This is a genomic window from Pseudomonas sp. MH9.3 (assembly GCF_034354675.1).
Lineage (GTDB): Bacteria > Pseudomonadota > Gammaproteobacteria > Pseudomonadales > Pseudomonadaceae > Aquipseudomonas.
Map to the genome: position 1 here is coordinate 2,526,788 of NZ_CP133785.1, position 230,686 is coordinate 2,757,473.

187 protein-coding genes, 5 tRNA genes, 3 rRNA genes and 4 pseudogenes (2 of these 199 cut by a window edge) are annotated in these 230,686 nt (G+C 60.5%); 78 read left to right on the forward strand and 121 right to left on the reverse strand.

Translation table 11 applies throughout. The annotated features are described in order from the left end of the window. Positions 1-384, reverse strand: the beginning of a protein-coding gene (gene ffh / locus RHM60_RS11040) for a signal recognition particle protein (RefSeq protein ID WP_003193965.1). The gene continues 993 nt to the left of window position 1, outside the view; the window shows 384 of its 1,377 coding nt (coding positions 1-384); it begins with the start codon at positions 382-384; the stop codon falls past the left edge of the window. 234 nt (positions 385-618) lie between these two features. Here ffh and RHM60_RS11045 point away from each other — a divergent pair, with 234 nt between their 5' ends. From RHM60_RS11045 to RHM60_RS11055, 3 genes are all read left to right on the forward strand, one after another. Beyond that, positions 619-1,431 carry a cytochrome C assembly family protein gene (locus RHM60_RS11045; RefSeq protein WP_373460566.1) on the forward strand — a complete coding sequence of 271 codons (813 nt, stop codon included), beginning with the start codon at positions 619-621 and terminating at the stop codon, positions 1,429-1,431. A 12-nt stretch (positions 1,432-1,443) separates the two neighbouring features. Further along, on the forward strand, positions 1,444-2,682 hold the full coding sequence (locus RHM60_RS11050) for a transporter associated domain-containing protein (protein ID WP_209984447.1): 1,239 nt from the start codon (positions 1,444-1,446) through the stop codon (positions 2,680-2,682). Positions 2,683-2,834: 152 nt separating this feature from the next. Further along, complete coding sequence (locus RHM60_RS11055) at positions 2,835-4,145, forward strand: MFS transporter (protein ID WP_322214438.1); 1,311 nt, start codon at positions 2,835-2,837, stop codon at positions 4,143-4,145. Positions 4,146-4,249: 104 nt separating this feature from the next. Here the strand turns inward: RHM60_RS11055 and purT are convergent, their stop codons facing one another. The 5 genes from purT to RHM60_RS11080 all read right to left on the reverse strand — a co-directional run bounded on the left by purT (position 4,250) and on the right by RHM60_RS11080 (position 7,484). Continuing rightward, positions 4,250-5,431, reverse strand: a complete 1,182-nt coding sequence (purT, locus tag RHM60_RS11060) for a formate-dependent phosphoribosylglycinamide formyltransferase (protein WP_322214439.1) — start codon at positions 5,429-5,431, stop codon at positions 4,250-4,252. 69 nt (positions 5,432-5,500) lie between these two features. Next, positions 5,501-5,968, reverse strand: a complete 468-nt coding sequence (locus tag RHM60_RS11065) for a preQ0 transporter (protein ID WP_209984456.1) — start codon at positions 5,966-5,968, stop codon at positions 5,501-5,503. 141 nt (positions 5,969-6,109) lie between these two features. Beyond that, a complete protein-coding gene (locus tag RHM60_RS11070) occupies positions 6,110-6,325 on the reverse strand; it encodes a DUF1289 domain-containing protein (RefSeq protein ID WP_209984459.1) in 216 nt (71 codons plus the stop codon). Further along, complete coding sequence (locus RHM60_RS11075; RefSeq protein ID WP_231423218.1) at positions 6,322-6,846, reverse strand: gamma carbonic anhydrase family protein; 525 nt, start codon at positions 6,844-6,846, stop codon at positions 6,322-6,324. Before RHM60_RS11075 ends, RHM60_RS11070 begins: the two co-directional genes overlap by 4 nt. A 35-nt stretch (positions 6,847-6,881) precedes the next feature. Beyond that, positions 6,882-7,484 (reverse strand): CoA pyrophosphatase, encoded by a 603-nt coding sequence (locus tag RHM60_RS11080; RefSeq protein WP_057007247.1) that lies wholly within the window; start codon positions 7,482-7,484, stop codon positions 6,882-6,884. Positions 7,485-7,631: 147 nt separating this feature from the next. Here RHM60_RS11080 and RHM60_RS11085 point away from each other — a divergent pair, with 147 nt between their 5' ends. The 7 genes from RHM60_RS11085 (at position 7,632) to nagE (ending at position 16,121) form a co-directional block, all read left to right on the forward strand. Beyond that, positions 7,632-8,183, forward strand: coding sequence for an NUDIX hydrolase (locus RHM60_RS11085; RefSeq protein ID WP_231423219.1), 552 nt, complete (start codon positions 7,632-7,634; stop codon positions 8,181-8,183). A gap of 24 nt (positions 8,184-8,207) precedes the next feature. Next, positions 8,208-8,711 carry a L,D-transpeptidase family protein gene (locus RHM60_RS11090; protein ID WP_209984468.1) on the forward strand — a complete coding sequence of 168 codons (504 nt, stop codon included), beginning with the start codon at positions 8,208-8,210 and terminating at the stop codon, positions 8,709-8,711. 262 nt (positions 8,712-8,973) lie between these two features. Next, the gene (locus RHM60_RS11095) at positions 8,974-9,732 is read left to right on the forward strand and encodes a GntR family transcriptional regulator (RefSeq protein ID WP_322214440.1); all 759 of its coding nucleotides are present in this window, start codon (positions 8,974-8,976) and stop codon (positions 9,730-9,732) included. 10 nt (positions 9,733-9,742) lie between these two features. After that, positions 9,743-10,849 (forward strand): N-acetylglucosamine-6-phosphate deacetylase, encoded by a 1,107-nt coding sequence (gene nagA, locus RHM60_RS11100; RefSeq protein ID WP_209984475.1) that lies wholly within the window; start codon positions 9,743-9,745, stop codon positions 10,847-10,849. Then, the gene (locus tag RHM60_RS11105) at positions 10,830-11,852 is read left to right on the forward strand and encodes an SIS domain-containing protein (RefSeq protein WP_322214441.1); all 1,023 of its coding nucleotides are present in this window, start codon (positions 10,830-10,832) and stop codon (positions 11,850-11,852) included. The genes nagA and RHM60_RS11105 overlap by 20 nt, the downstream gene beginning before the upstream one ends. 29 nt (positions 11,853-11,881) lie before the next feature. Continuing rightward, positions 11,882-14,395: a phosphoenolpyruvate--protein phosphotransferase gene (gene ptsP / locus RHM60_RS11110; protein ID WP_322214600.1), complete on the forward strand. Its 2,514-nt coding sequence runs from the start codon at positions 11,882-11,884 to the stop codon at positions 14,393-14,395. Positions 14,396-14,420: 25 nt separating this feature from the next. Then, positions 14,421-16,121, forward strand: coding sequence for an N-acetylglucosamine-specific PTS transporter subunit IIBC (gene nagE / locus RHM60_RS11115; RefSeq protein WP_209984480.1), 1,701 nt, complete (start codon positions 14,421-14,423; stop codon positions 16,119-16,121). Between the two features lie 143 nt (positions 16,122-16,264). Here nagE and RHM60_RS11120 read toward each other — a convergent pair whose 3' ends face one another. The 3 genes from RHM60_RS11120 to purL form a co-directional block, all read right to left on the reverse strand. Next, the gene (locus RHM60_RS11120) at positions 16,265-17,203 is read right to left on the reverse strand and encodes a pectate lyase (protein ID WP_322214442.1); all 939 of its coding nucleotides are present in this window, start codon (positions 17,201-17,203) and stop codon (positions 16,265-16,267) included. 209 nt (positions 17,204-17,412) lie between these two features. Then, complete coding sequence (locus tag RHM60_RS11125) at positions 17,413-17,724, reverse strand: NGG1p interacting factor NIF3 (RefSeq protein ID WP_322214443.1); 312 nt, start codon at positions 17,722-17,724, stop codon at positions 17,413-17,415. A 4-nt stretch (positions 17,725-17,728) separates the two neighbouring features. Further along, complete coding sequence (gene purL, locus RHM60_RS11130) at positions 17,729-21,625, reverse strand: phosphoribosylformylglycinamidine synthase (RefSeq protein ID WP_322214602.1); 3,897 nt, start codon at positions 21,623-21,625, stop codon at positions 17,729-17,731. Positions 21,626-21,912: 287 nt separating this feature from the next. On the opposite strand from purL, the gene mltF reads away from it, so the two are divergent. Then, positions 21,913-23,373, forward strand: a complete 1,461-nt coding sequence (gene mltF / locus RHM60_RS11135; RefSeq protein ID WP_209984488.1) for a membrane-bound lytic murein transglycosylase MltF — start codon at positions 21,913-21,915, stop codon at positions 23,371-23,373. Between the two features lie 82 nt (positions 23,374-23,455). Here mltF and RHM60_RS11140 read toward each other — a convergent pair whose 3' ends face one another. The 5 genes from RHM60_RS11140 to treP all read right to left on the reverse strand — a co-directional run bounded on the left by RHM60_RS11140 (position 23,456) and on the right by treP (position 30,801). Beyond that, on the reverse strand, positions 23,456-23,731 hold the full coding sequence (locus tag RHM60_RS11140) for a PTS transporter subunit EIIB (protein ID WP_209984492.1): 276 nt from the start codon (positions 23,729-23,731) through the stop codon (positions 23,456-23,458). Between the two features lie 2 nt (positions 23,732-23,733). Next, entirely contained in the window at positions 23,734-26,265 is a 2,532-nt protein-coding gene (gene ptsP / locus RHM60_RS11145; RefSeq protein WP_322214444.1) for a phosphoenolpyruvate--protein phosphotransferase, read from the reverse strand. A gap of 34 nt (positions 26,266-26,299) precedes the next feature. After that, positions 26,300-27,520: a maltoporin gene (locus RHM60_RS11150; protein WP_209984497.1), complete on the reverse strand. Its 1,221-nt coding sequence runs from the start codon at positions 27,518-27,520 to the stop codon at positions 26,300-26,302. Positions 27,521-27,580: 60 nt separating this feature from the next. Then, positions 27,581-29,239, reverse strand: a complete 1,659-nt coding sequence (gene treC / locus RHM60_RS11155) for an alpha,alpha-phosphotrehalase (RefSeq protein WP_322214445.1) — start codon at positions 29,237-29,239, stop codon at positions 27,581-27,583. 119 nt (positions 29,240-29,358) lie between these two features. Then, on the reverse strand, positions 29,359-30,801 hold the full coding sequence (gene treP / locus RHM60_RS11160) for a PTS system trehalose-specific EIIBC component (protein WP_231423224.1): 1,443 nt from the start codon (positions 30,799-30,801) through the stop codon (positions 29,359-29,361). Between the two features lie 253 nt (positions 30,802-31,054). Between treP and treR the strand changes: the two genes are divergently transcribed. After that, positions 31,055-31,759 (forward strand): trehalose operon repressor, encoded by a 705-nt coding sequence (gene treR, locus RHM60_RS11165; protein WP_209984507.1) that lies wholly within the window; start codon positions 31,055-31,057, stop codon positions 31,757-31,759. Positions 31,760-31,775: 16 nt separating this feature from the next. Here treR and RHM60_RS11170 read toward each other — a convergent pair whose 3' ends face one another. Both RHM60_RS11170 and RHM60_RS11175 read right to left on the reverse strand, forming a co-directional pair. Continuing rightward, entirely contained in the window at positions 31,776-33,011 is a 1,236-nt protein-coding gene (locus RHM60_RS11170; protein ID WP_322214446.1) for a type II toxin-antitoxin system HipA family toxin, read from the reverse strand. Next, positions 33,004-33,249, reverse strand: coding sequence for a helix-turn-helix domain-containing protein (locus tag RHM60_RS11175; RefSeq protein WP_209984513.1), 246 nt, complete (start codon positions 33,247-33,249; stop codon positions 33,004-33,006). Before RHM60_RS11175 ends, RHM60_RS11170 begins: the two co-directional genes overlap by 8 nt. 673 nt (positions 33,250-33,922) lie before the next feature. Here RHM60_RS11175 and RHM60_RS11180 point away from each other — a divergent pair. From RHM60_RS11180 to RHM60_RS11215, 8 genes are all read left to right on the forward strand, one after another. Further along, positions 33,923-35,626, forward strand: a complete 1,704-nt coding sequence (locus tag RHM60_RS11180; RefSeq protein ID WP_322214447.1) for a ShlB/FhaC/HecB family hemolysin secretion/activation protein — start codon at positions 33,923-33,925, stop codon at positions 35,624-35,626. Positions 35,627-35,637: 11 nt separating this feature from the next. Then, a complete protein-coding gene (locus tag RHM60_RS11185) occupies positions 35,638-36,156 on the forward strand; it encodes a toxin-activating lysine-acyltransferase (RefSeq protein WP_017139694.1) in 519 nt (172 codons plus the stop codon). Positions 36,157-36,200: 44 nt separating this feature from the next. Beyond that, complete coding sequence (locus RHM60_RS11190) at positions 36,201-45,299, forward strand: hemagglutinin repeat-containing protein (protein ID WP_322214448.1); 9,099 nt, start codon at positions 36,201-36,203, stop codon at positions 45,297-45,299. After that, entirely contained in the window at positions 45,296-46,201 is a 906-nt protein-coding gene (locus tag RHM60_RS11195) for a PoNe immunity protein domain-containing protein (protein WP_322214449.1), read from the forward strand. Before RHM60_RS11190 ends, RHM60_RS11195 begins: the two co-directional genes overlap by 4 nt. A gap of 249 nt (positions 46,202-46,450) precedes the next feature. Beyond that, positions 46,451-47,065, forward strand: coding sequence for a GAD-like domain-containing protein (locus tag RHM60_RS11200; RefSeq protein WP_322214450.1), 615 nt, complete (start codon positions 46,451-46,453; stop codon positions 47,063-47,065). Positions 47,066-47,598: 533 nt separating this feature from the next. Then, positions 47,599-47,910, forward strand: coding sequence for a hypothetical protein (locus RHM60_RS11205; protein WP_322214452.1), 312 nt, complete (start codon positions 47,599-47,601; stop codon positions 47,908-47,910). Positions 47,911-48,078: 168 nt separating this feature from the next. After that, the gene (locus RHM60_RS11210; RefSeq protein WP_416195170.1) at positions 48,079-49,893 is read left to right on the forward strand and encodes a hypothetical protein; all 1,815 of its coding nucleotides are present in this window, start codon (positions 48,079-48,081) and stop codon (positions 49,891-49,893) included. Then, complete coding sequence (locus tag RHM60_RS11215) at positions 49,890-50,795, forward strand: PoNe immunity protein domain-containing protein (RefSeq protein ID WP_322214453.1); 906 nt, start codon at positions 49,890-49,892, stop codon at positions 50,793-50,795. Before RHM60_RS11210 ends, RHM60_RS11215 begins: the two co-directional genes overlap by 4 nt. Before the next feature lie 379 nt (positions 50,796-51,174). Here RHM60_RS11215 and guaA read toward each other — a convergent pair whose 3' ends face one another. The 4 genes from guaA to RHM60_RS11235 form a co-directional block, all read right to left on the reverse strand. Continuing rightward, positions 51,175-52,752: a glutamine-hydrolyzing GMP synthase gene (gene guaA / locus RHM60_RS11220; protein ID WP_003238499.1), complete on the reverse strand. Its 1,578-nt coding sequence runs from the start codon at positions 52,750-52,752 to the stop codon at positions 51,175-51,177. 126 nt (positions 52,753-52,878) lie between these two features. Continuing rightward, positions 52,879-54,348: an IMP dehydrogenase gene (gene guaB / locus RHM60_RS11225; protein ID WP_003238496.1), complete on the reverse strand. Its 1,470-nt coding sequence runs from the start codon at positions 54,346-54,348 to the stop codon at positions 52,879-52,881. 105 nt (positions 54,349-54,453) lie between these two features. Beyond that, positions 54,454-55,002 carry a sugar ABC transporter ATPase gene (locus tag RHM60_RS11230; RefSeq protein WP_322214454.1) on the reverse strand — a complete coding sequence of 183 codons (549 nt, stop codon included), beginning with the start codon at positions 55,000-55,002 and terminating at the stop codon, positions 54,454-54,456. A gap of 141 nt (positions 55,003-55,143) precedes the next feature. Then, on the reverse strand, positions 55,144-55,911 hold the full coding sequence (locus tag RHM60_RS11235; RefSeq protein WP_322214455.1) for a sulfite exporter TauE/SafE family protein: 768 nt from the start codon (positions 55,909-55,911) through the stop codon (positions 55,144-55,146). 98 nt (positions 55,912-56,009) lie between these two features. On the opposite strand from RHM60_RS11235, the gene xseA reads away from it, so the two are divergent. The 3 genes from xseA (at position 56,010) to RHM60_RS11250 (ending at position 62,519) form a co-directional block, all read left to right on the forward strand. After that, positions 56,010-57,389, forward strand: a complete 1,380-nt coding sequence (gene xseA / locus RHM60_RS11240) for an exodeoxyribonuclease VII large subunit (protein ID WP_209984530.1) — start codon at positions 56,010-56,012, stop codon at positions 57,387-57,389. A gap of 3 nt (positions 57,390-57,392) precedes the next feature. After that, positions 57,393-58,214, forward strand: coding sequence for a M23 family metallopeptidase (locus tag RHM60_RS11245; RefSeq protein WP_209984533.1), 822 nt, complete (start codon positions 57,393-57,395; stop codon positions 58,212-58,214). Between the two features lie 369 nt (positions 58,215-58,583). Further along, complete coding sequence (locus RHM60_RS11250) at positions 58,584-62,519, forward strand: membrane-targeted effector domain-containing toxin (RefSeq protein ID WP_322214456.1); 3,936 nt, start codon at positions 58,584-58,586, stop codon at positions 62,517-62,519. Between the two features lie 79 nt (positions 62,520-62,598). On the opposite strand, the gene RHM60_RS11255 is transcribed toward RHM60_RS11250, so the two are convergent. Continuing rightward, a protein-coding gene (locus tag RHM60_RS11255; RefSeq protein ID WP_322212274.1) for an IS3 family transposase occupies positions 62,599-63,761 on the reverse strand; the annotation gives its coding sequence in 2 pieces (ribosomal slippage) (positions 62,599-63,509 and positions 63,509-63,761; 1,164 coding nt in all). 324 nt (positions 63,762-64,085) lie between these two features. Here RHM60_RS11255 and RHM60_RS11260 point away from each other — a divergent pair. Together RHM60_RS11260 and leuA are read left to right on the forward strand one after the other, a co-directional pair. Continuing rightward, complete coding sequence (locus tag RHM60_RS11260; RefSeq protein WP_322214457.1) at positions 64,086-68,126, forward strand: membrane-targeted effector domain-containing toxin; 4,041 nt, start codon at positions 64,086-64,088, stop codon at positions 68,124-68,126. A 369-nt stretch (positions 68,127-68,495) separates the two neighbouring features. After that, positions 68,496-70,175, forward strand: a complete 1,680-nt coding sequence (leuA, locus tag RHM60_RS11265) for a 2-isopropylmalate synthase (RefSeq protein WP_322214458.1) — start codon at positions 68,496-68,498, stop codon at positions 70,173-70,175. 170 nt (positions 70,176-70,345) lie between these two features. Here the strand turns inward: leuA and RHM60_RS11270 are convergent, their stop codons facing one another. The 21 genes and pseudogenes from RHM60_RS11270 to trmJ form a co-directional block, all read right to left on the reverse strand. Next, on the reverse strand, positions 70,346-71,137 hold the full coding sequence (locus RHM60_RS11270) for an amidohydrolase (protein ID WP_322214459.1): 792 nt from the start codon (positions 71,135-71,137) through the stop codon (positions 70,346-70,348). Further along, positions 71,125-72,273: a pyridoxal phosphate-dependent aminotransferase gene (locus RHM60_RS11275; RefSeq protein WP_209984542.1), complete on the reverse strand. Its 1,149-nt coding sequence runs from the start codon at positions 72,271-72,273 to the stop codon at positions 71,125-71,127. The genes RHM60_RS11270 and RHM60_RS11275 overlap by 13 nt, the downstream gene beginning before the upstream one ends. 124 nt (positions 72,274-72,397) lie before the next feature. Then, complete coding sequence (gene der / locus RHM60_RS11280) at positions 72,398-73,867, reverse strand: ribosome biogenesis GTPase Der (RefSeq protein WP_231423471.1); 1,470 nt, start codon at positions 73,865-73,867, stop codon at positions 72,398-72,400. A 134-nt stretch (positions 73,868-74,001) separates the two neighbouring features. Beyond that, positions 74,002-75,153, reverse strand: coding sequence for an outer membrane protein assembly factor BamB (bamB, locus tag RHM60_RS11285; RefSeq protein WP_322214460.1), 1,152 nt, complete (start codon positions 75,151-75,153; stop codon positions 74,002-74,004). Next, complete coding sequence (locus tag RHM60_RS11290; RefSeq protein WP_322214605.1) at positions 75,146-75,763, reverse strand: tetratricopeptide repeat protein; 618 nt, start codon at positions 75,761-75,763, stop codon at positions 75,146-75,148. The genes bamB and RHM60_RS11290 overlap by 8 nt, the downstream gene beginning before the upstream one ends. A 63-nt stretch (positions 75,764-75,826) precedes the next feature. Beyond that, on the reverse strand, positions 75,827-77,116 hold the full coding sequence (gene hisS, locus RHM60_RS11295; RefSeq protein ID WP_209984552.1) for a histidine--tRNA ligase: 1,290 nt from the start codon (positions 77,114-77,116) through the stop codon (positions 75,827-75,829). A 23-nt stretch (positions 77,117-77,139) separates the two neighbouring features. Beyond that, positions 77,140-78,249, reverse strand: a complete 1,110-nt coding sequence (gene ispG, locus RHM60_RS11300; RefSeq protein WP_209984557.1) for a flavodoxin-dependent (E)-4-hydroxy-3-methylbut-2-enyl-diphosphate synthase — start codon at positions 78,247-78,249, stop codon at positions 77,140-77,142. Positions 78,250-78,251: 2 nt separating this feature from the next. Continuing rightward, complete coding sequence (locus RHM60_RS11305) at positions 78,252-79,238, reverse strand: RodZ domain-containing protein (RefSeq protein ID WP_209984560.1); 987 nt, start codon at positions 79,236-79,238, stop codon at positions 78,252-78,254. Continuing rightward, entirely contained in the window at positions 79,238-79,996 is a 759-nt protein-coding gene (gene pilW / locus RHM60_RS11310) for a type IV pilus biogenesis/stability protein PilW (RefSeq protein ID WP_209984563.1), read from the reverse strand. Before pilW ends, RHM60_RS11305 begins: the two co-directional genes overlap by 1 nt. A 25-nt stretch (positions 79,997-80,021) precedes the next feature. Beyond that, positions 80,022-81,157: pseudogene (rlmN, locus tag RHM60_RS11315) on the reverse strand (23S rRNA (adenine(2503)-C(2))-methyltransferase RlmN); the annotation flags it as partial. A 29-nt stretch (positions 81,158-81,186) separates the two neighbouring features. After that, complete coding sequence (gene ndk / locus RHM60_RS11320; RefSeq protein ID WP_003175956.1) at positions 81,187-81,612, reverse strand: nucleoside-diphosphate kinase; 426 nt, start codon at positions 81,610-81,612, stop codon at positions 81,187-81,189. A gap of 91 nt (positions 81,613-81,703) precedes the next feature. Further along, positions 81,704-81,904 (reverse strand): Fe-S cluster assembly protein IscX, encoded by a 201-nt coding sequence (iscX, locus tag RHM60_RS11325; protein WP_003238461.1) that lies wholly within the window; start codon positions 81,902-81,904, stop codon positions 81,704-81,706. 14 nt (positions 81,905-81,918) lie between these two features. Then, on the reverse strand, positions 81,919-82,260 hold the full coding sequence (gene fdx, locus RHM60_RS11330; protein WP_209984570.1) for an ISC system 2Fe-2S type ferredoxin: 342 nt from the start codon (positions 82,258-82,260) through the stop codon (positions 81,919-81,921). 3 nt (positions 82,261-82,263) lie between these two features. Beyond that, a complete protein-coding gene (hscA, locus tag RHM60_RS11335; protein ID WP_322214461.1) occupies positions 82,264-84,126 on the reverse strand; it encodes a Fe-S protein assembly chaperone HscA in 1,863 nt (620 codons plus the stop codon). Between the two features lie 53 nt (positions 84,127-84,179). After that, a complete protein-coding gene (gene hscB, locus RHM60_RS11340) occupies positions 84,180-84,701 on the reverse strand; it encodes a co-chaperone HscB (RefSeq protein ID WP_322214462.1) in 522 nt (173 codons plus the stop codon). An 8-nt stretch (positions 84,702-84,709) separates the two neighbouring features. Then, on the reverse strand, positions 84,710-85,033 hold the full coding sequence (gene iscA / locus RHM60_RS11345) for an iron-sulfur cluster assembly protein IscA (RefSeq protein ID WP_003175963.1): 324 nt from the start codon (positions 85,031-85,033) through the stop codon (positions 84,710-84,712). A gap of 28 nt (positions 85,034-85,061) precedes the next feature. Then, a complete protein-coding gene (iscU, locus tag RHM60_RS11350) occupies positions 85,062-85,448 on the reverse strand; it encodes a Fe-S cluster assembly scaffold IscU (protein ID WP_003175965.1) in 387 nt (128 codons plus the stop codon). 100 nt (positions 85,449-85,548) lie between these two features. After that, a complete protein-coding gene (locus tag RHM60_RS11355; protein ID WP_209984576.1) occupies positions 85,549-86,763 on the reverse strand; it encodes an IscS subfamily cysteine desulfurase in 1,215 nt (404 codons plus the stop codon). Between the two features lie 50 nt (positions 86,764-86,813). Then, positions 86,814-87,305, reverse strand: a complete 492-nt coding sequence (iscR, locus tag RHM60_RS11360; RefSeq protein WP_057007282.1) for a Fe-S cluster assembly transcriptional regulator IscR — start codon at positions 87,303-87,305, stop codon at positions 86,814-86,816. Positions 87,306-87,605: 300 nt separating this feature from the next. Next, positions 87,606-88,391, reverse strand: coding sequence for a serine O-acetyltransferase (gene cysE, locus RHM60_RS11365; protein WP_322214463.1), 786 nt, complete (start codon positions 88,389-88,391; stop codon positions 87,606-87,608). Positions 88,392-88,393: 2 nt separating this feature from the next. Beyond that, on the reverse strand, positions 88,394-89,164 hold the full coding sequence (gene trmJ, locus RHM60_RS11370) for a tRNA (cytosine(32)/uridine(32)-2'-O)-methyltransferase TrmJ (RefSeq protein ID WP_322214465.1): 771 nt from the start codon (positions 89,162-89,164) through the stop codon (positions 88,394-88,396). Between the two features lie 145 nt (positions 89,165-89,309). Here trmJ and suhB point away from each other — a divergent pair, with 145 nt between their 5' ends. After that, positions 89,310-90,125, forward strand: a complete 816-nt coding sequence (suhB, locus tag RHM60_RS11375) for an inositol-phosphate phosphatase (RefSeq protein ID WP_003175971.1) — start codon at positions 89,310-89,312, stop codon at positions 90,123-90,125. Between the two features lie 216 nt (positions 90,126-90,341). On the opposite strand, the gene RHM60_RS11380 is transcribed toward suhB, so the two are convergent. The 6 genes from RHM60_RS11380 to queA all read right to left on the reverse strand — a co-directional run bounded on the left by RHM60_RS11380 (position 90,342) and on the right by queA (position 96,420). Next, a complete protein-coding gene (locus tag RHM60_RS11380; protein WP_003238445.1) occupies positions 90,342-90,884 on the reverse strand; it encodes a glycine zipper 2TM domain-containing protein in 543 nt (180 codons plus the stop codon). A 124-nt stretch (positions 90,885-91,008) separates the two neighbouring features. Beyond that, complete coding sequence (secF, locus tag RHM60_RS11385) at positions 91,009-91,923, reverse strand: protein translocase subunit SecF (RefSeq protein ID WP_057007285.1); 915 nt, start codon at positions 91,921-91,923, stop codon at positions 91,009-91,011. A 9-nt stretch (positions 91,924-91,932) separates the two neighbouring features. After that, a complete protein-coding gene (secD, locus tag RHM60_RS11390; protein WP_003238441.1) occupies positions 91,933-93,804 on the reverse strand; it encodes a protein translocase subunit SecD in 1,872 nt (623 codons plus the stop codon). Positions 93,805-93,866: 62 nt separating this feature from the next. Further along, on the reverse strand, positions 93,867-94,205 hold the full coding sequence (yajC, locus tag RHM60_RS11395; RefSeq protein ID WP_003238439.1) for a preprotein translocase subunit YajC: 339 nt from the start codon (positions 94,203-94,205) through the stop codon (positions 93,867-93,869). Positions 94,206-94,249: 44 nt separating this feature from the next. Next, positions 94,250-95,365 carry a tRNA guanosine(34) transglycosylase Tgt gene (gene tgt / locus RHM60_RS11400; protein WP_209990501.1) on the reverse strand — a complete coding sequence of 372 codons (1,116 nt, stop codon included), beginning with the start codon at positions 95,363-95,365 and terminating at the stop codon, positions 94,250-94,252. A 5-nt stretch (positions 95,366-95,370) separates the two neighbouring features. Further along, a complete protein-coding gene (gene queA, locus RHM60_RS11405; protein ID WP_209984590.1) occupies positions 95,371-96,420 on the reverse strand; it encodes a tRNA preQ1(34) S-adenosylmethionine ribosyltransferase-isomerase QueA in 1,050 nt (349 codons plus the stop codon). Between the two features lie 108 nt (positions 96,421-96,528). On the opposite strand from queA, the gene RHM60_RS11410 reads away from it, so the two are divergent. Next, positions 96,529-96,613, forward strand: a tRNA-Leu gene (locus RHM60_RS11410). An 82-nt stretch (positions 96,614-96,695) separates the two neighbouring features. On the opposite strand, the gene RHM60_RS11415 is transcribed toward RHM60_RS11410, so the two are convergent. After that, positions 96,696-96,944 carry a hypothetical protein gene (locus RHM60_RS11415; protein WP_322214467.1) on the reverse strand — a complete coding sequence of 83 codons (249 nt, stop codon included), beginning with the start codon at positions 96,942-96,944 and terminating at the stop codon, positions 96,696-96,698. A 159-nt stretch (positions 96,945-97,103) separates the two neighbouring features. Then, a complete protein-coding gene (locus RHM60_RS11420) occupies positions 97,104-98,000 on the reverse strand; it encodes a hypothetical protein (RefSeq protein ID WP_322214468.1) in 897 nt (298 codons plus the stop codon). Positions 98,001-98,234: 234 nt separating this feature from the next. On the opposite strand from RHM60_RS11420, the gene RHM60_RS11425 reads away from it, so the two are divergent. Then, complete coding sequence (locus tag RHM60_RS11425) at positions 98,235-98,564, forward strand: hypothetical protein (protein ID WP_322214469.1); 330 nt, start codon at positions 98,235-98,237, stop codon at positions 98,562-98,564. Between the two features lie 9 nt (positions 98,565-98,573). On the opposite strand, the gene RHM60_RS11430 is transcribed toward RHM60_RS11425, so the two are convergent. After that, entirely contained in the window at positions 98,574-99,209 is a 636-nt protein-coding gene (locus RHM60_RS11430; RefSeq protein WP_322214470.1) for a LysE family translocator, read from the reverse strand. A 154-nt stretch (positions 99,210-99,363) separates the two neighbouring features. On the opposite strand from RHM60_RS11430, the gene RHM60_RS11435 reads away from it, so the two are divergent. The 3 genes from RHM60_RS11435 (at position 99,364) to RHM60_RS11445 (ending at position 101,418) form a co-directional block, all read left to right on the forward strand. After that, entirely contained in the window at positions 99,364-99,735 is a 372-nt protein-coding gene (locus RHM60_RS11435; protein ID WP_057007296.1) for a PH domain-containing protein, read from the forward strand. Between the two features lie 325 nt (positions 99,736-100,060). Then, positions 100,061-101,197 (forward strand): S-type pyocin domain-containing protein, encoded by a 1,137-nt coding sequence (locus RHM60_RS11440; protein WP_322214471.1) that lies wholly within the window; start codon positions 100,061-100,063, stop codon positions 101,195-101,197. Continuing rightward, positions 101,194-101,418, forward strand: a complete 225-nt coding sequence (locus RHM60_RS11445) for a hypothetical protein (RefSeq protein WP_231423462.1) — start codon at positions 101,194-101,196, stop codon at positions 101,416-101,418. The genes RHM60_RS11440 and RHM60_RS11445 overlap by 4 nt, the downstream gene beginning before the upstream one ends. A 341-nt stretch (positions 101,419-101,759) precedes the next feature. Here RHM60_RS11445 and RHM60_RS11450 read toward each other — a convergent pair whose 3' ends face one another. After that, positions 101,760-102,134, reverse strand: a complete 375-nt coding sequence (locus RHM60_RS11450) for a c-type cytochrome (protein ID WP_209984612.1) — start codon at positions 102,132-102,134, stop codon at positions 101,760-101,762. 203 nt (positions 102,135-102,337) lie between these two features. On the opposite strand from RHM60_RS11450, the gene RHM60_RS11455 reads away from it, so the two are divergent. The 8 genes from RHM60_RS11455 (at position 102,338) to RHM60_RS11490 (ending at position 111,433) form a co-directional block, all read left to right on the forward strand. Then, the gene (locus RHM60_RS11455; protein ID WP_209984630.1) at positions 102,338-102,718 is read left to right on the forward strand and encodes a response regulator; all 381 of its coding nucleotides are present in this window, start codon (positions 102,338-102,340) and stop codon (positions 102,716-102,718) included. A gap of 195 nt (positions 102,719-102,913) precedes the next feature. After that, a complete protein-coding gene (locus tag RHM60_RS11460; protein ID WP_322214472.1) occupies positions 102,914-103,528 on the forward strand; it encodes a biliverdin-producing heme oxygenase in 615 nt (204 codons plus the stop codon). Further along, positions 103,525-105,753 carry an ATP-binding protein gene (locus tag RHM60_RS11465; RefSeq protein ID WP_209984635.1) on the forward strand — a complete coding sequence of 743 codons (2,229 nt, stop codon included), beginning with the start codon at positions 103,525-103,527 and terminating at the stop codon, positions 105,751-105,753. The genes RHM60_RS11460 and RHM60_RS11465 overlap by 4 nt, the downstream gene beginning before the upstream one ends. 139 nt (positions 105,754-105,892) lie before the next feature. Next, positions 105,893-106,072: a hypothetical protein gene (locus RHM60_RS11470; RefSeq protein ID WP_322214473.1), complete on the forward strand. Its 180-nt coding sequence runs from the start codon at positions 105,893-105,895 to the stop codon at positions 106,070-106,072. Positions 106,073-106,175: 103 nt separating this feature from the next. After that, a complete protein-coding gene (locus RHM60_RS11475) occupies positions 106,176-108,077 on the forward strand; it encodes an alkaline phosphatase family protein (protein WP_322214474.1) in 1,902 nt (633 codons plus the stop codon). Positions 108,078-108,271: 194 nt separating this feature from the next. After that, positions 108,272-109,285 (forward strand): diguanylate cyclase domain-containing protein, encoded by a 1,014-nt coding sequence (locus RHM60_RS11480; protein ID WP_322214475.1) that lies wholly within the window; start codon positions 108,272-108,274, stop codon positions 109,283-109,285. 103 nt (positions 109,286-109,388) lie between these two features. Next, positions 109,389-110,642 (forward strand): aspartate aminotransferase family protein, encoded by a 1,254-nt coding sequence (locus tag RHM60_RS11485; protein ID WP_322214476.1) that lies wholly within the window; start codon positions 109,389-109,391, stop codon positions 110,640-110,642. Between the two features lie 86 nt (positions 110,643-110,728). Then, positions 110,729-111,433 carry a hypothetical protein gene (locus RHM60_RS11490; RefSeq protein ID WP_231423450.1) on the forward strand — a complete coding sequence of 235 codons (705 nt, stop codon included), beginning with the start codon at positions 110,729-110,731 and terminating at the stop codon, positions 111,431-111,433. A gap of 222 nt (positions 111,434-111,655) precedes the next feature. On the opposite strand, the gene RHM60_RS11495 is transcribed toward RHM60_RS11490, so the two are convergent. From RHM60_RS11495 to hmpA, 9 genes are all read right to left on the reverse strand, one after another. Continuing rightward, positions 111,656-112,750: a pyridoxal phosphate-dependent aminotransferase gene (locus RHM60_RS11495; RefSeq protein WP_322214477.1), complete on the reverse strand. Its 1,095-nt coding sequence runs from the start codon at positions 112,748-112,750 to the stop codon at positions 111,656-111,658. A gap of 85 nt (positions 112,751-112,835) precedes the next feature. Next, positions 112,836-113,531, reverse strand: a complete 696-nt coding sequence (gene queC, locus RHM60_RS11500; protein WP_322214478.1) for a 7-cyano-7-deazaguanine synthase QueC — start codon at positions 113,529-113,531, stop codon at positions 112,836-112,838. Positions 113,532-113,647: 116 nt separating this feature from the next. Next, the gene (gene cyoE / locus RHM60_RS11505) at positions 113,648-114,535 is read right to left on the reverse strand and encodes a heme o synthase (protein ID WP_209984671.1); all 888 of its coding nucleotides are present in this window, start codon (positions 114,533-114,535) and stop codon (positions 113,648-113,650) included. A gap of 11 nt (positions 114,536-114,546) precedes the next feature. Then, positions 114,547-114,882 (reverse strand): cytochrome o ubiquinol oxidase subunit IV, encoded by a 336-nt coding sequence (cyoD, locus tag RHM60_RS11510; RefSeq protein ID WP_003176003.1) that lies wholly within the window; start codon positions 114,880-114,882, stop codon positions 114,547-114,549. Then, entirely contained in the window at positions 114,882-115,505 is a 624-nt protein-coding gene (locus RHM60_RS11515; RefSeq protein WP_003238390.1) for a cytochrome o ubiquinol oxidase subunit III, read from the reverse strand. The genes cyoD and RHM60_RS11515 overlap by 1 nt, the downstream gene beginning before the upstream one ends. 3 nt (positions 115,506-115,508) lie before the next feature. After that, positions 115,509-117,527, reverse strand: coding sequence for a cytochrome o ubiquinol oxidase subunit I (gene cyoB / locus RHM60_RS11520; protein WP_057007311.1), 2,019 nt, complete (start codon positions 117,525-117,527; stop codon positions 115,509-115,511). Between the two features lie 3 nt (positions 117,528-117,530). Continuing rightward, positions 117,531-118,472: a ubiquinol oxidase subunit II gene (gene cyoA / locus RHM60_RS11525; RefSeq protein WP_209984676.1), complete on the reverse strand. Its 942-nt coding sequence runs from the start codon at positions 118,470-118,472 to the stop codon at positions 117,531-117,533. Positions 118,473-119,263: 791 nt separating this feature from the next. After that, positions 119,264-119,770, reverse strand: a complete 507-nt coding sequence (locus RHM60_RS11535) for a disulfide bond formation protein B (RefSeq protein ID WP_209984679.1) — start codon at positions 119,768-119,770, stop codon at positions 119,264-119,266. A gap of 211 nt (positions 119,771-119,981) precedes the next feature. Next, a complete protein-coding gene (gene hmpA / locus RHM60_RS11540) occupies positions 119,982-121,163 on the reverse strand; it encodes an NO-inducible flavohemoprotein (RefSeq protein ID WP_322214479.1) in 1,182 nt (393 codons plus the stop codon). Between the two features lie 147 nt (positions 121,164-121,310). Here hmpA and norR point away from each other — a divergent pair, with 147 nt between their 5' ends. Next, on the forward strand, positions 121,311-122,831 hold the full coding sequence (gene norR / locus RHM60_RS11545; protein ID WP_231423446.1) for a nitric oxide reductase transcriptional regulator NorR: 1,521 nt from the start codon (positions 121,311-121,313) through the stop codon (positions 122,829-122,831). Between the two features lie 316 nt (positions 122,832-123,147). Here norR and RHM60_RS11550 read toward each other — a convergent pair whose 3' ends face one another. Continuing rightward, positions 123,148-124,053 (reverse strand): DMT family transporter, encoded by a 906-nt coding sequence (locus tag RHM60_RS11550; RefSeq protein ID WP_209984688.1) that lies wholly within the window; start codon positions 124,051-124,053, stop codon positions 123,148-123,150. Positions 124,054-124,192: 139 nt separating this feature from the next. On the opposite strand from RHM60_RS11550, the gene RHM60_RS11555 reads away from it, so the two are divergent. Continuing rightward, positions 124,193-125,065, forward strand: coding sequence for a helix-turn-helix transcriptional regulator (locus RHM60_RS11555; RefSeq protein ID WP_231423442.1), 873 nt, complete (start codon positions 124,193-124,195; stop codon positions 125,063-125,065). Here RHM60_RS11555 and RHM60_RS11560 read toward each other — a convergent pair. The 7 genes from RHM60_RS11560 to RHM60_RS11590 form a co-directional block, all read right to left on the reverse strand. Then, positions 125,062-127,563, reverse strand: coding sequence for a LuxR C-terminal-related transcriptional regulator (locus RHM60_RS11560; RefSeq protein ID WP_322214480.1), 2,502 nt, complete (start codon positions 127,561-127,563; stop codon positions 125,062-125,064). The genes RHM60_RS11555 and RHM60_RS11560 overlap by 4 nt on opposite strands. A 241-nt stretch (positions 127,564-127,804) precedes the next feature. Next, a complete protein-coding gene (locus RHM60_RS11565; RefSeq protein ID WP_209984695.1) occupies positions 127,805-129,163 on the reverse strand; it encodes a DUF1329 domain-containing protein in 1,359 nt (452 codons plus the stop codon). Between the two features lie 26 nt (positions 129,164-129,189). After that, positions 129,190-130,980 carry a DUF1302 domain-containing protein gene (locus RHM60_RS11570; RefSeq protein WP_322214481.1) on the reverse strand — a complete coding sequence of 597 codons (1,791 nt, stop codon included), beginning with the start codon at positions 130,978-130,980 and terminating at the stop codon, positions 129,190-129,192. Positions 130,981-131,430: 450 nt separating this feature from the next. Continuing rightward, complete coding sequence (locus RHM60_RS11575) at positions 131,431-132,342, reverse strand: SDR family oxidoreductase (protein WP_209984701.1); 912 nt, start codon at positions 132,340-132,342, stop codon at positions 131,431-131,433. Positions 132,343-132,695: 353 nt separating this feature from the next. After that, positions 132,696-133,604, reverse strand: a complete 909-nt coding sequence (locus tag RHM60_RS11580; protein ID WP_322214482.1) for an alpha/beta hydrolase — start codon at positions 133,602-133,604, stop codon at positions 132,696-132,698. After that, positions 133,604-134,386, reverse strand: a complete 783-nt coding sequence (locus RHM60_RS11585; RefSeq protein ID WP_231423433.1) for a class II aldolase/adducin family protein — start codon at positions 134,384-134,386, stop codon at positions 133,604-133,606. Before RHM60_RS11585 ends, RHM60_RS11580 begins: the two co-directional genes overlap by 1 nt. A 179-nt stretch (positions 134,387-134,565) precedes the next feature. Then, the gene (locus tag RHM60_RS11590; RefSeq protein WP_209984709.1) at positions 134,566-135,021 is read right to left on the reverse strand and encodes a flavodoxin; all 456 of its coding nucleotides are present in this window, start codon (positions 135,019-135,021) and stop codon (positions 134,566-134,568) included. 127 nt (positions 135,022-135,148) lie between these two features. On the opposite strand from RHM60_RS11590, the gene RHM60_RS11595 reads away from it, so the two are divergent. Both RHM60_RS11595 and RHM60_RS11600 read left to right on the forward strand, forming a co-directional pair. Beyond that, positions 135,149-135,616: a PAS domain-containing protein gene (locus RHM60_RS11595; RefSeq protein ID WP_322214483.1), complete on the forward strand. Its 468-nt coding sequence runs from the start codon at positions 135,149-135,151 to the stop codon at positions 135,614-135,616. A 58-nt stretch (positions 135,617-135,674) separates the two neighbouring features. Further along, positions 135,675-136,280, forward strand: a complete 606-nt coding sequence (locus RHM60_RS11600; RefSeq protein ID WP_209984714.1) for a hypothetical protein — start codon at positions 135,675-135,677, stop codon at positions 136,278-136,280. Positions 136,281-136,282: 2 nt separating this feature from the next. On the opposite strand, the gene RHM60_RS11605 is transcribed toward RHM60_RS11600, so the two are convergent. Further along, complete coding sequence (locus RHM60_RS11605) at positions 136,283-137,242, reverse strand: MerR family transcriptional regulator (RefSeq protein WP_322214484.1); 960 nt, start codon at positions 137,240-137,242, stop codon at positions 136,283-136,285. 213 nt (positions 137,243-137,455) lie between these two features. Here RHM60_RS11605 and RHM60_RS11610 point away from each other — a divergent pair, with 213 nt between their 5' ends. From RHM60_RS11610 to RHM60_RS11635, 6 genes are read left to right on the forward strand one after another with little or no spacing between them, the layout of a single operon-like run. Further along, the gene (locus RHM60_RS11610; RefSeq protein ID WP_209984723.1) at positions 137,456-138,013 is read left to right on the forward strand and encodes an antibiotic biosynthesis monooxygenase; all 558 of its coding nucleotides are present in this window, start codon (positions 137,456-137,458) and stop codon (positions 138,011-138,013) included. A gap of 57 nt (positions 138,014-138,070) precedes the next feature. Beyond that, on the forward strand, positions 138,071-138,781 hold the full coding sequence (folM, locus tag RHM60_RS11615) for a dihydromonapterin reductase (protein ID WP_231423430.1): 711 nt from the start codon (positions 138,071-138,073) through the stop codon (positions 138,779-138,781). Positions 138,782-138,801: 20 nt separating this feature from the next. After that, positions 138,802-139,362: a GTP cyclohydrolase I FolE gene (gene folE / locus RHM60_RS11620; protein ID WP_209984729.1), complete on the forward strand. Its 561-nt coding sequence runs from the start codon at positions 138,802-138,804 to the stop codon at positions 139,360-139,362. A 2-nt stretch (positions 139,363-139,364) separates the two neighbouring features. Further along, complete coding sequence (folX, locus tag RHM60_RS11625) at positions 139,365-139,736, forward strand: dihydroneopterin triphosphate 2'-epimerase (protein ID WP_057007329.1); 372 nt, start codon at positions 139,365-139,367, stop codon at positions 139,734-139,736. 16 nt (positions 139,737-139,752) lie between these two features. Next, entirely contained in the window at positions 139,753-140,049 is a 297-nt protein-coding gene (locus RHM60_RS11630) for a DUF1244 domain-containing protein (protein WP_057007330.1), read from the forward strand. Continuing rightward, on the forward strand, positions 140,042-140,383 hold the full coding sequence (locus RHM60_RS11635; protein WP_322214485.1) for a HopJ type III effector protein: 342 nt from the start codon (positions 140,042-140,044) through the stop codon (positions 140,381-140,383). Before RHM60_RS11630 ends, RHM60_RS11635 begins: the two co-directional genes overlap by 8 nt. Positions 140,384-141,037: 654 nt before the next feature. Here RHM60_RS11635 and trxB read toward each other — a convergent pair. After that, a complete protein-coding gene (gene trxB / locus RHM60_RS11640; protein ID WP_209984735.1) occupies positions 141,038-142,000 on the reverse strand; it encodes a thioredoxin-disulfide reductase in 963 nt (320 codons plus the stop codon). A 142-nt stretch (positions 142,001-142,142) separates the two neighbouring features. Beyond that, positions 142,143-142,283, reverse strand: coding sequence for a hypothetical protein (locus tag RHM60_RS11645; protein ID WP_322214486.1), 141 nt, complete (start codon positions 142,281-142,283; stop codon positions 142,143-142,145). Here RHM60_RS11645 and cysZ point away from each other — a divergent pair. Together cysZ and RHM60_RS11655 are read left to right on the forward strand one after the other, a co-directional pair. After that, a complete protein-coding gene (gene cysZ, locus RHM60_RS11650) occupies positions 142,282-143,046 on the forward strand; it encodes a sulfate transporter CysZ (RefSeq protein WP_209984738.1) in 765 nt (254 codons plus the stop codon). The two genes, RHM60_RS11645 and cysZ, sit on opposite strands and share 2 nt — an antisense overlap. Before the next feature lie 54 nt (positions 143,047-143,100). Then, a complete protein-coding gene (locus RHM60_RS11655; protein ID WP_209984740.1) occupies positions 143,101-144,303 on the forward strand; it encodes a glycosyltransferase family 4 protein in 1,203 nt (400 codons plus the stop codon). Here the strand turns inward: RHM60_RS11655 and RHM60_RS11660 are convergent. The 7 genes from RHM60_RS11660 to rplU all read right to left on the reverse strand — a co-directional run bounded on the left by RHM60_RS11660 (position 144,272) and on the right by rplU (position 149,807). Beyond that, positions 144,272-145,375 (reverse strand): NADH:flavin oxidoreductase, encoded by a 1,104-nt coding sequence (locus RHM60_RS11660; protein WP_322214487.1) that lies wholly within the window; start codon positions 145,373-145,375, stop codon positions 144,272-144,274. The genes RHM60_RS11655 and RHM60_RS11660 overlap by 32 nt on opposite strands. Before the next feature lie 113 nt (positions 145,376-145,488). Continuing rightward, positions 145,489-145,971: a glutathione peroxidase gene (locus RHM60_RS11665; RefSeq protein ID WP_322214488.1), complete on the reverse strand. Its 483-nt coding sequence runs from the start codon at positions 145,969-145,971 to the stop codon at positions 145,489-145,491. 100 nt (positions 145,972-146,071) lie between these two features. Beyond that, on the reverse strand, positions 146,072-146,536 hold the full coding sequence (locus tag RHM60_RS11670; protein ID WP_032869812.1) for a CreA family protein: 465 nt from the start codon (positions 146,534-146,536) through the stop codon (positions 146,072-146,074). A gap of 15 nt (positions 146,537-146,551) precedes the next feature. Then, positions 146,552-147,670 (reverse strand): glutamate 5-kinase, encoded by a 1,119-nt coding sequence (proB, locus tag RHM60_RS11675; RefSeq protein ID WP_209990505.1) that lies wholly within the window; start codon positions 147,668-147,670, stop codon positions 146,552-146,554. 113 nt (positions 147,671-147,783) lie between these two features. Continuing rightward, a complete protein-coding gene (cgtA, locus tag RHM60_RS11680) occupies positions 147,784-149,007 on the reverse strand; it encodes an Obg family GTPase CgtA (RefSeq protein ID WP_003230855.1) in 1,224 nt (407 codons plus the stop codon). Positions 149,008-149,200: 193 nt separating this feature from the next. Further along, the gene (gene rpmA / locus RHM60_RS11685; protein WP_003176049.1) at positions 149,201-149,458 is read right to left on the reverse strand and encodes a 50S ribosomal protein L27; all 258 of its coding nucleotides are present in this window, start codon (positions 149,456-149,458) and stop codon (positions 149,201-149,203) included. Between the two features lie 34 nt (positions 149,459-149,492). Next, complete coding sequence (rplU, locus tag RHM60_RS11690) at positions 149,493-149,807, reverse strand: 50S ribosomal protein L21 (protein WP_003176051.1); 315 nt, start codon at positions 149,805-149,807, stop codon at positions 149,493-149,495. A 239-nt stretch (positions 149,808-150,046) separates the two neighbouring features. Between rplU and RHM60_RS11695 the strand changes: the two genes are divergently transcribed. The 3 genes from RHM60_RS11695 (at position 150,047) to RHM60_RS11705 (ending at position 151,912) form a co-directional block, all read left to right on the forward strand. Further along, positions 150,047-151,015, forward strand: a complete 969-nt coding sequence (locus RHM60_RS11695) for a polyprenyl synthetase family protein (protein WP_015372944.1) — start codon at positions 150,047-150,049, stop codon at positions 151,013-151,015. Positions 151,016-151,152: 137 nt separating this feature from the next. Then, entirely contained in the window at positions 151,153-151,494 is a 342-nt protein-coding gene (locus RHM60_RS11700) for a zinc ribbon domain-containing protein YjdM (protein ID WP_209984749.1), read from the forward strand. A gap of 160 nt (positions 151,495-151,654) precedes the next feature. Continuing rightward, positions 151,655-151,912, forward strand: a complete 258-nt coding sequence (locus RHM60_RS11705) for a hypothetical protein (RefSeq protein ID WP_209984752.1) — start codon at positions 151,655-151,657, stop codon at positions 151,910-151,912. A 125-nt stretch (positions 151,913-152,037) separates the two neighbouring features. Here the strand turns inward: RHM60_RS11705 and RHM60_RS11710 are convergent, their stop codons facing one another. Continuing rightward, entirely contained in the window at positions 152,038-152,655 is a 618-nt protein-coding gene (locus RHM60_RS11710) for an FKBP-type peptidyl-prolyl cis-trans isomerase (RefSeq protein WP_231423424.1), read from the reverse strand. A 252-nt stretch (positions 152,656-152,907) separates the two neighbouring features. On the opposite strand from RHM60_RS11710, the pseudogene RHM60_RS25695 reads away from it, so the two are divergent. Further along, a pseudogene (locus RHM60_RS25695) lies at positions 152,908-153,924 on the forward strand (methyl-accepting chemotaxis protein); the annotation flags it as partial. Positions 153,925-154,233: 309 nt separating this feature from the next. After that, positions 154,234-154,827, forward strand: a pseudogene (locus tag RHM60_RS25700) (methyl-accepting chemotaxis protein); the annotation flags it as partial. A gap of 92 nt (positions 154,828-154,919) precedes the next feature. Here RHM60_RS25700 and RHM60_RS11720 read toward each other — a convergent pair. Continuing rightward, positions 154,920-155,288 (reverse strand): glyoxalase superfamily protein, encoded by a 369-nt coding sequence (locus RHM60_RS11720; protein ID WP_209984761.1) that lies wholly within the window; start codon positions 155,286-155,288, stop codon positions 154,920-154,922. Positions 155,289-155,447: 159 nt separating this feature from the next. Here RHM60_RS11720 and RHM60_RS11725 point away from each other — a divergent pair, with 159 nt between their 5' ends. After that, positions 155,448-155,828: a lysozyme inhibitor LprI family protein gene (locus tag RHM60_RS11725; RefSeq protein ID WP_231423422.1), complete on the forward strand. Its 381-nt coding sequence runs from the start codon at positions 155,448-155,450 to the stop codon at positions 155,826-155,828. Between the two features lie 21 nt (positions 155,829-155,849). Here RHM60_RS11725 and RHM60_RS11730 read toward each other — a convergent pair whose 3' ends face one another. From RHM60_RS11730 to RHM60_RS11745, 4 genes are all read right to left on the reverse strand, one after another. Next, a complete protein-coding gene (locus tag RHM60_RS11730; protein WP_209984767.1) occupies positions 155,850-157,295 on the reverse strand; it encodes a SulP family inorganic anion transporter in 1,446 nt (481 codons plus the stop codon). Between the two features lie 145 nt (positions 157,296-157,440). Next, positions 157,441-158,337, reverse strand: coding sequence for a LysR family transcriptional regulator (locus RHM60_RS11735; RefSeq protein WP_231423420.1), 897 nt, complete (start codon positions 158,335-158,337; stop codon positions 157,441-157,443). 31 nt (positions 158,338-158,368) lie between these two features. After that, positions 158,369-158,959, reverse strand: a complete 591-nt coding sequence (locus tag RHM60_RS11740) for an NAD(P)H-dependent oxidoreductase (RefSeq protein ID WP_322214489.1) — start codon at positions 158,957-158,959, stop codon at positions 158,369-158,371. Positions 158,960-159,083: 124 nt separating this feature from the next. Continuing rightward, positions 159,084-159,848 (reverse strand): sulfite exporter TauE/SafE family protein, encoded by a 765-nt coding sequence (locus RHM60_RS11745; RefSeq protein ID WP_322214490.1) that lies wholly within the window; start codon positions 159,846-159,848, stop codon positions 159,084-159,086. 187 nt (positions 159,849-160,035) lie between these two features. Between RHM60_RS11745 and RHM60_RS11750 the strand changes: the two genes are divergently transcribed. From RHM60_RS11750 to RHM60_RS11760, 3 genes are all read left to right on the forward strand, one after another. Beyond that, positions 160,036-160,944 (forward strand): LysR substrate-binding domain-containing protein, encoded by a 909-nt coding sequence (locus RHM60_RS11750; protein WP_209984779.1) that lies wholly within the window; start codon positions 160,036-160,038, stop codon positions 160,942-160,944. Between the two features lie 88 nt (positions 160,945-161,032). Continuing rightward, positions 161,033-162,433 (forward strand): amino acid permease, encoded by a 1,401-nt coding sequence (locus RHM60_RS11755; protein ID WP_322214491.1) that lies wholly within the window; start codon positions 161,033-161,035, stop codon positions 162,431-162,433. Positions 162,434-162,563: 130 nt separating this feature from the next. Next, a complete protein-coding gene (locus RHM60_RS11760) occupies positions 162,564-162,908 on the forward strand; it encodes a cupin domain-containing protein (RefSeq protein WP_003230905.1) in 345 nt (114 codons plus the stop codon). 319 nt (positions 162,909-163,227) lie between these two features. Here the strand turns inward: RHM60_RS11760 and mmsB are convergent, their stop codons facing one another. Together mmsB and RHM60_RS11770 are read right to left on the reverse strand one after the other, a co-directional pair. Further along, complete coding sequence (mmsB, locus tag RHM60_RS11765) at positions 163,228-164,115, reverse strand: 3-hydroxyisobutyrate dehydrogenase (protein ID WP_322214492.1); 888 nt, start codon at positions 164,113-164,115, stop codon at positions 163,228-163,230. 15 nt (positions 164,116-164,130) lie between these two features. Then, complete coding sequence (locus RHM60_RS11770) at positions 164,131-165,648, reverse strand: CoA-acylating methylmalonate-semialdehyde dehydrogenase (RefSeq protein ID WP_322214493.1); 1,518 nt, start codon at positions 165,646-165,648, stop codon at positions 164,131-164,133. A gap of 131 nt (positions 165,649-165,779) precedes the next feature. Here RHM60_RS11770 and RHM60_RS11775 point away from each other — a divergent pair, with 131 nt between their 5' ends. Continuing rightward, positions 165,780-166,727, forward strand: coding sequence for a LysR family transcriptional regulator (locus tag RHM60_RS11775; RefSeq protein ID WP_322214494.1), 948 nt, complete (start codon positions 165,780-165,782; stop codon positions 166,725-166,727). Positions 166,728-166,853: 126 nt separating this feature from the next. Here RHM60_RS11775 and recD read toward each other — a convergent pair whose 3' ends face one another. From recD to recC, 3 genes are read right to left on the reverse strand one after another with little or no spacing between them, the layout of a single operon-like run. Beyond that, complete coding sequence (gene recD / locus RHM60_RS11780; RefSeq protein ID WP_322214495.1) at positions 166,854-168,923, reverse strand: exodeoxyribonuclease V subunit alpha; 2,070 nt, start codon at positions 168,921-168,923, stop codon at positions 166,854-166,856. Continuing rightward, the gene (gene recB, locus RHM60_RS11785; protein ID WP_322214496.1) at positions 168,920-172,594 is read right to left on the reverse strand and encodes an exodeoxyribonuclease V subunit beta; all 3,675 of its coding nucleotides are present in this window, start codon (positions 172,592-172,594) and stop codon (positions 168,920-168,922) included. Before recB ends, recD begins: the two co-directional genes overlap by 4 nt. Further along, positions 172,591-176,040 (reverse strand): exodeoxyribonuclease V subunit gamma, encoded by a 3,450-nt coding sequence (gene recC / locus RHM60_RS11790; protein ID WP_322214497.1) that lies wholly within the window; start codon positions 176,038-176,040, stop codon positions 172,591-172,593. The genes recB and recC overlap by 4 nt, the downstream gene beginning before the upstream one ends. Positions 176,041-176,254: 214 nt before the next feature. Between recC and RHM60_RS11795 the strand changes: the two genes are divergently transcribed. Further along, entirely contained in the window at positions 176,255-179,323 is a 3,069-nt protein-coding gene (locus RHM60_RS11795) for an autotransporter domain-containing protein (protein WP_322214498.1), read from the forward strand. A 73-nt stretch (positions 179,324-179,396) separates the two neighbouring features. On the opposite strand, the gene rrf is transcribed toward RHM60_RS11795, so the two are convergent. From rrf to mrcB, 14 genes are all read right to left on the reverse strand, one after another. After that, positions 179,397-179,512 (reverse strand): 5S ribosomal RNA (rrf, locus tag RHM60_RS11800). A 172-nt stretch (positions 179,513-179,684) separates the two neighbouring features. Then, positions 179,685-182,576 (reverse strand): 23S ribosomal RNA (locus tag RHM60_RS11805). A 247-nt stretch (positions 182,577-182,823) separates the two neighbouring features. Continuing rightward, positions 182,824-182,899, reverse strand: a tRNA-Ala gene (locus tag RHM60_RS11810). Positions 182,900-182,929: 30 nt separating this feature from the next. Next, positions 182,930-183,006 (reverse strand) — tRNA-Ile (locus RHM60_RS11815). 163 nt (positions 183,007-183,169) lie between these two features. Further along, a 16S ribosomal RNA gene (locus RHM60_RS11820) occupies positions 183,170-184,706 on the reverse strand. The 16S, 23S and 5S rRNA genes sit together here with 2 tRNA genes alongside, the layout of an rRNA operon. Before the next feature lie 544 nt (positions 184,707-185,250). Further along, positions 185,251-185,871, reverse strand: a complete 621-nt coding sequence (msrQ, locus tag RHM60_RS11825) for a protein-methionine-sulfoxide reductase heme-binding subunit MsrQ (RefSeq protein WP_209984819.1) — start codon at positions 185,869-185,871, stop codon at positions 185,251-185,253. Beyond that, a complete protein-coding gene (gene msrP / locus RHM60_RS11830; RefSeq protein ID WP_322214499.1) occupies positions 185,871-186,884 on the reverse strand; it encodes a protein-methionine-sulfoxide reductase catalytic subunit MsrP in 1,014 nt (337 codons plus the stop codon). Before msrP ends, msrQ begins: the two co-directional genes overlap by 1 nt. Positions 186,885-186,947: 63 nt before the next feature. After that, positions 186,948-187,805 (reverse strand): CDP-diacylglycerol--serine O-phosphatidyltransferase, encoded by an 858-nt coding sequence (gene pssA, locus RHM60_RS11835; RefSeq protein ID WP_003234985.1) that lies wholly within the window; start codon positions 187,803-187,805, stop codon positions 186,948-186,950. 145 nt (positions 187,806-187,950) lie between these two features. Beyond that, complete coding sequence (gene ilvC, locus RHM60_RS11840; RefSeq protein ID WP_003234988.1) at positions 187,951-188,967, reverse strand: ketol-acid reductoisomerase; 1,017 nt, start codon at positions 188,965-188,967, stop codon at positions 187,951-187,953. 47 nt (positions 188,968-189,014) lie between these two features. After that, a complete protein-coding gene (gene ilvN / locus RHM60_RS11845; RefSeq protein WP_003176102.1) occupies positions 189,015-189,506 on the reverse strand; it encodes an acetolactate synthase small subunit in 492 nt (163 codons plus the stop codon). A gap of 2 nt (positions 189,507-189,508) precedes the next feature. Continuing rightward, positions 189,509-191,233 carry an acetolactate synthase 3 large subunit gene (locus tag RHM60_RS11850; RefSeq protein ID WP_231422637.1) on the reverse strand — a complete coding sequence of 575 codons (1,725 nt, stop codon included), beginning with the start codon at positions 191,231-191,233 and terminating at the stop codon, positions 189,509-189,511. Positions 191,234-191,665: 432 nt separating this feature from the next. Continuing rightward, positions 191,666-191,995: a YqcC family protein gene (locus RHM60_RS11855; protein ID WP_209984841.1), complete on the reverse strand. Its 330-nt coding sequence runs from the start codon at positions 191,993-191,995 to the stop codon at positions 191,666-191,668. Continuing rightward, positions 191,995-192,726, reverse strand: a complete 732-nt coding sequence (locus RHM60_RS11860; protein ID WP_209984844.1) for a tetratricopeptide repeat protein — start codon at positions 192,724-192,726, stop codon at positions 191,995-191,997. The genes RHM60_RS11855 and RHM60_RS11860 overlap by 1 nt, the downstream gene beginning before the upstream one ends. 17 nt (positions 192,727-192,743) lie before the next feature. Then, on the reverse strand, positions 192,744-195,068 hold the full coding sequence (gene mrcB / locus RHM60_RS11865; RefSeq protein WP_209984847.1) for a penicillin-binding protein 1B: 2,325 nt from the start codon (positions 195,066-195,068) through the stop codon (positions 192,744-192,746). Positions 195,069-195,187: 119 nt separating this feature from the next. On the opposite strand from mrcB, the gene RHM60_RS11870 reads away from it, so the two are divergent. The 3 genes from RHM60_RS11870 to RHM60_RS11880 all read left to right on the forward strand — a co-directional run bounded on the left by RHM60_RS11870 (position 195,188) and on the right by RHM60_RS11880 (position 197,647). Beyond that, positions 195,188-196,744, forward strand: a complete 1,557-nt coding sequence (locus RHM60_RS11870) for an AAA family ATPase (protein ID WP_322214500.1) — start codon at positions 195,188-195,190, stop codon at positions 196,742-196,744. 92 nt (positions 196,745-196,836) lie between these two features. Then, positions 196,837-197,181 carry a pentapeptide repeat-containing protein gene (locus RHM60_RS11875; protein WP_209984853.1) on the forward strand — a complete coding sequence of 115 codons (345 nt, stop codon included), beginning with the start codon at positions 196,837-196,839 and terminating at the stop codon, positions 197,179-197,181. A 193-nt stretch (positions 197,182-197,374) separates the two neighbouring features. Next, positions 197,375-197,647: a TfoX/Sxy family protein gene (locus RHM60_RS11880; protein ID WP_209984856.1), complete on the forward strand. Its 273-nt coding sequence runs from the start codon at positions 197,375-197,377 to the stop codon at positions 197,645-197,647. 225 nt (positions 197,648-197,872) lie between these two features. Here the strand turns inward: RHM60_RS11880 and RHM60_RS11885 are convergent. The 3 genes and pseudogenes from RHM60_RS11885 to RHM60_RS11895 form a co-directional block, all read right to left on the reverse strand. Beyond that, positions 197,873-198,592: pseudogene (locus RHM60_RS11885) on the reverse strand (heme ABC transporter ATP-binding protein); the annotation flags it as partial. Positions 198,593-198,639: 47 nt separating this feature from the next. Further along, positions 198,640-199,677 (reverse strand): iron ABC transporter permease, encoded by a 1,038-nt coding sequence (locus RHM60_RS11890; RefSeq protein ID WP_322214501.1) that lies wholly within the window; start codon positions 199,675-199,677, stop codon positions 198,640-198,642. After that, complete coding sequence (locus RHM60_RS11895) at positions 199,674-200,552, reverse strand: heme/hemin ABC transporter substrate-binding protein (protein WP_322214502.1); 879 nt, start codon at positions 200,550-200,552, stop codon at positions 199,674-199,676. The genes RHM60_RS11890 and RHM60_RS11895 overlap by 4 nt, the downstream gene beginning before the upstream one ends. Positions 200,553-200,709: 157 nt before the next feature. Between RHM60_RS11895 and RHM60_RS11900 the strand changes: the two genes are divergently transcribed. Beyond that, positions 200,710-201,027 carry a Rieske (2Fe-2S) protein gene (locus RHM60_RS11900; protein WP_057008752.1) on the forward strand — a complete coding sequence of 106 codons (318 nt, stop codon included), beginning with the start codon at positions 200,710-200,712 and terminating at the stop codon, positions 201,025-201,027. Here the strand turns inward: RHM60_RS11900 and sfsA are convergent. Together sfsA and RHM60_RS11910 are read right to left on the reverse strand one after the other, a co-directional pair. Next, on the reverse strand, positions 201,024-201,737 hold the full coding sequence (sfsA, locus tag RHM60_RS11905; RefSeq protein WP_209984870.1) for a DNA/RNA nuclease SfsA: 714 nt from the start codon (positions 201,735-201,737) through the stop codon (positions 201,024-201,026). The two genes, RHM60_RS11900 and sfsA, sit on opposite strands and share 4 nt — an antisense overlap. Then, a complete protein-coding gene (locus tag RHM60_RS11910; RefSeq protein WP_322214503.1) occupies positions 201,737-202,909 on the reverse strand; it encodes a pyridoxal phosphate-dependent aminotransferase in 1,173 nt (390 codons plus the stop codon). Before RHM60_RS11910 ends, sfsA begins: the two co-directional genes overlap by 1 nt. A gap of 318 nt (positions 202,910-203,227) precedes the next feature. Between RHM60_RS11910 and dksA the strand changes: the two genes are divergently transcribed. The 12 genes from dksA to RHM60_RS11970 all read left to right on the forward strand — a co-directional run bounded on the left by dksA (position 203,228) and on the right by RHM60_RS11970 (position 219,891). Beyond that, a complete protein-coding gene (dksA, locus tag RHM60_RS11915; protein WP_003235002.1) occupies positions 203,228-203,671 on the forward strand; it encodes an RNA polymerase-binding protein DksA in 444 nt (147 codons plus the stop codon). Between the two features lie 81 nt (positions 203,672-203,752). Next, positions 203,753-204,640, forward strand: coding sequence for a tRNA glutamyl-Q(34) synthetase GluQRS (gluQRS, locus tag RHM60_RS11920; RefSeq protein ID WP_231422630.1), 888 nt, complete (start codon positions 203,753-203,755; stop codon positions 204,638-204,640). Between the two features lie 62 nt (positions 204,641-204,702). Next, complete coding sequence (locus RHM60_RS11925) at positions 204,703-204,879, forward strand: hypothetical protein (RefSeq protein ID WP_003176118.1); 177 nt, start codon at positions 204,703-204,705, stop codon at positions 204,877-204,879. Then, positions 204,863-207,817 carry a sensor histidine kinase gene (locus RHM60_RS11930; protein WP_231422629.1) on the forward strand — a complete coding sequence of 985 codons (2,955 nt, stop codon included), beginning with the start codon at positions 204,863-204,865 and terminating at the stop codon, positions 207,815-207,817. The genes RHM60_RS11925 and RHM60_RS11930 overlap by 17 nt, the downstream gene beginning before the upstream one ends. 22 nt (positions 207,818-207,839) lie before the next feature. Next, the gene (locus tag RHM60_RS11935) at positions 207,840-209,267 is read left to right on the forward strand and encodes a sigma-54 dependent transcriptional regulator (RefSeq protein ID WP_322214504.1); all 1,428 of its coding nucleotides are present in this window, start codon (positions 207,840-207,842) and stop codon (positions 209,265-209,267) included. Between the two features lie 709 nt (positions 209,268-209,976). After that, the gene (locus RHM60_RS11940; protein ID WP_209984882.1) at positions 209,977-211,383 is read left to right on the forward strand and encodes a polynucleotide adenylyltransferase PcnB; all 1,407 of its coding nucleotides are present in this window, start codon (positions 209,977-209,979) and stop codon (positions 211,381-211,383) included. Positions 211,384-211,385: 2 nt separating this feature from the next. Further along, on the forward strand, positions 211,386-211,871 hold the full coding sequence (folK, locus tag RHM60_RS11945; RefSeq protein ID WP_209984884.1) for a 2-amino-4-hydroxy-6-hydroxymethyldihydropteridine diphosphokinase: 486 nt from the start codon (positions 211,386-211,388) through the stop codon (positions 211,869-211,871). A gap of 351 nt (positions 211,872-212,222) precedes the next feature. Beyond that, a complete protein-coding gene (gene panB, locus RHM60_RS11950; RefSeq protein ID WP_209984887.1) occupies positions 212,223-213,023 on the forward strand; it encodes a 3-methyl-2-oxobutanoate hydroxymethyltransferase in 801 nt (266 codons plus the stop codon). Then, positions 213,020-213,871, forward strand: coding sequence for a pantoate--beta-alanine ligase (gene panC / locus RHM60_RS11955; RefSeq protein ID WP_322214505.1), 852 nt, complete (start codon positions 213,020-213,022; stop codon positions 213,869-213,871). Before panB ends, panC begins: the two co-directional genes overlap by 4 nt. A gap of 224 nt (positions 213,872-214,095) precedes the next feature. Further along, positions 214,096-215,760: a glucose-6-phosphate isomerase gene (gene pgi, locus RHM60_RS11960; protein WP_209984893.1), complete on the forward strand. Its 1,665-nt coding sequence runs from the start codon at positions 214,096-214,098 to the stop codon at positions 215,758-215,760. A gap of 93 nt (positions 215,761-215,853) precedes the next feature. After that, positions 215,854-216,870: a class I SAM-dependent rRNA methyltransferase gene (locus tag RHM60_RS11965; RefSeq protein ID WP_231422625.1), complete on the forward strand. Its 1,017-nt coding sequence runs from the start codon at positions 215,854-215,856 to the stop codon at positions 216,868-216,870. 87 nt (positions 216,871-216,957) lie between these two features. Further along, positions 216,958-219,891 carry a DUF748 domain-containing protein gene (locus RHM60_RS11970; RefSeq protein WP_322214506.1) on the forward strand — a complete coding sequence of 978 codons (2,934 nt, stop codon included), beginning with the start codon at positions 216,958-216,960 and terminating at the stop codon, positions 219,889-219,891. A 278-nt stretch (positions 219,892-220,169) separates the two neighbouring features. Here the strand turns inward: RHM60_RS11970 and RHM60_RS11975 are convergent, their stop codons facing one another. From RHM60_RS11975 to tpiA, 12 genes are all read right to left on the reverse strand, one after another. Continuing rightward, positions 220,170-220,790 carry a BON domain-containing protein gene (locus RHM60_RS11975; protein WP_322214507.1) on the reverse strand — a complete coding sequence of 207 codons (621 nt, stop codon included), beginning with the start codon at positions 220,788-220,790 and terminating at the stop codon, positions 220,170-220,172. A gap of 296 nt (positions 220,791-221,086) precedes the next feature. Continuing rightward, positions 221,087-223,192 carry a polyribonucleotide nucleotidyltransferase gene (gene pnp, locus RHM60_RS11980; RefSeq protein WP_057008738.1) on the reverse strand — a complete coding sequence of 702 codons (2,106 nt, stop codon included), beginning with the start codon at positions 223,190-223,192 and terminating at the stop codon, positions 221,087-221,089. A gap of 194 nt (positions 223,193-223,386) precedes the next feature. After that, the gene (gene rpsO, locus RHM60_RS11985) at positions 223,387-223,656 is read right to left on the reverse strand and encodes a 30S ribosomal protein S15 (RefSeq protein WP_003176135.1); all 270 of its coding nucleotides are present in this window, start codon (positions 223,654-223,656) and stop codon (positions 223,387-223,389) included. Between the two features lie 115 nt (positions 223,657-223,771). Continuing rightward, positions 223,772-224,689 (reverse strand): tRNA pseudouridine(55) synthase TruB, encoded by a 918-nt coding sequence (gene truB, locus RHM60_RS11990; protein ID WP_209984904.1) that lies wholly within the window; start codon positions 224,687-224,689, stop codon positions 223,772-223,774. A gap of 3 nt (positions 224,690-224,692) precedes the next feature. Then, on the reverse strand, positions 224,693-225,088 hold the full coding sequence (gene rbfA / locus RHM60_RS11995) for a 30S ribosome-binding factor RbfA (protein WP_057725021.1): 396 nt from the start codon (positions 225,086-225,088) through the stop codon (positions 224,693-224,695). A gap of 159 nt (positions 225,089-225,247) precedes the next feature. Then, entirely contained in the window at positions 225,248-227,764 is a 2,517-nt protein-coding gene (gene infB / locus RHM60_RS12000) for a translation initiation factor IF-2 (RefSeq protein ID WP_209984906.1), read from the reverse strand. 27 nt (positions 227,765-227,791) lie between these two features. After that, positions 227,792-229,273 carry a transcription termination factor NusA gene (gene nusA, locus RHM60_RS12005; RefSeq protein WP_003235027.1) on the reverse strand — a complete coding sequence of 494 codons (1,482 nt, stop codon included), beginning with the start codon at positions 229,271-229,273 and terminating at the stop codon, positions 227,792-227,794. Between the two features lie 47 nt (positions 229,274-229,320). Beyond that, positions 229,321-229,779 (reverse strand): ribosome maturation factor RimP, encoded by a 459-nt coding sequence (gene rimP, locus RHM60_RS12010; protein ID WP_003235029.1) that lies wholly within the window; start codon positions 229,777-229,779, stop codon positions 229,321-229,323. 140 nt (positions 229,780-229,919) lie between these two features. Continuing rightward, positions 229,920-229,996 (reverse strand) — tRNA-Met (locus tag RHM60_RS12015). 96 nt (positions 229,997-230,092) lie between these two features. Then, positions 230,093-230,178, reverse strand: a tRNA-Leu gene (locus tag RHM60_RS12020). A 22-nt stretch (positions 230,179-230,200) separates the two neighbouring features. Then, positions 230,201-230,584 (reverse strand): preprotein translocase subunit SecG, encoded by a 384-nt coding sequence (secG, locus tag RHM60_RS12025; protein ID WP_003235031.1) that lies wholly within the window; start codon positions 230,582-230,584, stop codon positions 230,201-230,203. Positions 230,585-230,588: 4 nt separating this feature from the next. Next, on the reverse strand, positions 230,589-230,686 hold the 3' portion of the coding sequence (gene tpiA, locus RHM60_RS12030; protein WP_322214509.1) for a triose-phosphate isomerase. The gene runs 658 nt beyond the window's last position; only the last 98 of its 756 coding nucleotides appear in the window; the start codon falls outside the window, past its right edge; the stop codon is at positions 230,589-230,591.

Consider the following 230,686-nt stretch of genomic DNA (forward strand, 5'->3'; position numbering starts at 1 on the left):
CTTGCGCTCTTTAAGAAAGCGCGCCAGTTTGCCGGCCGTGGTGGTTTTACCCGCGCCCTGCAGACCAGCCATCAGCACGACGGCCGGCGGCACGGCGCTGAGGTTCAGGTCTTCGTTGGCGGCGCCCATCAGGCTTTCGAGTTCGGCCTGGACGATCTTCACGAACGCCTGGCCCGGGGTCAGGCTGCGCGACACCTCAGTGCCGACCGCACGCTCCTTGACCGAGTTGACGAAGTCCTTGACCACCGGCAGGGCGACGTCGGCTTCCAGCAACGCCATGCGCACTTCGCGCAGGGTGTCTTTAATATTGTCCTCGGTCAGCTTGGCCTTGCCGGTAACGTGGCGCAGCGTCTGCGAGAGACGGTCAGTCAGGTTTTCAAACATGCGCGATCCTTTCAGGCCCCATTCATCGAAATGCTTTGGTAGACCGAGGTAATGACGGCCCAGGCTGTGGTAAATCGCTATTAAAAACAGCGCTCGGCGAGCCTGCGGCGTGGGCAGGTCGCGGATTATAGCGAAGACTGCGCCCATGCACACCCGCTGTCTGGCCCGGGAGTCTTTCGTGCAACGTCTGTGTATGCCAAACTCAGCGCCTTTCGGGCTTTCCTTTCAGGATTTATGCTTCCCTTGTCACCCAGTTTGCTACCCAGCCTCGCCGCCGCCATCCTGTATGCCGCTGCGACCCTCTACCAGGGCACCCGCCTGGCCAAATGCGTCAAGGCCGACAAACGCCTGCTCGCAGGCCTTGGCGGCCTCGCCCTGGTGGCGCACGTCGCCAGCCTGTTTACCCACCTGATGACGCCGATCGGCCTGGGCCTGGATTTTTTCAGCGCCGCCAGCCTGATCGCGGCGGCCGTGATCGGCCTGACGCTGATCGCCTGCACGCGCATCCCGGTGGAAAACCTGCTGGTGCTGCTCTTCCCGCTGGGCGTGCTCACGGTGCTACTGGCGCAGTTCGCCCCCACCGGCACGGTGCAGGTGATCGATGAAGAGCCGGGCATCCTGTCGCATATCCTGCTGTCGATCCTGGCCTACGGCATGTTCACCATCGCGGTGTTCCAGGCCCTGCTCCTGCTGCTGCAGGACCACCAGCTCAAACATAAACACCCTTCTGGCCTGATCAAGAACTTCCCGCCGCTGCAAACCATGGAAAGCCTGCTGTTCGGGTTCCTGTGGGCCGGCTGGACGCTCCTGTCGCTGTCGCTGATTTCCGGCTGGCTGTTCGTCGAGAACCTGTTTGCCCAGCACCTGGTGCACAAAACCCTGCTGGCGTGCCTGGCCTGGGTGGTGTTCAGCGTGCTGCTGTGGGGCCGCAACCGCCTCGGCTGGCGCGGGCACAAGGCAATCCGCTGGACCCTGGCCGGTTTCTGCCTGCTGATGCTGGCCTATTTCGGCAGCAAGCTGGTTCGCGAATACATCCTGCATATCTGACGGGCAGCACACATGGACAACTTGCCCCTGGGGCCGATGCTCGCGGTAATCGCCCTGCTGGTGTTATGGGCGGCGCTGTTTACCGCCATCGAAGCCGCCCAGCAGCACCTGCTGGCCCTGCGCCCCGGCACGCGCCAGGGTGACAAGGCGGCCGCACGCCTGAACTTCCCGCGTAACAGCCTGATCCTGTGCAACACCCTGTGCCGGGGCGTGGTGGTGATTCTCTGCACCCTGCTGGCGATTTATGCGTGGGCGCAAAACGGCCCCTGGCTGGGCTGGGCGATCTCCAGCGCCCTGCTGCTGGTGCTGGCCGACTACCTGCCCCGCGCCCTGGCCACCCGCCACCCTCAGGCGGTGCTGGGGTTTGGCAATGTGCTGCTGGGCCTGCCGTTGAAACTCCTCTACCCCCTGGCCTGGCTGCTCAATGCCTTGAGCTTGCTGCTATTGCGCCCGTTTGCGCGCAAACCCGGCGTGGTGAAACACAGCGATGACCCACTGCCCGATCATGACGACGAGCCGCAAGCCGACACCGATGAAGACCGTACGCCTGGCATGCCCGGTATCCATGCGCTGGACAACATCACGGTGAATGACATCCTGGTGCCGCGCAGTGAAGTGGACGGCATCAACCTGGATGATTCGATCGACGAGATCATCGAGCAACTGCGCAATACCCTGCGCACCCGACTGCCGGTGTTTCACAGCGACATCAACCAGGTCGAAGCCGTGCTCAATACCCGGCAGATCCAGCACCTGCTGCCCGATGCCCGCCTCACCAAAGACGGCTTGCTGAGCGCCTGCCACGAACCCTACTTCGTCCCGGAAAGCACGCCGCTGCAACTCCAGTTGCTGAACTTCCACAAGCAACAGCGGCGTCTGGGCATGGTGGTGGATGAGTACGGCGAAGTGATGGGCATCGTCACCCTGGAAGATATCCTCGAAGAAATTGTCGGCGAGTTCGAGAACGAGCAAAGCTCGGACAACCCGCATATCGAGGCCCAGACCGATGGCCGCTACATCATCGACGGCGCCGCCTCGATCCGCGACCTGAACAAGAGCCTGACCTGGCACCTGCCCAGCGACGGCCCCAAGACCCTCAACGGCCTGGTGACCGAAGCACTGGAGACCATTCCGGATTGCGCGGTGTGCCTGAAGATCGGCCGGTACCGCCTGGAGATCCTCGAGACCGAGGACAACCGGGTCAGCAAGGTGCTGATCTGGCACACCAGCCGTGTGCCTGTCGCGATCTGACAAAACACAGCTCACCCTGAGGGAGACCTGCCCCCTCCCGCACTGGATTTGCGGTAGCTGATGCCACGCTGTTGTTCCTATAATCCCCGCGAGCCCCGCCCACCCAGTCCTATGGGTGTTCGACCAATAACAACGACCGCCAGGGATACCTCATGACCACCACGTATAGCGAGGCAGCGCCTGCCGCCCCGAGCAATTCGACCGCACGGGTTGCCACCGCAAGCATCGTCGGCACCGCCATCGAGTTCTACGACTTCTACATCTACGCCACCGCAGCTGCGCTGGTGATCGGTCCGGTGTTCTTCCCGCAGACCTCCGGCACCGCACAGATGCTGGCGTCGTTCCTGACCTTCGGCATCGCCTTTATCGCCCGTCCACTGGGCTCGGCGCTGTTCGGCCACTTCGGTGACCGCATTGGCCGCAAGTCCACGCTGGTCGCGTCGCTGCTGCTGATGGGCGTATGCACCACGCTGATCGGCTTGCTGCCCGGTTACGACAGCATCGGTGCCTGGGCGCCGATTCTGCTGTGCGTGCTGCGCTTCGGCCAGGGCCTGGGCCTTGGCGGGGAATGGGGCGGCGCGGCGTTGCTGGCCACCGAGAACGCTCCCAAGGGCAAGCGCGCCTGGTTTGGCATGTTCCCGCAACTGGGTCCGTCCATCGGCTTCCTGGCGGCCAACGGTCTGTTCCTGATTCTGGCGATGAGCCTGAACGACGAGCAGTTCCGCAGCTGGGGCTGGCGTATTCCATTCATCCTCAGCGCGGTGCTGGTGATGGTCGGCCTGTACGCCCGCCTGAAGCTGCATGAAACCCCGGTGTTCGCCAATGCCGTCGCCAAAGAGGCGCCGGTGAAAGTGCCCCTGGTGGAACTGTTCAGCCAACATTGGCTGCCGGTGCTGCTGGGCGCTGCGTCGATGGTGGTGTGCTATGCGCTGTTCTATATCACCACGGCGTTTTCCCTGAGCTACGGGGTGTCGACACTGGGCTACAGCCGCGAAACCTTCCTCGGCCTGCTGTGCTTTGCGGTGCTGTTCATGGGGCTGGCGACACCGCTGGCGGCGCTGGCCAGTGATCGCTACGGGCGCAAGCCGGTGCTGATCGTCGGCGCGATCCTGACGATGCTGTCGGGCTTCACCATGGAACCGCTGCTGACCCAGGGTTCGACCTGGGGGGTCGCCTTGTTTCTGGCCCTGGAGCTGTTCCTGATGGGGGTGACGTTCGCCCCGATGGGCGCACTGCTGCCGGAGCTGTTCCCGACCCGTGTGCGTTATACCGGCGCTTCGGCTGCGTATAACCTGGGTGGCATCGTGGGGGCTTCAGCGGCGCCGTTCTTTGCGACCAAGCTGGTGGCGATGGGCGGGCTGAGTTATGTGGGCGGGTATGTGTCGGCGGCGGCGCTGATCAGCTTGATTGCGGTGCTGTGCCTGAAAGAGACGCGGGATAACGACTTGAACAAGGTGGCCTGATAGAGCGCTATCGGGAGCAAGCCCCCTCCCACATTTGATCGTGGTTCACAGGGTTGGATGTGTGAATACATTCAAATGTGGGAGGGGGCTTGCTCCCGATGCTTTTAGAGCTCTACAACAACAGCCTTCGAAGCACGGGTCGCCTTGGCTCGAGCCGCTTCAATCGACTCATCCCGCGCCAACGCCACACCCATGCGGCGCTGGCCATTCACCTGCGGCTTGCCAAACAACCGCAATGCCGTGTCCGGCTCGCTCAACGCGGCACCGAGGTTGGCAAATGCGGTCTGCGTCGATTGCCCTTCCACCAGAATCACCGCCGACGCCGACGGGCCGAACTGACGAATCAACGGAATCGGCAGGCCAAGAATGGCGCGCGCGTGCAGGGCAAACTGCGACAGGTCCTGGGAAATCAGGGTCACCAGGCCAGTGTCATGGGGGCGCGGCGACACTTCGCTGAACCACACCTGATCGCCCTTGATGAACAACTCCACACCAAACAGACCGCGACCGCCCAGGGCCTCGGTCACCGCTTTGGCAACGCGCTCGGATTCGGCCAGGGCCACCGGGCTCATGGCCTGGGGCTGCCAGGATTCCTGATAGTCGCCCTTCTCCTGACGATGACCGACCGGCGCGCAGAACGTGGTACCGCCGATGTGGCGCACGGTCAGCAGGGTGATTTCGTAGTCGAAGTCGATAAAGCCCTCGATGATCACGCGGCCCTTGCCGGCACGCCCGCCTTCCTGCGCGTAATCCCACGCCTGGCGCACATCCTCGGCGCTACGCAACAGGCTCTGGCCCTTGCCCGACGAACTCATCACCGGCTTGACCACACACGGGAAGCCCAGGTCCTGCACGGCCTTGCTGTAGTCTTCGAAGGTATCGGCAAAGTGATACGGCGAGGTCGGCAGGTCCAGTTCTTCGGCAGCCAGGCGGCGGATGCCTTCACGGTTCATGGTCAGCGAGGTGGCACGCGCGGTCGGGATCACGGTGAAGCCTTCGGCTTCCAGCTCGACCAGGGTGGCGGTGGCGATGGCTTCGATTTCCGGCACGATGAAGTGCGGTTTTTCCGCCTCGATCACCGCGCGCAGGGCGGCGCCGTCGAGCATGTTGATCACATGACTGCGATGCGCCACCTGCATGGCCGGCGCGTTGGCGTAGCGATCCACGGCAATCACTTCAACGCCCAGGCGTTGCAGCTCGATCACCACTTCCTTGCCCAGCTCACCGCAGCCACACAGCATTACGCGGGTCGCGGTCGGCGACAATGGAGTTCCGATTCGGGTCATCTCAGGTCCTCAGGGGAGCGGATCATGGGGAGAAAGGCCGGCATTTTACATGAACTGTAAAAATTGGCCTCAGTTGGCGACAGCCCGTTTACGCAGACGCCAGGCCATGATCAACCACACCACCGTGACGCCGGCGAATTTCGACACCAGCGCCGTACCTGCAACGGCCGGGGTCAGCGCGCCGATCAGACCGAAGAAGATAAAGGTATCCAGAGGAATGCTCAGCGCCGAACTGATCCACAGGCGGTCATGCAACGGCCGCTGGGTGATGCTGAACACCAGCCAGTCGATGCATTCGGACACTGCGAACGCCGTGGCGCTGGCCAGCGCGATGGACGGGTCGGAGGTGATGTAGGACAGCACCAGCGCGGCCAGCATGGCAATGATCGCACCGTGGCCGAAGCGGGTTTGCACCATGTCGCGCAGGATGAACACCAGCCCGCCCCAGGCGGACCAGATGACGTCCAGGTGCGGGGCGGTGGAGAAGGCGAAGTTGATCAGCACGACGCTGCCGATGTAGGCGATCAGGAAGAGCATGGGGTAGAGCCTGTGGGTAATTAGGTTGTCAGAGAAGGCCTCATCGGGAGCAAGCCCCCTCCCACATTTGATCGGGTTCACCCAGTTGGATGTGTGAATACATTCAAATGTGGGAGGGGGCTTGCTCCCGATGGCGGTGGTTCAGGCGCCGGACTTGCCCGGCATCATAAACACCAACCCACCGGCCACCGCCCGCTCATGACACAACCCCAGCACCACCCGGCGCTCGGCATTGTCCATGCGGCTCCAGCGCGTAATCTCGGCCACCGTGCGCTGGCAGCCGGTACAGATATCGTCATCATCCAATGCACAGATGCTCACACACGGCGAGGCGACGGGACGTTCAGCCGGGTTCATGCCTGCTGCTCGGCCAGGTCGCGCGCATACCGCTGGGCGTTATGCACATAGTGCGCGGCGCTGGCTTCGAGCATGCGCTTCTGCGCCTCGGTCAGCTCACGCACCACCTTGCCCGGCGAGCCCATTACCAGCGAGCCGTCGGGAATTTCCTTGCCCTCACCGATCAGCGAATTGGCGCCGATGATGCAGTGCTTGCCAATTCTGGCACCATTGAGAACCACCGCGTTAATGCCGATCAGGCTGTAATCGTCGACGCTGCAGCCGTGCAGCATGGCGTTATGGCCGATGGTCACGCCGGTGCCCAGGGTCAGCGGGTAGCCCATGTCGGTGTGCATCACGCTGCCATCCTGCACATTGCTGTTCCTGCCGATCAGGATCAGTTCATTGTCGCCCCGCAACACCGCGTTGAACCAGACGTTGGCGCCCTCCTCCAGCTTGACCTTGCCCACGAGTGTGGCATTGGGTGCCACCCAGCTGTCAGGGTGGGTCTCGACGCGGGCGTCGCCCAGGCGGTATTTCATGGTGTGTCCTCGCGGCTTGCCATTCAGGTGATGGCTTAGATATTGATGAAGCTCTTGGGCGGCTGGTGCAGGCTGATCCTGGCGTCGTCATACAGCAGGTTGATCAGCTCGACGATCATGATGGCGGTCAGTCCCCAGATCTTGTACTCGCCAAAGCGGTAGCTCGGCACGTACCAACTGCGGCCCTGATAATCGATGCGATGGGTGTGCTCGCGCGGGTCCTGACGGAAAAAATCCAGCGGCACGCTGAAAACAGCGGCAATTTCGGCGTCGTTGGCCAGGTACTCGACGTAATCGGGAACCACCCCCACGTAAGGCGTAACGCGAATGCCATGCAGGGAAATCAGCGGGCTCAAGGGGCCGATCACTTCCACCAGGCCCGGCGGCAGGCCGATTTCCTCTTCGGCTTCGCGCAGCGCGGTGAAGATCAGGTCCGGGTCTTCGGGGTCACGGCGCCCGCCGGGAAACGCGACTTCGCCGCCATGGGTCGACAGCCCGCTGGCGCGCAGGGTCAGGATCAGTTCGGGTTCGTCGCTGCGGGTAATGGGCACCAGCACCGCGGCCTCGGGGAACCGCCCGTCGGTCTCCAGCGTGTGCGGCGTGTGATTGCTTACCCGGCGAAGTAGCTCGTCCAGCATGAGTCATCTCGGTCTGTTGGCTACCTTGCATCATGCACCAAAGCGTGCGGGCGCCCAACCCCAAAACCGCAGGCGTGTCGTTAAACGACAACTTGCAGGAACGCCCGGCACCAAGCCAAGATGCACGCAATCTCCAGGAACCCGAGCATGAACTTCTGCAGCCAGTGCGGTAAACCGGTCACCCAACGCATCCCCGATGGCGACGCGCACCTGCGTTATGTGTGCGATCACTGCCACACCATCCACTATCAGAACCCCAATATCGTGGCCGGCACCCTGCCGGTGTGGGGCGACCAAGTGCTGCTGTGCCGCCGCGCCATCGAGCCGCGCCTGGGTTACTGGACCCTGCCCGCAGGCTTCATGGAAAACGGCGAGACCGTGGAACAGGCCGCCGTGCGCGAAACCTTCGAAGAAGCCTGCGCGCGCATCCGCAACCTGCAGATCTATACCCTGATCGACGTGCCGCATATCAGCCAGGTGCATATTTTCTACCGCGCAGAACTCGTCGACCTAAACTTTGCCGCCGGTATCGAAAGCCTTGAGGTGAAGCTGTTCGACGAGGCCGATATCCCTTGGTCCGAACTGGCTTTCCGCACGGTGGGGCGTACCCTGGAATGCTTTTTTGCCGACCGTCGGCAACAGGCTTTCCCCGTGCGCAGCGAAGCGGTACCGCCCATGTCCAACACCGCCCGGTCCTGATCCGGCTCCCAGGAAATCGTGTCAATGCGTTGGTTGCTCGCTCTGCTCTGCCTGTCGTTCGCCTCGCTGTCATCGGCGTCCACCCTGGAAACCCTGGGCGGCAAACCGGTGGAGAAGGTCCTGGTGCTCAAGTCTGCCCACCAATTGCAGTTGATCAACGACGGCAAGCCCCTGAAGACCTACCGCATCTCCCTGGGCAAGAACCCCAAGGGCCACAAGCTGATCGAGGGCGACCGCCGTACACCGGAAGGTTTTTACTGGCTCGACTGGCGCAAGGTCAGCGACCGCTACAACCTGGCCATGCACATTTCCTACCCCAATATCAGCGACGCCGCCCGCGCCCGCCGCGAAGGCGTGAAGCCCGGCAGCATGATCATGATCCACGGCACGCCTGACACCGCAGACTACCCGGAGCAGTGGTTCCACACCCTGGACTGGACCGATGGCTGCATCGGCATGCGCAACGTCGACATGCGCGAGGTCTGGAACCTGGTCAAGGACGGCACCCTGATCGAGATCCGGCCCTGATCTTCAACCGCTCGTAAAATAATTCGAAATATTTTCCCGCCCCTGACAGCGCCTGCCGGTGAATACCAGTTCACCGCGCGGGCTTGCGTCGTTCTGCGCGCCATAAAGACCTCTCTAATACCACTTGATGCCAAGCCCCAATACAGGGCTCTGAAACCGGTGCCTGCACGGTTTTGGGTGCATTGACATGGTATCTAAGTGGTATTAGTTTCCGGCCAATACCGGGCGACAACATTCCAAATAACGCATCGGACACTCACCCATGAATCCCATCCTGGCCCTGCGCCCTGACGACACGCAATCCACGCCGCTGTACCTGCAACTGGCCCGTAATCTGGAAGCGGCCATCCATGCCGGCGAGTGGAAATCCGAACAGGCCTTGCCCTCCGAACGCGTACTCAGTGAGCAGTTGAGTATCTCGCGGGTCACTGCACGCAAAGCCCTGCAAGTGCTGTTTGCCCAGGGCCTGATCCGCCGCAGTCAGGGTTCCGGCACCTTTATCACGCCGCGCCTGGAACAACCGCTGTCGCGCCTCTCGGGCTTCAGCGAAATGCTGAGCCTCAAGGGTTTTGTGCCCAGCTCGCACTGGCTGGAGCGCGAGGTCACCCCGCCAACGCACGAAGAGCTGATCCGTCTCGCCCTGTCACCCACCGACAAGGTCGCGCGCCTCAAGCGTTTGCGCAAAGCCGATGACACGGTCATGGCCATCGAGATGACTACCCTCCCCGCCTCGGTGCTGCCACAGCCGCACACCTTGGGCAACTCGCTCTACGAATACCTGGAAGGCATCGGCAAGCCCATCGTGCGCGCCCTGCAGCATGTGCAGGCAATCAATGCGTCGGACGAGTTCGCCGCCCTCGTGGGCATCGCCCCCGGCACCGCCATGCTGCTGATGTCGCGGGTTGGCTACACCGCCGACAACACGCCGATTGAGATCACCGACACCTACTGCCGCAACGACTACTACGACTTTGTCGCAGAGCTGCGTCGTCATGACTACTCCGCTGAACTGCGACTCTAGAGAACTGCCCATGTCCGAAGACAACATCCTCACACCCCAGGGCTGGATTCGCGGCCGCCTGGTGCACGAAAACGGCCGGGTGAGCGCCATCGAAGGCACGCCCTGTGACCCCGCCGACAATGACCTGCCTTACCTGCTACCGGGCTTTATCGACCTGCATGTGCACGGCGGCGGCGGGGCCGACATCATGGAAGGTGCAAGCGCCTTCGAGACCATCACCCGCACCCACGTGCGCTTTGGCACCACCTCACTGCTGGCCACCACCATGACCGCGCCGGTGGAGGAGATTTCCCGCGTACTCGGCCAGCTCGGCACCTTCTGCGAGCAACGCCCCACCGGCAGCGCGCGGGTGCTCGGTGTACACCTGGAAGGGCCCTACATCAACCCGGGCAAACTCGGCGCCCAGCCCAACTTCGCCCATACCGCCTTGATCGCCGAAGTGGAGGCCTACCTCGCCCTGGCGCCGATCCGCGTGATCACCATCGCGCCGGAAATCGCCGGCCACGCGGCGTTGATCCGCGCGCTCAGCGAACGCGGCGTGCGCATGCAGATCGGCCACACCCTGGGCAGCTATGAAGAAGGCGTGGCCGCCCTCGAAGCCGGCGCCACCAGCTTCACCCATTTGTACAACGCCATGAGCCCGTTGCATCACCGTGAACCCGGCATCGTCGGCGCCGCGCTGGCCCACGCCCAATACGCCGAGCTGATCCCCGACCTGCTGCACGTGCACCCCGGTGCCATGCGCGTGGCCCTGCGTTCGATCCCGTGCCTGTACTGCGTGACCGACTCCACCGCCGCCGCCGGCATGCCCGACGGCGAATACAAGCTGGGCAGCCACACCGTGACCAAATGCCTGGGCGGCGTGCGCCTGGCCGACGGCACCCTGGCCGGCAGCACGCTGACCATGGATCAGGCGCTGCGCAACCTGGTGAAAATCGGCCTGCCCATCAGCGAAGCCTCACAACGCCTGTCGCAATTTCCGGCGGACTACCTGGGCCTGCAGGCGCGCGGCCGCCTGCAACCCGGCAGCTTTGCCGACTGCGTGCGCCTGGACCGCGCCCTGACCCTCACCGACGTAATGGTCGAAGGAGAAACCATTGACTTCAAAAATGCTTGAAGAGGCCCTGGCCTCCGCTGATGCCGTCGCCGCGCAACTGCAACGCCTCGGCGTGCCACTGCAGAACATCACCGAGCGCCTGCGCCGCCAGCCGCCGCAGGTGGCGCTGACCATCGCCCGCGGCAGTTCCGACCATGCCGCCAGCTACTTCGCCTACCTCGCCATGCAGCATGTGGGCATCCCGGTGGCGTCGCTGCCAATGTCGGTGGTGACCCTGTTGCAGGCACCGTTGCAGGTCAGCGGCCAGGTGGCGTTCGGTTTCTCGCAGTCGGGGCAGAGCCCGGACCTGGTCGACAGCCTGCGCCTGCTGCGCAAGCGCGGGGCCTTGAGTATCTCGCTGGTCAACGCCGAGGACTCGCCGCTGGAAGCCGCCTGCGAATTCCACGTGCCACTGTGCGCCGGGCCGGAACTCAGCGTGGCGGCGACCAAAAGCTTTATCGCCACCCTCAGCGCCAGCGCGCAGTTGATCGGACACTGGAGCCAGGAAGCCGATTTGCTGCGATCCTGCCGCGCCCTGCCCGACGAGCTGCGTGCAGCCGCGAAGCAGGATTGGACACTCGCCATTGACGCCCTCAAAGGCAGCCAGCGCCTGATGGTGATCGGCCGTGGCGCCGGTTTTGCCATCGCCCAGGAAGCTGCGCTCAAGCTCAAGGAAACCTCGGCGATCCAGGCCGAAGCCTTCAGCAGCGCCGAAGTGCGCCACGGCCCGATGGCCCTGATCGACGAAAACTACCCGCTGCTGATATTCGCCCCACGCGGTGCCGAACAGGCCGGCCTGTTGAGCCTGGCCGCCGATATGCGCCAGCGCGGCGCCCGCGTGTTGCTGGCCGCGCCGGACGATATCGCCGAACGCGACCTGACCCTGAGCCGCGCCGAGCACCCGAGCCTCGATCCGATCCTGGCCATCCAGAGTTTCTACGTGATGGCCGCAGGTCTCGCTGAAGCTCGTGGCATGGACCCGGACCAGCCGCGCCACCTGAGCAAAGTCACCCGCACTCACTGAGTGGTGTTTTCCTGATGAGTACCGTGCCCATGTCCAACAACAATAATGTATTGACCCTCAGCGCTCCCCTCAGCGGGCCGCTGCTGGCCCTGGGCGACGTCCCCGATGACGTGTTCGCCAGCGGCGCCATGGGCGACGGTATCGCCATCGACCCGTTGAATGACTGCCTGCATGCGCCGTGCGACGGTGTGATCATCCATGTCGCCCGCACCGGGCATGCATTGACGATTCGCGCTGCAAACGGCGCCGAACTGCTGATGCACCTGGGCATCGACACCGTGGAGCTGGGTGGCGAAGGCTTTGAGCTGCTGGTCGAGCACGGTGCGCAGGTGAGCAACGGGCAGGCACTGGTGCGCTTTGACCTGGACCGCATCGCGCGGCGGTGCAAGAGCCTGGTAAGCCCGATCATTCTGACCAACAGCGAACGCTTTGAACTGACGCCTCGGTCATTGAAAACCGTGAAGGTCGGCGAGCCGTTGATGCAGGTCGCCGTGCGTTCAGCCGCCTGCGTTCAAACCGCTGTGGATAACTCAACGGTCGAGGCCAGCGCCCGTGTGCGCGTTACTCACCGTGGTGGTTTGCACGCACGTCCGGCTGCGCTGATCCGCAAAACCGCCCAGGGCTTCAGCAGTCAGGCACAGTTGCACTTCGCGGGTAAATCGGCGGCATGCGACAGCCTGATTGGCCTGATGGGCTTGGGCATTGGCGAGGGCGATGAAGTACGCGTCAGCTGTCGCGGCAACGACGCCGACGCGGCGTTGCAGGCATTGGTGGCCGCCCTGTCCGTGACAATCAGCGAAGCCCATCAGCCCCCGGCCGTTACCGCTGCGCCACCTCGAGTCCGCGTCGAAGCCGACGTGCTGCAAGGCGTGTGCGCTGCGCCCGGCCTGGTGTGCGGACCGTTGATCCGTCTCAGCGGCGTTGAGCTGCCAGCCGATACCGGCGGCCATCGCGTCGATGAACAACTCGAACGCCTGGACGCGGCGCTGGAACAGGTGCGCGGCGAAATCCGCGACACGCTGGCGCACGCTCGGCAGCGCAAAAACGCCGAGGAAGAAGACATCTTCGCCGCCCACCAGGCCCTGCTGGAAGACCCGGCGCTGCTTGACGCGGCCACCGCGTCCATCGAACACGGCAGCGCCGCCACCCACGCCTGGCGCGATGCGATCCAGGCCCAATGCGCGGTGTTGCTGGCGCTGGGCAAGCCGCTGTTCGCCGAACGCGCCAACGACCTGCGTGACCTGCAACAACGCGTGTTGCGCGCCTTGCTCGGTGACGCCTGGCATGTCGAATTGCCGACGGGTGCGATTGTCAGCGCCCATGAGCTGACACCGTCCGACCTGCTGCAACTGAGCGCGCAAAACGCCGTCGGCATCTGCATGGCCGAAGGTGGCGCGACGTCCCACGTGGCGATCCTGGCCCGGGGTCAGGGCTTGCCCTGCGTGGTGGCGTTGGGCACCGAACTCCTGGATGTGCCGCAGGGCCAGCGTGTGGTCCTGGACGCGGCCAATGGTCGCCTGGAACTGGCGCCCAGCGACGCCCGGCACGCCCAAGTGCACCAGATTCTCGACGCGCAGAAGCTGCGCCGCCAGCAGCAACAGACCCAGGCCCAATTACCCGCACACACCACCGACGGCGTGAGCGTTGAAGTCGCTGCCAATGTCGCCTCCAGCGCCGAAGCCGAGGTGGCCTTTGAAAACGGCGCCGACGGCGTCGGCCTGTTGCGTACCGAATTCCTCTTCGTCGACCGTCGCACCGCGCCCGATGAACAGGAGCAACGTCAGGCCTATCAAGCCGTACTGGATGCCATGGGCGATAAGTCGGTGATCATCCGCACTATCGATGTGGGCGGCGACAAGCAACTGGACTACCTGCCGTTGCCCGCCGAGGCCAACCCGGTGTTGGGCCTGCGCGGTATTCGCCTGGCCCAGGTGCGCCCCGATGTGCTCGACCAGCAACTGCGCGCGCTGCTGCAAGTAGCGCCGCTCGAACGCTGCCGCATCCTGCTGCCGATGGTCAGCGAGGTGGATGAACTGCTGCAGATCCGCCAGCGCCTGGATCAACTATGCGCCGAGCTGGAACTGACCCGGCGTCCGGAACTGGGCGTGATGATCGAAGTGCCCGCCGCTGCACTGATGGCCGAGCAGCTCGCGCTGTATGCAGACTTTTTGTCCATCGGCACCAATGACCTGTCCCAGTACACCCTGGCCATGGACCGCGATCACGCCGGTCTGGCGGCGCGGGTCGATGCGTTGCACCCGGCGCTGCTGCGGCTGATTGCCCAGACCTGCGCGGGGGCGGCGAAACATGGGCGTTGGGTTGGCGTATGTGGCGCCCTGGCCTGCGACCCAATGGCCACGCCGGTGCTGATCGGCCTGGGCGTCAGCGAGCTGTCGGTGAGCCCGCTGCAGATCGGCGAAATCAAGGACCGCGTCCGCCACCTGGATGCGGCGCACTGCCGGCAACTGAGCCAGGGCCTGCTCGACCTGAGCAGCGCCCGAGCCGTTCGCCAGGCCTGTCAACACCACTGGCCGCTGAGCTGATAACAACAACAAAAGGAGACACGCCATGTATCAACATTTCATCGAAGGCCTGCAACGCCTGGGCCGCGCCTTGATGCTGCCGATCGCGATTCTGCCGATTGCCGGCCTGCTGCTGCGCCTGGGCGATACCGACCTTTTGAACATCGCGGTGATGCACGACGCCGGGCAAGCGATCTTCGCCAACCTGGCATTGATCTTCGCCATCGGCATTGCCGTGGGTTTTGCCCGCGACAACAACGGCACGGCAGGTCTGGCCGGTGCGATTGGTTACCTGGTGATGATCTCCACTCTCAAGGTGATGGACACCACCATCAACATGGGCATGCTCGCCGGTATCGCCAGTGGCTTGATGGCAGGCGGACTGTATAACCGCTTCAAGGACATCAAGTTGCCGGAGTACCTCGCCTTTTTTGGCGGGCGACGGTTTGTGCCGATTGTCACCGGGTTCAGCGCGGTTGGCCTTGGCGTGATTTTTGGGCTGATCTGGCCGCCGATCCAACAGGGCATCAACAGCTTCGGCGCGTTGCTGATGGACAGCGGCAGCCTCGGCGCCTTCGTGTTTGGTGTGTTCAACCGGCTGCTGATCGTCACCGGCCTGCACCATATCCTCAACAACATGGCCTGGTTTGTGTTTGGCACCTTTACCGACCCGGTCACCGGCGCGGTCGTCACCGGTGACCTGACCCGTTACTTCGCCGGCGACCCCAAAGGCGGCCAGTTCATGACCGGCATGTTCCCGGTGATGCTGTTCGGCCTGCCTGCCGCGTGTCTGGCGATGTACCGCAACGCGCTGCCGGAACGGCGCAAAGTGATGGGCGGGATTTTCCTGTCGATGGCGCTGACCTCGTTCCTGACCGGCGTGACGGAGCCGATCGAGTTCGCATTCATGTTTCTGGCGCCGTTCCTGTACCTGATCCACGCGGTGCTGACCGGCCTGTCGATGGCCGTGACCAACCTGCTGAATATCCACCTCGGGTTTACCTTCTCCGGAGGGTTTATCGACATGGTGCTGGGTTGGGGCAAGTCCACCAATGGCTGGCTGATATTCCCGGTTGGCCTGGCCTACGCGTTGATTTACTACAGCGTGTTCAGCTACTGCATTCGCCGTTTCAACCTGAAGACACCGGGCCGGGAAGATATCCAGGTGGCGCAGGCTGAGGTGATGAACGACAACCAGCGTGCCACGGCTTATATCCGCGCGCTGGGCGGTGCGGACAATCTGCTGAGTGTGGGCGCCTGCACCACGCGGTTGCGCCTGGACATGGTCGATCGCAACAAGGCAGTGGATGCGGAGTTGAAAGCGCTGGGCGCCATGGCGGTGGTGCGGCCGGGTAATGGCGGGAGTTTGCAGGTGGTGGTCGGGCCGCTGGCCGACAGCATTGCTGATGAAATTCGCCTGGCGATGCCGTCGTTTGTTGCCAGTGCGCCGGTTGCGCCTGTGGATAAACCAGCGGCGGTGAATGTGCAGGAGGCCGAGAAATGGCTGAGTGCACTGGGCGGACGAGCCAATGTGCAGCAGTTGGAGGCCGTGGCGATGACGCGGTTACGGGTGGAATTGGGAGATGACTCGGGGTTGTCCGAAACGGCCCTGACCGCGCTGGGTTGTCAGGGTGTCAGCCGGCTGGAAAGCGGAGTCTGGCACTTGTTGATTGGCGACAAGGCCCTGGGCCTGGGTGAAGCGCTGGAGCGGTTGGTCGGTGACCGTGAGGTCGGTTCCAGGGTTTAGAAGCACAGTGGTTCCATTGGCCCCAATCGGGAGCAAGCCCCCTCCCACATTTTGACTATGTGAATACGTTCAAATGTGGGAGGGGGCTTGCTCCCGATTGGGCCTGACAGGCGCCCGAGAATCAGGCGCCTGCCACCCGGGTCTTAGCCACCAAAGACCAGATTGGCCGACTGAGCCCCCGCGTTTTTCACCGTAAAGTCCTTGGCTTGCACGGCGGTCTTCAACGCGTAGTCATAGTTGGAATTGGCCGTCCACTGCGCCTTCGGCGACTTCTGGTTAGTGATCGCAGGCACGCTGCCGATATCGGTGAAGGTGCCGTTGCCTTTGTCGTCCAACATGCCGTTGCTGGCGCTGCCCTCACCAAAGTGGTTGTACTCGGAAAGAATGTTGGCGTTTTGCGCCAGGGTAAAGCCCAGGTGGAACTTGTTGATGTAGTTGTTATAGACATGGAAGTAGCCATAGCGCATCAGCCCCGGTGCGCGCACTTCCAGATTGTCGAAGCGGTTATGGCAGATCGTCAGCCGTGGAAAACCGTTGAACGCCGTGTTGTTGTCATCGCTCGGGTGGCCGAGGATCAAGCCGTACTTGTGGTTACCAAAGAAGCAGTTGCTGATGGTCGCATAGTCGGCCTTGTCACCCATGTAGAGCAACTTGTCGAGGCTGCCGTCGTTGACGGACCAGGTGTGACCGACGAAAGAGCAATGGTCGATCCAGTACTTGCTGCCGTGGTTGAGGTACAGCTGGATGTCGTCGTTGTCTTTGATGCCAGCCGAGTGCTGGAAAACGATGTTCTGGAAAATGATGTTTTGCGACGCTGAGGTTGCCCGCAGGTGGATGTTGGTGAGGGTGCGGTTCTGGAACGAGCCCACCAGGGTCTTGTTGGAGCCCAGGTTCACTTTGGTCAGGCTGGAAGCCGAAAGGTTGCTGTTGATCACCAGCACGCGAGGGGTCGCGTCGCCGATATTGGCCTTGAGTTGATCCAGGTTGGTAATATTGACCACGGGACCTGCCCAGCCGCCGGTAACCTTGGCAGCCTTGGCAAAGCCTGTGATGCCGTTGAGTTTGCTTTCTGGATAAGACATGTGAGTTCCCTCTCTAAAGAAACATGACCGTCCTGGTCACGGGTACAAATACTGTACATGCAAACAGTGCTTTATAAATTTATTATCGTCAACCCCTATTCAAATCCAGGCTGTCCGGGACGCCGCCTTCGCGAGCAAGTTTCAACCGACGATAAAAAACCCGCTGACCAAACCGGCCCAGCGGGTTTCCTGTTTTTACAGCCGTCGAATCAAAAATCCGCCAACTGCCATACCTCATAAGCCGGTGTTTCATACGGGTGGCTCAGCTTCAAAGCAGCCACAACAGCCATAATCAACGCATCTGCCACCACCATCTCAACCTTCCATTCTTCAACCACTTCAACCTGACCCACCTGCCCAAGATACGGCTGGCTGCCGTCCAATGCGCGAAACTGGCCCTGGCCCGGCACTTGCCAGGCGCAGCTGTCGTAGTTGCCGATGCGCCCGCCGCCGGCGGCGAAGACGGCGGTTTTCACCGTCTCCACATGGCTTGCGGGTACAAAGAAGGCGAGCTTGTACACCGCCTCAGTTCACCCACACGCGGGCGTTGCGGAACATGCGCATCCAGCCGCCGTCTTCGTCCCACTCTTCCGGGCGCCACGAGTTCTGCACGGCGCGGAACACGCGCTCCGGGTGCGGCATCATGATGGTCACGCGGCCGTCGCGGCTGGTGAGGCCGGTGATCCCGCGCGGCGAGCCGTTCGGGTTGGCCGGGTAGCCTTCGGTGACCTTGCCGTGGTTGTCGACGAAACGCAGGGCCACGGTGCCGGACAGGTCGGCTTCGAGCAGCGCTTCTTCGCTGGCGAACTCCGCGTGGCCTTCACCGTGGGCGATGGCGATCGGCATGCGCGAACCGGCCATGCCCTGCAGGAAGATCGAGTTGGACTCCTGCACCTGCACCATGGCAACGCGCGCTTCGAACTGCTCGGAGCGGTTGCGCACAAAGTGTGGCCAGAACTCGCTGCCGGGGATCAGTTCGCTGAGGTTGGACATCATCTGGCAACCGTTGCATACGCCCAGCGTGAAGCTGTCGTTGCGCTCGAAGAAGCCCTGGAACGCATCGCGGGCGCGGCTGTTGAACAGCGCTGACTTGGCCCAGCCTTCGCCGGCCCCCAGCACGTCGCCGTAGGAGAAACCGCCACAGGCGACCAGGCCTTTGAACTCATTGAGGTCAACGCGACCGGCGAGGATGTCACTCATGTGCACGTCAATCGCATTGAAGCCGGCACGGTCGAACGCGGCAGCCATTTCCACCTGGCCGTTGACACCCTGCTCACGCAGCACGGCAACCTGTGGCCGGATGCCTTTCTTAATGTAGGGCGCGGCCACGTCCTGGTTCACGTCGAAGCTGAGCATGGTGCTCAGGCCCGGATTGTCTTCTTCCAGGATCGCGTCGAATTCCTGCTCGGCGCAATCGGCGTTATCACGCAGGCGCTGGATCTGGTAGCTGGTCTCGGACCATTGGCGTTGCAGCAGGCGGCGCTGGCCGGAGAACACGGTGTCGCCGTTGAACGAGATGTTGATCTCACCGTTGTTGATCGGCTGGCCGATGACGGCCACGCAGTCATCCAGGCCGGCGGCGCTGAATTGGGCGAGTACGTCCGGGGTTGCGTCCTGGCGTACCTGGATCACGGCGCCCAGCTCTTCGTTGAACAGGATGCCGTTGATTTCAGAGGCATCCTCGGCAACGCTGTCGAGCACGATGTTCAGACCGCAGTGACCGGCAAAGGCCATTTCCACAACGCTGGTGAGCAGGCCACCATCGGAACGGTCGTGATAAGCCAGCAGGTGGCCGTCGGCGTTGAGGCCCTGGATCACGGCGAAGAAGGCCTTGAGGTCTTCAGCGTCGTCGACGTCCGGCGCCTGCTTGCCGAGCTTGCCGTGGGTCTGCGCAAGGATCGAGGCGCCCATGCGGTTCTGCCCACGGCCGAGGTCGATCAGGATCAGGTCGGTGGTGCCCTTGTCCATGCGCAGTTGCGGGGTAAGGGTCTGGCGGATATCGGTGACCGGGGCAAAACCGGTGACGATCAGCGACAGCGGCGAGGTGACGCTCTTGTCGGTGCCGTCCTCGTTCCAGCGGGTGGCCATGGACATGGAGTCCTTGCCCACCGGAATGGTGATGCCCAGCTCCGGGCACAGCTCCATGCCCACGGCCTTGACGGTGTCGTAGAGGCGCGCGTCTTCACCGGGATGGCCGGCGGCCGACATCCAGTTGGCCGACAGTTTGATATCGGACAATTTACCGATGCGCGAAGCTGCGATGTTGGTGAGGGTTTCACCAATCGCCATGCGGCCCGACGCCGGAGCGTCCAGCAGGGCCAGCGGCGTGCGCTCGCCCATGGCCATGGCTTCACCGGTGTACACGTCGAAGCTGGTGGCGGTGACGGCAACGTCGGCCACCGGCACCTGCCACGGGCCGACCATCTGGTCACGGGCCACAAGGCCGGTGATGGTACGGTCGCCGATGGTGATCAGAAAGCTTTTGCTGGCCACGGCCGGGTGGTGCAGCACGCGCTCGATGCTGTCGGCCAGCTCCAGCGCGCGCGGGTCGAAATCATCGCCCAGCTCGGCTTCACGAACCGCCGAACGGTGCATGCGCGGGGCCTTGCCCAGCAGCACTTCGAGCGGCATGTCCACCGGGCTGTTGCCGAAGTGGCTGTCGGTCACGGTCAGTTGCGGCTCGGCCGTGGCCTCGCCGACCACGGCAAACGGGCAACGCTCGCGTTCGCAGATAGCCTGGAAGCGCGCGAAATCTTCAGGGCCGACGGCGAGTACGTAGCGCTCCTGGGATTCGTTGCTCCAGATTTCGTGCGGGGCCATGCCCGGCTCGTCATTTGGAATGTTGCGCAGTTCGAAACGGCCGCCCCGCTCGCCATCGTTGACCAGTTCCGGGAAGGCGTTGGACAAGCCACCGGCGCCCACGTCGTGGATAAAGCTGATCGGGTTCTTGTCGCCCAACTGCCAGCAACGGTCGATGACTTCCTGGCAGCGACGTTCCATCTCCGGGTTTTCGCGCTGTACTGAAGCGAAGTCCAGGTCCGCCGAGCTGGTGCCGGTGGCCATTGAGGAAGCTGCACCGCCGCCCAGGCCGATCAGCATCGCCGGGCCGCCGAGCACGATCAGCTTGGAGCCGACCAGAATCTCGCCTTTCTTGACGTGTTCTTCACGGATGTTGCCCATGCCGCCGGCCAGCATGATCGGCTTGTGGTAGCCGCGCACTTCATCGCCACGCGGGGTGGTGATGGACTGTTCGAAGGTGCGGAAATAACCGGTGAGCGCCGGGCGCCCGAATTCGTTGTTGAACGCGGCGCCGCCCAGCGGGCCTTCGATCATGATGTCCAGCGCGGTGACGATGCGCTCAGGCTTGCCGTAGGGCACTTCCCAGGGCTGTTCGAAGCCCGGGATCTGCAGGTTGGACACGGTAAAACCGGTGAGGCCCGCCTTGGGCTTGGCGCCACGGCCGGTGGCGCCTTCGTCGCGGATTTCGCCGCCCGAACCGGTGGCGGCGCCCGGGAACGGGGCAATCGCGGTCGGGTGGTTGTGGGTCTCGACCTTCATCAGGATGTGCACCGGTTCCTGCACCGCGCCGTACTGGCGGGTCTCAGGGTCCGGGAAGAAGCGACCGGCGACCGAGCCGACGATCACCGAGGCGTTGTCCTTGTACGCCGACAGCACACCTTCGCTGTGCATCACGTAGGTGTTCTTGATCATGCCGAACAGGCTTTTTTCCTGGCTCTGGCCGTCAATGTCCCAACTGGCGTTGAAGATCTTGTGACGGCAATGCTCGGAGTTGGCCTGGGCGAACATCATCAGTTCGATGTCGTGGGGGTTGCGCTGCAGGCCGTTGAAGGCGTCGACCAGGTAGTCGATCTCATCTTCGGCGAGCGCCAGGCCCAGTTCGGTGTTGGCTTTCTCGAGGGCGGCGCGGCCACCGCCGAGCACGTCAATCGCGGTGAGCGCCTTGGGCTCGGCGTGGCCGAACAGGCCGGCGGCCTGTTCCAGCTGGCTGACGATGATCTGGGTCATGCGGTCGTGCAGGCTGCTGGCAATCAGCTCGGCTTCGGCGTCGCTGAACTGCCCGGCGACGTAGAAGGCGATGCCGCGTTCCAGGCGCTGGATCTTGTCCAGGCCACAGTTGCGGGCGATGTCGCTGGCCTTGCTCGACCAGGGCGAGATGGTGCCGAACCGTGGCAGAACCAGGAACAAGCGCCCGGCGGGCTCTTGAACGGGAACGCTGGGACCGTACTTCAGAAGGCGTGCCAGCACTTGCTGTTCGTCGGCGGTCAAGACGCCGTTAACGTCGGCGAAATGAGCAAATTCAGCATACAGGCCTGTAACCGCTGGAACCTTCTGGCTCAGTTGCTCAAGGAGTTTGCTGTGGCGAAAGGCAGAAAGGGCAGGAGCGCCGCGCAGGATCAACATCTTCGGGACAGCCTCGGGAAGGGGGTGTGCTTTGAGGCCGTGCATTCTAGCGTAAACCTTCGCCAACGGCACCCGAAACGGCACCGCTGGCCGCCGCCGAACGTCAGTTGGCCGTGATTGCACCCTATCGGGGCAAAATCCCTGGCGTTGGGCGCAGTTATTTTAACCGTCACAATCGTGCGCCAACCCGCGTTTCTGCGGGCTGCAGCACAGTTTTTGCGGCGCTAGCAGACAAGTGCGCCGCTGTCGAGATATGGCGCCACGGGCCGTTTGCGTATACTGCGCAGATGTTCTCCCCAACTGCTTTGCGCCCGCGATGCGCCAAATGGCTGCTCGCAACCGGACTCTTCCTGATGCTCAGCGCCTGTGTTGACAAACCCAGCACGCTCGAACGAATCAAGGAGGATGGCGTATTGCGGGTGATCACCCGGAACAGCCCCGCTACTTATTTCCAGGACCGCAACGGTGAAACCGGTTTCGAGTACGAACTGGTCAAGCGCTTTGCCGATGACCTGGGCGTGAAGCTCGAGATCGAGACCGCCGACAACCTCGATGACCTGTTCGGCCAACTGGGCAAGCCCAACGGCCCGGTGCTCGCCGCCGCAGGCCTGGTGCGCAGCGAGCCGCGCCAGCAGCAGGTGCGCTTCTCCCATCCGTACCTGGAAGTGACCCCGCAGGTCATCTATCGCAATGGTCAGTCACGCCCGACCAACGCGGCGGACCTGGTGGGCAAGAAGATCATGGTGCTCAAGGGCAGCACCCACGCCGAACAACTGGCGGCGCTGAAAAAACAGAACCCTGCCATCGAATATGAAGAATCCGACGCCGTCGAGGTGGTCGACCTGTTGCGCATGGTGGACGAGGGGCAAATCGACCTGACCCTGGTGGACTCCAACGAAGTGGCGATGAACCAGGTGTACTTCCCCAATGTGCGCGTGGCCTTCGACCTTGGCGATGCCAGCAACCAGAGCTGGGCCGTGGCCGCAGGCACCGACAACAGCCTGCTTAACGAGATCAACAGCTACCTCGACAAGGTGGAAAAGAACGGCACCCTGCAGCGTCTCAAAGATCGTTATTACGGGCATGTGGATGTACTCGGCTATGTCGGCGCCTACACCTTCGCCCAGCACTTGCAGCAACGCCTGCCCAAATACGAGAAGCACTTCCGGGCCTATGCCAAGGAAGAAAAGGTCGACTGGCGGCTATTGGCGGCCATCGGCTATCAGGAATCGCTGTGGCAGCCGGCCGTCACCTCCAAAACCGGCGTGCGCGGCCTGATGATGCTGACGCAGAACACGGCCCAGGCGATGGGCGTGTCCAACCGCCTGGACGCCAAACAGAGCATCATGGGCGGCGCCAAGTACCTGGCCCGGATCAAGGATGAGCTGGACGACAAGATCGCCGAGCCGGACCGTACCTGGTTCGCCCTCGCCGCCTATAACGTGGGCACCGGCCACCTGGATGACGCGCGGATCCTGGCGAAGAAGGAAGGCCTGAACCCGAACAAGTGGCTGGACGTGAAGAAGATGCTGCCGCGCCTGGCGCAAAAGCAGTGGTACAGCAAGACCCGCTACGGTTATGCCCGCGGCGGTGAACCGGTGCACTTCGTGGCGAACATCCGGCGTTACTACGACATCCTCACCTGGGTGACCCAGCCGCAGCTTGAGGGCAACCAGGTGGTGGAAGGCGACCTGCATGTGCCGGGCGTGGACAAGAGCAAGCCGCCGGAAGACAACCCCAAACTCTGAGCACAGTACAAAACCAATGTGGGAGGGGGCTTGCTCCCTCCCACACTTGGATCTCCATTGCTGGCTGGATCTGCATTCGGGCTTAAAGGCCGGTGATCAGGTGTACGACACCGTCTGACAACACCACCGCTGGCACCCCTGCCGCCTTTAACGCCGCCTCATCCAACCGCCCCGCCTCCTGCAGTTGCACCCTCACCCGCGTCAGCGCCACCCGTTGCTGCGACTTGAGGTTATCGGCCCCGCCCAATGCACTCAGCACCTCGGCCGACAACAGCCCCGGTACCGGCGCGGCGTCCGTTTCGGCGATCAGGTCCGGGGTCAGCGCCTTCCAGAACGCCTGCTTCAGTTTATCCAACATGCTCAGTTCTCCCGCACAGGTGAGGTGTCGACGCTGGCCGCGTGAAATTGGCGCAGGGCCTCGCGCACATGGGCGGCCTCTTCCAGGCCCAGCACTTGGCGGGCGATAAGCTGGCAGTCGGTCAGCGCCCGCTCACGCACCGTGGCCTTGATGGTGGGAATGAGCGGCACGCTGACCGACAGCTCGTCCACCCCCAGGCCGATCAACAGCGGCACCGCCAACACTTCGGACGCCAATGCGCCGCACACGCCTACCCACTTGCCGTGGGCATGGGCGGCCTTGACGGTGCTGGCGATCAGGCGCAGCACTGCCGGGTGAAAGCTGTCGGCCTGGCGGGCCAGCCGGGGGTGGTCGCGGTCCATGGCCAGGGTGTACTGGGTCAGGTCGTTGGTGCCGATGGAGAAAAAATCCACATGGGGCGCAAACACATCCGCCATCAGCGCGGCGGACGGCACTTCGATCATGATGCCCAGCTTGGGCAACTCACTCAGGCCCAGCGCCTGCGCCTCCTCCTCCAGCATCTTGCGCGCCAGGTGCAGCTCCGACAGCAGGCTGACCATCGGCAACATGATATGCAGCCGCGCCAGCCCGGCACTGGCGAGGATCGCTCGGAACTGTTCGCGCAACAGCTCGGGACGCTCCAGGCACAGGCGAATGCCGCGTAAACCCAGAAACGGATTGGCCTCCGCTTCCATTGGCACATAGGCCAGCGGTTTGTCGCCGCCAACGTCAAGGGTGCGCACCACCAGGCTGCGCTCGGAACCCAGGGCACGGGCGATGGCGCTGTAGGTGTCCGCCTGTTCCTCGGGGCCGGGCGCGCGGTTGCGGTCCAGGTAGAGAAACTCCGAGCGCAGCAGGCCGACGCCCTCGCCGCCCAGCGTCAGGGACTGCTGTACCTCCTGCAACGAGGCGACGTTGGCGGTGATGTCGATGCGGTGCCCATCACGTGTTGTGGCAGGCGCTGACGCCTGCGCCATGTCCCGCTCACGCCGCTGCAGTTGCTGTTCGCGCTCGGTTTGCAGTGCTTCGATTTCGGCCAGGTCAGGCGCCAGGTGCAACTCGCCCTTGTCGGCGTCGAGCAACACCTGCATGCCGTTGGCCAGGGCCAGCACCTGCATCGGCACGCCACACAGTGACGGCAGGCCAAGGGCGCGGGCCAGGATCGCGACATGGCTGGTGGCACCGCCGCCGACGGTGACAAACCCCAGCACTTTGCCGGTATCCAGGCTGGCGGTTTGCGACGGGGTGAGCTGCTCGGCGATCAGGATGGCGCGCTCGGGCAATTCCCAGGCGCTGTCCTGAACGCCCAGAATCAGCTTCAGCACACGCCGGCCGACATCGGCCAGGTCCGTCGCCCGCTCGGCGAGCAGCGCATTGCCCATGCCGAGGAACAGTCTGGCGGTTGAGGTGGTGGCGTAGTTCCAGGCGTACGCGGCGCTTTTGCCCTTGCTGAGCAGACCATGGGCCTGCTCCAGCAGGGTGGGGTCGTCGAGCAGTTCCTGATGGGCGCGGAAAATCTGCGCCTGGGCACTGCCGGCCGCCTTGTCCTGGAGCGCCTGCAAGGCTTCGGCGGCGGCCAGCAGCGCACGGGTGAGCGTTGCGTGTTCGGCCGAGGTGCCGGCGCCGTTTTCGGTGATGTGCAGCGCCGGTTCAGCCACTTGAAACACTTGGCCGAACGCCGAACCCGGTGACGCGCACACGCCGCGCAGCAAGGTCGCCGACGCATCGGGCGTGGCCGCTTGCGCTGGCTGCGGCGCAGTCTCGACGGTCTCGCCGCAACCCTGCGCCAACAAGGTGACCAACGCCTTGATCGCCGCGTCGGCATCCTCCCCTGTCGCGCTGACCTGCAAGGTATCGCCCTGCACGGTTTGCAGCGCCATGATCGCGACCAGGGACTTGGCGTTGGCGCTTTGGGTTTGCTTGTGCAAGTGAACGGTGGCCTTGAAGCCTTTGGCCGTCTGCGCCAGCACCGCCGCCGGGCGCGCGTGCAGACCGTTGGCATTGGGCAGGGCCAGCGGCTCGGAGAACACGGCATTGCCCTCGTCCCTGCCGATTACCTCATCTGCGTCGGCGGGCGACACCTGCATCAGTGGCTGTCCCACCGCGACCGTGTCGGCGTCCGGCGCCAGCAGCACAAACGGCTCGCCGCTCGCCACCAGCACCAGCGTGAGCAAACTGCGGGCATTGAGCGCCACGTAATCGGCATCGAACTCGATCAGTGCTTGCCCGGCCTCCACCCGCTGGCCCTCCACGACCAACCGGGTGAAACCCTTCCCGGCCAGGTGCACCGTGTCCAGGCCAATATGCATCAGTACCTGCACACCGTTGTCGTCGGTGACGCTGACGGCGTGCCCGGTGTCCTGGATATTGCTGATGACCCCGGCGAACGGTGCGCAGAGGGTTTGCGAAGTAGGGTCGATGCACAGCCCATCGCCAATCATGCGGCTGGAAAATACCGGGTCGGGTACCTGCTCCAGCGCCAGCAGCACCCCGGACAGGGGCGCCAGCAGTTCCAGGGGTTTGGATAGGGTCATGCCTTCACCTGTTGTTTTTTGAGTGGGTCCGCGTTCATTTCCACCAGTATTCAACCTGCACCCCCACGTTCGAACCATGCTGCGCGCTGCCGTAGGCACCGGTGTCGGACAACGCCGAACCGGCCGCCAGTTCATTCGCCGCACGCTTGGCCGCCGCGTTCCAGGTCGCATACGTGTAGTACAAACGCACCTCCGGCCGCGCCCAGAATTCCGGGCCCTTGGGCGACCAGGTCGGGGCGAAGGTGAATTTGCTCAACTTGCGCGTCCCGCCGGCGGCGTCGACCTGATCATGGCCGAGTTCGGTGACCAGTTTGAATTGTTCAGTGAGCGCATACGCGGGGCGCACGCCGATGGACATCCAGGTCTGGTCCTGGCTGCCGGGGCGAATGTCCTTCTGGTACACCGCCTCGACCTGCCCACCGAAACGCGGAGTCACCTGCCAGTCGAAGAACTCGACGGCGCGGTAACTTTTGCTGCTCTTGTCGAGAAAGGTGTTGCCGGTGTAGCCCAGGCCCGTGCCGGGGCCTTCGCCGTATTGCAGGGCTAATTTGTTCTTGCCGCCCAGAAAGCCCGTTTGCACATGCTGCGCCGTCAAGGCCCAGCCGCTGTTGGTGTCGCGCCCACCGGCCCTGGCGATGTAACTCAAGCCCAACTCCAGCTCGCCGCCGGGATTGGTGTTGAAGCCGGCGACGTTGAAGTCGTGGCGGGTGGCGTATTCCTTCTGGTACAGGTTGTCCTTGCGCGACAGCGCGTAGCTGTACTTGAGGCCGCCGATCAGCACGTCCTCGATACCGCCGCCGGTGGCGCTCTGGTTCCAGTAGTAGAAGTCGGAAATATGGATGTCGTTACGTTTGTAGTAACGCCGCCCGGCCCACAGTGATCCGCCGTTAAGGGCGGGCAGGTTGGACCACTGCGCATACAACTGCGGCATGCGCGCCGAGCCGTTGTCTTCGCCCTGAAACGTGAGGGCGCGGTCATATTTGTTGTACAGCGACGCCATCGCATCGACGCTGAGCACCGAGCCATCGTCGAAGGTCAGCAGGTCCTGGCGCAGTTCCAGTTCGCCGTATTGCTCGCATTCGTTGCCCAAGCGGTATTTGGTCTGCGCACCCGGCAGTTGGAAGCATTGCTGCTTGCCACTGCCCGTAGACGTGCCCACGCCACTGCGCAAATAACCGGAAAACTCCAGCGCCTCGGCGCCGAACGGCAGGCCCAGACAGGAAGCAACGAGGCCCAGCTTTATGGTTGTTTTCATGACGCACTCCACTCATTTTTTATTATGGTTTTGAAGCGCCCCCGCATGCCCATGCAGGGGTTACAACGAGGCTGATTCCTTGAGGTGCAGCACAAAGGATTCATAAGGACGCAACGCCACAGAGCCCGTAAGCGCCGGGCAATCGGGGTAGTTGCTGATCAGCAGGCGTTGCTCGCTCGCCGCATTGATCACGTACTCAGGCAACTGGATGTCGCAGGGCTGGCCGTAAAAATTGTTGACCACCAGCAGGCGTTCGCCGTGGCCTTCGCGCAGGTAGGCCCAGACTTGCCGATGGCCTTGCAGCAACTCGCAGTAAACGCCTTCCTGGATCAGCGGTTCGCGGCGGCGCAAGCCGATGAGTGCGCGGTAATGATGCAGCACCGAGTGCGGGTCATCCCGCTGGCAGTCGACGTTGATCTGCGCCGCATTGGCCGGGATGCCGATCCACGGTTCGCCGCTGCTGAAGCCGGCGTTCGCCGCGCTGCTCCATTGCATTGGCGTGCGCCCGTTATCGCGGGACTTTTGCATGATCGCCGCCATGCTCGACGCCTCGGACTCACCGGCGTCACGCTTGAGGCGGAAGATATTCAGGGTCTCCACATCGCGATACTGCTCGATCCGGTCGAACCCCGGATTGGTCATGCCCAGCTCTTCGCCCTGGTACACAAACGGCGTGCCCTGCAAAAAGTGCAGCGCGGTGGCGAGCATCCTCGCCGAGACCACGCGATGTTCGCCGTCGTCACCAAAGCGCGAGACCACCCGCGGCTGATCATGGTTACACCAGAACAGCGCGTTCCAGCCGCCGCCGGCCTGCATGCCCAGTTGCCAGTCGGAGAAAATGCGCTTGAGCTGCAGAAAATCGAAGTCGGCCTGCACCCACTTCTGCAGGTTGGGGTAGTCGACTTTCAGGTGATGAAAATTGAAGGTCATCGACAGTTCTTTCGACTCCGGCCGCGAGTAGCGGATGCAGTGCTCGAGGCTGGTGGATGACATCTCGCCGACGTTGATCAGGTCGTGGCCTTCGAAGACTTCGCGGTGCATTTCCTGCAGGTACTGGTGCACGTTCGGGCCGTCGGTGTAGAAGCGCCGGCCGTCGCTGCTGTCTTCAGGGAAGTCGGCGGGCTTGGAGATCAGGTTGATCACGTCCAGGCGGAAACCGCCCACGCCCTTGTCGCGCCAGAAGCGCATCAGCTTGAACACCTCGGCGCGCACTTTGGGGTTGTCCCAATTGAGGTCGGCCTGGGTGTGGTCGAACAGGTGCAGGTAGTACTGCCCGGTCTGCGCCTCGTACTCCCAGGCCGAGCCGCCGAACTTGGATTCCCAATTGTTCGGCTGGTCGCGCCAGATGTAGAAGTCGCGGTACGGATTGTCGAGGCTGCTGCGCGCCTGCTGGAACCATTCGTGCTCGATGGAGGTGTGGTTGACCACGATATCGAGCATCAACTTGATGCCGCGTTTGGCCGCTTCGCCGATCAGCAGCTCGCAGTCGGCCATGGTTCCGTAGCTGGGGTCGATGGCGTAGTAATCGCTGATGTCGTAGCCATTGTCGCGTTGCGGCGAGCGCAGGAATGGGGTGATCCACAGGCAGTCGACGCCCAGCCACTGGAGGTAATCGAGCTTGTCCACGATGCCGAGCAGGTCCCCGGTGGCGTTACCCGCGTGGCTGTGGAAGCTTTTGGGGTAGATCTGGTAGATCACCGAGTGTTGCCAGTTTTGCATGGTGGGTTCCTTCAGTAGAATTTTGTGCCGTAGATGAGGGACTCATTGGGAGCAAGCCCCCTCCCACACTTGAACTGCATTCCAACTGTGGGAGGGGGCTTGCTCCCGATAGCGGCAGGTCAGGCAACCCTGTACCCGGGCCGAACGATCTTCATGCTCAACACGCAGGTCAAAACAAACGGCACGACCATCGCGATCACCATGCCCACCACAAACACCGGGATGGCACTCGGCACGATCGAGATAAACCCGGGCAACCCACCCACGCCGATGGCCGACGCCTGGACCTTGTTCAGCGCGAGGAAAATGCTGCCCAGGGCCGAGCCCAGCAGCGCTGCATAGAACGGAAACTTGAAGCGCAGGTTCACACCGAACATCGCCGGTTCCGTGATGCCGAAGTAGGCGGAAATCGCCGAGGTCGAGGCCATGCTTTTGTCCCGCGCGTTACGGGTCATGTAGAACACCGCCAGCGCGGCGCTGCCCTGGGCCAGGTTGGACATGACGATCATCGGCCAGATAAAGGTGCCGCCCTGGGTGGAGATAAGCTGCAGGTCGACGGCGAGAAACATGTGGTGCATGCCGGTGATCACCAGCGGCGCATAGAGCAGGCCGAAAATCGCGCCGCCGAGCATGGGCGCGATCTCGAACAGGGTGACCAGGCCTTCGGTGATCAGGATGCCGAGGTGACGCGTCACCGGGCCGATGATCGCCAGGGCCAGCACGCCGGTCACCACGATGGTGGTGATCGGCACCACCAGCAGTTGAATGGCATTCGGCACCCGCGCGCGCAGCCATTTTTCGATCACGCTCATCACAAAGGCCGCCATCAGGATCGGCAGAATCTGCCCCTGGTAACCGACCTTTTCGATCCGGAACCAGCCGAAAATATCGAAGTACGGCAGGCTCTGGCCGTCGAGCCCGGCGACGGCCTTGCCGTAGTTCCAGGCGTTGAGCAGATCGGGATGCACCAGCATCAGGCCGAGCACGATGCCGAGAATTTCACTGCCGCCGAACCGCTTGGCCGCCGACCAGCCGACCAGCGCCGGCAAGAACACGAACGAGGTGTTGGCCATCAGGTTGATCAGGCTCCACAGCCCGTCCAGGTTCGGGTAGGCCTCGAGCAGGGTCTGGCCCTCGATGAACATGCCCTTGGCGCCCATCAGGTTGTTAATGCCCATCAGCAGACCGGCGATGATCAGCGCAGGCAGGATCGGCATGAACACATCGGAGAACACCCGCACCAGACGCTGCATGGGGTTGGTCTTGTCGCCGCCGGCCTTCTTCACGTCGGCGATGGTCGACGCCGCCAGGCCGGTCAGTTCGCGCAGGGCGGCGTAGACCTTTTCCACTTCGCCGGGGCCGATCACCACCTGGAACAGGCCGCCGGTGAAGAACGACCCCTTGACCAGATCGACCTGGTTCAAGGCGCTGACCTTGACCAGGCCGGGGTCCTTGAGCGCCAGGCGCAGGCGCGTCACACAGTGGGCGGCTTGCTCAAGATTGTCGCGCCCGCCGAGGTTGTCGAGGATCTCGCGGGCGATGCTGGAATAGTCGTGGCTCATGCTTGTGGTATCCACTTTGATTTTTTTATTGGGGGGCAGCCATTGGCAGCACGCCGAGAACAAACCTACTCGTACAGACGAGTTATAGCAATAACTCGTCTGTACGAGTTACATAATGTTTGATTTTCCGAATTTGTAGTCAGGCATTTCTGATCATCCGCCCGCGTCCAATGGACAAACCCCACCTCTGCCACTAAGGTTCCTGCCTTGAACGCGCCGTTCACCTTCATAAAGCCGGCACAGAGCCATCCCCATGAGCAAATACAACCAGATCTATACGGATCTGCTTGCCAGCATCACCACCGAACGCCTGCAGCGCGGCACGCGCCTTCCCTCCGAAACCGAATTGATGGACAGCTACCAGGCCAGCCGAGGTACCGTGCGCCGCGCCATCGAGCAATTGCAGGAGCGCGGATTCGCGCAAAAAATCCACGGCAAGGGCACGTTCGTGCTCTCGCCCAACCCCATCGAGTTTCAACTGGGCGGCATCGTCAGCTTCCATGAAACCCACGCCGATCTTGGCGATGACGTGCACACCGACGTCGTCGAGTTCACCCAGTTGCCGCTTGAAGGCTCACTGCTGCAACACTTCGAAGCCGAACCCGGCACGTTGATCACCCGCATCAAACGGGTACGGCGCATCGGCGGCAAACGGGTGATCCTCGATATCAACCACTTCATCGCCGACCTGATCCCGGGGCTGGATCGCTCGATTGCCGAACAGTCGATCTATGCGTTTATCGAAGAAAAGTTACAGCTGCAGATCAGCTACGCGCAGCGCACCATCGAAGCCCTGCCCCGCAGCAAGGACGACCAGGCGCACCTGGACCTTGATGGGCAGAGTCATGTGATTGTGGTGAGTAACCAGACGTTTTTGCAGGATGGACGGCAGTTTGAGTACACCGAGTCGCGGCATACGTTGGATAAGTTTTATTTTTCGGATGTGGCGCGGCGGTGAGCGTAACCCGGGAGGATCACTGCACTGCGATACTCTTCGCCAGTCCTGCTGCCCAGGCAGCGCTCATCCTCTCCCCTACCACCTCGAACTCTGGGTGAGTGCGTCGGTATTCGGAAAGCTCCGACATCGCGCGGGTCATGCCGTCATGCACCCTGGCCAACAGTTGGTTGCACCGAGACTCTGTCAGCCCGCACGAACTTCGCCCGAACTGGACCAGCATCTTGCGCTTTGGCCAGGCCTTGGAACCGCCGAGCAGCAACCCCATGATGTCGTTGTTGCTGTACACCGTGGTGGTCACCAGATCGTAAGCAGGGGCGAGCCAAACGTCCGCGTCCTCGGCGCAATTCTCATACAACAGACCGAAGTTTTTCAGGTGCGCATCGCCGTTCTGGATCCCGGCAGAAAGCGCCACCATCAGAAAGAAATCTTCCAGTGCCCTGGTGACACGACTGGGCGTGACAAATGACCTGATCAGCTTCGCACACCCCTGATAGCTGCCGTCGTATTTCCTGGCGGTTCCCCATCCCGATAGAACGCACATGTCCTCAAATCCGAGGTAGGCGCTTGCACCAATGTCGAACCGTTTCACCACCAGGAACTTCCCCTGCTGGCTGAGCTGAAACTCAGGCACCTCCAGGCCGCAATGAAACGCGGCCCGCATGCAGAAAAACTCATTGGCAGCCAATTGTGAAAAGTCAGATTCATTGAACGCCTTCACCAGATGCGTGGCGCCCTTGTGCGTGAGACGCTCAATGCCAGAGGTTGTATCGTCAAAATCACGTACCAGCACCTTGGGTTGAACACCCGACACCCCGGAATAGGCCGCATAGGTTTTCAGAAGATCATCAAACAGGTCTTTCGCCCCGTCATAGACCAGCAACTCTGAGAGCTTGACCCCAGGCAGGGACTCGTCACCCGCACCGTGGGCAACGCTGATACGACCAAGCTGGTGCGGACCCACGATACCCAGCAGGGTAAAGTCGTCAAAGCCGCGTACCGACTTGTTGAAACGTCGCACAAGTTCGTTCTTGAGATGCCCTTCGGGGATATGCATCTCGAACAACGGGTGGACTCCATACTTCCAGTTGTAGCTCTCCAAGCGCACGGGCATGGTCAAGGAAACAGCATTCTCTTGAGCAACCTCTTCGTTATACGAGAACACTGAATCACGCCGGTCTTCTTCACCGCGCCCGAGCGCTCCAGCAGACATGCCACCAGCGCCGATATACAACCGGTCACGTTGACTAGTCATGGATGCCCCCTGATTTCAGTTCATCGAGAGTCTTGCGATGATGCCTTGGTACGGCAGTCAACTCATAGCCCAATCCCTCCAAGATCGCCGCGACCTTACGAATCCCGACTTCCGGGATGGTGTCGTTCTCGATTCCCGAGATAGTGGCGCGACTCATGCCGTGCCGCTGCGCGAGTTGGGCCTGTGAAAGACCGGCGGCCTTGCGCAGACTTTTGATCAGCGTACCTAAATCGGCCATATCAATATGCATCCCATACAATGCAAAAATAAAAAATAGCGAATTAATGCACTATATACGATGCAAATAACTTCGAATAGCGCTTTATGTTGATACGCTTCTCGATTGAAGGCTGACATCCCGAAAATACAAAACCCCGCTACCAGGCCGCAATGCTGTTCACTTAAGAAAAAACGGCGCTTACCCCGAAATGGGAAAGCGCCGTTTTCTTGAGCTTCACCTCAGTACCAAAGATCAAAAACCTTCGGTCTGTGGCTTAAGTGAACAGCATTGCGGCACCAGACCGGGGTTTTGTCATCAACACTCACCTGCTAGCGCAGGATCATTTCCACTCAAACTATCTGATTCGCTTGCCTCAGCACTCGCAATACGCGTGAAGATCGTCACATTCCTGAGCGTTTTCCTGAGCGTTGTTATCGCAGTCTTGCCCGTCACGGAACTTTCGGGCTAAGCCTCCATCAGAGCGTGTGATTGAATGTAGGAAATTTCGTTTTCTGCTCGTCGAAACCTTTACATTTTTCTATTTTCTTCAGTGCCACTGCCGTTCCAGGCGGTTCACTTATTGTGCCTCTGATTCTGATCACAAGGATGTGAAATGCCTGCGGACTCACGCTGCCCACTGCACAAGCTTGGCCCCTCTCGATATGTCGTGGGGCTGGCCCGCTTGTCGTCGATGAATGCAAGACACCTCGCGCTGACGGCGCTGGCAGTGTGGACACTCTTTACGACCGCCACCGCTCAGGCTGCCGGGCCTGAAGAGGAATTACTGCGTCAGCAGGAGCGTGAGCGCGCGCTGCGTGATCAATTGGAATCGCGGCCCGATGTGCGTCTTCAGGCACCTGTGCTCGACGAAGGCGGCTCTCGTCTTCCTGTAAAAGAAGCGCCCTGCTTCGCCATTAAAGACATCCGCCTGATTGGCGACGCATCCGAGAAGTTTCAATGGGCGCTGAAGGCCGCCAACCCCGAGGAAGACCCCGCCGTGGGGCGTTGCCTGGGTGGCGCGGGCATCAACATGACGATGAAGCGTATGCAGAATGCGATCATCCAGGCGGGATTTGTCACCACCCGCGTGCTTGCCGAAGCGCAGGACCTCAACAGCGGGATTCTGGTGCTGACAATCGTGCCGGGGCGCATCCGCGAAATCCGCTTTGCCGAAGGCACCAGCCGTCGCGCAACCCTATGGAATGCGATGCCTGCCAACCCCGGCGACCTGCTTAACCTGCGCGATATCGAACAGGCGCTGGAAAACTTCAAGCGCGTGCCCACTGCCGACGCCGACATTCAGATCACACCCACCCTGGCGGCTGATGCCAAGCCCGGCGAAAGCGATGTGGTGATCAAATGGAGCCAGCAGTTTCCGGCCCGCGTGAGCCTGTCCGTCGACAACTCGGGCAGCAAATCCACAGGCAAGTATCAGGGCAATGTGTCGCTGTCGCTGGACAACCTGCTATCGCTCAACGATTTGTTCTACGCCAGCTTCAACCACGACCTGGGCGGCGGCGAGTCCGGCCGACACGGCTCCAATGGCAATACGCTCCACTACTCGCTGCCGATGGGTTACTGGCAACTGGCGTTCACCACCAGCGAGTATAACTACGAGCAGTCGGTCGCCGGCGCCACCCAGACGTACCAGTATCGAGGCGAAAGCCGTACCAACGATCTGCGCCTGTCTCGCCTGCTTTACCGCGATGCCGTGCGCAAGACCACGGCGTGGGGTGGCCTGTGGACACGGTCTTCTGAAAACTTCATCGACGACACCGAGATCGGCAACCAGGATCGGCGCATGGCGGGCTGGCAGCTCGGCCTGGATCACCGGGAATTTATCGGCACCTCTATTCTGGACCTTGGCGTCGCCTACCGTCGCGGCACCGGCGCACATGACTCGCTGCCGGCCCCCGAAGAAGCCTCTGGTGCAGGCACATCCCGCTCGCAGATCATCACCGCCGACGCCCAGCTGCAAGTGCCATTCGCCCTCAGCGACCAGCGCCTGCGCTATATCGGCAGTTGGCGGTCGCAATGGAACCGCACACCGTTGGTGCCGCAAGACCGCTTCTCGATTGGCGGACGCTACAGCGTGCGCGGGTTTGACGGCGAAAACATTCTTTCTGCCGATCGCGGCTGGACACTGCGCAACGAAGTCGGCCTGGCGCTGGGGCAAACCGGCCAGGAGCTTTACACCGGTGTCGACTACGGCGAAGTCAGCGGTCAGGCCAGTAAGTTCCTGATTGGTAAACGACTGGCGGGGGCTGTGGTGGGTGTGCGTGGTGGTTACAAGGGCCTGTCTTATGACTGGTCGGTAGGCACGCCGCTCAAGAAGCCCGACGGCTTCAAGACCGCCAACGTGACCAGCGACTTTACCGTCATCTGGTCGTTCTGAGGGGTAATGCCATGCGTTTTGAAACCCTGGACATCACGGCACCCGGCCTGATCGACGAGCCTTGGAACGAGGCGGCAGTGCTGGGCTCGGTCACTTGGTTGTGGATGCATTCCAGCGCTCACCGTGATGCGCCACTGCACAGCTTACCGACACTTCTGCTGCCGGCGCTCAAGCATCGCCAATTCGTGCTGGGCAGCGAGCACGGCAAGCCGGTGTGCTACCTCTCCTGGCTTAACGTCGATGAAGCAGCGGAACAGCGCTATTTGCAGCAATCACCGTTGACATTGAGCGACGCGGACTGGAATTGCGGCGAGCGTCTCTGGCTCAACGACTGGGTCGCGCCGTTTGGCCATACAGCCACCTTTACCCGAATCCTCCAGCGCCACCTGTTCGCCAACCGATGCGGTCGCGCGCTGTATCACCGGGGCGACGAGCGAGGCCTGCAAATCAAGACATTCCAGGGCATCGGTGTGATCCCTGAACAGGCCAGAGCCTGGTTTGCAGCTCACCCGGTTGCCACAGCACCGTAACTTCAACTTTTGTATCGCGGGCCGGCTCCGCAAATGGAATTGCTATGAACAAGCACCTGTACCGAATTGTTTTCAACAAGGCACGCGGGCTGTTGATGGTGGTGGCGGAGAACGTCACCAGCCAGGTCAAGGCGCCGGGCACTCGCGTCAGCCTCACCACCGCCTCCGCGGGCTGCACGGCAACGCTCGGGCAGATGCGTTTTGCATTGATGATCGCGCTCGGGCTGGTGTCCTGGAGCGCTGTACCGGCGTGGGCGGCGGGCACGATTGTGGCCGATCCGGCCGCCGCAGCCGGCCAGCGTCCGACAGTGATTCAAAGCGCCAACGGCACGCCGCAGGTGAATATTCAAGCGCCCAGCGCGGCCGGGGTTTCGCGTAACACCTACAATCAGTTCGATGTCGACCCGCGCGGCGTCATCCTCAACAACAGCGGCGCCAACACCCAAACGCAACTGGGTGGCTGGATCGAAGGCAACGCAGCGATGGCCAAAGGCAGCGCGCGGGTCATCCTCAATGAGGTCAACGCCAGCAACCCCAGCCAGTTACGCGGCTATGTCGAAGTCGCCGGGCAACGCGCCCAGGTGGTCATCGCCAACCCGGCCGGCATTACCTGCGACGGTTGCGGCTTCATCAACGCCAACCGTGCGACCCTGAGCACCGGTCAGGTGCAGCTGGAGAACGGCAGCATCAGCGGCTACACCGTGAACGGCGGCACCCTGAACATTCAGGGCAAGGGCCTTGATAGCCGCGACGCCGATTACACCGACCTGATTGCCCGTACCGTGCAGGTCAATGCGGGTATCTGGGCCAATGACCTTAAGGTCACTGCCGGACGCAATCAGGTCAACGCCGATAACACCCAGGCCAAGCCTCAGGCCGGCGCCGACGGCGACAAGCCAGCCGTCGGCATCGACGTGGCGCAATTGGGCGGAATGTACGCCGGGAAGATCGTGCTGGTGGGGACCGAATCGGGTGTCGGCATGCGCAATGCCGGGCAAATTGGCGCCATGGCGGGTGAAGTGGTCATCAGCGCAGACGGCAAACTGCACAACATGGGCACAATCAGCGGCACCACGGCCACCCGTATCACTGCCACAAGCGTTGACAATAGCGGCTCGCTTTACGCCAAGGGCGATTTGAACCTCACCAGCTCCGGGGATATCGACAACAGCGGCACGATTGCCAGCCAGAATCAAACAACCCTCAGCGCCAAATCGATTCGTAGCACCCAGGGCTCAAGCCTGGCGGCGGGCGCAGGCGTGGACGGCAAACTGGGCAGCAGCGGCAACCTTGCGGTACGCGCCACCCACGTCAAAGCGCAGGGTCAAAACCTGGCGGCAGGCGATGTCAGCATCCAGGCCGATGATCTGGACCTCAGCGGCAGCCAGACTCAAGGCCGCAATGTCACCCTGACCGCCAACAACGGCGATAGCAATCTCAGTGGCAGCCGCGTGGATGCCAGCCAGACCCTCGCGGCCAACGCGACAAAAACCCTGCGCACAGACGGCGCCAGCGTCAACGCCGACAACCTGCAACTGATCGCCGGTGATCTGTCCAACGTCGGCGGCGAGCTGGTGCAGACCGGCGTCGCCGACACCTCGATAAACGCCACCGCGAGCCTCGACAACCGTAGCGGACGAATTGCCTCAAACGCGACCAATACCCGGATCAGCGCCGGTCGCATCGACAACGGCAGCGGCAGCATCGAACACGCAGGCAAGGGTTCGCTGGGCATTCAGGCCAACCAACTCGGCAGTACCAAAGGCAGCATTGCCAGTAATGGCAGCGTGTCGATCAAGGCTGACGACGTGGTGCTGGATGAAGGGCTGGCCCAGGGCCAACAGCTCACGCTTCAGGCCCGCACCCTGTCCAATCAATACGGGCGCATTCTGCAAACGGGGTTGGAGCCTTTACAGATCAATGTCAGCGAGCAATTCAACAATCAGAACGGCAAGGTCAGCAGCCCTGGCGCTGTGGCGATCAACGTTGGCACGCTGAATAATCAGAACGGCAAAGTTGTTGCAACCGACGGCGGCCTGCTGACGGTGACCGCCAGTGATTTGATCGACAACAGCGGCGGAACGCTGGCTGCCAGCGGCGGCGCTGAACTGAGCGGCGCGCGCCTGGAAAATGCTCAGGGCACCCTCAGCGCCGGCAGCACGCTGCAAGCCCGCTTCGGTCAACTGAACAATATCGGCGGCACGCTCGCCTCGACCCAGCGCATGGCGATCATCGCCGGGCAATTCAACAACACCCATGGCGTGCTGGGTTCGGTGCAGTCCGGGCTGTCGGTGAACGTGACCGATGGCGCACTGAACAACGACGCAGGGCGTCTCGAAGCCCAGGGCGACATCGCCGTGGCGGCGCAAGGGGTGAACAACCACAGCGGTGTGATCAGTGGCCTGGCACTGGACCTCAACAGCAACAGCAATCTGTTTGACAACAGCGATGGCACGCTCGACGCACGTGCCACGCTCGACCTGCGCAGCGGCGAATTGCGTAACGCGGCGGGCTTGATTCAGTCTGCAGGCAAACTGTTTATCGACACCGGAAATCAGGTCCTCAATAACCTCGACTCCGGCACCACCAAAGGCATCAGCGGTCAGGATGCCGTGGAAATCCGCAGCGCCAGCGTCAATAACAGCACTGGCTTTTTGAGTACCAAGGGCAATCTGTTGCTCACCGCCAGCGACGTGGTCAACACCAATGGCGGCCAAATCATTGGCGAGAAAACCGTACACGTCGACGGCGCACGCCTGGATAACCGTGGCGGCCAGTTGCAAAGCCTCGGCGACGTCGAGCTGGCACTGGGTCAGGCCCTCATCAATCAGGGTGGGCTGGTCCGCAGTGCAGGCGCGTTGAACCTGAGCACCGATGTGCTCGACAACAGCGCCACCCAGGGCACCAACCTGGGCCTTGAAGGCCGCAGCATGAACCTGGCGGTCAATACCCTCAACAACCAGACCGGTGCCGTGCGCACCGATGAAGGCCTGCTGCTGGGCGTGAGCCAGACGCTGAATAACCAGAGCGGGCTGATCTCTTCGACCGGTGACCTGACCATCCGCGACCGCGACACGGCACAGCGTCGCCAATCGGTGAACAACCTCGACGGTACGCTGATTGCGGGCAAGCTGCTGTCGCTCAACGCGGCCTATTACAGCGGCACGGGCCGGGCCCTGAGCTTGGGCGACATCAAGTTCAAGGTGCAGAGTGGCCTTGATCTGAGCGGGCAGATTCAAGCCAACAACGGCGTTGATCTGAGCACCGCCGGAGCGCTCAACAACACCGGGCGTTTGCTGGCGGGCAAGTCCCTGCTGGTCAGCGCGCAGACGCTCGACAACAGCGCCAACGCCGAAATCAGCGCGGGTCAGGTTCGTCTGAACGTCGCTGACACCCTGACCAACCGCGGGCTGATCGACGGCCAGCAAGTCCGCGTGCAGGCAGCGACGCTGAATAACCTCGGCACCGCGCGCCTGTATGGCGACCAACTGGCGATAGCCACCTCGACGTTGAACAACCTCGATGAAAATGGCACCGCAGCAACGATAGCAGCCCGTGAATCACTGAATATCGGCACCGCAACCCTGAATAACCGCGAGCAATCGCTGGTCTTCAGTGCTGGCGATCTCGCCATTGGCGGGACCTTGAGCACGCTCGACACCGCTGAGGGTCGCGCCCAATTGCTGACCAATGCCAGCGCGACCCTCGAAGCGCTTGGCGATCTGTCATTGAACGTACAAAGCGTGCGCAACACCAACGAACATTTCAGCACGCGCGATGTTGAGGTCAGTCGAACGCCTGAGCAGGAATTTCAACTCACCGGCTCGACCAACCGCTACCAAGCCAACGAGATCTCCCTGCGCCACGATGAGGTGAATTACCTGGTCACCCCCGAGGGCCAGCGCGACAACTGGAACCGCTACGACTACACCCGCGTCGTCAACGAAACCCAGATCGCCACCTCGGCCCCGGCGCAGATCCTGTCTGGCGGGACAATGCAGATCAGCGCCGGCGACGTGCTCAACGACAAGAGCCGCATCATCGCCGGCGGACTATTGCAGGCAGACGTCACCAGCCTGACCAACACCGAAGTGTCGGGCCAGCGCACCACCGTCGACAGCGGCAGCGTCACCAACTTCTACCGCATCCAGCGCAAGGGACGCGACCGGCAAGGCGCGAACACCGCAGCCTATACCCCTGCCCCGCTGATTCAGGATATCTCCCTGCAACCTACCGTCTTCGCGCAGAACACAGCGGTCAGCGGCACGGGCACCCAGATCAGCGCACGCGGTACTCAGGCCGTCGGTCAGCAGATCGCTTCCACCGGTACGGTCAGCGCTCCGGCCGCGCGTACCTTTCAAGTAGCTCCGATCGTTCAGGTCGCAGCGCAGACCACCCAGAACGCACAAGGCGTGGCCGAGCAAATTCGCACCGGGGGCCCGTCCCTGGAATTGCCGAATAACAGCCTGTTCACCACCCATCCGCAGACCACCAGCAATTACCTGGTCGAAACAGATCCGCGTTTCGCCAGCTATCGCACCTGGCTGTCTTCGGATTACATGCTGGAGCGCTTGCAAGTCGACCCTGCGCTCACCCAGCAGCGTCTCGGCGATGGTTTCTATGAGCAAAAACTGATTCGCGAACAGGTCGCGCAACTCACTGGTCGGCGCTTTCTCGACGGCTACGCCAACGACGAAGCGCAATACCGGGCGCTGATCGACAATGCCGTCACCCTTGCCAATCAATGGAAACTGGTGCCGGGCATCGAGCTGTCCCCCGAGCAGATGGCGCAACTGACCAGCGATATCGTCTGGCTGGTACAGAAAAAAGTCACCCTCGCCAGCGGCGAAACCCGCAACGTGCTGGTGCCACAGGTCTACGTGCGGGTGCAGGAAAGCGACCTCAACGGCTCCGGCGCACTGATCGCCGGGCAACGCCTGAACCTGAACATTGCCGGTGATCTGGTCAACAGCGGCAGCCTGGCCGGGCGCAGCGTGATGGCGATTACCGCGCAGAACATCGAAAACCTCGGCGGACGCATCCAGGCCGACAAGGTCTCCCTGACGGCACGGGACAACCTCGACAACCTCGGCGGCCTGATCGGCGCCACCGATACCCTGGCGATCAATGCAGGGCAAAACGTCAACGTTGTGTCCAACAGCCGTGACAGCAGCAGCACCCAGGGTACGCGCACCAATCTCTCGCGGGTGGCCGGGCTGTTTGTCAGCGGTGCTGGCGGCACCATGGACGTCAACGCGGGCAAAGACCTCAACCTGACCGGCGCTCAGGTGGTCAACGCAGGCGCCGGCGGCAGTACCTCGCTGCAAGCAGGCAACAACATCAACCTGACCACCGTTGGCGAAGCCCATCAGCAATCGGTTAACTGGAACGGCAGCAACTGGCGCAAAGACGCCAGCCAGACCGAAGTCGGCTCAACCATTCAAGGCCAAGGCGATGTGCGCCTCAGTACCGGGCAGGACCTCAATGCCCGAGGCGCAAGCGTCACCAGTCAGCAAGGTGCAATCATCGCCGACGCCGGGCGCGACGTGAACCTGACCGCAGCGCAAAACACCCAGTTCGCCGATGAAGCGCACAAATTTAAAGGCAGCAACGGCCTGTTCTCCAGCAAGACCACCACCACACGCGACACCGTCAACCAGACCCAGGCGCAGGGCTCGACGCTGAGTGCCGAGAAAACCTATGTGCAGGCCGGTCGCGACATCAACGTCAGCGGCAGCAACGTGGTGTCCACCAACCAGACCGTCCTGGCGGCTGACAACAACATCAATATCGAAGCCGCGACGGAAAGCAGCAGCGAACGTCACGACAAGTCAGTCAAGAAAAGCGGCCTGTTCAGCGGCGGCGGCATCGCGGTCACGCTCGGCACCCAGCAGCAAACGGTCAAGGACCTCACCACCAGCCAGACCGCAGCGGCGAGTACCGTGGGGTCAACCAAGGGCGATGTGCTGATGGAAGCGGGCAAAGGCTACCGCCAGGTGGGCAGCCAGGTGAGCGCGCCCGAAGGCAGCGTCGATATCACCGGGCAAACCATCGATGTCGTCGAAGCCCGCAACACCAGCAAGCGCGAACGTGAAACCCTGTTCAAACAGACCGGGTTCACTCTGACGGTGACTAACCCTGTCATCAGTGCAATCCAGACCACCCAGCAGATGAAGCAGGCATCGGAGAAAACCGATGACGGGCGCATGAAGGCGCTGGCAGCGGCCACGGTCCTGCTGGCCGGTAACAACGCCGCCACGGCGGTGGCAATGGACCCTGGCGCGGCAGGCGGTATCAACATCAGCCTGTCGCTGGGCACCAAGAAGAACGAAAGCAAAACCACCCAGACCAGCGACAGCGCCGCCGGTTCGACCATCACCGCCGGTCAAGATGTGCGCCTGCGCGCGACCGGCGCAGGTGCAGACAGCAACATCACGGTCCAAGGCAGCCAGATCAAGGCCGGGCGTGACGCCAGCCTGATGGCCGACGGCGACATCAACCTGCTCGCCGCCAACAACACCAGCCAGCAAAACACCGACAGCAAAGGCAGCAGCGCCAGCATCGGTATCGGCCTCTCGCTGGGCGGTAGCAGAAACGGCTTTACCCTGGACCTGGGTGCCACCGGAAACCGGGGCCAGGCCGACGGCGACGGGCTGACCCATACCAATACCAAAGTGGAGGCTGGCAACCTGTTGCTGCTGTCATCCGGCGGCGACACGCAGCTTAAGGGGGCGGTGGCCAGTGGCAAAAAAGTCATCGCCGACGTCGGCGGCGATCTGAATATCGAAAGCCTGCAAGACACCAACACGTACAAAGTCGATGAAAAGAGCCTGGGCATCGGCATCAGTCTTTGTATTCCACCGTTCTGCTACGGCATGAGCTCGATAAGCGGTGCCAGCGCAAACTTTGGCGCAACCAACATCGACTCCAACTATGCCAGCGTCACCGAACAATCGGGCATCAAGGCCGGTGATGACGGTTTCGACATCAACGTGCGGGGCAACACCGATTTGGTCGGCGGCGTGATAGCCAGCAGCGACAAGGCCGTGCAGGACGGCAAAAACAGCCTGGTCACATCCAGCCTCACCAGCCGCGACATCAAGAACAAGGCGGATTACGACGCCAATACCGTCAGCCTGGGCGGCGGCTACAACGAAGTCGGCAAGGACCAGAAGGGCAACGCGCAGACTGGCGGCAAGGTTAACCCGGGTACCGACCTGGCCAAAAACGAGAACAACATCGGCGCCAACATGCCGATCGCCATCAGCGCCAGCGACAAGGCCAGCAGCGTGACACGCAGCGGCATCAGTGGCGGTGCCGTCGTCATTACCGACGACGCCGAGCAACACAAGCGCACCGGTCAGACCGCAGAACAAACCGTCGCCAGCCTCAACCGTGATGTGTCCAGTGATCGCGATGGCAGCAACTCGCTCAAACCGATCTTCGACGAAGATGAAATCCGCGCCGGTTTTGAGATCGTCAGCGCGTTCTCCAACGAAGCCAGTACCTTCCTTGCGAACAAAGCCAGGGAAGCGGACCTCAAACGCAAACAGGCAAAAGAGCTGCAGTCAAAAGCAGACAATCGTGACACGCCAATGAGTGACGCTGCGCGCCTGCAACTGCAGCTCCAGGCGCGGGAGTACTCGGCACAGGCCAACGCGATCTCCGAAAACTGGGGCGCAGGCGGCACCTATCGCCAGATCACCACCGCCCTGATCGGTGCTGCAGGCGGCAATATCAGCGCGGGCAACGCTGCCTTCGTGCAAGGCCTGGTGGTCAATTATGTGCAGCAACGGGGTGCCGGCTACATCGGCGACCTGGTGGCCAAAGGCGAACTCATCGAAGGCTCGCCACTGCACGCGGCCCTGCACGGCATCGTCGCCTGCGCCGGTGCCGCCGCCAGCAGCCAAAGTTGCGGCAGCGGCGCGGCAGGCGCGGCGGCATCAAGCCTGCTCACCGGCCTGTTCTCACAAACCAGCCCCGACGAAAGCGAAGAACAACGCGAAGCCAAGCGCAACCTGATCGTCAGCCTGGTAACCGGCCTGGCAGCAACCAGCGCCTCCATCGACCCGACCACCGCCAATACCGCGGCGGGTGCGGCGGTGGATAACAACTGGCTGGCGACTCAGCAGATCGTGCAGTTCAAGAAGGAGTATGACGAAGCAAAAGGCCTGATTGCCGCCGGCAAAGTCGTTGCCAAATGGTCGTACATCAGCGGCAGGCAGGATGTTCTGACCCAGTTCGGCATCGGCAAGGGGTTGGCCCAGTCAGGCTGGAATGACGTCACGGGCCTCGCCGAATTTGTTGCGCACCCCATCGAAGGGCTTACCGGCCTTGGCCAACTGATTAATAACCCGGAGGCCAGAAAGCAGTTTGGCGACAGCGTCGTCAACGAACTCAACGTCAAGATAGAAACGATCAAGACCGCGCTGGAAGTCGGCGGCGACGAAAACGCCGAAGCGTTGGGCAAGGCCATCGGCGAAATCGCCTGGCAGGTCGGCAGCATTGCAACGGGCGTCGGCGGGGCTGCGAAAGGTGGCGTGGCGCTGGCCAAGGCAGGGATCAAGGTTGGAGCGCAGCAGCTTGAAAAGATGGCTGAGGTGGCGAGCCTCGCCAAATTCGACAAGCTTGTAGCACGCGGCGGGCAGTTCAACCCTAACGGCACCCCGCTGATGGACTTCCGCGCCATGACCAACGCGCAGAAGAGCATCGTCGGGGACATCATGGGTGGAGAGCAAATCAAGACGTTGGTGCCCGGCGCTGAAAAAATTGGCCGGGCTCCCGATATTGGCCAGACAGGCATTGACGATTTGTACAAGGTAGATAAGCCTGGTGTCGACTACCTGATTGTTGAGTACAAATTTGGCTCGTCCAAGCTGAAGCCCACCCGAGATGGGCTGCAGATGAGTGATGATTGGTTACAAGGTAGCTCTACTAACTACAATCGGATTCTGGAGTCTGTCAACGGTAATGAAAAAGCTGCTGATAGCATCAACAAAGCACTACAGGCAGGCCGTGTCGAAAAATGGCTAGTCCATACAGACCCGTTTGGAAATGTCACTGTCGGCGTCCTGGAAAAAAATGGAAAATTTGTAGCTGATCCAGTTGCCACATCAAAACTATTAGGAAGGGCCGCTAAATGATTCGCGCACCATTAGGGGAAATAAGCTACTGGTCTGAGTGGATTGAGTACAACGACGATTATATAAAAAAAGAATCTGTAGCCGCTGATAACAACTCAGGTGATCAGAATTACGCGCCCCAATTCCAATTTACACTTGCTCAGAAACACTGGCACCAAATTCTGCGCAAATACTCAGCCGGATGCCCAATTACTAACTTGGCGCATTACTTCCCCGGTCTGTTAGATGCTTGGGAAGAAGCTGAGCGGCTCGGAGCAGCAGTGTGGACTGCAGAGCAGCAATTCACCCGGCACCACTGGCGCGTCAACTACGACCACTACATCATTTGCTTCTGGCTGGTCGGCTTGGCACTCGCACTCGACATTCCAGACGAGCAATGGCATCGCTTGCTGGTCTTGATCGGCAATGATGGCGAAGACGTACTTCTTGATCGGATCATTGCCAGCCGCAGCCCAGACCGCAAGACAGGAACCGTACTTCTCTATCCCAAGCCCTATGGTCGTTTGTTGAAGGCCGTGGATGCACCTGCAGACGCTCAGGCATCGCTGCTCAAAGCCTTTGTTGAGCACTGGTATCAGGAAGTGCGTACCGGCGCCAAATCCGGATCAGACCCGCAGGCGGTCAGCTATCGGCACCCTTATTGGTATACCTATGGCGACCAAAATTTTGAAGGCGGGGCTTATTTTGGTCGTTGGTGTGTAGAAGCAGTGGCCGCAGTAAAAGCTTTCGGAATTGATGACTCGCCCTGTTTAGGTCATGAGCATTATCCGGGAGACCTTTTGAGACCCGCTGGCCCAAGCACTCATGCGGCAAGAGAGGCAATAGAGCCACATCCACCCTTGGTTTCAGAAAAGAAAGCCGGCTTTTGGGCCCGAATTTTCAACCGATCCAGTGATAGATAAGCGCCAGTGCAGTGAGCCAGGCGAGGTATTGGCTTCAATGTTGGTATGACGTCTAGCGTGGGATGGATGCTGCCCTCTTTCGATAACCTCCAGATCAGTATTTTCAAAGACGAGTCCGCTAAACCTTAAAGGAAGCGGCCCTAATGACTGAAGATTTTGCGATAGTTAAAATATAGCTTGCATTATCGCCAATGGTTCAGGGCAGGCGAAGATGAATGTCAGACTGGAGTTACTAAGAGGGCGTGGAAATTGAGAGACGAATTTTTTCAATCATTGATCGATAACCTAGGCGAACCAAACTCGCATCGAGAAGTGCCCAAGTCAAGTATCGATAAGTATCGCTCAATATTACCCAAGGCCCTGCTTGGTTATTGGCAGAATGAAGGTTGGTGCTCTTATGCTGATGGGCTGTTCTGGATTGTAGACCCCGAGCCATACAAGGCGACGCTCGATAGGTGGCTGCAGGGCAGTGGCTTGGCAGAAGTCGACAACTATAATGTGATCGCCAGGGATGCATTTGGTTCGTTGTATGCATGGGGTGAGCGTTACCAGCGCAAAATTACAATATCAAGTCTAGCGGGCGGTATTGTTGCGTTGAAGAACCAATTGAGTAAGCCCAATCCGGTCCCGGATAGAACGCTGGGTATATTCCTCGGTTCTACCAGTCGGGAAAGTCTCGACTTTGAGGACAATCAAGGCAAGCCGCTGTTCCAGCGCGCACTGGCAAAGCTTGGGCCGGTTGGCGCAGATGAGATGTACGCGTTCGAGCCCGCCCTTTGCATTGGAGGAAAGGCTGACCTGGAGCATATAAAAAAGGTGGATATTCATGTTCACCTGATGGTTCTTGATCAATTACGACATTGAATAAGATTAAATAAATAAAATAACTATTCCGTTCGCAACAGGATCAATTGTGGAGTTAACCACTACTCCACATGGGTCTAAAGGAGAATGGAGCATGATGGGCGGTTGGCTTAGGCCTGCGTACTCAGTAGAGGAATAGCTAAATGATTCGCACACCACTAGGGGAGATAAGCTATCTGGTCTGAGTTGCAGATAGCCAGGAGGGAAGTGCGAGCTCCAAATTCGGGCAGCTTGCTAAAACTGAGGCTGAGCTTCGGGATGCTCAACGTGTAAAGTTGGCGACTGAAATACCGATTGTAAAAGTTAAAACTGAAAATGCAGTTAAGGGTACTCCAGAATACGAGCTGCTTAATAACCCGAGTGCACGAGCTGCAAATACACGGTATGAGCTTGACAATGGGAAATCCTTCACAACCAACAGCGCAGGTCAGGTTGAAGAGTCCCGACACTTTATCAGTCACCTATACCATTGATGGCAGGACCAGAACCAGTATTTTCAAAAATGAATCCAGCAAGCCTTGAAAGGAACGCACATGATTACCGAAGATTTTGCATTAATTAAAGAAATATTTTCCATTATTGATAACGGAATTATCGACGGCTATGATCATTTTCGTTACGAGGTGGTAGTAGGAAAAGAATTCATAGACACAGAGTTACTTGTCGAAAAGGATGGAGTGGAGACTACCAACGCCCGGACAGATATAGACGATACACAGTTGTATGAGTTGGTAGATAAGCTTAAGCATAGCGCTGAGCAACGCGGTGAAGATTGGGTTTCATTCGTGATTTCATATAAACATGGAGAGCAAGTCAGTACAAAGTTCAAATACCCTGACAACTGAGATGCTCATAGAAAATACAGTTTACCTAGGGAAGGTCTGAAGTAGACATTGATTTTTGATGCCCCTGATGGCCTGATTTTCAAAAAAGCTCGCCCGATCAGATAATCAGACTTTTCCCGCTTTTAACTCGATACCCAGATCAAAGGCGCGGTGGCGAGTGGCAAGAAGGTGATCGCCGATGTCGGCGGCGATCTGAATATCGAAAGCCTGCAAGACACCAACACGTACAAAGTCGATGAAAAGAGCCTGGGCATCGGCATCAGTCTTTGTATTCCACCGTTCTGCTACGGCATGAGCTCGATAAGCGGTGCCAGCGCAAACTTTGGCGCAACCAACATCGACTCCAACTATGCCAGCGTCACCGAACAATCGGGCATCAAGGCCGGTGATGACGGTTTCGACATCAACGTGCGGGGCAACACCGATTTGGTCGGCGCCGTGATCGCCAGCAGCGACAAGGCCGTGCAGGACGGCAAAAACAGCCTGGTCACATCCAGCCTCACCAACCGCGACATCAAGAACAAGGCGGATTACGACGCCAATACCGTCAGCCTGGGCGGCTACAACGAAGTCGGCAAGGACCAAAAGGGCAACGCGCAGACTGGCGGCAAGGTTAACCCGGGCACCGACCTGGCCAAAAACGAGAACAACATCGGCGCCAATATGCCGATCGCCATCAGCGCCAGCGACAAGGCAAGCAGCGTGACACGCAGCGGCATCGTCGCCTGCGCCAGCGCCGCCGCCAGCAGTCAAAGTTGCGGCAGCGGCGCGGCAGGCGCGGCGGCATCAAGCCTGCTCACCGGCCTGTTCTCACAAACCAGCCCCGACGAAAGCGAAGAACAACGCGAAGCCAAGCGCAACCTGATCGTCAGCCTGGTAACCGGCCTGGCAGCAACCAGCGCCTCCATCGACCCGACCACCGCCAATACCGCGGCGGGTGCGGCGGTGGATAACAACTGGCTGGCGACTCAGCAGATCGTGCAGTTCAAGAAGGAGTATGACGAAGCAAAAGGCCTGATTGCCGCCGGCAAAGTCGTTGCCAAATGGTCGTACATCAGCGGCAGGCAGGATGTTCTGACCCAGTTCGGCATCGGCAAGGGGTTGGCCCAGTCAGGCTGGAATGACGTCACGGGCCTCGCCGAATTTGTTGCGCATCCCATCGAAGGGCTTACCGGCCTTGGCCAACTGATTAATAACCCGGAGGCCAGAAAGCAGTTTGGCGACAGCGTCGTCAACGAACTCAACGTCAAGATAGAAACGATCAAGACCGCGCTGGAAGTCGGCGGCGACGAAAACGCCGAAGCCTTGGGCAAGGCCATCGGCGAAATCGCCTGGCAGGTCGGCAGCATTGCAACGGGCGTCGGCGGGGCTGCGAAAGGTGGCGTGGCGCTGGCCAAGGCAGGGATCAAGGTTGGAGCGCAGCAGCTTGAAAAGATGGCTGAGGTGGCGAGCCTCGCCAAATTCGACAAGCTTGTAGCACGCGGCGGGCAGTTCAACCCTAACGGCACCCCGCTGATGGACTTCCGCGCCATGACCAACGCGCAGAAGAGCATCGTCGGGGACATCATGGGTGGAGAGCAAATCAAGACGTTGGTGCCCGGCGCTGAAAAAATTGGCCGGGCTCCCGATATTGGCCAGACAGGCATTGACGATTTGTACAAGGTAGATAAGCCTGGTGTCGACTACCTGATTGTTGAGTACAAATTTGGCTCGTCCAAGCTGAAGCCCACCCGAGATGGGCTGCAGATGAGTGATGATTGGTTGCAGGGCACAAAGACTAACTATGACCGTATACTTGAGTCTGTGGGAGATAATGCCCAAGCGGCAGAAAATATAGACAATGCTTTGCGAGCTGGCCGTGTTGAAAAATGGCTAGTTCATACTGACCCGTTTGGTAATGTGACAGTGGGGGTTCTAGACAAGAGTGGAAAATTTGTTGTAGACCCCATAAAAACTTCTAAGCTTATAGGAGCAGATAAATGATACGCGCCCCTCTTGGCGATATCAGCTACTGGAGCCGAGTAGTCAATGATAATGACGACTACATCAAAAGTTCTCAACGGACTCTCAAGGAGCCCGCTGGTGATCCTGACTACGCGCCTCAATACGCGTATAAGCTTGCCCAAAAACACTGGCATCAGATCCTGCGCAAATACTCAGCCGGATACTCAGTAACTGACTTGGCGCATTACTTCCCCGGTCTGTTAGAGGCGTGGGAAGAAGCTGAGCGTCTCGGAGCAGCAGTGTGGACTACGGAGCAGCAATTCACCCGTCACCACTGGCGCGTCAACTATGACCACTACATCATTTGCTTCTGGCTGGTCGGCTTGGCACTCGCACTCGACATTCCAGACGAGCAATGGCATCGCTTGCTGGTCTTGATCGGCAATGATGGCGAAGACGTACTTCTTGATCGGATCATTGCCAGCCGCAGTCCAGACCGCAAGACAGGAACCGTACTTCTCTATCCCAAGCCCTATGGTCGTTTGTTGAAGGCCGTGGATGCACCTGCAGACGCTCAGGCATCGCTGCTCAAAGCCTTTGTTGAGCACTGGTATCAGGAAGTGCGTACCGGCGCCAAATCCGGATCAGACCCGCAGGCGGTCAGCTATCGGCACCCTTATTGGTATACCTATGGCGACCAAAATTTTGAAGGCGGGGCTTATTTTGGTCGTTGGTGTGTAGAAGCAGTGGCCGCAGTAAAAGCTTTCGGAATTGATGACTCGCCCTGTCTAGGTCAAGAGCATTATCCGGGAGACCTTTTGAGACCCGCTGGCCCAAGCACTCATGCGGCAAGAGAGGCAATAGAGCCACATCCACCCTTGGTTTCAGAAAAGAAAGCCGGCTTTTGGGCCCGAATTTTCACCCGGTCCAGTGATAGATAAGCGCCAGTGTGATCAAGCAAGACACGGCTATCGCAAGGCACGCACCTGCCGAGAAGTGCCAACGTCGATGCCGGCGATGGCACGTGACAGGTCCACGCAGCTTTCCATCTTCTTTGATACTTGCTGGGTCTTGCCGCCGAGGGCGCTGAGCAACTGGTCGACTTCCCCAGTGGGGTGCTGCCATCCATGGACTGGTTGACAGCTTCGGACCGGGTGTTGAGCACAGAGATCACGCCCACCAAGCTCACGGGAATGGCCGCGACGAGCACAAAAGCCAGGACCATCCACATAATGCGACTCTTTAATCAGCAAGAATAGGCCCTTATCGCGGGCATGAAAAAACCGGCAAAAGCCGGTTTTTTCATGCCTCACTGTGGGCTCACTCCCACTCAATCGTCGCCGGCGGCTTGCTCGACACGTCATACGTCACGCGCGAGATACCTTCGATCTCATTGATGATCCGCCCACTGACCGTCTCCAGCAGCTCATACGGCAGGTGTGCCCAACGCGCGGTCATGAAGTCGATCGTCTCCACTGCACGCAGTGCCACAACCCACGCATAACGACGGCCATCACCGACCACGCCCACCGATTTCACCGGTTGGAACACCACGAATGCCTGGCTCACCTTGTGATACCAGTCAGCCTTGCGCAGTTCTTCGATGAAGATGTGGTCGGCGCGACGCAGCAGGTCGGCGTATTCCTTTTTCACTTCACCCAGGATACGCACGCCCAGGCCCGGGCCTGGGAATGGGTGGCGGTAGACCATGTCGTACGGCAGGCCGAGTTCCAGGCCGAGGCGGCGGACTTCGTCCTTGAACAGTTCGCGCAGCGGCTCGACCAGCTTGAGGTTCATTTCCTCGGGCAGGCCACCCACGTTGTGGTGGGACTTGATCACGTGGGCCTTGCCGCTCTTGGCGCCAGCAGACTCGATCACGTCAGGATAGATGGTGCCCTGGGCGAGGTATTTGATGTTGTCCAGGTGTTTGGCCTGGGCATCGAAGACGTCGATGAAGGTGCGGCCGATGATCTTGCGCTTCTTCTCCGGGTCGGACTCGCCAGCCAGGTTGTCGAGGAACTGGTCCTCGGCGTTGGCGCGAATCACTTTGACGCCCATGTTCTCGGCGAACATGGCCATCACTTGCTCGCCTTCGTGCAGGCGCAGCAGGCCGTTGTCGACGAACACGCAGGTCAGTTGGTCGCCGATGGCCTTGTGCAGCAGTGCGGCAACCACGGAGGAGTCGACGCCACCGGACAGGCCGAGCAGCACGTTGTCGGTGCCGACCTGGGCGCGCACGCTGGCGATGGCGTCTTCAGCGATCTTGGAAGGGGTCCACAGGGCTTCGCACTGGCAGATGTCGAGGATGAAGCGCGACAGGATGCGCCCACCCTGCTTGGTGTGGGTTACTTCCGGGTGGAACTGCACGCCGTAGTAGCCGCGCTCGTCGTTGAACATGCCGGCAATCGGGCAACTCGGGGTGCTGGCCAGGATATGGAAGTCTTCCGGCAGTTTGGTGACCTTGTCACCGTGGCTCATCCATACATCGAGGCCGAACAGGCCATCGGCGTCGATGTGGTCTTCGATGCCGTCCAGCAGGCGGCTCTTGCCGACCACGTCGACGCGGGCATAACCGAATTCACGCAGCTCGGACCCTGCCACCTTGCCGCCCAACTGCTCGGCCATGGTCTGCATGCCGTAGCAGATCCCGAAAACCGGCACGCCCAGGTCGAATACCGCTTGCGGGCAGCGCGGGCTGTCGGCTTCGTGCACGGACTCGGGGCCACCGGCGAGGATGACGCCTTTGGGCGCGAAGGCGCGGATCGCGTCGTCATCCATGTCGAACGGGTGCAATTCGCAGTACACGCCGATTTCACGCACGCGGCGGGCGATCAGTTGGGTGTACTGGGAACCGAAGTCGAGGATCAGGATGCGGTGGGCGTGAATGTCGAGGGCCATAGGAGAAACTCTGAAGAGCAGTTGCAAGCTTCAAGCTGCAAGCTGCAAGTAATCGGGGGCTGCGCGGAAGCTGCATCAACACAGCCCCGCTTGCAGCTTATAACTTGTGGCTTTTAGCTGTCGGCATCAGCCGACCCGATAGTTCGGCGCTTCCTTGGTGATCTGCACGTCGTGGACATGGGACTCAGCCATGCCGGCGCCGGTGATCCGTACGAACTCTGGCTTGGTGCGCATTTCTTCGATGTCGGCGCTGCCGGTGTAGCCCATCGAGGAACGCAGGCCGCCCATCAGTTGATGGATGATCGCACTCAAGCTGCCCTTGTAAGGCACACGGCCTTCGATGCCTTCCGGGACGAGTTTCTCGGCGCCTGCCGAGGAGTCCTGGAAGTAGCGGTCGGACGAGCCCTGCGCCTGGGACATGGCGCCCAGCGAGCCCATGCCGCGGTAAGCCTTGTAGGAACGGCCCTGGAACAGCTCAACCTCGCCCGGGGCCTCTTCGGTGCCGGCGAACATCGAGCCCATCATCACACAGGACGCACCGGCCACGATGGCCTTGGACAGGTCACCGGAGAAGCGGATGCCGCCGTCGGCGATCAACGGCACGCCGGTGCCTTCGAGGGCTGCGGCGACGTTAGCGATGGCGCTGATCTGCGGCACGCCCACACCGGCGACGATCCGCGTGGTGCAGATCGAACCAGGGCCGATACCGACCTTGACCGCGTCGGCGCCGGCTTCGGCCAGGGCCTTGGCCGCAGCGCCGGTGGCGATGTTGCCGCCGATCACCTGCACGTCAGGGAAGTTCTGCTTGACCCAGCGCACGCGGTCGATCACGCCTTTGGAGTGACCGTGGGCGGTGTCGACCACCACCACGTCAACGCCGGCAGCCACGAGGGCCGAGACGCGGTCGCCGGTGTCTTTACCGGTACCGACCGCCGCGCCAACACGCAGACGACCCTGGTCATCCTTGCTGGCCAGCGGGTAAGCCTTGGCTTTTTCGATGTCGTTGACGGTCATCATGCCCTTGAGGGCGAACTTGTCGTCGACGATCAGCACGCGCTCGATGCGGTGCTTGTGCAGCAGCTCGCGCACATCGTTCTTGTCGGCGCCTTCCTTGACGGTGACGAGGCGCTCTTTAGGCGTCATCACTTCACGGACGGTGACTTCAAGACGGTTCTCGAAACGCACGTCACGGGAGGTGACGATGCCGACCAGGTCGCCATCGTGCAGCACCGGAACGCCGGAGATGTTGTGCATGCGGGTGAGGTCGAACAGGTCACGCACGGTGGCGTCAGCTTCGATGGTGATCGGATCTTTCACCACGCCGGCTTCGTAACGCTTGACCTTGCGCACTTCGGCAGCCTGCTGCTCGATGGTCATGTTCTTGTGGATGATGCCGATGCCGCCTTCCTGGGCCATGGCAATGGCCAGACGGGCTTCGGTGACGGTGTCCATGGCAGCGGAAACCAGGGGAATATTCAGCTCGATGCCACGGGTAAGGCGGGTCTTGAGACTGACTTCGTTAGGAAGCACCTCGGAATAACCGGGCACTAGGAGAATGTCGTCGAATGTCAGAGCTTCTTGGCTGATACGCAGCATCGCGGGGGCTCCCGAGCGGGAAAATGGAAGCGCGCCATTATACTCAGACACCCCTCAGGTCTCAATGTAAAACTCTGACATATTTGGGAATACGGATAGGAGGGGTTACAGCTCGACCCTGACCCAGGCGATCTTCTGGTCCAGCCAATCGGCGAACTCATCGATAAAGCTCTGTTTGAACCCCGCCTCCGCCCAGTTGTTGAAGATGAAACCCAGGTTGGAAAACCCGCATGCCTGCAGGAACAGAAAGCCGTTGATGTCATCTTCATGCCCACACAGCGGGCAGGTGAAGTTGTCGGTGTGGCCGGGCATCCAGTCTTCCAGGCTCTCGAACAGCGCCTCGCCGATCTCCTTGAGGCATTGCGGGCAACCGGCTTCTTCGAGAAAGCCCTTGGCCGGGGTATAGATACAGCGTTTGTAGATGATCTCCAGCCCGTTGATCGGCTCGTTGAACGGCAGCGCTTCGGGGTGCAGCACCACGGCGCGGGCGCCGTCGGCCAGGCCGTAAGCCATGCGGTTGCCGGTGCGGCCACAGGTGGTGAGTTCTTCCTTGATGATGTTCTTGCGCACCAGCCAGCGCACGATCGCCCGTGCGCGGGGTTCGTGGACGGGCAAGGTGGAGATTTTCGGGACAAGGATGCTTTGGGAGTTCATTGGAGTCCTGCGGTGTGGCGGCTGGCGCCATCGGGAGCAAGCCCCCTCCACCTGTTGATCGGTAAATGCATTCAAATGCGGGAGGGGCTTGCTCCCGATGAGGCCCTGAAGGCAGGCAGCTTAATCCCTGCCCCACACAGGTCAAGTGCTCAAATACCGTCCGATCAACGCAAGGCCGCTCGCCAGCACCAGCCACGTCACCCCCCTCACAAACGCCTCGCGGGACAGGCGCATGGTCAATCGGCGCCCGAACCACAGCCCCAATCCCATCGCGGGCAACAGGCACAGCGCCAACAGCAACAGTGGCCAATCCGCATAGACCCCGGCCAGCAGAAACAGACTCAAGCGCACCAGCGTACTCGCGCTGATCAGCGCACGTTGAGTGGCCCGCGCCTGTTCCTTGGGCAGCCGGCTGTTCAGGTAGATGGCATATAAAAAGCCGCCACTGCCGAACAACGCGCCGAACAGCCCACCGACAGTGCCCATAGGCACCGACCAGCCCGCCGCCAGTTGTGTCGGACGCGCCTTTACCAGGAGGCTGTAAATCGCGTAGGCGCTGATGAACAGCCCCATCAACAGCAGCAATAAATCCGAATGCAGGTTGAGCAAAAACACCACACCCAGTGTGCAACCAATAGCCATGCACGGCAGCAGCCGCAACAGCTCCGCCTTGTTCACCTCGCGCCGGGTGTGCAGCAGGCCGCCGAACGCGGCGACAAAATCCAGCAGCACCAGCAGCGGGATGATCTTCGACAACGGCATGAACAGCAGCAGAATCGGCCCCGCGATCAGCGCCGTGCCGAACCCGGCGATGCCGAACACGACGTAGGCCAGCACCACACCCAGGCCAATGACCAGCCAGTCCATCCCGTTAAAAGACCAGTGGTTCAACAGTTCGATTGCAGTCATGCAGGCTCCTTGCTCATCGCCGCCCCTCAGCATAGTGCAGCCGCTCATGTGCACAAGGCCGTGGTGATTGCCCCGGGAATACCTATAAACTGCCGCCCATGATTAAAGACCCGTTTGCCCGCCTGGGCCTGGACCGCGAAGTCCTGACTGTCAGCCAGCTCAACGGCCGCGCACGCGTGTTGCTGGAAGACGTGTTCACCAACATCTGGGTTGAGGGCGAGATCTCCAACCTCGCCCGCCCGGCCTCCGGCCATGTGTACTTCACCCTCAAGGACAGCGGCGCGCAGGTGCGTTGCGCGCTGTTTCGCAACAATGCCGCGCGGGTGCGCCAGGCATTGAAGGATGGCCTGGCGGTGAAGGTGCGCGGCAAGGTCTCGCTGTTCGAGGGCCGTGGCGACTACCAGTTGATTCTCGACACGGTGGAGCCGGCCGGCGACGGCGCGTTGCGCCTGGCGTTCGATGCGCTGAAGGAAAAGCTCAGCGCCGAAGGCCTGTTCAGTGCCGAGCGCAAAGTGCCGCTGCCGATGCATCCACGGCGCATCGGCATTATCAGTTCACCCACCGGCGCGGTGATTCGCGACATTATCAGCGTGTTCCGCCGCCGGGCGCCGAACATCGAGCTGACCCTGATTCCCACCGCCGTGCAAGGTCGCGAAGCCATCCCGCAGATTGTGCGTGCACTCAAGCGCGCGGACGCGCGCGGGTTTGACGCGCTGATCCTGGCCCGGGGCGGCGGTTCGCTGGAGGACCTGTGGTGCTTCAACGAAGAAGCCGTGGCACGCGCGGTGGACGCGTGCGTCACACCTATCGTCAGCGCGGTCGGCCATGAAACCGACGTGTCGATCTGTGACTTCGTCGCGGACGTGCGCGCCCCTACCCCCTCCGCCGCAGCCGAATTGCTTGCCCCCGACGCCAGCCACCTGGTGCGTCAGGTGGAAAACCTGCATCGTCGCCTGGTGATGCTGATGCGCAACCGCCTGCGCCATGACCGCCTGCGCCTGGAGGGCATGGCCCGACGCCTGCGCCATCCCGGCGAACGCCTGCGTCAGCAGGCCCAGCGTCTGGATGACCTCGATATGCGCCTGCGGCGCGCCTTCGAGCGCAGCCTCAATACCCGCCGCGAGCGCCTGATTCGCCTGGAGACGCGCCTGGCCGGCCAGCACCCGGGCCGCCAACTGGCCCTGCTGCGCCAACGCCTGGACAGCCTGGCCGAACGCCTGCCCCGCGCCATGCGCGAAGGCCTCAAGGCACGCCGTCTGCAGTTGCAAAGCCAGGTGCAGACGCTACAGGTGGTCAGCCCGTTGGCGACGCTGGGCCGCGGCTACAGCATTCTTCTGGACGAGCGCGGCCAAGCCATTCGCAATGCCGCGCAAACCCACACCGGCCAGCGCCTGACCGCACGCCTCGGTGAAGGCCAATTGCAAGTGCGGGTGGAAGACAACCACCTCACCCCTGTCACCCTTTCGCTACTGGATTGATCGATGCCACGTCTTCTGAGCCTGCTGATGCTGTTGTGCCTCGCGTGCAACGCCCACGCCGACAGCTACATCACCCGAACCCTGAACAAACCGGTGCCCGGCGGCGTTGCGGTGGTCGACCTCGGCCCTGCGGCCGCCGCGCCGAAAGCCAGCTACCAGGGCAAGCCGGTGCTGGTGGTGAAGGAGCAGGACAACTGGCTGGCGATTGTCGGCATCCCGCTGACGGTCAAGCCGGGCAACGAGCGCATCAGTAGCGGTGGGCGCAGCCTGCCGTTCATCGTGGGTTACAAGAAGTACCCGGAACAGCGCATCACCCTGAAAAACAAAAGCCAGGTCAACCCCGAACCCGCGCAGCTCAAGCGCATCGAGGGTGAACTGGCGGTGCAGCTCAAGGCCTATCGCAGCTTCAGCCCCACGGTGCCGAGCAATCTGGTGCTGGACAAACCGGTCAACGGGCCGCTGTCCAGCCGGTTCGGCGTGCGCCGTTTCTTCAATGGAGAAGAACGCAACCCCCATTCGGGCCTGGACTTCGCCGTACCGGCCGGCACGCCGATCAAGACGCCCGCCAATGGCAAGGTGATTCTGGTGGGCAACTATTTCTTCAACGGCAACACCGTGTTCGTCGACCATGGTCAGGGCTTTATCAGCATGTTCTGCCATATGTCGAAGATCGATGTGAAAGTCGGCCAGCAACTGGTGCGCGGGGCGGTAGTGGGCAAGGTCGGGGCGACGGGCCGGGCGACCGGGCCGCATATGCACTGGAATGTCAGCCTCAACGATGCGCGGGTGGACCCGGCGATCTTTATCGGTGCCTTTGAGCCGTAGTCAGCCTGCGAGACATTTTTTTAGCCCTTGAAGCAGCAGGGTTCTCCAGACTACGGAGTGCTTCATCATGCTCTTACATTTACTGCGGAACCCCGACACGCCGAAAGCTCACTTATCCAGCAAGTTACAGGGAACGTGACCCACATCCTTTCAGGCTAGTTGGAGACATGTTCCGTGCTTACGTCCCTCAGTTCACAACCTATCCAGTTACTTCCCCCTGCGCCAGCACCGGCTCTGACGCTTGCTGATACACGTCCTGCAACCGAAAGAGAGACAGATCAACCGCCCTCGGAACCTGATTCGCGGCACTCGGGAAACGGTCTTAATGCGCTGATAAAACCTACGGTAATATCCGTAGAGCCAGCGAGCTTGTCCAACGAGTTCTCAAGACACTTCAAAGTCGGACCCGTCGAGTTTCTCACCTCTGAATACGACAATCTCAGCCTCAAGATGGCCCGACTGCAAGAAAAACAGCCTGCATTCAGAGACTTCGTAAACGCTCAGATTAAACAGGCATTTCCCCAGCTCACATCCTTTGATCCCTCCACGATGTCGTTCGAGCGATCCAGACTGGCCGATGACGGCAGCATATCCGTTGCAGTGTCCAAAGAACCGCTTCTGGATGCGCTGACACGGGCGATTCAGGAAATCTACGCCTACCCGGATAAAAACTTTATCGACGAGCCAGGCGTCACATCGCGATTCATGCTCAAGACGGCGCCGACCGAAGCCGCCCGGTCCGTCACCGCCGCTGATTCACTGCACACAATAGCCAGGCGTATTGCGACCCAGTTCCCAGAAACCGTGAAAAACTTCTGGACCCAACCGAATCCAACAGAAATCCTCAAAGACGCCCCCCAGGATCAGTTGCTGTCATTACACAAGAAACAGCTGTCAACCCTGGCGGCACTGGGCGAACAGGATGGCTATCTGAGTTCGCAAGCCAAACGCCTGGTGGATACCGTACTCCAGTGCCCCACGCGTGAAGAACGCAGCCAGGCGTTCGCGCCAGAATCAAGGCCAGGCGTCTACCCGCTCTTGATCAATGACAACAGCGCCAGCGGTGCACGCTTGGCGGGGGCATGGCTAGTCACCAGCAAGGAAGGTTCTGCACCTGGGAACGACGATGGGCCTGTGGTGCTGTGCACGCCAAGTGAGGGCCTCGAACCCTTCGAGAACAGCGCTCAAGCGTTCCAGGCGCTGGCTCAACGGTTGAATGCACGGGGCACAGCCGCAACCCTGCTCGTAGAGGGTCTGCCTCTGTCGGCACAAAAGACTCACAGCCCTTTAAAGGGCCAGGACCTGATTGCAAGCCTTGTCCCCATTGAGGGCGACGTGATTGCCGATGCGTTTACCCAATTGCTGAAGCGCCAGGCCGATGAGGTTCAAGCGACCCTCATGCAGACGCTGTCCCCGGAAAACCAGATCCTGCACCCGACGCCTCTGCAAGACGCCGATATAGGCGCGGCTATCGATGAAGCGGCAGACTGGTCAGCGCATTTTGATGGCAACAACGCAATGCTCGCCCGTTACGAACGACTGGCCGACAAAAAACAGCCGCAGTGGCTAAAAAGTCTCACGCCGGTTCAGATCCGGGGTTATCAGTATCTTGAACGTGTAGAGCAAAAGAGCGTTGGGAGGCTGGCGCCGATGCTCGAAAAAATCCCCGCGCTGCATCAGTTCGCCAACCAGCAATTGAACCTGGCCCTGCAAAAAAAACACCCTGGGGCGACCGTCGACGCCCAGAAGACAAAAGTTGTGACTACGACGAAGTCGCGCATTCATACACGCTTCAGACACGGAGCGTACACCCCGGCCGACTACAAAACCAAGGAGGTATCGTTAACCGACCTGTCACTGAAAAACCCGACGGCATTTCCCGCAGGCGACAGCAACCAGCACGTCCAGGACACTCTGCAAGCCAAGCTTCTTGATGCCCAAGGCAAGCCGGTGCAGGACCGTGACGGCAACCCCATAGTGCTGAAAACCGCAGAACTCCTGGCATTGGTGGAAGACGCGGATGTAGGGGGCAAATACCTCGACATGCTCCACGCGCAATTGGCACCGGATGCCAGCAACGGTGAGCCGCATAAATTGCGCTCAGCATGGAAACACGCCCTGCGCAGCACCATGAACAAGCATGCCTATCTGGCAAAATTGAGCCCAACGGCCTATTCGGCTTCAGAAGCAGACAGCGCGGGCAAACCACTGGCGCCCCAGTGGGTCAGGGCAGTGATTGATCATCCCGACCCGGCCACACGCCCGAAGGTCGATGGGAAAACCATCATCGCCAACACGATGTCGTTCTACGGCGCTCCAGTTCAGGGCGTCACCGTGATCAGCGACCACAGCCACTTATCTCGAGTCTTGTACAGTCCCGATGCGCCTGACGGCATAGCATGGCGCGCGCTGGCCAGCCAGCAGGAGCTGGAGACATTGATGAGTAAACCAGAGTGGCAAGCCTACTCGCGCGCGCGCGTAAACTCGACACCGCTGGAGTCGCTACAAAAAACGATTGAAGACTATCGCAACAAAAAAATCATCGCCACCCTGGAAAACGCCCAGAAAGCGCTTGAACCGAAAATCGCCTATCTAAGACCCGTTGAGGGGGATCTTCGAGATGCAATGTACCAGCAAGTGTCGGATATCCTGATCAAGAACGCCGATTTGAGCTCGGTCAGCAATGCCGAGGTGGCCAAGGAATCGCGTTATAACAAAGTGATGTTTGGCATCGAACTGGCGGGGGTCTTTTTGGACCTGGTGCCGGTCATTGGCAAAGGGGTCTCGACAGCTTCCAGGCTGACGAAAGCAGCGATTAAGATAATGCGGATGCCGGGAAACTCTCTTAGAAAAACCCTCAGCAAACCCGGCCATCTGTCCAGAGCATTCTCCGACTTCACCGTCGTTGCCACCGGCCAACGTATTCCCACTAGTCCGATTTCACGTCCCGTGTTCAAGCCATCCGCACAGGCGCAAACCCTGACGCCTGGCACAGGCGCCCCGGCAGTGCCGTCCGGCCGGGCTACGCGGGTAATTCCTGCGCCGTCAAACAGCGCCGTTGCAAATCAAGCTCAGTTGAACGTGCCCTCAACGTCTGCCGGCGCGGGCAAACTAACGGTGGCCATCAGCGGCAACCAGACACGGCCGCCGCGCCTGCCGGACTTCAGTCAGCACGCCGCCCCGCAAAGCGTACTTGATGGAACAAAACGAGCGGATGGCACGTTTCAAGTCGGCGACGACTTCTATATTCCTTTCACTGACGGTACTGGCGTGGAGCGCGCTTATAAAATCAGCCCGATCTATAAGCTTGAAGGCGGCTCAGTCAGAGCTATCGATGCAATTTCCGGAAAACAATTCGCGTCTCTGGTATCCACCGGCACAGGAGAATGGAGGCTCAATAAACTGAAAGGTGGAGAAACCGATCTGCCCCTGGACGATTATATGGACAGGATATTGAAGGGCGAAGCAGCAAATGACTTCGACGATCCGGCCGACATCAACAGGCTGACGGAATGGTTCAGGCGTGACATGGATGAATTTTATGACTCTTTTTTCGCCAGGCAACCGGCACCACGCCCGGCAATAGCGCCCGTCAGTGTCGACATAGCCGCAAGTGAACTGATTAAAAACACGCTTTCCCGTCCTGATGTCAACGGCTGGGTGATAGGGGAATCCCATGATCAAGTCGCGAGCCTGGATTTTTTGGTCACCAATATGGAGCACTTCAAAAACGCTGGGGTTACCACGCTTTATCTGGAGAACGCTTATTTCCTGGAACGTTCGCCTACACTTGCCGGCACAGCTTACACAGCAGACGACGCGCACTACCTGTTCCCGCGCCATCTCACTGATAAATACCGCAACAATGCGCTGAGCATGACCGATGTACTGGCGGCGGCGGATAAACATGGCCTCAAGGTGATCGGGCTTGAACACGCCGAGTTGACCGTGCACAGACGCGATTTTGAGGCCAACCTCCAAAGAGAAAACTCTTCTATTGATCGTCTGGAAGAACTCAACTACTTCGCTACTAAATTGATCGAAAAAACGCCCAAAGGAGAGAAGTGGGTAGCGCTGGTCGGCAACAATCATATGAACACTTACGTTGACGACTATACCGGAGGCGCCGTCCCTGGTATCGCGGAGCTTACAGGCGGGTTGGGCGTTTCAGTACGTGACGCGGCCAAAGGAGCCGGCAGCACTACCAGGGTGCCTGCACATACCCACGACTTCACTGAGGAAATGGAGTTATGGGGAGGGGACGTGCAGATTGAACACACTGTTGATAAGTACTTGAGAGCATGACACCGAGGGGCCGGGAAGGCGCGCGTTGGCGCCCTACCCTTTCATTTGCCAATAACAGTTTCACGGCAGGCTGTAGTGGTCAACTAATCCCGGACACGACGTTAAGTTTTTTCTCGGCCTGAGCCGGTGGCAGCCCACCATTAAATTGGTGCGGTCGAATCCAGTTGTACCGGTGCATCAAAAAATGGCTGATATCCTGCTGAGCTTGTTGGACCGTCGCGTAGCCCATGGTCGGTACCCACTCGGTTTTCAGGCTCCTGAACACCCGCTCCATCGGCGCGTTATCCCAACAATTTCCTCGCCGGCTCATGCTTTGACGCATGCGATATCGCCAAAGGCGCTGGCGAAAACTCCGGCTTCCATATTGCGAGCCCTGGTCGGAGTGGAACAGCAAACCCTGAGGCTTCCCTCGCTGCTCGTAAGCCATGTCCAAGGCCTTGATGACCAAGTCGGCATCCGGCTTTCCCGACAACGCCCAACCCACAACACGGCGGGCAAAAAGATCTAGCACAACCGCCAGATACTGCCATTTCCCTTGAGCCCAGATGTAAGTGATATCGCCACACCAGACGTGGTCAGGAGCGGGCACATCAAACTCTCGGTTCAAAATATTAGGGATGTCGGGCCGCTCGACCGTCGCCTTTTTGTAAGCATGCGATCCCGGTTGTTTGCTGACCAACTCCAGCTCGCGCATCAGGCTGCGTACCTTGAATCGCCCGATCTGCTCGCCGTCGTCCTGCATCATGGCCATGATGCTACGGCTACCGGGAGCACTGCGGCCTTGGGTGAACAACTCGCTCACCCGACTGCGCAATCGAAGGCGTTCTACATCCGGTGTGCGGCGCCTGAGACGCCGAGCGTAGTAGCACGAGCGGGTCACTTCAAACACCTTGCACAGCCAATCAACCGGCTCGTGGATGCTCAACTGGTCAATCAGCGCGAACGCTCGAGATCTTCCGACATCAAGAGCGCGGTGGCCTTTTTTAAGATCGATTTTTCCCGCTCAAGGCGAGTAATTCGGGCTTCCAGCTCTTGGATTTTCTGCTGCTCCGGGGTCAGCGCTTTGCTCTGCGGGGTCACGCCCATGCGTTCTTGCTGCACCTGGTCGACCCATCGGCGCAAAGCCGACTCGCCGACACCAAGCGAGCGGCTGGCCTCAATGAAGCTGTAATCCTGCTTGAGAACGAGGTCGGCAGCCTCGCGTTTGAATTCAGGGGAAAAGGTACGGCGTTGTTTGGTCATCTGACACCTCGTTCTGGCGAGCATTCTCGCCTAAATGGGTGTCCGGTTTCATTAGACCACTACAGGCCGCCTTTTTTCGGCCCCTCAACCAAGGATTTCCCGATGAGCAGCACTTACGTTTGGGGCGCCTCGACGGCCCTGAAATCGTCGTGTCTTGCGCGTATTTTGTTTACTGCGTAAGTCGGACGAAGCGCGCCTGGCAACATCTCTTACAAACTCTCGAGGAACGAACCGACAGCAACTATCACTCAGGCTAGACGCGAAGGGAGAGAATCGCTTTTTCGGAACACTACGGATTAAAGTTCCCGCCTTAGGAAGCTTCTGATGAACTTACGCCCGATTGACTCGGATGCAGTCACCACCAGTCAACCAACGTTGAGTTTCGCAGCCCCCCGCCATGCCGAGCACACAGACTCAGTCGTTGAGGCGCCGCACAGCACCATCCCGCTCCCTCCCGGCGCCGTAAACAAGCCTTATGTTGGAGGGATCAAACCGGTCCAGCCGCAACACACTCAACTTTCCGAACACTTCAAAGTCAGTGATACACAATTGCTCCTGACTCAGTACAACACTCTCAATAAAAAAATCACCATGCTGCAAGCGCAGCAGCCTACCCTGAAGGCGTTTATGAAACAGCGCCTTGAACAGGCGTTGCCGGAACAGCGCCCACTCAATGACGAATCCATCGAGTTCAGGATTTACCGCAAAAGCGCAGATGGACAGAAAGGGCTTGTGTCCACAGAACCTCTGCTATCGGCCGTTGCCAGAAAAGTCCAGGAAACCCAGGCCCCCGTCATCAATGGGCAAGAAGGCCCCGAGGAAAGCCCGGGTGTTGAGTCTGGCTTCTATATTGGCGAGCAAAAACTCAAAAACCTGAGTTCTCTGCGTACGATTGCCACCGACATCGGGGTTGGATTTGCAGAGGCCAACAGGACCTTCTGGACCCGACACCGACCTGGCGAAACTTCGTCCCCCCAGAACATGCTGTTGGCGATGCACAGAGAACTGCTTTCGACCCAGGCTGCGCTGCGGGTGGTGGATGGAACACTTAGCCAGCAGGGCAAGCAGCTGGTCGATACCTTCGTGCAGCACCCCAGCCTGGAATCGCGTGAACGTGAAATCAGCGCCGGCTCGCGACCAGGCGTGTACCCGCTCAGAATAAATGACAATACCGAGACCGGCAGCCTATTGCCCGGCGCGTTCATAATCACCGCCAGCGATGGTTCGTCCTCATCCGTTCCGGTCTGGCCGAACGGCACAAGGAACATCAACGCCAATGAGCTGAACGGCCCTGTGGTAGCGATCACATCAGAAAACGGTATCGAAGAGTTCAAGACCCCTGCCCAGGCACTCGAGGTTATCGCCGCGAGGTTGAACCTCAAGCATGAAATCGCAACCCTGTCTGAACAGCCCTCGCCAAAGGCTCCTCAAGGCGATGACCTGCTCCAGCGCCTGGCACCTGTGAAAGACGATGTGATCGTCGAAGGGTTTGTTACAACAATGCTTCAACAAACGCCGAAGATCAGTGAGGCCCTCACACGGGTCATGGCACCGGAGAATGAGGCTTTGCACCCCTATCTGTTAAGTGCCCCCACGGTGACCAGACCGGTAGAGGATGCTGCAGACCTGTCATTTCAGTTCGACGGCAGCAACGCACTGCTCGCCCGCAATCAAAAGCTTGAAGAAAAACTGCAACCTGACTGGTTGCAAAACCTGACACCTGTACAAAAAGCATTTTTTTCAAACCTGGACACCGCAGAGCAGGAATCTAACGAAACACTGTTCCCATTGCTGGAAAAAGTCCCTTCCTTGCCAGCCTTTGCCAAGCAGCAATTGACTCAAGCATTAAAAGAATTGCTCAAAAATCACTACCCGGATAAGGGAATAGACCCCGCTAATATCAAGGTCTCCATACGCTCCCGAACCGCCATTCACACAGGTAGATTTGCCACGGGCGAGCATACTCGGGAGTCAGTTCAATCGCTGTCGCTGGTAGATCTGGCACTGAAAAATCTTAGCGAATGGGATGCTGGCAGCAGCACTCAATACTCCAAAAAAACCATGACCGCCACGCTTTTGGATGCAGCCGGCAAGGCTGTGCTGGACGCGCAAGGCAATCCTCTGATGCTGGATACTCAAGCACTTGAAGCGCTGATCAGACCGCTCGATATGGGCGGCAAATACCTGGAGCATCTAGCAAAGGAAATGGCACCTGACGCCACATCCGGGAACGCGGGGGCACTGCGTAAAGCCTGGTACGCAAGCAAACTGGCCAACCTGAAAAAGGAAGCCTTTGTGGCCCAGCTCGACCCCGCAAACTACCACGCGACATTGACCGATAACACTTCGCAAAAACGCAGCGCCCATTGGGTCAGCGCAACGCTTGATCACACCGACCCGACCACGTGGCCGACGGTTGAAGGCCATGAGATCCGCAGCTATGCGCTGGTCATCGATGGCAAGGCGGTTGAAGGGGCTTTCGTTATCAAGTCCCCGTCTCACCCCTCCCTGGTTCTGTGCACACCGAATGCACCGGACGGGCTGACATTTCGTGAGCTTGTCGACCAGGACAGCCTCAAAAGCCTCACCGAAAAGCCCGAGTGGAAACGCTACATCGTCAATAGAACAACGCCCTTGGACAAATATGAGCTGATTGCAAAACTCACTCAGTATGTCCCCTTCGACCTGGTGACCAAAGCCGCACGCGACCATGAAATAGGCATATCGCTTAAACCCACCAGAGGCCCATTACTCGATCACCTGTATCAGCAGCAGTTAGCGCTGTCGATGGCCAAAGCCGACGCTGCGTCCACCAGCACTGCCGAGGTTAACGCCGCCTCGAATTACAACAAATTGGTATTCGGTATCGACGTTGCGTCGAACTTGCTGGACATGGTTCCAGTGGTCGGTAAAGGCCTCTCGATCATTAACCGCCTGACAAAAGCTGGGATAAAAGCATTTCGCGCGCAAGGCAGAAGTCTGCCGGCACTGTTGAAGAACCCCAATGGCTGGGGAGCTGTCTATTCCGACTTTACGGTCGCGGCGACCGGCCAGAATATCGTCAGGCAAAGAGGGTTGCGTCCCGTGATCAGTCCCCGCCTGGCGATCACCGCTCGCCCTGCTGCACTGGTGAAACCCGCCATCGCCGGTCCTTCCAGGCCCGCCTCCGGCGCCACAGCCACGCAGGTACCTGGCGCGCAAACATCTGCACGTGCAGACCTCGGCGAATATGCAGTTCCCGACGCGGTGCTCAATGGCACGCTCACGCCTAGAAACGGTATTTATCTCGTCGATTCCCCATCTGGGCCTCGCAGCTTTGTCCGGTACACCGATAGTACTGACGTCAACCGTCTCTATGAAATCAGCCCGGTTTACACATTCGAAGGCTCTATCGTGAGGGTCATAGACCCCGTCACACGACGGCAGGTCGCGACGATGACCTCCACCGGCAGTGGAGAATGGCGTTTAAGCCAGTTACCTGGCGGCAGGCGTGGCGCGAGACACAGGCAGAACAACCAATGGCCCTACAATTACGTCGACGGCCTTCTGCTCGGCGCGCCCGACTTTACCCTGAGCACTGCCGCCAGAGGCCAAGCCAATCGATGGTTCAGAGACGGAATGAATGAGTTCTTCGCCCAGCACGCCGCGGCGCCCTCACCCCGTCCGGATATGCCAGCCCTGACACCCAACACATCACCTTCGGAATTAACCCGTGAAGCACTGCTCACTTCAAGCGGCTTGGTATTGGGCGAGCAGCATAATCAGATCGCCAGCAACCTGATGTTGATAAAGAACATGGAAAACTACGCAAAAAGCGGCGTTACCACCTTGTATCTGGAAGGAGGGCTCTGGGCGGACGGCCTCCCGTACACGGAAGGGGACATGGACCTGTTACCTGATCCACCAAAAAACTCTGCGTATATACGCAAGATCTTGACGAGGAAGGATGTGTTTGCCGCCGCCGAGAAATACGGAATTAAGGTACGGGGCCTCGAACACGAACACCTGACAATGCACTCAACCCGCAGCGCATCAGATGATGCCGCCAACCTCAAGCACACCACCGACCGTTTGAAAGAGTTCAACTACTTTGCGAGCAAAATAATTAAACAGACGCCTATGGGAGAAAAATGGATTGCCGTGGTTGGCAGACGACACATGAACACCACCCAAGGGGTACCTGGAATAGCTGAGCTCACCGGAGGCACTGGTATCGGCGTGTATGACGCTGCTCCAGGCGGAACCAGTATCGCCGTTCAGTCAGCCGGACAGGTCCCCGATCCTGCCAGACGGATTACCCTGAATGACCAGGTCGGCGATTATCAAATCCTCCAGAACGTTGATGCGTACCTGAGACCCGCCTGACCATGAAGGGTGCGGCGCTGTAAGGTGTCGCACCCTTTTTTCCGAACCAATGAAAATTGCTATGACTGTATTTATTGCGCAATAGAAATAAATTTAAAAATTAAAAGCAGCGATAAAAAACCACTAAAACGCCATTTATAAGAAATTCTGCCAATCTTTTTCGACTGCTTGCCATCCTCCGCACCGACGGTTAGGGTTGAGCACATGAAAACCTCTCACACCCTCATTCAGCTCCGCCAGCACCGCAGCCTGTGCCTTGTCAGCGCACGACTGCCAGGCTGAATCGATCTGCCTCGTCCAAAGCTTTATTCCCAATAACAGTTTCACGGCAGGCCGCCTTTTTTCGGCCCCTCAACCAAGGATTTCCCGATGAGCATGCTCAAAGACCCGTCTTCGAAATACCGCGCGTTCCCGACCATCGATATTCCGGATCGTACCTGGCCGTCGAAAACCATCACCAGCGCGCCGATCTGGTGCAGTTCCGACCTGCGTGATGGCAACCAGTCGCTGATCGAGCCGATGGACGCCGCCAAGAAACTGCGCTTCTGGAAGACCCTGGTGGCCGTCGGCGTGAAGGAAATCGAAGCCTCGTTCCCGGCCGCTTCGCAAACCGACTTCGACTTCGTGCGCATCCTGATCGAGGACAACCACATCCCCGAGGACACCACCATCCAGGTGCTGACCCAGGGCCGTGAAGACTTGATCGCACGCACCTTCGAATCCCTGCGCGGCGCAAAAAAGGCCATCGTGCACTTGTATAACGCCACGTCGCCGTCGTTTCGCCGCATCGTGTTCAACCAGGACAAGGACGGCATCAAGGCCATCGCGGTCAACGCGGCCAAGCTGTTCGTCAAATACGCCGCGCAGCAGCCGGAAACCCAGTGGACCTTCGAATATTCGCCGGAAACCTTCAGCGCCACCGAGCTGGAGTTCGCCAAGGAAGTCTGTGACGCCGTGATCGAGGTGTGGAACCCGACGCCCGCGCACAAGATGATTCTCAACCTGCCGGCCACCGTCGAGTGCGCCACGCCGAACATCTATGCCGACCAGATCGAGTGGTTCGGTCGCCATATCAATCGCCGTGACAGCGTGATCATCAGCCTGCACACCCACAACGACCGTGGCACCGGCGTGGCCGCCACCGAGCTGGGCCTGATGGCCGGCGCCGACCGTGTCGAAGGCTGCCTGTTCGGCAACGGTGAGCGCACCGGCAACGTCGACCTGGTCACCGTAGCCCTGAACATGTACACACAGGGCCTCGACCCGCAGCTGGACTTCTCCGACATCGACGGCGTGCGCAAGGTCGTCGAGGAGTGCAACCAGATCCAGGTGCACCCACGTCATCCGTATGTAGGCGACCTGGTGCACACCGCGTTCTCCGGCTCGCACCAGGACGCGATCCGCAAGGGGTTTACCCAGCAGAAAGACGATGCCTTGTGGGAAGTGCCGTACCTGCCGATCGACCCGGCCGATATCGGCCGCAGCTACGAGGCGGTGATCCGCGTGAACAGCCAGTCGGGCAAGGGCGGTATCGCCTACCTGCTGGAGCAGGAATACGACATCAGCCTGCCGCGCCGCATGCAGATCGAGTTCAGCCAGGTGGTACAGGCCGAAACCGACCGCGTGGGCCTGGAGATGACCGCGCCGCAGATCTACGCGTTGCTGCAACGGGAATACCTGCAGGCCAACACCCCGTACGCGCTGGTCAGCCATCGCCTGCAGGAAGAGAACGGCAACAGTTATGTCGAGGTGGAGGTCTCGGGCAAGGGCCAGGGCGAAACCAACCTGCACTGGAAAGGCAAAGGCAACGGCGCACTGGAAGCCCTGGTGGCCGGCCTGCCGATTGGTGTGGAGATCATGGATTACAACGAACACGCGATTGGCGCGGGCACCCATGCCAAGGCGGCGGCTTACATTGAACTGCGGGTGAACGGCGAACGTCCGGTGCATGGGGTGGGGATCGATGAAAACATCACCACCGCCAGCTTCAAGGCGTTGTTCAGTGCGTTGAACCGCTCGCTGAGCCAACAGGCAGCGAAAGCGGCGTAACGCCTATCGCTGAAATGCAAAAGGCCCCTGGGTGAGAACTCAGGGGCTTTTTGTTGGGCTTTATATTTGTGGTGTCGGTGAGGGCCTCATCGGGGGCAAGCCCCCTCCCACATTTTGATCTGTGAATACATTCAAAATGTGGGAGGGGGCTTGCTCCCGATAGCGGTCTATCAGACAAACCGAAAACTATCAGCATCCAGATTCGCCGGAAACCGGGTGCGATACGCCGCCAATTCCGCCGCATCCAGGCACACCTGAAACACCCCGTCCGCCTCCCCCGCACTCAGCAAGGTCTCGCCCTGGAAGTCCAGCACCTGGCTGTCACCGGTGTAGCCAAAACCTTTGCCATCCGTACCCACCCGATTCACCGCCGCCACGTAGCACAGGTTCTCGATGGCCCGCGCCGGTAGCAGACGGTTCCAGTGCTGACGCCGCGCGCCCGGCCAGTTGGCGGTGTACAGCAGCAGGTCGGTGTCCTGGGCATCACGGCTCCACACCGGAAAGCGCAGGTCGTAACAAATCAACGGACGAATGCGCCAGCCCTTGCAGTCAAACTGCACCTGGCGCTCGCCCGGGGTGTAGTGGTCGTGTTCGCCGGCCATGCGGAACAGATGGCGCTTGTCGTAGTGCAGCACCTCACCATCGGGCCGCGCCCACAGCAGGCGGTTGCGATGGCTGCCGTCGGCCGCCCGGATGATCACGCTGCCGGTGATGACCGCAGCGTACTTTCTGGCCTGGGCCTGGAGCCAGCGGTGGGTGGGGCCGCTTTCCGGCTCGGCAAGGGTGTGCGATTCCATCGAGAAACCGGTGGTGAACATTTCCGGCAACACAATCAGGTCGGCACCCTTGGCCTGCTCCAGCAACAGCTCGAAATGGTCAAGGTTGGCCTGGCGGTCGTGCCAGGCCAGGGTGGTCTGGACGAGAGCGATATTCAGGTCCGGCAATGCAGTCAGATCACGCATAGTTTTTCGGCTGCTTGTTGCAGCGTTTCCTCGCGTTTGGCAAAGCACAGGCGCACCAGGCGCTGGCCTTGAGGTGGGTGCTGGTAGAACACCGAGATGGGAATGCTCGCCACGCCGTGTTCGCGGGTCATCCACAGCGACATGGCGACGTCATCCAGGTCCGGACGAATCTGTGAGTAATCCACCAGTTGAAAGTAGGTGCCGGCCACCCGAGTGAAACTCAAGCGCGACGGCGCCAGCAAGTCACAGAACAGATCGCGCTTGGCCTGGTAGAACGCCGGCAGTTCGTCAACGTGCTCCGGGTGGGCGGCCATGAAGTCAGCCAGCGCGAACTGCAACGGGGTGACGCAGCAGAAATTGACGTACTGGTGCACCTTGCGCAATTCGGCCGTCAGCGCGGGTGGCGCGACGACGTAGCCGGTTTTCCAGCCGGTGACGTGGTAGGTCTTGCCGAAGGAACTGACGACAAAGGCGCGCGAGTACAGCTCTGCATGGGCCAGCACGCTGACATGGGGCACGCCATCGAACACCAGGTGCTCGTAGACCTCGTCGCTGAGCAGGTAGATATCGCGATCACGGATCAGGTCGGCCAATTGGTCAAGCTCGGCGCGGCTGATCAGTGCGCCAGTAGGGTTGTGCGGCGTGTTGAGGACGATCATGCGCGTGCGCGGTGACAGCGCCGCCTTGATCTTCTCGAAGTCCAGCGCGAAGCCTTGCAGGCTCAGTTGCACATGCACGCAACGGCCACCGGCCAGTTCCACCGAAGGTGCGTAGCTGTCGTAGCAGGGATCGAAGATGATCACTTCATCGCCCCGACGAACCACCGCCTGGATCGCGCAGAAAATCGCCGCGGTGGCCCCCGGAGTAATGGTCACCTCATTGTCGGGATCGACCGACACGCCATAGCTGCGGGCGATCTTCGCTGCCACTTGCTGGCGCAGGGCCGGCAAGCCGGTCATCGGTGAATACTGGTTATGCCCGTTGGCAACGTGTTGGCCCACCGCATCGAGCAACGCTTGCGGGCCGTTGAAGTCGGGGAAACCCTGGGACAGGTTGAGCGCGCCGGTTTCGGCAGCCAGTTGCGACATCGTGGTGAAAATGGTGGTGCCGACGTTCGGCAACTTGCTGGTGATCATGGAAGCCCCCTTCGGGTGAGCTGCCAGTTTTAAGCTGCAAGCTGCAAGCAGGTCAAGCAAGCAAACCGTCAGGCACAAAAAAGGGCTCCAAAGGAGCCCTCTCTCGCCACCACTCAACGCTGCGTTATTTCTTGTCGCGGCGCTTTTTGTCGGCTTTTTTGTGATGAGTCATCAAACGACGCTTTTTGTTCACCTGACGGTCCGTCAGCGTGTTCTTGTTGCCTTCGTATGGGTTCTCGCCGCCCTTGAACTCGATGCGAATCGGCGTACCGACCAGCTTCAAGACACGACGGTAGGTGTTTTCCAGGTAACGCACGTAAGACTTGGGCACCTTCTCGATCTGGTTACCGTGGATCACGATAATCGGCGGGTTGGCACCACCCAAGTGGGCGTAACGCAGTTTGATCCGGCGGTTGTTGACCATCGGCGGCGCGTGCTCGCCCACCGCATCTTCCAGGATCTGGGTGAGGCGGTTGGTGGGCCAGCGGGTGACGGCGGACTTGAACGAGTTCTGCACGGACGCGTAGAGGTTGCCCACGCCAGTGCCGTGCAGGGCCGAGATAAAGTGGATATCGGCGAACTCGACGAAGAACAGCCGACGCTGCAGCTCGATCTTGACGAAGTCGCGCTCGCTGGGCGTCATGCCGTCCCACTTGTTGATCGCGATCACCAATGCCCGACCGGCCTCCAGGGCAAAGCCCAGCAGGTTGAGGTCGTGGTCCACCACGCCTTCGCGGGCGTCCATCACGAAGATCACCACGTTGGCGTCCTTGATGGCTTGCAGGGTTTTCACCACGGAGAACTTTTCAACTTCCTCGTGGATCTTGCCGCGCTTGCGCACACCGGCGGTGTCGATCAGCGTGTACTTTTCGTCATTACGCTCGAACGGGATGTAGATGCTGTCGCGGGTGGTGCCGGGTTGGTCGTAGACGATGACCCGGTCTTCACCGAGCATGCGGTTGACCAGGGTCGACTTGCCCACGTTAGGGCGGCCGATGATGGCAATCTTGATACCGTCTTTTTCACTCGGGCCCGGAATGCGCTTGGCTTCCTCACCTTCGGCGACGATCTCTTCTTCGCCCTCTTCTTCCCCGTCGTCATCCTTCGGGAAGTCGCGCAGAGCGATTTCCAGCATCTGGGTGATGCCGCGACCGTGGGCACCGGCGACCGGGATCGCGTCGCCCAGGCCCATCGGGCTGAATTCAGCGCGGGCGGCCTCAGGATCGATGTTGTCGATCTTGTTGGCGATCAGATAGGAACGCTTGTTGCGCTTGCGCAAGTGCTCGCCAATCATCTGGTCGGCAGCGGTGTAGCCCGCGCGGGCGTCCACCAGGAACAACACGACATCGGCTTCTTCAATGGCCAGCAGCGACTGCTCGGCCATCTTTTCGTCCATGCCATGCTCGTCACCGGAGATACCACCGGTGTCGACAATAATGTAGGAGCGCCCCTGCCACTTTGCCTCACCGTATTGGCGATCACGGGTCAGACCGGACAAGTCGCCGACGATGGCGTCGCGAGTCCTGGTCAGGCGGTTGAACAAGGTGGACTTGCCGACGTTAGGTCGGCCCACCAGGGCGATTACGGGAACCATGCGGCTCTCCACTTCGTTATTTCAGAAAATACAAAAGCCGCTGCAAGGCAGCGGCTGGTGCTCGGGGCAGCATCGTCAGATGCCGCATGCCCCGCCGAAGCGGGGCCGCCTGGGTGTTACCCCAAGCATGATTCTTACTTGATGGTCAGGGCTTCCAGCTTGCCGCTGTTGCCAAACACATAAAGCATGTTACCCACGACCAGCGGACGTGCACGCAGGCCGTCGCTGTCAATACGCTCACGACCTACGAAACGACCATCCACCTGGCTCAACAGATGCAGGTAGCCTTCAAAGTCGCCCACCGCCACGTAGCTGGAGAACACTTCCGGTGCCGACAGTTGACGGCGAGCCAGCGAATCGTTGCTCCACAGCGCGGTGGTGGATCGCTCGTCGACACTTTCAACGGTGCCGGACGCCAGGCTTACGTAGACGCTGCCAAACCCTTGGGCGATACCGGCGTAGCTGGAAGCATCACGCTGCCAGTTGACGCGACCGCTCTGCAGGTCCAGTGCGGCCACACGGCCCTGGTAAGTGGCGACGTAGAGGGTTTCACCCGACAGCAGCAAGCCGCCGTCGATGTCCACTACGCGATCCAGCTCGGAACGACCTTGCGGGATGGCCACTCGGGTTTCCCAGGCCGGCACGCCGTTCTGGGTGTTCAGGGCGACCACTTTACCGGTCGACAGGCCTGCAACGGCCAGATTGTTAGTGACAATCGGACCACTGGTGCCGCGCAGGGTCAGTACTGCCGGCGTGCTGTCATACAACCAGCGCTGCTCGCCGGTGCTGGCGTCCAGGCCGATCACCCGATCATCCTGGGTCTGCACCACGACGATATCGCCGTTGGTGGCAGGCGGTGCGAGCACTTCGCTGGTCACGCGAGCGCGCCATTTCTCTTCACCGGTGCTGGAATCCAGCGCCACGACTTCGCCTTTGAGCGTGCCGAGCATGACCATGCCATAACCCACACCGACGGCGCCGGACACAGGCAACTCAAGGTCTTTTTTCCACTTCACGTCGCCGGTCATGCGATCCATGGACACGACCACGCCGGTCACGTCAGCGGCCACAATGTTTTCGCCGTCGATTGCCGGCACCAACATGTTGTAGGTGTCGCCCTGGCCGTCACCGATGGAGCGGCTCCACTGCTTCTGCAAAACCACTTCCTCCTTGAAGGTGGTCAGCTCGGCCGGAGGCAGTTCTTTTTTACTGTTGCTGCTGCAACCCGCGGCCAGAATGGCCAGAGCCAGCAATGCTGCATGTTTCCAACGGATCACGTCACGCATCCCCTTTGGCCAAGTCGTCGAGCTTGATTTGTAAGCCACCGACCGCCGCTTCATCAGACAGCGCAGCCTTGGCCTTCTTGTACGCAGCATTGGCTTCGTCGGTACGACCCAATTGGACCAGGAGGTCGCCCTTGAGCTCTTCGCGAGTGGCTACAAATGCCTTGTCCGCATCGCCGTCGAGCAGTTTGAGTGCTTCGTCGGCCTTGTTCTGTGCCGCCAGTACCTGAGCCAGGCGCTGACGGGCGATTTCACCCAGGGTCGGGTTGGTCGGTTTGTCGGCGATGGCCTTCAGTTCAACCGCAGCATCGTCCAGCTTGCCGGTATCGACCGCCACCTTGGCGACGAACAGGCTACCGTATTGAGCGTAGGTGGTGCCGCCAAATTCGCTTTTCAGCTTGCCGGCCAGGTCTGCAACCTGAGCCGGGTCAGGCTTGCCGTCCGGCGTCAGCGTGGTTTCCAGCAACTGCTGATACAGAACCGAGGCGCCCTGGGACTGGTTGGCCTGATATTTGTGCCAGGCCTGCCAGCCGAACACCACCACCAAAGCGAGCAGACCGCCAGTAACCAGAGGCTTGCCGTTACGCTGCCACCAGTCCTTGAACTCGGTCATTTGATCATCAATACTCGACACCCCAATACTCCTTAAGTCGCTAAATTCGGCTGTTCGACAGCTTCAACCCTGCACAACGCAGGTGGCCAGGTGCGCGGCGAGCGCATCAAAGGCAATGTTCTGTTGCTCGCCCTGGCCACGCAGGGGTTTGAAACCTATCACTTGCTGGGCCAGCTCGTCATCGCCGAGGATCAGCGCATACAGCGCACCGCTCTTGTCGGCCTTCTTGAATTGGCTCTTGAAGCTGCCAGCGCCGGCATTGATCTGCAGGCGCAGGTTTGGCAGTTGGTCACGCACCTGTTCGCTCAAGGCCAGGGCTGCCAGTTCGGCGGCCTCGCCAAAGGCGCACAGGTAAACGTCGACTTGCCGGGCGATTTCTTCCGGGACCTGCTCCAGGGTTTCCAGCAGCAGGATCAGGCGCTCGATGCCCATGGCGAAGCCTACGCCGGTGGTGGGCTTGCCGCCCATTTGCTCGACCAGCCCGTCGTAACGGCCGCCCGCGCACACGGTGCCCTGGGCGCCAAGCTTGTCGGTGACCCACTCGAACACCGTCTTGCTGTAGTAATCGAGGCCGCGCACCAGTTTAGGATTGATGACGTAGGGAATCCCGGCGGCATCCAGACGCGCCCTGAGGCCGTCGAAATGCACGCGGGATTCGTCGTCCAGGTAGTCGGCCATCTTCGGCGCGTCTACCAGCACGGCCTGGGTGTCGGCGTTCTTGGTATCAAGCACGCGCAACGGGTTGGTTTTCAGACGGCGCTGGCTGTCTTCGTCCAGTTTATCCAGATGGGCGGACAGGTATTCGACCAGGGCTTCGCGGTAGCGGCCCCGGGACTCACTGGTGCCCAGGCTGTTGAGTTCGAGCTTGACCGCGTCACGGATGCCCAACTGGCCCCACAGGCGCCAGGTCATCACGATCAGCTCGGCGTCGATGTCCGGGCCGTCAAGGTTGAACACCTCAAGACCAATCTGGTGGAACTGGCGATAACGGCCCTTCTGTGGACGCTCGTGACGGAACATCGGGCCGATGTACCACAACTTCTGCGGCTGACCGCCACCGGTGAGGCCGTGCTCGAGCACCGCACGCACGCAGGCGGCAGTGCCTTCCGGACGCAGGGTCAGGGAGTCGCCGTTACGGTCTGCGAAGGTGTACATCTCTTTTTCGACGATGTCGGTCACTTCACCGATGGAGCGCTTGAACAGCTCGGTGAACTCGACGATCGGCATGCGGATCTGTTTATAGCCGTAGTTATCCAACAGGCGCGCGACCGTGCTTTCGAAGTAACGCCACAATGGCGTCTGCTCCGGCAGGATGTCGTTCATGCCACGAATGGCTTGCAGAGACTTGCTCACATCAAATCCTTAAATTCGTTCAATCAGCCGCGAGCGATCAGCGCTGCGTCAGCGGCGACCTTTTCGGCCGCTCTCTCGCGGATCAGCTTCTCCAACTGGTCCACCAGATTGTCATTCGTCAATTTCTGCGACGGCTTGCCGTCGATGTAAATCAGGTTCGGCGTACCACCGGTAAGGCCGACATGCGCCTCCTTGGCCTCGCCCGGCCCGTTGACCACGCAGCCGATCACCGCAACATCCAGCGGCACCAGCAGGTCTTCGAGGCGCAACTCCAGGTCGTTCATGGTTTTCACCACGTCGAAGTTCTGCCGCGAGCAGCTCGGGCAGGCAATGAAGTTGATGCCACGGGAACGCAAACGCAGGGATTTGAGAATGTCGTAACCGACCTTCACCTCCTCTACGGGGTCTGCCGCCAGGGAGATGCGGATAGTGTCGCCGATCCCTTCGGCGAGCAGCATACCGAGACCCACCGCAGATTTCACTGTGCCTGAGCGCAGACCGCCCGCTTCCGTGATACCCAGGTGCAGCGGTTGTACGATTTCCTTGGCCAGCAGGCGGTAGGCTTCTACCGCCATGAACACATCGGAAGCCTTTACGCTGACCTTGAAGTCCTGGAAATTCAGGCGTTCGAGGTGTTCAACGTGGCGCAGCGCCGACTCGACCAGCGCCGCCGGGGTGGGCTCGCCGTATTTCTTTTGCAGGTCTTTTTCCAGGGAGCCGGCGTTGACGCCGATGCGGATCGGAATGCCGCGATCACGGGCAGCATCCACCACGGCGCGCACGCGGTCTTCGCGACCGATGTTGCCCGGGTTGATGCGCAGGCAGTCCACACCGAGTTCGGCCACGCGCAGCGCGATTTTGTAGTCGAAGTGAATGTCGGCAACCAGCGGCACCTTGACCAGTTGCTTGATGCGGCCGAAGGCTTCGGCGGCGTCCATGTCCGGCACGGAAACGCGCACGATGTCGACGCCGGCTGCTTCCAGACGGTTGATCTGGGCCACGGTGGCGGCCACATCATTGGTGTCGCTGTTGGTCATGCTCTGTACGGCAATGGGGGCATCGCCGCCCACGGGTACGGAGCCGACCCAGATCTTGCGCGATACGCGACGTTTGATTGGAGATTCGCCGTGCATGACTATTGTCCCAACTTGAGGCGAGCGGTCTCGCCACTGGTGAACGGCGCCACGTCCACAGGCTGGCCGTTGTAGACCACTTGCGCGCCACGGGCATAGCCCAGACGCAGCGTCAGAGGAGGCTTGCCGCCCTGGTCAAGCGTGTCGCCCTTGCGCTTGAGGCCGCTGAACAGCACTTTGCCGTTGCCATCGGTGACTTGCGTCCAGCAGTCGGCGATGAAGGTAACCTGTACGTGCCCGTCACCGGCGATCAAAGCGGGGGTCGTAGGGGCCGAAATAGCGGGAGTTGCTGGCGTCACCGGAGCCGTGGTCGCCGGTGCCTGGGCAGGAGCGGCCGGCGTGTGGGCCTGGGCGGCGGGCGCAGCCGGAGTGGTAGGCGCAGGCACAGCAGCGGTTGCAGCCGGGGAGGTTTGCGCCGCCGGCTGCTCGTTGGCTGGCGGCGTTTCAGGCGCGGTCTGGCTTTGCACAACGGCCTGGTCTTCGGGCTCATCCAGCGGATGAATCTGGGTGGTGCCGTCGGCGCTTTCGACTTCGACGTGCTCCATGGCGTTGCTGGTCATGTCCTTGGTGCGCTGGGCCGCCTGGTCCTGCCACCAGACAAAACCACCGCCGATCACCGCGATCAGCAGCAGCAGGCTGACAATCCGCAAAATCGTGTGGGAGACCCGCGTCGGCTCTTCGATACGCCCCAGACCATGGACGTTGCTGCCCTGGGAGTCGGTGCCGGTGAACTGATCGAACTGCTGGACCAGCACGGTTTGATCGATGCCGAGCAACTTGGCATAAGCACGGATATAACCCCGGGCAAAGGTGTGCCCCGGCAGCTTGTCAAACGCGCCGGCCTCGAGGTTGCCCAGGGACGTGGCCGTCAAATTGAGCTTGAGGGCCACTTCCGCCAGCGACCAACCATTGCTTTCGCGGGCCTGACGCAAGGTGTCGCCTGGGTTTACGCGATTAGCTGCTACAACTTCCGGGTGCGCCGCTTTCATCATTGCTCCGACAGGTATTGCTGATATTCCGGCGTACCGGGATAGAGTCGTTCGAGTTGCTGGCCAAAACGTGCGGCCGTGTCGCGTTCTTCATGAACCGTCGCCAGGCGCGCACCGAGCAATAGACTACGTGCATTTTGCCCGCTGAGCAGGCTAAAACGCTCGTAATAGTCACGTGCCGGCACATAATGCCTGTCTTCGTAGGACAACTCAGCCATTTCGAGCAATGCGCGAGGCTGGTGACCGTTCAGGTGCAGGGCTTTTGCCAATTGCTGGCGCGCCAAATCGCGCTGCCCGAGGTGCATCGAGGTGACCCCAAGGTTCTCGAATACCCGCGAACGTTCCGGATACAGGGTATCGGTGCTGGCTTGCTGGAAATAACGGGCGGCCTGGGCATAACGTTTCTGCTCGAACAGGAAGCTGCCGTAGTTGTTCAAAAGCCGGGGATCAGCAGGCCGCGCGGACAGCGCCTTGGTAAAATACCGGTCGGCCAGTTCAGGCTCGGCCTGAGCCTTGAACACCAATGCCAACGCTGCATTGGCGTCGGCGTCATCGCTATCCAGCTCAAGGGCCTTTTTCAACGGCACTTTGGCCTGCTCGCTCATGCCTTGCTGCAGGTAACCCAGGCCCAACTGCACATACGCCACTCGCGCCTCGTCACGGCCTTTGTCTGTTTGCAAGGGGCTGTCATGGCCCGATGAAACACAACCGGCCGCAAGACCGGTAAACAGTAACAGCAGCGCAAGGCGCAAGGGCATAGAGATCCTCTCTCAGATTCGATTCACAGCGATTTGCGGCAGATCGTCGGCGGCATTCAATTCACGCACGGCGATGTAACGTTCGCTGCGGCGGGTGCGGTCCATCACCTGCCCTACCAATTGGCCACAGGCGGCGTCGATGTCTTCACCACGGGTGGTGCGCACGGTGACGTTGTAGCCGGCCTGGTGCAGTTGATCCTGAAAACGGCGGATGGCGTTGTTGCTCGGCCGCTCGTAGCCGGAATGTGGAAACGGGTTAAACGGAATCAGGTTGATCTTGCACGGGGTGTTCTTGAGCAACTCGATCATCTCGACGGCGTGTTCGACCTTGTCGTTGATGTCCTTGAGCATGGTGTACTCAATGGTCAGCACGCGTTTCTCGCCCAGGGTCGCCATGTAACGCTGGCAGGACTCGAGCAGCATCTTAAGCGGATACTTCTTGTTGATTGGCACCAATTGATTACGCAATGCGTCATTGGGTGCGTGCAGCGACAACGCCAGGGAGACGTCGATGTGCTTGGCCAGCTCATCGATCATCGGTACCACGCCGGAGGTCGACAGGGTTACACGGCGCTTGGAGATGCCGTAGCCCAGGTCGTCCATCATCAGGTGCATGGCCGCAATCACGTTATCGAAGTTCAGCAGCGGCTCACCCATGCCCATCATCACCACGTTGGTGATGGCACGGTCGACAGTTGCCGGGACGCTGCCAAAGGATTTGTTGGCAATCCACACCTGGCCGATAACTTCGGCGGCGGTGAGGTTGCTGTTGAAGCCTTGCTTGCCGGTGGAGCAGAAACTGCAGTCCAGGGCACAGCCTGCCTGGGACGAAACGCACAAGGTGCCGCGCTTGCCCTGGGGGATGTAAACGGTCTCGACGCAGCTGCCGGACGCCACGCGCACCACCCATTTACGGGTGCCGTCGCTGGAGATGTCCTCGCTGACCACTTCCGGACCACGAACCTCGGCAATGGCCTTGAGCTTGTCGCGCAGGGCCTTGCTGACGTTCGTCATGGCGTCGAAATCATCGACGCCAAAGTGGTGAATCCATTTCATTACCTGACCGGCACGGAAACGCTTCTCCCCGATTGAGTCGAAGAATTTCTCCATTTCCGGCTGAGTCAGACCCAGCAGGTTGGTTTTAACAGTCGATGTCGTCATGGATTCACCCTCACTCTTTAAGCCGATGCTTAGCGAGCGGTTACTTCAGTAGCAGCGAAAAAGTACGAAATTTCGCGAGCAGCAGCGGCTTCGGAGTCCGAACCGTGTACGGCGTTGGCGTCGATGGACTCAGCGAAATCAGCACGGATGGTGCCGGCAGCCGCTTCTTTAGGGTTGGTGGCGCCCATCAGCTCACGGTTCAGAGCGATGGCGTTTTCGCCTTCCAGAACCTGAACAACAACAGGACCGGAGATCATGAAAGCAACCAGGTCGCCGAAGAAACCACGAGCGCTGTGCTCAGCGTAGAAGCCTTCAGCTTCGGCTTTGGACAGTTGCTTGAGTTTCGAAGCTACAACCTTCAGGCCGGCTTTTTCGAAACGAGTGGTGATCTCGCCGATGACGTTTTTTGCAACAGCGTCAGGCTTGATGATGGAGAAAGTACGTTGAACAGCCATGGTGTAACTCCAGAAACGGTAATTTACGAAAAATTAAACCCGCGAATTATACGCGGGTTATCAGGTATTGCCTAACTGCGTAAAAGGCAACTCAGTCTGCTTCTTCGATCCACAGGCCTTGAATCGCCTCTAAGACCTTTTCGCCACCCCGGTCCGGGATGTCGTCAAAATCCGGCAGCTCCATTACGAGATTGCGCAGCTTGACGAAGTTCACCGTAAGAGGATTGACCTCAGGATGGGCTTCGGCAAGTTGTATAGCGATTTCTTGTACATCAACCCATTTCAGGCTCATGACATTTCCTTGAATCAATGCGGCGCTTCGGCTGCATGGTTGAGGGAATATTTCGGAATTTCGACAGTGATGTCTTCAGTCCCGACCTTGGCCTGGCAGCTCAGGCGCGAATGCGCTTCCAGGCCCCAGGCACGGTCAAGAAAATCCTCTTCCAGCTCGTCCGCTTCTTCCAGGGAGTTGAACCCTTCGCGGATGATGCAGTGACAGGTGGTGCAGGCGCAGACACCGCCGCAGGCGCTTTCGATCTCGATGTGGTTGTCATGGGCAACGTCGAGGATGGACTTGCCGGTCTCAGCCTCAACAACCATACCGTCCGGGCAATGCTCGGCGTGTGGCAGAAAAATGACCTGCGGCATTAATTATTCCTCGATTTCATTCAGGTTGCGGCCCGCCAGGGCGGCTTTTACCGACTGGTCCATGCGGCGGGCGGCGAAGGCGTCGGTCACTTGCGACAGACGCTTGGTCTGCTGCTCGATGGCATAGCCATCGGTGCCTTTCATCAGTTCGGCCAGTTCCTGCATCTGCAGGTCGATGACCATGCGCTCCTCGGCGTCCAGCAGGCGCTCGCCGTCAGCCTCAAGGGCGCCCTGCACTGCTTCGAGCAGGCGCTGAGCGTCGACTTGCTGCTCACGCAACACGCGGGCGACCTTGTCGTCACCGGCGTATTGGAACGAGTCCTTGAGCATTTTGGCAATTTCGCCGTCGGTGAGGCCGTAGGATGGCTTGACCTGGATGCTGGCTTCAACGCCCGAGCCGAGTTCACGCGCAGCCACACTGAGCAAACCATCGGCGTCGACCTGGAAGGTCACGCGGATTTTCGCTGCGCCGGCGACCATCGCTGGAATGCCGCGCAACTCGAAGCGCGCCAGGGAGCGGCAGTCGCTGATCAGTTCACGCTCGCCTTGCAGCACATGAATCATCATGGCCGTCTGGCCGTCTTTGTACGTGGTGAAGTCCTGGGCGCGGGCGACGGGGATAGTGGTGTTGCGCGGAATCACCTTCTCCATCAGACCGCCCATGGTTTCCAGCCCAAGGGACAACGGAATCACGTCGAGCAGCAGCAGTTCGCCACCCTCGCGTTTGTTGCCGGCCAGAGTGTCGGCCTGAATCGCCGCGCCAATGGCGACTACCTGATCCGGATCGATTTCGGTAAGGGGCTGACGGCCAAATGCTTCGGCCACCGCATCACGCACACGCGGTACGCGAGTCGAACCGCCGACCATGACCACCGCCACCACCTCTTCCAGCTCGATGCCGGAATCGCGCACCGCGCGACGGCAGGCCTTGAGGCTACGCGCAACCATCGGCTCGATCAGCGCATCGAAGGCTTCGCGGGTCAGTTGGGCCGACCAGCTGCCGTAGGACACTTCAACAGAGGCAGCATCCGTCAGCGCTTCCTTGGCTGCACAGGCGGTTTGCAGCAGGTTACGCTGCGCGCCCGGATCCAGGTCGGCGGACAAGCCGGCGCTGGTGATAATCCAGCCCGCGATGGCGTGGTCGAAGTCATCGCCGCCCAGGGCGCTGTCGCCACCGGTGGCGAGCACTTCAAACACACCGCCGGTCAGGCGCAGAATGGAGATATCGAAGGTGCCGCCGCCCAGGTCGTAGATCGCGACCAGGCCTTCGGCGTGCTGATCGAGGCCATACGCCACGGCGGCTGCGGTCGGCTCGTTGAGCAGGCGCAGCACGTTGAGGCCGGCAAGTTTCGCCGCGTCCTTGGTGGCCTGCCGCTGAGCGTCGTCGAAATACGCCGGAACGGTAATCACCGCGCCGACCAGCTCGCCGCCCAAGGTGGTCTCCGCGCGCTGGCGCAGCACCTTGAGAATATCGGCGGACACTTCCACCGGGCTTTTAGGGCCCTGCACGGTGTCGATGAACGGCATATGGGATTCACCGCCGACAAAGCGGTACGGCAGTTGCTCACCCAGTTGCTTGACGTCGGACAGGCCACGGCCCATCAGGCGCTTGACCGACAGCACGGTATTCAACGGATCGGTGGAGGCCGCCAGCTTGGCCGACTCGCCCACTTCGGTACGGTCTGCGTGATAACGCACAGCGGACGGCAGGATCACCTTGCCATCAGCGTCGGGCAGCGGCTCGGACAGGCCGCTGCGCAGGGCGGCGACCAGGGAATTGGTGGTGCCCAGGTCAATCCCCACCGCCAGGCGACGCTGGTGCGGTTGAGGGCTTTGGCCGGGTTCGGCGATTTGCAGTAGAGCCATGGTAATCAGGTCTTATCTGTCTATCAGGCGTGCATCACGGGCAGCACACTGGGTTAATCGTCGAGGCGCTCTTCAAGCTGGCGCACTTCGTAGGTGAGCTTGTCGAGGAACTGCATGCGCCGCATCAGGCGTTCGGCCTGTTCACGTTGCGCTGCATCATCCCAACAGGCTGCGAAGCTTTCGTTGAGCTCTTCCTGGGCCGCCTTCAGCCGACGCTTGAAGACCGCGACACCCGCCACATCGGCGTCGTCCTGCAGGTCTTCGAGTTCTTCGCGCCACTGCATCTGCTGCATCAGGAAGTCCGGGTCGTGCACCGTGACTTCAAGGGGCAGCTCGCCACCGTTCATCGCGAGCAGGTAGCGCGCGCGTTTCGCAGGGCTCTTGAGCGTCTGATAGGCCTCGTTGAGGCTGGCCGATTGCTCCAGCGCCTGGCGTTGCTCGCGCTCGGAAGCGTCAGCAAAGCGGTCCGGATGCACCCCACGCGCCAATTCTCGGTAGCGCGTGGCAAGCTGCTCGAGGTTCAGTCGAAAGCTCGGCTGCAGCTCGAATAAAGCGAAATGACAAGGAGTGCCCACAAGTAGCCTCAGATGTTGAAGCTTTCGCCGCAGCCACACTCACCGCGTACGTTGGGGTTGTTGAACTTGAAGCCTTCGTTCAACCCTTCCTTGACGAAATCGAGTTCGGTGCCGTCCAGGTAAGTCAGGCTCTTGGGGTCGATGATCACTTTCTCGCCGTGACTTTCGAACACCTGGTCTTCCGCAACCACCTCGTCGACAAACTCCAGCACGTAGGCAAGGCCGGAACAGCCCGTGGTGCGAACACCCAGACGAATCCCCTCACCTTTACCGCGCCCATTCAGGGAGCGGCGAATGTGCTGCGCTGCCGCTTCTGTCATGCTGATAGCCATCGTTGACTCCTTACTCGTCGCCAAATGCTTAGATCAAGCCTTTCTTCTGCTTGTAGTCGCGAACGGCCGCCTTGATGGCGTCTTCAGCGAGTACGGAGCAGTGGATTTTCACCGGCGGCAGCGCCAGCTCTTCGGCCAGCTGGGTGTTGCTGATGGTGACAGCCTCATCCAGGGTCTTGCCTTTCATCCATTCGGTCGCCAGGGAGCTGGAGGCGATGGCCGAACCGCAGCCGTAGGTCTTGAACTTGGCGTCTTCGATGACGCCAGCGTCGTTGACCTTGATCTGCAGGCGCATCACATCGCCGCACGCCGGAGCGCCGACCATACCGGTGCCCACATCAGGGTCTTCCGCGTTCATCTTGCCGACGTTGCGCGGGTTTTCGTAGTGGTCGATGACCTTTTCGCTGTAAGCCATGGTACTCAATCCTCACTCATCAGGGCCGCTCTGGAACCCTGTAGAAACGCCTGCGTTTTCCGCCACGTTCCTACAGAGTATGGGTGGCGGCTTCTATAATTTAGTGTGCCGCCCACTCGATTTTGGAGATGTCGACACCGTCTTTGAACATGTCCCACAGCGGAGACAGAACGCGCAGCTTGTTGACCGCCTCACACACTTTCTGCGCGGCGTAGTCGACCTGCTCTTCGGTGGTGAAGCGGCCGAAGGTGAAGCGAATCGAGCTGTGTGCCAGTTCGTCATTGCGGCCCAGGGCGCGCAGTACGTACGAAGGCTCAAGGGAGGCCGAGGTGCAGGCCGAACCGGACGACACCGCCAGGTCCTTGAGCGCCATGATCAGCGACTCGCCTTCGACGTAGTTGAAGCTCAGGTTCAGGTTGTGCGGTACGCGGGCGGTCATGCTGCCGTTGACGTACAGCTCTTCAAGGTTCTCGACCTGCTTGTAGAAGCGATCGCTGAGGGCCTTGATACGAATGTTTTCGGCAGCCATGTCTTCCTTGGCTACGCGGAAGGCCTCGCCCATGCCAACGATCTGGTGGGTAGCCAGGGTGCCCGAACGCATGCCGCGCTCATGACCGCCGCCATGCATGGCCGCTTCGATGCGCACGCGAGGCTTGCGGCTCACGTAGAGAGCACCGATGCCTTTGGGGCCGTAGGTTTTGTGGGCCGAGAACGACATCAGGTCGACTTTCAGCTTGGACAGGTCGATGTCGACCTTGCCGGTGGACTGGGCAGCATCGACGTGCAGCAGGATACCCCGGGAGCGGGTCAGCTCGCCGATGGCCTCAATGTCGTTGATGGTGCCGATTTCGTTGTTCACGTGAATCACGGAAACCAGAATGGTGTCTTCACGCAGCGCAGCTTCGATCATGGCCGGGGTGACGATACCGTCGGTGGTCGGCTCGAGGTAGGTGACCTCGAAACCTTCACGCTCCAGTTGGCGCATGGTGTCGAGGACAGCCTTGTGCTCAATCTTGGTGGTGATCAGGTGTTTGCCCTTGGTCGCGTAGAAATGCGCCGCGCCCTTGATCGCCAGGTTGTCGGACTCGGTGGCACCGGAGGTCCAGACGATCTCACGCGGGTCTGCGCCCACCAGGTCAGCGACCTGGCGACGAGCGTTCTCGACCGCTTCCTCGGCTTTCCAGCCGAATACGTGGGAGCGGGAGGCCGGGTTGCCGAAGTTTCCGTCAACCAGCAGGCATTCACTCATCTTTTGCGCAACACGCGGATCAACCGGGGTGGTCGCTGAGTAATCAAGGTAAATTGGCAATTTCATGGACTTTCTCCTAAATCAGGCTGGCTGGCGTGCCGTTAGCTCTTCGGCTGTCACTCGACGGCGGACGCTTCAATCTTGTCCAGACGCGGCGCCCTGGTGTTGCAACGGCGCTGGTCCTGACGCTGGGCTACTTCTTGCACCTCACGGCGAGTCACAAGATCAGCCAAGCTGATACCACTCAAAAACTCATGGATCTGCAGGCTCAAGTCACACCACAGGTGGTGCGTCAGGCAGGTGTCACCGGCGTGGCAATCACCCAGGCCCTGGCATTTGGTGGCATCGACGGATTCGTTGACCGCATCGATCACCTGGGCGACCTGGATGCCCTGCATCTCGCGGGACAACTGATAGCCACCACCTGGACCGCGAACGCTGGAGACCAGATTGCTGCGACGCAATTTGGCGAACAGCTGCTCGAGGTAAGACAGTGAAATGCCTTGGCGCTCGGAGATATCGGCCAGGGACACCGGCCCGGTCTGCGCGTGCAAGGCCAGGTCAAGCATGGCGGTTACCGCGTATCGGCCTTTTGTAGTCAGTCTCATGGACAAGTACCAGGGTGTTTCAGAATGGGAGCAAGTATGCGATTCCCGAGTATTTAAGTCAACTATAAGACCTAGTAATTTAGTCAGGATTGCCCGGAAAAAGGGCGCGCGAATCATAGCAGGATGGGGTGGGGGCGAACAGCGGGAACAGACAACCAGCACTCTCAGCCACAATGAGGATCAAATGTGGGAGCGGGCTTGCTCGCGAAAGCGGCGTATCAGTCGCCGAAAATGCTGACTGATGTACCGCTTTCGCGAGCAAGCCCGCTCCCACAGGGGATTTGCAGTGACTGGAAATCTTCAGCCAGCCTTGGTGGTGGCGGTTTCGCTCTTGATTTCAGCGAAGTCTTCTTCGCGCAGCTCGGGCAGGTCCTTGGCGCAATAGCTGCTGCCCAACTCCTTGAGCGCGCCGCACATGCCCTCCAGCTTGCCGTCTACCGCTTGCAAGTGATCGAGCAACTGGCCGATGGCGCGTGCCACGGGGTCGGGCATGTCTTCGCTGACGCCGTAGGCATCGAAGCCGATTTTCTCGGCCATGGCCTTGCGCTTGGCTTCCTGCTCGTCGCCGGCTTCCGGCTTGACGATGATGCGACCGGGAATACCCACCACCGTGGCGCCAGCCGGCACCGCCTTGGTCACCACGGCGTTGGAGCCCACCTTGGCGCCGGCACCCACCGTGAACGGACCGAGCACCTTGGCGCCCGCCCCCACCACCACGCCATTTTCCAGGGTCGGGTGGCGCTTGCCTTTGTTCCAACTGGTGCCGCCCAGGGTCACGCCCTGGTAAAGAGTCACATCGTCGCCGATTTCAGCGGTCTCGCCGATCACAATGCCCATGCCGTGATCGATGAAAAAGCGACGCCCGACCTTGGCGCCCGGATGAATCTCGATCCCGGTCAGCCAGCGGCCGAAGTTCGACACCAGCCGTGCCAGCCACTTCCAGCCCATGCCCCAAAAGAAGCCGGACAGGCGGTGGACCCAGATCGCGTGCATGCCCGGGTAGCAGGTCAGCACTTCAAAGGCATTGCGCGCCGCCGGGTCACGGTGGAAAACGCTTTGGATGTCTTCTCGCAAACGCTCGAACATTGTTAATCCTTCCGCTTAAGAAGCTCGCCACGGGCCGCTTTCTGGGTTTCCGTGAGGATGCCACGCAATATGTTCATTTCCGCTCGGCTCACCGAACTGCGCCCATACAGGCGACGCAGGCGCGCCATCAAGTGCCGTGGTTTTTCCGGGTCGAGAAACTCGATGGCCACCAGGGTGTGCTCCAGGTGCTCATAGAAACGCTCCAGCTCGTCCATGGTGGCCAGCTCACCACTCTTGGTCGACGCCACTTCATCCTTCTCGACCTTGCTCGGCTGACCTGCCGCCGCCAGCCAGGCCATGCGCACCTCGTAGCTCAGTACCTGCACCGCGGCCCCGAGGTTCAGCGAGCTGAACTCGGGGTCGGATGGAATGTGCACATGGTAATGACATCGCTGCAGCTCTTCATTGGTGAGGCCGGAGTCTTCACGGCCGAACACCAGGGCGATTTCAGCGCCGCCGACAGCCTCTTCGATCACTTTGGTGCCGCACTCACGCGGGTCCAGCAGCGGCCAGGGGATGCGCCGGTCACGGGCACTGGTGCCGAGCACAAGGTTGCAGCCCACCAAGGCGTCTTCCAGGGTGGCGACCACCTGGGCGCTCGCGAGCAGGTCATTGGCGCCGGACGCACGGGCATCGGCCTCGTGGTGCGGAAACACCCGTGGCTCGACCAGCACCAGGCGCGTCAGCCCCATGTTTTTCATGGCTCGCGCCACCCCGCCGATGTTGCCGGGATGACTGGTATTGACGAGGACGACACGAATGTTTTGCAGCAAGGGAGGCGCTCTCGGACACGGGAAAGGGGAGCAAATCTTACAGAACAGCCTAAGGTTATGCCATGAAAGCTAACGTCGTCCTTCACCTGAAGAAAGTTTCTGCTAAACTGCCCGGCTTTCTTTAACAACCTTAGGTGACCTATCCATGCAGCCCATGCTGAATATCGCGCTGCGCGCCGCCCGCAGCGCCAGTGAATTGATCTTCCGCTCCATCGAGCGCCTGGATACCATCAAGGTCGACGAAAAAGACGCCAAGGATTACGTATCCGAGGTGGATCGCGCCGCCGAACAGAAAATCATCGACGCTCTGCGCAAGGCCTACCCAACCCACGGCATCCTCGGTGAAGAAACCGGCCTGCACAAAGGCAGCGGCGAAGGCGAAGACTACCTGTGGATCATTGATCCATTGGATGGCACCACCAATTTCCTGCGCGGCATTCCGCACTTTGCCGTGAGCATCGCCTGCAAATACCGTGGCCGCCTGGAACACGCCGTCGTACTCGACCCGGTTCGCCAGGAAGAATTCACCGCCAGCCGTGGCCGTGGCGCGCAACTCAATGGTCGTCGCCTGCGTGTCAGCGGCCGCACCAGCCTGGACGGCGCCCTGCTGGGCACCGGTTTCCCGTTCCGTGACGACCAGATGGATAACCTGGAAAACTACCTGGGCATGTTCCGCGCCCTGGTCGGCCAGACCGCCGGCATCCGCCGCGCCGGCGCAGCGAGCCTGGACCTGGCTTACGTGGCTGCCGGTCGTTTTGATGCGTTCTGGGAGTCGGGCCTGTCCGAGTGGGACATGGCTGCAGGCGCACTGCTGATTCAAGAGGCCGGCGGCCTGGTGAGCGACTTCACCGGCGGTCACGACTTCCTTGAGAAAGGCCATGTGGTTGCGGGCAACACCAAATGCTTCAAGGCCGTGCTGACAGCAATCCAGCCGCACCTGCCGGCTTCGCTGAAGCGCTAAGCGAGCAGGCAAAAAAAAGCACCCCGCGGGGTGCTTTTTTCATGCCTTGAATTTGGCATGAACACACATGCCAGTCACACAGAAATAAACTGTGGGAGGGGGCTTGCTCCCGATAGCTGCTTGTCAGTCGCCAGATGTATTGACTGACCTACCACCATCGGGCGCAAGCCCCCTCCCACATTTTTTACTGCATAGGGCTTTGAATCTGCCCCTGAATTACTGCTGGTTCTGACCCAGGATCAGACGCCCCTCTTTATCCACTGGAATCTGGCCGCCTGGATCACGATCCATGCGCACGGTGCCTTCCTTGCCATCCAGGGTGTAACGCACGTCATAGCCGACAACCTTGTCACTGATGTCGTTGACGGTATTACAACGTGTCTGAGTGGTGGTGTAAGTATCGCGGTTCTGCATGCCTTCCTGAACCTTGTTACCGGCGTAACCGCCACCGACCGCACCGGCTACAGTGGCCAGCTTCTTACCGTTACCGCCACCGACCTGGTTACCCAACAGGCCACCGGCCAGCGCACCGACCACGGTGCCGACGATCTGATGCTGATCCTGCACCGGCTTCTGCCGAGTCACCGCGACGTCCTTGCAGACCTCACGCGGCGTTTTAATCTGGGTTTTTACCGGCTGTGCAGCCAGCACTTGCGCATACTCAGGGCCGCTTTTTACCAGGCTGTAGGTGGCAACAGCGCCCCCGGCAGTCACACCGACAGCACCCAATACCGCACCAACCAGCAACGACTTGTTCACGTTGAACCTCCTGACCATCACAAGCGGACCGAAAGATCCGCGCTATACCCAGCCTTGGAGCAAAAAAAAAGGCACGAGTTCAATTCTCGTGCCTCTTTTGTAACAGCGTGTCAACAAACGCCCATCAAGGACGGTCGTCGACCTCCTTGCCAGTGCTGGCCGGAGGAATCAGGTCTTCGCTGTTGAGGTTCAGCCAGATCAGCACCACGTTGGCGATATAGATCGACGAGTAGGTGCCCGCCAGAACGCCGATGAACAGCGCCAGGGAGAAGCCCCACAGGTTGTCGCCACCGAAGATCATCAGCGCGGCAATCGCCAGTAAGGTGGAGATCGACGTCGCCATGGTGCGCAGCAGCGTCTGGGTGGTGGAGATGTTGATGTTTTCGATCAACGACGCCTTGCGCAGTACGCGGAAGTTCTCACGAACCCGGTCGAATACCACGATGGTGTCGTTGAGCGAGTAACCAATGATCGCCAGCACGGCCGCCAGCACGGTCAGGTCGAAGGTAATCTGGAAATACGCCAGGATACCCACGGTCACGATCACGTCGTGGATCAGCGACACAATGGCGCCGACACCGAACTTCCACTGAAAGCGGAAAGCCAGGTAGATCATGATACCGACCAGCGCCATCAGCATGCCGAGGCCGCCCTGGTCGCGCAGCTCTTCACCTACTTGCGGGCCCACGAACTCGACGCGCTTGACCGACGCCGGGTTGTCACCGCCGACCTTCTGCAAGGCCTCGGCCACCTGGTGGCCCAGTTGCGGGTCTTCGCCCGGCATGCGCACCAACAGGTCGGTGGTAGCACCAAAGCTCTGCACCACGGCTTCGTGATAGCCGGCCTTGACCAGCTCGTTGCGCACCAGGGTAACGTCGGCCGGCTTCTCGTAGGTCAGCTCGATGAGCGTACCGCCGGTGAAGTCCAGGCCGTAGTTCAGGCCCTTATGGAACCAGCTGAACAACGCCAGAACGGTAAGGAGCACGGTGACGCCGAACGCAACGTTGCGAACGCCCATGAAGTTGATTGTACGTAACATGGCAGCCCCTTAAATCCACAACTTCTTGAAGTCACGTCCGCCAAAGATCAGGTTGACCATTGCGCGGGTCACCATGATGGCCGTGAACATCGAGGTAAAGATACCCAGGGACATGGTCACCGCAAAACCTTTGACCGGGCCGGTGCCCATGGCAAAGAGAATCCCGCCGACCAGCAGAGTGGTCAGGTTGGAGTCGAGAATCGCGGTAAATGCCCGGCCGAAGCCTTCGTTGATTGCACGCTGCACGGTCATGCCGGCGGCGATCTCTTCACGAATCCGCGAGAAGATCAGCACGTTGGCATCCACCGCCATACCCATGGTGAGCACGATACCGGCGATACCCGGCAGGGTCAGCGTTGCACCCAGCAGCGACATCAGGGCCAGCAGCATCACCATGTTGCCCGCGAGGGCCACGGTGGCGATCACGCCGAAGAAGCGGTAGATGGCGATGATGAACAGCGACACGAACAGCATGCCCCACAAGGCTGCATCGACACCCTTGGTGATGTTGTCGGCACCCAGGCTCGGGCCAATGGTGCGTTCTTCAGCGAAGTACATCGGCGCCGCCAGACCACCGGCACGCAGCAACAGCGCCAGTTCGGAGGATTCGCCCTGGCCGTTCAGGCCGGTGATGCGAAATTGAGCACCCAGCGGCGACTGGATGGTTGCCAGGCTGATGATCTTCTTCTCTTCCTTGAAGGTCTGCACCGGCACGTCTTTCTCGACACCGTTGACCATCTGCTTGGTGTAGGTGGTCACCGGGCGTTGCTCGATGAAGATCACCGCCATACTGCGACCGACGTTGCTGCGCGTGGCGCGGTTCATCAGGTCGCCGCCGTGGCCATCCAGGCGGATGTTCACTTCGGGAGTGCCGTGCTGCGAGTCGAAACCGGCCTTGGCATCGGTGACCTGGTCACCGGTGATGATCAGGCCGCGCTCGATCAGCGCAGGTGGGCGGTTGCCTTCGCGAAACTCGAACTCTTCGGAGGTGGCGCGGGTAGCACCCGGCTCGGCCGCGAGACGGAACTCCAGGTTGGCGGTTTTACCCAGGATACGCTTGGCTTCAGCGGTGTCCTGCACGCCCGGCAATTCAACCACGATACGGTTGGCGCCCTGACGCTGCACGATCGGCTCGGCCACACCCAGCTCGTTGACACGGTTACGCACCGTGGTCAGGTTCTGCTTGATGGAGTATTCGCGGATTTCCGCGATCTTCGCCGGGCTCATCGCCAGACGCAGTACCGCCTGACCATTGAGGTCGGCCGGCACGATGTCGAAGTCATTGAAGTTCTTGCGGATCAGCGCACGGGCCTGTTCGCGGGACGCTTCATCAGAGAAGCCCAGCTGGATGGCACCGTTGAGCTGCGGCAGGCTGCGATAACGCAACTTCTCTTTGCGTAGCAGGCTCTTCACGTCGCCTTCGTAAACTTTCAGGCGCGCGTCGAGGGCCTTGTCCATGTCGACTTCCAGCAGGAAGTGCACACCACCGGACAAGTCCAGACCCAGCTTCATCGGGTGCGCGCCAATGCTGCGCAGCCATTGTGGCGTGGTCTGTGCCAGGTTCAGCGCGACAACGTAGTCGTCACCCATGGCCTTGCGCACGACGTCCTTGGCCGGCAATTGGTCTTCGGATTTGGTCAGGCGCAGCAAGCCGCCCTTGGCACCCGCGGCCAATGTTGCCGCTTTAACCTGGATACCCGCGTCATTGAGCGCTTTGCTCGCGCGCTCCAGATCGGCCTGATTGACCTGCAGCGAAGTGCTGGCGCCCGTGATCTGGATCGCCGGGTCATCAGGATAGAGATTGGGAGCGGAATAAATAAAACCGATCGCCAGCACCGCCAGGATCAGTACGTATTTCCACAGAGGGTATTTGTTCAGCATCACGCCGCCCGCTTATAACGCGGGGCGCCTTGCGCGCCCCGTCGATTGGTAAAGGTTGTTGCTTAGATCGCTTTGAGCGTGCCTTTAGGCAGCGTGGCAGCGATGGCGCCCTTCTGGAACTTCATTTCCACGGTGTCGGAGACTTCCAGTACCACGAAAGCATCGGCAACCTTGGTGATCTTGCCGGCGATGCCGCCAGTGGTCACCACTTCGTCGCCCTTTTGCAGGCTGCCCAGCAGGTTCTTCTGCTCTTTGGCGCGCTTGGCCTGTGGACGCCAGATCATCAGGTAGAAGATGACCAGGAAGCCGACCAGGAAAATCCACTCGAAACCACCGCCCATAGGGCCGGCAGCGGCAGGCGCAGCGGCGTCAGCCATGGCGTTAGAGATAAAAAAGCTCATTTAGCACTCCAGTTGCAAATAGTGAATCTTAGGGTCGGGAAAACTCAGTCCAAGGGCGGCACAGGGAGCCCGCGCTTGGCATAGAAGGCATCGACGAAGGCGGCCAATGTACCCTGTTGAATAGCCTCGCGCAAACCAGCCATCAGGACTTGGTAGTGACGCAAATTGTGGATGGTATTCAACATGCTACCCAGCATTTCCCCGCACTTGTCCAGATGATGCAGATAAGCACGCGAGAAGTTCTGGCAGGTGTAGCAGTCACAGGTGGGATCGAGCGGCGATTCATCATGGCGATGGAACGCGTTACGGATCTTCAGCACGCCTGTATCGATGAACAGATGCCCATTGCGGGCATTACGGGTTGGCATCACGCAATCGAACATGTCCACACCGCGGCGCACACCCTCTACGAGATCTTCCGGTTTGCCAACGCCCATAAGGTAACGAGGTTTTTCAGCGGGCATCAGGCCCGGCAGATAATCCAGCACCTTGATCATCTCGTGCTTGGGCTCGCCCACCGACAGGCCGCCAATGGCCAGGCCGTCGAAGCCAATGGTGTCGAGGCCTTCGAGCGAGCGCTTGCGCAGGCTTTCGTGCATGCCGCCCTGGACGATGCCGAACAGCGCGGCGGTGTTGTCGCCGTGGGCGTTTTTCGAACGCTGGGCCCAACGCAGCGACAACTCCATGGAAATCCGCGCCACGTCCTCATCGGCCGGGTACGGCGTGCACTCGTCGAAAATCATCACAATGTCCGAACCCAGGTCGCGTTGCACCTGCATCGACTCTTCCGGCCCCATGAACACCTTGGCGCCGTCGACCGGCGAGGCGAAGGTCACGCCCTCCTCCTTGATCTTGCGCATGGCGCCCAGGCTGAACACCTGGAAACCACCGGAATCGGTGAGGATCGGGCCCTGCCACTTCATGAAATCATGCAGGTCGCCATGCTTCTTGATCACTTCGGTGCCCGGGCGCAGCCACAGGTGGAAGGTATTGCCGAGGATGATCTCCGCGCCGGTGGCGACGATGTCGCGCGGCAGCATGCCCTTGACGGTGCCGTAGGTGCCGACCGGCATGAACGCCGGGGTCTCGACGGTGCCGCGCGGGAAGGTCAGGCGACCACGACGGGCCTTGCCGTCGGTGGCCAGCAGTTCAAACGACATACGACTCATAGTTGTTCCTCTGGGCCGCTTGGCGCCGGATTGCGGGTGATAAACATCGCATCACCGTAACTGAAAAAACGGTACTCGTTGGCGATGGCGGCCTGGTAGGCGGCCATGGTTTCGCGGTAACCGGCAAAGGCCGACACCAGCATCAACAGCGTGGATTCGGGCAAATGGAAGTTGGTGACCAGGCAATCGACCACATGGAACGGGCGGCCTGGGTAGATGAAGATATCGGTGTCACCGCTGAACGGCTTGAGCACGCCATCGCGCGCGGCACTTTCCAGGGAGCGCACGCTGGTGGTGCCCACGGCAACCACCCGCCCGCCGCGCGCCTTGCACGCCGCCACGGCATCCACCACGTCCTGGCTGACTTCCAGCCATTCGCTGTGCATATGATGATCTTCAATATTATCCACACGCACCGGCTGAAACGTGCCGGCCCCCACGTGCAGGGTCACATAGGCGCTGTCGACGCCCTTGGCGGCAATCGCATCCAGCAGCGGCTGATCGAAATGCAGCCCGGCGGTAGGTGCGGCCACGGCGCCCAGGCGCTGGGAGTAAACCGTCTGATAGCGCTCGCGGTCGGCGTCTTCGTCGGGACGGTCTATATAAGGAGGCAACGGCATATGGCCGACGCGCTCCAGCAGCGGCAACACCTCTTCGGCAAACTTGAGCTCGAACAACGCGTCATGGCGCGCCACCATCTCGGCTTCGCCACCGCCGTCGATCAGGATGCTCGAGCCCGGTTTCGGCGACTTGCTGGAACGCACATGGGCCAGCACGCGATGGCTGTCCAGCACCCGTTCCACCAGGATTTCCAGCTTGCCGCCGGACGCTTTCTGGCCAAAAAGCCGCGCCGGAATCACCCGGGTATTGTTGAATACCATCAAATCGCCCGGGCGCAAATGCTCAAGCAAATCAGTGAATTGACGGTGTGCGAGGGCACCGCTCACCCCATCCAGGGTCAGCAGTCGACTGGCGCGACGCTCGGCCAATGGGTGGCGAGCGATCAGCGAATCAGGGAGCTCAAAAGTAAAGTCAGCAACGCGCATGATGGGGTTCGTCTAGCAGGGCCGGGAAGTCTAGCGGAATTAGTCAAAATTGACCATGAAACGTGATTGACCAACGGTAATCTCGTCTCTATACTTCGCCGCCATTGAGCCCTGATGGCGGAATTGGTAGACGCGGCGGATTCAAAATCCGTTTTCGAAAGGAGTGGGAGTTCGAGTCTCCCTCGGGGCACCATCTTAAAAAAAGACCTTGAAATTCAAGGTCTTTTTTTTGTCTGCAGGAAAGTGAATCGTGAGGCCTTAAACCCTTCCAGCTGTCACTTTTTCTTCTTGGCAGGCTTTTCCGCCTTCTCTGCCTTCTTGGCCTTTTCCGGCTTGCTATCAGCCTTCTTCACAACCTTCTTCGGTTCAGCATCCTTTTTCTTGTCTTTCTTTTCAGAAGACTTCGAAAGGGTCGACGCTGCTGCTGATTTTTTTGCCGGTGATGACGTCTTGTCTTTCAATTCCTTACTGGCTTTTGAAGACTCGCCTTTGCTTTTCTTCTCGTCTTTAGCCACGTTGACCACCTCTCGAAGGATGCCGGTATTGGCACGCTGCCTGGGGAATTATCCACAGGCTAATCATTAGGCGAACGCCGCCAAGAGCCGTTCCATTTTTTTGCTGCAACGAGGAGCGGAACCCGACCGTCCCCTGCCGAGCGGTCGGTAAGTTTGTTTCAACACGGCTCAGACCAACTCGCGCGCTGGCTCTTGTGAGGCAAACAACGCATTGAGCGTGTTTAGAAACACATCTTGGCTCAAGATCCCCGTGGCAACAGTCGACAGCACTACTTTGCCGCTCTCGTCCTTGATCACCACGTTTTCAGTCCAGGCATTCAGGTCAACGCTGCGCAAGGACGCCATCGACACGTTCTCGCCCTTGTATTGCAAAAACGTACGGCTGACCGCAATCGGCGAGGTGTTGATTTTCAGGAAGTTGCCGCTCACACGTTTGCCCCAGACCTGCCCTGAGTTGATGCAGTTGAAACTCACCGACCCGCCCGCCTCCAGCGTCGCGACCACCGCCGGCATGCGCGCGAGTACGTGACGCTCACGCATCAGTTGCTGGAATTCATAAAAGCCCTTGAGGCTTTCGATCACGCGGTGAAACGGCTCGGACGCGTTGCGGCGATAGGCCAGGTTGGTGATCAGGCCGGTTATCGCGGTTTGCCCGGAGCCGAACAGGTACAAGTCTTCGATGTCGGCGAACGCGGTGTAGTGGCGCTGACCGTTGACGATGCGCTCTATGCCCAACTCAAACACGTTGTACACCGGCGCGCGCAGTTTTTTGTGCCAGGCGTAGACCGCAAACATGCCCAACGCGATAACCGCGAGCAAGGCGCTGGTGGCGTAGATCAGCGTCTGCGGGCTGCTGAAGCTGAATGACAGGCCACGGGAGGTCTCGCCAGCTACGGGTCCTTCGCTGCCTGCGGGCAGCAGGGTGCCCAGGTACAACACAAACACGGCGAGGCCCAACAGCACGACGCCAACTATCAAACTGAAAATCAGAAAGCCCTTGCCGTGGCGGAAGCTGGCGATCAGTTCGCCGGTGGCCGAAGGTACCTGGGTGGGAGATGGCTGCATGGTCGTTGCGTCCTTGTCTGAAGGAGAACGCGCCGCTGTTCAGACAGCGCGAGTTAGCCCTGCACGCCGGCCCTTTGAGAACCGGATGCATGGCGAGTTGGAGCATGGCTAATTAATATCGTTCCTTGGACTGCCCTTTGCGCGCGCGAGCCCGTTGTACGGCGCCGGGGTCTTTTTTTTCAGACACAGAACAGTGATCATCGCCCTCCTCCACATAACCCAGGACCCAAAACCATGGAATTGACGCTGGAAGCGGTCGCGCTCTTTGCACTTAAGCTTGCGCACGAGACGGACGGCGGTAGCCCGATTTTGCGGGATGATCTGGTGATGGATGGGTATGAGCGGGAGGTGTTTGGGCTGCTCGTACGCAAGGGCGATCTCGTTACGACTCAGCAAAAAATCAGCGAGTGCATCGCGCTGGCCCTGGTGGCGCTGGGCGGCGCCAACACGGTAATGGGCCGTGAACTGCAACGGCTGGCGACGGACGTGCTCCAAGCGCCTACGTTTGAAGCACTCACGGCCCCGCTCGACGCACTCAAGCAGTACCTGAAAGCAATCCTGTGAGGTGGTCGCCTACCGCCGCCCCTCCACCACCATCCGCACCGCCAACCCCATCAACACCGACCCCATCACCCAGCGTTGCACCACCTGCCACCCCGGTCGGGTGACGAAGAACATCGCAATCGAACCGGCCATGCAGGCAATCACCGCGTTGACGCTCACGCTGATAAAAATCTGTGTAAACCCCAGCACCAGGGACTGCGCAAGCACGCTGCCATGGCCGTTCGGGTCGATGAACTGGGGCAGCAGCGACACATACATCACCGCTACCTTGGGATTGATCAGGTTGGTGACCAGGCCCACGGTGAACAACTTTCGCGGGCTGTCCTGGGGCAAGTCGCGCACTTGGAAAGGTGAACGCCCGCCCGGCCTGACCGCCTGCCACGCGAGGTAGGCCAGATAAAGCGCGCCGCCAAAGCGCAACGCGTCGTAGGCAAAGGGACCGGCCATCAGCAACGCCGTGATCCCCAACGCCGCGCACAGCATGTACACGACAAAACCCAACGCAACGCCGCCCAGGGAAATCAGCCCGGCCATGCGCCCCTGGCAGATCGAGCGGGAAATGAGGTAAATCATGTTCGGCCCGGGCGTCAGCACCATGCCGAGTGAGATCAGGCCGTAGGCAAGCAAGCTGGACATATCGGGCATTGTTTGGCTCCTGGATTTTTGTTCTGCCGGCGTGGAATCCTTCGCCAGGGTCGCCATGGTAGAGCGTACAAATCCCGCGCGTCAGATACAGATCCACAAGCAAAACGCCATACACCGGCACCCGTTTGAAACACCACCCACCCAGGACAGGCAGATGATCGACTTCAACAACAAAGGCTTCTTCAAGCTCAAGCAAAACAACGAATACGCCGAACGCGTATCGGCCCTGCTGCTGGACGGCGAAGAAGTGGTCGACGCCTACAAGGCCATGCGCGACGGCGTGGTCTTCACCACCCAGCGCATCATTGCGGTGAACGTGCAGGGGATCACCGGCAGCAAGAAGGACTTCACCTCGCTGCCGTACAAAAACATTGTGGCGTACTCCGTGGAAACCTCCGGCACCTTCGATCTGGACTCGGAACTGGAAATCTACTTTTCGTCGCTGGGCAAAGTGAAATTCGAATTCACCGGCAAGACCTCCATCGTGGAAATCTCCCGGCTGATTTCCAGGCACTTGCTCGGCTGATCAGCAGGCAGTATCTGCACAGCGCTGATCGAACGCTTGAGCGCCGGCGGTTTCGTGGCGAGCGGGCTTGCCCTGCGTTGGTTTGCGCAGCAGCTCCAGTAAAGACGAATGCGGTGTATCAGATACTCCGTGGAGTCGGGTTTGGGGCTGCTTCGCAACCCAACGCGGGGCAAGCCCGCTCGCCACAGAGGCATTCGGCGGTGATAGAAAAGGCACCGACGGGGCATCAGTCCACTTTTCCCACGCTCAGCAGCGAACAAAGACGACATTCGCCTCTTTGCCTACCTCGTAGGCTCACTCCCTCGCACAAGGAAGTGAGCCCTTCATGTCAGAACGCTTTTACCCGCCCACCGAAGAAGATTTACGCAAGCGACGGATCCTGACCCCGCAGCCATCGCGTGTGCCGTATTCGCCGTCTGTTGATTTTTTAGAGCCATCGCCTGCTCCAATACCCGAGCCAGCCAAACCTCCAGGCTGCGTTTTCATCAAGCCTTGCCAACTGCCTGACGGCGTCACTCATTACTTCAACCCGGCCGGGTATGTCCCGTTGGAGTTGATCAAGGAGTACGGCCATTTAAGCCTGCTGGGTGGACGTGAGGTGGACAGCCGGGGCGCAGTCGCCTTGCGCAAGATCAGCGGCAGCCCACTGCCCGCGGGCTTGGGGCAGTTGGCATTGCGTTCGGCGGTTTGGGAGTCGGCGGCCACAGCCGTTGGGTCCGTCGCCGCAGGCCTGCTGACGGGTTTGGTGGCGCTGGCTTGGCCTTCGGCGCTGGGCGATAGCGCGCTGTACAGCGAGGATCAGTTGCGTTCGATGCAACGGGCGCGTTCGCAGATGCGGTTGCATATCGAGCAACGTGAGGACGGCACGCTCAAAGGGTATGGGTTTTACACGGGCAATCATGCCGCGTGGCAGATGATTGATGTGGTGCAGTTTCAAAGCCGTGGCGATCAGTTTGTGGCGGATTTGGGCGAGGGCGTGGAGCTGATCTGGACGCCTGCGGTTGATCCCAGTGACATGTTAGGTATTCCGGCATTGGAAGCTGCGCCGCAGGCGCCGGTGATCTGGATTTATCCGCCGACGGAGAAGGCCGCACAGATTCTGGTGAACCCGATTTATCCACCTCAGTATCGGGATTTTATTCTGGTGTTCCCGGTGGAGTCGGGGGTTCGGCCGCTGTATGTGGTGGTGAGTGTTCGGCCAGGGGATCACAAATACCATCCGAGTCCAACGTTCTTACCTGCATTTCCGAAAGCCATACGCGCACCAGCCAAATCCCGCGTCAAGGGCGGAGGCAGGCTTCGGCCTCGCTGGAAAGAGCCCTACGGGTATATCTACGAATGGGACTTTGAAGGAGGCAAGGTTGAGATGTACAACAAAAAAGGCAAACACCTTGGCGAGTTCGATTCTATAACAGGTGAGCGAACCAAAGAGGCAGATGACACAAGGCGGATAGATCCATGAAACATCTGATCTACGTTGTTCCCACGGGAAGCGAACACATTTCGACCGAGATTCCGCTGGACCTGAACGCTGCAGACTTGCTGCCAATAATGGGCTGGGAAGATGAGAACGAATGTGTATATGACTATTTGCTTACACCACAACAAATTGAAGACATCGAAAAAATCACCACATTAGTCCTTCCTAAAAACGCGTCGCTGTATTTGGCATGCGATGCGTGATGCAGGCGTTTTCAACTGGATAAGGATTGGCCACGATCTACAAAGCAGCGCAAAAAAATTAGGCCACCATGAAAAAGCCCTGTCTATACCGCTCAGTCAACACCCGTACACATGACGTATGCCACGGAAGTCATCGCGCTTATCGGAGCGAAAGAAATAGCAAAAAAGAAACGCGCGCATTATCAAACCGCGGCTCAATGCACAGCCACCATCGACACGGTTTTGATTACACCCCGCTATTCCGTTTTCTCCTTTCCAAAGTCGGTCAGCCGTGGGATACCGTTCAATTGCCTCCCTGGACCTGGCTTTACGCAAAATGCTCGCAACGTTTATGGGAGCGATCATTTAGGTTGGAAGGTTTCCAGATAGGCCAGAATATTCTCAATCTTCTCCCGATCACTGATCCCCCAGAAAATCATCCGCGTCCCGCTCACCACCGCTTTCGGGTCTTCGATATAGGCCGCAAGTTTGTCCCGCGTCCAAACCACACCCGAATTCTTCATCGCGTCGGAATACTGGTAATCCGTGGTAGTACCGGCAGGCCTGCCGATGATGCCGTTCAGCTCCGGCCCAAACCCACCCCGCGCGCCTTCCCCGACGCTGTGGCAACCGCCGCAGGTCTTGGCGAAGAGCTTGCCGCCTGCTTCGGCATCGCCGGCGGCAAAGGCTGAAGGAGCATTCAGGAAAAGGGCTAGAGCGATCAACGCGTATTTCATGGCGACTCCACATCGGCGGTTACCGGCGATTATGCCCCATGCCGGTTCACACCGCCTGTGGGTCGATGCGGATGCCGCCTCTGCCTGCAAGCACGCAACCTAGACCCTTCAACCGACCATCCATCGTTTAAAAAACATCCAATCGAACCTAATCGGCCCCTGCCCACTCCACCTTACTGAACCCTGATGGTGGAGTAAGGATCATGGCTCAGCCATCGATTTTGGTATTGGAAGACGACGAAATCATTCGGGCGTTGATGGTGGATGTGCTGGAAGATTTCGGCGCGGTGGTGACATCGTTTCCTTCGGCGGATGAAGGCATGATTTACCTTGAGCGGGGCGATGAGCCGGTCGACCTGATTGTCAGTGACGTGCAGATGCCCGGTTTGCTCAACGGCTACGACTTGAGCCGCGTGGTCGCGCACCGCTGGCCCGAGGTGCAGGTGCTGTTGACCTCCGGCAATACCAGGATCGCCGAGGAACTGGGCGGTTCGGTACGCTTCCTGCCCAAACCCTGGAGCACCAGTCACCTGATTGAATGCGTGCAAACGGCATTGACTCAGCAAGGTGCTTCGATGCATTGATAGCGTCGCGATATCACCTAGACCGAACTTCGAGCGCGTTATTGCGGTCACCTAGTCAGTAAGGAGCGACTTTTCTGATCCGCCTGTCAGGCTTTTCGCCTTGTGCGCACGCCTAACGGCAATGAGTTGTGTAGAATCGTCGCCCATTTTCACGCGTCATTCATGGCCGACAGGCCCACAGTTCGAGCTTACTGAATGCATTCACAGGCCCCTGACGTTGGTGCGCCACCTCTGCTGGAAGCGCTGCGCACGGGGACTGGCCTGCTGCACGTCGCACTGGAAAAGCGTATGCCGTTTTTTTCCGAGCGCCTGGATGCCCAGTGGTATCGACGTCTGCTGCAGGCGTACTTCGGCTTTTACGCGCCGATTGAAGCAGCGCTGTACGACAGCGGCTTGATCCCCGAAGGTTTTGACACATCGTTGCGTGAGAAAACGTCGATATTGGTCAGTGACCTTCACGCCCTCGGCCTTAACGACGCCGCCATCAGCGCCCTGCCCCGCTGGACCGACCTCCCGACTTTCGACACCCCCGAAGCCTGCCTCGGTGCCCTGTATGTGCTGGAAGGCGCGACCCTCGGCGGCCAGGTATTACGTCGGGAGATGGCTCAACGCCTGGGCGTGGATGCCGACAACGGTGGCGCATTTCTTGATGTCTATGGCGCCGAGACCGGACGGCGCTGGAAAGCATTTCTTGATTACCTGGACCGGCAGACACTGGACGCGGCTGACAAACAACGCGCCGTGATCGCTGCCCGTTCAACATTCAGCGGCTTTGAGCAATGGCTCGACCGCCAGGAGGTACTGCTATGAAAACCGAAGATTTCGAAGAGCTGCTTGCCAACTGTGCCGACGAGCCCATTCGCTTTCCCGGGGCGATTCAGCCCCACGGCGTGCTGCTGACGCTGTCGGAGCCCGACCTGAACATCATCCAGGTCAGTGCCAACGTGGGCACCCTGTTCGGCCATGCACCCGAGTCGCTGCTCGGTCAGCCGCTGCACACGCTGATCGGCGCCGAGCATGCCGAGGCGGTGCACAGCATGGCCGCGCATAATACTTTTTTCGACGCGCCGCCCCTGCATGTCTGCCTCAATGGTGCGCAGTTCGAAGGCTTGCTGCATCGCCATCAGCGCGTGCTGGTGCTGGAATTCGAACCGCTGCTCGAGGATTTCAAACCACGGGCGCTCAATGGTCGCACCAGTAACCTGGGCAAGATGCTGCAACGCCTGCAATCGGCGAAAACCCTGCAGGCGCTGTACGAAATCAGCGTGACCGAAATCCAGGCCATGACCGGTTACGACCGCGTGCTGATCTACCGTTTTGAAGAGGAAGGCCACGGCCAGGTAATCGCCGAAGCGTCCGCGCCGTCCATGGAGCTGTTCAACGGGCTGTTCTTCCCCGCGTCCGACATCCCCGAGCAAGCCCGCGAGCTGTACCGCACCAACTGGCTGCGAATCATCCCCAATGCAGCCTACGAACCGGTGCCACTGCTGCCCAGACTGCGCCCGGACATCGACCAGCCGCTGGACCTGAGCTTCGCCACCCTGCGCAGCGTGTCGCCGATTCACTGCCAGTACATGCAGAACATGGGCGTGCTGTCGTCCATGAGCATTTCGCTGATGAAGGGCGACACGCTCTGGGGCCTGATCAGTTGCGGCAACCGTGAGCCGCTGTTGGTGCCGCACGCGTTGCGTAGCGCCTGCCAGACCATCGGTCAGGTGCTGTCGTTGCAGATCAGCGCCATGGAAGCCCTGGACCTGAGCCGCCAACGCGAAGAAAAAGTCGACGCCCTGGCCTTGCTGGATCAGGCGATGAAATCTTCGGAAAATAATGTGTTCGATGGCCTCGCCCAACGCGGCCAGTTGCTGATGGAACTGACCTTGTCCGGCGGCGTGGCGATCATCGAAGACAAGCAACTGCACCGTTACGGCAACTGCCCGGAGCCGGCGCAGATCCGTGCGCTGCACCGCTGGTTGCAACAGAACGGCGAGCCGGTGTTCGCCAGCCACAACCTGGCGGCGCTGTACCCGCCGGCGGCCGACTTCCAGCAAGTGGCCAGCGGCGTGCTCGCCATGAGCCTGCCCAAGCCTGTGGACAACGGCGTGCTGTGGTTCCGCCCGGAGGTGAAGGAAAACATCAGTTGGAGCGGCGACCCGAGCAAACCACTCAACCTGGAAAGCTCCGATGCCGGCATGCGCCTTCGCCCACGCACCTCGTTTGAAATCTGGAAAGTGGAGATGGCCGGCATCTCTACCAAATGGAGCCACGGCGACCTGTTCGCCGCCAATGACCTGCGCCGCTCGGCCCTGGAAAACGACTTGTCACGTCAGGTACTGCGCGAGCAACAGGCGGTGCGCGCGCGTGACGAGCTGGTGGCGGTGGTGTCCCACGACCTGCGCAACCCGATGACCGTCATCTCGATGCTCTGCGGCATGATGCAAAAGGCCTTCAGCTCCGAGGGCCCGCACACTTCGCGGCGGATTTCTTCGGCTATCGACACCATGCAACAGGCGGCCGCGCGCATGAATGTGTTGCTGGAAGACTTGCTCGACACCTCAAAAATCGAGGCCGGGCGTTACGTGGTCAAACCGGTTGCACTGGACGTCAGCCAGATGTTCGAAGAGGCCTATTCCCTGCTCGCACCGTTAGCGATGGAGAAAGGCATCGACTTGTCGTTCAATGCCGAGCCCGGCCTGCAGATCAACGGCGACCCGGAGCGCCTGTTCCAGGTGCTGTCGAACCTGATCGGCAACGCCATCAAGTTCACCCCGCGCCAGGGCAATATCGGCATCAGCGCCATGAGCAACGGCGAGGAGATCGTGTTCTCGGTGCGCGACTCCGGTGAAGGTATTGCGCCTGAACAGTTGCCGCATGTGTTTGATCGCTACTGGACCCAGACCGAAAACAACCCCAGCGGCAGCGGGCTTGGGCTGTACATCACCCAAGGTATTGTCCAGGCCCACGGCGGGCGGATAGAGGCGCAAAGCGAAGTGGGCCGCGGCAGTGAGTTCAGGTTTACGGTACCAAAACCGAACTGAAACGCCCTCAGGCACAGGCTTGCAAAACATTCGGACACCCATGGCCGGGAACGCTCAACCCGGCCACTGCCACTGACTCAGTGCGCACTCAAAAGCAGGGGTGCGAGAAGCAATCGTCCATTTGAGCAAGGGGTCTTCCATGATTATCGGTAACAGCTTTCAAACCTATAACCTCAACAACGCCCTACAAACGATTCAGAACGCCACCAAGCCTGTAGAAAAAACCGCCCCTATCAACGGCGACGCACCGAGGCAAAACACGCAGCAGCAGGACAACGACTCGTCCCTGGATTCTCTTGGGCAAGGCCGGCTGATCTGATCTTGGCCAGGGGCGCGGCGCCCCGCGTTGCGCTCCGTTAACAAAACACTGACATCCTCTGCGCTACCCTTTCCAGTTCTATCTTGTGTGAGCTGCCCTCTTCATGCCTCAACCCGACACACTGCCCGCCGTGCTTGCCGGCCCGCTGCTGCGGCGCCTGGAACCGCAGCGCCTGAACATCTGGTTGGTGACAAGTCGTGCCGTGCAATTGACCCTCAGGTTGCAATTACCTCGGGACGAAACACTGGACATCCCGCTCGACGCGACGCATTGCCAAGTCATCCCGGTGGGGCGCCACGCCTTTATTCACCTGGTTGACGTAGCGCTCAGCAACCCTCTGCCCCAGGACGTCGCGATTGGCTATGACCTGTTGACCGACGGCACCGGTATTGCCGAGTGGGCCACGCATTTGCTGTATGCCGATGCCCATTTGCCGACCTTCGTATTACACAGCCGCATCCATCAGTTGGTGCATGGCTCCTGCCGCAAACCGCACCACAGTACCGACGAAGGCTTGCTGTGCATCGACCGTTTGCTGGCCGAGGCACACACACCGGCACAACGCCCGGCCTTGCTGATGATGAGCGGTGACCAGATCTACGCCGACGACGTGGCCGGGCCGATGCTGCGGGCGATTCATGCGCTGATCGCGCGTTTGGAGTTGTTCGACGAATACCTGGAAGGCGCCGTGGTGGATGACAGCGCGAGCCTTTACGGGCATCGCGCCAGCTATTACCACCGGGCCGATCTGCTGCCCGCACTGGACAGCAACGAGACCTTGCGCGAACGGTTTTTCGGCGGCGTGAAAAAGCCGATTTTCACCAGCAGCACCGCAGACAATCACCTCGTGACCTTTGCCGAAGTGGTCGCGATGTACCTGTTGGTCTGGTCGCCCACGCCCTGGACACTGATCAGCCCACATGCGCCGCAATTGAGCGCGGAGGAACAACGGCGGTATGCCGGGGAGCAGGTGCAGATTGAGCGCTTCCGCGACGGCCTGCCCGGCGCCGCGAGGGTCCTGGCTCACCTCTCGACGCTGATGATCTTCGACGACCACGACATCACCGATGACTGGAACCTCAGCGCGCAATGGGAAGAAACCGCCTATGGCCATCCTTTCTCCAAACGCATCATCGGCAATGCCCTGCTGGCCTACCTGCTGTGCCAGGGCTGGGGTAACCAGCCGGATGTGTTTGGCGATCTGTTGAAACAAACCCAGGCACTCACCGCCCAGCCGCACAACAACCATCTGCAGGCCGCTGCGCAAGATGACCTGCTGCAAGCGTTGCTGAAATTCCAGCAATGGCATTACGTGTTGCCCACGTCTCCCGCCCTGGTGGTGCTCGACACCCGAACGCGGCGCTGGCGCAGCGAATTCACGCTCAAACAACCCTCCGGCCTGCTGGACTGGGAAGCCTTGTGCGAACTGCAACAGGCGCTGCTGGACCACCCCTCGGCGATTATCGTCTCTCCCGCGCCAGTGTTCGGCGTCAAGCTGATCGAGACGGTGCAGAAGGTCTTCAGCTGGTGCGGCTACCCGCTGCTGGTGGACGCTGAAAACTGGATGGCCCATCGCGGCGCGGCCCAGGTGATCCTCAATATTTTCCGCCACTCCCGCACGCCGGGTAACTACGTGATTCTCTCCGGTGACGTGCACTATTCGTTTGTCTACCAGGTGCTGATTCGCCACCGCAACGGCGGCCCCAGGCTCTGGCAGATCACCAGCAGCGGCATCAAGAACCAGTTTCCCCCGCGTTTGCTGGAGTGGTTCGACCGCCTTAACCGCTGGCTCTACTCACCACGTTCCCCACTCAACTGGTTCACGCGTCGGCGCACCATGCAGGTGGTACCGCACATCCCGGAACATGCCGAAGCCGGGGAACGGCTGTGGAACTCGGCGGGCATCGGCCAGGTGTTTTTCAATGCCCAGGGCCAGCCTGAGGCGATCTACCAGCACAACGCGGATGGAAAGCCTCGGACGAGGATGGTGGAGCCACCGTTATAGGCGCCAGGGTGCGCGCGACTCCGACCGAGTAGAGGCGCATCCAGACCAAATAAGTAGCCAATCGCCATCAAACTAAAGCAGCACACTCTTCCTATTCAAACCCCACAGCCCCCCCTGTAGAGTGAAATCTGCCACGGAGTATCGGCGCCAATACACCCTGGCCTGGGGGCCAGCACATGCAGGGAAGCGCGCAGATGGACGATACATCCGGCAATAACCCGTTGGCCAATGACTTTTCCGACCTCAACGCCGACATGCTGCATGCGGTCATGGAGTTGGTCAGCGACGGGATCTGGGATTGGAACGCCGACACCGGTTACGTCTACCGCAACCCCGGCTGGTACGAGATGCTCGGCTACCCCCGCCACTCGCTGGAAAACAACGTGTTTACCTGGGAGAACGTCATCCATCCGGATGATTACCCCCTTGTGATGGTTGTTTTCGATGATTACATCAACCAGCGCGCGCCCCATTATCAGGCCGAATATCGCTGTCGAAAAAAAGACGGCAGCTATCTGTGGATCGAAGACCGGGGCTATGTGATTGCGCGCAACCCCGACGGCTCGGTAAGGCGCATGGTCGGCGCGCACCGCGATATTCATTCGCGCAAACACTCCATCGAACAACTGCAAAAGCGCAACCAGTCTCTTGAAGCGCTGGTAGCCGAACGCACCCGTGAACTGTCGCGGGTCAATCAACAACTGCAGCTGCAACTGGACGAGAACCGCATCCTCGCCGAACAGGATGCCCTGACGCACATCGCCAACCGCTACCGTTTGGAGAAAGTCCTGCTGGAAGAATGCGAGCGTGCCGAGCGTTTTCGCCTGCCGCTGACACTGGTAGCCATGGACATTGATGAATTCAAATTGATCAATGACCAGCACGGCCACAGCATGGGCGACGAGACCCTGATGATAGTGGTCGAGGGCCTGAACGCGTGCATGCGCACTGGCGACCTGCCGGCCCGCTGGGGCGGCGATGAGTTCATGGTGGTGCTGCCCAAAACCACACTGGACGCGGCAAAACGGGCGGCCGAACATATTCGTAAGCACATCGCGCAATTGCCCATCTTGCACGACGTTCGCGTGACCTTGAGCCTGGGTGTGGCGCAACGTCATCCGCGTGAGTCCGCAGCCGCGTTGATGAGGCGCGCCGATCAGGCGTTGTACCGGGCCAAAGCGGCGGGCAAGAACAGGGTTTCTGAGTAGATCGCGACTTTTATTAATGACCCGGCGACTTTATTTCGTTTGCGGCAAGGGCACGCGGGCAGCTTAGATAAAAAGACGCCCGCCACCGCCGAGTCCAGGATTCATGAGCCACGATCCGATCAGCCAGTCGATTTCCATCGTTCATCCCATCAGCCTCAGCCACGGTAAAAACGCCGAAGTCTGGGACACGGCCGGCAAACGCTATATCGATTTTGTCGGTGGCATCGGTGTGCTCAACCTTGGCCACTGCCACCCCGCCGTGGTCGAGGCGATACGCGAGCAGGCCACCCGGCTGACCCACTACGCCTTCAACGCCGCGCCGCATACACCCTATATCGAACTGATGGAGCGCCTGACCGCATTTATCCCGGTGAGCTATCCGGTCAGCGGCATGCTCACCAACAGCGGCGCGGAAGCAGCGGAAAATGCCTTGAAGATCGTACGGGGCGCCACCGGCCGTACCGCTGTGATCGCCTTCGACGGCGCGTTCCACGGCCGCACCCTGGCTACCCTCAACCTCAACGGCAAGGTCGCGCCCTACAAGCAAAAGGTCGGCGTACTGCCCGGTCCGGTGTATCACCTGCCCTACCCGAGTGCCGATAACGGCGTGACCTGCGCCGAAGCGCTGAAGGCCATGGACCGCCTGTTCAGCGTGGAAATCGACGTCAACGATGTCGCCTGCTTCATCATTGAGCCGGTGCAGGGCGAGGGCGGCTTCCTGGCCCTGGATATCGAGTTCGCCCAGGCACTTCGCCGTTTCTGCGACGCCAAAAACATCCTGCTGATCGCCGATGAAATCCAGTCCGGTTTCGGCCGTACCGGGCAGCGCTTTGCCTTCTCACGCCTGGGTATCGAACCGGACCTCATTCTGCTCGGCAAAAGCATTGCCGGCGGCGTGCCGCTCGGTGCAGTGGTGGGCCGCAAGGCGCTGATGGACAACCTGCCCAAAGGCGGCCTGGGTGGCACTTATTCGGGCAACCCCATCGCCTGCGCAGCGGCCCTGGCCACCCTCGACGTGATGACGGATGACCATTTGCAGCGCTGGGGAGCGCAGCAGGCGGCCGCGATCGTCAGCCGTTATGAAACCTGGCGGGCCCAGCACCTGTCGCCCTGCCTGGGGCGCCTTACCGGCGTCGGCGCTATGCGCGGCATCGAGCTGACGAATGCCGACGGCACCCCTGCCTCCAGGCAACTGACCCAGTTGCTGGGCTTGGCGCGAGACGCCGGCTTGCTGCTGATGCCCAGTGGCAAGTCGCGGCACATCATCCGCTTGCTGGCACCGCTGACCATCGAGCCTGCGGTGCTGGAGGAGGGCCTGGATATTCTGCAAGCGTGTCTTGCGCAACTGGACGAGTAGCACGCATCCGCCTTGACCTCACCCCCCTCCCCCCTGAAAATGCCCGACGCTTTTTTGTCTCCGTTTACTGAAGTAGTGAAATTTCAATGCCTGATTCCCACCTCGAAGAATCCGTAGCCACCTTGCACGCCAAGGCTGAATACGAAAACGCCATCAATCTTTCACAGCATGTGCCAGCGGCCAAGATCATCAGCGAGATGGTGCTGGACGCGTTTCACACCTCAAAGGAAAGCGACCAGATCCGCGAGTTGCGCGTGGCCATCCGCCAGGCTCACGACGCCTTTGACGATGACAAGGCCTATGACCTGATGGGCCGGCTCAAGCAACTCAAGGACGCCGAAGCGGCCGACAACCTCGCCCTGGAAGACCTGAGCAGCAAGTTCTCGATCAGCCGCATTTTGTCCAGCTTCAAGGACGACCCCGAGTTTCAGGAACTGGTGTACGGCCTGGCCCTCAAGGTGTTGAATCAGTCGCACCAGGCCATCAGCAACCCGAGCGCCGGCAAGAGCAAGGCCGCGCGTAGCAAAAAAGACGCTGAAGTGTTCGTGATCAGCAAGGATGGCGTCAGCGTCACCCTGCCGCTGCGCACGCCGCGCTCCAGGCTCAATGTCGACCGTGAGGCATTCGAGTTCCTGGGGTTCAGCTTCGTGGGTGAAGGCGATGAGGCCGAACTGGAAGTCGAGAGCTTTGTGGACAACTCAGGCGCCGAACAGCCGCTGAGCCGCAAGAGCGTGATCACCGCGCTGCAGCAGCAGACGGCGTTCGCCGGTTACAGCATCGCCCAGCAGTAACTATGCGCGGGAGCTGTTGTGGCGAGCGGGCTTCATGTGGCGAGCGGGCTTGCCCCGCGTTGGGGCGCGAAGCGCCCCCAATTGAACAAAATGCTGTGTACCTGACACTACGCAGAGCCTGGTTTTGGGGCTGCTGCGCAGCCCAACGCGGGGCAAGCCCGCTCGCCACATAAAGCTCGCTCGCCACAACAAGCCCGCTTGCCATATTGAGACTGTGGTGTCTCAACTGATCCGTTTGACCTGCGCTGCGAATACCTCGCGAAAACGCGCCATCTCCTGCCTGTTGCCCACCGTCACGCGCATCCACTGCGGCCAGTTGCTCCACACCCGCCCAACCAGCACGTGATGGGCTGCCAGCCGTTCAACCACCTGCTGCGCCGGTTGCTTCACGTCGACCATGAAACAGTTGCTCTGCGACGCCGTGCAGGTGAACCCGCGCGCCCTCAGCCAGGCGATGGTCTCATCCCGCGCCCGGGCATTGAGGGCCTTGCGCTGCGGCAGCAGTTTGATGTCTTCCAGACTGGCCTGCGCGCCCAGCAGGCTTGCGCCCGCCGGAACGTTATCGCCGCCGAACACCGCCAGCCGTTCCAGCAGCGCCGGATGCCCGATCGCCAAGCCCACCCGCGCGCCAGCCATGCCGTAGATTTTCGAGAAGGTACGCAGCACCAGCAGGTCGTCGTGGTCGTTCACCCACCCCACACAGCTGGGAGCGTCGCAGAAATCGATGTAGGCCTCGTCCACCACCAGCACGCTGCCCTTGGGTTTGTTCGCCAGCGCATGGCGGATCGCCTCGGTAGGCGTGAGGGTGCCGGTGGGGTTGTTGGGATTGCACAGGTACAGCATGCCCGCCTGTGGGTCGGCGGCAAGCATCGCGGGTAGGTCATGGGCGTGGTTGGCGTTCAGGCTCACCTCATGCACGGGAGCACGCCACGCCTGCGCAGACTGGTGCGGGACTTCGTACGACGGCGTGGCCATCACCAGGCCACGGGTGGCGCTGGTAAATGCCAGGACGGCATAGCGCAGGGCGGCCATGGAGCCGGCAAACACCGCCACCCGTTCTTCGGCGATGCCCTGCTGCTGGGCGAACAACGCGGCCAGCGCGTACATGTGCGGGTAGGGATAACGCCCCGCCGCTGTAATCCCGCGCTGCATCGCATCGCGGGCGGTACCTGCGGGGCCGTAGGGGCTTTCGTTGTAGTTGAGCCGCACGGTGTCAGACGTTTTCGGCGCGGGGCTGGCGTGCGCCCAGTTCAGATGCCCCAGCACCGGCAACGCGGCGCCAAAGGCGAGAAGGGAACGACGACTGACGCTGACCATGGTGTCTACTCCTTGTAGGCGAGTGCTGAATGCTCACTGTGTAAGGAAGTATGACGAGAAGCCGGCCAGTGGATTTAACCGCGGTTCAGCTCGACTGCAACTTGTGCTTCAGACTGCCCATGACTGCCGTCTTGTTCTGCAGGTAGTCCTTCAGACCACGCGCGCGCAGCTCGCAGGCGATGCAATTGCCGCAGCCGTCGCCGATCACGCCGTTGTAGCAGGTCAGGGTTTGCTGGCGCACCAGCTCCAGTTGGCCCAGGTCATCGGCCAGTGCCCAGGTCTCGGCCTTGTTCAGCCACATCAACGGGGTGTCCAGGCGCAGTGTGTAATCCATGCCCAGCGCAAGCGCCTTGTTCAGCGCCTTGACGAATTCGTCCCGGCAATCGGGATAGCCCGAGAAGTCGGTTTCGCACACGCCGGTGATCACGGTTTCGGCCTTTACCTGGTAGGCGTAGATCGACGCCAATGTCAGGAAAAGGATATTGCGCCCCGGCACGAAGGTACTCGGCAAACCATCGCCTGAACTCTCGGTGGGCACGGGAATGTTGTCGCGGGTCAGGCTGCTGATGGCCAGCTCATTGAGCAACGACACATCCATCACCTTGTGCACGGTGGCGCCCAGCTGCTTGGCCAATCGCTGGGCCACTTCGATTTCGGCGACATGGCGCTGGCCGTAATCGAAGGTAATGCAGTGCACCTGTTCGTAACGCGCCAGGGCCTGGATCAGACAGGTCGTCGAGTCCTGCCCGCCACTGAAGACCAGAACGGCTGTTTTACTCATGCTTTTGTTCCTGCCTGCTTGGAAGTGGTGAAGAGTTTAAGGGTGGCTCAATAAAAAGCCCCGCGCTTCTTTCGAGGGCGGGGCTGATTTTGGCTAAAGAGCCGGTGCTCGATGACTCAGTGAGCGTAAGTCAGCAACAGCTCTTTGGGTGCCTGGAAATCCAGAGACATCATCACGCTGAGCGCGGTGATGGTGAAAATCGAGAACACGAACAGCTTGCGCGCCCAGACGGTGTCATCCACCGCCTTGTAGCCGGTCCAGGCCATGTACAGCCAGTACATGCCCATGGCGGCGGCAACGGCGAGGTAGCTCATGCCGGCATAGCCACTGAAGGTCAACATCAAGGTCGCCACAAGGAAGGCCAGGATGTAGAGCAGGATGTGTTTCTTGGCCACCTGGATGCCACGCTTGACCGGCAGAACCGGGATCGACGCAGCCAGGTAGTCATTGAAGCGGAAAATCGCGATGGCATAGGAATGCGGCATCTGCCACAGGCTGAACATCACCAGCAGCACCAGCGCGGCCATGTCGAAGCTATTGGTCACAGCCACATAACCAATCACCGGCGGCATCGCCCCCGACAGACTGCCCACCAGCGTGCCGTGAACCGACTTACGCTTGAGGTACAGGCTGTAGAGGCCGACGTAGATGACAAAACCGATCACGGCAAACAGCGCCGCCAACGGGTTGGCCACCTTGTACAACAACACCACACCGGCAATACCCAGGACGGTCGCGAAGATCAGCGCCAGTTTCAGGGAAATAAGCCCCTGCACCAGCACACGATTCTTGGTGCGCTCCATCTTGATGTCGATGTCACGGTCGATGCAGTTGTTGAACACGCAACCGGACGCCACAACAAGGGAAGTGCCGATCATTGCCGCCAGGAAGATGGCCAGATCGACATGCCCCTTGGAGGCCAGGAAGAAGCCGCCTGCCACAGAAAGCACGTTACCGAAAATGATCCCCGGTTTGGTGATTTGGATAAAGTGCTTAAGCGACATCGGGTCTTACCTCACTTCGCCATCATGTAGGTGTGGATGCTGAACATGATCCACAGCGACAGACCAACCAGCAGAACGATCACAAGACCTGCGAACACGAACGCGATCACGTTCTCGCGCTGGGCTTCGGAGCGGTCCAGGTGCAGGAAGTACACCAGGTGCACCAGCACCTGGATCACGGCGAATGCCAGCACGATCATCAGGGTGATCGACTTCGGCAAGGTCGGGTACATCACCAGGCCGAACGGGATCAGGGTCAGGATGACCGACAGGATGAAGCCGATAGCGTAAGACTTTACGCTGCCGTGGCTCGCATCATGGCTGTCATGGGAGTGTGCATTAGCCATTACAGAGTCCCCATCAAGTAGACGACGGTGAATACGCAGATCCAGACCACGTCCAGGAAGTGCCAGAACAGGCTCAGGCAGCTCAGGCGGGTCTTGTTGGTGTTGGTCAGGCCGTGTTTATTGACCTGATACATCATCACCGCCATCCACAGCAGGCCGGCCGATACGTGCAGACCGTGGGTGCCTACCAGCGTGAAGAACGCGGACAGGAAACCGGAACGGTGCGGGCCGTAGCCTTCGGAGATCAGCAGGTGGAACTCGTTGATCTCCATGCCGATGAAGCCCAGGCCGAACAGGAAGGTCAGGGCCAGCCAGCTCAGCACGCCTTTCTTGTTGCCTTTGTAGAAGGCCAGCATGGCGAAGCCGTAGGTGATCGAACTGAACAACAGCAAGGCGGTTTCGCCGAGCACGTAAGGCAGTTCGAAGATGTCGTGGCCCGACGGGCCACCCGCTACGTTGTTTACCAGTACCGCGTACACCGCGAAGATCGACGCAAACAAAATGCAGTCGGTCATCAGGTAGAGCCAGAAACCGAAGACGGTTATCGGGCCGGTGTCGTGGTGGTCGTGGTGCCCATGGTCATCGACATGGGCGTGTCCAGCATTGGTCGCTAAGTTCGACATGGTTTAAACCTGTTCCAACGGGGTTTCAACACGGTTGGCCGGGATCTTCTTCTCGGCTACCAGGCGAGCGTGCTGCTCGGCTTCGATGCGTTCGATGGTTTCCACCGGCACCATGTAGCCTTGATCGTCACGTGCAGCGTGGACGATGAAGTAACCGATAGTGCCCACCAGGCCCACGATTGCCAGCCACCAGATGTGCCAGATCATCGCGAAACCGAACACGGTCAACAGCGCGCCCATCACCACGCCAGTGGCGGTGTTGTTCGGCATGTGGATCGGCTCGTAGTGCGCAGGTTTCTGGTACGCAGTACCGTCTTCCTTGGCTTCGGTGAACGCATCAATGGTGTTCGCAGTCGGGATCACGGCGAAGTTGTAGAACGGTGGTGGCGACGAGGTCGACCATTCCAGGGTGTGGCCGTTCCACGGGTCGCCGGACTCGCACAGGTTCTGCTTGCGATCACGCACGCTGACATACAACTGGATCAACTGGCAGGCGATACCGGCCGCGATCATCAACGCACCGAACATGGCGACGTACAGGTACGGCACCCACTCAGGGTTGGTGGTGGCGTTCAGACGACGGGTCATGCCCATGAAGCCCAGTGCATAGAGCGGCATGAACGCGACGAAGAAGCCCGAGATCCACAGCCAGAACGCAGCCTTGCCCCAACCTTCGTGCAGCTTGAAGCCGAACGCTTTCGGGAAGTAGAAGCTGAAACCGGCGATGTAGCCGAATACCGCGCCACCGATGATCACGTTATGGAAGTGAGCGATCACGAACAGGCTGTTGTGCAGCACGAAGTCAGCACCCGGAATGGCCAGCAGTACGCCGGTCATGCCGCCAATGGCGAAGGTCACCATGAAGCCCAGGGTCCACAGAACCTGGCTGGTCATGCGCAGACGACCGTGGTAGATGGTGAACAGCCAGTTGAACAGCTTCACCCCCGTCGGGATGGAAATCAGCATCGTCGCCAGGCCGAAGAAGGCGTTGACGCTGGCCCCCGAACCCATGGTGAAGAAGTGGTGCAGCCAGACCATGAAGCCCAGTACCGAGATCGCGCCCGATGCATAGACCATCGAGTGGTGACCGAACAGGCGTTTGCCGGTAAAGGTCGAGATCACTTCGGAGAAGATACCGAACGCTGGCAGGATCAGGATGTACACCTCAGGGTGACCCCATGCCCAGAACAGGTTCACGTACATCATCGGATTGCCACCAAGTTCATTGGTGAAAATGTGGAAATCCAGGTAACGGTCAAGCGACAGCAGCGCCATGGTAGCGGCCAGGATCGGGAACGAAGCCACGATCAGCACGTTTGCCCAGGTGCAGGTCCAGGTGAAGATCGGCATGTCCATCAGTTTCATGCCAGGGGCGCGCATCTTGAGGACGGTGGCCAGGAAGTTGACCCCCGTCAATGTCGTCCCGAGCCCTGATAACTGCAGTGCCCAAATGTAGTAATCCACCCCCACGCCCGGACTGTATTGCAGGCCCGACAATGGCGGATACGCAACCCAACCGGTCTTGGCGAATTCGCCGACGCCCAGGGACAGGTTGATCAGCACCACGCCCGATACCAGCAGCCAGAAGCTCAGGGAGTTCAGGAACGGGTAGGCAACGTCACGCGCACCGATCTGCAGCGGCAAGGCAAGGTTCATCAGGCCGGTGAAGAAAGGCATCGCCATGAAGATGATCATGATCACACCGTGGGCGGTGAAGATCTGGTCATAGTGTTCAGGCGGCAGGTAGCCCGGCGAACCCTCGGTGGCCATGGCCAACTGGGTACGCATCATGATGGCGTCGGCAAAGCCGCGCAGCAGCATGACCATGGCCACGATGACGTACATGACACCGATTTTCTTGTGGTCGACGGAGGTCAACCACTCGGTCCACAGGTAGGTCCACTTCTTGAAGTAGGTGATTGCCGCAAACAGTGCCAGACCACCCAGCGCGATCATGGCGATGGTCACCATCACGATCGGCTCGTGGAATGGGACCGCGTCCCAACTTAATTTACCAAACATCGTTTACTCCTCTGCCCCAGCAGTTGAATTCGAGCCCGTGTCAGAACCTTCAGCCGCGGCCACTTCTTTCTTCTCGTGCTTGACCGGCTTGCCTGGTTTCATGCCTTCGTACTTGTCGACGATTTTCTGAAACAGGTTCGGCTCGTACGAGGAGTACAGGGCGACAGGGTTGTTCTGGCTTGGTTTGGTCAGGGCGTCGTATTCAGCTTGATCAAGCTGTTTAGGTGCGGCCTTGACTTCGGCGACCCAGGCGTTGAAGTCTTCCTGGCTTGTCGAGATCGCTTTGAATTTCATGCCGGTGAAGCCAGCGCCGCTATAGTTGGCGGAGATGCCTTCCATTTCAGCTTTCTGGTTGGCGATCAGGTGCAGCTTGGTCTGCATACCTGCCATCGCGTAGATCTGACCGCCCAGGGCTGGGATGAAGAACGAGTTCATCACGGCGTCGGAGGTGATTTTGAAGTTCAGCGGGGTGTGCTCCGGGAAACGGATCTGGTTCACGGTGGCGATACCCAGGTCCGGGTAGATGAACAGCCACTTCCAGTCCAGCGCGACCACTTCGATGTTGATCGGCTTGACGTCCGATTCCAGCGGACGGTACGGGTCCAGTGCGTGGGTGGACTTGTAGGTCACATAACCCAGGGCAACGATGATGAGGATCGGGACCAGCCACACCGCGATTTCGATCTTGGTGGAGTGCGACCACTTCGGCGCGTAGGTCGCGTTGGTGTTGGACGCGCGGTATTTCCAGGCGAAGGCGAAGGTCATGATGATCACAGGGACCACGACCAGCAGCATCAGCAGGGTGGCGGTGATGATCAGGTTTCGTTCATCCAGACCGACCTGTCCTTTTGGGTCGAGCAAGGTCCACTTGCAGCCTCCCAGCATTAACAGCATGCCAAGCAGCGGCAAAAAGCCTAGTAATCGGGGGTACCTGTTTTTACTCATCTCACGACCTCTAAAGCAGCTTGCGCAATGCAGTTGGGTTTTGATCGCCAACACTTCACCCTGCCAAGGGTTGGCATTTCTCTTCGATTGAATAAGAGCCTGCCCGCCACACCAAAAAAACTGTACGTTTCACTGACCTGCGGCGCGTTCTTATTCGATTTCGTGGTTAAAGGCCTTGTTACAGACCAATTCCATTTGGTGCGGATAGTTGAAAGGCTGCCGGAACCTGGGTCGCACGGAGCCGTCCATCGCCCCTCGACCCCTGCGATGCTCAAATATTGCACAGCATCGGACACTCAGTGCGGGGGATTGTAGTTAGCTGGCGATGTATAAACCATGTCTGATAAAGAAATAATTTTTATCGATTACAGCAATAATTCTTCACTGACAGGGCCGGGATGCGCGATCTTATTGCGGTCAATTCTCAATAAAACCCACAAAAAATACCGTGTTATTCGTTCCTCCAGGCCATCCCTTACAAGTTGTAAGGGCATGACGAGGCCGTCGAAGTCCCCATAAAACAAGGCATTGGGACATCACCTCACGGCCACGACCGCGACCTGTCAAAGGTACGATTCAAACGATGAACTGACAGCACAAACTGACCGATTGGTGCAAATCCGCACGCCAAAAACGACGCATGGAAAGCGCCTGCGACAGCATCCGTGTGACAACATGTCGCACGCCGCACGCCCCATTTGTCGCCGTTCGTCACGGCCCTTTCACATTTGCCGACGCACAAAAAAGCCCCGGTCCTTCTTCAGGAGTGACCGGGGCTTTTTACGAAAAGTTCAGGCTGTGCGCTGGCGATTGCGATAAATGCCCAGCGGCACCAGGATCACCGTCAGCACAAACGCCACCAGCGCCCATTGCGCCAGCGACAGGCCCAGCACCGGTGGGTACGGTGTGCTGCAGAAGCCATCGACCTGGAAGCCCAGCGGGAATACCTTGGCCAGCGGCAAGTCATCGACGATCGGCTGCAACACATCGACGCCGCAGCTGACCTGGGGGAAGAACTGGGTGTACACATGGTGCCCCGCCGCAGCCACACCGCCGAGTGCACTGAGGATCACCAACCCTTCGAACAGGGTGACCGCGCCCTTGGTGCGCATCGCCGCGCCAATGAACGCGAAGATCGCGATCAGCAGCAAGGCGTAACGTTGCAGGATGCACAACGGGCACGGCGCTTCGCCCAGCACCACCTGCATGTACAGCGCACCGCCGATCAGCGCCAGGCAGATGATGCCCAGCAACACCAGAAAGCGCCGCTCCCTGCCTAAACGCAATTCGTCACTCATCCCCGTATCCCTTTGTTTGGTTGTGCCAATGGGCGCAAGTTTACACACAGAGCATGGTTTAAACAGAGGGGGGTTAACGGGGGATTAATCAGTCAGCACACCGATCCAACGGTGGCAGGGGCTTGCTCCCGATGGGAGTGGGTCAGCCAGCTTGGCTGTCACTGATACACCGCCATCCGGAGCAAGCCCCCTCCCACACTGTTGACGCGCGTTACTCCAGCGCCGCTGCAGGGCCGAAGAACTCGTAGCGCGTTTGCGCCTGCGGCACGCCCAGTGCCTTGAGGTGACGTTTGATCGCGGTCATGAAGCCCTTGGGCCCCAGGAAATAGGCATCCACATCGCGCTGTTCAGGCAACCACGCCGCCAACTGCGCCTGGCTCAACAACCCGATACTGTCCGCCGCCGGACTCACCCCATCGTCCTCGGCGTAGCAGTAAAACCGCTTGAGCTGCGGATGCCTGGCCGCCAGTGCATCCACCCACTCACGAAACGCATGCACCCCGCCATTGCGCGCGCAGTGGATAAAGTGCACCGGGCGCTCGGTGGCCAGGGCCGCCTCGAGCATCGCCAGGGTCGGTGTGATGCCCACCCCGCCACTGATCAGCACCAGCGGTTTGTCGCTGGCCACCAGCGTGAAATCACCCGACGGCGGGAACAGCTCAATCGTCGCGCCGACCTGCAGTTGATTATGCAAATAGCTGGACACCCGTCCCCCGGCTTCGCGTTTGACGCTGATGCGGTATTCGCCGCCATCGCTCAGTGCCGACAGGGAGTAATTGCGGCGCACTTCTTCGCCGTCGAGCACCAGCCGCAGGCTGATGTATTGGCCCGGCGCGGCCTTGAGAATCGGGCCGTTGTCCACCGGAGCAAAATGAAACGAAATGATCTCGGCGCTCTCCTCCACCCGCTTCACCAGTTTGAACGACCGAGCCCCGCGCCAACCACCCGGCGCCTTGGCTTTTTCGTCATAAAGGGCTTTTTCCGCGCCGATCAGAATATCCGCCAACTGGCCGTAGGCCGCGCCCCAGGCCTGCATGACCGCAGGCGTGGCGATGTCGCTGCCCAGCACTTCAGAGATCGCACGCAACAGGCAGGCGCCGACAATCGGGTAGTGCTCCGGCTGGATCTGCAGCGCCACGTGCTTGTTGATAATCTTCGCCACCAGGTCGCCCAACTGGTCGAGCCGGTCGATATGCCGCGCGTACATCAACACGCCATTGGCCAACGCGCGGGGCTGATCGCCGCTGGCCTGGTGGGCCTGGTTGAACAGCGGACGCACCTGCGGGTACTCGGACAGCATCATGCGGTAGAAATGGGTGATCAGCGCTTCACCACCGCGTTCCAGCAACGGCACGGTGGACTGGATGATGGCACGGTCTTGGGCCGTCAGCATGGGAGACTCCTGGGCTTGTTAATGAAGTGCCCTGAAGCAGTCAGTATTCGTGCCAATCTACAAATCCAATATTTTCAACTGGTTACGACATACCTAGTCAATATGACTTGCTACGCCTTATAGTCACAACGACTACAAGGAGTCATTATGACTGCGCATTCGCTGCTTACCACCCTGCTGCCCCTGGTCGCCGACCTTTCCCGCGACCTGCCCGAAGGCGAGCGTTACCGCCGCCTGCTGCACGCCATGCGCGCCCTGCTGCCGTGCGACGCCGCCGCGCTGTTGCGCCTGGACGGCGAGTGGCTGGTGCCGCTGGCGGTGGATGGCCTGAGCGCCGATACCCTGGGGCGACGCTTCAAGGTCAGCGAGCACCCGCGCTTCGCCGTGCTGCTGAGCAGCCCCGGCCCCACCCGCTTCGACAGCGACAGTGCGTTACCCGACCCCTATGACGGCCTGGTCGCCGGTGTGCACGGGCAACTGGAAGTGCACGACTGTATGGGCTGCCCGCTGTTCGTCGATGACCGGCCCTGGGGCCTGCTGACCCTGGATGCGCTGGACACCGAACGTTTCGAACGCGTTGAGCTGGACGCCCTGCAAGCCTTCGCCAGCCTCGCCGCCGCCACCGTCAATGTCGCCGAACGCATTGAACGCCTGGCCCTGCGCGCCGAGATCTACCGCCAGGCCGGCGGCCAGCCGCACAAGGAAATGATCGGCCAGAGCAAAACCCACAAGCGCCTGGTGGAAGAGATCAACCTGGTCGGCGGCAGCGACCTGACGGTGCTGATCACCGGCGAAACCGGGGTGGGCAAGGAGCTGGTGGCCCAGGCGATCCATGACGCCTCGACGCGGGCCGACAAACCGCTGATCAGCCTCAACTGCGCCGCCCTGCCGGAAACGCTGGTGGAAAGCGAGCTGTTCGGCCACGTGCGCGGCGCCTTTACCGGCGCACTGAATGAACGCCGAGGCAAATTTGAACTGGCCAATGGCGGTACTCTGTTTCTCGATGAGGTCGGCGAACTGTCGCTGAGCGTGCAGGCCAAGCTGCTGCGTGTGCTGCAAAGCGGCCAGCTGCAGCGCCTGGGCTCGGACCGCGAACACCAGGTGGACGTGCGCCTGATCGCCGCCACCAACCGCGACCTCGCCGAAGAAGTGCGCAGCGGCCGCTACCGCGCCGATTTCTACCATCGCCTCAGCGTGTACCCGCTGCACGTGCCGGCGCTGCGTGAACGCGGACGCGATGTGTTGCTGCTGGCCGGTTATTTCCTTGAACAGAACCGCTCACGCATGGGCCTGGGCAGCCTGCGCCTTGGCGGCGATGCCCAGGCCGCGCTGCTGGCCTATCACTGGCCGGGCAATGTGCGCGAGTTGGAGCACGCAATCGGGCGCAGCGCGCTCAAGGCGCTGGGCAACTGCCGCGAGCGTCCGAAGATACTCAGCCTGAGCGCCAGGGACCTGGATCTGCCGGAGGTCAACGCCCCGCTCATTGAAGCGCAAGCCCCGCCGGCACCCGTCACCGGTGACCTGCGCCAGGCCACCGAGCACTACCAGCGCCAGGTGATCGGCGCCTGCCTGGAACGCCACCAGCACAACTGGGCCGGCGCCGCCCGCGAGCTGGGCCTGGACCGCGCCAACCTGGGCCGCCTGGCCAGACGCCTGGGCCTGAAGTAGCAGGCAACCACATCCCTGCGGGTACCGGCGTGTTGTGACGAGCGGGCTTCTTGTGGAGAGCGGGCTTGCCCTAATGCCGTTCAGTTAAGCGCAGATTCCCTGTGGCGAGCAGGCTTGTCCTGCGTTGGGCTGCGCAGCAGCCCCAAAGCCAGGCGCTGAGCCGTATCAGGTACACCGCGTTTTGCTCGATTGGGCGCGCTTCGCACCCCAACGCGGGGCAAGCCCGCTCGCCACAATAAGCCCACACATTTTCCTTAACTGAACGGCATTAGGGCTTGCCACAGGGCGGCAGCAGAATCGACGCGTTGGCGGAGCCTCACTGGATTGGTTTTGTCTGAAAGGTCGGGCTCATAACTTTAGGCTTTCGGAACACCAGCACATTGCCCAGCATCACCAGCACCAACCCGGCCAATGCCGGCGGCGTCCACTGATAGCCTTCGGCAAACGCCGACACGTTCAGCGCCACCACCGGGAACAGCACGGTGCAATACGCCGCACGCTCGGGCCCCATGCGCCCCACCAGCGTGAGATAGGCCGTAAACCCGATCACCGACCCCGGAATCACCAGGTACCACAAGGCGCCGATGTACCGCGCGCTCCAGTCCATCTCGAAGGGAATGCCGCGCACCCCGCACCAGGTCGCCAGCATCAAGGCGCCGTAGGCCATGCCCCAGGCATTGGTGGTCAACGGTCTGAGCCCGGCCTTCTGTTGCAGGCTCGAAAGCATATTGCCCGCCGAAAAACACAGCGTTCCCAGCAGCGCCAGGCCCAGCCCCAGCAACGTCTGCGGGCTGGCGGTGTGCCCGGCCAGTTCCGGCCAGAACAGAAAGCCCAGTCCCAGCAGACCGAGGCCGCCGCCCATCAACACATTGCGCGCCACGCGCTGGCCGAAGAACACCCGCGCGTTCAGCGCGTTCCACAGCGTAGCCGTGGAAAACACCACCGCCACCAGGCCGCTGGGGACCCACTGCGTGGCGGTCAAAAAACACATGAAGTTGACGCAGAACAGGCACAGGCCCTGGGCCAGGCAGATCAGATGCCCACGCCGGTTCATCACCTGCAGCCTGCGACTGAACAACAGCAGCGCAAACAGCACCAGCGCGGCCAGGCCGAAGCGGTACACAATCGACACGGGAATGGCGACAACCCCCAACTGCCACTTGAGGGCGATCCAGGTGGTGCCCCAGATCAGCACGGTAAGGACATACAGGGAAAGGTTCATGGCGCGGCTCCGAAGGTTGAGCCACAGTGTCCGCCTCAAGCCACGGACCGCTCTTGCACATTCTTGCGCTTTTGTCGGGCGAAGGGATCACAGCCCGGACCTCGCGCGGTAGGATGCCAGGCATCGGAGAACACACGCCATGCCTGATCTGCAATCGCTGCACATCTTTCAGTCCCTCAACCGCTCGCCCAACGCACGCCTGCACGCCTGCGCCGAGCTGGGTGACGGCGTGTCGGCCGCGCTGTGGAGCAACCACCACGATGCCCAGGATTACCAGGGGCCCAGCCATCACACGCTGTCCTGCTACATCGGCGGCGGCACCGGTACGTTTCGCCGTGACCAGCCGGGCATCAAGGGCGGCCCGGACAAGTTGTGCGTGCTGCCGGCCGAGCATCAGTCGGCCTGGGTGATCAACGGCGACATCCGCCTGGCCCATGTGTATTTCAGCCCGGAACAATTCGCCCTCGGTTGCGTCACCCTGCTGGACCGCGAACCGCGTGCCCTCGCGTTGCAGGAAGCGACCTTTCTTGAAGACCCAGGCCAGGCGCGGCGCTTTCATCAACTGATCGCGCTCAATTGGCACGAGCCGGCCGAACGCCTGCTCACCAGCAGCCTGGCCCATGAAATGCTTAGCCACACCCTGCTCAACCAGGTCGGCGCCCGCGATGGCCTGCGCTTGAAAGGCGGGCTGGCGGCCTACCAACGGCGGCGGTTGGTGGAGTACATCGAGCAGCACCTGCAGGATCCCATCAGCCTCGGGCTGTTGGCGGGCTTGTGCGCCTTGTCGGAATACCACTTCGCGCGGATGTTTCGCCAGAGCTTCGGCCTGCCGCCCCATCAATACCTGCTGGCGCGGCGCCTGGCCCGTGCGCGCAGCCTGCTGCGCGGCGGCGCCCTGCCGCTGGGCGAGGTCGCCCTGATGTGCGGGTTTTCCAGCGCCAGCCATTTCAACCAGCGCTTTCGCCAGGCCACGGGTGCAACGCCTGGCGACTACCGTCAGGCCTTCGTCTAGACCATCAGCCCGAGGGTCTTGGCCTTGGCCACCGCCTGGGTGCGCCGTTCCACGCCGAGCTTGCTGTGGATGCGCCGGGCATGGGTCTTGACCGTGTGCAGGGAGATGAACAGACGGTCGGCAATCTGCAGGTTGGAATTGCCCAGGGCGATCAACCGCAGCACTTCCAGCTCGCGCTGGCTCAAGGGATTGTCCGCCGCGCCAATGGCGGCTGTGTGCGGCTCCAGGCCCAGTTCACTCAGCACACCGGGGGAGCGCAGGCGCAGCTCGCGGATCGCTTGCTGCACCTGGCAACGCGCCGCCAGGGCCAGGCCACTTTGCAGCGCACGCCGCGCCAGCGCGGTGTCGCCCAGCTGCCACGCCACCTCGCCGAGCACCAACTGCACCTCGGCTTCCAGGCAGAGCATGCCGCGTTGCCGGGTGACCTCCAGCAGCGCGTTGAGCCTTGAAAGAGGTTGCTCGGCGCACCCGAGCCTCACTTCTGCCAGCACCAGCAGGTACTCAAGGCGCGGGATCAATTCCAGCGTGGCCGGCGGTGCCTGCCTGGCGTGCGGCCCATGAAAGTGACGCAGCACGCGGCGCACCGCTTCCACGGTCAAGTCGGCCCGCCCCTGCTGCAACCAGAAATGCCCGCTGATCAACAGCAGCACCGCGCGGTAAACGCTCTGCGGGACGTGCCGCTGCTGCATCAACCGCTCGGCCTCGCGCAGCTGGATAAACGCCTGGGCGTAGTCGCCCTGGTTGGCCGCCAGCAGTGCCAGGCCCAGAAAGCCGTAGAGCACGCGTTTGTCCTGACTGTGCAGGCACATCGCCAAGCCTGCCTGGAAACACTCGGCGGCCAGTGCGTCCTGACCCTGGCGCAAGGCAAGGTGGCCACGGCGCAATGCGATCCGCCCCACCAGCGGGCCGGCCTCGATCTGCTGCTTGAGCAACATCGCCTGCACTTGCTCCAACAAGCTCTGCGCCCGATGCGGTGCGCCGCGCTGCTCGAGCAACTGGGCGTGATCCAGCTCAAGTAACGCCTCCAGCAGCAGCGAACCCTCGGCGCGCGCCAGGCACAGCGCTTCGCGATTGAGGGTTTGGGCGACGTCCAGCTCGCCGCGCAGCAAGGCTTGCTGGGTGAGCCCGGACAGGCACATCAGGCGCGAGGTCCAGGCGCTGTCGGGCAAGGCCTGCAGCGCATCAAGAAAATGCGCGCGGGCGCATTCGGCATCGCCGTTCAAATGCAACAGCCAGCCCCACTGCGCCTGCCAACGCGCCAGCAAGTGACGTTGCTGTACGGCGCCAGGTTGCGGCGTAAAGCGCGCCAACTGATCGATGCACTGCGCGGCCTGATCGAAGCGCCCGGCGAACAGCAGCGCCGCCGTCACCAGCCCCACCAACTGCGCAGAACACAGCAGCAGTTCATCACCGTGCTGTTCGTGCAGACGTAACACCAACACGGCGTTCTGCTGGCGAAACAGGTCTTCGAAACTGAAATGCTGCAACAGGCTTACCGCCACTTCGAACGCTTCGGCCAGCAATGCCTGTTCGAACGCGGCCTGCCAGTCGCCCTCGGTGGTAAACCATTGGCAGGCGCGCCGATGCCAGGAACGCCGGGCCGGCCACGGTTCGTCGCGCACCACGTGGGCCAGTGGCGCGAATATGCACAGCCAGTCGGCGCTGTGTTCCCAGGGCTGGACAAAGGCACCGAGCGCCTGCAGATCGCGCAGGTAGCGGGCGCCGTCGCCCGCGCCGAACAGGTGTTCACACAGGCTCGCATTGAACCTCGGCAGATGGGCCAGCACCTGCCAGGCCTCGACCCACTCGGCGGACCAGGTGCTGAACAGCTCGTGCTGCAAATAGTCGCGCAAGGTCTTGTCGGGATGGCCGTCGCCCAGCAAGGCGATCCGCACGCCGGCGCACCAGCCGGCACTGAAGTGCATGACGCTGTCGAGGCTCTGGCCGGGGCCCAGCAAAGCCTGGACTTCCCCAGCGCTGAACGCCAGCTCGCTGGCGCTGCACTCCCACAGTTCATCGTCGAGCAACAGCCTTGGCCAGTTGCACGCCGGGCGCCGCCGCGTGCCGAGCCACCAGCTCAGCGCCGGGCTGCCGAGGGTGAGCAGGCGGTCGAGCAAGGCATCCAGCTCGGGGTCGGGAAAACGGCAGAAGTCATCGAGAAACAGCCAGGCCGGCGTTGACCAGGTACTCAGGTCGAGCAACAGCGCGGCTTCATCGGTGAAGGGCAGGCCCAGGCTCTGCGCCACTCGGCGGCAAAGACCCTCGGGGCTCAAGGCCACCCCATTGAGCGCCAGCCAGTACACCGGGCACCCCGCTGGCGCCTGCAAGGCGCACTCGGCGAACAACGCACTCTTGCCACTGCCGCCCGGCGCACACAGCAACCTCACCCGTGCCTGCGCCGCGAGCAAGGGCTGGGCCAGTCGCGGCCGCAGCAGGTGGTGAGCGGACAGCCGTGGCATGAATCCGGGACGGTCCAGGCAACGAGTCATGGCGGTCATTGCTGCATCCTGCGTTTTTATTGTGATGAAGCCTGACGCGTACCCTAGTCCTGGGGTTGGTGGTTGTTGAAGAAGTATTCAGCGGGGTGATTGACGGCCATGCATAAAAGCCAGGGTGTACACACTCTACTGTGGAAGGGAGCTTGCTCCCGATGGCGGTGGGTCAGTCGGCTCGCTTGTGGCTGATGTACCGCTATCGGGAGCAAGCCCCCTCCCACAGTGATTGCATTTCACCTCACCTTCAGCGCACGCCTTCGGAGCGCAATGCTGCGGGGGTGTAGTCGGCGGCCTTGGCGGCGAAGCCGAACACGAAACTGCGTTTCTCCTCGTTCTTCATGCCCAGGGCGATGTAGCGCCCGGCGATGAGGTCGTAGAGGGTTTCGACCGTGTAGGCCGGCACCTGGTGGTCGTAATAGAACTGCGCATGACCTTCGGCGACGCGCCACAGTTGGCCGCGACCGTCGTAGTGATCCACCAGCGCCACCTGCCAGCTGTCTTCGTCGATGTACATGTGGCGCTTGGCGTAGATATGCCGCTCGCTGGGCTTGACCGTACCGACCACTTCCCACACGCGGTGCAGCTCGTAGCGGGTCAGGTCCTGGTTGATGTGGCCGGCCTTGATGATGTCGTCGTACTTGAGGTTCGGCGAATCGAGCTTGTAGCTGTTGTAGGGGATGTACAGCTCTTTCTTGCCCACCAGCTTCCAGTCGTAGCGGTCGGGCGCGCCGGAGAACATGTCGAAGTTGTCGGTGGTGCGCAGGCCGTCGGAAGCGGTGCCTGGCCCGTCATACGACACTTGCGGTGCACGCCGCACACGGCGCTGGCCAGCGTTGTAGATCCAGGCCAGGCGCGGCTCCTTCACCTGATCGAGGGTTTCGTGCACCAGCAGCACGTTGCCCGCCAGCCGCGCCGGGGCCGTCACCGATTGCTTGAAAAAGCTCAGCACGTTGGCCGCCTTGGCCGGGTCCATGTCGGGGATGGCCTGGGGCACTGCCACTTCTTCTTCGAAACGGATCGGCGTGTAGCTGCCGTTGGTCTGCGGCGTGGCCTGGGTGATGATGCGGCGCAGGTTGCCGCCGTGGTAACGGGTGATGTGGTTCCACAGCACCTCGACGCCAGTCTTGGGAATCGGGAACGCGTAATAGCGGTTGCCGGTGAAGTTCTCCAGGCCGTTGCCGTCGTTGATCGCCTTGACGTTCAACGCGCTGCGCTTGATCGACTCGTAGATATCCGGCGGCAGGTTTACCGTACGGTGGCTGGGGTATACCGGGATCTTGTAGGTCTCGGGGTAACGCTTGAACATCGCCACCTGGCCGTCGGAGAGTTTGCTCTGGTACTTATCGACGGTGGCGGCGGTGATCACGAACAGTGGTTTTTCACTGGCAAACGGATCGGCCAGAAAGCCTTTGCTGTCCACCGCGCCGGCGTTTTTCGGGATGCCGCCGGTCCAGGCCGGGATCGAGCCGTCAGCATTGCCGGCCTTTTCGGCACCGACCGGCGTGAGGGTGGTACCCAATTTGGCGGCCTCTTCCGGCGAGACCGCCGCCATCACGTGAGCGGCCAGCAGACTCAGGGCCAACGCTGCAATTGTCTTACGCATAAGTTCTTGTCCTTCTTTAAGCCAAATCAGAAGTTCACGCCGAAGCTGAGGGCGAGGAAGTCGCGGTCGGTCAGGGTGTTGTAGTCGCCGCCAAAAAAGTCGGTGTAGCTGAGGCTGGCGGTGTAGGTGCTGCGGTAGTCGGCATCCACGCCGACGCTGATGGCCTTGGCGCCCTTGTTGAAGATGCCGTTGGGGCCGTAGCCGGCGACGTCATGGGACCAGGACAGGTTGGGCTTGAGGTTCACCCCGGCAATCGCGTTGTTGTAGTCCAGGATCGCCCGCGCGCGGTAGCCCCAGGAGGTGGAGGTGACGAAGCCATCGGTGTCACCCTGAAACCCGTAAGCGCCGTACACCGAGTCGCGGCCGTAACGCAGCTTGGCTTTGTCTTCCAGGCCGGCAACGTGCACCACCGCCGCCTCGCCCACCAGGGTCAAGCGCTCGGCGCCCAGCACCTGGTCGAAAAACTGGGTCATGGTGCTCTGGATCTGGGTGATTTCCTTGCGCCGGTAACCCACGTTATCGGCGCCGAACGAGCTGCGGATGGGCGAGGCGGTGTTACCGGCAATCGGGTTGATCAGCGCCAGGGTCAGGTCGGTGGTGTTGAGTTGCACCGGGGCGTTGGGGCGGTAGCTGATTTCCCCGGTCCACGCCGTGCCGGTGGGCAAGGTGGTGGAGAAGCTGGCGCCGAACAGGCGGATGTCCTCGGGATAGTCGAGGTAATACTGGCCGCGGCCGAGCATCAGACTTTGCACCAGGCCCGCACCGGAGCCGGGCGCCAGGCGGTTGGCGGCACCTGCAATGGCGCCGAGGGTCGCAAGGCTGGTGTTGTTGGTAAGGGTGCCCACGGTCGGCGTGCGGCTGTGGTAGTTCATGAAGTACAGGCCGTACTCGGTGTCGTCGCCGAGCCAGCGCAGGGCCGCGCCGAACTGGCCGGAGTCGCGCGCATCGCGGTCGCCGGCACGCCGTACGATCACGCCTTCATTGGTCACGCCGAAACCCTGGCCGAATGCGGCGGCCACCGGTTGCAGGGGCCGGATCGCCGGGCTGCCGACCGTGTAGTTATTGGTGCAACCGTCCGCCGCCACATCGCCGCCAAAGAAGGTGCCGCAGTTGTCCAGCACCGTCTGGTCCCATTCCAGTTGGTAGAAGCCTTCGACGGTGAGCTGACTGGTGAGGCTTTGGGAGGCGAACAGCATGTTCACCGGGATCAGGCCTTCCTTGATCTCGGCGCCCGGGCGGCGGAACGCGGAGACGTCAACCGGGTTGATGCTGTTGATGGAGTTGCCGATAAACGTGCTTTCGCCCCAGCTGACCACTTGCTTGCCGGCGCGCACGGTGCCCGGCAGGTCGCCCAGGGAATAGTTGTGATACACGAAGGCATCGAGGATCTGCGCGCCACTGGATTTGGCGCCCTCTTTGCGGTTGTGATCGCTGATGGGCTTGAACTCGCGGTCTTCGTCCTTGAGTTCGAAGTCGTACCAGTATTTGCCACGCACGAACACGCCGGTATCACCGTATTTCAACTCGAGGTCGTGCAGGCCTTTGAAGATTTTCGAGAAGGTCTCGCCTTTCTTGAAGTTGAGCCGCCCGTCATCGCCCGTGGAAGCCTGGCCACTGCCACCGTTGACGGTGCCCACCAGCTTGCGGTCGGCATCACGCATGCCCCAACTGGCGCCCACCGACAGCGACGAATCGAATTGCCCTTCGATCTCGCCGATGTTGAACGAAACAGCCTGCGTCTGGGCGCAGCAACCCAAGGCAACCGCAGCGGCCAGCGCCTGCGGCGTGAAGATGGCGCGCATTGTTGTTTTTGTCATGCGTCTTCCCCAGTGAGTAACAGAAGGCTTCACCCTACTGCCGCCCGTGGGGAGCGATAAGCGCACCAAGGAGGTATTCGTGTTGTCGTTCGAAAGGATTAACGGCCACGCTGGCCACGCTGGCCGGGCTTCGGGCGCGGGCATGCAGCGGATGGATGGAGTCTTATCAAAGGGATGGATGGATCGTTACCAATTTTGTAATAGTCCTTGTCCCAATGAGGTATTACTCATTCTGTAACAAACGACTATTCTGGCCGGGCTTTAAGAGCACTGCGCTCGCTCCCACCCCAGGGTGCAAAGCCGGATTCAACTTGATTGATGTTTTTATTCAATCGGTTATCGGTGTTCATTGACGTTTATCTGCCGCTCCTTGGTACAACGTCTTACTTCAGCCGCTGCATTTGCAGCGGCTTTTTTTTGCCTGGGGATTAAAGGACGATCACGCAACGATCAGAGGCTGTACTTCTGCAAATTGGCCATCATCTCCTTCAGCGCCTCGATGTTGTCCTGCGGATGGGCGGCTCCTTCGAAGTCGCAGATCTGTGCCCAGTGCGCCGCCACATCCTCGGGCGAGAAGCCGGCCTGCGGATCAAAACCCACCCCCAGGCTGCGCTCCCAGCGGGTCTTGCCGATCCAGCCACCGCCGACTTCAAACAGGCCCGAGGTGTCCTGGCAGGCCTCGCTGCCCAGGTACACCACCAGCGGGCTGACCAACTCCGGCTTGAGGCGCTCGAACACCTGCGGTGGGATCAGGCCTTCGGTCATGCGCGTGCCGCCGGTGGGGGCAATGGCGTTGACCAAAATGTTGTGCTTGCGCCCTTCCAGCGCCAGGGTGCGGGTCAGGCCATACAGCCCGAGCTTGGCCATGCCGTAGTTGGACTGGCCGAAGTTGCCGTAGATGCCTGAGGTGGACGCGGTGAAGATCACCCGTCCGTACGCTTGCTCACGCAGGTGCGGCCAGGCGGCGCGGGTGACTTTGTAGGCGCCTTCGACATGCACCCGGTAAACCAGGTCCCAATCGCTGTCCTCCATCTTGTGGAAGGTTTTGTCGCGCAGGATGCCGGCGTTGTTGACCACCACGTCGATGCGACCGAATGCGTCCATGGCGTTCTGCACAATCCTGTCACCGTCGGTGACCGAGTCATGGTTGGCCTCGGCAATGCCACCGGCTTCGCGGATTTCGGCAACCACCCGATCGGCCGCCGAGGCGTTGGCGCCTTCGCCCTGGGCGGAGCCGCCGAGGTCGTTGACCAGTACCCTGGCCCCGTGCCTGGCAAACAGCAGCGCATGTGCGCGGCCCAACCCGCCGCCGGCACCGGTGACGATCACGACCTTATCCTGGAACTGCACTGACTCACTCATACCGAACTCCACAGGCGACAATGACAATGGTTCGAGTGTCCGGCACCGGGCGTGCGGTCACAATGAACACGGCCGCGGCTGAATGGTGCGCGATAAGGCAGCGGGATGATTGCGGGGCAAGCCCTAATGCCGTTCAGTTAAGCGCAGATTCCCTGTGGCGAGCAGGCTTGTCCTGCGTTGGGCTGCGCAGCAGCCCCAAAACCAGACGCTGAGCCGTATCAGGTACACCGCGTTTTGCTTGATTGGGGGCGCTTCGCACCCCAACGCGGGGCAAGCCCGCTCGCCACAATAAGCCCACAAGAGCCCTCTTGATCGTTCCCACGCGTGGGAACGAAATAGGCTTACCCAAGGCTTCATCGCGAGCAAGCCCCCTCCCACACGGTGGCGCGTGCGATGTGCGCGCGAAACGTCAGGTAGTGTTTGAGCACCTGCACCGGCGCTTCGATCTGCGGGTAGTGGCCGATATTGGTCAGCAGCACGGTATCGGCGTGGGGCACCAGTTGATGGTATCGCTCCACCATGTGCGCGCCGGAGATCGGGTCGACCTCGCCATCGATCACGCGCAACGGCACATCGCCCACTTGCATGGCCGCCACCCAGCGATCGCGCAGGGTACGGCGCTGGGGCACGTAGGCGATGAGTTTGTGCAGGATGCGCGTGCCGTCGTTGGCGCTGATCAGGCTCCAGAAATCGTCCAGGGCGCTTTCGCTGGGGCGGGTCTGGGGGCCGAAGATCTGGCTGAAGCTGTTGGACAGGGCGTTGCGCCCAAAGGCGCGGCTGATCATCCACCCCAGCGGGCTGAGCAAAAGCTTTTGCAGCAGCGCCGGGTGATGGGTTTCGGGAAACAACCCGCCGTTGAGGAACACGCAGCTGGCCATCTGGAAGCGGCCTTCGTAATGCCGTGCCAGCAGTTCCTGGGCGACACTGTCGCCGTAGTCATGGGCCAGCACATGCACGGGCTGCTCGATCCCCAGGTGCTGGAGCAGCGCCTGTTGCAGATCGGCCTGCTCCAGCAGGCAATAGCCATGATCCAGCGGCTTGGCCGAATCGCCAAAGCCGAGCATGTCGCAGGCGATCACCAGGTTGCGCTGGGCCAGGGGCTGCCACAGGTAGTGCCAGTCCCAACTGGCAGTGGGGAAGCCATGGATCAGCAGCAGCGGCTCACCCTGACCGGCCACCCAGTAACGAATGGTATGGCCGCGAAAGTCAAAACTGCGGCTGCGCTTGCGCCAGGCACGCAACGGGATCTCGGCGAGTGGCATCAGGTTTTATACCCCGGGTCTTGCAGCTCGAGTTTGCGCAGCAGCGCAGGCCAGGCCAGCGCGCCGCCCAGGCCCTGAGCACTGCGGGTGACGGCGGCGGCCATGGCCTTCGCGCCGGCGAGAATCTGCGGTTCGATGGCGATTAACTCTGCGCCGCCGGTTTGCGCCAGTACCTGAATATCACAGGCCCGCTGAAAGATGAACATCATCAGGAATGTATCGGCAATGGTGCTGCCGCAGGTCAGCAGCCCATGGTTGTGCAGCATCAGAAAACCGTTGTCGCCCAGATCGGCCTGCAGGCGGACCTTCTCCTCGTGGTTCAGCGCCACGCCTTCGTAGGCGTGGTAGGCCAGGCTCGCCAGCACGAACAACGATTGCTGGCTGATCGGCAGTACCCCCTGCTTCTGCGCCGCCACCGCCACGCCGGCGGCGGTGTGGGTATGCAGTACGCACACCACGTCATGCCGCACTTCATGAATGGCGCTGTGAATGGTGTAGCCCGCAGGGTTGATCTCGTAGGGGCTGTCCATCAGTTTATTGCCGGCCTGATCGACCTTGACCAGACTCGACGCGGTGATCTCGTGGAACATCAGCCCATAGGGGTTGATCAGGAAGTCTTCGGTGCCCGGCACCTTGGCCGAGATATGGGTGAAGATCAGATCGTCCCAACCGTGCATCGCCACCAGGCGATAGCAGGCTGCCAGATCGACACGCGCTTGCCATTCGGCGGCGCTGACCTGGTCTTTGACATTCGGTGGCGATAGAACGGGGGATAGGCTCACGGCGATGACCTCCTTGGCGCATTTTTTATTATTTTTTTGAGTGATGGGCCAGTCTAGTCAGACACCCTGGCGCGATGAGTTGCCTTCGCAGCCAGCTTGATGACCGTGCGAGTCAGTTGTAAGAATAGTCCAGATCAGGGGTCGGCGGCGTCAGAGAAGCGCCGCCAGAAAAGCCGCAATCAGCCGCGCAGGGCCGTTATCAGCTCGCTCAGCCAGGGCTCGGCGTCGGCTTCCGGGGTGACGCTTTCGCTGGCGTCCAGGCGCAGCATCGGCAGGACTTCGCGCACGCCAAGCTCTGCGAAGAGTTCGCGCATCTGCTCGCCACCACCGCAGAAGGTGTCGCCATAGCTGGCGTCGCCCAGGCCGATCACGGCGCCCGGGAGTCCGCGCCAGGCGGCGGGCAGTTGGTCACGGATGCTCGAATACAAGGGCTGCAGATTGTCGGGCAATTCGCCCATGCCGGTGGTGGAGGTCACGGCCAGCAAAGCCTCGGGCGCAAATGCCTGCACCTCTGCCAGGGTGGCGCGAGGGTTGTGCCAGGCTTCGAAGCCGGCCGCATTGAGGATGCCGACGGCGTGGCGGGCGACTTCTTCAGCCGTGCCGTACACTGAGCCGGAAAGGATGGCGACTTTCATCAATCTGATCCTGTGGTTGAGTGAAAGCCTGGGATATTAACAGTTGAGGCATATAGTTCGGTGCGCCCCGTGCAACATCCTGCCGGTGCCATAAACTGCCCTTTGAAAACACGCTTTGGACCGCTTAATGATTAACCCCAACCTGATGCAAATGGTGATCAACGCTTCCAACGACGGCATCGTGATCGCCGAACGGGAAGGCCGAGAGACGCCGGTGATCTACGTCAACCCGGCGTTCGAGCGTCTGACCGGCTACACCCTCGATGAAATCCTCTATCAGGACTGCCGCTTCCTGCAGACCGGTGACCGCGACCAGCCGGGCCTGATAGCAGTTCGCAAAGCCATGCAAGAAGGCAGCCCCTGCCGCGAAATCCTGCGCAACTACCGCAAGGACGGCACGCTGTTCTGGAATGAGCTGTCGCTTTCTACCCTGTATAACGAGGCCGACAAGCTGACGTATTTCATCGGTGTGCAAAAGGACGTCACGCTGCAGGTCAAGGCTCAGCAGCGCGTCGCGCAGCTTGAAGCGGAACTGGCCGGGGTCAAGGCTGAGCTCGCAGCGCTGAAGGCGGCGGCCGGATCGAATAAAGTTTAGAAAACGTCGGCATTAGAATGGATAATCGCCCCTTACTCTTCCTCATTGAGCCCGATCAATGTCACGCGAAGCGCTTCTGACTCAGGATGAGTTGGATTTCATTCAGAACATGCAGCACAACCCCCAGCTCAATCTAAGGGATGCATCGTCGAGCCTGACGGTCAATGGCGGTGCGCAATTGCGCGACCTGCTCACCCGGCTGGCGGCTCACGATCACGTCACGCTGCAGGCGCAATTCGACAACCAGCAACTCACGTTCCCGCTGCATCTGGAGGAGGATGAGTTCAATGCGGTGCATTTGCGAGTCGGGGTGCCGAGCATCTTCGAAGACGGGCCGATGATCCGCCCGTGGCGCCTGGCGCTGGATACACCGGTGGCGCTGGAAAACATCCGCGGCACCCCCGGCGCACTGTGGGTGCATCAGGTGTCATTCAAGGGCGTGCTGGTGGAGATGCGTGGCCGGGTCAAGCCGCCCAAGAGTTTTTCGCTGTGGTTCAGCCCATCGGGCTACGAGCGAATTTCGCTGCGCGGTGCGTTCGAGCGGGAGACGGCGCGGGGCCTGTTCGCCTACCGCCTCAGCCAGGGTGATGCGGATGAAACCGAGCGCCTGCGCCAGTTCATCCTGCACGAACACCGCCGGGTGCACCCGCATATGCACGCCTGAATTCAGGCATCCAGCTTCGCGCCGATAAACTGCTGCAAGCGAGCCTGCATCAACTTACCGTCATTGCCCAGGCAGCCGATGGTGGAATCCGCCAGGCCTTCGCGGGCCAGGTCCGACGCGTCTCCGGCCAGCAGCAACGGGCAGTCCAGGGTCAGCGCCAGGCGTTTGAGGCGCAGCGGCAATTCGCTGCCAGGCGCGTGATTGGAAAACAACACCAGTGCGCGCGGTCGGGTCTTTTCGCACACCAGCGTCAACTCATCGAACGGCTGGCCCACGCCCAGCACCTTGACCGAGAGCTGATCGCTGCTCATCAAGACCCCTGCCACCAACAATTCCAGCTCACGACACTCTCCGGCAATGGCCGCCAGCAACACACGCGGCGCCGGAGAAGCGCAGGCCAGTCGCAAGCGTTTTGAGGTACTGGCACGCAGAAAGTTATCGAAGAACAACCATTCACTGGCCTGGCCGAAGCGGCCTTGATGGCGCAACAGGTCGCTCCACAGCGGCATCAGGATGCCCTGGAACGCTACGCTGGCCGGGTAAGTCGCAAAAATCCGGCCGTAGAGGGTGTCCAACTGGGCATCGTCAAAAGCGCTGATCGCAAGCATCAACTGCGCCTGCCAACTCGGCCATTCTCCCTCTTCGACCGGGTTTCGCTCAGCGCGCACCACCACGGCCTGCTGGTCATCACGGGCGATGATCTTCGCGACCTTGCTGACGGCCAGGCCGCGTTCGATCCAGTCGAGGATGCGATTGACCGTGTCGATATCCGCCCTGGAGTACAGACGATGCCCACTTTCGGTGCGTGTGGGCTGGATCAGCGCATAGCGCCGCTCCCAGGCACGCAGGGTAACGGGGTTGACGCCGGTCAACCTGGAGACTTCACGAATCGGAAACAGCTGGTCGGAAACGGAGTCGGCAACCGGAGCGATTTCGTGAACAGGAGCAATGGTTTCGGACATCAGGCGGCCACGACGTACGTGAAATTGGATCCTATTTAACGCTTTTATACCGTGGTTTTTCAAGGACCGTGCCTATCGGACCAATGTCGCTGGTGTATTCGCGCAAAACAGGAATAATCCTTGCCTGCCTTTTCAACAGAGCTGCAACACCCCGCAGCTTCGTTTGTGCGCCACCTACCCGGTTCAGCGCACCCGTACATTCGGAGATACACAATGTCTACCTCACCCGTCACCTTGATGGTTGCGCGCCGTGTGGCCAAAGGGCGCTATGAAGAACTGATGGCCTGGCTGCGCGAAGGCGAGCAACTGGCCACGGACTTCCCCGGTTACCTGGGCTCCGGCGTACTGGCCCCGCCGCCCCATGACGATGAATTTCAGATCATCTTCCGCTTCGCCGATGAAACCACCCTGCACGCCTGGGAGTTTTCCGCCTCGCGCAGTGCGTGGCTGAGCCGTGGCAGCGAGCTGTTTGCCGACCCGTCCGAACACCGCGTGCGCGGCATCGATGGCTGGTTTGGCGCAGCGGGCGCGCGACCGCCGCGCTGGAAACAGGCGGTGGCGATCTGGCTGGCGTTTTTCCCGGTGTCGCTGCTGTTCAACTTTGGCCTGGGGCCGCTGCTGGGCGAGCTGGATCTGGTCCCGCGCATTCTGATCAGCACCCTGGCGCTTACGCCGTTGATGGTGTTCTGGTTCATTCCTCTGTCGACTCACCTGCTGGCCAACTGGCTCCACCCATCGCCGCCGTCCAAGGCCACGCAAGCTCCGGCCTGAGTACAGGGAAGGCCGGTCGCTGGTATAGTTTCAACCTGCCCGCGACCTGAGCCTCCCATGACCGCACCCCTTGCCCCGATCCTGATCACCGGCGCTGCCCAGCGCGTCGGCCTGCATTGTGCCGAGCGCCTGCTGGACGCGGGTCAGCCGGTGATTTTCAGCTACCGCAGCGAGCGCCCGGGTGTGCACGCGTTGCGCGAGCGCGGTGCCACAGGCCTGTTTGCCGACTTCTCCAGCGAGGCCGGGATTCTTGCGTTTATCACCGAGCTGAAAACCCATACCGACTGCCTGCGTGCAATCATCCACAACGCCTCGACCTGGGTCGCGCCAACGCCGGGCGACGAAAGCCGCGCGTTTACCGACATGTTCAGTGTGCACATGCTTGCGCCGTATCTGATCAACCTGCATTGTTCAACCTTGCTGCACCGCTCGACACCTGCCGATATCGTGCATATCAGCGATGACGTGGTACGCAAGGGCAGCCACCGGCACATCGCCTATTGCGCCACCAAGGCCGGGCTCGACAGCCTCACGCTGTCGTTTGCCGCGCAGTTCGCGCCGCTGATCAAGGTCAACGGCATTGCGCCGGCGATGGTGATGTTCAACGAGGGCGACGATGCCGCTTACCGCGACAAAGTCCTGGCCAAGTCGGCCCTGGGCATCGAGCCCGGGCCCGACGTGATCTACCAGAGTGTGCGTTACCTGCTGGACAACCCCTATGTCACTGGAACCACCCTGACCGTCAACGGTGGGCGGCATATCAAGTAAGCCGTTTTTGAGGATGTTGTATGACTGTATCCCTGCCCCACCACTATCGCGAGATCCTCAAGGGCCTGGGTGAAGACCCGGAACGCGAAGGCCTGCTCGACACCCCCAAGCGCGCCGCCAAGGCCATGCAATACCTGTGTCATGGCTACGAGCAGAACCTGGAAACCATCGTCAACGGTGCGTTGTTCGCGTCCGACAACGATGAGATGGTGATCCTCAAGGACATCGAGCTGTATTCGCTGTGCGAGCACCACCTGCTGCCCTTTATCGGCAAGGCCCATGTGGCCTATATTCCGACCGGCAAGGTGCTGGGCCTGTCGAAGCTGGCGCGCATCGTCGACATGTTCGCCCGGCGCCTGCAGATTCAGGAGAACCTCACGCGGCAAATCGCCGACGCCATCCAGAGCGTAACCCAGGCCGCCGGCGTGGCCGTGGTGATCGAGGCCCGGCACATGTGCATGATGATGCGCGGCGTGGAAAAACAGAATTCAACCATGAACACTTCGGTGATGCTCGGCGCGTTTCGCGAGTCGAGCACCACGCGCATGGAGTTCCTGCAACTGATTGGACGGAGCAAGTAGCAATGCCACAACTTCAACCAGGCATGGCGCGCATCCGGGTCAAGGACCTGTGCCTGCGTACCTTTATCGGCATCAACGAGGAAGAAATCCTCAACAAGCAGGACGTGCTGATCAACCTGACCATCCTGTATGCCGCCCAGGCAGCCGTGCGCGACAACGATATCGACCACGCCCTGAACTACCGCACCATCACCAAAGCGATCATTGCTCATGTGGAAGGCAACCGCTTTGCCTTGCTCGAACGCCTCACCCAGGAACTGCTGGACCTGGTGATGGGCAATGAATCCGTCCTGTATGCCGAAGTCGAAGTGGACAAGCCCCATGCGCTGCGCTTTGCCGAATCGGTGTCGATTACCCTGGCGGCCAGCCGCTGACAGTGAAGTGAGCCCTATGAACGACCAACAACGCCTCGAACTCGAAGCCGCCGCCTTTCGCCGGCTGGTTGCGCACCTGGACAGCCGCAAGGATGTACAGAACATCGACCTGATGAACCTGTCGGGCTTCTGCCGTAACTGCTTGTCCAAGTGGTACAAGGCCGAGGCCGACGAGCGCCAGATCGAACTGAGCCTGGATGACGCCCGGGAAGTGGTGTACGGCATGCCCTACGCCGAGTGGAAAGCCCAGTACCAGCAAGAAGCCAGCGCCGATCAGCAAGCCGCGTTTGCCAAAGGAAAAACCCATGACTGACCTGAACACCCTGCGCACCAGCCTCAACAGCGGCGAACACCTGTTTGCCGACACCCTGGCGTTTATCGCCGCCGGTTACGACTACCAGCCGCAAGCCTTCACCAATGGCAACGTGGAAAATGCGGCCGGCCAGAACGAAGGTTCGTGCAAGACCTTGGGTTTGGCGTTGCTGGAAGGGTTGAGCGACCAGCAAGCATTGCTGGCGTTTGGGGAGCATTACCGGTCGGTGATGGCGACGCCGGAGGGCAGTGACCATGGCAATATCCGGGCGTTGATCGAGCATGGCCTGGCCGGGGTGAAGTTCACCGCGCAGCCCCTGACCCGCAAATCCTGAGCCAGACATAGATCAACATGTGGGAGGGGGCTTGCCCTAATGCCAGTCAGTTAAGCGCCGCTCCCCTGTGGGAACGGCGGTGCGACGATTCGACTTGCCCGCGAAAGCGGTGGGTCTTCAACATCAATGTTTGCTGGGCCGACGCCATCGGGAGCAAGCCCCCTCCCACATTTTGTACAGCGTTCGGCAGACATTTCGGTCGGCTCTCAGGCCGCCACGCTTTTGCTTTTGCTTTTGATCTGGAAGCGCCCCGTCAAACACGCTGGCCGAACGCAGGTTTTGGAGCGTGGGTAACCCGGCAGGACGCCGGGTTAGCCGCGCTGGGCCAAGGATGGCCCATCGCGGCGGCCCACGCTCCAAAGCCTGAGTGAGGGCACACCGAGCCCAGGCGAGGTGCCGAGTGTTGGGGCAAGAGCGTTTTGCTTACTTTTGCGCTTTTCAAAAGTGAGCCGCCGTAAGGGCGGAACCCTAAGCCGCCGTTACCGCACAAACCGATAGGTACACCGAAAAGTCGCACCGCTCGTTGCTTCGAGCATCACGCTGGCTTAACTGAACGGCATTAGGGCTTGCCCCCTCCCACATTTGTCTTGCGGTGTGATTTAGATTGGGCATAAAAAAACCGGCCTCTCAGCCGGTTTTTTCAGTTCAACAGGTTTAGAACGACGCGTCCTTCAACCCATCGAGGTACCGCTCGGCGTCCAGGGCCGCCATACAGCCAGCGCCGGCCGAGGTAATGGCCTGGCGGTAGACGTGGTCGGCCACGTCACCGGCGGCGAAGATGCCGTCGATGTTGGTGGCTGTCGCGTTGCCTTCACGGCCGCCCTGCACCACCAGGTAACCGTCCTTGGCGTCCAGCACGCCTTCGAACAGCGAGGTGTTCGGGGTGTGGCCGATGGCGATGAACACGCCGTCGACTTTCAACTCGTCGAAGCTGCCGTCGTTGTTCTTCAGGCGTGCACCGGTCACGCCCATGTTGTCGCCCAGGACTTCGTCCAGGGTGGCGTTGAGCTTGAGGATGATCTTGCCTTCAGCGACACGCGCGTGCAGCTTGTCGATCAGGATCTTCTCGGCGCGGAAGGTCTCGCGACGGTGCACCAGGGTCACGGTGCTGGCGATGTTGGCCAGGTACAGCGCTTCTTCCACGGCGGTGTTGCCACCACCGACCACGGCGACCGGCTTGTTGCGATAGAAGAAACCGTCGCAGGTGGCGCAGGCGGACACGCCTTTGCCCATGAACGCTTCTTCCGACGGCAGGCCCAGGTAACGGGCGCTGGCGCCGGTGGCGATGATCAGTGCGTCACAGGTGTACACGCCGCTGTCGCCGGTCAGGCTGTAAGGCTTCTTGGAGAAGTCGACTTTGTTGATGTGGTCGAACACGATCTCGGTTTCAAAGCGCTCGGCGTGCTCCTTCATGCGTTCCATCAGCGCCGGGCCGGTCAGGCCGTGGACATCGCCCGGCCAGTTGTCGACTTCGGTGGTGGTGGTCAGTTGACCGCCCGCCTGCATGCCGGTGATCAGCAGCGGCTTGAGGTTGGCCCGGGCAGCGTAGACGGCTGCGCTGTAACCGGCAGGGCCGGAACCGAGAATAATCACTCGCGAATGACGGGTATCAGACATGACTCACTCCTGTCGACCGCCCGCAGAACAGGACGGCTGGAATAAAAAAGGACTGCGAAGCACTTGGGGAAGGCTTGAACTCGCAGATCCTGAAAATGATGGGTGCAGCGTATAGAGGGGGGCAAGATTAAGGAAATACGCATTAACAATCCAGCTCATAGGTGGTCTCTATGCAGTCGACTTGACTCATCGACGGCTTTGTAACTGCTGATGTTGCCGCTTTCGACTTGAGTGCAAAGTCGGTAAGGTCGGCGCGTTCGTCATCCTGCTCGGAGTTCACCATGCCCGCTCCTGTTCTTTCCGGCCCGCAATACCTGCGCGAAGGCCTCAAACTGGTATTGAGCCCAGGCCTGCGCCTGTTCGTGCTGCTGCCGCTGGCGATCAACCTGGTGCTGTTCGTCGGCTTGATCTATTTCGCCGGCCATCAGTTCAGCCTGTGGGTCGATCACCTGATGCCAACGCTGCCCGGCTGGCTGAGCTTTCTGAATTACCTGTTGTGGCCGCTGTTCGTGGTGCTGGTGGTGCTGATGGTGTTTTTCACCTTCACCATGCTCGCCAATATCATCGCAGCGCCGTTCAACGGGTTTCTGTCGGAAAAGGTCGAAGTGGTGGTACGCGGCACCGATGACTTCCCGGCATTCAGCTGGGGCGAGTTGATCGCTATGGTCCCGCGCACCCTGGCCCGGGAAATGCGCAAGCTGGGCTATTTCCTGCCCCGCGCCATCGGGCTGTTTATCCTGTCATTCATTCCGGTGGTCAACCTGATCGCAGCGCCGCTGTGGCTGCTGTTCGGCGTGTGGATGATGGCGATCCAGTACATCGACTACCCGGCCGACAACCACAAGCTGGGCTGGAACGAAATGCTCGCCTGGCTGCGCCAGAAGCGCTGGCAGAGCATGAGTTTTGGCGGGGTCGTCTATCTGGTGCTGCTGGTGCCGGTGGTGAACCTGCTGATGATGCCGGCGGCGGTGGCCGGCGCGACGCTGTTCTGGGTGCGCGAGCAAGGGGCCGAGGCGATGGCGGCGCAGCAGATCACTCGGTCATAAATCCATCATCCGCGCGACACATTGACGACATGGCCCACAGCGACACTGTGGGTCATGACGACAGCCTCGCTCCACATCACTCTGATCACCGAAACCTTCCCGCCGGAAATCAACGGGGTGGCCAATACCCTTGGCCGTCTGTGCGACGGTTTGCGCGCCCGTGGCCACGTGGTCGAACTGGTTCGCCCGCGCCAGGGCGTCGACCAGTGCCGACCCAGCGACGACGAACTGCTGCTGTGCCGCGGCTGGCCGCTGCCAGGCTACCCCGGCCTGCAATGGGGCCAGTCGTCGATGCACAAGCTGTTGCGACGCTGGACGCGCCAACGCCCGGACGTGCTGTACATCGCCACTGAGGGCCCACTGGGGCTCTCGGCCTTGCGCGCGGCGCGCAGGTTGGGCATCAGCGTGGTGAGCGGCTTTCACACCAATTTTCAGCAATACACCAACCGCTACGGGCTGAGCCTGCTGAGCCGTATGGTTACGCATTACCTGCGCTGGTTTCATAACCGCTCGAGCCTGACCCTGGTGCCCAGCGCCAGCCAGCGCCTGGAGCTGGAGCGCCGGCATTTCGAACGTCTGGGGATGTTGTCGCGTGGGGTCGACAGCCAACTGTTCCATCCCGCCAAACGAGACTGCACGCTGCGTGAGAGCTGGGGCCTGGAGAGCGACGACATCGCCGTGCTGCACGTGGGACGCCTGGCTCCGGAGAAAAATCTCGGGCTGCTCAAGCGCTGCTTTGAGGGGCTGCAGGACAGCTACCCGACCCGGCGCATGAAGCTGATCATCGTGGGTGACGGTCCGCAACGCGCGGTACTGGAGCGCGATCTGCCCGACGCCGTGTTCTGCGGCACCCGGCGAGGCGAAGAACTGGCGCGCCATTACGCCTCAGGCGATCTGTTCCTGTTTCCCAGCCTGACCGAGACCTTCGGCAATGTGGTGCTGGAAGCCATGGCCTCGGGGCTTGGTGTGGTCGCGTATGACCAGGCCGCGGCCACCCAGCATATTCGCCATGGCTACAACGGCGTGCTGGCCATGCCTGGCGATGAGGGCGCGTTTTGCGATGCAGCCATCTGGCTGCTGGAGGAACGCGAGACCTTGCGCAGGGCACGCCTGAACGCGCGCCAGCATGCGAGCCGCCAGGGGTGGACGGCGATTATCGAGCAGTTCGAGCGCCAACTGCGCGGCGTGTGCAAGGACCCGCACCCGTTGCCGGTCCTCACGCCCTTTACACCAGGGTCGTCAACGCCTCACGACTGAACGGCAAAATATCGCCCTCACGCCCTTCACGCACCTTCACCGCCCACTCCGGGTCCACCAGCAGGGCGCGGCCCACGGCCACCAGGTCGAACTCGTCGTTGTTCAGGCGCTCGAGCAGTTTTTCCAGGCTGGCCGGCTGCGCGACCTTGTCAGTGTTGACCATGAACTGCAGGAACTCGCCATCCAGGCCGACGCTGCCCACGGTGATGGTCGGCTTGCCGGTGAGCTGACGGGTCCAGCCAGCCAGGTTGAGGTCGGAGCCTTCGAACTCCGGCTCCCAGAAGCGACGGGTGGAGCAGTGGAAAATATCCACGCCGGCGTCGGACAACGGCTTGAGGAATTCACCCAGCGCCTCGGGGGTTTGCACCAGCCGCGCGGTGTAGTCCTGCTGCTTCCACTGGGAGAACCGGAAGATGATCGGGAAATCCGGGCCCACGGCGGCGCGGGTGGCTTGGATCAACTCGATGGCAAACCGCGAACGGTTGGCCAGGCTGCCGCCGTAGTCGTCGGTACGCTGGTTGCTGCCTTCCCAGAAGAACTGGTCGACCAGATAACCATGAGCGCCGTGGATCTCCACGCCATCCATGCCGATGCGCTGAGCATCCCTGGCGGCCTGAGCGAAGGCGTCGATCACGTCCTTGATGTCCTGAGCGGTCATGCCGTGGACGACCACCGTGCCATCCTTGAGTTTTTCCATCGGGCCGTAAGCCGGCACGCTGGCGTCAGGCTCGGTGCCGAGACGGCGCACACTGCCCACGTGCCACAGCTGCGGGACGATCTTGCCGCCTTCGGCATGTACCGCGTCGACCACCTGCTTCCAGCCGGCCAGGGCGGCTTCGCCGTAAAAATGCGGGACGTTGGGGTAGCCATTGGAGGCCACGTGACCGACCACGGTGCCTTCGGTGATGATCAGGCCCACGCAGGCAGCAGCGCGGCGACGGTAGTACTCGATAACCTTGGCGTTGGGCACGCCGCCCGGCGAAAAGGAACGGGTCATGGGCGCCATGACCACGCGGGTCGACAGTTGCAGAGTACCGAGTTGGAAGGGTTTGAACAGGGCTTGGACAGGCACGGGACACTCCACGAAAGCAGGGTTTATGACGTGGATAATATGGTCCGTACCGTGCGCCGCACAGCACTATTGATCTGAGTGATTGAGGGCCAGAAGTGAGCGGAGTCTGTGACTCAGCTCAGGGCTTTTTCGATGGCCTGGACGATTGCCGGGTCTTCCGGCGGGGTACGCGGCGAGAAACGCGCCAGCACGCGCCCATCTTTGCCCAACAGGAATTTCTCGAAATTCCAGGTGATATCCCCAGGAAACTCGGCGCCCTCGCCCGCCAGCAAGCGGTACAACTGGTGACGCTCGGGGCCGTTCACGTCGAGTTTGCTGCCCAGGGGAAACGTAACGCCGTAGTTCAGGCTGCAGAACTGGATGATTTCTTCGTCGGTGCCCGGCTCCTGCCCCGCAAACTGGTTGCACGGCAGGCCCAGCACGGTGAACCCCAGGTCCTTGTAGTGCTGATAAAGGTTTTCCAGCGCCGCATACTGCGGGGTCAAACCACATTTGGAGGCCACGTTGACCACCAGCACCACCTGCCCCTTGAAGGGTGCCAGCGGCAGTTCTTGACCGTCCAAAGCTTTGAGTTTCAGGTCGTGGAAAGCACTCATGACGAACTCCAGATATCCATGTTCTTTGCGTTGCACAGGTTCGAGATTACAGACCGCGAGCCTGCAATCATAGACACCGCTGACAAAACTCGCCCGCCGGTTACTGAGCGGTCGGCCACGGCAGAATCGGAATCGCAGTGACCGCATTCTGCGGGCTGCCCTCGATCAGGCGGTCGCTGTAGACCAGGTACACCAGGGTATTGCGTTTCTTGTCGAGGAAGCGCACCACCTGCATGGTCTTGAACACCAGCGAGGTGCGCTCCTTGAACACCTCGTCGCCATCCTTGAGATCGCCCTTGAAGTGGATCGGGCCGACTTGACGGCAGGCGATCGAGGCTTCGGCGCGGTCTTCGGCCAGGCCCAGGCCGCCCTTCACGCCGCCGGTTTTGGCGCGGGACAGGTAGCAGGTCACGCCGTCGACCTTGGGGTCGTCAAAGGCTTCGACAACGATACGGTCGTTGGGGCCGACAAACTTGAACACCGTCGACACCTGGGCGATTTCTTCGGCTGAGGCCACCAGCGGTGTGAGCAACAACAAGCCGAGTACGCACTTCATTAAACGCATCGTGTATTCCTTTGGTTAAACCAGGATCAGGTTGTCGCGGTGAACCAGTTCCGGTTCGGCCATGTAACCCAATAATCCGACAATGGCGTCGGACGATTGTCCAATAATCTTCTGCGCTTCCAGGGCACTGTAGTTGGCCAGCCCGCGAGCGATTTCGCGACCGTCAGGCGCGACACACACCACCATCTCGCCACGGCGGAAGCTGCCCTGCACCCGTTTGACGCCCACCGGCAGCAGGCTCTTGTTGCCCTGGGACAACGCCGAGACCGCACCGGCGTCCAGCACCAGGGTGCCACGGGTTTGCAAATGCCCCGCCAGCCACTGCTTGCGCGCTGCCAGCATGCCGCGCTCCGGCGACAGCAGCGTGCCGATGCGCTCGCCCGCCTTGAGGCGATCCAGCACGCGTTCGAGGCGCCCGCCAACGATGATGGTGTGGGCACCGGAACGCGCCGCCAGGCGTGCGGCGCGCAGCTTGGTCTGCATGCCGCCACGGCCCAGTGCGCCGCCGACGCTGCCGGCAACCGCGTCCAGCGCGGGGTCGTCCGCGCGCGCTTCATAAATAAGCTGCGCGTCAGGGTTGTTGCGCGGGTCGGCGTCGAACATGCCATCGCGGTCGGTCAGGATCACCAGCAGGTCAGCTTCGACCAGGTTGGCGACCAGCGCGGCCAACGTGTCGTTGTCGCCGAAACGGATTTCGTCGGTGACTACCGTGTCGTTCTCGTTGATCACCGGGATTACCTTGAGCTCCACCAGCGCGCGCAAGGTGCTGCGGGCGTTGAGGTAGCGCTTGCGGTCGGACAGGTCGTCGTGGGTCAGCAGGATCTGCGCCGTATGACGGCCGTGCTCGGCAAAGCTCGACTCCCAGGCCTGCACCAGGCCCATCTGGCCGATGGCAGCGGCGGCTTGCAGTTCGTGCATCGCGCTGGGTCGCGCGGTCCAGCCAAGGCGGCTCATGCCGGCGGCAACGGCGCCTGAGGACACCAGCACCAACTCCACGCCCGCTTCATGCAAGGCCACCATCTGCTCGACCCAGACGCTCATTGCTGCGCGATCCAGACCCTTGCCATCCGCCGTCAGCAGCGCACTGCCGATCTTCACGACCCAGCGCTGCGCGCCTGTCACTTTGCTCCGCATCATCTTCAACCTTAGAGTGAGGGCTGCACGCGACCCAGCGCCGCCCATAACGTTATACCCGGATACTAAAACGCCGCTCTATAAGGAGCGGCGTTCAAGTTTATCGCAACGAATCAGTCGCGCACGTAAATGATTTCCGGACCGTCCTCATCATCCACGTCTTCTTCGTCCCAATCGTCGTCGCCGATGTCATGGACCGACTTCACGCCGCTGCGGCGCAGGGCACGCTGGTCGTCCAGGGCCTGCAGCTGGGCGCGGGCTTCGTCTTCGATCTGCTGATCGAGCTCGGCGAGCTCTGCCTTGAACACCGGATCGGCCGCCAGGCGGTCGGCACGGTCTTCCAGGTAGCGCATGATGTCGCGGGTCAGGCGCTCGGTGCCTTCTTTGGCAATGGCCGAGATCACGTAGACCGGACCTTCCCATTCCAGGCGGTCGACGATTTCCTTGACGCGCTCCTCGTGCTCTTCTTCAAGGATCTGGTCGCACTTGTTCAGCACCAGCCAGCGATCACGCTCGGCCAGCGCCGGGCTGAACTTGGTCAGTTCGCTGACGATCACTTCGGCAGCATCCGCAGCACTGGTTTCATCCAGCGGCGCCATGTCGACGAGGTGCAGCAGCAACCGGGTGCGCGACAAATGCTTGAGGAAGCGAATGCCCAGGCCTGCGCCATCGGAAGCGCCTTCGATCAGGCCGGGGATGTCGGCGATCACAAAGCTCTTCCAGCGGTCGACGCTGACCACGCCCAGGTTTGGCACCAGGGTGGTGAACGGGTAGTCGGCGACTTTCGGCTTGGCGGCCGAGACCGAGCGGATGAAGGTACTTTTGCCGGCGTTCGGCAGGCCCAGCAGGCCCACGTCCGCCAGTACTTTCATTTCCAGCTTGAGGTCGCGCTGCTCGCCCGGCTTGCCCGGCGTGGTCTGGCGCGGTGCACGGTTGGTGCTGGACTTGAATCGGGTATTACCCAGACCGTGCCAGCCGCCCTGCACGACCATCAGCTTCTGGCCGGCTTTGGTCAGGTCGCCAATCACTTCCTGGGTGGCCGAGTCGATAATGGTGGTGCCGACCGGAACGCGCAGTACCAGGTCTTCGCCTTTTTTACCGGTGCAGTCGGTGCTGCCGCCGTTGGAGCCACGCTCGGCATCGAAGTGCCGGGTGTAACGGTAGTCGACCAGGGTGTTGAGGTTTTCGTCGGCCATCATGTAGATGGAACCGCCGTCACCGCCATCACCGCCGTTTGGGCCACCGTTTTCAATGAATTTTTCGCGACGGAAACTCATGCAACCGTTACCGCCGTCGCCTGCTTTTACTCGGATGGAAACTTCATCAACGAACTTCATAACAAAACGCCTCTCGCCGCACGGACGAGCTTAAGAAACCAAGACATAAGACTCTTGCAAAAATGAGCGTAGCGACCTCAATCAGCGACCGCAAATCCAGCCCCGGAGCCCATCACAAACAGCTTTGCAAGAGACTCACCCCATAAACGAAAAAGCCCCGTCGCGAGACAGGGCTTTTCCAGCGATCGCGCAATTAAGCGGCGACAACGCTCACGTAACGGCGGTTGAACGCGCCTTTTACTTCAAACTTGATCACGCCTTCGATTTTCGCGAAGAGGGTGTGATCCTTGCCCATGCCAACACCGTAACCGGCGTGGAATTGGGTGCCGCGCTGACGCACGATGATGTTGCCCGGAATGATTTTCTGGCCGCCATACATCTTCACGCCAAGGCGTTTGGCTTCTGAGTCGCGACCGTTACGGGTACTACCACCAGCTTTTTTGTGTGCCATGAGTCAATTCTCCTAGTGAGGAATTAGGCTGAAATTAAGCCTGAATACCGGTGATTTTGATCTCGGTGTACCACTGGCGGTGGCCCATACGCTTCATGTGGTGCTTACGACGACGGAACTTGATGATGCGGACTTTATCGTGACGACCTTGGGAGATCACTTCAGCCACAACGGTAGCGCCAGCAACAACTGGAGCGCCGATGTTCACGTCATCGCCATTGGCGACCAACAGAACGCGATCAAACGTCACGGATTCGCCAGTGGCGATTTCCAGTTTTTCGATCTTCAGGTATTCACCTGGGGCGACTTTGTATTGCTTGCCACCAGTAACAATTACTGCGTACGACATGGTATTTCTCCGATAATCCTGCTCACCCAGCGCTTTATAAGAAGAGGTATTGGCTGGCATGGCTGCATGGGATGGACGTCCCGAATGCAATTGCGTAAGGCAGGTGCTGCCCAGGAAGTTCAGGGTGCGCGATTGTACGCAAGCTATAGGAGGCTTGCAAGGGGCCGTCTATCGCGCCTTGACACCCGGGGGTCAGGGTCCTAGCATGCCGCGCAACCCTTCTGGAGCGACTGTCGCTGATGCAACCCCAAGCTTTCTACCGCGCGGTGGCGGACGATTTTAGCGCCGTCGACGGCATCATCAAGCAGCAGCTCACCTCGAAAGTGCCGCTGGTCTCCAAAATTGGCGACTATATTACGTCGGCCGGAGGCAAACGCCTGCGTCCTTTATTAGTGTTGCTGTGCGGCAAGGCGCTGGGCCGCGAAGGCGATGACCTGCGCCTGCTGGCCGCCACTATTGAATTCCTGCACACCGCCACCCTGCTGCATGACGACGTGGTCGACATGTCCGGCATGCGCCGTGGGCGCGAGACCGCGAACGCGATGTGGGGCAACGCGCCGAGCGTGCTGGTGGGCGATTTCCTGTACTCGCGCTCGTTCGAAATGATGGTCGAGCTGGGCTCGATGCCGGTGATGAAGATTCTTTCACAGGCCACGCGCATCATCGCTGAAGGCGAAGTATTGCAGTTGTCCAAAGTGCGCGACGCCAGCACCACCGAAGAAACCTATATGGAAGTGATTCGCGGCAAGACCGCGATGCTCTTCGAAGCCTCGACCCACAGCGCCGCGGCGTTGTGCGGTGCAACAGCCGAACAGGCCGAGGCTCTGCGTACCTTTGGAGACCATCTGGGCGTGGCGTTCCAACTGGTGGACGACCTGCTCGACTACCGCGGCGACGCTGAAACCCTGGGCAAGAACGTCGGTGACGACCTGGCCGAGGGCAAGCCGACGCTGCCGCTGATCTACACCATGCGTGAAGGTACGCCGGAACAGGCGGCACTGGTGCGCAAGGCGATTCAGAAAGGCGGGATCGAAGACCTCGAAGCTATCCGTGCTGCGGTAGAAGCCTCGGGCTCCCTGGAGTACACCGCACAGCTGGCGCGCGACTACGTGGCCCGTGCCATCCAGTGCCTGGAAGCTCTGCCAGCCAGCGAATACCGGGATGCCCTGGTCGAGCTGAGCGAGTTTGCGGTAGCCCGTACGCACTAAAGACGATTGGCGTAGTGGGTGTGTGTGGGAGCCCGCTCCCACATTTAGATCCCATTGCCAACTCACTGTCCCGCACTCGCCAATAAACCCTATATAATGTGCGACTTTTAGCCATCCCTGACCCTTGAGGAGCTTTAGTGAGCACGTTGCCACCCTGCCCGAAATGCAATTCCGAATTCACCTACGAAGACGGCACCCAACTGATCTGCCCTGAGTGTGCCCATGAGTGGTCCGCCACGGGCGAAGCCGATGCGGCCAGCGATGACACCGTGAAGAAAGATGCTGTGGGCAATGTCCTGCAGGACGGCGACACCATCACTGTGATCAAGGACCTCAAGGTCAAGGGCACCTCGCTGGTGGTCAAGGTCGGCACCAAGGTCAAGAACATCCGCCTGTGTGACGGCGATCACGATATCGATTGCAAGATCGACGGTATCGGCCCGATGAAACTCAAGTCCGAGTTCGTGCGCAAGGTCTGAACTTGCTGCCGCCATCCCGCAGCCACTGCGGGATGGCGTTTCGCCCTGTTTGCTGACTCAGCTCAATACCCCCACAGAAAAACACACAAATTGCCAATAGGCCCTTGCTATTCAGCGAATAAGAATTATTCTCATTGAAACCCATCAAGGAGAATGAACCATGACTTATTTGATCGATGCCTGGCTGGACCGTCCACATCCCTACCTGCGAATCCTCCATCGGGAAACCGGCGAAGTCTGCGCGGTGCTGGAAGAAGAAGCGCTCAATGAGCTGCAGGACCAGGGCGACCTGGACGTAAACGGCCTGAGTTCGAGTGAACCGGGTGTGTTGAAGGAAGTGGTGCGCAACCTGTTTCTGTTCTGCTATGCGCGGGCATTGCGCCCGGCGACGGAGCTGCATGGCAGGTTTCATCCGTGAGCCAGACACGGGATGCTGCGCTTTATGTGGGAGCTGGGCTTGCCTGCGATGCGGCAACTCGGTCTGAAGCACCGAGGTGATGCCATCGCAGGCAGGCCAGCTCCCACTTGAAGCCAAAGCAGGTCTTACAGAACGTCGAGCAGCTCGACGTCGAATACCAGTACGCTGTGCGGCGCAATGCTGCCGACGCCTTGAGCGCCGTAAGCCAGCTCGCTCGGCACGTACAGGCGCCATTTGCTGCCGGCATTCATCAGTTGCAGGGCTTCGGTCCAACCGGCGATCACGCCGCCTACCGGGAATTCCGCAGGCTGGCCGCGCTCGTAGGAGCTGTCGAACACAGTGCCGTCGATCAGAGTGCCGTGGTAGTGGGTGCGCACCTGGTCTTCACGGGTCGGTTTGGCGCCTTCACCCTGGGTCAGCACTTCGAATTGCAGGCCGGACGCCAGAGTCGTGATGCCGTCACGCTTGGCGTTTTCAGCCAGGAATGCCAGACCAGCGCCAGCGGCCGCTTCAGCCTTGGCAGCCGCTTCGGCTTGCATGATTTCGCGGATGACCTTGAAGCTGGCGGCCATTTGCTCCTGGTCGACGCGGCTTGGCTTGCCTGCGAACGCGTCGGTCAAGCCGGCCAGGATGGCGTCCAGGCTGACGCCCGGTGGCGGGTTGTCGCGCAGTTGGTCGCCCAACTGACGGCCGATACCGTAGCTGACACGGGTTTCGTCGGTGGACAGATTAACGTCGGACATGAAGAGGCTCCGCTGCAGGACCACGCGATTTGCCGCGCCGTCCAAATTAAAAGGGCCCGCAGACTAGCATAATACGGGCAACTGGGGATGCGCCCTGGCGGAGCATCGTCGCACCCTTTTAGTGCTATTTCTTCGCATTGCAGATAAAAACCCTACAGATTTTTTTCTCGTCGCCGATAGAGAGCTACACCTTGGCTGGCTCAAAAAACAACATCGTCCAGCAGACAGACATTTTTTCTTGCGGAGCAATCGATGAACAGCTGGTTCGGTAACATCAGCGTAAACCTCAAACTCGGCCTGGGCTTCGGCCTGGTGCTTGTCCTCACGTCGATCCTGGCATTCACCGGCTGGACCAGCCTGGGCGGCCTGATCGACCGCAGCAACTGGATGAGCGATATCACCCAGCTCAATGCCTCCCTGACCAAACTGCGCATCGTGCGCCTGCAATATATGCTGGCCAATGGTGACGAGGCCGTCGCACAAAACGTGCAGACCAGCCTGGAAGCCTTCACCGCCCAGCAGCAAAAGCTGCTCGACAGCTTCAAGAGCCCGGAAAACCTCAAGCTGCTCAATGCGCAGAAAACCGTGATCACCGCCTACCAGCAGTCGCTGAACAAGATGCGCGAGGCCTACCGCAACGGCAACGCTGCACGCGAAATGATGGGGGACAAGGCCGACATCGCCAACGCGCAGATCAACGCCCTTGAAGCCGGCGTGCAGCAGATGCCCGACAGCCCCGAGCGCTTCACCCAATACCAGGCCGTGGTCAACGCCAAGACCGAACTCCAGCAGGCGCGTTACGAAGTGCGTGGTTACACCAACAACGTCAACGCAGAGACCGAGGCCCGTGCTGCCGCGCAGATCGAAAAGGCCATCAGCAGCCTGAAGAACCTCAGCGCCGCCTTTGGCAGCAGCCAGCAAACCGCGCTGAGTTCCCTGGAAACCGCGCTGGGTGCCTATCGCAGCGCCGTGCAAAGCTACAAGGCAGCGAATGCCAACATCGTCAGCGCCCGCGCCGAGATGACCACCCAGGGCGCCGATATCGTCACGATCAGCGAGAAACTCTACGAGATTCAACTGCAACGTCGTGACGCCGAAAGCGCCCAGGCCCGGAGCCTGCAGTTGATCAGCACGCTGCTGGCCCTGCTGGTTGGCATCATTGCGGCGCTGGTCATCACTCGCCAGATCACCCGCCCGCTGCAGGAAACCCTTGCCGTGGTCGAGCGCATTGCCTCCGGCGACTTGAGCCACAACATCCAGGTCACCCGCCGGGATGAACTGGGGGTGCTGCAACAGGGCATCCAGCGCATGGGCACCACCCTGCGTGAGCTGATCAGCGGCATTCGCGACGGTGTGACCCAGATCGCCAGCGCTGCCGAAGAACTGTCGGCCGTGACCGAACAGACCAGCGCCGGGGTCAACAGCCAGAAGATCGAGACCGATCAGGTCGCCACCGCCATGCATGAAATGACTGCCACTGTGCAGGAAGTGGCGCGTAACGCCGAGCAGGCGTCACTGGCCGCCGCCGATGCCGATGGCCAGGCCCGCGCCGGCGACAAGGTGGTGGCCGAAGCCATCGCCCAGATCGAACGCCTCGCCGCCGAAGTGGCACGCTCCACCGACGCCATGTCGCACCTGCAACAAGAGAGCAACAAGATCGGCAGCGTGATGGACGTGATCAAGGCCGTGGCCGAACAGACCAACCTGCTGGCACTCAACGCGGCGATTGAAGCGGCGCGTGCCGGTGAAGCCGGTCGTGGGTTTGCGGTAGTGGCCGACGAAGTGCGTGGCCTGGCCCAACGCACGCAAAAATCCACCGAGGAAATCGAAGGCCTGGTTGCCGGTTTACAGAACGGTACCCAGCAAGTGGCCAACGTGATGAACAACAGCCGCAGCCTCACCGACAGCAGCGTCGAGCTGACGCGCAAGGCCGGTGTGTCGCTGGAAAACATCACCCGCACGGTGTCGAACATTCAGTCGATGAACCAGCAGATTGCCGCGGCGGCCGAACAGCAAAGTGCGGTGGCCGAAGAGATCAGCCGCAGTATCGTGAATGTGCGCGACGTGTCGGAACAGACCGCCACGGCAAGCAACGAGACAGCCAAGTCGAGCGTGGAACTGGCGCGATTGGGCAGCCAGTTGCAGCAGATGGTCAGTCACTTCCGCGTTTAACAATGCAAAAAGCCGCCTCAGGGTTAACCGAGGCGGCTCTCTACAAAAAACCGCCCGACCAAGGCGGTTTTTTATTGCCTGCTATTGACCACTCAGCCCTCGCCTTCCTCGACAAACACCAGCCGATTCCCAAACGGGTCCTTGATGCTCATCTCCCGCGAGCCCCAGGGCGTTTGCTCAATTCCGGGCTTGGCAAAACGGTAGTCTTTGGCCTGCAACTGCTGCTGGTAAGCGTCCACCCCTTGCGCCTGAATCCGCACCGCCGCCCCCGGCGACGCATCACCATGGTGCTCGGACAAATGCAGCACACACTCCCCCAGCGATACCTGCAGGTACAGCGGATAATTCGCTTCGAACCGATGCTGCCAATCGACCTTGAACCCCAGGAAGTCGACATAGAATTCCAACGCCTTGGCCTCGTCGAAACTGCGCAGGATGGGGATGACTTTTCCTAAGTGCATGGCGACTGCTCCGTGTAAAAGAGCGCCCACTATAGAGGCGAAAACCCACCAAGAAAATTCGCCAGGAGGTGGGCTTACAGCTCGCTCGGACGTGCCCGAAACTCAAGCGCTGTCTGCGAGTCATAGACTGCGACTCCACTCAAGCCCAGGAACCCGATCATGATTCGTACATCCTTTGCCGTCAGCGCCCTGCTTGTGGCGCTTTGCGGCACCGCTTCAGCCGCCGACAATCCTGCGTTGAAAAAATGCATGGACAGCGCCGAAACGACACTCGCGATGGTCACGTGCAATGTCAAGGAAACCAAGGTGCAGGATGCGCGCCTGAACAGGGCCTACAAGACCGCAATGGGCGCTCAGGAAGGTGAACGCAAGAAGCAACTGCAGGACGTGCAGCGCCTGTGGATACAGTACCGCGACGCCAATTGCGCCTTCGTCGGCAGCGCCACCGGCGGCACCATCGATCAGGTCAACGGCTCCGGCTGCGTGCTGGACATGACCCAGACCCGCGCCCAGGAACTCGAAGACCTGGTTGGGCCATAACGGGTTGGGCCATAAACACGCTCAATCGTGATGCACCTTCGCTCGCTTGAGCAGCTTCTTGCAGCGTTCCGACAGGTGCAGCACCCGCACATGCTTGCCGGCCTTGGTGTAGCGCTCGCGCAGGGTCATCAGCGCGGCTATCGCTGAATAGTCGACAAAGCTCAGGTGACGGCAATCGAGCGTCACCTGAGCCGGGTCGTTGGCCGGGTCGAAACGGTTCAGAAAGGGTGTGGTTGAGGCAAAGAACAAGGTGCCGTGCAGCCGATACAGCTTGCTGCCATCCGCCTCCAGGTGCTCATCGGCATACAACTCACGGGCCTGCTGCCAGGCGAAATTCAGCGCCGCGATCACGATGCCGCACAGCACGGCCGTGGCGAGGTCGGTGAACACCGTGATCACCGTCACCGCAATGATCACCAGCACATCATTGACCGGCACCTTGTTGATCACCCGCAAGGATGCCCAGGCGAAGGTCTGCTGGGACACCACGAACATCACCCCCACCAGCGCCGCCAGCGGGATGCGCTCGATCAAGGGTGACAGAAACAGAATGAACAACAGAATCATCACCCCGGCAAACACCCCGGAGAACCGCCCGCGCCCGCCGGAACTGAGGTTGATCACGGTTTGCCCGATCATCGCGCAGCCGCCCATGCCGCCGAACAGGCCCGAGACCATGTTCGCAGCCCCCAAGGCCACGCTTTCGCGGTCCGGGTAGCCACGGGTCTCGGTGATTTCGTCGGTGAGGTTCAGGGTGAGCAGGGTTTCCAGCAGGCCAACCATCGCCATCAGGAACGCATAGGGCGCGATGATGGTGAGGGTTTCCAGGGTCCAGGGGATCTGCGGCAGCGCAAAGGTCGGCAGGCCGCCGGCGATGTGGGCCATGTCGCCCAGGGTACGGGTGGGCAGGCCGAGCAGGTACACCGCCAGGCCCACGCCGAGGATCGCCACCAGCGCCGGCGGTACCGCGCGCGTCAAGCGTGGCAGCAGGTAGACAATCGCCATCGTCGCCGCCACCAGGCCGATCATCACGTACAGCGGCGTGCCGCTGAGCCAGTGTTCACCCCGCTTGAAATGCTCCAGTTGCGCCAGCGCAATGATGATCGCCAGGCCATTGACGAACCCCAGCATCACCGAATGCGGCACCATGCGCACCAGCTTGCCCAGGCGCAACACGCCAAAGGCGACCATGATCAACCCGCCGAGCAGCACCGTGGCCAGCAGGTACTGCACGCCGTGTTGCACCACCAGTGCGACGATCACCACCGCCATCGAGCCTGCCGCACCGGACACCATGCCGGGCCGACCGCCGAACAACGCGGTGAGGGTGCAGATGATGAAGGCGCCATACAGGCCCATCAGCGGGTTGAGATGGGCCACCAGCGCAAAGGCGATGCACTCGGGCAGCAATGCGAAAGACGTAGTGAGGCCGGCCAGGGCGTCGGCGCGCAAACGGGTGAAGGTCATGGAGGTACCAGGGAGTTGCGGGGGATCAGGCGGCGGATGGTACGGAAATGTGCTCGGAGGGGCCAGTGAAGTGTGACGACAGGTGGACCGAGGCGCGCCTTTCGCGGGCAAGCCCGCTCGCACAGTTGGCGGTGTTCACCGCCGGTCAGCAGGCATAGCGCGCCAGCTTGGCCTGGATAAAATCCAGGAAGCACTGAATGCGCAGCGCCAATTGCGAGTTGCGGTAGAACACCGCGTGGATCGGCTGGCGATACCCACTGTTGAACGCCTCCAGCACCGGCACCAGGCGCCCGGCGCTGATGTCTTCGCCAGTCATGAAGTTCGACAGGCAGCCAATGCCCTGCCCCTGCAACGCCAGATGCCGCACGGTTTCACCGCTGGACGCGACAATGGCCGGCTGGATCAGCCATCGGTCGCCCTCCACATGGCGCAGGGGCCAGTGGTTGAGGGTCTCGGTCTGGCTGAAGCCCAGCAAGGTGTGCCGCGCCAGGTCGGCGACACTGGCCGGCGTGCCGTGTCGCGTGAGGTATTCCGGGCTGGCCAGCACCTGCAGCGGCGTGCAGCCAAGGGCGCGCGCGTGCAGGGTCGAGTCGGCCAGGGCACCGATGCGTATGGCAATGTCGGTGCTGTGTTGCAGCAGGTCGATGATCAGGTCATCGCTGTTGAGCTCCAGCTGGATCTGCGGGTACAAGGCTCGAAACTCGGCAATGTACGGCACGATCCCATGCAGCATGAACGGCACCGCTGCATTGACCCGCAGCCGCCCGGCCGGGGTTTTCTGGCGCGACGACAGGTGCTCCTCCAGCTCATCCATCTGCGCCAGGATCCGCTTGGCCTGTTCGAAGAAGTACCGGCCCTCTTCCGTCAGGTCCATGCGCCGCGTGGTGCGGTTGATCAGCGTGGTGTCGAGCTTGGCCTCCAGCCGCGAGAGCGTGCGGCTGACCGCCGAGGGCGTCTGCCCGGCCTGCTCGGCCGCCGCGGAAATCGAGCCGCACTCGATCACGCTGACGAATATCTGTAGCTCATCGGATCGGGCTTTCAAGGGGCTGTCCTCGTGATCGGTCGACGCAAGCTTACACCGACAGGCCCAACACCTGCGCCAGATGCTGTTCGTAGCGCGCCACGTCGGCCTTGATGGCCGGGCGTTTCATCACATCCACGCAGAGGAACGTCGGCAAGGCGCTCATGCCGAGAAACGCATTGGCCTTGTGGAACGGAAAGTACACCTCATCCACGCCCTTGGCTTCGAAGAAGTCGGCCGGATCGTCAAAGGCCTGCTGCGGCGCGTTCCAGGTCAGCGACAGCATGTAGCGTTTGCCCTGGATCAGGCCGCCGCTGCCATACTTTTGCGAGGCATCGGAGCGGGTACGACCATCGCTGGCGTAGAGGCTGCCGTGGCCTTCGGTAAAGACTTCGTCGATGTATTTCTTGACGATCCATGGCGCGCCCATCCACCAACCGGGCATCTGATAGATGATCACATCGGCCCAGAGGAACTTGGCGACTTCTTCGGCAACGTCATAGCCGTCGTCGATGTGGGTGACCTTGACGTCAAGGCCGCCACGGTCGAGCACGGCCACGGCGGCGTCATGCAGGGTGGCGTTGTAGCGGCCATCGGAATGGGCGAATTTTTTGCCACCGTTGAGCAGGAGTACTTTTTTCATGGGAGGGGATCCTGAGGGTTATCAATACAGGCCGTCAGGCTATCGATATCGCCCACTCGGAATAAGCGGCGGCGCGGCAAAATACAGTTGACCAGAACGCACGAATGGAACGTTATTCTTGAATTCATCCGCTGATCAGCAGGTGGGCGCCCAGCAGTGCCATGCCGATGAAGAACGCCCGCTTGAACAGCACCACACTGATGCGTTGGCGCAGCGCCTGCCCCAGCCACATCCCCAGCAGCGCGGGCACCAGTGCCAGCAACGAGGCGCTGATTTCGCCAGTGCCAAGAGTGCCGTGCCAGGCCAGGCCTGCGGCCAGCGCCAGGGTCGACACGCTGAACGACAACCCCAGCGCCTGCACCAACTGGTCGCGACTCAGGCCGAGCGCCTGCAGACAAGGCACCGCCGGAATCACGAAGACGCCGGTGGCCGAGGTGATGAGGCCGGTGATCAAACCGCATAACGGCGCCAGCCAGCGCTCGGTGCGCGGCGACATTTTGAACGTGGGCAGGCACAGGCCGCTGAGCGCGTAAATCAACAACGCCGCGCCCAGTGCGCGCACCACCCATTGCTCGGCGCCCATACCCAGCCACAGAGTGCCCAGCCCGGTGCCGAGGAAAATCAGCAAGAGCATCGGCCATAGACGCTTGAGCAGCGCACTCAAGTGGCCGCCGAACGCCAGTTGCCAGAGGTTGGTCACCATGGAGGGAATGATCAGCAGCGCGGCAGCCTGCGCCGGCAACATAGCCAGACCGAGCAGGCCCATGGCGACGGTGGGCAGGCCGAGACCGATAACGCCCTTGACCGTGCCGGCCAGCAGGAAAGTGCCGATGACCAGCATTGTCAGGGTGGGACCGAGGCTTTGGTAGAAGGCGAGGAAGGTTGTCATGGGGCGATTGTGCGGGCTTCCGGCTGGATCGAAAATGCGGCATATACTGAGGCTGCCTCTTGTTTTGCGTGAGGCTTAGGGCCTCATCGGGAGCAAGCCCCCGCCCACATGATGACGTGTGAATACCTTCAAGTGTGGGAAGGGGCTTGCTCCCGATAGCGTCAGCCCAGTCACCGGAAACCCAGCCATGCACTTTGACCTGATCGACCTGCGCCTCTACCTGCATACCCTCGACACCGGCAACATCACCGCCGGCGCCGCCCGTAGCCATCTGTCCCTGGCCGCCGCCAGCGCCCGTATCCGCGCCATGGAAGCTTCGCTGGGCATTGCCTTTCTTGAGCGCGGCCGCCGTGGCGTCGCGCCAACGCCCGCCGGCAAAGCCCTGGCCCGCCATGCACGGCTGCTGCTGCAACAGGCCGACCACCTGCAACAGGACCTGGCGGCATACGCCAACGGCGTCAAAGGCCAGGTGCGCCTGTTGTGCAACACCACCGCCCTCAGCGAATACCTGCCGGAACTGCTGGCGGCGTTTCTACGCGAACACCCCAACCTCGATATCGACCTGCAGGAGCTGCCGAGCCTGCGCATCACCCAGGCCCTGCGCCAGGGCACGGCGGACCTGGGCATCATCTCCGACGCGGTCGACACCCATGGCTTGCAGACCCTGCCCTTTCGCGATGACCCACTGGTGCTGATCATGCCGCTGGATCATCCCTTGGCAGCCGCCCCGGTCAGCTTTATCGACAGCCTGCAACACGACTACGTCGGCCTGGCCGCCCATAGTGCGCTGGCGGTGTACCTGGAGGAACAGGCCCTGCACGCAGGGTTTCGCCTGCAAACCCGCATCCGCGCCGATGGCTTCGAGGGGTTGATGCGCATGGTGGCCGGTGGAGCAGGCATCGGGATCGTGCCGCAGGCGGCGCTGGCGCGCGGGCCGGTGCCGAGTGCCTTCAAGGCTCAAGCGCTGGCGGAAGAGTGGGCCCGTCGTCGGTTGCTGCTGTGCGCGCGCTCGTTCGAGCAGTTGCCGGGGTATGCCAAGGCGCTGTGGGAAGCCTTGAGCAAGCCGCTCCCACATTTTGATCTTCATTCAACTTAAGGTTCTGTAATATCTGCCCCCTCAGCGTCCGGGGATGGGTTCTGCGTGCAACCGATCCTGCGGAACAACAAGTAGAAGGTAATGTTTAATGGCGGATGACACAGTAAACCCGGTAGGCCTCAAGCGTGGCCTGAAGAACCGGCATATTCAGTTGATCGCCCTGGGCGGTGCGATTGGTACGGGCCTGTTCCTCGGTTCCGCCGGGGTGCTCAAGTCGGCGGGGCCGTCGATGATCCTGGGTTACGCGATTGCCGGTTTCATCGCGTTCCTGATGATGCGCCAGCTTGGCGAGATGATCGTCGAGGAGCCGGTGGCCGGCTCGTTCAGCCACTTTGCCCATAAATACTGGGGCGGTTACGCGGGTTTTCTGTCGGGCTGGAACTACTGGGTGCTCTACGTGCTGGTGGGCATGGCCGAACTGACGGCGGTGGGCAAGTACATCCAGTTCTGGTGGCCCGAGATTCCGACCTGGGTCAGCGCGCTGGTTTTCTTCGCCGCCGTGAACCTGATCAACACCCTGAACGTGAAGATCTTCGGTGAGGCCGAGTTCTGGTTCGCGATCATCAAGGTGGTGGCGATCGTAGGTATGATCATGCTCGGCGGCTACCTGCTGTTCAGCGGCGGCGGTGGCCCGCAGGCGTCGGTCAGCAACCTGTGGAGTCACGGCGGGTTCTTCCCCAATGGCGGCATGGGGCTGTTGATGGCCATGGCGTTCATCCTGTTCTCGTTCGGTGGCCTGGAGCTGGTAGGCATCACCGCCGCCGAAGCCAGCGAGCCACGCAAGGTGATCCCCAAAGCGATCAACCAGGTGGTCTACCGCATCCTGATTTTCTACGTCGGCGCGCTGACCGTACTGCTGTCGCTGTACCCATGGGACCAATTGCTGCAAACCCTCGGCGCCTCGGGCGATGCCTACAGCGGCAGCCCGTTTGTGCAGATCTTCTCGCTGATCGGCAACGACGCCGCCGCGCACATCCTCAATTTCGTGGTGCTGACCGCGGCGCTGTCGGTGTACAACAGCGGCGTGTACTGCAACAGCCGCATGCTGTTCGGCCTGGCCGAGCAGGGCGATGCGCCCAAGGCGCTGATGAAGCTCAACAAGCAGGGCGTGCCACTGCGGGCGCTGGCGGTTTCGGCGCTGGTGACGCTGCTCTGCGTGGTGGTCAACTACGTGGCCCCCAAAAGTGCGCTGGAGCTGCTGTTTGCACTGGCCGTTGCCTCGCTGATGATCAACTGGGCGCTGATCAGCATCACCCACATCAAGTTCCGCAAGGCCATGGGCGAGCAAGGCGTGACGCCGTCGTTCAAGACCTTCTGGTTCCCGTTCAGCAACTACCTGTGCCTGGCGTTCATGGTGATGATCATCAGCGTGATGCTGGCGATTCCGGGAATTCGCGAGTCGGTGTACGCGATGCCGGTGTGGGTGGGGATCATCTACCTGGCCTACCGGGTGCGGATAAGAAACGCAAACGCTGCGCCAGCACACTGATTGGATGTGGGAAGGGACATCCCTTCCCACACCTCATGCGCTTACAGACATCCTGATGTCGAGTTCAGACCACTGACGCAACGCCCGAGGCCTTAGGGTGCATCCTTCCCTTCCCTGCCTCGGAGTCATCATGTCCAAGCCCATCACCGTACTGCGCGACACCCATCCCCTGCCGGTCCTGGACGCGTGCAAATGGGAGAAGCTCGAAGGCGATCCCCACACGGTCAACCTCAACGCCTACACCAGCGAAGACGGCAGCAAGATCATGGGCACCTGGATCTGCACGCCGGGCAAGTGGTACGTGGAGTACGTGAAGTGGGAATACTGCCACTTCCAGGAAGGCTACTGCGTGATCACCCCTGAGGGCATGGAGCCGATTCACTTGCGCGCCGGGGATATCTTTGTGGTGGAGCCCGGGATGAAGGGCACGTGGGAAGTGGTGGAGACGGTGCGCAAGTATTTTGTGTTTGCCTGATACGCGTAGTGCGTTGTGGCGAGCGGGCTTGCCCCGCGTTGGGGTGCGCAGCGCCCCCAATCAAGCAAAACGCGGTGTACCTGATACGGCTCAGCGTCTGGCTTTGGGGCTGCTGCGCAGCCCAACGCAGGACAAGCCTGCTCGCCACAGGGAATCTGCGCTTAACTGAACGGCATTAGGGCTTGCCCCGCGTTGGGCCGCGTAGCAGCCCTGAAATCCCTCACCGCGATCTTTGCGGAAAATCGCGGTGCCTGGATTGGGGCTGCTGCGCAGCCCAACGCGGGGCAAGCCCGCTCGCCACAAAGGCGCAAAAGTCCTGCTATTTGGGCTTGCGATAGCTGTTGATGATCGCCGAAAAGTCCTTGCCCCCTTCCCCGCGCTGGCTCATCGATTGATACAACTGCTGGGCCACCGCGCCGAGGATCACGGGCTGTTTGGCCTGGCGCGCCGCTTCGGTGGCCAGGCCCAGGTCCTTGAGCATCAGGTCGGCGCCGAAGCCGCCGGTGTAACCGCGTGATGACGGCGCGGTTTCGATCACGCCCGGCCACGGGTTGTAGGTGTCCGAACTCCAGCAACGCCCGGTGGAGCTGTTGATGATGCCCGCCAGCACCTGGGTGTCGATGCCCAATGCGTCGCCCAGCGCCATGGCTTCGCTGACGCCGACCATGCTGATGCCCAGCAGCAGGTTGTTGCAGATCTTGGCGATTTGCCCGGTGCCCACCTCACCGCAATGCACAATGTTGCGGCCCATCTGCGCCAGCACCGGCTGGAGGGTGGCGAACAATTGCGGCGTCGCGCCCACCATAAAGGTCAGCGTCCCGGCCTGCGCCCCGCCGGTGCCGCCGGACACCGGCGCATCAGCCATCACCACGCCGTGCTCGGCGGCAGCGGCCGCCACGTCGCGTGCGGTCTGCGGGTCGATGGTGCTGCAATCCACCGCTGGCACGCCGTGGCCGATACCGGCGAGTACGCCGTCTTCATTGAGCCACACGCTGCGCACATGGGCGGCAGCCGGCAGCATGCTGATCACCAGTTCGGCGCCCTGGGCAGCGTCACGCGGTGAGCCGCTGATCGTGCCGCCCAGTTCGGCGAGTTCCTTGAGCACGGTCTGATTGAGGTCGAACAGGTTCAGCGCGTGGCCGGCCTTGATCAGGTTGCGGGCCATGGGTGCGCCCATGTTGCCCAGGCCGATAAATGCAATTTTCATGATCGTCTCCCCCACTCAGCGCAGGTTGATGGTGGTGTTGACGCCATCGTTGACCGTGTCGTCGTCGAACCAGCGGCTGGTGACGGTTTTGGTCTGGGTGTAGAACTGCACCACTTGCTTGCCGTAGGGACCGAGGTCGCCAAGCTTGGAGCCGCGCGAGCCGGTAAAACTGAAGAACGGCACCGGCACCGGGATCGGAATGTTGATGCCGACCTGACCCACGTCGATTTCGCTCTGGAACTTGCGTGCCGCCGCGCCGCTCTGGGTGAACAGGCCGGTGCCGTTACCGAACGGGTTGGCGTTGACCAGCGCGATGGCCTCATCCAGCGTGGCGACTTCCAGCACGACCAGTACCGGGCCGAATATTTCCTCGGTGTAAATCTGCATGTCCGTGGTCACGCCCGAGAACAGGGTGGGCCCGACAAAGTTGCCTTGCTCGAAGCCCGGCACTTTGATATCGCGGCCGTCCAGCTCCAGCGTGGCGCCTTCTTTCACGCCGCTTTCGATCAACGCCAGGATGCGCGCCTTGGCACGCCTGGAGATCACCGGGCCGACATCCGTGCCCGCTTCGCTGCCAGCATTCACCTTGAGTTTCTGCGCCAGCGCCTTGAGGTCCGGTAGCCATTGCTTGGCTGCGCCCACCAACACCACCACCGAAGTGGCCATGCAGCGCTGACCCGCCGCGCCGAAACCGGCGCCCACCAACGCATTGAGCGTGTGTTCGCGGTTGGCATCCGGCAGCACCACCGCATGGTTCTTCGCGCCCATCATCGACTGCACGCGCTTGCCATGTTTGCCGGCCAGGTCATAAACGTGGGTGCCGACGGCGGTCGAGCCGACGAATGACACGGCCTTGATGTGTTGATGGGTGCACAGCGCATCCACCACGTCCTTGCCGCCATGCACCACGTTGAGCACGCCGGCCGGCACACCGGCTTGCAGCGCCAGCTCCACCAGCAGCATGGTGGACAGCGGGTCCTGCTCGGACGGTTTGAGCACGAAAGTGTTGCCGCAGGCGATGGCCATCGGGAACATCCACAGCGGAATCATTGCGGGGAAGTTGAACGGCGTGATGCCGGCGCACACGCCGATGGGCTGGCGCAGGGTGTAGGTGTCGACACCGCCGGCAACGTTTTCGGCGAACTCGCCCATTTGCAGGGTACCGATGGAGCAGGCGTGCTCGACCACTTCCAGCCCGCGGAAAATATCGCCCTCGGCGTCAGCGATGGTCTTGCCCTGCTCGGCGCTGAGGACTGCGGCGATGCGTTTGGAATGTTCGCGGATCAACGCTTGCAGCTTGAGCATGATGCGCATGCGCGCGCCAATCGGGGTCAGTTTCCAGGTCTGGAAGGCGCGATGGGCGGCGTCGATGGCGGCGTTGATTTCGTCAGCGGTGGCAAACGGGACTTTGGCCAGCACCTCCTGGGTCGCCGGGTTGACGATGTCTTGCCATTGGGTGGTGCCGGATTCGACCCACTCACCGTCGATCAGCAGCTTGACCCGTTGCACGGAAATGTCGGTGGATGCGTTCATGTGGTCTCCAAATCTTATAGTTATGCAGAGACAAGGCGCGTGAACCGCCTTGGGAAGTGAGGCGTTCGGACTGTTTTTGGAGTATAGATGTGCAAATCTCTAATAAGAACGCACATAAAAGCCGGTCCAATATGCAAAAAAACATCACCTCACTGGGCTCCCTGAACTGGGATGACCTGAAGTTTTTTCTCGAAGTGGCGCGTACCCGCAAGGCCAGCGTTGCGGCCAAGCGCCTGGCAGTGGACTACACCACGGTGTCGCGGCGCATCACTTCGCTGGAAGTGTCCCTCGGCACGCTGCTGTTCGAAAAATCCCGCACCAACGGCTTCGTGCTCACCGCCGAGGGCCAGCGTTTGCTCGGTTACGCCGAGTCCATCGAAAGCACGTTGCACATGGCCTGCGAGCAGGTGTCCGGCTCCGGCGTGGCGTTGTCCGGCCATGTGCGCATGGGCTGCACCGAGGGCTTTGGCAGTTTTTTCATCACGCCGCAGTTGAGCCATTTCGTCGACACCTATCCCGCCATCTCGGTGGACATCCTGCCCCTGCCCCACTTCATCAGCCTGTCCAAGCGCGAAGCCGACATCGTCATCGCCCTGGAACGCCCGGAACACGGGCCGTATGTGTGCTGCAAACTGTGCGATTACCAATTGCAGCTGTACGCGACCCAGGATTACCTCGACCAGCACCCACCGATCCAGCGTCCGGCAGATTTGGCCGAACATCGGTTTATCAGCTACGTGGATGACCTGGCGTTCAGTTCAGAGCTGCTGTACCTCGCCAACGTGGTGCCAGGTGCCAGCGCCAGCTTGCGCAGCACCAGCGTAATCGCGCAGTACGTGGCCGCGCAGCAAGGGCGGTCGCTGGCGATATTGCCATGCTTTCTCGCGGCGCAGGACCCACGCTTGCTGCCAGTGCTGGGGGAGCAGATTGCGATTACGCGGCAGTTCTGGATGTACTGCCGGGAGGATTTGCGCAAGCTCAAACGGATCACTCTGTTGTGGGATTACATCCGTGAGGTGACGGAGCAGAACCAGCGGTTGTTGATGGGGGAAACGCGGGAGATGCGATTTGCCGATTAAATGTGGGAGTGGGATTGCTCCCGATGGCTGTGAGTCAGTGGCCTATCAGTGCCTGACACTCCGCTATCGGGAGCAAGCCCCCTCCCACACTTTGATTGCATTACAGATTGAGAATGGAGGGTCCGTTCAGTCAGCCTCTGTGGTGCCCTGGCCCAGCTCCAGCATCAACCCGCTCAAGCGCTTGACCTTGCGCCGCACCGCTTCTTCGAACACGCCGCCACGCGGTTCGATCAGGCTGAACCAGCGTTTGGCGCGGGTGATGCCGGTGTAGATCAGCTCTTTGGTGAGCACCGGGTTGAGCGCATCCGGCAGGATCAGCGCAGTGTGGGTGAACTCGGAGCCCTGGGATTTGTGCACGGTCATGGCGTACACGGTTTCCACATCATTCAAGCGGCTGGGCAGCACAAAGCGCACGCCGCCCTGGCCGTCGTTGCGCGGAAAGGCCACGCGCAAGACCTGCGGGCCGCCGTCACTTTCCGGTAGTTTCAGGGCGATGCCAATGTCGCCGTTCATCAGCCCAAGGCCGTAGTCATTGCGCGTCATCAAGACCGGGCGCCCTTCGTACCATTGCTCGTCGCCTTCGATCAGCTTCACTTTGCGCAAGGCGGCGGTGATACGCAGGTTGAGGCCTTCCACGCCCCACGGGCCCTTGCGCACGGCGCAGAGCAACTGGAACGCGTCGAAGGCTTGCAACAGTTGTTGCGCCCAGTGGGTCCAGGCGGGGTCTTCGCGTGGGGTATCGAGCGGCGGGCGCGCGGACTGCAGCAGGTTCAGGTAGTAGCGATAACCCTGGGCGCCATCGCCCTGCCCGTCCAGCACCAGCCGTTCCAGGGCGTGGTCGTGCTCGCCCTTGAGGCTGACGCAGAACAGGTCGCTGTGGCTGCGCGCGGCCAACAGTGCACGTGCCTGTTCGGCGTTTTGCTGGTTGACCCAGCGCGCCAGCTGACCGATGCCGCTGCCTTCGCCAAAACGCCGCGAGTAACGCAGCATCACCACTTGTTGCGCCAGCGGATGGCTGGCGTCGAGGTCTTCCTGCAAGCCGCTGGCACTGAGGTCTTCGCCGCTGACCGCTTGCAGCCATTGCCGCGTCTGTGGGCTGTACCAGCCGGCCTCGGCGTCGCGGCACAGGTCGCCGAGCACGGCACCGGCCTCCACCGAGGCGAGCTGGTCCTTGTCACCCAGCAGCACCAGCCGCGCGTGAGACGGCAAGGCGTCGAGCAGGTTGGCCATCATTTCCAGGTCGATCATCGAGGCTTCGTCCACCACCAGCACATCCAGCGGCAGCGGGTTGCCCAGGTGATGACGAAAGTGTCGGGTGCCAGGGCGGCTGCCGAGCAAGCGGTGAACGGTGGTGACCTGGGTCGGGATCTTGTCCTTCACGCCCTGCGGCACATTGAGCGACAACACTTGCTGGCTGATGGATTCGGTCAGGCGCGCGGCGGCTTTGCCGGTGGGCGCGGCCAGACGAATGCGCAACGGGCTGCCGGCCTCCACGGCGGGCGCCTGCAACAGCGCGAGCAGGCGTACCACGGTGGTGGTCTTGCCGGTGCCGGGGCCGCCGGTGACGATGCTGAACGCACCGCGGGTGGCCAGGGCGCAGGCGAGTTTCTGCCAGTCGATCACGCCATCCGGCGGGGCGTGTTCGAACAGGCCGTTCAAGCGTTGGGGCAAGTCGGGCGAGACGGTTTCTTCGGTGGCCAGGCGCAGGCGCAACGCCGTGTCGATGCGCCGCTCATAGGCCCAGTAACGGCGCAGGTACAGGCGTTTGCCGGCCAGCACCAACGGCCGGCTGTGGGCGGACTCGCTGTCATCGACGGCCAACGCGACCAACGGGCTGGCCGCCAGGGCCTGGCACCAATGGGCGCCGTCAAGGCCGTCGAGCAGTTGCGACGGCAGCAGCATGGCGCCGGTCTGCAGGTCGCCTTCGGGTGGCAACGACAGGGCGAAATCCGCTGCCTTGAGGGTTTCGAACAGGTCCAGGCACACATGGCCGTGGCCAAGCTGGTGACTGGTCAAGGCCGCCGCCAGCAACACCAGGGGGTCGGCGTGCGGATCAAGCTCATGCAGGAAGCCGACGAAGGCTTTGTCCAGCGCACGCAGCCAGCCACGTTCGACCCAACGTTCGAGCAGTTGCAGCAGGTCGGCGGCGCGGTTCAAGGGCGCCAGTGCCTCCAGCGGTAGCGGCGACAGGCTCATAACAGCACTCCTTGTTCCCACGCGGGCTCAGCCTTGGGCGGTATCGATTTACCCTGGAACAGCAGGTCAAGCCCCTCGATCAGCGCGCGCGGTGGCCGTGTGAAATACGCGCCCTGGCTGGCGGCCTGGGTGCCCCGCAGGAACAGGTAAAGCGCACCGCCGACATGCCGGTCGTAGTCGTAATCGGGCAAACGGGCCTTGAGCTGACGATGCAGGGCCAGCAGGTAGAGGACGTATTGCAGGTCGTACCGATGCTCGAGGATCGACTGTTCCATGGCCTCGACGGTGTAGGCCGAATCATCGGGACCGAGCCAGTTGGATTTGTAGTCGGCCACGTAGTAGCGGCCCTCGTGTTCGAACGTGAGGTCGATAAAGCCTTTGAACATGCCATTGAGCAATACCGGTTCGGCAGCCACGCGCGACACGCCGTGATGGGTGTGCTGACACACCAGCCTGTCGAGGGCGAGCACATCGACCTTGCGACTGGCGAACCAGAATTCCATCTCGATCTGATAGTGCTGCAGACCGCTGAGCGTGACCTGATCGTCATGCAGGGGCAGCGGCGTTTCCAACAGATGGCCCAGCCAACTGCTGAGGGTGACGATCCAGCCTTCCCAGTTGCGGCGATTGCAGCGCGCGCCGACGGCTTTTTCGAGCGCCTGTGGGGTCACGTCGAAACCTTCCTCACCGGCCCACTCGAGCAACCCGTGAAGGAAGGTCCCGGGGTTAGGGCCACGTGGGAAACGGTGAATATCGCCGCCGGACGCTGCCACTTCGCGCGGGGCATCGGGGTCGAGGCGTTCGTCATCGAACAGCTTCTGGGCCTGGGGGCTTTCCGGCGCTTCGAGGGGGGCGGCGCTCATGCTGTCGCCAATGCGCAGGGCACTGTAGGACGCGATCCACCAGTTTTCTGCCGCCTTGCGCGTGGGCAGCAACGGCGCCCGCAAGGTGGCCTGGTTGCGCGGCGGGTGGAAGACATTGCCCTGCGGGTCGGGCACCTCGGTGTAGTGCACCGCCGGGCAACCTTGCGCCAGGTCCAGCAACCAGCGCGCCAGCCCGGCAGACTCGCCCAGCGCGGCGCCGGCACCGAGCAGATAGCCGAGCGCCGACAGGTGCAGCACCGAGCTGCTGGTGTTGCCGCGCTTGAGGTCGGCGATGCCGAGCCAACACGCATGTTTGGCGCGCGTGAGGGCCACGTAGAGCAGGCGCAGGTCTTCGGCAAGACGCTCGTCGTCGGCTTGGGCGATCAGCTCGGCGGTGGGGCGCAGGCTGACCTGGGACTTACCCTGTTGATCGTGGTAATGCAGCGGCAAGCGGCTGCCATCCACCGGTTTGGCCGAGCAGATGAACGGCAGGAAAACGAGGTTATATTCCAGGCCCTTGGACTTGTGAATGGTCACCACCTTGACCAGTTGCTCGTCGCTCTCCAGGCGCAGGATCTGCTCTTCACCGGCCTGACCGGACAGCGCCAGGTGTTCGGCCAGGTGACGGATCAGCGCCTGCTCGCCATCGAGTTCCGAGGCCGCCTGTTGCAATAACTCGCTCAGGTGCAGCAGGTTGGTCAGCACCCGTTCGCCATCGCTGCGGGCGATCAGGGTTTGCGGCAGTTTGAAATCATGCAGTAAGCGACGCAGCATCGGCAGCACGCCCTGGTTGCGCCAGATCGCGCGGTAGCCACGAAACTGCATCACGCGGGTTTCCCACGCCAGTTCGTCCTGGTTCAGGCGCTCCAGTTCCGCCAGCGACAGGTTCAAGGTGACGCAGGCCAGCGCGGCGCGCAGTGGGCGCTCGACGTCGGGCTCGGCGCAGGCTTTGAGCCAGGCCAGCAGGTCGTGGGCTTCCTGAGCGGCGAACACTGAATCCTTATCGGACAGGTACACACTGCGCACGCCACGGGCTGCCAACTCGGCACGCACGGCCTGGGCTTCCTTGCCATCGCGCACCAGGATGGCGATGTCTGACGGCAGCACGCCATTGAAGCGGTCATCCTGCTGCCGCAAACCTGCCGTGCCTTGTTGCCCACCGTTGAGCAGCTCGACAATCTGCGTCGCGCAGACAGCAGCCAGATGCTTGCGATAGATGACGTTGGAAATCGGCTGATCGGTGGGCAGGTGCCAGAGGTTCAGCGCCGGCAGCGTCTGACCATTGACCTGCAACTGTTCCTTGCGGCCCTGGGCCAGCACCGCGTGGAACGGTACCGGGTTATCGCCATTGGGCTCACGAAACAGAAACGCGCCACGGCCTGTTTCCGCACGCTGGAACACATGGTTTACCGCCTCGACCATGGCATGGCTGGAACGGAAGTTGGTGCCCAGCGTGTGATGGCGGCCGAGGGTGGATTTGCGCGCGCGCAGGTAGGTGTAGATGTCGGCGCCCCGGAACGCGTAGATCGCCTGCTTGGGGTCGCCGATCAGGAACAGGCCGCTGTCGAGGTGGTTTTCTTCGATACGGTAAATGCTGTCGAAGATGCTGTACTGCACCGGGTCGGTGTCCTGGAATTCGTCGATCAGGGCCACCGGGAACTGCTCGCGGATCACACTGGCCAGGCGCTCGCCGCCTTCGGCTTGCAGGGCGGCGTTGAGGCGGATCAGCATGTCGTCAAAGCCCATTTCGGCGCGGCGACGTTTTTCTTCTTCAAACCGTTTGCCGACCCACCCGGCGGCGTGTTGCAGCACGGCGGCGTCGGGCGTCGGCAAGGCATCAAGACGGGCTTTGAGATCGGCCATGGCCTCGATGCCGGGATGCTGCGGCGGGTCGCCCTTCCAGGCTTCGGCCATGCCGTCCGGGGTAAGCCGCGTGAAGCCGGTGCCGATGTCCAACTGCTCCAGGCTTTCGTCGGCAGCCCAGGCGCTGATTTTTTCGAACCACGGCTCGAAGTAACGGGCCTGCATCTTGCGGCCGTCAACCGCTTTGGCGGCGACGGCCTGCAGGCAGATCTCACGCAATTCCGCTGCCCATTGTTGCCAGGGCGCCTTGAGGTGGATCAGCGCTTCACGGCGTTCCTGCAGGCAGGCGTTGATCAGCTCGGCCGGCTCGCGGGTCTCGTCGGTCGGCCGCTCGCTGCCGAACAGCGCGCGCACCCGTGGCATCAGCGCGGCCGGCCCCCCCCAGTGGTTGCGCACCCAGTTGAGTGCGTCGTCGTGCAGGGGGTAGCAGAACAGCCGCCAGTAATCGCGCAGCACCTCGCCCAGCAGATCGCTGTGGTCGGTTTCCAGGGTCTGGGTGAACAGGCTGCCGCTGTCGAAGGCATGTTCGCGCAGCATGCGCTGGCACCAGCTGTGGATGGTCGAGACGGCGGCTTCGTCCATCCACTGCGCGGCGATGTCCAGGCGATTGGCGCAGGCCGGCCATAGCTCGGGCGGGTATTCGTCGCGCAGGTCGGCGATCAGCGCGTCCGGCTGTTCGATTTCAACGCGGAAAAAGCGTGCGGCTTCGGCCAGGCGGATGCGGATGCGTTCGCGCAGTTCCTTGGTGGCGGCGTCGGTGAAGGTCACCACGAGAATTTGCGGCGGCAGCAACTCGTGACCAAAACCGGACGTTTCGCCACCGTGGCCGAGCACCAGGCGCAGGTACAGGGCCGAAATGGTGAAGGTCTTGCCGGTGCCGGCGCTGGCTTCGATCAGTTGGCTGCCTTTGAGCGGGAACGCCAGGGCCAGGGGTGTGCGGGTCATGCGCCGGCCTCCTCGCGGGTGAGTGAGCGCCAGGACGCATTGATCAGCGGGCGATACAGGGTTTCGGCCCAGCCTTCGAACTCTTCGCTGGCGGTGAGCGCGGCATAGTCGGGAAATTGCCGGGTGAGTGCCGGGCTTTCACGGCGCTCGCCATCAGTGGTAATGCCATCGCCTTCGTAGGCTTTGCTGGCGGCCGCCTGCGCCTTGACGGGGTCGGTTTGGCCCAGCCAGGCAAACGCGGTTTTGACGGCGACTGGCAGCGGCTTGCTCATGCCGGTGTGCCATGCCAGCAGCAGGTCGTTGAGCAGGGCTTGGGCCGCGGCTTTTTCCAGTGGGGCCAGCAGCAAGGTGTCGTCGCTGGCGACCAGGCCGGTGCTCAATGGCAGTCCGCAGGCGCAGGCCACTACATGGTTGACCCAGGGCCGAATCAGGCGATGCCACTTGCGTGTCTTGATCGAGCCGATGCTGTTGGGGATGGTGGTGACGCTCAGTAACCCGCCATCACTGCGCCGATGCAGGCCGCTGATCCAGCCGTCCAGTTGAATACCCTGGTAGTCGAAGCTGATCGGTTCTGCGCCGGTGTGGGGCGTGGGCCAAAGCGCGAGCAATTGTTGATAGCGCTGCAGCAAGTCGGGCAACGGCTCGATCAACTCGTTGCGCAGGCATTCGCCGAAACCGACCATGGGCAGCAGGCCGCTGCCTTGCAGGCGCAGGGCCTGGGCGCTGAGGGCCTGGTCGAGCTGATCGGGTCGGGTCAGGGCGGCGTTGAGCAAACTGTCGCTCAGGCTGTAGCGTTGCAGGGCGTCGAGGACGAAAGGTTCTTCGTCCGCCAGCGGTACTTCGGCGGCTTCGAAGAACACCTTCAGACGCTGGCTGAAGAAATGTTTGACCGGGTTGCGCAAAAAATCCTGCAATTGGCCGAGGCTCAGGGGTTCTTCCTGCTGATGCGGTGCGAGTGCGTCTGCGATGGGTGGGGCGTCGGTCGCCTGGTGCAGCATCTGCCATTCGCGGGCGTAACTGAACAGTGCGTCGCCTTCGTGGAAGTAGCGGGCGCTGAACGGTTGGAGCGGGTGTTCCTGGGTCATGGCCTCCAGCAATGGAGCGTCCTGGAGGTTGTGCCAGCCGCTGGCGATATGGTCGCGCAACTGGCCGATCAGCACCGAGGCCGGCCGGTCGCTGTTGTCGCGAATGCTGCGGCCCACCCAACTGATATAGAGCTGGTCGCGGGCCGAGAGCAGGGCTTCGAGCAGCAGGTAGCGGTCGTCTTCGCGGCGTGAACGGTCGCCGGGACGGTAGTCGCTGCCCATCAGGTCGAAATCCAGCGGCGGTTGCGCGCGCGGGTAGTCGCCGTCGTTCATGCCGAGCAGGCACACCAGCTTGAAGGGGATGGCGCGCATGGGCATCAGGGTGCAGAAATTGACGGCCCCGGCGAGGAAACGCTGGGACAGGCGGCCCTGATCCAGACCGGCCAACCACGCTTCGCGCACCACGGTGAGGGGTAATTCGTCCTGCAGGCCGACGGACTCACAGGTTTCCAGCCAGGTTTCTCTCAACTGTTCGAGCTGGCCCAGCAGGTAGTCGTCATGTTCGCTGCTGGCCAGGAAGAACCGTTGCATCAGGCGCTGCAGGCGTTCGCTCCATACCCTCGGCGACGCGGCTTGCGACAGGGCTTGATGGGCGTCATTGAGCGCGTCGAGCAGGGCCACCAGCGGGCCGATCAGGGCAGCATCGAGGCCGCCGATTTCGTCGTAGGGTTCGATGCCGTCGCAGGCCATACCGGTGCCGACCGCGTAGCCGAGCAACATGCGACGCAGGCCGAATCGCCAGCTGTTCTGCTCCAGCGCTGGCGGCAGGCCCAGGCCGGCGCGCTGTTCGGCGTTAAGGCCCCAGCGGATACCGGCGCCTTCGATCCAGCGATGCAGGGTGGGCAGGTCGCGCTCCTTGATGGCGAAACGTTCGCGCAGGGCGGGCACGTCGAGCAGGTCGAGGATTTCACTGACGGGGAAGCGGCTGTCAGGCAGTTTGAGCAGGTGCTCGACGGCAATCAGCAACGGATCGCGGCCGCGCTGGCCCTGGTCGGTGAGCGTGAACGGAATGAAGCGTGGATCGCTGCGTTCGAGTTGACCGAACACCGCGCGAATATGCGGCGCGTAGCTGTCGACGTCGGGGACCATGACGATGATGTCCCGAGGGCGCAGCGTGGGGTCGGCGCTGAAGCGCTGGAGCAGTTGGTCGTGGAGGATTTCGACTTCGCGTTGGGCGCTGTGGGCGATGTGGAAGCGGACTGAGGTATCGCGCTGCAGGTCGACGGCGGGCCACATTTCGCGGGTTTCACTCAAGGGGCGCAGTTCGAGAATGTCGTCCTGCAGCTGGTTGAGCAGCGTGGTGGGCTCGCTGTCGCTGAACAGGTCGATGCGACCGTCGCGGAACGCGGCGCGATAGCTGCTGGGGTCGTCGTAACTGTCCAGCAGGCTGATGTAGTCGCGCCCCTGCTTACCCCAGGCGGCGAGCAGCGGGTGCGCGTGCTGGTGCAGGGTTTGCGGGTCGAGGGTGACGGGCATGCCGGCTTTGCGCGCCTGGCGTTTGTACTCGTTGCGCAGCAGGTCCTTGTCGGCAACGATGTCGGACCAATGATGGCGGCAAGGGTTGTGCACGCAGAGCAGCACCTGGCTGAATCGGGCCAGGCCGGCGAGGGCTTCGAGCGCCTGGGCGGGCAGTGATGAAATGCCGAAGACGATCACTCGCGAAGGCAGGCCCTTTGGCGCTTGCTCAAGGCTGTTGATGCGTTCGATGAAGCGCTGATGCACACCGGCGCGACTTTGGGCCATGCCCTGCTCTCCCACATCCAGCAGCAGTGCGCGCCATAATTCGGCTTGCCAGCAATTGGCGGGATTGAGGGGTTTGGACTCGCCTCGACCGTTGCGTAATTGATGGCGGCCGGCGGCCCAGTCTTCCAGCCAATCGGCGCGGTAGACCTGGTACTGGTCGAACAGGTCAGCCAGGCGTTCGGCGAGTTGGTAGCGTTTGCGCAGGTCGGTGTCGTCGGTCAAAAAACGCTGCAGCGGCTCGAAGTGTGGCTGGTCGATCAGCTCCGGCAGCAGACGCATCAGGCGCCAGGTCAGGGGCGCCTTATCGAGCAGCGATTTGGGCGGGATTTCGTCGCGGCCCAGCACCATGCGATAGAGCTGCCACATGAAGCTGCCGGGCAGTTGAACGTCGATGGCGGCGGCAATACCGCAGCCGCCCATGTCGTCGTCCTGCGGATCTTCGGCCAGGGCCAGCTTGAGCCATTGGGCGATGCCGTTGCTTTGCACCAGAGCGATTTCGTTTTCCAGGGGCGCCAAGGGGTAACGGCGCATCCAACTGACCACCAGGCTGCGCAGCTCGTCCAGGCGGTTGCCGTGAACCACCATGAACCCAGCGCTGAGGGACGTCGCATCCGGCATAACGGCTTCCTTGGGAAAAGCACAATCGAGGGGTGCGACTTTAGCACTGTGGGCCGTTATTGGCGGGCTTGAGATGGTTTAGGCCCCCTGGAGCCGCCACAAATGTGTCACTGCGCATACATGGGCGTGTAAAACCTGCTTGCTAGGGTCGGCGCCTTATCCCGATAGAGTGAAGGCGAAGGCTATGCGATCCAACACCCAAACGGCCCAGATAATGGCGTCTTCATTGCTACTTTCATTGCTTGCCGTATCGGTTCAGGCAGCGAGCCGTGCGGGGGACGACAGCATCAACGGTGTCGATCTGCTGTCCGGCTTCGGCACGCTGTGGACGACCGGCGCGACCTGGGATACCGGCACGCCGACCGCGCTGGGTCAGGGATTGCTCAGGCGCAACCTGCAAATCGTGCTCGACCGCGCCAACGCTCGTACCGTTGCGCAAGAAACCGCCGCCTACTTCGATGATCGCCGTGACCAGAGCTACAGCGCCATCAGCGGGCTCGGTTCGTTGAGCGCTGCCTACAAGGCAGGCGCTGGCGCTTTCACGACCATCACGCAATTCGACGACAGCAACAAAACCGTCAGGTACGACGATAAAGGCAACGGCGCCGGCAGCTCCTCTTCGGCGCTGGGCAAGGTGGTCGATCTGGTCGGAGCGTTGCGTAATGACGCGTCTACCACGCCTGCCAAATCCCACTATCTGTATCCCCGTCCCTGGCGGCAAAGCCTGGACGGTCAAAACCTGGAGTTCGTGGTGCAGCCTTCGCTGCGGCCGGCCAAGAGCACGACGCCGGCCAGCGATTCGGGATTCCCCAGCGGCCATACCAACGCTGCGTACTTGTCTTCCTACGCACTGGCCTACGCGATTCCCGAACGTTTCAGCGAACTCATGCTGCGCGCGTCGGAAATCGGTGACAACCGTATTGAAGCGGGCATGCATTCGCCTTTTGACGTGATCGGTGGGCGCATTACCGCAACGTATTTCGCCATCGATAACTTGTCCAACCCGGCCAATGCTCAACTGCGCGCCGATGCGCGGGCACAGGCGCTGGCGTATTTCACTGCGCAATGCGGCGGCAATGTTAATAACTGCCTGGCGACCATCGACCCGGCCACTGACCGTACCTCTCAGCACGCTCAGGACAAGGCGCTGTATACGTCGCGCATGACTTACGGATTCGATCCTGTGGGCGCGACCAACCTGGCGCCGGTAGTGCCGGTTAACGCCGAAGTGCTGTTGGAAACGCGCTTTCCTTATCTGGACGCGAGCCAGCGCCGCGAGATTCTGGCGACGACTGAAATTGCCTCAGGCTATGCGGTGATCGATCAGTCAGGCGGCTATGGCCGATTGAACCTGTACGCGGCGGGCGATGGTTTCGCGGCGTTCAATTCCAACGTCACAGTGAACATGGACGCCAGCCTCGGTGGCTATAACGCCATTGACGCCTGGCGCAACGATATCAGCGGCAGTGGCGCGCTGATCAAGAACGGCAGCGGTAATCTGCTGCTGACCGGTAATAACACTTACTCGGGCGGCACGGTGATCAATGGCGGGGTTCTGACCGGTCACGCCCAGGCGTTCGGCAGCGGAGCGATCACCGATGACGCCACACTGGTGGTCGATCAGTCAACCAACGATACCCTCGGCAACATACTGGCGGGCAACGGTGCGCTGATCAAACGGGGGGTGGGGTCGTTGAACCTGACCGGCAATAGCAGTCTGTCGGGCGCGACGACTGTGCAAGCCGGGCGCCTGGCCGTAAACGGCAATCTGGGGAACTCGCTCGTCAGTGTGCAGCAAGGCGCAACGCTGGGTGGCAACGGCATTGTTGGCGGCATCAATGTCGCTCAGGGTGGCGTGGTGGCGCCGGGCAATTCGGTCGGGCAACTGAACGTCAAGGGTGACGTCAACCTTGCTCAGGGTGCGGTCTATCAGGTGGAGTCGGACGCTGCCGGCAATGCTGATCGCATCGTCGCCAGCGGTCGTGCAAACATCAATAACAGCACATTGTCGCTGGTTGAAGGCGGTCACTGGCTGGCCGCGAGCCGTTACTCGATCCTCTCGGCAGCCGGCGGCGTAAGCGGTGCGTTTGCTCCCGTGCAAACCAACTTCGCATTCCTCACCCCAACGTTGAACTACACAGCTACCGATGTGGGCCTGACGCTTGATCGTAACGCGCAGAGCTTCTCCACCCTTGCGACTACCCGCAATGCCAGGGCTGTCGCGCAAGGGCTGGACAGCGCGGGTGCTGGCAATGCGCTCTGGCGTCAGGTGGTACAGGATGACGCGCCGACGGCACAAGCCACGTTCAAGGCGTTGTCCAATGAGCTGCATGCTTCAACGCAGACTGCATTGATTGAAGACAGCCGACTGGTGCGTAATGCCATGAATGATCGCTTGCAACAATCGCAGTCGGCGCAGGCATTCGGCAGCACGGCGCAAACACTGGTCGGTGATGCTTCGCGTGGCGTGGTGTGGACTCAAGCCATTGGCGCGACCGGGAAAACCGACGGCAGCCGTGACGTCTCGGGACTCGACAGTCATACCAGCGGGCTGTTGTTCGGCGTTGATGTACCGCTCGATGATACGTGGCGCGTGGGCGCGCTGGCTGGCGTGAGCAGCAGCAGTTTCGACCTGCGTCATGCATCCGGCTCCACTGACAGCGATAACTATCACCTGGGCGTCTATGGAGGCGCCAAGTGGGGCCAACTGGGCCTGCGCCTGGGCGCGGTGCGCACCTGGCACGAGCTGACGGCCAAGCGCACGCTGGACTTGCCGGGCTCTTCCGAGCATTTCAAAGAAGATTACAAGGCAGCGACCAACCAGGTCTTCGGCGAACTGGGTTACTCCATCGAAATGGGTAACGCGCTGCTGGAACCCTTCGCCAACCTTGCCCATGTGCGACTGGACACTGACTCCTTCGATGAGAACAGCAACCTGATCACGCTGGAGAACAAGTCCCAGGACAATCACATCACCTTCAGTACCCTGGGCCTACGTGCAGCCACTCATTTGAATGCTGGCAGCGTCGCGGTCAAGCCTAACGCCATGCTGGGCTGGCGTCGCGCCTATGGCGACGTGACGCCAGAGAGCCGTGCCGCTTTCAGTGGCGGCGACACCTTCGAATTGGCCGGCGCACCGATTGCTCGCAGTGCAGCAATAATCGGCGTGGGCGTCGATCTGGGGTTGAGCGATACCTTGAGCGTGGGGTTGAGTTATGACGGTCAGGTGAGCAGCAATACATCTGATCAGTCGTTGAATGCTCGGCTGACATTGGCGTTTTAAGCGTAAAGCCTGACTTTCCAACCGCCCAAAACAAAACCCCATCTGCTTTCGCAGATGGGGTTTCGGAATTTAATCTTGACGATGACCTACTCTCACATGGGGAAACCCCACACTACCATCGGCGATGCATCGTTTCACTGCTGAGTTCGGGATGGGATCAGGTGGTTCCAATGCTCTATGGTCGTCAAGAAATTCGGGTACTGAGTCGTGGCCAGACGGCCTCGCTTCAGCAAATTGGGTATGTGACAGCTGTCGGTGTTTTGTGAGCGTCGAACTTTCGGTTCATCTCGTCTTCACACACCGCAATCTGATGCTTCTACTTGTTTCCAAGTCAGGAGTAGTCAAATTGCTTGGGTGTTATATGGTCAAGCCTCACGGGCAATTAGTATTGGTTAGCTCAACGCCTCACAGCGCTTACACACCCAACCTATCAACGTCGTAGTCTTCGACGGCCCTTCAGGGAACTCAAGGTTCCAGTGAGATCTCATCTTGAGGCTAGTTTCCCGCTTAGATGCTTTCAGCGGTTATCTATTCCGAACATAGCTACCCGGCAATGCCACTGGCGTGACAACCGGAACACCAGAGGTTCGTCCACTCCGGTCCTCTCGTACTAGGAGCAGCCCCTCTCAAATCTCAAACGTCCACGGCAGATAGGGACCGAACTGTCTCACGACGTTCTAAACCCAGCTCGCGTACCACTTTAAATGGCGAACAGCCATACCCTTGGGACCGGCTTCAGCCCCAGGATGTGATGAGCCGACATCGAGGTGCCAAACACCGCCGTCGATATGAACTCTTGGGCGGTATCAGCCTGTTATCCCCGGAGTACCTTTTATCCGTTGAGCGATGGCCCTTCCATACAGAACCACCGGATCACTAAGACCTACTTTCGTACCTGCTCGACGTGTCTGTCTCGCAGTCAAGCGCGCTTTTGCCTTTATACTCTACGACCGATTTCCGACCGGTCTGAGCGCACCTTCGTACTCCTCCGTTACTCTTTAGGAGGAGACCGCCCCAGTCAAACTACCCACCATACACTGTCCTCGATCCGGATAACGGACCTGAGTTAGAACCTCAAAGTTGCCAGGGTGGTATTTCAAGGTTGGCTCCACGCAGACTGGCGTCCACGCTTCAAAGCCTCCCACCTATCCTACACAAGCAAATTCAAAGTCCAGTGCAAAGCTATAGTAAAGGTTCACGGGGTCTTTCCGTCTAGCCGCGGATACACTGCATCTTCACAGCGATTTCAATTTCACTGAGTCTCGGGTGGAGACAGCGCCGCCATCGTTACGCCATTCGTGCAGGTCGGAACTTACCCGACAAGGAATTTCGCTACCTTAGGACCGTTATAGTTACGGCCGCCGTTTACCGGGGCTTCGATCAAGAGCTTCGCGTTAGCTAACCCCATCAATTAACCTTCCGGCACCGGGCAGGCGTCACACCCTATACGTCCACTTTCGTGTTTGCAGAGTGCTGTGTTTTTAATAAACAGTCGCAGCGGCCTGGTATCTTCGACCGGCATGAGCTTACGGAGCAAGTCGTTCACCCTCACCGGCGCACCTTCTCCCGAAGTTACGGTGCCATTTTGCCTAGTTCCTTCACCCGAGTTCTCTCAAGCGCCTTGGTATTCTCTACCCAACCACCTGTGTCGGTTTGGGGTACGGTTCCTGGTTACCTGAAGCTTAGAAGCTTTTCTTGGAAGCATGGCATCAACCACTTCGTGTTCTAAAAGAACACTCGTCATCAGCTCTCGGCCTTAAGATCCCGGATTTACCTAAGATCTCAGCCTACCACCTTAAACTTGGACAACCAACGCCAAGCTGGCCTAGCCTTCTCCGTCCCTCCATCGCAATAACCAGAAGTACAGGAATATTAACCTGTTTTCCATCGACTACGCTTTTCAGCCTCGCCTTAGGGACCGACTAACCCTGCGTCGATTAACGTTGCGCAGGAAACCTTGGTCTTTCGGCGTGGGTGTTTTTCACACCCATTGTCGTTACTCATGTCAGCATTCGCACTTCTGATACCTCCAGCAAGCTTCTCAACTCACCTTCACAGGCTTACAGAACGCTCCTCTACCGCATCACTTACGTGATACCCGTAGCTTCGGTGTATGGTTTGAGCCCCGTTACATCTTCCGCGCAGGCCGACTCGACTAGTGAGCTATTACGCTTTCTTTAAAGGGTGGCTGCTTCTAAGCCAACCTCCTAGCTGTCTAAGCCTTCCCACATCGTTTCCCACTTAACCATAACTTTGGGACCTTAGCTGACGGTCTGGGTTGTTTCCCTTTTCACGACGGACGTTAGCACCCGCCGTGTGTCTCCCATGCTCGGCACTTGTAGGTATTCGGAGTTTGCATCGGTTTGGTAAGTCGGGATGACCCCCTAGCCGAAACAGTGCTCTACCCCCTACAGTGATACATGAGGCGCTACCTAAATAGCTTTCGAGGAGAACCAGCTATCTCCGAGCTTGATTAGCCTTTCACTCCGATCCACAGGTCATCCGCTAACTTTTCAACGGTAGTCGGTTCGGTCCTCCAGTTAGTGTTACCCAACCTTCAACCTGCCCATGGATAGATCGCCCGGTTTCGGGTCTATTCCCAGCGACTAGACGCCCTATTAAGACTCGCTTTCGCTACGCCTCCCCTATTCGGTTAAGCTCGCCACTGAAAATAAGTCGCTGACCCATTATACAAAAGGTACGCAGTCACCCAACAAAGTGGGCTCCCACTGCTTGTACGCATACGGTTTCAGGATCTATTTCACTCCCCTCTCCGGGGTTCTTTTCGCCTTTCCCTCACGGTACTAGTTCACTATCGGTCAGTCAGTAGTATTTAGCCTTGGAGGATGGTCCCCCCATATTCAGACAAAGTTTCTCGTGCTCCGTCCTACTCGATTTCATGACCAAGAGATTTTCGCGTACAGGGCTATCACCCACTATGGCCGCACTTTCCAGAGCGTTCCGCTAATCTCAAAGCCACTTAAGGGCTAGTCCCCGTTCGCTCGCCACTACTAAGGGAATCTCGGTTGATTTCTTTTCCTCAGGGTACTTAGATGTTTCAGTTCCCCTGGTTCGCCTCTTACGCCTATGTATTCAGCGTAAGATAACCATCTTATGATGGCTGGGTTCCCCCATTCAGACATCTCCGGATCAAAGTCTGTTTGCCGACTCCCCGAAGCTTTTCGCAGGCTACCACGTCTTTCATCGCCTCTGACTGCCAAGGCATCCACCGTATGCGCTTCTTCACTTGACCATATAACCCCAAGCAATCTGGTTATACTGTGAAGACAACATTCGCCGAAAATTCGAATTTCTCGATTAAGAGAACTCACAAATTTTACCTTAGCCTGATCCGTTACCAGTGAAAGTAACGTTCAGTCTATCTTTCTATCACATACCCAAATTTTTAAAGAACGATCTAATCAAAGACTAGAAATCAACATTCACCATCATCACAATGGAATGCTCATTTCTAAGCTTTCATACAACAGAAGCAGTAGTGGTGGAGCCAAACGGGATCGAACCGTTGACCTCCTGCGTGCAAGGCAGGCGCTCTCCCAGCTGAGCTATGGCCCCGTATTTCTACAGGCGTTTCCCACACAAAATTGGTGGGTCTGGGCAGATTCGAACTGCCGACCTCACCCTTATCAGGGGTGCGCTCTAACCAACTGAGCTACAGACCCAATTTCGAGCTGCTAAGGCCGATCTCACCCTGCTCTTTACCACAGAGCATGGGGTGCGCTCCAACCAACTAAGCTACAACCCTATTTAGGCTGCTTCTTATCGTCTTCTTCAATGAATCAAGCAATTCGTGTGGGAACTTATGGAGCAGCTGATGTCGTCGATTAAGGAGGTGATCCAGCCGCAGGTTCCCCTACGGCTACCTTGTTACGACTTCACCCCAGTCATGAATCACACCGTGGTAACCGTCCTCCCGAAGGTTAGACTAGCTACTTCTGGTGCAACCCACTCCCATGGTGTGACGGGCGGTGTGTACAAGGCCCGGGAACGTATTCACCGCGACATTCTGATTCGCGATTACTAGCGATTCCGACTTCACGCAGTCGAGTTGCAGACTGCGATCCGGACTACGATCGGTTTTGTGGGATTAGCTCCACCTCGCGGCTTGGCAACCCTCTGTACCGACCATTGTAGCACGTGTGTAGCCCAGGCCGTAAGGGCCATGATGACTTGACGTCATCCCCACCTTCCTCCGGTTTGTCACCGGCAGTCTCCTTAGAGTGCCCACCATTACGTGCTGGTAACTAAGGACAAGGGTTGCGCTCGTTACGGGACTTAACCCAACATCTCACGACACGAGCTGACGACAGCCATGCAGCACCTGTCTCAATGTTCCCGAAGGCACCAATCTATCTCTAGAAAGTTCATTGGATGTCAAGGCCTGGTAAGGTTCTTCGCGTTGCTTCGAATTAAACCACATGCTCCACCGCTTGTGCGGGCCCCCGTCAATTCATTTGAGTTTTAACCTTGCGGCCGTACTCCCCAGGCGGTCAACTTAATGCGTTAGCTGCGCCACTAAAAGCTCAAGGCTTCCAACGGCTAGTTGACATCGTTTACGGCGTGGACTACCAGGGTATCTAATCCTGTTTGCTCCCCACGCTTTCGCACCTCAGTGTCAGTATTAGTCCAGGTGGTCGCCTTCGCCACTGGTGTTCCTTCCTATATCTACGCATTTCACCGCTACACAGGAAATTCCACCACCCTCTACCATACTCTAGTCAGTCAGTTTTGAATGCAGTTCCCAGGTTGAGCCCGGGGATTTCACATCCAACTTAACAAACCACCTACGCGCGCTTTACGCCCAGTAATTCCGATTAACGCTTGCACCCTCTGTATTACCGCGGCTGCTGGCACAGAGTTAGCCGGTGCTTATTCTGTCGGTAACGTCAAAACAATCACGTATTAGGTAACTGCCCTTCCTCCCAACTTAAAGTGCTTTACAATCCGAAGACCTTCTTCACACACGCGGCATGGCTGGATCAGGCTTTCGCCCATTGTCCAATATTCCCCACTGCTGCCTCCCGTAGGAGTCTGGACCGTGTCTCAGTTCCAGTGTGACTGATCATCCTCTCAGACCAGTTACGGATCGTCGCCTTGGTGAGCCATTACCCCACCAACTAGCTAATCCGACCTAGGCTCATCTGATAGCGCAAGGCCCGAAGGTCCCCTGCTTTCTCCCGTAGGACGTATGCGGTATTAGCGTCCGTTTCCGAACGTTATCCCCCACTACCAGGCAGATTCCTAGGCATTACTCACCCGTCCGCCGCTCTCAAGAGAAGCAAGCTTCTCTCTACCGCTCGACTTGCATGTGTTAGGCCTGCCGCCAGCGTTCAATCTGAGCCATGATCAAACTCTTCAGTTCAAACATCTTTGGGTTTTTAAGAAACCCTAAACTTGGCTCAGCAATCGTTGGTTATTCTTTGATTTCTCGCGGAGTAACTTGTGATGCTGATAATCTTGTTGACTATCAGTCTGACTCCACAAGCACCCACACGAATTGCTTGATTCAGTTGTTAAAGAGCGGTTGGTTAAGATGCTTCATCTCAACCGAGGCGCGCATTCTACAGCAGCCTCACTTGCTGTCAAGTGATTATTTTCAGAAGTTTTCGAAGAATTCTTCAACAACTTCAACCACTTGCGCTTCCGATCTCTCGTTAGCGGGAGGCGAATTCTACAGCGTTACACGCTGCTGTCAACACCTCTTTTTCTCCGCTTTCGACCGAGAAGATCGAAACGTTAATAGCGCCAAACAACACCGCACTATCAACTTCTTCTGGACTTCGATGAGCTGAAGCAATTCGCTGTCGAATCTTGCATAACTACTTGTTTACCAAGGAGTTTTCCGTTTCGACTGCGCCGGAAGTGGGGCGAATTATAGACTTCCAGAATCTGCCGTCAAGCACTAATTACACTTTTGTTGCAGAAGCTGGTTTTTTTGCAATAAGCCGGGGAATACGGCGCATCACAGGCGGAATTCGCAGTACCAGAAGCAACGCACCTATAGAGGCATAGATCGCCCACTCCTTCAGATCCGCTCGTACGATCCATAACATGTGCAGCAACCCAAGCCCGAGAACGCCATACACAAGCCGGTGCAGCCTCTTCCAACGACTACCCAGTCGCCGCTGGCTATAGCGATTCGACGTGACCGCAAGCACCAGCAAACACAGAAAGCCCAACGCTCCAACAATAATGTATGGCCGCTTGCGCAACTCAACGCCCAGCTGCGACCAATCCAACCCCAGCACGAACACGCAATAAGCTGCCAGGTGCAGCACCACGTAAGCGAAACACCACAACCCCAATTGCCGGCGCACGGCTATCCACCCCGCCCAGCCACTCAGTTTTTGCAGGGGCGTCATGCACAGGGTGATCAGCAACAGAATCAAGGTGCCCAGGCCAAGCCGATCAACCAGGACTTTGCCCGGATCCGGACCGAGCGCAGAACTCCACGCCTCATAGAGCCAGAACAACGGCCATACACCCGCTGCAATAAAGACGCCGATGCGCCAGATGGGATAGCGCATCAGTAGTTCTTCCGCAAATCCAGACCGGTATATAGAGAAGCGACCTCATCCCCATAGCCGTTGAACATCTGAGTCTCCCGAACATTCGGGCTGAACAGGCCACTCGGCAACCGCCGCTCCCGGGCCTGTGTCCAGCGTGGATGGTCAACCGTAGGGTTCACGTTCGCATAAAAGCCGTACTCATCGGCCGCGATACTCTGCCAAGTCGTCTTAGGCTGCTCACTCACCAGACTGATACGCACAATGGACTTCACACTCTTGAAGCCATACTTCCACGGCACCACCAAGCGCAAAGGCGCACCATTCTGATTGGGCAACTCACGCCCATACATGCCGACGGCAAGAATCGCCAGCGGGTTCATCGCCTCATCCAGGCGCAACCCTTCTACATAGGGCCAGTCGATCAGGCCGAAATTCGAGCGCTGCCCAGGCATGCTTTTTGGATCTTGAAGGGTTTCGAAACGAATGTACTTGGCCTTGGACGTAGGCTCGACCTGCTTGAGCAAGGCCGAAATTGGAAAACCGATCCAGGGAATGACCATCGACCACGCCTCAACGCAGCGCAGACGGTAGATTCGCTCTTCCAACTGATAGGGCTTCATGAAGTCTTCCAGAGCATAGCGCCCTGGCTTGCCGACTTCACCATCGATCACCACACTCCAGGGTTCGGTCTTGAGTGAACCCGCGTTATTCGCCGGGTCACCCTTATCGGTACCGAACTCATAGAAATTGTTGTAATGGGTCGCGTCCTTGAACGGTGTGATGGCCTCGTCCTTGACGGTGACCGCATTCCATTGCGTACCAGGCAACTTTTCGGCGAACCAACTCGGCGCCCTGCCCGGCTCGACATCGGCATAGCGGGCCGCGTCCTCGGCACTCGCCCAACGCGGCAGGCTGGCTGCAGCCATACCGGCAAGCGCACCGCCAAGTATGCTGCGGCGAGAGAGGTAAAAGGATTCAGGCGTGACATCCGATTCGTGGCAATCGGACGCTTTAGGCAGTTTGATTAACATGGCAACTCCGCAGCATTGGAGGACAGATGCACCAATAGACTGCGGAGTATGGGGGAAATTACATTAAGACAATGTTTTGTCCCGACGCATATGCAGCAGATACTGAACCGGCCCGGAAGCCGCGTAGACCAGGAAAGCCAGCAGCAAGATGCGCGGCGGATCGCTGAATACCACTGCAAACACCAGCACCACTACCAGAATGGCCACGAAAGGCACCCGACCCTTGAGGTCAAACTCCTTGAAGCTGTTGTACTTGATGTTGCTGACCATCAGCATCCCGGCAGCCGCTACCATCAGCGCCACCAGGAACGACATTTTCGAACCCTGGATGCCGTAGTCACTGAATGCCCAGACAATCCCCGCAACCACGCCGGCAGCTGCCGGGCTGGCGAGGCCGATGAAGTAGCGCTTGTCGGCAGTACCGACTTGCGTATTGAAACGCGCCAGGCGCAACGCGGCGCCTGCCACATAGATGAAGGCAACCATCCAGCCCACCTTGCCCATGTCACCCAGCGCCCAGGCAAATGCCAGCAGCGCGGGCGCCACACCAAAGGCAACCATGTCCGACAGCGAGTCGTACTCGGCGCCGAAGGCACTCTGGGTATTGGTCATTCGCGCTACACGACCATCAAGGCCGTCCAGCACCATGGCCACGAAAATGGCGATGGCGGCAAAACCGAAATACTTGCTGGCACTTGCCGCGTCACCTGCCGCCAGCGCGCTCTGGGCACTCATGGAATTGATGATGGAATAGAAGCCGGCAAACAGGTTCGCCGTGGTGAACAGGTTCGGCAGCAGATAGATGCCACGATGCCGGACCTTGCGGCCTTCAGCGTCATGCCCTTCTTCGACATGTTCATCGATGGGCAGCATGCTTTCGGCGTCGTAAGCCTGGTTTGGCTCTTCGGGACGTTCGCTCATGGACTTTACCTTGCAACGGTGTGAAAAAAATTCGACAAATACTTGCGGCGAGTGTTCGCCCGCAAACGATGCAGCTTTATACCAGAACACGCCTCCCAAACGAAAAAACGCGGCCTAGGCCGCGTTTTCCCTTGATACGTACGACTTAGTTCTTGGCTTTGTCGACGATCTTGTTGGCACCGATCCACGGCATCATGGAGCGCAGTTGCTCGCCGATGACTTCGATACCGTGAGCGGCGTTGTTGCGACGCTTGGCGGTCATCGAAGGGTAGCCGGTAGCACCTTCGCTGATGAACATCTTGGCGTATTCGCCGTCCTGAATACGTTTCAGAGCGTTGCGCATCGCCTGACGGGACTCGGCGTTGATCACTTCCGGGCCAGTCACGTACTCGCCGTATTCGGCGTTGTTGGAGATCGAGTAGTTCATGTTGGCGATACCGCCTTCGTACATGAGGTCAACGATCAGCTTCAGTTCGTGCAGGCATTCGAAGTAGGCCATTTCCGGCGCGTAGCCCGCTTCAACCAGGGTTTCGAAACCGGCTTTGACCAGCTCGACGGTGCCGCCGCACAGCACGGCCTGTTCGCCGAACAGGTCGGTTTCGGTCTCGTCCTTGAAGGTGGTTTCGATGATGCCGGTACGACCGCCACCCACGCCGGAGGCGTAGGACAGCGCAACGTTTTTGGCGTTGCCGGACGCGTCCTGATAGATCGCGATCAGGTCAGGGATACCGCCGCCTTTGACGAATTCAGAACGCACGGTGTGGCCCGGTGCTTTCGGCGCGATCATGATCACGTCGAGGTCGGCACGCGGCACAACCTGGTTGTAATGAATCGCAAAGCCGTGGGAGAAGGCCAGGGTGGCGCCCTTCTTGATGTTCGGCTCGATTTCATTCTTGTACAGCGCGGACTGGAACTCGTCCGGGGTCAGGATCATGACCACGTCGGCAGCTGCCACAGCGGAAGCCACGTCGGTCACTTTCAGGCCGTGGGCCTCAGCCTTGGCAACGGTAGCCGAGCCTTTGCGCAGGCCGACGGTGACGTCAACGCCGGAGTCCTTGAGGTTGCAAGCTTGCGCGTGCCCCTGGGAACCGTAGCCGATGATGGCGACTTTCTTGCCCTGGATGATCGACAGGTCACAATCTTTATCGTAATAAACTTTCATGAGGTTCCTCTATATATCCAGGCCGTAAGGCCATTCGCTAATTTGGGTTAGATGCTGAGTACTTTGTCGCCACGGGCAATCCCGGTGACACCACTGCGTACGGTTTCCAGAATCGAGGCCGTCCCGATCGACTGGATGAAGCTGTCCAGCTTGTCGCTGGTACCGGTCAGTTGAACGGTATAAACGCTGGCGCTCACATCGACGATCTGCCCGCGATAAATGTCGGTGGTCCGCTTGATCTCGGCACGTTGGGCCCCCGTAGCCTTGACCTTGACCAGCATCAGCTCGCGCTCGATGTGGGCACTTTCAGACAGGTCGACCAGCTTGACCACCTCGATCAGCTTGTTGAGGTTCTTGGTGATCTGCTCGATCACCTCATCGTGGCCAACAGTAGTTAACGTCAGGCGCGACAGCGTCGGGTCTTCGGTCGGTGCCACGGTCAGGCTTTCGATGTTGTAGTTGCGTTGCGAAAACAGGCCGACAACACGAGACAGAGCGCCGGGTTCGTTCTCCAGAAGCAGGGAGATGATGTGCCGCATGATTAAGTACGCTCCGTCTTGTTCAGCCACATGTCGCGCATGGAGCCGTCTTTGATCTGCATCGGATAGACGTGCTCACTGGTGTCCACTTGAATATCGAGGAACACCAGGCGGTCCTTCATGGCGAATGCCTCTTCCATCTTCGGCTTCAGATCTTTCAGATCGGTGATGCGCATGCCGACGTGGCCATAGGCTTCAACCAACTTGACGAAATCCGGCAACGATTCCATGTAGGAATGGGAGTGACGGCTGCCGTAGCTCATGTCCTGCCACTGACGAACCATACCCAGCACGCCGTTGTTCAGGCAGACGATCTTCACCGGAAGGCCGTACTGCAGGCATGTCGACAATTCCTGAATGTTCATCTGGATGCTGCCCTCGCCGGTGACGCAGGCGACGTCGGCATCCGGGAAGCTCAGTTTCACGCCCATGGCCGCAGGAAAACCAAAACCCATCGTGCCCAGGCCACCGGAGTTGATCCAGCGGTTGGGCTTGTCGAAGGTGTAGTACTGCGCCGCGAACATCTGATGCTGGCCCACGTCGGAGGTTACATAGGCATCGCCCTTGGTCACTTCGCACAGGGTTTCGATCACGGTTTGCGGTTTGATGATGCTGCCGTCGCCCTTGTTGTAAGGGAACAGGCCGCGATCACCGCGCCACTCGTCGATCTGCTTCCACCAACTGGCGACGGATTCCTTGTTCGGCGTTTCGCCAATATCCTTGAGTGCAGCGACCATTTCGGTCAATACGCTCTCCACAGGTCCCACGATCGGCACGTCGGCCTTGATGGTCTTGGAGATGGATGCCGGATCGATGTCGATATGGATGATCTTGGCATTTGGGCAGAATTTGCTCGCGCCGTTGATCACTCGGTCATCGAACCGCGCGCCCACGGCCAGGATCACGTCAGCGTGGTGCATGGCCTGGTTGGCGGTGTAGCTGCCGTGCATGCCGAGCATACCGACGAACTGACGGTCGGTGCCCGGGAAGGCGCCGAGGCCCATCAGGGTGTTGGTCACCGGCAGGTTGAGCAGCCTGGCCAGCTCAGTCAACTGCGCGGAGCCGCCGCCCAGAATCACGCCACCACCGGAATAAAGCACAGGGCGCTTGGCCGCCAGGAGCATTTCTGCCGCCTTGCGGATCTGCCCCGAGTGCCCACGCACGGCCGGGCTGTAGGAACGCAGCTTGGCTTTCTTCGGAAAGATGTATTCGAATTTTTCAGCCGGATTGGTCATGTCTTTCGGGATATCGACCACTACAGGGCCCGGGCGACCGGACTGTGCGAGGTAGAACGCCTTCTTCATGACTTCCGGGATCTCCGACGCGTGCTTGATCATGAAGCTGTGTTTCACGATCGGCCGGGAGATACCGATCATGTCGGTTTCCTGGAATGCGTCGGTGCCCACCAGGGTGCTGGCCACCTGGCCGGAGATGATCACCATCGGAATGGAGTCCATATACGCAGTCGCGATGCCGGTAATGGCATTGGTTGCGCCTGGGCCGGACGTTACCAGGACCACGCCGGCTTTACCGGTGGCACGGGCATAACCGTCAGCCATATGGGTCGCGGCCTGTTCGTGGCGAACCAGGATGTGGGTAACAGCCGGTTCCTTGAACAGTGCGTCATAAACATGAAGCAGAGCACCACCTGGGTACCCGTAGATATAGTCGACGCCTTCGTCACGCAAAAAGCGGACGAGCATCTCACCGCCAGATAAAAGCTCCACGTTGTTCACCTCTAAAACGCCAGAATACCGTCCGTTGAAAAACCGACGGGTCTTAATAGGTTTACTTCTCAACAGAGCATGAGCGACGGTGGTCGCCGACTACGTCAGCACTGACTGAGCAAGTATTGGGATCGTCCCAAGTGTTGCGGGATTTTCCCACCCAGCGCGAGGTAACGCGTTGCGGGTGTAACAGGTCGGCGCGGATATGCGCCTCATGATCTGCCGAGCGGGCCTGCTTCTGGCAGTCCCGATACAGCGGACTTTGGATTCTTCTGTTTCAGGCCGTTCAAGTCAAGCAATAATTGCGCTTTTTTCCAACTAAGCGCATGAGAACGCAGAAGAAAGGCGTTTGATGAGGGATAAAACTCGCCTGAATGTCGTCAAGCGGTAGAAATATGCGCAAGACTGCCGAAAAACCCGACAGCCAGGCAATTAACGAGCGTCGACGATCAATTGGTCGAACTTTTTCAGCGCATTGCGCAATCCAAGGCTTTCCCGTGGCCGATCGGCATAAACCATCTCGGCCATCTCCAGGATCCCTGAAGCGTTGGGCAATGGCAGATCCTGTTCAAGAATCTGCTTCATGCGTACCAGGAAGATCCACTGCAGCCACTGGTGAAAGTCCAGGGTGTCGACCGAGAAAGGCTCGACACTGCTGAGCGCCTCCATGCTGGGGGATTGCTCATCCCACCAGCCTTGCACACGCAACTCGCGCTCAATCAGCAATAACTGTTCGGCAATCGCTGGAAAACGCCCATCCATCAGAGGCTGACCTTGGCTTTCTGGCGGGCCTGAGCAGCGCCGGCGGCGTCGCCCTGGGCCGCACGCGCATCACCGATCAAGGCCCACAGGCTGGCTTGCAGGTCGGGACGACCGTTGGCCAGACTCAGCCCACGACGGGCGAACTGTTCGGCTTGCGGCGCATCGCCCTGGGCCATGCGCACTTGCGCCAGGCGATACAGCACTTGCGGTTCACGCGGCGCCACACGCTGGGCGCGCTCAAGGCTTGAGGATGCGCCGTTCAAATCGCCACCAGCCTGCTGTTGCTGGGCGGTGGTGAGCAAGGCCAGTACCGGACCATCCAGTTGTTCGTCAGCAGACAAGCCACCGCCGGAGGAGGACGGAACGCCGCTGGGCGACGAAGGCATGCTGTACGACCCCTGATTGATCGGTGCCGCCTGAACCGGCGCGGTGTCGATCGGTGCGGAGCTGCTCGGACCGGGTGTCCACGGTTCGGCACTGATCGGCGCCGCAGTGGCGGCGCCGCTGCCCGGCACCATCACCACCACGCCGGAATCCTGAGGCATTGCCTGAGGTTTGGCCTGCGCCGGGCGGTTGGTCACGGTCTGGCGGAACCCGCCATTGGCCGAGATCCGGTCATTGCTGGAAGCGTTGCTGCTCGCATCCACCACGGGAATCGAGCCGCGCTGCACGCTGGAGCAACCGCCCAGCAAGGCCAGGACGGTAATAGCTGGAATCCACAACTTGTTCACTTGAAACCCTCGTTTGCTTAATGCATCCAGCCCTTGACCCAATCCATCACCGAATCCGCATCCGCAGGCGCACTGCCACCGCATGCGGGACCGGGTGGTGGCTCGCTGCCGCGAATATACGGCATCTGCACCGCACCCGGACAGTTGGCATCAGAACCTTGCCCACTGTGCGGATCAATCCAGGCCTGCACGATGTTGTCCGGCTGCGGCATATTCAGCGGCAGCGGATCGGCCTTGCGCATGAAACTGGTCCACACCTGCAGCGCACCGGTCGCGCCGGTGAACGGCGTCTTGCCGTTGTCGTCGCGGCCCAGCCACACCACCGCCAGCACATCCTGGCCGAAGCCGGCGAACCAGCTGTCACGCGAATCGTTACTGGTACCGGTCTTGCCCGCCAGTGTGAGGTTCGATGGCAGGACTTTATAGACCGAGCTACCCGTACCTTCACGCATCACGCGTTGCATGGCGTTCTGGATGAGGTAAATGGAGCCTGCATCGAAGCGCTGCTGAATCTGGAACGGGTAACGCTTGAGCGGCTCACCGTCGGCCGTGAGCACGCTGCGAATCCCGCGCATCGGCGTGTTGAAGCCCCCGTTGGCAAGGGTCTGGTACATAGTCGCGACTTCCATCGGCGTCATCGCACCCGCCCCCAGCAGGATCGACGGGAACGCCGGGAATTCGCGAGTGATACCCAGCCGCGCCAGCGTTTTGAGCACATTCGGCACGCCCACTTCGAGGCCCAGCCGCGAGGTCGAGATATTGTAGGAATGCGCGAGCCCCTGATAAAGGAACACCGTGCCATGGGAGCGTCGATCAAAGTTCTGCGGCGTCCACACCTGGCCATCAGCCCCCTTGACCGATAACGGATCATCGGAGAGCCAACTGGTGAGGGTGTATTTGCTCGGTTTTTCCAACGCAGTGAGGTAGACCGCCGGCTTGACCAGCGAGCCAATCGGCCGCACCGCATCCAGTGCGCGGTTGAAGCCGGCAAAACTGGCCTGACGGCTGCCGATCATGGCCTGAACTTCACCGGTTTCCGGGTTGGTCACGACCATGGCCGCTTCCACTTCATCGGAGCCTTTACGCCCGGTAAGACGCTTGAAGGTGTCGTTGACGGACGCCTCGGCTTTCATCTGCAGAATCGGGTCAAAACTGGTGAAGATGCGCAGGCCCTCTTCGGTCAAGTCTTCGTCGCGGTAGTCTTCACGCAACTGGCGTTTGACCAGGTCGATAAAGCCCGGGAAGGAGCTGTCCGCCAGCTTGCCACGAGTCGTCACACCCAGAGGCATTTTCTTCGCTGCGGCGACCTGTTCAGCGGTAGCGACGCCTTGCTGTTCAAGCACATCCAAGACCAGGTTGCGACGCTCCAGCGCGCGCTCCGGGTTGCGCCGCGGGTTGTAGTAGGACGGCCCCTTGACCATGCCCACCAGCAACGCGACTTGATGCAGCTTCAACTCGGACAGCGGTTGGCCAAAGAAGAACTGGCTGGCCAGACCGAAACCGTGCACCGCGCGCTGGCCATCCTGGCCGACGAAGACCTCGTTGAGGTACGCCTCGAGAATTTCCTGTTTGCTGTAGTGCAGCTCCAGCAACATGGCCATCATGGCTTCAGTGAGCTTGCGGGTCAGGCTGCGCTCACTGGTGAGGTAGAAGTTCTTGACCAATTGTTGCGTCAGCGTACTGCCGCCCTGAGTCATCTTGCCGCCGGATGTGTTGACCCAGATGGCACGCGCAATCGACTTCGGCGACACGCCCCAGTGGCTGTAGAAATCGCGGTCCTCCACGGCGACCAGGGTTTCCAACAGGTAAGGCGGCACCTGATCGAGCTTGATCAGGATGCGGTCTTCCAGGTTTTTAGGATAAATCCCACCGATCATCAGCGGTTCAAGGCGCACCACCGGCAGCTTCGAGCCGTTGAGCGACGACAGCTCGGCCACGTAGTCACCGGAAAACCGCACGCGAACCGGCTGGGCTTTTTCCAGCCCTTCATAGAACTGGAAGCCGCGCGTGTTCAAGTCCACGGTATTGCCGCTGACAGCCGCAGAACCCGGGCCATTGCTCACGGGCTCGCGGCGATAGCCCAAAGCATCGAGTTCGGTGAGGAAGTCGTCCTTGCTCAGCTTCTGGCCGGTAAACAGCTCCAGCGGGCGGGCGTAGACCTTGGCCGGAATGGTCCAGCGTTTGCCGGAGAATTTCTCCTGCACCACCGCATCGAGGTACACCGCGAAGCCGGCGAGCACTACCAGGCCCACGAGGCCGAGCTTGAGCGCCCAGCCAAGCCATGGGCGCAGGCCACGGGAAGGAGGTTTTTTACGGGAACGGGGAGATCGGGATCGAGTCATGGCGGCGGATTATACGCACTTTATTTGATGATCAACATGAGCCGGACAGCGGTTTGCACGACCGCCCGTAGCGGCCATAATGCCCGCCATGAATTTTTCCAGACTCTGAAGGATCGCCCGTGAGCCAGTCCCTGATCGCTGCCCTGCAAAACCCGGCGTTGTACCCGCATCCGGTTGAAGCGTTCCACGTCATTGAGACCCATATTTCCTGGGTCATCCTCACCGGCCCCTACGCCTATAAATTGAAGAAACCGATGAACTTCGGCTTCCTGGATTTCACCGATCTGGAAAAGCGCGGTCACTTCTGCAATGAAGAATTGCGCCTCAACCAGCGCCTGACCAAAGATTTGTATCTTGAGGTGTTGCCAATTACCGGCACTGCCGAATCTCCACAGCTGGGCGGCGACGGACCGGTGATCGAATACGCGCTGAAAATGCGCCAGTTCCCGCAAAGCCAGATGCTCAGCACCTTGCAGGCCAATGGCGAGCTGACCAGTGCACACATCGACGAGATGGCCAGGCAGATCGCGCACTTTCACCTCACCGCGCCAAAAGTCCCACAGGAGCATGCGGCCGGCACGCCGGACGAAGTGATGGCGCCAGTGCGGCAGAACTTCGAACAAATTCGTCCCTTCCTCAGCGACAAGGCCGACCTTCTGCAGCTCGAAGCGCTGCAAGCCTGGGCCGAAAGCAGCTTCGATCGCCTCAAGCCACTGCTGGCCCAGCGCAAGTCCGAGGGTTTTACCCGTGAGTGTCACGGTGATATCCACTTGGGCAACGCCACCGTGATTGATGGCCAGGTGGTGATTTTCGACTGCATCGAATTCAACGAGCCGTTTCGTTTCACCGACGTGTACGCCGACACCGGCTTCCTGGCCATGGACTTGGAAGACCGTGGGCTCAAGTCGCTGGCACGGCGCTTTATCAGCCAGTACCTGGAACTGACGGGCGACTATCAGGGCCTGGAAGTGCTGAATTTCTACAAGGCTTACCGCGCGTTGGTACGTGCCAAGGTCGCGCTGTTCAGCATGCCGAGCGAAGCAAGCGCGGTGCAACGCGCCACCACGCTGCGCCAGTACCGCAACTACGCCAACCTGGCGGAGAGCTACAGCACCATTCCGTCGCGCTTCCTGGCGATTACCCACGGTGTGTCGGCGGTGGGCAAGAGCACCGTCAGCATGCGTCTGGTCGAAGCGCTGGGCGCCGTGCGCCTGCGTTCGGACGTGGAGCGCAAGCGTCTGTTTGGTGAGCAGCAGGTTGAAAACGCGCCACAGGCGGGCATTTATGCGGTAGATGCCAGCGCGAAAACCTACGCGCGCCTGAACGAAATCGCCGACACCGTGCTGCGCGCCGGGTTCCCGGTGGTGCTGGACGCTACCTTTCTGAAACGCGAGCAGCGCGAAGCCGCCGCCAAGGTCGCCGAAGCCACAGGCGCGCCGTTTCTGATTCTGGATTGCAACGCACCGCAAGCGGTTATCGCCAACTGGTTGGCGCAGCGTCAGGCATATAAGAGCGATCCTTCCGACGCTACGCTGGCGGTTATCGGCGAACAGCACGCCAATCGCGATCCGCTGACAGCCGAGGAGTTGATCCTCAGCCAACGGGTAGAAACCAATGAAAGCGGCACGCTGGATGCGTTGGTTGCGCATATTCGTCAGCGCTTGCCGGGCCTGTAAGAAAAGTTTCTTGGTCGTATCGTCGGCTTCGTCGCACGACCCAGAAATAGTGGCACTATAATGGCTTACTACCTCCAGCTGGTATTGCCATCATGAGTCAGCCGAAGCTTCTCGATACCCCGCTCTACTCGCTTTTGCATAAAGACGATATTCGCGGCTTCAATCAGGAACGCCCCAAAGACGGCGTGATCGACATGCGCGGTGGCGATTTCCGTGGGCTGGACCTGCGTGAACTGGACGCCGCGGGTGTGGATTTCACTGACGCGTATTTCCGCTCCGCTGATTTGCGCGGCCTGGATCTGCGCGATTGCCCATTGGAAGGTGCAAGCCTGGCCCACGCGCAGATCTCCGGGACTTACTTTCCGCCGCAATTGACTGCCGATGAGATCCTTATGTCGGTCAACTTCGGAACGCGCCTGCGCTATCGCACCAGATAACGCCCTTTTATGACGCCCGGCCACGCAGGACGCGTGGCACGGACGCTGCCGTCAAAATTTTCGCGCCATTCTTATAAGCATTTGGCCGTTTCTTCGTAAAGAATCACGCTTTTCCTGCTGAGCGCTACACTCCTTTTCAGGCTTGCCTGGTCACGATACCCACCGCACCATTCGGCCGTCGCAAGGAGGCTTGATGAACGATGAGCTGCAACTCCTGAAAAATCTTGGCAAGACGTCGGCGCAATGGCTGCATGCGGTGGGCATCCACAGTGCCTCCGACCTGCGCCGCCTGGGCGCGGTCGACGCATACCGCGCCGTGCGCACGCGCGGCTTCCGTGCCTCGAAAGTGTTGTTATATGCCATCGAGGGGGCGTTGCTGAATGTTCACTGGAATGACATCCCTGCCGAACGCAAGGAAGCGTTGAATCGCCAGCTGGACGCCATTGCAGCGCGCCAGAAGAATTAAGTCGCGGGGCTGTTTCGAACAAGCGTTTGAGGAAAACACAGCGTCGTTCAAAATCAGCTGTTGACTCTCAAATGAGAATCGTTATGATTATCACAACTGGTCGCGAGATCAGCCGATAACTGAAAGACCATTGGTTCGGACTCTCAGATTATCTCCTCATCAGGCTAATCACGGTTATTTGACCCGGCTCTTGCCGGGTCTTTTTTTGCCCGTAAGAAAGTCCTGCTAGCGAGCAATGATCAGCGGATGTCCACGTTCCGGGTGCGGCTGCACCAACACATCAAGGCCAAATACGGCTTTGAGCGGGCCGGGCCGCAAGACCTGCGCCGGCGTGTCCAACGCATGAGGACGTCCCTTTTCCAGCAGCAGAATTCGGTCGCAATAACGTGCGGCCAGGTTCAAGTCATGCAGAATCACCAGCACTGCCGCGCCTTGATCGGCAAAAGTGCGTATCGCCTGCAAGACAGTGTGCTGGTGCAGTGGGTCAAGCATTGATGTCGGCTCGTCCAACAGCAACGTCTGCCCCGTCTCACCCGGCCATAACTGCGCCAAAACCCGCGCCAGGTGCACACGCTGACGCTCGCCGCCGGACAGCGAGAGGTAGCTGCGACCGATCAAGTGCCCGACATCCGCCGCCTGCAACGCGGCCTCAATGATTTCATCATCACGTACTCGCCCGGTTTGATGGGGCAGGCGCCCCATGCCAACCACCTCTTCGACGCGAAAGGCAAAATCCAGGGTCGAGGACTGGGGCAGCACGGCCAGGCGCTGGGCGCGTTGCGCGCCGCTCCAGTGCTTCAACTCCTGCTGGTCCAGCCACACCTTGCCCTGGTCGGGCTGCAACTCACCGCACAATGCACCGAGCAAGGTACTTTTGCCGGCGCCATTCGGGCCCAGTACACCGAGCACCTCACCCGGCAACAGCGCCAGGGTGACATTCGCCAATACGGTTGTGCGACCCCGACGAACCTGCAGCGCCTCTACTCGCAGCATCAGGCGCGACCCCGCAACAAGAGATAAAGAAAAAACGGCGCGCCGATAAACGCCGTCACAATCCCGATCGGCAATTCAGCCGGAGCCAGCGCCAGGCGAGCCACCAGATCGGCAAACAACAGCAGACTCGCACCCGCCAATATCGAGGCGGGCAGCAACACCCGATGGTCGGGACCGGCCAGCAATCGCACCAGATGGGGCACCACCAACCCGACAAACCCGATCATCCCCGCCGCCGCCACCGCCGCGCCTACGCCGAGCGCCGTACAAAACACCAGTTCACGCTTGAGCCCTTCGACATCAATACCCAGGTGCCCAGCCTCGGACTCGCCCAGCAACAGCGCATTCAACGCCTTCGCGCGGCGCGGCAGCCACAGCGCCACCGCCGCGCTCACCAACAATAAAGGCCACAACCGAGAATAACTGGCGCCGTTCAGGCTCCCCAGGTTCCAGAAGGTCAAGGTGCGCAAGGTGGCGTCGTCCGCCAGATACGTGAACAGGCCTACCGCAGAACCGGCCAACGCGGTCAGGGCGATGCCGGCCAGCAGCATAGTCGCCACATGGGTCTGCCCGTTTCGCCGGCCCAGGCGGTAAACCAGCGCCGTCACGCCCAAACCGCCGAGGAATGCACACAACGACAACAGATAAGGGCCGACCGCATCCGGCAAGCCGGCGAACAACGAACCGCCAACAATCGCGACCGCCGCGCCCAGCGCAGCACCGCTGGACACACCCACCAACCCGGGATCGGCCAACGGGTTGCGAAACAAACCCTGCATCGCCACGCCCGACAAGGCCAGCACGCCACCGACCGCCAGGCCCAGCAAGGTGCGCGGCAAACGGATCTGCCCAAGGATCAGCTCCGCCTGCTCCAACCCTTGAGGGTCAATCGGCAAGCCCATCAAACGCAAAGCGGCCCTGAGCGTATCCAGCAACGGCAGGCTGACAGGGCCCAGGGCCAACGAAAGCCAGATCGCCAGGACACATAACAATGCCAAGCCAATAAACAGGGTCTTGGGTCTGACCAATGTCGTCATGGGGCGGATTCAGCCTGAGACGGATAAAACCCGGCAGACAGTTTCACCAGGCTTTGCGGCAGACGCGGTCCGAGCCCGCCCACCAACAGGGTTGGGTCCAGTTCAACCACGCGGCCATTTTTGGCGGCAGGCGTTGCGGCCAGGATCGGATTTTCCTTGAACAACGCCGCACGCGCCGCTTCGCCGGTCAGGGCCCGATCGGCAAACACCAGTACATCCGGACTCAAACCCGCCAGCGACTCGGCCGAGAACGGCTTGTAACCGGTGTGGGTCGCCAGGTTATGCCCGCCCGCCTGTTGCAACAGCCAATCCGCCGCCGTGTCCTTGCCGGCGATCAGCGGCTTGCCACCCGCGTGGCCGAGCAGCAGCAACACACCCGGCGCCTGTTGCGTGGTCTGCGCCTTGGCGACCGCGCTTTTCTGCTGATTCAGCGCCTGCTCGTATCCGCTAAACAATTGGCGAGCCTTGGCCTCATTGCCCAGCAACTTGCCCAAATGCTCAAGGTTGCCCTTGAGGGTCGGCAAATCCGCCTGCGCGGAGAACATCTCCACTTGCACACCCGCGCCGCGTACCTGCGCCAGTACCGGCGGCGGGCCCATTTCTTCGGTGCCGATGAGTACCTGCGGGCGCAAGCTCAGAATGCCTTCAGCCGACAATTGCCGCTGATAACCGATACTGGGCAGCGCCTTGACCGACTCGGGATGCTGACTGGTAGTGTCCACCCCCACCAGTGTCGACTCGCCACCCAGGGCGGCCACCCACTCGGTCAGCGCGCCACCGGCACTCACCCAGCGTTGTGGCAGTTCCGAGGCGTGCGCCCCGGGGTTGACCAGCAGTCCGACAACAAGCGCGATAGCGCTGGTAAACAGGCGCATAACAGGGTTTCCTTCCAAGGGACGAAGCCGCTCCGGCACTCGTTGATGTGACAGATAAACGCTGCCGGGCATCGTACTGAGCGCAAGATCAACTGACGGACGAAGCCGGCATTTGATAATTGTTTTCATTTGGACGTCAAGGCACTTGAGAATTGAAATGAAGTTCGTCTGCCCCTCCGATACCCTCGCACCCGACAGCAGCCTCGGTTTTGAAATAGACGGTTGCAAGCTGTTGGCCGTGCGCCGCGATGGCATCGCCTACTTCTATATCAACCGTTGCCCTCATCGCGGCATCCCGCTGGAATGGCAGCCTGATCGCTTCCTCGACGAGAGCGCCAGCTTGATCCAGTGCGCCACCCACGGTGCATTATTTCTCATCGAAAGTGGCGAGTGCATCGCCGGGCCTTGTGCAGGTCAAAGCCTCACAGCGCTGCCCGGCCGCGAAGACGAACACGGCCTGTGGGTGCAACTCTAATCGCCGAGCAGCACCTGGAGTCTGCGGTCCACCACGATTTCTTCGTGCGTCACCCGCACCCCGTAGGCCAGCACCTCGACGCCCGCCGCCTTGGCCTCACGCAGGGCGCCAGCATAGCCGGCGTCGATTTCCACGGCAGGCCGCACCGCTTCGATCCCGGAAAGATTCACGCAATACAGTTGCACCGCACGCACCCCGCTGCGCGCCAGGTGTGCCAGTTCGCGCAAGTGCTTCGCGCCACGCTGGGTCACCGCGTCGGGAAACGCCGCCACCGCCGAACCGTCAAAGCCCAAGGTGACGCTTTTGACTTCGACATACGCCGCCCCCTCCGGATACTCCAGGCGAAAGTCGATCCGGCTTTTCTCCTGACCGTACGGCACCTCTCGCTTCAGCGCGGTAAACCCGTTGAGTTCGCTGATCACCCCGGCGTGCAGCGCTTCCTCGACCAATTGATTGGCACGCGCCGTATTCACGCACGCCAGCCGGCCCTGAGGTGTTTCGGCGATTTCCCAGGTGCCGGGCAACTTGCGCTTGGGGTCATCGGAGCGGCTGAACCAGACCTGCCCACCCTCGACCATGCAATTGAGCATCGAACCGGTGTTCGGGCAGTGAATAGTAAGTAACTCGCCGGTAACGGTCTCGATATCGGTGAGAAAACGCTTGTAGCGGCGAATCAGCCGCGCTTCTTCAAGGGGAGGATAAAAGCGCATCAGCCTTGCCAGCTCCGCAAGCCACGGGCGATGCGCTCCACCGCCTCCTGCAGGCGATCGAGGTTTTGCGTGTAGGCAAAACGCACATGATGACCGGCCTGGTAGCGGCCGAAATCCAGTCCGGGCGTAAACGCCACGTGTTCGGTCTCGAGGAAATGCCGACAGAACGCAAAGGCATCGCCGCCGAATGCGCTGATATCGGCGTACAAATAGAACGCCCCCTCCGGCTCCACTGCGATACCAAAGCCAAGTTCGCGCAGGGCCGGTAGCAGGAAATCACGGCGGCGGCCGAACTCGGCGCGGCGCGCTTCCAGAATGCTCAGGGTTTGCGGGGTAAAACAGGCAAGCGCAGCATGCTGGGCCATGCTCGGCGCGCTGATGTAGAGGTTTTGCGCCAGCTTCTCCAAATCCGCCACCGCATCGGGCGGCGCCACCAGCCAACCGAGGCGCCAGCCGGTCATCCCGAAATACTTGGAAAAACTATTCAGGACAAATGCTTCATCATCAACTTCCAGCACGCTGGCGGCATCGGTGCCGTAGGTCAGGCCGTGATAGATCTCATCCACCACCAGGTGCCCATTGCGCGCCTTGATCGCACTGGACAGCCCGGCCAGCTCATCCCGCGTGAGCAGGGTGCCGGTCGGGTTGGCCGGCGATGCGACGAGGGCACCTACGCTGTCCTGGTCCCAGTGTTTGGCCACCAGCTCGGCGTTCAGTTGATAACGCATGTCCGGCCCAACCGGCACCAGTTGAGCGGCACCCTCCACCAGGCGCAGAAAGTGTCGATTGCAGGGGTAGCCGGGGTCCGCCAACAGCCAGTGCTTGCCAGGATCGACCAGCAAGCTGCTGGCCAGTAACAAGGCGCCGGAGCCACCGGGCGTAATCAGAATGCGCTCAGGGTCTACGTTCAATCCGTAGCGCTGCTGATAAAACCCGCTGATGGCCTCACGCAACTCGGGCAACCCACGGGCGGCGGTATAGCGTGTCTTGCCATTGGCCAGCGCGGCCTGGCCGGCCTGGATGATGGGCTCGGCAGTGGTGAAATCCGGCTCACCGATTTCCAGGTGAATCACATCCAGGCCCGCCGCCTGCAGCTCATTGGCTCGCGCCAGCAACGCCATGACATGAAACGGTTCGATGGCGCGGCTGCGCGCACTGTAGGGCTGGGCCATTAGCCTTCCTTAAAGCGTGAGAACAAAGTCAGGATTCTACCGAACCCTTGCGTTAATACATGCTCTATTGCCTGTTCGGCCACCCAAGATGGGCCAGCACGTGCCAGCAAAACGACTAAAATCAACCTTCGAGGCGCTCCACGCCTTACCATGGCGGGCTGCAGCGGTTGGCAGCCCTGTCGAGATGCCTCGACAACCGGGAGTGGCGCACCCCGAATCTATCTGGTAAGTTCGCCCGCTTGCAGCCGCAGGGCCGGCAGGTGTCGGTGACGTTGCAATCCTGCGCAATGGATTAGAAGAGTGAGAGGCGGTCTATTCATGTCCACCCAAGCAAAGCAACAGCAGACTCAAGGCCTCGGCGGCTTCGACCCTTATGTGGAAAAAAAGGGCGAGGAGTACATGGGCGAGCCCATGCGCGAGCACTTCACCAAGATCCTGAACAAATGGAAACAGGACTTGATGCAGGAGGTTGACCGTACCGTTGACCACATGAAGGACGAAGCAGCCAACTTCCCTGACCCGGCCGACCGTGCCAGCCAGGAAGAAGAGTTCGCTCTGGAGCTGCGCGCCCGTGATCGCGAGCGCAAGCTGATCAAAAAGATCGACAAAACGTTGCAACTGATCAAGGACGAGGAATACGGCTGGTGCGAATCCTGCGGCGTCGAGATCGGTATTCGCCGTCTGGAAGCCCGCCCAACCGCGGACCTGTGCGTAGACTGCAAGACCTTGGCTGAAATCAAGGAAAAACAGGTCGGCAAGTAATTGCTGCCGAACTGAACGAATGGGGCGTGCAAACGCCCCATTTGTGTATCTGGCGTTCCTGTTTCCAGTAGTATCCGGCCCATGACAGCCTCTACCTATATAGGGCGTTTCGCCCCCACGCCCAGCGGCCACTTGCATTTCGGCTCCCTGGTCGCCGCCCTCGCCTCCTACCTCGACGCCCGCGCCAACCATGGTCGCTGGCTGATGCGCATGGAAGACCTCGACCCTCCCCGCGAAGAACCTGGCGCCCAGGCCGCGATCCTGCACGCGCTGGAAAGCTATGGCTTCGAATGGGATGGCGAGTTGGTCCGACAAAGCGAGCGGCACGAAGCCTACGCCAAGGTGCTGAACGACCTGTTCAACCATGGCCTGGCGTACGCGTGCACCTGCTCACGCAAACAGCTGGAACCCTACAACGGGATTTACCCCGGCCTGTGCCGCAATGCCGGGCACGACCAGCAGGACGCCGCGATCCGCCTGCGCGTGCCCGAGCTTGCCTACCATTTTACCGACCGCGTTCAAGGCGAATTCCGACAGCACCTGGGCCGCGAGGCTGGCGATTTCGTCATCCGCCGCCGCGACGGTCTGTACGCCTATCAACTGGCGGTGGTGCTCGACGATGCCTGGCAGGGGGTGACCGACATCGTGCGCGGCGCCGACCTGCTCGATTCCACGCCGCGCCAGCTGTACCTGCAGGAACTGCTGGGCCTGCGCCAACCGCGCTACCTGCATGTGCCGCTGATCGTGCAGCCGGACGGCAACAAGCTGGGTAAATCCTACCGTTCACCGCCGCTGACGCAAGACCAGGCAACGCCGCTGCTGCTGCGCGCCTTGCGCGCCCTCGGCCAGCAACCCGGTGACGAACTGCTTCACGCCAGCCCACGGGAACTGCTGGATTGGGGCATCCGGCACTGGGATCCGCTGCTGATCCCGCGCACGCTCACCCTGGCCGAAGCGCAATTGAGTTGAAGGCGCTTGCAGCCGGCCCGGCATCCGTTACCATCGCGACAGTTTTTTAATCAGAGGCCAACATGTACATCTATCGATTGGTCCTGCTGCTGGTCGTCGGGATTTACCTGTTTTCCCCCGCCATCATGGATTGGTGGATCGACGCCACGGGCGCCTGGTATCGCCCTTATCTGCTGTGGCTGATCCTGATCGTCGTGACTTTCATCCTGCAGAGCCAAAAAGATGCCGATGAGCTTTAGCCTCACCCAGATGCTGCTGATCAGCGCCGCCTACCTGGCCGCGCTGTTCGCCGTCGCCTGGATCAGTGAGCGCGGAATGATTCCGCGGGCGATTATTCGCCATCCGTTGACCTACACCTTGTCCCTGGGCGTGTATGCCAGCGCCTGGGCGTTCTACGGCACCGTCGGCTTGGCCTACCAGTACGGCTACGGGTTTCTCTCCAGCTACCTGGGGGTGTCCGGGGCTTTTTTGCTGGCGCCGGTGCTGCTGTACCCGATCCTGAAAATCACCCGCACCTACCAGCTGTCGTCCCTGGCCGACCTGTTCGCCTTCCGCTTTCGCAGCACCTGGGCCGGCGCGCTCACCACCATCTTCATGCTGATCGGCGTGCTGCCTTTGCTGGCCCTGCAGATCCAGGCGGTAGCCGACTCCATCAGCATTCTCACCCGCGAGCCGGTGCAGCACCGCGTGGCCCTCGCCTTCTGTGCGCTGATCACGCTGTTCACGATTTTCTTCGGCTCACGGCATATCGCCACCCGCGAGAAACATGAAGGCCTGGTGTTTGCGATTGCCTTCGAGTCGGTGATCAAGCTGATCGCCATCGGCGGTGTCGGCCTGTACGCGCTCTACGGCGTATTCGACGGCCCGCAACAGCTGGAACTGTGGCTGCTGCAAAACCAGACCGCCCTCGCCGCCCTGCACACGCCGCTGCAGGAAGGCCCGTGGCGCACGCTGCTGCTGGTGTTCTTCGCCTCGGCGATTGTGATGCCGCACATGTACCACATGACCTTCACCGAAAACCTCAACCCGCGCTCGCTGGTCAGCGCCAGCTGGGGCCTGCCGCTGTTCTTGCTGCTGATGAGCCTAGCGGTGCCGCTGATCCTGTGGGCCGGCCTCAAGCTTGGGGCCACCACCAACCCGGAATACTTCACCCTCGGCATCGGCATCGCCGCCAACAGCCCGGCACTGGCGTTATTGGCGTATGTCGGCGGCCTCTCGGCGGCGAGCGGGCTGATCATTGTCACCACCCTGGCGCTGTCGGGCATGGCGCTCAACCACCTGGTGCTGCCGCTGTACCAGCCACCGGCCGAGGGCAATATCTACCGCTGGCTCAAGTGGACGCGCCGCGCGCTGATCGTCGCGATCATCATGGCCGGTTATGGCTTCTACCTGATGCTGGGTGCCGGCCAGGACCTGGCCAACCTGGGCATCGTTGCCTTCGTCGCCACCTTGCAGTTCCTGCCGGGCGTGTTGTCGGTACTGTACTGGCCGACCGCCAATCGTCGCGGTTTTATCGCCGGGCTGCTGGCGGGTATCCTCGTGTGGGTGGTGACCATGCTGCTGCCGCTGGTCGGCAACCTGCAGGGTTTCTACATCCCGCTGCTGAACATGATCTACGTGCTCGACGACACCAGCTGGCACATGGCGGCGATTGCCTCGCTGGCGGCCAACGTGCTGATGTTCACGCTGATCTCGCTGTTCACCAATGCCAGCCCCGAAGAAACCAGCGCCGCCGAAGCCTGCGCGGTGGACAACGTACGCCGCCCGCAACGCCGCGAATTGCACGCGGCCTCGCCCCAGGAGTTCGCCACCCAACTGGCCAAGCCGCTGGGTGCCAAGGCGGCGCAGAAGGAAGTCGAACAGGCGTTGCGCGACCTCTATCTGCCCTTCGACGAACGCCGCCCCTATGCCTTGCGCCGCCTGCGCGACCGTATCGAGGCCAACCTGTCCGGCCTGATGGGCCCCAGCGTGTCCCAGGACATGGTGGAAACCTTCCTGCCCTACAAGGCCGGCGGCGAAAACTACGTGACCGAAGACATCCACTTCATCGAGAGCCGGCTGGAGGACTACCACTCGCGTTTAACGGGCCTTGCCGCCGAACTCGACGCCCTGCGCCGTTACCACCGCCAGACCTTGCAGGAATTGCCAATGGGCGTGTGCTCACTGGCCAAGGATCAGGAAATCCTGATGTGGAACAAGGCCATGGAAGAACTCACCGGCATTGCCGCGCAACGGGTGGTGGGCTCGCGCCTCAATACGCTCGGCGATCCGTGGAAAGCGTTATTGCAGGGTTTTATCAACCTGCCCGACGAGCACTTGCACAAGCAGCACCTGGCGCTCGATGGCCAGACCCGCTGGCTCAACCTGCACAAAGCTGCCATCGACGAACCTTTGGCCCCCGGCAACAGCGGCCTGGTGCTGCTGGTGGAAGACCTGACCGACACCCAGATGCTGGAAGACAAGCTGGTGCACTCCGAACGCCTGGCCAGCATTGGTCGCCTGGCCGCCGGCGTGGCCCACGAGATCGGCAACCCGATTACCGGTATCGCGTGCCTGGCGCAAAACCTGCGCGAAGAGCGTGAGGAAGACGGCGAAATCACCGAGATCAGCGGGCAGATCCTTGAGCAGACCAAGCGCGTGTCGCGCATCGTGCAGTCGCTGATGAGCTTTGCCCACGCCGGCGCCCATCAGAATCAGGACGAGGCGGTGTGCCTGGCCAAAGTAGCCCAGGATGCCATTGGGCTGCTGGCCTTGAACCGGCGCAATTTCGAGGTACAGTTCTTTAACCTGTGCGACCCGGAACACTGGGTCGACGGCGATTCACAACGTTTGGCCCAGGTATTGATCAACCTGCTGTCCAACTCCCGCGATGCAACGCCCGCCGGCGGCGCGGTGCGGGTCAAGACCGAAGCTTTCGAGCATACGGTCGACCTGATCGTGGAGGACGAAGGCAGCGGCATTCCACAGAACATCATGGACCGATTGTTCGAACCTTTCTTCACCACCAAGGACCCCGGTGAAGGCACCGGTCTGGGCCTTGCGCTGGTCTATTCCATCGTTGAAGAGCATTATGGACAAATCACCATCGACAGCCCGGCTGACCTTGAAAGCCAACGCGGCACCCGTATACGGGTGACCTTGCCGCGTCATGTCGAAGCGACGTCCGCTGTGAACTGAGACCGTCGAGAGAATTGAATCAATGCCGCACATTTTGATCGTCGAAGACGAAACCATCATCCGCTCTGCCTTGCGTCGCCTGCTCGAGCGCAATCAGTATCAGGTCAGCGAAGCCGGCTCGGTACAGGAAGCGCAGGAGCGATTCAGCATTCCCACGTTCGACCTGATTGTCAGCGACCTGCGCCTGCCCGGCGCACCGGGCACCGAGCTGATCAAGCTGGGCCAGGGCACTCCGGTGCTGATCATGACCAGCTACGCCAGCCTGCGTTCGGCCGTAGACTCCATGAAGATGGGCGCGGTGGACTACATCGCCAAGCCGTTCGACCACGACGAGATGTTGCAGGCCGTGGCGCGTATCCTGCGTGACCGCCAGTCGGCCGGCAGCACACCGGCCGAACCGCGCCCTGCCGGCAAAACCGCCGAAAAACCGGGCGTCGACAACAGCAACGGCGAGATCGGCATCATCGGCTCCTGCCCGCCCATGCAGGATCTGTACAGCAAGATCCGTAAAGTGGCGCCCACCGACTCCAACGTGTTGATCCAGGGCGAGTCCGGTACCGGTAAAGAACTGGTGGCCCGTGCACTGCACAACCTGTCCAGGCGCGCCAAGGCGCCGATGATCTCGGTGAACTGCGCGGCGATCCCCGAATCCCTGATCGAGTCCGAACTGTTCGGCCACGAAAAAGGCGCCTTCACCGGCGCCAGCGCCGGGCGTGCGGGCCTGGTGGAAGCGGCGGATGGCGGCACCTTGTTCCTTGACGAGATTGGCGAGCTGCCACTGGAAGCACAGGCGCGGTTGCTGCGGGTATTGCAGGAAGGCGAGATTCGACGCGTCGGCTCGGTGCAGTCGCAGAAGGTCGATGTGCGCCTGATCGCCGCGACCCACCGCGATCTCAAGAGCCTGGCCAAGATCGGCCAGTTTCGCGAAGACCTGTATTACCGCCTGCACGTGATCGCCCTCAAGCTGCCGGCCCTGCGTGAGCGTGGCGCCGACGTCAACGAGATCGCCAATGCGTTCCTGCTGCGCCAGAGTGCGCGCATCAACCGTACCGACCTGACGTTTGCCCCGGACGCCGAGCAGGCGATTCGGCACTACTCGTGGCCAGGTAACGTGCGCGAACTGGAGAACGCAGTGGAGCGTGCGGTCATCCTGTCGGAGAGCCCGGTAATTTCCGCCGAGCTGCTGGGTATCGATATCGAACTCAGTGATCTGGAGGATGACGACTTCATCGGTCTGGCGCCGCAATCGGGCGGGAGCAACACCAGTCATGAACCGACTGAAGATCTATCACTGGAAGATTACTTTCAGCATTTCGTGCTCGAGCATCAGGATCACATGACCGAGACTGAACTGGCGCGCAAGCTGGGTGTAAGCCGCAAATGCCTGTGGGAACGGCGTCAGCGCCTGGGTATTCCGCGGCGCAAGACCGGCGTTGCCAGCGAGAGTTGAGGGGGCGCCCTCACAGGTAACACCCTCAGATGTGAAAAAACTGTTACCGCGGATATTTCGCGTAACAAAAGCCGGGGCTTACGGTAACGAAGCCCCGGCTTTTTTTCGTCCACCAAAACCCTGAAATCGCCTCAACCCCCTGATTTTACTGGGCGGCGCAAAAGTTGGCACGCACCCTGCTATATGCTTAGTACAAAAACAATAACAAGCTCTGAACAAGACAATAAAAATAAGACGAATCGACTCACGCATAACAAAAACAACACGGCGGAGGCGCAGCTAACTGATTCTTTTGGAGAGGCGTTGCATTTGGGGCTTGCCCCGCAACCAGGCCGAGAACAACAAAAACTGCCCTAAGGCAGAGCCTGAACTGGTTGGATCGTAGATCAGCAACACAGCGACCAAAGCAATCCGTTTGCTCTTGGCTCCCGATTGGGAGTGTCATGAAGGTGAAGCTTCCTGACGAGGGCGATCAATAAAAACAAAAAGCCCGACACCCATAATAAAAATAGAGTACGCAACTACTTCTGGGGGAGCTTCGGCTCCCCTTGTAGTTTCTGCGTTTTAGCCCCTGAGGCATTCGTTTGAAGCTTTCAAAGCAACGCTTGCAGCTTGTTCCTACACCATCCCCTGACTAAATGCTAGAATCCCGGCCCATCATGCGGTCATTCTTCGTTATGGCCGAACATTCCTTCAAACAGTGCATCCCATGCTGAAGAAGTTGTTCCAGTCATTCCGTTCTCCCGTGCGTCGTACGCAACACATTCGCAGCACGCCTGAAGTGCTTAACAGCAATCAGCATTCATTGCAGCGCGCTCAGTTCAGCCGCTACGCGGTGAACATCGTCGAACGTTTGCAGAACGCCGGCTACCAGGCCTATCTGGTGGGCGGCTGCGTACGTGACATGCTGCTTAATATCACGCCCAAGGATTTCGACGTCGCCACCAGCGCCACGCCGGAGCAGGTGCGTGCCGAGTTTCGCAATGCGCGCATCATCGGTCGCCGTTTCAAGCTCGTGCACATTCACTTCGGCCGCGAAATCATCGAGGTCGCGACCTTCCGTGCCGGTCATCCGCAAAACGATGAAGAGGAAGACACCAACCAGTCCTCCCGCAACGAAAGCGGGCGCATCCTGCGCGATAACGTCTATGGCACGCTGGAAGAAGACGCGCAGCGCCGCGACTTCACCATCAATGCCCTGTATTACGACCCGGTCAGCGAGCGCATCCTCGATTACGCCAATGGCGTGCCCGATATTCGCAACAACCTGATCCGCCTGATCGGTGAACCGACGCAGCGCTACCAGGAAGACCCGGTGCGCATGCTGCGGGCCGTGCGCTTTGCCGCCAAGCTGAATTTCGGCATCGAGAAACACACTGCCGCACCGATTCGCGAACTGGCCCCGATGCTGCGTGAAATCCCTTCGGCGCGGCTGTTCGAAGAAGTGCTCAAGCTGTTCCTTTCGGGTTATGCGGCCGACACTTTTGAGATGCTCGTCGACCTGCAGCTGTTCGATCCTCTGTTTCCGGCCAGCGCCGAAGCCCTGGAATACAACCCGACGTACACCCACACCCTGATCAGCGAAGCGTTGACCAACACTGACCTGCGCATCAAGCAGAACAAACCGGTCACCCCGGCGTTTCTGTTTGCCGCGCTGTTGTGGCCAGCCTTGCCCAAACGCGTACTGCGCCTGCAGGACCGTGGCATGCCGCCCATTCCGGCGATGCAGGAAGCCGCTCACGAGCTGATCACCGAGCAATGCCAGCGCATCGCGATTCCGAAACGCTTCACCATTCCCATCCGCGAGATCTGGGACATGCAGGAGCGCCTGCCACGCCGCAGTGGCAAACGCGCCGACATGCTGCTGGACAACCCGCGCTTCCGTGCCGGCTACGACTTCCTGCTGCTGCGCGAAAGCGCCGGCGAGCAGACCGACGGCCTGGGCGAATGGTGGACCGATTACCAGGACGCCAACGACAGCGGGCGCCGCGACATGATTCGTGACCTGGGCAGCAAAGGCGATGGCGAAGGCGTTGCGCCCAAAAAACGTCGGCGCAGTAGCAGCAGCAAGCGCAAACGCAGCGGCGCCGATGCCTCGGGCGCCGCAGGCGAATAAACGTGGAACGTATCTACATTGGCATGGGCAGCAACCTCGCTGCCCCGGATCAGCAATTGCGCAGCGCTATCGAGGCGCTGGCGCAGTTGCCAGACACCACCGTCGCCGGTGTCTCCGCCTTCTACCAAAGTGACTCCCTGCTCCCCGGCCAGCCGCGCTACACCAACGCGGTAGCAGCCCTGAACAGCAGCCTTGCGCCCCTGGAACTGCTGGATGCGTTGCAAGCCATCGAGAACGATCAGGGCCGCGAGCGCCTTGAGCGCTGGGGGCCACGCACACTCGACCTGGACATCCTGCTGTTCGGCGATCACCTGATCGATGAGCCTCGCCTCAAGGTGCCGCATTACCAAATGCACCTGCGGGCGTTTGTGCTGTATCCGCTGGCCGAATTGGCCCCGGCAAATTTCCATTTACCGGACGGCCAGCCTTTAAGCCAGTTGCTGGCAACTTGCCCGTTCGAAGGCCTGGAACGCATTCCCCAGAACTGACGCGGTCAAAGTGGGAACTGGCTTGCCTGCGAAGGCATCAACCCGGCCCAACGGAACACCGAGGTGCCTGCATCGCAGGCAAGCCAGCTCCCACATGCGATTTTCACGGCCTTCAACCTGCTGAATCGCGTCAGTAACAGGGGTAACACCGCCCTCGTAACAATGCGGTAACACATCCAATTGACTTCCCGTGTCCTCCTCACGACTATAGGCGTCCCGCTGCCGCCAACCCGGCAATGAAGGGCGCAATCCAGGCCTTATAAGCACTGCTCTCAAGACAGTGCGCCTGTATAAACGAAGACTCACGCGCGTTACTCGCTGTTTCCAAGCGCCTGAACGAGGACCCTTTCGATGCCAGACATTACCCTGACCACCTTGCAGAGCCTCAAGCTCAAAGGTGAAAAAATCACCATGCTGACCTGCTATGACGCCACATTCGCCAACGCCTGCTGCCAGGCAGGCGTCGAAGTGTTGCTGGTAGGTGACTCCCTGGGCATGGTTCTTCAAGGGAATGACAGCACGCTCCCCGTCACCACCGATGAACTCGCCTACCACACCGCCAGCGTCAAGCGCGGAAACAAAGGCGCGTTCATCATCGCTGACCTGCCGTTCATGGACTACGCCACCGTCGAACAGACGTTCCTCAACGCCGGCAAGTTGATGCGCGCCGGTGCGCACATGGTCAAGGTCGAAGGCGCGCTGTGGCTCGCCGAGTCGATCCGCCTGCTGGCCGAGCGCGGCGTACCGGTGTGCGCTCACATGGGCCTCACGCCGCAGTCGGTGAACCTCCTCGGCGGTTACAAGGTGCAGGGTCGCAACGAGGCCCAGGCGCGCCAGATGCGGGCCGATGCCATCGCCCTGGAGCAAGCCGGCGTTGCCATGATCCTGCTCGAATGCGTGCCCAGCGAACTGGCCGCAGAAATCACCCAGGCTGTCAGCGTGCCGGTCATCGGCATTGGCGCGGGCTGCGCCACCGACGGCCAGGTGCTGGTGTTGCACGACATGCTCGGCTTGTCGATCACCGGTCGCGTGCCCAAGTTCGTGAAGAACTTCATGGCTGGCCAGGACAGCATTCACGCAGCCTTGAGCGCGTACGTCGCCGAAGTCAAAGGCGTGACCTTCCCCGCCGCCGAACACGGATTTTCTGCATGAACACCGTAAAAACCCTGCGTGAACTGCGTGCTGCCGTAACTCACGCCCGCAGCGCCGGCAAGCGCATCGGCTTCGTGCCGACCATGGGCAACCTGCACGAAGGCCATGCCACCCTGGTGACCAAGGCCGTGCAGCAAGCCGACTTCGTGGTCGCGAGTATCTTCGTCAATCCGCTGCAATTCGGCGCCAATGAAGACCTGGACAAGTATCCCCGCACCCTCGCCGCCGACCAGGAAAAACTCCTGCAGGCCGGCTGCAATCTGCTGTTTGCACCGACCGTCGAGGAGATGTACCCGGGCGGCATGACCGGCCAGACCCGCGTCAGCGTCCCGCACCTCTCCGAAGGCCTCTGTGGCGCCAGCCGTCCCGGGCACTTCGAAGGCGTCGCCACGGTGGTGAGCAAGTTGTTCAACATGGTGCAGCCGGATATCGCCGTGTTTGGCCAGAAGGACTACCAGCAGTTGGCGGTCATCCGCGCCATGGTGCATGACCTGAACATGCCGATCCAGATCATCGGCGAGCCCACCGTGCGCGCCGAAGACGGCCTGGCGCTGTCATCGCGCAACGGTTTTCTCTCCGAGCAGGAACGCGCCATCGCCCCAGTGCTGTATCGCAGCCTCAGCCGCATTGCTGCGGCCATCAAGGCCGGCGACCATGACTTCGCCAGCCTGCGTGCCGAACAAATGAGGCAGATCGAAGCCGCCGGGTTGCGCCTGGATTACCTCGAAGTGCGCCAGGGTGTGCATTTGCGCCCCGCCACGACGCAGGACAAGGACATTGTGATTCTGGTCGCGGCGTTCCTGGGCAGCACCCGGTTGATCGATAACCTGCATCTGAACCTCAACTGACCCCGCCTAGGCAGCACGCCTGTTGCCCTGATCGCCGTGCCGGTATAAAAAAGTACCGGCCACGGCGCAGACAAAGCCAAGACATATCGACACGCTAGGTTTAATGTAATCGCCCGGCGCTAAGGTTAGCGCTGTCCGCAACCCAATTGTTGCGACAAGACTGGACGTTCCGGGCTTTGAAGTGTCCTAAAGGCAGTCCCCGTAATAAAAGGAAACCCGCAGCGATGGCGTACTACCGCACTCCTCATGACGTTACCGCGCTGCCCGCCTGGCAAGCGCTCAATCAACATCGCCAAGCCATGCAGGATTTCAGCATGCGCGAAGCCTTCAATGCCGATCCGCAGCGCTTTTCCCAGTTCACCCTGAGCAGCTGTGGGCTTTTCCTCGATTACTCGAAGAACCTGATCACCAGCCAAACCCGTGACCTGCTGGTGGGCCTGGCCGATGAAGTGGGCCTCAAGGACGCGATCAACGCGCTGTATGCCGGCGAACCGGTCAACTCCTCCGAAGGCCGCCCTGCCCTGCACACCGCCCTGCGCCGCCCGGTAGGCGACAAGCTGTCGGTGAACGGCGTCAACATCATGCCGGACGTGCACAAGGTGTTGAACCAGATCACTGACCTGGTCGGCCGCATTCACGACGGTCTGTGGCGTGGCTACACCGAAAAGCCGATCACCGACGTGGTGAACATCGGCATCGGTGGTTCGTTCCTCGGCCCGGAGCTGGTCTCCGAGGCGCTGTTGTCTTACGCCCATAAGGGCGTGCGTTGCCACTACCTGGCGAATATCGACGGCAGCGAGTTCCATGAGCTGACCATGAAGCTGCGCGCCGAGACCACGCTGTTTATCGTCTCGTCAAAATCGTTCAACACCCTGGAAACCCTGAAAAACGCCCAGGCCGCCCGCGCCTGGTACCTGGCCCAGGGTGGCTCGGAAGCCGAGCTGTACCGCCACTTCATCGCTGTGTCGAGTAACAACGCGGCGGCGGTGGCCTTTGGTATCCGCGAAGAAAACATCTTCCCGATGTGGGACTGGGTCGGCGGCCGTTATTCGCTGTGGTCGGCCATTGGTCTGCCCATCGCCCTCGCCATCGGCATGTCCAACTTCAAGGAACTGCTGTCGGGTGCCTACACCATGGACCAGCATTTCCTGACCGCACCGTTCGAGCAGAACATGCCGGTGCTGCTGGGCCTGCTGGGCGTGTGGTACGGCAACTTCTGGGGAGCGCAAAGCCATGCGATCCTGCCGTACGACCACTACCTGCGCAACATCACCAAACACCTGCAACAGCTGGACATGGAATCCAACGGCAAGAGCGTGCGCCAGGACGGCACACCCGTGGCCACCGACACCGGCCCGGTCATCTGGGGCGGCGTGGGCTGCAACGGCCAGCATGCGTACCACCAGTTGCTGCACCAGGGCACCCAACTGATTCCGGCCGACTTCATTGTGCCGATTGTCAGCTTCAACCCGGTGTCCGACCACCATCAATGGCTCTATGCCAACTGCCTGTCGCAGAGCCAGGCACTGATGCTCGGCAAGACCCGCAGCGAAGCCGAAGCCGAGCTGCGCGACAAAGGCATCGCAGAGGACGAAGTGCAGAAGCTGGCCCCGCACAAGGTGATCCCGGGCAACCGTCCGAGCAACACCATTGTGGTCGAACGCATCAGCCCGCGTCGTCTCGGCGCGTTGGTGGCTATGTATGAGCACAAGGTGTTCGTGCAGAGCGTGATCTGGGGCATCAACGCCTTCGACCAATGGGGCGTGGAGCTGGGCAAGGAGCTGGGCAAGGGTGTTTACAACCGCCTCACCGGCGCCGAAGAAACCTCGGCCGAGGACGCGTCCACCCAAGGCCTGATCAACTACTTCCGCGGTCGTCATCGCGGCTGATACCTGCCTCAACGCGACCCCGGCCTGCTCAGGCCGGGGTTAGCTGTTAAACTCCCCGCCCCTGTTTTCCTCATTTACAGCAAGGCGCGCTCCATGTCCCCCCTGAACCAGGCGCTGCGCGCCGCCCTCGATCATCGCCAAGACCTGATCAACGAACTGCACGCCCAGGGCACCGACTGCTATCGGCTGTTTCACGGCAGCCAGGAAGGCGCCGGCGGCCTGACTATCGACCGCTATGGCCCGCAATTGCTGGTGCAAAGCTTTCACCAGTCGCTGGACACCGCAGACCTGCTGGACCTGCATCAACAGATCAATCAGTTCATGGGCCTGGAATTGCTGCTGGTGTATAACGACCGCTCCCGTGGCAACTCGCGCATCGACCGTGACGATACGGTGTATCGCGCCGAGCCGGCGGCGCTGGAAGACCTGGTCGGCCACGAATGGGGCCTCAATTATCGCGTACGCGGGCGCCACGCCGGGCAGGACCCGCTGTTGTTCCTGGACCTGCGCAACACCCGTGGCTGGGTCAAGGCGCACAGCGCCGGCAAAAGCGTGCTGAACCTGTTCGCCTACACCTGCGGTGTTGGCTTGAGCGCGGCGGCCGGCGGTGCCCGCGAGGTGTGCAACCTGGACTTTGCCGAGGGCAACCTGGCGGTCGGTCGTGAGAACGGTCTGCTGAACCCGCAATTGCCGACCATGGCGTTTGTGCAGTCCGATTACTTTCCGGCGATTCGCCAACTGGCCGGCCTGCCCATCACCCAGCGGCGCGGCCACACACTGCCAGCTTACCCGCGCCTGGAGCAACGTCAGTACGACCTGGTGCTGCTCGATCCGCCCGCCTGGGCCAAGAGTGCGTTCGGCACGGTCGATCTGCTGCGCGACTACCAGAGCCTGCTCAAGCCGGCGTTGCTGGCAACCGCCGACAATGGCGTGCTGATCTGCTGCAACAACCTGGCAAAAGTGGGCATGGACGATTGGCGGGAGCAGGTGCTGCGCTGTGCCGAAAAAGCCGGGCGACCGGTACGCGACTGGCAAATCATGACGCCGGGAGCCGACTTTCCGTCGCAGGATCAACAGCCACCCCTGAAGACCCTGATCCTGCAGTTGTAGTCCTTTTCCCAATAGGCTCGGTGCTTCGGAACCGATAACCCGTGCCATACTCCAAGGCACTCCTGTTCGATATAGATGGCGTCGCCCATGTCCAAAGGATTGATCCGCGCCATTGGCGCACTGCTGACCGCACTGGCTCTGTACAGCTTGCTGGGTTTTCTGATTCTGCCGGGCATCGCGCTTCGTATTGCCAACCAGCAACTGGCCCATTACGCCACGGTGCCGGCAAGACTGGAGCGTATCGAACTCAACCCGTTCAGCCTGGAAGTGACGGCCTGGGGCTTGAAAGTCGGCGAACCGGGTAAGGAGCAGGTCGGTTTTGAACGCCTCTATGCCAACCTGCAACTCGACAGCCTGTGGACCCGCGCGCTGCACCTGGCGGATGTGCAGTTGGACCAGCCCAAGACCGAGCTGCTGTTCGACAAGTCCGGCACATTGAACCTGGCGCAGCTGTTCAAACTGCCGCCCAGCGAGCCCACCCCGACAGACCCGGACGCCAAGCCCTTCCCGCTGCGTATCGACAGCGTCAAGCTGGCCGGTGGCTACGTGCACTTTCAGGACCTGCGTCCCAGCGAACCCATCGAATTCCTCTACGACAAGCTCGACTTCGAGCTGAAAAACCTCAGCACATTGCCTGAAGACAATGCCGACATGACCCTGGTGGCCGCCGGCCCTGCGGGCGGGCAAATCGACTGGAAGGGCAATTTCAGCCTGGTGCCCATCACCTCTGAAGGCACCTTGAAAGTCACCGATGGCAAGATGAAAGCCTGGTGGCCCTATGTGCGTGATGCCTTGCCGCTGGTGCTGGAAGACGGGGTGCTGAATTTCAACACGCATTACACCTTCAGCCTGGCCAAGGAAACTGAACTCAAACTGACCAACACCACGGCCAGCATCGCGCCATTTGCCATCAACGCCCCGGATGGCCGGCCGCTGGTGCGCCTGGAGCGTCTGGACGTGAGTGACACCACGGTCGACCTGGCCAGGCAGCAAGTGGTGGTTGGCAAAATCCGCAGCAACAAGCTGGAAACCTGGGCCGCCCGCGAAGCCGACGGGCAACTGGACTGGCAGAAACTGTTCGCCAGCCAGCCGAACAAACCGGCCAGGGCGCCGGAACCCGCCAGCGCTCCGGCGACGGCCGACTCGCCCAAGCCTGCCCCTGCAGCACCGAGCAAACCGTGGCAAGTGCTGCTCAAGGATGTGCAACTGCGCAACTACCAGGTGCATCTGGCTGACCGTCAGGCTCAACCCGCCGTCGCGCTGGAGCTGGGCCCGCTGAACGTCGATGTGCAGAACTTCGACAGCCTCAACCAGAAACCCTTCACCCTCAAGCTCGACAGCGGCCTGGGCAAGCAGGGCAAACTCCAGGCCAGCGGTGAGGTGAATCTCAACCCGGTCAGCGCGAAGTTGAAGGTAAACACCCAGGATATCGATCTGCGGGTGGCGCAGTCCTACATCAGCCCGTTCATCCGCCTGGAACTGCGCAGCGGCATGCTCGGCAGCAACCTGGATGTAAACCTCACCAGCACCGATCCGCTGAAGCTGCAGGTCACCGGCCGGGCGCAGGTCGACCAGTTGCACACGCTCGACACCCTCAAGACCCGCGACTTTCTCAAATGGCAGCGCCTGGTGCTCGAAGGCGTGAATTATCAGCACGGCGACAGCCTGTCGATCGACAAGGTCAACCTGCTGCAACCCTATGCGCGCTTCATGATCAACGATGACCGCACCACCAACATCGATGACCTGCTGATTCCGCAGCCGGCCGACAATGGTGCCAAGTCGTCGGCCAAGCCGGCAGCGAGCAAAGATAAGCCGCTGGGCATCCGAATCGGCCAGGTGGCGATCAATGACGGTTCGGCCAACTTTGCCGACTTCAGCCTCACGCCCAACTTCGCCACTGCCGTGCAGCAGCTCAACGGACAAATCGGCACGATTGACAGTCGCCAGAGCAAACCGGCCAGTGTCGACATCAAGGGCAAGGTGGACCGCTACGCACCCGTCACCATCAAGGGCAGCGTAAATCCGTTTGATCCGATGGCAGCGCTGGACATTGCCACCAGCTTCAAACGTGTCGAGCTGACCACGTTGACGCCCTACTCCGGGAAATTCGCCGGTTTCCGCATTCGCAAGGGGCGCTTGAACCTCGACTTGCACTACGTGATCACCAAGGGCCAGCTGAAGGCCGAGAACAAGGTGGTGGTCGAGCAATTGCAACTGGGTGAAAAAGTCGACAGCGCCGATGCCGTGGACCTGCCGATTCGTCTGGCGATTGCACTGCTCAAGGACACCAACGGCAGAATCTCCCTCGAGTTGCCGGTGAGCGGCGATTTGAATAATCCACAGTTCAGCGTGATGCCGATTGTGTGGCAGACCCTGCGCAACCTGGTTGCCCGTGCGGCCACCGCGCCGTTCAAGTTCATTGGCGGGCTGGTGACGGGCGGCGGTTCGGAGGATCTGGGCAGTGTGTCGTTTGCGGCAGGCTCCAGTGACTTGGACAAGAATGCCGAAGGCGCGCTGAACACGCTCGCCAAGGCCTTGAAGGAACGCCCTGCGCTGCGCCTGGAAATTGAAGGTACGGCGGCAGCCAGCAGCGACGGGCCGTTCCTGGCACACGAGCGTCTGGAGCGTGAATACCAATACAACTACTACAAGATTCTGCAACGCCGTGGCGACAAGGTTCCTGCCCAGGCATCACTGCTGGAAGTACCGGAGAAGGAAAAGGCGCCATTGCTTGAAGGTATCTATCGCACGCGTCTCAAGCAGCAACCGCCCGCTGAATGGAAAGGCTTGAGTGACGCCGAACGCGCGGCAAAACTGCGCGACGGTGTGCTCAAGTTCTGGAGCGCCAGTGATGTGTTGCTGCGTCAGCTGGGTCAGGACCGAGCCAGTACCATCAAGGACTACCTGGTGGACAAGGGGCAGCTTGAAGATGACCGGGTGTACTTCATCGACACTCAACTGGGGCAGGCAGAGAAAGACGGCCGCGTAGTCACACCGATGCATCTGGATGCCGAGTGACCTGAGGCCTCTATAGATCCAAATGTGGGAGGGGGGTTGCTCTCGATAACGGGCTGTCAGTTGATTTATTCATCACTGACCCGCCGCTATCGGGAGCAACCCCCCTCCCACTTTTTTTGATTTGGGTACATCAGACCCACAATAAAACAGGCCCCGGCACAAGTGCCGGGGCCTGTAATGACCACATCCGTGTGGTCGGTCGCATGAACTCCGGGGTGCGTTGGGTGGATATCTGACTCACCCGCCGCCGCCATTCAGTTCAGTTGAACCGTTGAGCGTTACTCTGCTTTCAAGCCATCAGCCGAAACAGCTTTAACGCCTTTGATTTTCTTCGCGATGTTCACAGCGGTGGTTTTCTGAGCTTCAGTCACCGCTACGGTGGAAGACAGGGAAACTACGCCTTTGTTGGTTTCGACTTTGATGTCGGTACCAGGAATACCTTTCTCGGTTACCAGGTCAGCTTTGACTTTGGTAGTGATCCAAGTGTCGGTGGTAGCGCCTTTGGCGTCATGAGCTGCGCCTTTGGTCTTGTCGATGTTGTCTGCCTTGGTAGCGCCGCCAGCCAGCAGGCCGTCAGCGGAAACAGCAGTCACACCTTTGATTTTCTTGGTGATGGCTACAGCGGTCGCTTTCTGCGAGTCCGAGATAGCTACCTTGGAGGACAGGGAAACCACACCTTTGTTGGTTTCAACCATGATGTCCGAACCTGGGATGCCTTTTTCAGTCAGCAGGTCAGCTTTGACTTTGGTGGTGATCCAGGTGTCCGAAACGCTTTCCTTAGCCTGGGTGGCTTCGCCGGCCGCCAAAGTCATAGGGGCTTGGGAAGTCTGAGCAAAGGCTACGTTAGCACCCATGGCCAGAGTCAGAGCGGTAGCAGTAGCGAGAGCGAACTTCTTCATACGAGTAACTCCTGTTTTATTAAAAGACTGCAGTACGTAAATCTTGGTACTGAAGCGCTAACAGGGATATTGCAGGCAGTGTGCCAAGTTGCAGTACGAGATTAAATCCTTTAAAAACAACGAGTTATAAAACTGCCCTGTTTCCGGAATCGTGCAACTTGCATGAAGACGGCCGGATCTGCATGCAAGTTGCGGCTTTTGTCCGTGGTGCTAAACGGCTGATCACGCCTACCTTTCGTGCGCCCATAAAAAAAGGACTCCGAAGAGTCCCTTTTCAGCGTGAAGCCTAGGGGTGATTAAACGCCCGAGGCCTTGGCTGCTGCAACGTCCTTGATGGACAGCTTGATACGGCCGCGGTTGTCCACGTCCAGTACCAGCACTTCCACTTCCTGGCCTTCTTTCAGAATATCAGTCACTTTCTCTACGCGAGCATCGCTGAGCATGGAGATGTGAACCAGACCGTCTTTGCCCGGCAGGATGTTGACGAATGCGCCGAAGTCGACGATGCGCTCAACCTTGCCGACGTAGATCTTGCCGATCTCGGCTTCGGCAGTGATGCCCAGAACGCGCTGACGCGCAGCCTCAGCCGCTTCCTTGGATTCGCCGAAGATCTTGATCGAACCGTCATCTTCGATATCAATCGAAGCCTTGGTTTCTTCACAGATCGCACGAATGGTCGCGCCGCCTTTACCGATGACATCACGGATTTTGTCGGTGTCGATTTTCATCGCGATCATGGTCGGAGCATTTTCCGACAGCTCGGTGCGCGACTGACCAATGATCTGGTTCATCTGGCCGAGGATGTTCAGGCGCGCTTCCAGGGCTTGGCCCAGGGCGATTTCCATGATCTCTTCGGTGATGCCCTTGATCTTGATGTCCATCTGCAGCGCGGTCACACCTTTGGCGGTACCGGCTACCTTGAAGTCCATGTCGCCCAAGTGGTCTTCGTCACCCAGGATGTCGGTCAGGATGGCGAACTTCTCGCCTTCTTTAACCAGACCCATGGCGATACCGGCAACCGGTGCCTTCATCGGCACACCGGCGTCCATCAACGCCAGGGAAGCACCGCAGACGGATGCCATGGAGCTGGAACCATTGGACTCGGTGATTTCCGATACAACACGGATGGTGTACGGGAACACGTCGGCGGCCGGCAGCATCGCAGCGATCGAACGACGGGCCAGACGGCCGTGGCCGATTTCGCGACGACCAGCGCCACCCATGCGACCGCACTCACCGACCGAGAACGGCGGGAAGTTGTAGTGCAGCATGAACGGGTCTTTTTTCTCGCCTTCCAGGGTGTCCAGCAGCTGTGCGTCACGGGCAGTACCCAGCGTCGCGACTACCAGCGCCTGAGTTTCACCACGGGTGAACAGGGCCGAACCGTGAGTCTTCGGCAGCACGCCGACTTCGATGTTCAGCGGGCGTACGGTGCGGGTGTCACGGCCGTCGATACGTGGCTTGCCGTTAACGATGTTTTCGCGAACGGTGCGGTATTCGATTTCGCCGAAGGCGGCTTTAACTTCGCTGGACGAAGGCTGGCCTTCCTCACCGGAAAGCTTGGCAACAACCTGGTCCTTCAGCTCGCCCAGGCGAGCGTAACGGTCGGCCTTGACGGTGATGGCGTAGGCCTGGGAGATCGCGTCGCCGAACTCCGAGCGGATAGCGCCCAGCAATTCGGTGGCTTCCGGAGCAGCAGCCCAGGTCCAGGTCGGTTTGGCAGCTTCGGCGGCCAGTTCGGTGACAGCCTTGATGACAGCCTGGAATTCGTCGTGAGCAAACAGTACCGCGCCCAGCATCTGGTCTTCGGTCAGCTCTTTGGCTTCCGATTCAACCATCAATACGGCTTCGGACGTACCGGCAACGACCATGTCCAGGCTCGACGCTTTCTGCTGCTCGTAAGTCGGGTTGAGCAGGTAGCCGGTGCTTTCGTGGAAAGCAACGCGGGCGGCGCCGATCGGGCCGTCGAACGGAATACCCGAGATAGCCAGGGCAGCCGAGGTACCGATCATCGCAGCGATGTCCGGATCGGTCTTCTTGCTGGTGGAAACGACGGTGCAGACAACCTGCACTTCGTTCATGAAACCTTCGGGGAACAGCGGACGGATCGGACGGTCGATCAGTCGGGAAGTCAGGGTTTCTTTTTCGGAAGGACGGCCTTCACGCTTGAAGAAACCACCAGGGATCTTACCGGCAGCGTAAGTCTTTTCCTGGTAGTGAACGGAAAGAGGGAAAAAGCCTTTGCTTGGGTCAGCGGTCTTGGCGCCAACAACGGTCACCAGTACGGTAACGTCGTCATCAACGGTAACCAGCACTGCGCCGGAGGCTTGACGGGCGATACGGCCTGTCTCGAGGGTAACGGTCGACTGACCGAACTGGAATTTTTTGATAACCGGGTTCACGGTGTCCTACCTTCTTTGTGGCTCTTGGGGAACTTGTCTTCTTGCGAAATTCTTGGGCAATGTCGGGAATCGGCCCAACGCCTGTCCAGGGTAAAACGTGTATCCAGATAAAACTTGAGGCTGGGAGCCTGCCATGGGCCAGCGGGAATCCCACTGACACACGGCAGACAACCAACCTCTAGCGCAATCGCTTGTTAGCGACGCAGACCCAGGCGACCGATCAGAGCCTGATAACGACCCAGATCCTTGCCTTTCAGGTAGTCCAGCAGCTTACGGCGCTGGTTTACCATGCGGATCAGACCACGACGGGAGTGGTGGTCTTTACCGTTGGCCTTGAAGTGACCTTGCAGCTTGTTGATGTTGTGGGTCAGCAGTGCAACTTGCACTTCTGGCGAACCAGTGTCACCAACAGCTTGCTGATAGTCAGCTACGATTTGTGCTTTTTCTTGAACGTCGAGAGCCATGAGGCAATCCTTTTTTCAGGAAACCACCCAAAGGGTGATCTCAATAGGCCAGGGACAAATCCCTGTATCTAAAAATGAGAAGTGACCGTGCCTATTAACAGCCACCCTCGTTCGGTCATTCTGACCGAATCAGTCGACGCGGCGCTATGCGCCCGTCTTCGCTCACTTCACCGATTCCGATGAAACGACCGTTATGATCCTGTACCCGTACCATGCCGAACTTCGGGGCATCCGGGGCACGTACCGGCTGGCCGTTGAGCCAGTAGAACGCGCTGTGCTCCGAGAAGTGCAGCAATGGCCAATCGAGCAAACCGCTGTCCGATGGCATCAGGAAGCGATCAACCGCTTCGTTGCCGCCTTCGGCGTGAACCGCTTCCAACTCTTCCAGCGTGACCGTCTGAGCCAGGCTGAAGGGGCCCGCCTGGGTGCGTCGCAGTTCTGCCACGTACGCACCGCAACCAAGCTGTTCACCAATATCTTCCACGAGGGTACGGATATAGGTGCCTTTGCTGCAGTCCACGGCCAGGCGCGCGGTGTCGCCTTCACAGGCGAGCAATTCCAAGCGCGCAATAGTAACAGAACGCGGTTCGCGCTCCACTACTTCGCCCGCACGTGCCAGCTTGTAAAGAGGCTGACCATCACGCTTGAGGGCCGAGTACATCGGCGGTATCTGGCTGATTTGCCCACGAAAACCGGGTAAAACCGCCTCGATATCAGCACGACCAACGGTCACATCACGCACCTGCAGAACATCACCTTCGGCGTCGGCCGTGGTGGTGGTCTTGCCCAATTGCATCAGGGTTTCGTACCCCTTGTCGGAGTCGAGCAGGTATTGCGAGAACTTGGTGGCCTCGCCGAAGCACAACGGCAACACGCCGGTGGCCAGGGGGTCGAGGCTGCCAGTGTGCCCGGCCTTTTCGGCATTGAGCAGCCAGCGAACCTTCTGCAACGCGGCATTGGAAGTAAAGCCAATGGGCTTGTCGAGCAGAATAATGCCGCTGACGTTGCGACGGATACGTTTGACCTGAGCCACCGCTTACTCCTTGGCGTCTTCAGGTGTGGACGGGTGCTGACTGTCTTCTGCCACCGCGCGCTCGATCAATGCCGACAGGTGCGCGCCACGCACGACGCTTTCGTCGTAGTGGAAGTGCAACTGGGGAACACTGCGCAGCTTCATTTCACGGGCCAACTGCATGCGCAGGAAACCTGCCGCCGCGTTGAGTACCTTGATGCTTTGCGCGATTTCTTCGCTGCTGTCCTGACCCATCACGGTGATGAAGATCTTGGCGTGACCCACGTCACGGCTCACTTCAACGGCGGTAATGGTGACCAGGCCGACACGCGGGTCTTTGACTTCGCGACGGATCAATTGAGCCAGCTCGCGCTGCATCTGATCGCCGATACGCTGGGTACGGCTGTATTCTTTTGCCATGTCTTGTTACCTGTTACTGCCACACGGTGAAACCCGTGGGGTCTGAAAGCGGCAAACGCCCGGCCTGACAAAAGCCAGACCGGGCGTTGCGTTTAGAGTCCGGACACGGCGCCCGGCATTTGCATGCCGGAGCGCCGCGCGGCCCTTGAAGTACGCGAGTTAGAGGCTGCGAGCAACCTGAACCTTCTCGTAGACTTCGATCTTGTCGCCAGGCTTGACGTCGTTGTAGCTCTTGACGCCGATACCGCATTCCATGCCAGCACGTACTTCGGAAGCGTCATCCTTGAAGCGGCGCAGGGATTCCAGCTCGCCTTCGAAGATAACGATGTCTTCACGCAGTACACGGATTGGACGGTTACGGTGCACAACACCTTCGATAACCATGCAACCGGCGATCGCGCCGAATTTCGGCGAGCGGAACACGTCACGCACCTCGGCGATACCCAGGATGTTCTCCCGGACATCGCTGCCAAGCATGCCGGTAAGGGCTTTCTTGACGTCTTCGATGATGTCGTAGATGACGTTGTAGTAACGCATGTCCAGGCCTTCCTGCTCGACGATCTTGCGAGCGCCGGCATCGGCACGCACGTTGAAGCCGAACAGTACAGCGTTGGAAGCCAGTGCCAGGTTGGCGTCGGACTCGGTGATACCACCGACACCGCCACCGACAACGCGCACTTGCACTTCGTCGTTACCCAGGCCATTCAAGGCGCCGTTCAACGCTTCGAGGGAACCACGAACGTCAGATTTGAGAACGATGTTAAGCGTCTTCTTCTCTGCCTGGCCCATGTTTTCGAAGATGTTTTCCAGCTTGCCGGCGTGGGCACGGGCCAGTTTGACTTCGCGGAACTTGCCTTGACGGAACAGAGCCACTTCACGGGCTTTCTTCTCGTCCGACAGCACGCTCATTTCGTCGCCAGCGTCCGGGGTACCGTCCAGGCCGAGGATCTCGACAGGGATGGAAGGACCGGCTTCCTTGATGGGCTTACCGTTCTCGTCGAGCATGGCACGTACACGGCCATAGTTCGAACCGACCAGTACCATGTCGCCTTGGCGCAGGGTACCGTCTTGAACCAGAACGGTCGCAACCGGGCCACGACCCTTGTCGAGACGCGATTCAACCACAACACCACGACCTGGGGCCGATGGAGTTGCTTTCAGTTCGAGTACTTCAGCTTGCAGCAGGACCGCTTCGAGCAGTTCGTCCACACCAGTACCGACTTTCGCCGAAACCGAAACGAACGGCGTATCACCGCCCCACTCTTCGGAAGTCACACCGTGAACCGACAGTTCGCTACGGATGCGATCGAGATCGGCGCCCGGCTTGTCGATCTTGTTCACTGCAACAACCAGTGGAACACCGGCAGCCTTGGCGTGCTGAACCGCTTCAATGGTCTGCGGCATCACGCCGTCGTCCGCTGCAACGACCAGAATTACGATGTCAGTCGCCTTGGCACCCCGGGCACGCATTGCGGTAAACGCGGCGTGACCTGGGGTGTCGAGGAAGGTGACCATGCCGCGTTCGGTTTCAACGTGGTACGCACCGATGTGCTGGGTAATACCGCCGGCTTCGCCAGCAGCTACCTTGGCACGACGGATATAGTCGAGCAGGGAAGTCTTACCGTGGTCCACGTGACCCATTACGGTCACAACGGGTGCACGGGAGAACGTCTCACCTTCAAACTTCAGGGACTCAGCCAGGGAATCTTCCAGGGCCGTGTCGCTGACCAGGGTCACTTTGTGGCCCAACTCCTCAGCCACGAGCTGAGCAGTTTCCTGATCAAGCACCTGGTTGATGGTGGCCGGGGTGCCCAGTTTGAACATGAACTTGATGATTTCAGCCGCCTTGACCGACATCTGATTGGCGAGGTCGCCAACAGTGATGGTCTCGCCGATCTGCACATCACGCACGACAGGGCCGGTTGGGCTCTGGAAACCGTGGGCATTGCGTTTCTTCAGCTTGGCCTTGCCGCGACCACCACGACGGAAGCCATCGCTTTCTTCGTCGGTAGTACGTGGGGCAACGCGTGGCGCAGGCGCTTTCTCTTTGACCGAAGCACGATGCGGAGCGTTTTTGCGCTCGCCATCGCCACCGCCGCTGCGACGATTGTTGTCGTCGGCGCGTGGCTTGTCCGGGCGACGAGGTTCGTCGCGCTTACGGGCGTCGGCTGCCGGAGCAGGTGCAGCGGCAACCGGAGCGGCCTCACGCACAGCTTCAACAGGCGCAGCAACCGCGTCAGTGGCAGCAGGTTGCGCAGCCGCAGGCTGGCGACGCGCTTCTTCTTCGGCGCGACGCTTGGCTTCTTCTTCAGCCTTCTGACGTGCAGCATTTTCTACTGCGCGACGTTCTTCCAGATCGCGTTTGCGCTCGGCTTCGATTTCTTCCGGGCTGCGCTGTACGAAGACTTTCTTCTTGCGTACTTCAACGCTGATGCTCTTGCTACCCGCAACACGCAGGGTGCTGGTGGTTTTGCGCTGCAATGTAATCTTGCGCGGTTCTTCCACTTTCGCCTTGTGGCTGCTCTTCAAGTGAGTCAGCAAAGACTGCTTCTCACTATCGCTCACACCTTCGTCGGCGGCGGTGTGCGGCAGACCTGCCTCACGCATCTGCTGCAACAGGCGCTCTACCGGTGTTTTGACCTCATCGGCCAGTTGTTTCACCGTGACTTGCGTCATGCACTTCTCTCCTCAGGCCGCGCCTAATTACTCGAACCAATGGGCTCGGGCGGCCATGATCAACTTGCCGGCACGATCTTCGTCAATGCCGTCGATGTCGAGCAGATCGTCAATAGACTGCTCGGCCAGGTCTTCGCGGGTAATTACGCCGCGCACCGCCAGTTCCATCGCCAAATCCTTGTCCATACCCTCAAGCGAGAGCAGGTCTTCGGCCGGATGGGCGTCTGCCAGCTTTTCCTCAGTAGCGATGGCTTTAGTCAACAAACGATCCTTGGCCCGAGCGCGAAGCTCGTTGACGGTGTCTTCGTCAAAGCCGTCGATGTTGAGCATTTCTTCCAACGGTACGTAGGCAATCTCTTCCAGGCTGGTGAAGCCTTCATCTACCAGCACCTGCGCCAGATCTTCATCGACTTCCAGCTCTTCGATAAAGTTTCGCAGGATGTCACCGGTTTCAGCTTGCTGCTTAGCCTGGATGTCCGATTCGGTCATCACGTTCAGGGTCCAACCAGTCAGTTGGCTGGCCAGACGCACGTTCTGCCCACCACGACCAATGGCCTGAGCCAGATTGTCTGCGCCAACGGCGATGTCCATTGCATGGGCATCCTCGTCGACGATAATTGCCGCCACTTCAGCCGGCGACATGGCGTTGATCACGAACTGAGCCGGGTTATCGTCCCACAGCACGATATCAACACGCTCACCGCCCAACTCACCCGACACTGCCTGGACACGCGAACCGCGCATACCGATGCAAGCGCCCTGCGGGTCGATGCGTTTGTCCTTGGAGCGGACCGCGATCTTGGCGCGCGAACCCGGGTCGCGGGATGCTGCCATGACTTCGATCAGACCTTCGGCGATTTCCGGCACTTCAATACGGAACAGCTCGATCAGCATTTCCGGCGCGGTACGCGACAGGATCAACTGAGGGCCGCGGTTCTCGGTGCGGATTTCCTTGAGCAGTGCACGCAAGCGCACACCCACACGGAAGGTTTCACGAGAAATGATGTCTTCACGGGCCAGCAACGCTTCAGCGTTGTTGCCCAGGTCAACGATCACGTTGTCGCGGGTAACTTTTTTGACGGTGCCGGAGATGATTTCACCCAGGCGCTCGCGATAGGCGTCAACGACTTGAGCGCGCTCGGCTTCGCGAACCTTCTGCACGATGACCTGTTTAGCGGTCTGTGCTGCGATACGGCCGAACTCGATCGATTCGATCTTTTCTTCGACGACATCGCCTACATTGGAACCGGGATGCGTTTCGGCAACCTTGCTCGGCCAGGTTTCGATGGCCGGATCATCAAGATCGGCTTCTTCGACGACTGTCCAGCGACGGAACGTCTCATAGGCACCGGTGTGGCGGTTGATTTCCACACGCAGATCAACTTCGTCCTCAAAACGCTTTTTGGTAGCGGTGGCCAGGGCCAGCTCCAGCGCTTCAAAAATCACGTTTGCCGGTACACCCTTTTCATTGGATACCGACTCAACAACCAGCAGTACTTCTTTGCTCATCGTACGCCTCGCCTTTCGCAAGCCATTGGATCCGCGGGATCCGCGTCTCAGTCAAAACTGGGAATAATGTTGGCCTTGTCGATCATATCGATCGGCAACAGGAACTCATGGTCTTCTACCTGCACCACGACATCCTGTTCTTCTACACCGCGCAGAAGGCCCTGAAAGTTGCGTCGCCCTTCGAACGGGGAGCGCAGCTTGATCTTCACTTGTTCACCGGCAAATTTTGCAAACTGATCAATAGTGAACAGTGGGCGTTCCATGCCTGGCGAGGAAACTTCGAGGGTGTATTCAACGGAAATCGGATCTTCAACATCCAGCACACCGCTGATCTGACGGCTGACAATGGCACAATCGTCCACCAGCACGCCGCCCTCTTTATCGATATAAACGCGCAACATTGAGTGGCGACCTTGAGCCGAGAACTCAATACCCCAGCATTCATAGCCCAGGGCCACGACCACCGGGGCCAGCAAGGCCTGCAACTCTTCTAGCTTGCTCGACACCTGAACCCCCTCGTGCATGTATGTGCATGCTGTGCAAAATAAAAAAATGGGCGAAACGCCCATCCTTGAAACGCCGTCGAACAGCGGCGTTGAAAGTGTCCAGCTAACAAAAAGCCCCTTAAAAGGGGCTCCGCTAAAACTGGTTGCGGGGGCCGGATTTGAACCGACGACCTTCGGGTTATGAGCCCGACGAGCTACCAGACTGCTCCACCCCGCGACAAAGCTGGGGCGGAAGTATACGACCGATCCCTTACAGGGTCAATGTAACCTTCCACCTACAAGAAAGCCCGCAACAGCGGGCTCTCCTGATAATTGGTACCGAGAAGGGGACTCGAACCCCTACACCCTATGGGCACAACCACCTCAAGGTTGCGTGTCTACCAATTCCACCACCTCGGCAATACAGCGTTTACAACCCTTCTTACTTTTGCTCTTGAGCTGGAGGTACGTCAGTCGCTGGAGTAGCCGACTTTTGCTCTTGAAGCACCGGGACATCATCAGAAGCCGGTTTCGCCTTTGGTACTTCCAACACTGCCGGGTTTGGCAAACCTGCTTGAGTCAGCACATGAGCTTTCTCTTTAGCAAAGTAACCTAACCCCAAGCTGGTTATGAAGAAACCGGCGGCGAGTATAGCAGTAAACTTACTAAGAAAGGTAGAGGAACCTTGGCTTCCGAACACAGTATTTGAAGCACCTGCACCGAAAGACGCACCAGCATCCGCACCTTTGCCCTGTTGCAGCAAAACCAGGGCAACTACGCCCAAGGCAGCCAACAGATGAAAAACGACTACGACTGTTTCCAGCATTTTTTCAGTTTCCCGCGGCGCGACAGATCGCACCGAACTCATCTGCATTCAGGGAAGCTCCACCAATGAGCCCCCCATCGATATCCGGCATGCCGAACAGTT

What these genes read in the sequence shown, in the direction of transcription:
- RHM60_RS11045 (WP_373460566.1), top strand. Translation starts at nt 619, where the DNA reads ATGCTTCCCTTGTCACCCAGTTTGCTACCCAGCCTCGCCGCCGCCATC.
- RHM60_RS11050 (WP_209984447.1), top strand. Translation starts at nt 1,444, where the DNA reads ATGGACAACTTGCCCCTGGGGCCGATGCTCGCGGTAATCGCCCTGCTG.
- RHM60_RS11055 (WP_322214438.1), top strand. Translation starts at nt 2,835, where the DNA reads ATGACCACCACGTATAGCGAGGCAGCGCCTGCCGCCCCGAGCAATTCG.
- purT (WP_322214439.1), bottom strand. Translation starts at nt 5,431, where the DNA reads ATGACCCGAATCGGAACTCCATTGTCGCCGACCGCGACCCGCGTAATG.
- RHM60_RS11065 (WP_209984456.1), bottom strand. Translation starts at nt 5,968, where the DNA reads ATGCTCTTCCTGATCGCCTACATCGGCAGCGTCGTGCTGATCAACTTC.
- RHM60_RS11070 (WP_209984459.1), bottom strand. Translation starts at nt 6,325, where the DNA reads ATGAACCCGGCTGAACGTCCCGTCGCCTCGCCGTGTGTGAGCATCTGT.
- RHM60_RS11075 (WP_231423218.1), bottom strand. Translation starts at nt 6,846, where the DNA reads ATGAAATACCGCCTGGGCGACGCCCGCGTCGAGACCCACCCTGACAGC.
- RHM60_RS11080 (WP_057007247.1), bottom strand. Translation starts at nt 7,484, where the DNA reads ATGCTGGACGAGCTACTTCGCCGGGTAAGCAATCACACGCCGCACACG.
- RHM60_RS11085 (WP_231423219.1), top strand. Translation starts at nt 7,632, where the DNA reads ATGAACTTCTGCAGCCAGTGCGGTAAACCGGTCACCCAACGCATCCCC.
- RHM60_RS11090 (WP_209984468.1), top strand. Translation starts at nt 8,208, where the DNA reads ATGCGTTGGTTGCTCGCTCTGCTCTGCCTGTCGTTCGCCTCGCTGTCA.
- RHM60_RS11095 (WP_322214440.1), top strand. Translation starts at nt 8,974, where the DNA reads ATGAATCCCATCCTGGCCCTGCGCCCTGACGACACGCAATCCACGCCG.
- nagA (WP_209984475.1), top strand. Translation starts at nt 9,743, where the DNA reads ATGTCCGAAGACAACATCCTCACACCCCAGGGCTGGATTCGCGGCCGC.
- ptsP (WP_322214600.1), top strand. Translation starts at nt 11,882, where the DNA reads ATGTCCAACAACAATAATGTATTGACCCTCAGCGCTCCCCTCAGCGGG.
- nagE (WP_209984480.1), top strand. Translation starts at nt 14,421, where the DNA reads ATGTATCAACATTTCATCGAAGGCCTGCAACGCCTGGGCCGCGCCTTG.
- RHM60_RS11120 (WP_322214442.1), bottom strand. Translation starts at nt 17,203, where the DNA reads ATGTCTTATCCAGAAAGCAAACTCAACGGCATCACAGGCTTTGCCAAG.
- purL (WP_322214602.1), bottom strand. Translation starts at nt 21,625, where the DNA reads ATGTTGATCCTGCGCGGCGCTCCTGCCCTTTCTGCCTTTCGCCACAGC.
- mltF (WP_209984488.1), top strand. Translation starts at nt 21,913, where the DNA reads ATGTTCTCCCCAACTGCTTTGCGCCCGCGATGCGCCAAATGGCTGCTC.
- RHM60_RS11140 (WP_209984492.1), bottom strand. Translation starts at nt 23,731, where the DNA reads ATGTTGGATAAACTGAAGCAGGCGTTCTGGAAGGCGCTGACCCCGGAC.
- ptsP (WP_322214444.1), bottom strand. Translation starts at nt 26,265, where the DNA reads ATGACCCTATCCAAACCCCTGGAACTGCTGGCGCCCCTGTCCGGGGTG.
- RHM60_RS11150 (WP_209984497.1), bottom strand. Translation starts at nt 27,520, where the DNA reads ATGAAAACAACCATAAAGCTGGGCCTCGTTGCTTCCTGTCTGGGCCTG.
- treC (WP_322214445.1), bottom strand. Translation starts at nt 29,239, where the DNA reads ATGCAAAACTGGCAACACTCGGTGATCTACCAGATCTACCCCAAAAGC.
- treP (WP_231423224.1), bottom strand. Translation starts at nt 30,801, where the DNA reads ATGAGCCACGACTATTCCAGCATCGCCCGCGAGATCCTCGACAACCTC.
- treR (WP_209984507.1), top strand. Translation starts at nt 31,055, where the DNA reads ATGAGCAAATACAACCAGATCTATACGGATCTGCTTGCCAGCATCACC.
- RHM60_RS11170 (WP_322214446.1), bottom strand. Translation starts at nt 33,011, where the DNA reads ATGACTAGTCAACGTGACCGGTTGTATATCGGCGCTGGTGGCATGTCT.
- RHM60_RS11175 (WP_209984513.1), bottom strand. Translation starts at nt 33,249, where the DNA reads ATGGCCGATTTAGGTACGCTGATCAAAAGTCTGCGCAAGGCCGCCGGT.
- RHM60_RS11180 (WP_322214447.1), top strand. Translation starts at nt 33,923, where the DNA reads ATGAATGCAAGACACCTCGCGCTGACGGCGCTGGCAGTGTGGACACTC.
- RHM60_RS11185 (WP_017139694.1), top strand. Translation starts at nt 35,638, where the DNA reads ATGCGTTTTGAAACCCTGGACATCACGGCACCCGGCCTGATCGACGAG.
- RHM60_RS11190 (WP_322214448.1), top strand. Translation starts at nt 36,201, where the DNA reads ATGAACAAGCACCTGTACCGAATTGTTTTCAACAAGGCACGCGGGCTG.
- RHM60_RS11195 (WP_322214449.1), top strand. Translation starts at nt 45,296, where the DNA reads ATGATTCGCGCACCATTAGGGGAAATAAGCTACTGGTCTGAGTGGATT.
- RHM60_RS11205 (WP_322214452.1), top strand. Translation starts at nt 47,599, where the DNA reads ATGATTACCGAAGATTTTGCATTAATTAAAGAAATATTTTCCATTATT.
- RHM60_RS11215 (WP_322214453.1), top strand. Translation starts at nt 49,890, where the DNA reads ATGATACGCGCCCCTCTTGGCGATATCAGCTACTGGAGCCGAGTAGTC.
- guaA (WP_003238499.1), bottom strand. Translation starts at nt 52,752, where the DNA reads ATGGCCCTCGACATTCACGCCCACCGCATCCTGATCCTCGACTTCGGT.
- guaB (WP_003238496.1), bottom strand. Translation starts at nt 54,348, where the DNA reads ATGCTGCGTATCAGCCAAGAAGCTCTGACATTCGACGACATTCTCCTA.
- RHM60_RS11230 (WP_322214454.1), bottom strand. Translation starts at nt 55,002, where the DNA reads ATGAACTCCCAAAGCATCCTTGTCCCGAAAATCTCCACCTTGCCCGTC.
- RHM60_RS11235 (WP_322214455.1), bottom strand. Translation starts at nt 55,911, where the DNA reads ATGACTGCAATCGAACTGTTGAACCACTGGTCTTTTAACGGGATGGAC.
- xseA (WP_209984530.1), top strand. Translation starts at nt 56,010, where the DNA reads ATGATTAAAGACCCGTTTGCCCGCCTGGGCCTGGACCGCGAAGTCCTG.
- RHM60_RS11245 (WP_209984533.1), top strand. Translation starts at nt 57,393, where the DNA reads ATGCCACGTCTTCTGAGCCTGCTGATGCTGTTGTGCCTCGCGTGCAAC.
- RHM60_RS11260 (WP_322214457.1), top strand. Translation starts at nt 64,086, where the DNA reads ATGAACTTACGCCCGATTGACTCGGATGCAGTCACCACCAGTCAACCA.
- leuA (WP_322214458.1), top strand. Translation starts at nt 68,496, where the DNA reads ATGAGCATGCTCAAAGACCCGTCTTCGAAATACCGCGCGTTCCCGACC.
- RHM60_RS11270 (WP_322214459.1), bottom strand. Translation starts at nt 71,137, where the DNA reads ATGCGTGATCTGACTGCATTGCCGGACCTGAATATCGCTCTCGTCCAG.
- RHM60_RS11275 (WP_209984542.1), bottom strand. Translation starts at nt 72,273, where the DNA reads ATGATCACCAGCAAGTTGCCGAACGTCGGCACCACCATTTTCACCACG.
- der (WP_231423471.1), bottom strand. Translation starts at nt 73,867, where the DNA reads ATGGTTCCCGTAATCGCCCTGGTGGGCCGACCTAACGTCGGCAAGTCC.
- bamB (WP_322214460.1), bottom strand. Translation starts at nt 75,153, where the DNA reads ATGCGTGACGTGATCCGTTGGAAACATGCAGCATTGCTGGCTCTGGCC.
- RHM60_RS11290 (WP_322214605.1), bottom strand. Translation starts at nt 75,763, where the DNA reads ATGACCGAGTTCAAGGACTGGTGGCAGCGTAACGGCAAGCCTCTGGTT.
- ispG (WP_209984557.1), bottom strand. Translation starts at nt 78,249, where the DNA reads ATGCACGGCGAATCTCCAATCAAACGTCGCGTATCGCGCAAGATCTGG.
- RHM60_RS11305 (WP_209984560.1), bottom strand. Translation starts at nt 79,238, where the DNA reads ATGAAAGCGGCGCACCCGGAAGTTGTAGCAGCTAATCGCGTAAACCCA.
- pilW (WP_209984563.1), bottom strand. Translation starts at nt 79,996, where the DNA reads ATGCCCTTGCGCCTTGCGCTGCTGTTACTGTTTACCGGTCTTGCGGCC.
- ndk (WP_003175956.1), bottom strand. Translation starts at nt 81,612, where the DNA reads ATGGCTGTTCAACGTACTTTCTCCATCATCAAGCCTGACGCTGTTGCA.
- iscX (WP_003238461.1), bottom strand. Translation starts at nt 81,904, where the DNA reads ATGAGCCTGAAATGGGTTGATGTACAAGAAATCGCTATACAACTTGCC.
- fdx (WP_209984570.1), bottom strand. Translation starts at nt 82,260, where the DNA reads ATGCCGCAGGTCATTTTTCTGCCACACGCCGAGCATTGCCCGGACGGT.
- hscA (WP_322214461.1), bottom strand. Translation starts at nt 84,126, where the DNA reads ATGGCTCTACTGCAAATCGCCGAACCCGGCCAAAGCCCTCAACCGCAC.
- iscA (WP_003175963.1), bottom strand. Translation starts at nt 85,033, where the DNA reads ATGGCTATCAGCATGACAGAAGCGGCAGCGCAGCACATTCGCCGCTCC.
- iscU (WP_003175965.1), bottom strand. Translation starts at nt 85,448, where the DNA reads ATGGCTTACAGCGAAAAGGTCATCGACCACTACGAAAACCCGCGCAAC.
- RHM60_RS11355 (WP_209984576.1), bottom strand. Translation starts at nt 86,763, where the DNA reads ATGAAATTGCCAATTTACCTTGATTACTCAGCGACCACCCCGGTTGAT.
- iscR (WP_057007282.1), bottom strand. Translation starts at nt 87,305, where the DNA reads ATGAGACTGACTACAAAAGGCCGATACGCGGTAACCGCCATGCTTGAC.
- cysE (WP_322214463.1), bottom strand. Translation starts at nt 88,391, where the DNA reads ATGTTCGAGCGTTTGCGAGAAGACATCCAAAGCGTTTTCCACCGTGAC.
- suhB (WP_003175971.1), top strand. Translation starts at nt 89,310, where the DNA reads ATGCAGCCCATGCTGAATATCGCGCTGCGCGCCGCCCGCAGCGCCAGT.
- secF (WP_057007285.1), bottom strand. Translation starts at nt 91,923, where the DNA reads ATGTTACGTACAATCAACTTCATGGGCGTTCGCAACGTTGCGTTCGGC.
- secD (WP_003238441.1), bottom strand. Translation starts at nt 93,804, where the DNA reads ATGCTGAACAAATACCCTCTGTGGAAATACGTACTGATCCTGGCGGTG.
- yajC (WP_003238439.1), bottom strand. Translation starts at nt 94,205, where the DNA reads ATGAGCTTTTTTATCTCTAACGCCATGGCTGACGCCGCTGCGCCTGCC.
- tgt (WP_209990501.1), bottom strand. Translation starts at nt 95,365, where the DNA reads ATGTCGTTTGAACTGCTGGCCACCGACGGCAAGGCCCGTCGTGGTCGC.
- queA (WP_209984590.1), bottom strand. Translation starts at nt 96,420, where the DNA reads ATGCGCGTTGCTGACTTTACTTTTGAGCTCCCTGATTCGCTGATCGCT.
- RHM60_RS11420 (WP_322214468.1), bottom strand. Translation starts at nt 98,000, where the DNA reads ATGCAGCCATCTCCCACCCAGGTACCTTCGGCCACCGGCGAACTGATC.
- RHM60_RS11425 (WP_322214469.1), top strand. Translation starts at nt 98,235, where the DNA reads ATGGAATTGACGCTGGAAGCGGTCGCGCTCTTTGCACTTAAGCTTGCG.
- RHM60_RS11430 (WP_322214470.1), bottom strand. Translation starts at nt 99,209, where the DNA reads ATGCCCGATATGTCCAGCTTGCTTGCCTACGGCCTGATCTCACTCGGC.
- RHM60_RS11435 (WP_057007296.1), top strand. Translation starts at nt 99,364, where the DNA reads ATGATCGACTTCAACAACAAAGGCTTCTTCAAGCTCAAGCAAAACAAC.
- RHM60_RS11440 (WP_322214471.1), top strand. Translation starts at nt 100,061, where the DNA reads ATGTCAGAACGCTTTTACCCGCCCACCGAAGAAGATTTACGCAAGCGA.
- RHM60_RS11445 (WP_231423462.1), top strand. Translation starts at nt 101,194, where the DNA reads ATGAAACATCTGATCTACGTTGTTCCCACGGGAAGCGAACACATTTCG.
- RHM60_RS11450 (WP_209984612.1), bottom strand. Translation starts at nt 102,134, where the DNA reads ATGAAATACGCGTTGATCGCTCTAGCCCTTTTCCTGAATGCTCCTTCA.
- RHM60_RS11455 (WP_209984630.1), top strand. Translation starts at nt 102,338, where the DNA reads ATGGCTCAGCCATCGATTTTGGTATTGGAAGACGACGAAATCATTCGG.
- RHM60_RS11460 (WP_322214472.1), top strand. Translation starts at nt 102,914, where the DNA reads ATGCATTCACAGGCCCCTGACGTTGGTGCGCCACCTCTGCTGGAAGCG.
- RHM60_RS11465 (WP_209984635.1), top strand. Translation starts at nt 103,525, where the DNA reads ATGAAAACCGAAGATTTCGAAGAGCTGCTTGCCAACTGTGCCGACGAG.
- RHM60_RS11470 (WP_322214473.1), top strand. Translation starts at nt 105,893, where the DNA reads ATGATTATCGGTAACAGCTTTCAAACCTATAACCTCAACAACGCCCTA.
- RHM60_RS11475 (WP_322214474.1), top strand. Translation starts at nt 106,176, where the DNA reads ATGCCTCAACCCGACACACTGCCCGCCGTGCTTGCCGGCCCGCTGCTG.
- RHM60_RS11480 (WP_322214475.1), top strand. Translation starts at nt 108,272, where the DNA reads ATGGACGATACATCCGGCAATAACCCGTTGGCCAATGACTTTTCCGAC.
- RHM60_RS11485 (WP_322214476.1), top strand. Translation starts at nt 109,389, where the DNA reads ATGAGCCACGATCCGATCAGCCAGTCGATTTCCATCGTTCATCCCATC.
- RHM60_RS11490 (WP_231423450.1), top strand. Translation starts at nt 110,729, where the DNA reads ATGCCTGATTCCCACCTCGAAGAATCCGTAGCCACCTTGCACGCCAAG.
- RHM60_RS11495 (WP_322214477.1), bottom strand. Translation starts at nt 112,750, where the DNA reads ATGGTCAGCGTCAGTCGTCGTTCCCTTCTCGCCTTTGGCGCCGCGTTG.
- queC (WP_322214478.1), bottom strand. Translation starts at nt 113,531, where the DNA reads ATGAGTAAAACAGCCGTTCTGGTCTTCAGTGGCGGGCAGGACTCGACG.
- cyoE (WP_209984671.1), bottom strand. Translation starts at nt 114,535, where the DNA reads ATGTCGCTTAAGCACTTTATCCAAATCACCAAACCGGGGATCATTTTC.
- cyoD (WP_003176003.1), bottom strand. Translation starts at nt 114,882, where the DNA reads ATGGCTAATGCACACTCCCATGACAGCCATGATGCGAGCCACGGCAGC.
- RHM60_RS11515 (WP_003238390.1), bottom strand. Translation starts at nt 115,505, where the DNA reads ATGTCGAACTTAGCGACCAATGCTGGACACGCCCATGTCGATGACCAT.
- cyoB (WP_057007311.1), bottom strand. Translation starts at nt 117,527, where the DNA reads ATGTTTGGTAAATTAAGTTGGGACGCGGTCCCATTCCACGAGCCGATC.
- cyoA (WP_209984676.1), bottom strand. Translation starts at nt 118,472, where the DNA reads ATGAGTAAAAACAGGTACCCCCGATTACTAGGCTTTTTGCCGCTGCTT.
- RHM60_RS11535 (WP_209984679.1), bottom strand. Translation starts at nt 119,770, where the DNA reads ATGAGTGACGAATTGCGTTTAGGCAGGGAGCGGCGCTTTCTGGTGTTG.
- hmpA (WP_322214479.1), bottom strand. Translation starts at nt 121,163, where the DNA reads ATGCTGACGGCCCAAGACCGTGCCATCATCCAGTCCACCGTGCCGTTG.
- norR (WP_231423446.1), top strand. Translation starts at nt 121,311, where the DNA reads ATGACTGCGCATTCGCTGCTTACCACCCTGCTGCCCCTGGTCGCCGAC.
- RHM60_RS11550 (WP_209984688.1), bottom strand. Translation starts at nt 124,053, where the DNA reads ATGAACCTTTCCCTGTATGTCCTTACCGTGCTGATCTGGGGCACCACC.
- RHM60_RS11555 (WP_231423442.1), top strand. Translation starts at nt 124,193, where the DNA reads ATGCCTGATCTGCAATCGCTGCACATCTTTCAGTCCCTCAACCGCTCG.
- RHM60_RS11560 (WP_322214480.1), bottom strand. Translation starts at nt 127,563, where the DNA reads ATGACCGCCATGACTCGTTGCCTGGACCGTCCCGGATTCATGCCACGG.
- RHM60_RS11565 (WP_209984695.1), bottom strand. Translation starts at nt 129,163, where the DNA reads ATGCGTAAGACAATTGCAGCGTTGGCCCTGAGTCTGCTGGCCGCTCAC.
- RHM60_RS11570 (WP_322214481.1), bottom strand. Translation starts at nt 130,980, where the DNA reads ATGACAAAAACAACAATGCGCGCCATCTTCACGCCGCAGGCGCTGGCC.
- RHM60_RS11575 (WP_209984701.1), bottom strand. Translation starts at nt 132,342, where the DNA reads ATGAGTGAGTCAGTGCAGTTCCAGGATAAGGTCGTGATCGTCACCGGT.
- RHM60_RS11580 (WP_322214482.1), bottom strand. Translation starts at nt 133,604, where the DNA reads ATGCCACTCGCCGAGATCCCGTTGCGTGCCTGGCGCAAGCGCAGCCGC.
- RHM60_RS11590 (WP_209984709.1), bottom strand. Translation starts at nt 135,021, where the DNA reads ATGAAAGTCGCCATCCTTTCCGGCTCAGTGTACGGCACGGCTGAAGAA.
- RHM60_RS11595 (WP_322214483.1), top strand. Translation starts at nt 135,149, where the DNA reads ATGATTAACCCCAACCTGATGCAAATGGTGATCAACGCTTCCAACGAC.
- RHM60_RS11600 (WP_209984714.1), top strand. Translation starts at nt 135,675, where the DNA reads ATGTCACGCGAAGCGCTTCTGACTCAGGATGAGTTGGATTTCATTCAG.
- RHM60_RS11605 (WP_322214484.1), bottom strand. Translation starts at nt 137,242, where the DNA reads ATGTCCGAAACCATTGCTCCTGTTCACGAAATCGCTCCGGTTGCCGAC.
- RHM60_RS11610 (WP_209984723.1), top strand. Translation starts at nt 137,456, where the DNA reads ATGTCTACCTCACCCGTCACCTTGATGGTTGCGCGCCGTGTGGCCAAA.
- folM (WP_231423430.1), top strand. Translation starts at nt 138,071, where the DNA reads ATGACCGCACCCCTTGCCCCGATCCTGATCACCGGCGCTGCCCAGCGC.
- folE (WP_209984729.1), top strand. Translation starts at nt 138,802, where the DNA reads ATGACTGTATCCCTGCCCCACCACTATCGCGAGATCCTCAAGGGCCTG.
- folX (WP_057007329.1), top strand. Translation starts at nt 139,365, where the DNA reads ATGCCACAACTTCAACCAGGCATGGCGCGCATCCGGGTCAAGGACCTG.
- RHM60_RS11630 (WP_057007330.1), top strand. Translation starts at nt 139,753, where the DNA reads ATGAACGACCAACAACGCCTCGAACTCGAAGCCGCCGCCTTTCGCCGG.
- RHM60_RS11635 (WP_322214485.1), top strand. Translation starts at nt 140,042, where the DNA reads ATGACTGACCTGAACACCCTGCGCACCAGCCTCAACAGCGGCGAACAC.
- trxB (WP_209984735.1), bottom strand. Translation starts at nt 142,000, where the DNA reads ATGTCTGATACCCGTCATTCGCGAGTGATTATTCTCGGTTCCGGCCCT.
- cysZ (WP_209984738.1), top strand. Translation starts at nt 142,282, where the DNA reads ATGCCCGCTCCTGTTCTTTCCGGCCCGCAATACCTGCGCGAAGGCCTC.
- RHM60_RS11645 (WP_322214486.1), bottom strand. Translation starts at nt 142,283, where the DNA reads ATGGTGAACTCCGAGCAGGATGACGAACGCGCCGACCTTACCGACTTT.
- RHM60_RS11655 (WP_209984740.1), top strand. Translation starts at nt 143,101, where the DNA reads ATGACGACAGCCTCGCTCCACATCACTCTGATCACCGAAACCTTCCCG.
- RHM60_RS11665 (WP_322214488.1), bottom strand. Translation starts at nt 145,971, where the DNA reads ATGAGTGCTTTCCACGACCTGAAACTCAAAGCTTTGGACGGTCAAGAA.
- RHM60_RS11670 (WP_032869812.1), bottom strand. Translation starts at nt 146,536, where the DNA reads ATGCGTTTAATGAAGTGCGTACTCGGCTTGTTGTTGCTCACACCGCTG.
- proB (WP_209990505.1), bottom strand. Translation starts at nt 147,670, where the DNA reads ATGCGGAGCAAAGTGACAGGCGCGCAGCGCTGGGTCGTGAAGATCGGC.
- cgtA (WP_003230855.1), bottom strand. Translation starts at nt 149,007, where the DNA reads ATGAAGTTCGTTGATGAAGTTTCCATCCGAGTAAAAGCAGGCGACGGC.
- rpmA (WP_003176049.1), bottom strand. Translation starts at nt 149,458, where the DNA reads ATGGCACACAAAAAAGCTGGTGGTAGTACCCGTAACGGTCGCGACTCA.
- rplU (WP_003176051.1), bottom strand. Translation starts at nt 149,807, where the DNA reads ATGTCGTACGCAGTAATTGTTACTGGTGGCAAGCAATACAAAGTCGCC.
- RHM60_RS11695 (WP_015372944.1), top strand. Translation starts at nt 150,047, where the DNA reads ATGCAACCCCAAGCTTTCTACCGCGCGGTGGCGGACGATTTTAGCGCC.
- RHM60_RS11705 (WP_209984752.1), top strand. Translation starts at nt 151,655, where the DNA reads ATGACTTATTTGATCGATGCCTGGCTGGACCGTCCACATCCCTACCTG.
- RHM60_RS11710 (WP_231423424.1), bottom strand. Translation starts at nt 152,655, where the DNA reads ATGTCCGACGTTAATCTGTCCACCGACGAAACCCGTGTCAGCTACGGT.
- RHM60_RS11720 (WP_209984761.1), bottom strand. Translation starts at nt 155,288, where the DNA reads ATGCACTTAGGAAAAGTCATCCCCATCCTGCGCAGTTTCGACGAGGCC.
- RHM60_RS11725 (WP_231423422.1), top strand. Translation starts at nt 155,448, where the DNA reads ATGATTCGTACATCCTTTGCCGTCAGCGCCCTGCTTGTGGCGCTTTGC.
- RHM60_RS11730 (WP_209984767.1), bottom strand. Translation starts at nt 157,295, where the DNA reads ATGACCTTCACCCGTTTGCGCGCCGACGCCCTGGCCGGCCTCACTACG.
- RHM60_RS11740 (WP_322214489.1), bottom strand. Translation starts at nt 158,959, where the DNA reads ATGAAAAAAGTACTCCTGCTCAACGGTGGCAAAAAATTCGCCCATTCC.
- RHM60_RS11745 (WP_322214490.1), bottom strand. Translation starts at nt 159,848, where the DNA reads ATGACAACCTTCCTCGCCTTCTACCAAAGCCTCGGTCCCACCCTGACA.
- RHM60_RS11750 (WP_209984779.1), top strand. Translation starts at nt 160,036, where the DNA reads ATGCACTTTGACCTGATCGACCTGCGCCTCTACCTGCATACCCTCGAC.
- RHM60_RS11755 (WP_322214491.1), top strand. Translation starts at nt 161,033, where the DNA reads ATGGCGGATGACACAGTAAACCCGGTAGGCCTCAAGCGTGGCCTGAAG.
- RHM60_RS11760 (WP_003230905.1), top strand. Translation starts at nt 162,564, where the DNA reads ATGTCCAAGCCCATCACCGTACTGCGCGACACCCATCCCCTGCCGGTC.
- mmsB (WP_322214492.1), bottom strand. Translation starts at nt 164,115, where the DNA reads ATGAAAATTGCATTTATCGGCCTGGGCAACATGGGCGCACCCATGGCC.
- RHM60_RS11770 (WP_322214493.1), bottom strand. Translation starts at nt 165,648, where the DNA reads ATGAACGCATCCACCGACATTTCCGTGCAACGGGTCAAGCTGCTGATC.
- RHM60_RS11775 (WP_322214494.1), top strand. Translation starts at nt 165,780, where the DNA reads ATGCAAAAAAACATCACCTCACTGGGCTCCCTGAACTGGGATGACCTG.
- recD (WP_322214495.1), bottom strand. Translation starts at nt 168,923, where the DNA reads ATGAGCCTGTCGCCGCTACCGCTGGAGGCACTGGCGCCCTTGAACCGC.
- recB (WP_322214496.1), bottom strand. Translation starts at nt 172,594, where the DNA reads ATGACCCGCACACCCCTGGCCCTGGCGTTCCCGCTCAAAGGCAGCCAA.
- recC (WP_322214497.1), bottom strand. Translation starts at nt 176,040, where the DNA reads ATGCCGGATGCGACGTCCCTCAGCGCTGGGTTCATGGTGGTTCACGGC.
- RHM60_RS11795 (WP_322214498.1), top strand. Translation starts at nt 176,255, where the DNA reads ATGGCGTCTTCATTGCTACTTTCATTGCTTGCCGTATCGGTTCAGGCA.
- msrQ (WP_209984819.1), bottom strand. Translation starts at nt 185,871, where the DNA reads ATGCGCTATCCCATCTGGCGCATCGGCGTCTTTATTGCAGCGGGTGTA.
- msrP (WP_322214499.1), bottom strand. Translation starts at nt 186,884, where the DNA reads ATGTTAATCAAACTGCCTAAAGCGTCCGATTGCCACGAATCGGATGTC.
- pssA (WP_003234985.1), bottom strand. Translation starts at nt 187,805, where the DNA reads ATGAGCGAACGTCCCGAAGAGCCAAACCAGGCTTACGACGCCGAAAGC.
- ilvC (WP_003234988.1), bottom strand. Translation starts at nt 188,967, where the DNA reads ATGAAAGTTTATTACGATAAAGATTGTGACCTGTCGATCATCCAGGGC.
- ilvN (WP_003176102.1), bottom strand. Translation starts at nt 189,506, where the DNA reads ATGCGGCACATCATCTCCCTGCTTCTGGAGAACGAACCCGGCGCTCTG.
- RHM60_RS11855 (WP_209984841.1), bottom strand. Translation starts at nt 191,995, where the DNA reads ATGGATGGGCGTTTTCCAGCGATTGCCGAACAGTTATTGCTGATTGAG.
- mrcB (WP_209984847.1), bottom strand. Translation starts at nt 195,068, where the DNA reads ATGACTCGATCCCGATCTCCCCGTTCCCGTAAAAAACCTCCTTCCCGT.
- RHM60_RS11875 (WP_209984853.1), top strand. Translation starts at nt 196,837, where the DNA reads ATGAGTCAGCCGAAGCTTCTCGATACCCCGCTCTACTCGCTTTTGCAT.
- RHM60_RS11880 (WP_209984856.1), top strand. Translation starts at nt 197,375, where the DNA reads ATGAACGATGAGCTGCAACTCCTGAAAAATCTTGGCAAGACGTCGGCG.
- RHM60_RS11890 (WP_322214501.1), bottom strand. Translation starts at nt 199,677, where the DNA reads ATGACGACATTGGTCAGACCCAAGACCCTGTTTATTGGCTTGGCATTG.
- RHM60_RS11895 (WP_322214502.1), bottom strand. Translation starts at nt 200,552, where the DNA reads ATGCGCCTGTTTACCAGCGCTATCGCGCTTGTTGTCGGACTGCTGGTC.
- RHM60_RS11900 (WP_057008752.1), top strand. Translation starts at nt 200,710, where the DNA reads ATGAAGTTCGTCTGCCCCTCCGATACCCTCGCACCCGACAGCAGCCTC.
- sfsA (WP_209984870.1), bottom strand. Translation starts at nt 201,737, where the DNA reads ATGCGCTTTTATCCTCCCCTTGAAGAAGCGCGGCTGATTCGCCGCTAC.
- RHM60_RS11910 (WP_322214503.1), bottom strand. Translation starts at nt 202,909, where the DNA reads ATGGCCCAGCCCTACAGTGCGCGCAGCCGCGCCATCGAACCGTTTCAT.
- dksA (WP_003235002.1), top strand. Translation starts at nt 203,228, where the DNA reads ATGTCCACCCAAGCAAAGCAACAGCAGACTCAAGGCCTCGGCGGCTTC.
- gluQRS (WP_231422630.1), top strand. Translation starts at nt 203,753, where the DNA reads ATGACAGCCTCTACCTATATAGGGCGTTTCGCCCCCACGCCCAGCGGC.
- RHM60_RS11925 (WP_003176118.1), top strand. Translation starts at nt 204,703, where the DNA reads ATGTACATCTATCGATTGGTCCTGCTGCTGGTCGTCGGGATTTACCTG.
- RHM60_RS11930 (WP_231422629.1), top strand. Translation starts at nt 204,863, where the DNA reads ATGCCGATGAGCTTTAGCCTCACCCAGATGCTGCTGATCAGCGCCGCC.
- RHM60_RS11935 (WP_322214504.1), top strand. Translation starts at nt 207,840, where the DNA reads ATGCCGCACATTTTGATCGTCGAAGACGAAACCATCATCCGCTCTGCC.
- RHM60_RS11940 (WP_209984882.1), top strand. Translation starts at nt 209,977, where the DNA reads ATGCTGAAGAAGTTGTTCCAGTCATTCCGTTCTCCCGTGCGTCGTACG.
- panB (WP_209984887.1), top strand. Translation starts at nt 212,223, where the DNA reads ATGCCAGACATTACCCTGACCACCTTGCAGAGCCTCAAGCTCAAAGGT.
- panC (WP_322214505.1), top strand. Translation starts at nt 213,020, where the DNA reads ATGAACACCGTAAAAACCCTGCGTGAACTGCGTGCTGCCGTAACTCAC.
- pgi (WP_209984893.1), top strand. Translation starts at nt 214,096, where the DNA reads ATGGCGTACTACCGCACTCCTCATGACGTTACCGCGCTGCCCGCCTGG.
- RHM60_RS11965 (WP_231422625.1), top strand. Translation starts at nt 215,854, where the DNA reads ATGTCCCCCCTGAACCAGGCGCTGCGCGCCGCCCTCGATCATCGCCAA.
- RHM60_RS11970 (WP_322214506.1), top strand. Translation starts at nt 216,958, where the DNA reads ATGTCCAAAGGATTGATCCGCGCCATTGGCGCACTGCTGACCGCACTG.
- RHM60_RS11975 (WP_322214507.1), bottom strand. Translation starts at nt 220,790, where the DNA reads ATGAAGAAGTTCGCTCTCGCTACTGCTACCGCTCTGACTCTGGCCATG.
- rpsO (WP_003176135.1), bottom strand. Translation starts at nt 223,656, where the DNA reads ATGGCTCTCGACGTTCAAGAAAAAGCACAAATCGTAGCTGACTATCAG.
- rbfA (WP_057725021.1), bottom strand. Translation starts at nt 225,088, where the DNA reads ATGGCAAAAGAATACAGCCGTACCCAGCGTATCGGCGATCAGATGCAG.
- infB (WP_209984906.1), bottom strand. Translation starts at nt 227,764, where the DNA reads ATGACGCAAGTCACGGTGAAACAACTGGCCGATGAGGTCAAAACACCG.
- nusA (WP_003235027.1), bottom strand. Translation starts at nt 229,273, where the DNA reads ATGAGCAAAGAAGTACTGCTGGTTGTTGAGTCGGTATCCAATGAAAAG.
- secG (WP_003235031.1), bottom strand. Translation starts at nt 230,584, where the DNA reads ATGCTGGAAACAGTCGTAGTCGTTTTTCATCTGTTGGCTGCCTTGGGC.